Source organism: Hyphomicrobiales bacterium (assembly GCA_016710435.1).
GTDB lineage: Bacteria > Pseudomonadota > Alphaproteobacteria > Rhizobiales > Aestuariivirgaceae > Aestuariivirga.
The window spans coordinates 2,031,944-2,259,620 of record JADJVV010000001.1 but is presented as its reverse complement, the minus strand read 5'-3'; the positions used below and the strand labels follow the sequence as shown (position 1 = coordinate 2,259,620).

The window sequence follows — 227,677 nt, the reverse complement described above, 5'->3', positions numbered from 1 at the left end:
GTGCATCGTCTGCTCGCGTTGCGTGCGCGCCTGCGAGGAAGTGCAAGGCACCTTCGCGCTGACGATCGATGGCCGGGGTTTTGCCTCCCATGTTTCGGCCGGCATGGATGAAGGCTTCCTCGCATCCGAATGCGTTTCCTGCGGTGCCTGCGTACAGGCCTGCCCGACCGCAACCCTTACCGAGAAGTCCGTGATTGCAGCGGGACAGCCGGAACACTCTGTCGTCACCACCTGCGCCTATTGCGGTGTTGGCTGTTCCTTCAAGGCCGAGATGAAGGGCGATGAGGTCATCCGCATGGTTCCCTACAAGGACGGCGGCGCCAATGAGGGCCACTCCTGCGTCAAGGGCCGCTTTGCCTGGGGCTATGCCACGCACAAGGACCGCATCACCAAGCCGATGATCCGTGAACGGATCACCGATCCATGGAAGGAAGTGAGCTGGGAAGACGCGATCCAGTACACGGCGCGCCGCTTCAAGGACATCCAGGCCAAATACGGCGTGGGCTCGATCGGTGGCATCACATCGTCGCGCTGCACCAACGAAGAAGTCTACGCGGTGCAGAAGATGATCCGTGCCGCCTTCCGCAACAACAACACCGATACCTGCGCCCGCGTGTGCCACTCGCCCACGGGCTACGGTCTGTCCAAAACCTTCGGCACGTCGGCGGGCACGCAGGATTTCCGCAGCGTCGATGAGGCCGATGTGATCATGGTGATCGGCGCCAATCCGACGGACGGACACCCGGTCTTCGGCAGCCGCATGAAGAAGCGCATCCGCGCCGGCGCCAGGCTGATCGTCGTCGACCCGCGCCGCACCGATTCGGCCAAGAGCCCGCATGTGAAGGCCGCGTACCACTTGCCGCTGATGCCCGGCACCAATGTCGCCATCATCAATGCGATGGCGCATGTGATCGTGACTGAGGGCCTGGAAAACAAGGCCTTCATCGCCGAACGTTGCGACAGCGCCGACTTCCAGCGCTGGACCGATTTCATCCGGGACAAGAGGAATTCCCCCGAAGTCCTCGGCCCCATCGCCAATGTCGATCCGGAAGCGATCCGTGGCGCGGCTCGCCTCTATGCGACCGGCGGCAATGGCGCGATCTACTACGGCCTCGGTGTCACCGAGCACAGTCAGGGTTCGACGATGGTCATGGGCATGGCGAACCTCGCGATGCTCACCGGCAACATCGGCCGCCGTGGTGTGGGCGTGAACCCGCTGCGTGGCCAGAACAACGTGCAGGGTTCCTGCGACATGGGTTCGTTCCCGCACGAATTGCCGGGTTATCGCCACGTGAGCGACGACTCGGTGCGCAATCAGTTCGAAGCCGCTTGGAACATCACGCTTGATCCGGAACCGGGCCTGCGCATTCCCAACATGCTTGATGCCGCCATCGAAGGAACCTTCAAGGGCATCTTCGTGCAGGGCGAGGACCCGGCGCAGTCCGATCCCAATACGCAGCACGTCACGCACGCACTCGCCAGCATGGATTGCGTGGTGGTGCAGGATCTCTTCCTCAACGAAACCGCCGCTTATGCCCACGTCTTCCTGCCGGGCACCTCGTTCCTGGAAAAGGATGGCACTTTCACCAATGCCGAACGCCGCATCAACCGCGTGCGGCAGGTGAAGAAGCCCATGCAGGGCAAGCATGAATGGCAAGTGGTGTGCGACCTCGCGCAGGCCATGGGCTATGACATGCGCTACAACAATGCCTCCGAGATCATGGACGAAATCGCGCGGCTCACCCCCGGATTCAAGGGCGTGTCCTTCGACAAGCTGGAGGTGATGGGTTCGGTGCAGTGGCCGTGCAATGACGCGGCGCCGGAGGGCACGCCGATCATGCATGTCGGCAAGTTTGTCCGCGGCCTCGGCAAGTTCATGATCACGGAATATCTGCCCACGGACGAACGGACCAACCGCGAGTTCCCGCTCATCCTCACAACGGGCCGCATCCTCTCGCAGTACAACGTGGGCGCGCAGACGCGCCGCACGGAGAACGTGGCCTGGCATCCCGAAGACGTGCTGGAAATCCATCCGCACGACGCCGAGGTGCGCGGCATCCGCCACGGGCAGATGATCTCGATCACCTCGCGCATGGGAGCCACCACGCTCCGCGCCGATGTGACCGACCGCATGCCGCAAGGCGTGGTGTACACCACCTTCCACCATCCGGTTTCGGGTGCCAACGTCATCACCACGGAATTCTCCGACTGGGCGACCAACTGCCCGGAATACAAGGTGACGGCCGTGCAGGTGACGCTCTCCAACCGCCAGTCCGACTGGCAGGAGGAATGGGAAGTGCGCGAGCGCGAGAACAAGCGCGTGGCGGCGGAGTGAAACGCCGCTCTCCCATCATCGCGGGCCAGGGGCTTTCCCATCCCAATGTGAGGGAGGGTCACGGGCGTGGCCGTTTTCCCGTGGAGAAGGCCGTGCACGCACGCGAAGCCAAAGGTGACACCACGCTCCACGCTTCGGTGATGGCAACGGGCCAATTGAATGGCGAACCCACCATCTGGCTGTTGCCGGAGGAAGTGCCGGTGGCGCTGCACATCAACAGTGTACCCTACGCCGTGATGATGGCGACGCCGGCCGACCTTGAAGATTTCGCCATCGGCTTCGTGCTGTCGGAAGGCCTTGTGGCCCATGCCGCCGACATTGCCAATGTCCTCGCCTTTCGATCAGGCGGAGGCTTCACGGCGGATGTGGCGGTGCCGGAAGGCAAGTTGATCCGTGAACGGATGGTTGCACGGTCCCTCGAAGGCCGCGTGGGTTGTGGCCTGTGCGGCATCGCCGAGATGGAAGACGCCATCCGCATGCCCGAGGGCAAGCTGAAGAGCCGGCCCCTGATGCCGACAGCTGTTGCCCGCGCTTTCGAAGCCCTGCCCAGCTTCCAGCCGATGAACGCCGTCAACCGCACGGTCCATGCGGCGGCGTGGTGCGGCAGTGATGGCAGCATCCTGCTGGCGCGCGAGGACGTGGGCCGTCACAATGCGCTGGACAAGCTGATCGGCGCCATGGCCCGCGCCCATGTTCCGCCCACGGATGGTTTTGCGCTCATGTCGTCGCGCTGTTCATTCGAGTTGGTGCAAAAGTGCGCGCTTGCCGGCATCAGTGCACTCGCCACGATTTCCGCGCCAACGGCGCTGGCCCACCGGCTTGCCCGCGAGGCAGGCCTTTCCCTTGCTGCCCTGTCCAAGGACGGGGTGATGATTTTTGACGGAGACGGACATGGAAGTGCGTGACACAGTGCGCATGGCGAACCAGATTGGTGATTTCTTCAAGAGCTACCCTGAAAAGGAAGCGCTGGAAGGTGTTGCGGAACACATCAACAAGTTCTGGGAACCGCGCATGCGCAAATTCTTCTTTGCACACATGGATGCGGGCGGGCAGGATTTCAGCGACATCGTGAAGAAGGCCGTGCCCCTCATCAAGCGCCCGAAAGCAGCCTGATCACTCCGGCTGGAGGATGATGAAGGGTTCGTTGATGCAGCGGCGCAGCAGCTTCTCGTAAGGTGCATAATCCGCCTCTTCCGGCTTGATCAGGCCGAAGCGGGGCACTTCGGCGAAGCGGCGCACGGGGATCAGCACGATCGGCACGGCAATCGGCATCAGGGTGGCGCCCTTGCCGGATTGCAGCGTGGCGAGGAGCCCGAACATCTCTCCCCCGATCATGGGTCGTGACAGGGTCGCCATGCGGTGCTGGCCGTGCTTGTTGGTGACGAGATAGATATAGCCGGACTGGTGCGGCACCGACACATAGCCATCCTGTTTGTAGGCGGTGTCGAGGCGTTCGCTTTCCTGGAACACGAGTTGCGAGAGGGCGGTGTCCCAGCCGATTTCGGTGCGGTAGGCGTAGATGCCCTTGGTCACGCTGAAGGATGGGCGCAGTGTCAGGTAGCTGCCTTCCAGCCATTTCACCGCCGGGCGCGAATAGGAGCCGAGGGATTCGGGCGCCAGCGCCATTTCCGCCGCGGCGTGGCCATTGCCCGTGCGCCGCAGTTTCATGCCGAGCGCCGATTCCAGACGCACCACGGTGGCGAGCGTGAAGGGCCGCTGTCCGGCCATGGCTTTCTCCAGGGTGGAGAGCGACAGCTTCGCATCATCCGCCAGGGCCGCACGCGTAAGCCTTCGCTTGGCCAATTCCTCGCGGATCAGGCCTGTGATGGCCCGGTTCTCCTCCGCCGAGAGATCTTCGTCCGACATGTCCCGTTCCCGTGCGTGGCCCCCCACACAAAACCGTACATAACCGCACAGTGGCACCATACGCAAGAAACAGCGGGCGGATTCCGGCAGAAGAAAGACGGAGTTCACGTTGGCGGCGCAACGGAATTGTCCGTAACTGAAACATCCGAGGGTGCTCAACTCGGAGGAACGAAAAGTGCAGAGCAGGACGCTTCCCGGCGGTGCAGAAAGCCGGATCAAATCCCATATCGACAGTATCGTCGCCTGGTTATTGCTGGCGGTGTTGGCCTTCGCGGCCTTCATCGGCAGCGCCGGGGCGGCCACGCCCTTCGTCACGCCCAACGACATGACGAGCGGCAGCCTTCTCCTCAAATCGCGGGAGGGGAAGTATCTGGAGGCCCCGAGGCTCGGGGCTGACTACACCGTCACCATTTCCGGCCCCACGGGCCGCACCATCATCACCCAGCGTTTCACCAACCCGGCCAACGGCTGGGTGGAGGGCGTGTATGTCTTCCCGCTGCCGGAAAGCGCGGCGGTGGATACGCTCAAGATCGTGGCGGGTAACCGCGTCATCGTGGGCGAGGTGAAGGAAAAGCAGGAAGCCAAGGTCATCTATGAACAGGCCAAGGCGGCCGGGCAAACCGCCTCGCTGCTGGAGCAGGAACGCCCCAACATCTTCACCAACTCGGTGGCCAACATCGGGCCGCATGAAACGGTGGTGGTGCAGATCGAGTACCAGGAGACCATTCACCAGTCGAACGGCACCTATTCGCTCCGCGTGCCGCTGGTGGTGGCGCCGCGCTACAATCCCGCGCCGCTGGTGCAGACGGTGGACTTCGGCTCCAACGGTTACGGCAGCACGGTCAATGATCCCGTGCCTGACCGCGACCGCATCTCGCCGCCAGTGCTGGACCCGCGCAAGAACGAACCGGTCAACCCCGTGACGATCAGCGTCGACCTCTCGGCTGGTTTTGCGCTGGCGGATGTCACATCACACCATCACACGGTGAAGATCGACACGATCGACGACAGCCATCGCAAGCTGGCGCTGGATGGTGCCGAGATACCGGCCGACCGGGATTTTGAACTGACCTGGACCGCCAAGGGCACGGCCCCGCAGGTGGGCCTGTTCCGCGAAACCGTGCAGGGCAAGGATTACCTGCTCGCCACCGTCACGCCGCCCTCGGTTGCCGCCGTTGGCCCGGTGAAGCCGCGCGAGACGGTCTTCGTCATCGACAATTCCGGCTCGATGGACGGCCCCTCCATGCAGCAGGCCAAGGATGCCCTGTTGCAGGGCCTCGACACGCTGAAGCCGCAGGACCGTTTCAACGTCGTGCGCTTCGATGATACCTTTGACGTGCTGTTCCGTGATGCGGTGCCTGCCAACGCGGAGTATCTCAACCAGGCGCGCGCCTTCGTCTCGGCGTTGCAGGCCAACGGTGGCACCGAAATGGTGCCGGCGCTGAAAGCGGCGCTCATCGACGGCAATGCCAACGATGCGGGCACGCTCCGCCAGGTGGTGTTCATCACCGACGGCGCCATCGGCAACGAGCAGGAACTGTTCGCGACGATCGGCCAGGGCCGTGGCCGCAGCCGCATCTTCATGGTGGGCATCGGTTCGGCGCCGAACACCTACCTGATGACGCGCGCTGCCGAAATGGGACGCGGCACCTTCACGCTCATCAGTGAGGTGGATCAGGTGAAGTCGCGCATGGAAGAGCTGTTCACCAAGATCGGCCAGCCGGTTGTGACGGGCCTTGCCGCCACGATCGATGGATCGGCCACGGCGCTGACGCCTTCGCAGCTGCCGGACCTCTATCGCGGCGAACCGGTGTTGATGATGGCGGAAGCACCGTCGCTCAAGGGCACGCTGAAGGTCGATGGCATGATTGGTGATACGCCGTGGTCTGTTTCGCTGCCCGTCTCCGCAGCAGCACAGGGCAAGGGCATCTCCAAGCTCTGGGCACATCGCAAGGTGGCCGAGATCGAGACCGCTGCCACGCTGAACCAGATCACCATGGAAGATGCGAACCGGCAGGTGCTGGCAGTCGCCCTCACGCACCAGATCGTCTCATCGCAGACGAGCCTGATTGCGGTGGACAAGTCGCCGAAGCGTCCGGCCAACCAGCCGCTGACGCGCGCCGAGGTGCCGCTGAACCTGCCCGCCGGCTGGAACTTCGAGAAGGTGTTCGGCAAGGACATCCCCCTGCCCGCGCCGCAGAGCCCGAAGGAACGCGATGCCATGGCTGACGCCTATGTGCAGCTTGCCGTCGCGGAAGCACCGGTCAGCGCCAGCGCTCCGCAGCAGGTCGCCCTGCCGCAGACGGCCACACCTGCCGGGCTGTTGGCGATCCTCGGTGGATTGATGGCGCTCCTGGCGCTCGCCTTCCACCTCCTCGCCCGCGCCATGACGCCCAAGGCCGCCTGACGTGACAACGATCACACCCGCTACGCGCATGCCTGAAAAGGGATTTGCACTGCCCGCCGGGCATGCGCGGAAAGATGGACCGGCGACCCCCCGCCGCCGGTCCATCCTCAATCTCCTCACCGTCATCTGCATTGCCGGAGCCGTGCTCATGCTGGGCAAGTCGAGTTGGATCATGCTGAAGGCCGAGGTCAGCCAGGTACTGCTGGCGCGGGCCTTCTCGCAATCGGTGGCGACGGGCGAAGCGGTGAAGCCGTGGAGCTGGGCCGACACCTGGCCGGTGGCGGAGATCAGCATTCCCCGCATCGGCGCATCGGCCATCGTGCTCAATGGCGCCACGCCGGAATCGCTCGCTTTCGGGCCAGCACATGTGGCGGAAACGCCACGGCCCGGCGAGCGCGGCACCAGCGTCATCGCTGCGCACCGCGACACGCATTTCGCCTTCCTCAAGGATGTGGTGGTGGGCGACCTCATCAGCATCACGCGGAGCGACGGCCTCACCTTCCGTTATGCCGTCACCGGCATGCGGGTGGCGGACTGGAACAAGAGTGGCATTGATGCTCACGCACCGGGTCACAAGCTGGTGCTCTCCACCTGCTACCCCTTCGGCAGCGTGGTGCACGGGCCTGAACGCTACATCGTCGAAGCGGCGATGGTGAAGTGACCTGTCAGCCGGTCTTCTTGCGCTTGGCCTTGGGCAGTTTCCACAAGTGGTTGATGAGGTCGTCGACGCGGATGCCTTCTTCGGAATAGGCCATGCCGGCGATGGAGATGCCTGCGTCGGTGACGGTCTTTTGCGTTCCCGACACCAGGGGGTGCCACCAGGGCAGCGGGTTGCCTTCATCGAGCAGGCGGTAGGCGCAGGTTTCGGGAAGCCAGCCGAGGCCGTCGATCACTTCCGGTGTCAGTGTCACGCAATCGGGCACGCGCTTGGCGCGGTTGGGATAGTCGGTGCAGCGGCAGGTCTTGAGATCAAGCAGCTTGCAGGCGGCGCGCGTGTAGAGGAAGTGGCCCGTGTCTTCGTCCTCAAGCTTGTTGAGACAGCAGCGCCCGCAGCCATCACACAGGCTCTCCCACTCTTCGCGGGACATGTCCTCGAGGGATTTGGTTTTCCAGAACGGCTCGGTCATCGGCCCTTGCTAAAGCTAGCGGGTGGCGATTGCAACGGCGGCGCCGGTCATGGCCGTGGCACTGGCGCGGTTGGCCATGCGGATGGCGCGCGGACTGCGGAGCCAGCCGCGCGCCCATGAAGCGGCAAAGGCCCAGGCGAGGTCAACCGTCATCATCACCAGAATGGCGGTGGCAACGAGTTCGGCAAGGCCCAGTGTGCCGACGGCGTTGAGGTCGATCAGTGATGGCAACAGGGCGAGGTAAAACACCATGATCTTGGGATTGCCGATGGTGAGGGCCATGCCCGTCATGAACAGGCGCAAGGCGGAGTCGTCACGCGGCAGCTCTCCGGCCTGCACCGCGGCAGGGGCCGTCCACATCTTCCAGGCGAGGAAGAGGAGATAGGCAACGCCTGCGTACTTGACGATGGAGAAGAGCAGATAGAACTTCTGGGCGACGAAGCCCAACCCCAACACGGCCGCCACCAGCCACATGGCCTCGCCGATCCACATGGCAGCAAGGAAGGGCAGCACGCTGCCCAATCCGCGGCTGATGACGCGGGCCACAAGGGCGGCGATGGACGGACCCGGAGAACCGGCATTCACGAACAGGGCGGCGGCGAAAAGAAGAAGGGCGGACAGTTGCATGGCCACGAGTCTATGCGCTCGACCTCAACCGCGCCAATCCAATTCTCTCCGGATCAAGGAACCACTTCGCCGTGCAGGCCGATGTCGAGCCCTTCGATTTCGGTTTCTTTGTTGACGCGGAGGCCCTGCAGTTTTTCGATCACCGAGAGGATGGCGAAGCTGAGGATGCCGCCGTAAACCGTGACGATGGCGCAGGCCGCAAGCTGGATTGCCAATTGTCTCCAGTTGCCCTCGATGAGACCCGCGGTGCCGCCCCATGCGGCGGAGGCAAAGAGGCCCACGCCGATGGTGCCGACATAGCCGCCAACGCCGTGCACGCCGAACACGTCCAGCGAGTCGTCATAGCCGAGCGCGCGTTTCAGACTGGTCGAGGCATAGAAGCAGGCGATGCCTGCAAGAAGGCCGATCACGAGTGCCCCCATGGGGGAGACGAAGCCGCAGGAGGGCGTGATTGCCACCATGCCCGCCACAGCGCCGGAGATGATGCCGAGGACCGAAGGCTTTCCGTGCTTCTGCCATTCCACCGCCATCCAGGCCAATGCTCCTGCCGCACCTGCGACTTGCGTGTTCATCAGCGCAAAGGCTGCAGTCGCATTGGCGGCGAGAGCCGAGCCGCCGTTGAAGGCGAGCCAGCCGACCCAGAGCAGCGAGGCACCCGTGACCGAGAGCACGAGGTTGTGCGGGATCATCGCTTCCTGCGGGTAGCCCTTGCGCTTGCCCAGCATGATGGCCGCGACAAGGCCCGCCACGCCGGAATTGATCTCGACAACGGTGCCGCCGGCAAAATCCTTCAGGCCCATCTGCGCCAGGAATCCGCCGCCCCAGACCCAATGCGCCACGGGCACATAGACGAGAAGGAACCAGAGGGAGAGAAACCACAGAAGTGCCGAGAATTTCATGCGGTCCGCGAAGGCTCCGCAGATGAGTGCCGGCGTGATGATGGCGAAGGTCATCTGGAAGACCATGAACAGGCTCTCCGGAATGGTGCCCACGAGGCCGTCAACCGTCAGTCCACGGAGGAACAGGCGGGAGGTATCGCCGATGAGGGCACCTTGCCCGGAGAAGGCAAGGGAGTAGCCCACGAAGATCCACAGGAGCGAGATGAGGCAGGTGGCGGCGAAGCTCTGCATCATGGTGGAGAGCACGTTCTTCTTGCGCACCAGTCCCGCATAGAAGAGTGCAAGCCCCGGCACGGTCATCATCAGCACCAGGCAGGAGGCGACGAGCAGCCAGGCCGTATCCGCTCCGTTCAAGGCAGCGGACTGGGCATAGGCGGGCGTGATCAACAGGCATGAAAGCGCGGGGGCCAGAGCCAGCCGCATGGCGAGACGGTGCATGGATTTTCCCATTCTGCCGGTTTCTTGTTTGAGTTGTCCGGCGCAGCGGCTTTGGTCATGGCAAGGGACGTGCCACGCCACCAGCTTGTTTAACCATTGATTCTCCACGATATAATGCGTGGCTGGGAGCGTGCCGCCGACGTGGTTGCCTAAATTTTTCGCAACTTGGGCGATCTCCGCCTGAAAAAAGGGCAAGCTGCTGGCAAGGCGGCAGGGCTATGTCACAAATCGGCCACCCGATTCCCGCAAGTGGGCCAAAACCGTGCCGGATCAGCCATCCCTTGCGAGGCGGGGACCGACGCATTAAGCCACTGCCATTGCAGGTGTAACCCATTGGCCAAACTGCCGACCCGTTTCATGCTCATCCGCACGGTGTGGAAAGGCGATGCCGCCTTTTCCAGCGCCATGTTCGAGATCTGGGATGCCCTGAAACGGGCAGGCTCGGCCTATTCGTCGTTCCTCTACCGCTATTTCAAGCTGCCGCGCCTGCTGCGGCCATTCATTGACATTCTCGACGACATGGCAACCTTCGGCACGGCACTGGCCTTCCTGTTGCTGGCCTATGCGCTGCCGCCCTTCTCCGGCACCGGGGACTGGTGGAACCGCGGCCGAGAATATGCCGTGACCTTCACCGACGTGAACGGCGAAGTGGTGGGACAGCGCGGCATCCGCCAGGACGACGCCATACCGCTTGATGAAATTCCGCCGCAACTCATCAAGGCCGTGCTGGCCACCGAGGATGCGCGCTTCTTCGATCACTTCGGCGTGGACGTGTTCGGCACGTTGCGCGCCATCGTGCGCAATGCCCGCGCCGATGGCGTGAAGCAGGGTGGTTCATCGATCACGCAGCAGGTGGCGAAGAATCTGTTCCTGTCGCCCGAGCGCACGATCCGCCGCAAGGTGCACGAGGCTTTCCTGTCGCTGTGGCTGGAAGCGCGGCTGAGCAAGGAAGAGATCCTGAAGCTCTATCTCGACCGCTCCTATCTGGGCGGCGGCTCCTATGGCGTGGAAGCGGCCTCGCAGTTCTATTTCGGCAAGTCGGTGCGCGACATCAACCTGGTGGAAGCAGCGACCATTGCCGGGTTGTTCAAGGCGCCGACAAGTTATGCACCGCATGCCAATCCGGAAGCGTCGCGGGCGCGCACCAACGTTGTGCTCTACCGCATGCTGGATGCAGGCTTCATCACCCAGGGCGAACTGCTGCAGGCGCGGCGCGAATCTCCCACCATCATTGCCAAGCGCGGCGGAGCGGCACCCGACTGGTTCCTCGACTGGGCCTATGAAGACACCATGGCGGTGCTGCAGGAACACCGCCTGACCAGCGAATACGTGATCGAGGTGAAGACCACCATCGACCGCAAGCTTCAGGACGAGAGCCAGAAGATCATCAACGAGTACATCGCCATGGACGGCACGCTGTCGAAGTTCTCGCAGGGTGCATCCGTGACCATGGCCCCCGACGGCGCGGTGCGCGCTATCATCGGCGGCAAGGACTACGACGAGAGCCAGTTCAACCGCGCCACCTCCGCCAAGCGGCAGACGGGTTCGGCCTTCAAGCCGTTCGTCTATCTCACGGCGTTGATGGATGGTTACAAGCCCGATGATTCCATCGTCGACGGACCGGTGTCGATCGGCGGCTGGGCACCACGCAACTACAAGGGCGGCTGGGTGGGCCGGACCACCCTCATCGCCGCCCTGGCGCACTCGTACAATTCCGTACCGGTGAAGCTCTCCATCGTCACGGGGCGCCCCGCCATCATCAAGACGGCCCATGATGCCGGGATTGTCGGCGAACTGGAGACATGGCCGCCGATGGTGCTGGGCACGAGCGCGTTGACGCTGCTCGATCTTACCACGGGCTACGCCACCTTCGCCGCCGGCGGAAAGAAGGCGAAGCCCTACTCCGTCCTCGAGATCCGCCGGCCCACGGGCGAGGTCATCTACAGCCGCGCCCGCAGTGGCACGGATGCGGTGCAGACCCTGCCCTACGACAAGGTGGCGGAACTCAATTCCATGATGGCGCAGGTGGTGAAGGCGGGAACGGCGCGCAAGGCCGACCTCCTCACCGAACCGCAGGGCGGCAAGACGGGCACCAACCAGAGCTATCGCGACGCCTGGTACGTGGGCTTCACCGCCCATAACGTGACCGGCGTTTGGGTGGGCAACGATGATTTCACACCCATGAACAATGTGACGGGCGGTGTGATCCCCGCACCGATCTGGAAGCGAATCATGCTTGTGGCGGATGCGGGAAAACGTCCCACCGGCCTCCCCGGCATTCCGCTCGATGCCTCATTCGTGCAGGTGGCGCCTGAAGAACCTGCACCCGATGCCACTCCCGTGGTGGACGAAACACCTGACGTTTCGCCCGAATCACAGCCCGAGCAGCCGGACGAGGTCCGCGATGTGCTGAACGGCATGTTCTCGCTGTTCGAGAAACAGAAGTCCGCCCCCCTGGAGACCACCAAGGCCGTGAAGAAATCCGCAGGCACGTTGGAGCCTCAGGTCGCTCCCAAAACGCCGCCGAAACCTTCAAAACCCATCGTCAACGCCTCGGAACCCGAGGGTGAACACCGCTCGCTCTTTGACAAGTTGTTCCGGGGCAAGAACCGGGCCGACAAACCGAAGAAAAAGAAAACCCTTTTCAACTTCTGACGGCGGTTGGACGCATGCCCGCGAACAGTGTATCTGACTGAAGAATGCGCGGATTTCTCCACATGCTGTTTGCCATCGTCGCGGGAGTCGCGGCAGGCTGGATCAGTGCCGTGAGCATGATCGAGAACTACGGCTTCGAAGCCGCTGCCGGACAGCCACAGTGGAAAGAGCGCCGCAACGCCACCGATCATCCCGCAGCGCCTTACGCCTTTGGATACTTCATCAACCAGGGCCAGGTGCCACCGCCCCTCACCTCCCGGCACTTCGTGCGCAGCACGGATGACGAGGGCCACCAGTTGCGCAACGAATGCCTCTACGAACTTTCCGGCATGATGCCCGCGGCGCGGCGCTGGTCCATGGGTGTTGCAGGGGCCGATGGTTCCGCCGCGACGCTCGGCGCGGGCGAAGCCATTTATGAAGCGGATGGCAGCGTGAACATTTTTCTTTCGGAGATGCCCGTGCCCGGCAACCGGCTGATGTTCCCGCCGCAGGGCACACCTGTCGTATCCCTCACCATCCATGACCCGCAGGAAGGCGACAAGCCGCTCGCCCTTCCCGGCATCAAGCGGGTGAGGTGCTGAGGTGGGGCGCTTCTACTGGATGCTGCTGTTCATCGCTTCGGCCATCGCGACGCATGCGGCCTATGTGCTCTACTATCCCGGCTATAATTTCGACAGCAAGGTGGAGGCCGCGCTCGGTCCCGACAGCCGCAACACCATGATGCTGCTCACGCCAGCGCAGGTGGCACGACTCTTTCCGGCCTATGCGGTGTCAGACATCGTGGCCATGTGCCGCTACGACCTCTCGCAAGGCCCGATGCAGATCACCGCCAAGCTGCCGCGCGGCTACTGGACCTTCTCGATCTTCACGGTGAAGGGCCGCCAGGTCTATTCGCTCACCGATGCGCAGGCGGGCGAAAACAGCTTTGCGGTGGACCTGTTGCAGGCGCCCGATCTCATTGCGCAACTGAAGGGCGCGCTCGATGAAGGCGGCGAGGCCGAGGCGATCGACAACGTAGGCTGGAAGGTGGAGACACCGGAAGCGCGCGGCATTGCGGTGATCTGGGTGCCGGTTGCCGATCCGATCTTCCGCAGCTCCACGCTGGCGGCGGTGCGCAACAGCAGTTGCGCGCGGCAGAAATCGTAACCCCTGCGGCTTCTATGATTTGGCGGCGCGGCGGCGGTTCAGGCCGTGTCCGGCGCGGGGCGTGTGCGGTTCGGGCTCGAAGAGGTCATCATCTTCGTTGACCAGACGCTCAAAGCGTACACCTGGAAAAATGATGATTTCAGCGCTGTGTCCATCTTGCGATGGCGGATTGCCAGCCCTCGGACGCAGTGCGAATTCCAGTACCGATGACATGACGCGAGCCTCATTCCCCTGGGTTGCTTCGTTCACCCCGTGACGCGATTAAGGCCAGTCATGGTTAACAAATGACTAAGCCGCTACTCTTCCACAGCAAGACCCGCGAGGCCATTGCGGTCTTCCACTTCGATGAGCCAGAGGTCGGGGTCGGCCTTTTTCCGGCGCGCCATGCGTTCGCTGATGTGGCCCCACGCCACAGGCACGGGAACGTCGCGGATGAACCGGCGCTCGCCCGCGTCATCGTAGGCAGCACCGGGAGCGGGAGCGAGCAGGTCGTGGGTTCCGTCGAGATGGTTGATGACGACGTAGAGTGCGCCCGCCTCTTCCGCGCCCTTATGGACGATGGCGCCGAATTGTCCCCTCACCGCGCAGGTGCGCAGGAAGGCCTGCACCCAGATGGCGGTGGTGAGGCGTGGTGTCACCGCTGGGCGGCGGCGGCTTCCGCAACCTTCAGGGCAGCGACGAGTTCCTTGCTGATGGAGCCGTCCATCGACAGGCCGAAATCCATCTCGAACTTGAGGATGGCGGCGCGGGTGGCATCATCAGGTTCACCGGTGACGGCGCCGATGTCATAACCCAGCTTGCGCAGTTTCTGCTGCACATCGCGGACACGGGCCAGGCCCTGCGGCTTGGGCGCAGGAGCGGCGGCAGCGGCAGGCGCGGGCTGTACCTGCTGATTCGCCACGGCACGCTTGAGCGGCTGCGGTTCGGCAAGTTTTTCCGGCGCAACGGAGCCCGTGAATTCCGAGGCTGCGGCCACCTTGCGGGTGTAGCGGATGTGCTCCAGCAGGTTCTTCGTCACTTGGCCGGTGATGGGCAACTGGTTGTCACGCTGGTAGGACTTGATGGCAATGACGGTCTGCTTGCCGGTCACGCCATCGACAAGGCCACGATAGTGGCCGGTGGCGAGAAGCTCGCGCTGGACGTCTTCCACCTGCGGATCATATGTAATTGTAATGCTGGTCGTGGGCTTTGCCGGTGCAGCCACTTCCACATAGGTGGTGGCGCCCTTGGGAATGCGCGTCACGAACTTGCTGGTGGCAGCCTGGTCATGGGCGCCGAAGAAAGCGTTCCACACGATCATGCCGCCCAGCCCCATGGCGAAAACGGCAAGTGCCGCAGCACCGGGCGAAACGCCACCCTCGCGCTCGTCCAGCACATCTCGAACCCTGGCTTTGGAAGATCGGCCCATACGCAACTCACCTGACTTCCCCACACTCTGCCCAAGTCTGGTTAATGCCACCTTTCTCCCGGTGGCTTGCGCACAGGCAAAGAGGGTGAACGAGACGTTACCAAACCCCGCGGCATTTGAATCGAAACTGTGTGCCCGTCTTCAACGGGCGGCAAGCGGGCTTTGCTATCACGGTAACCGAACGGATTACCGGATCAACACGGTGAACGCGAACGGGGTTGCAGATACGGGGTTACACATGGGGATCTTGAGAAACGCGATTATCCTGGGGGCCGTGGCAGTTGCCATGCCCAATCCACCTGCATCAGAGCAGCAGCCGGGGGTGGTTCCACCGACGGCAAGCAGCTTTGCCTATCTGGCCGCGGCGGCAGATGCCTTTGCCGATGTGCGTGCCTTCTGCGAACGCCGCCCCGCCGTATGCCAGACTGCCGGACATCTGGCGGTCAACATGGAGGCGAAGGCAAAGTACAGCGCCAAGCTCCTCTATGAATGGGCCAATGACGCAGGCGATGCGACGCCGCATCAGGCGGGCCTGCCGCCGGACCTCGCCAATGCCGATCCCATCGCCACCGGTTCCACCGCCGAAAAGCTGGCACTCGCGCCACAGTCGACGCTGAAGCTCGAAGACCTGATCCCCGCGTGGAAAGCGCCCAAGCCCCGGAAGGGTTGATCACCGGCCCAAAACGGCTATGTGACGGGGGCGATGACAGACAGCCTGCAAGCGCTCCGTGACGACTTCTCCGTGCTCGACGACTGGGAAGACCGCTATCGCTATGTCATCGACCTGGGCAAGGCGCTTCCGGACATGGACCCTGCCCTCAAGACCGCCGCCACAAAGGTGAGCGGATGTGCCAGCCAGGTGTGGATTCATTCGCGGCCGGTGGTCCGCAATGGCGCGACCTATCTCGATCTTGTAGGCGACAGCGACGCCCTCATCGTGAAGGGACTCATCGCCATCGCCTTCCTGATTTTCGCGCCGCGGCCCGTGACTGAAATCCCAGACGTCGATGCCGCCGCAATCTTTGCCGATCTGGGCCTGCGCGAGCATCTCACGCCGCAACGCTCCAACGGTCTTGCCTCCATGGTTGCGCGGATCAAGGCTGATGCGATGCGGGCACGTCCGCCGGCGGAATAGCCGGCCTGTAATCCGCCACCGCCCAATGGCCGATCCGCTGCGGGCCGCCATGACGCAGTTGCGGTTTCAATCCATAGTGCCGGGCAAGGCGCGTGAGTGCGAGCAGGAGAATGGCGCGTGCCGAGCGGCGCGGCAATGCAAGGCGGCGCTCTGCCTCCTCCAATCCCGAGATGAGGCAGCAGACCTGCAGCAGCAGGCCCGAGAGTTCCGGGCCCACAGCATCGAGCGCCAGATGAAGCCGTTGCCGCGCGGCGATGGCGCCATCGCTGAGGCGGGCAATGCCGTTGTCGCTCATCTGCCAGTGGCGGCCACCCGCGGTTTGTGCGGGATCGTAGTTCATGGTGAGGCGGGCCGTGAGGTGGGCGCGCTCGTAATCCAGGCGAAGCCGGTCCGCAGCCTTCATGTGTTCGGCATCAAAGCGCGTCTCGCCTGCCTGGGCTTGCGAGCCCAACAAGCGCTGCAAGGGATTTTCCGCCATGTCGCGCACTGCCCGCACTGCCGCGGCAGCAGGGCGGAACAGGCCATCATCAGCGGCCACCAGGGCCCCGGCGGCGACCAGTCTTGCGATCACCGGGGATGATTTCAGTGGCAGGGCGCGCTGACCGCTGCCATCGGCCGTCATCACGTGCCAGCGGCCATTGCGCTCCAGCAATGCGCCACCGCCGCTGCGCAAGCGCTTGAGCAGGGTCTTTTCAGGCGGGAGAGCGGCGGGGAGAACAGTTGAACGTGCAGGCATCACTCACTCCTTCAATGGAAGTGAATGTTGCACATCCTATAATAGGAATCAATACACAGTTAGGCGATAGCGGCCACGTCCTCGTCCAGCCTGTCGGTGGCGGACATGAAATAGTCGAAGCACAGGACCATGCCGACGCCGGTGCCGGCGAGGCGCAGCGGCAGGCGCAGCCAGTATTGCACCATGTGTTCCTTGTGCAGGCGCGGTCCCTTCACCACGCCCTGCGTGGGCAAGCCATCGGCAATGGTGCGTTCGAAGGCGGCGAGCCAATAGTCGCGCTTGTCGCCCCAGTCGAGATCATCCAGCGTGAGGCCAGTGATTTCACGGTCGTAGATTTCGCGAAGTCTGGTGCCCGCAAGGCGCACGCGGGCCTTGCCGATCGCATCGCGCACTTCCACCAGGCTGATGCCGGAGAGCATGCGCGGAATTTCGCCCGGCACGATGTCGGCCCGGCACGGCATGCTCGCCGTGCCAGCCTTTGCCAGCCAATAATCAAAGAGTTGGCGTTGTTCAGGCACAACAAGCTGCGCCCTGAACGCCTTAACGTCCTGACCCCAATCCACTGCCGCCCCTTACAATTCGAATCGGTCGTCCCACCGATTCCCCAGTGTATGAATCGGCGATTCGTGATCCGCAAGAGTCAGGGCCGTGCGGGCGCAGATAAATTTAGCGGCGCTTCTTGCCCTTGCGTCCAAGTCCCATGGACTTCGCGAGTTTGGACCGCGTTTCCGCATAGCGCGGCGCAACCATCGGATAGTCAGCGGGAAGGCCCCACTTGGCGCGATACTGTTCCGGCGTGAGGCTATACTTCACACGCAGGTGACGCTTGAGCGACTTGAAGCGCTTTCCGTCTTCGAGGCAGACGAGGTAATCCGGGAAAATCGATTTCTTGATGGATGATTTCTGCGGCTTCAGATCGGGCGACGACGCCATGGCGGCGCCCGTGCCAACAGCCTGCAAAGCGCCATGCACATCTGCCACCAGACGGGCAACATCACCACGCGGCACCTCATTGCGAGAAACATAGGCTGCAACAATCTGTGCCGTGAGAGAAAGAAGTGGTGAGTCAGTCATCATGTAGTTCCCCGATTGAAATGAAATATTTCCATAGCCGCAGTGGGCAACGGCGGCAACATTCAAAGTATCAATGGAAGGAAATTCTGCTCATCTCAGAGTATAAACGGGATGCAGGGGCGCAACCCCAGATTTCCTCAATGTACCGGAGCATAAGGGCCTGCCTTGCGCACGGCCCAGTTCCAATACGTCAGAAGAATGCGCGCCTTGTTCAGCGACAGCGTATCGAACATCGACTGAAGTTCCGACACTTCGCGCTCGTCATCGATCAGCGGCACTTCCCCGCGTTTCAGGGCGGGGAGCAGGTCCGGGACGCTGGAGCGCGGAAAACCAGCGGCCTTCAACAACACCACCAATGCATCGCCGCGGCGATCGATCAGCACGCGATGAACCGTGGAGGCATCGACGTTCAGCGCCTCGCCAAGTTTGTGGGCCGCCGTTTCGATGCGGCCGCGGCAGGCGATCTCGAGGTATTCCATCACGTCGCCGGCACTTGGCAGGCCGATGTCGTCCTTGCCTTCGTCACCGGCCTGCGCCGAGAGCGTGATCTTGAGAATCTTGGTGAGGGTTTCTGAATCCGTGAGGAAGCGGTGCAGCAGGTAGCGGCGGAGCTGCGGTGGTGCGGGCCAGAACAACTCGAAGGCATGGGGCGCACCAAGATCGGCGCGCGTGGAAAGCGGCGCCATCAGTTCATCATGCTTCGCGGCGGCCTCGATCAGTGCGCCAAAGCCGTCATGGGAGATTTCCGCATTGGCATTGCGCACCAGCGTCAACAACACGGAGGTATCGCCCGTGGCGATCAGCTTGTCGCTGATGGCACGGGAGAGTTTGCGGCGGCGGGCGACCATGCGGCGCTTGCCGGCATTTTCTTCCGCCACCACCATCGCAAGGTCCTGATCGGTGATGTGCATGCAGTCTTCGAGCAAGGGACCGGACACTTCCACGCGATCATCGCGGATGAGCTTGGCCACCAGCAACTGCGGCGGGTTATCCATCATGGCCAGACGATGTGACAGCATGGCGAGCGGCTTTGCGGCGAGCTTCGGCAGCAGGCGGAGCAAGGTATCCGAAGCGAGCGCACGTTCATGCGGCAGGCCGGAGTTGCTGCCAGAGGCCATCATGTCGAGCAGCGAACGGGCGAGTTCTGCCGTCTCCAGCTGCTCGTCTTCATTGTATTCGTTGAAGACGGGCGGCGGTGCGGGCTGGGGCTCGGTGGGAAGGGCCATCTCCGCGATGCGCGAAAGGTCGTGCTCGGGCGGCACCTCGGCGATCTCGATCCCCTGTTCGGCTGCCATAAGCTCGGCTGCTTCGCGCAGGAAGTCGGCGCGCTCTTCGAGCGTCGGCGTGGCCAGCACCTGCCGCCAGATGTTTTCGATGTCGAGCTGTTGCAGGCGGTTCGTGGCCCCTTCACGCAGACGCTCCTGCACCACTTCCATGGTTGGCGCCTCGACCGTGACCTGTTCGCCATTTTCCTCGATCACGCGCGGCGGCGGCGGTGGCGGTGGCGGCGGCAGGATTTCCGGCAAGGCCGCTGGTGGTGCAACCTTGTGTTCAGCGGCCAGCACACGCTCGAGCGGAGAGGCATAGACCGGTGGCGGCGGCGCTTCTTCCACTTCGGGCGACACGGGAGGCAGTTCAAATGGCTGCGCCTCTTCGGCGGCGATGTCCAAGGCAGGCGCCGATGCCTCAACGACGGCAGGCTCTGCGGGCCAGACGACGGCGGGTTCAGGCGGCGGCGGATCGGCAAGCGCCACCAGCACGGGATCGGGCTCTGCCGCGATGGGTTCCTCAAGCGCCAGCTCTTCATGCCGGACGATGGGAGGCTCTGCCTCGACGGTCGGAAGCTCGACTGAAAACGTATCTGCCGGAGCAGCGTCAACAACAGGCGCGGCAAGAGGAGCGTGGTGCAGGTCCGGCAGGGTGATATGGCCCATGGCGGGCGGCACAGGCGGCACCGCGATGGGTTCAACGTGCGCTACGGAAATCGCGAGGGACGGGACGGCAACAGCCGGCCTCTTCAAACGCTCGGCCAGGGCACGAAAGCGGTCGGCGCCGATGCGGGGACGCACCGCACCCGCGCCCAAAGCGCCTGACGCCGAAGTTGCGTCGTTCCCCATGCCAAGTTGTTCCGTCATAGCGTCCAAAGGCTTATTCCCCATTCAATCCATGCCGGACACAGCTTCAAACTTACTTAATTGCGAGGGATGGCGCCCTTGGGCGGCGTTAAGGTTTGAGGTTATGGTGAATGCTTGGTAAATTCCCCGTCATCCTGGCGGTGCTGCTCTGGCGCGCCGCGTGAATGCGCCTACATGAAGGTCCGGAGGTTTTTCACACCATGAGCAAGATCCAGAAGAGTGACGCCGATTGGAAGGCGAAACTTTCACCTGAAGCCTATCGCGTGGCGCGCGAGCACGGAACGGAGCGCGCCTTTACCAGCCCTCTCAACAACGAAAAGCGCGCCGGCATGTTCACCTGCGTGTGCTGCGGGAAACCCGTGTTTTCATCAGAGACAAAATTCGATTCCGGCACAGGCTGGCCCAGCTTTTATCAGCCCGCGGATGATACCGCCGTCGGCACCAGCGAGGACAGGGCCTGGTTCATGCGGCGCACGGAAGTGCATTGCGCCGATTGCGACGCCCATCTCGGCCATGTGTTCCCGGATGGACCCAAGCCCACGGGACTGCGCTATTGCATCAATGGCGTCGCCCTCGATTTCAAACCAGAAGGCAAAGAATGACTGCTCCTGTACTTGCTCCGCCGGTTGCGGAGAAACGCCCCGTCGCTGAAACCTGGCATGGCCATACCAAGCATGATGACTACAAATGGCTGAAGGCTGAGAACTGGCAGGAGGTGATGCAGGATCCCTCCCTCCTGCCCGCGGACATTCGCGCCTACCTCGAAGCCGAGAATGCCTTTACCAAGACCGAGATGGCCGGGACCGAGGCGCTGCAGGCGCAGCTTTTCGCAGAACTGAAGGGCCGCATCAAGGAAGACGACCAATCGGTGCCTGCGCCGGATGGGCCTTACGTCTACTCATCGTCGTTCGTGATTGGTGGGCAATATCCGCTTCTCAAACGCCGGCCAAAGGCCGGTGGCGCGGAAGAACTGCTGTTCGACTGCAACGCGCTGGCCAAGGACAAGCCATACTTCAGCCTTGGCGGCGTGGCGCGCTCGCCGGACCACCGGCTTGCGGCGTGGTCACAGGACGACAAGGGCTCGGAATTCTACGAAATGCGCATCCGCGATTTCGCTTCGGGCACCGACCGGGAGGACCTGCTCACCAACACCAGCGGCGGCGCAACCTGGTCGGCTGACGGACAATACATCTTCTATACGTTGCAGGACGAGCATCACCGGCCGCTGAAGAGTTTCCGTCACCGGTTGGGTACGCCCCAGGCGGATGACGAGGTGGTCTTCGATGAGAAGGACACCGGCATGTTCACCGGTATCGGCTCAACGGCGTCCGAACGCTTCATCATCATCTCGGTGCATGACCACGACACGTCCGAGTGCTGGCTCATCGATGCGCAGGCGCCGCTGGAAGCACCGCGCCTTGTGGCGGGGCGCGTTCCCGGCATCGAATATGACATGGAGCATCACGGCGACCGCTTCATCATCAAGACCAACATCGATGGCGCGGAAGACTACAAGCTGGTGACAGCGCCTGTTTCCAATCCGCATCCGCGCAACTGGGTTGACCTTGTTCCGCACCGGCCCGGCATTTTCCTCGTGGGCTTTGCCGTGTTCAAGGATTGGCTGGTGCGCCTTGAGCGTGAGAACGCCCTGCCCCGCATCATCGTCCGCAACATGTCGAGCGGCGAGGAGCACGCCATCGCCTTTGATGAAGAGGCCTATTCACTGGGCTTTGGCGACATGCGCGAGTTCGAGACCGATACGCTGCGCTTCAGCTATTCATCGCCCACCACGCCGTCGCAGGTTTTCGACTACGACATGCGGACACGCGCGCGTGTCTTGCGCAAGACGCAGGAAGTGCCATCGGGTCATGATCCATCGCAGTATGTGGCGCGCCGGCTATTGGCACCCGCACATGACGGCGAAACCATTCCGGTGACGCTGCTCTACCGCAAGGACACGCCCCTGGACGGGTCGGCGCCGCTGTGGCTCTATGGCTATGGCTCGTACGGCATCTCCATGCCATCCGGCTTCAACACCAATATCCTGTCGCTGGTGAACCGCGGTTTCATCTACGCTACGGCGCATATTCGCGGCGGACAGGAAAAAGGCCGCCGCTGGTACAAGACCGGCAAGATGGACCAGAAGATGAACACCTTCCGCGATTTCATTGCGGCGGGCGAGCATCTGGTGGCGCAAGGCCTCACGCGGCGCGGCGCCGTCGTCGCGCAGGGCGGCAGCGCCGGCGGTTTGCTGATGGGTGCCGTCGCCAACATGGCGCCCGACCTGTTCAAGGCCATCGTGGCCGAGGTGCCGTTCGTGGACGCCTTGACGACGATGCTGGACGACACGCTTCCCCTGACTCCGCCGGAATGGCCGGAATGGGGCAACCCCATCGCCAGCAAGGCGGCGTATGAAACCATCTCGGCCTATGCACCCTACGAGAACGTGACGGCGCAGGCCTATCCGCACCTCTTTGCACTTGGCGGCCTGACAGACCCGCGCGTCACCTATTGGGAACCGGCGAAGTGGATGGCGAAGCTCCGTACACTGAATACATCGAAGAACCTGCTGCTGCTCAAGATCAACATGGGCGCGGGCCACGGCGGCGCTTCGGGGCGCTTTGACCGGCTGAAGGAAGTGGCGGAAGTCTATGCTTTCGGCCTCAAGGTGACGGGGAAGATGAATGCTGCTTGATGCTTCCAAGGCTTCTCTGCTGGTGATCGACATTCAGGAGCGGCTTTTGCCGGCCATGGCGGATGCAGAGCGGGTGGTGGCGAAGACCTCCATCCTGATGGCGGCGGCACGGGACCTGGGTTTGCCGATCACGGTTTCGGAGCAATATCCCAAGGGGCTGGGCCGCACGGTGCCGCAGCTTGCCGCCAATGATGCCACTGTGTTCGAGAAGACCTCCTTCTCCTGCTGGCGCGATGCCGCGATGAAGCAGCATTTCATCGGGCAGCATGACGGCGGGCGGCCTCTTGTGGTGGTCGCCGGAATCGAGGCGCATGTGTGCGTACTGCAAACCTGCTTCGACCTGGCAAATGCCGGTTTTGGGGTTTTTGCCGTGGCGGACGCCATGTCATCGCGCGCGTCCGCCTCCGCAGAACTCGCATTTGACCGCCTGCGCCATGCCGGCGTGGAGGTGGTGAACACCGAAATGGCGCTGTTCGAGTTGCTGGAAAAGGCCGGAACACCGCAGTTCAAGTCGCTGAGCGCACTGATCCGGTAGCCACTTCACGCGACAATCTTGTCCCTTCCGCCGATTTGACATTGCGCGGGCGGGCGGGTTCAATGGTGCATCGCATCAACATTGGGACCATCATGGCCAAACCTGCCGATTTCAACTGGGAAGACCCACTCGACCTCGAAAGCCTGCTCACGGAAGACGAACGCATGATCCGCGATTCAGCCCGTGCATTCGCGCAGGACAAGCTGATGCCGCGCGTGAAGAGCGCCTTCCGCGACGAGCGCTTCGACCGCGAGATCATGACGGAACTGGGCGACATGGGTTTCCTGGGCGTGATGACATCGGAAGCCTTTGGCGGCTCGGGCCTGGGCTACGTGGCGTATGGGCTTGTGGCGCGTGAAGTTGAGCGCGTTGACAGCGGCTATCGCTCGGCGATGAGCGTGCAGAATTCGCTGGTCATGCATCCGATCGAGGAATTCGGCAGCGAGGAGCAGAAGGCGAAATATCTGCCGCGTCTTGCCACAGGCAAGATCGTCGGCTGCTTCGGCCTCACCGAGCCGGATGCGGGCTCTGATCCCGGCGGCATGAAGACGCGCGCCGCGAAGACAGCAAACGGTTTCGTGCTGAATGGCTCGAAGATGTGGATCACCAATTCGCCGATCTCCGACATCGCGGTCGTGTGGGCGAAGGATGAGGCGGGCGACATTCGCGGCTTCATCGTGGAACGCGGCATGAAGGGATTTTCGACACCCGAGATCAAGGGCAAGGTGTCGTTGCGCGCCTCCATCACCGGAGAGATCGTGCTCAACAATGTGGAAGTGCCTGCCGATGCCATGCTGCCCAAGGCGAAGGGACTGGGTGGTCCGTTCTCATGCCTGAACAAGGCACGCTTTGGCATTGCCTGGGGTGTGATGGGTGCGGCGGAAGACTGCTGGCACCGGGCGCGGCAATACACACTGGACCGCAAACAGTTCGGCAAGCCGCTCGCTGCCAACCAGTTGGTGCAGAAGAAACTTGCCGACATGCAGACGGAGATCGCGCTTGGCCTGCACGGATGCCTTTCGCTGGGACGCGGACTTGAACGCGGCACCATTGCGCCGCCTGCCATTTCCCTGATGAAGCGCAACAACTGCGGCAAGTCTCTTGATGTGGCGCGGGCGGCCCGCGACATGCACGGCGGCAACGGCATCTCGGACGAGTATCACGTCATCCGCCACATGGTGAACCTGGAGACAGTGAACACCTATGAAGGCACGCATGATGTGCACGCCCTGATCCTCGGCCGCGCGCAGACGGGCATTCAGGCGTTCATGTGATGTGGCACCGGCGGACATGATCCGCCGGTGATTGCTCAGAAATAGGCCCAGATCGGATTGTCGGCGCTGAACAGGAGCTTTGCCGCCATGGCGAGGCAGACAGTGACGAGCAAGGGCCGGATGATCCTGGCGCCGTTCCTGATCGCCACGTGGGCGCCCACATAGGCTCCGATCACCTGGGCGATGCCCATCACAAGTCCGATCACGATGACGATCTTTGCGGTGAAAGCGAAGATCAGCAGCGATGCGACGTTCGATGTGAAGTTGAGAAGTTTGGTGCGGGCGGTGGCTTCGATGATGCCCAGTCCGAAGACGCTCACCAGCGCCAGCATGAGGAACGATCCCGTGCCAGGGCCGAAAAAGCCATCATAGAAGCCGAGCGCGGGGGCAAGCATGAAGGAGAAGGCCGCCATGGGAAACACCGGCTGGGCGGCCTCATCCGTGAGGCGTGGCGAGAGCGCAAAGTAGAGCGCTACCGCGAGCAGCAGCACGGGCATGATGATCGAGAGCAGCGCCCGGGGTGCTGCGGACACCATCACCACGCCCAGCGCCGCTCCCACGAAGACGAAGGCCACGGTGCGCCAATGGGCGCGCGGGTCCAGCAGGCCCTTTTTCCAGAACGTGTAGGTGGCGGAGGCCGTGCCGAAGGTGCCTTGCATCTTGTTGGTGGCCAATGCCGTGAGCGGATCGAGGCCCGCCAGCAGCAGCGAGGGCAGCGCAAGCATTCCCCCGCCACCGGCAATTGAATCGATGAAGCCCGCCACGAGTCCAACAAGTGCGAGCAGCAGCAGCGTGATGATATCGACGTCCATCCCCGCTATGTATCGGATTGCAGGCCGGCAATCACCATCCGTGTGAGGGCCTCGACGGCCTGGTCCGGGTCGATCTGCGGCGGGGCGGCCTGGTCGATGAGCAGCATGGCGAAGCCATGGCAGGACGACCAGACGTGCAGCGATCCCATGGTGGCCTTCTGGGGTCCGGCGAGCGCCATCACCTCGCGCTCCAGCTGCGACCATGCGGCGAAGGCGGCTGACGTGGCATGGGGCGTGCGGTCCACGCCCGGGCGCTTTCCAAACATCAGGCCGTAGGTGGCACGGTTGGCCTGCGCAAAGCGCAGGTAGGCGCGGGCCATGGCCTGCAGGCGGGCGGAGGGGGATTGATCGGGTGAGCGGCGGGCGGCGGTGTCCAACGATTCCACGAAACGCTCAAAGCCCCGGGCCACCAGTTCTCCGTAGAGTTCCCCGACGGAGGCGAAGTGGTGCTTCGGAGCGGCGTGAGAGACGCCCGCCCGCCGGGCGATTTCCCGCAGGGAGAGCTTTTCCAGCGGCAATTCGGACAGGGCCTGTTCGGCCGCGTTCAGGAGTGATTCCCGCAAGTCGCCGTGGTGATAGGGTTTTCGCTCGTCCGGACTCATGCCTGCCCAGGATAAGTCTCGTTCGACATCTTTACAACGTAAAATATCTTGACAATGTAAATATATCGGCGACATATGTTTCCGCTGTCAACATAGGAACGTGTCATGTCATCCGACTTCCTTTTCTTCGCCGCCAACACCGCGGCAGTGCTCGGCTGGCTGGTGCTGGGTTATGCGGTGCTCCGCCGCAACGACTGGCTCCGGGACCAGTTGGCCGGCCGATGGCTGCCGCTGGCCTTCGCGGGCTTCTACAGCGTGTTGATCTTTTTTTTCTACGGCCGGGGGCCCGGCGGGTTTGGCTCGGTCGGAGACGTACAGGCGCTCTTCACCTCACCCTGGATGGCGCTCGCAGGGTGGGTGCACTACCTCGCCTTCGACCTGTTCATCGGGGTGCTGATTGCGCGGCGCGTGATGGCGGCGGGTCTGCCGCGCTTCGTTCTGCTGGTGCTGCTGCCGGCCACCTTCCTGTTCGGGCCCGTCGGCCTCCTGCTTTCCGAAATCACGCTGCTGGCGTTGCGGCCCCGCGCGCTGGCGGCCCCAGAGGAATGGCTTCAATGACACACAGCATCACGGCCCTGCCCTCATTCTCCTGGCGTGACAGCCGCGCGGTGTTGTTGTTGCGCGACAGCATCTTCGGGTCGCGGCTGCTCAGCGTCCATGCCGTGCTGATGCTGTCAGGCCTCGCCGTGACGCTGTTGCTGATGCAGTGGGACACGCGGATGATCGCGGGTGCTGGTGTGTGGCACAAGCCGGCGAAGTTCTTCTTCTCTCTCGCGGTGCAATTTGCAACGGTGGCGTGGGCCTTGTCGCTGCTGCCTCAGGCATCGCGCAGCCTGCGCAGCGTGCGCATTGCCTCCGTGGCCATGATCGCGGCGGGGTGGGGCGAGATGGCCTACATCGTGTTCCGTGCGACCCGCGGCGAAGCTTCGCATTTCAACCAGTCCGACCTGTTCGCACAGATTGCCTATGCGTTGATGGGCATTGGCGCGTTGACGCTCACGGTCACGGCGGGATGGATCGGCATTGTGCTGTGGCGGCAGCGCGGCGCATCACTGTGGCGCATGGCGGCGGGGCTTGGCTTGATGCTGGGTGCGGTGCTCACCACGCTGGTTGCCTTCCATCTTTCCAATCATGCCGGCGGACACTGGGTTGGGGGTGCCGCCACAGATGCAGGCGGGCTCCGCCTCTTCCTCTGGTCGACGACGGGCGGTGATCTCCGCGTGGCGCATTTCGTGGCGCTGCATGCCATGCAGGTCGTGCCCTTCGCCGCACTTTCCGGGCGGCGCAGCGTTGTGCTGGCAACGGCACTTGCTGTCGTGCTTGCGACAGTGGCCCTGTTCCTGCAGGCCGTGTGGGGCATTCCACTGTTCACAGCCTGATTGCGGGGGTGAATTGTCTCTTCCTTGCAGGGCGGCGTCGCAACGACTAAATGTTGTGACCAATCAACAAGGAGAGAACCAATGGCCCTTGAACTTCCAGCCCTGCCCTATGCGTATGACGCGCTTGGGCCCTACATGTCGAAGGAAACGCTTGAGTTCCATCACGACAAGCATCACCAGGCCTATGTCACCAACGGCAACAACCTGTTGAAGGATTCACCGCTCGCGTCCGCCTCCATCGAGGAAATCTGCAAGAAGGCCTATGCGGAGAAGAATGCCGGTCTCGTCAACAACGTGGGCCAGCACTACAACCACATCCACTTCTGGAACTGGATGAAGCCGAATGGCGGCGGCAAGAAGATCCCGGCGGCCCTGCAGAAGGCCATCGACAGCGATCTCGGCGGCTACGACAAGTTCCGCACCGATTTCGTGCAGGCGGGCGTGACGCAGTTCGGCTCGGGCTGGGCCTGGCTTGCGGTGAAGGATGGCAAGCTCGCGATCACCAAGACAGCCAACGGCGAGAACCCGCTGATGCATGGCGCACAGCCGATCCTTGGTGTCGATGTGTGGGAACACAGCTACTACATCGACTATCGCAACGCGCGCCCGAAGTATCTGGAAGCGTTTGTCGACAACCTCATCAACTGGGATTACGTCGCCGAGATGTATTCCAAGGCGTAAGGCCCCTTTCGGCTTTTCAATCCTTCCGTCACCCCGGCTTTGGCCGGGGTGACGGCTTTGTTTTTCAATCAGTATTCATTCATGCTCCCTATCATCGACGGCCATAACGACGTCCTGTTGCGTCTCCACGAGAAGAAAACCGTTTCGCCCGCGCGCGATTTCATTGATGGCGACGGGCTGGGGCAGATGGACCTGCCGCGCATCCGTGCTGGCGGCATGGGCGGTGGCTTCTTCGCGATTTTCTCTCCGGGCTCGCATGAAACGGTGCCTGATGATGACGAGGATCTGAACCCGCCCTATGCGGGCGCCCTGTCGCAGCGCGCCGCCGACCGCTCGGCCAAGGCGATGCTCGACATTCGCGATGCGATCTTCGCAGGCGCCAAGGGTGCCGTAACACCTTGCACCACGGCGGCGGAGATGCGTGCCGCCATGGATGCGAGAACGCTGGGCTTCATCACGCATATCGAAGGGGCGGAGGCAATCAAGCCCGACCTTTCCAACCTCCAGGATTATTACGACCGCGGGCTTCGTTCCCTCGGGCCGGTGTGGTCGAGGCCCAATGTCTTTGCCACCGGCGTTCCCTTCCGCTTTCCGGGATCACCGGACCAGGGCAGCGGGTTGACGGTCGAAGGTGTTGCACTGGTGAAGACGTGCAACGCCATGGGCATCATGGTGGATTGCTCGCACATCACCGAGCGCGGCTTCTGGGACATCGCAAAGACGAGCACCGCGCCCATTGTCGCCACCCATTCCAATGCCCACGCCATTGCGTCGTCATCGCGCAATCTCACGGATGAACAGTTGCGCGCCATCGGTGCGTCGCGCGGCATGGTGGGCCTCAACTTTGCCACAGGCTTCCTGAGGCCCGATGGTCGCTGGAATACAGATACGGGCCTCGACGTGATGCTGCGCCATCTCGATCACATGATTACGCTGGCAGGCGAAGATTGCGTGGGATTTGGCAGCGACTTCGACGGCGCCCGCATCCCCGCCGCCATCGGAGATGCCGCAGGCTTGCCGAACCTTGTGGTCGCGATGGAAGCCGCCGGTTATGGCGCGGCCCTGATCGGCAAGATCACCAGCGGAAACTGGCTTCGCGTGCTGCACGAGACGTGGGGCGCTTGATTATCTCATTCCGTGCGGCCACCAGACCCCCAGCCCGGCCCTCCCCAGAGCGTTGAGGGAGGGGTAAGGTGGGGGCGACCTTTCACATGGAATCACAGACATGCGCGCCGTTTATTTTGACGCTTTCCAGACACTCCCTGCTGTCGAGACGCTGACGGATCCTTCGCCGTCCCCGGCCGGCATCGTGGTGAAAGTGGAGGCGACGGGGCTTTGCCGGTCGGATTGGCATGGCTGGATGGGACATGACCCGGACATCAAGCTGCCGCATGTGCCGGGGCACGAGTTGGCGGGCACGGTTGCGGCCGTGGGGCGCGACGTGAGGACGTGGCGCGTCGGCGACCGGGTGACGGTGCCGTTTGTCTCAGGCTGCGGGCACTGCCCGGAATGCGCTTCCGGGCACCAGCACATCTGCGACAATCAGGTTCAACCCGGCTTCACCATGTGGGGCTCGTTCGCGGAGTACGTGGCGCTGGAATACGCTGACCTGAACGTGGTGCGCTTGCCCGACTCCATGGCCTTTGACACGGCGGCGGCGCTGGGATGCCGCTTCGTCACTTCGTTCAGCGCCGTGATCGACAAGGGCCGCTGTGCCCCCGGAGAATGGGTGGCGGTGCATGGCTGCGGCGGCGTCGGGCTGTCGGCCATCATGATCGCCGCCGCCATGGGCGCGCAGGTGGTGGCGGTGGACCTGACGGAGGAAAAGCTGGCGCTCGCCAAGGCGCTGGGCGCTGCCGTCACGATCAATGCCTCCGGTGGAACGAAAGTACCGCAAGCCATCCGCGACGTAACGGGGGGGCGGTGCACATCTCTCGATCGATGCCCTCGGGCATGCAGTAACGGCGATGAATTCCGTACGCTCGCTTCGCAAACGCGGACGCCACGTGCAAGTGGGATTGATGCTCGCCGAACACGCCCGTGCCGCCATGCCCATGGACCGGGTGATCGCCTACGAACTGGAGATCAAGGGCAGCCACGGCATGCAGGCGCACCGTTATCCCGAGATGTTGCGCATGATCGGGGCGGGCATGCTGAAGCCGGAGAAGCTGGTGGCCAAGACCATCGGCCTTGACGCGGCGCCTGCAGCCCTTGCGGCCATGGACAAGTTCGAGGGCAGCGGCATCACCATCATCCGGCCGTGAGCCCCGCATTGGCAAAGCCGCATCCGCTGATGTAATCATCTGCCCATGGCCATGCCGCCCCGTCCCACATATTTCCTCCTGCCTCAGGCGGGTTGGAAGGAGCATGTGCGGTTTCCGAAGCTCAAGCTCGGGCCCATCGTCGCCAAGCTCGATACGGGCGCGCGCTCGGCGGCCCTGCATGCCGACGAGATCCACGTGAGCGGGCGGCGCGTCACATTCGTGATCGTTAGGGATGGCCGCAGGCACAGTTACAAGGCCCCGCTTGTGGGCTTGAAGCGCGTCAAAAGTTCAAACGGAATCAGCGAGATGCGGGCAGTCATTCGCGCGACGCTGGAAGTGGGCAAGGCACTCTTCAAGGCCGAGATCACGCTCACAGACCGTGCCGACATGGATGTGCCCATGTTGCTGGGCAGGAATATCCTGAAGGGCCGCTTTCTCGTGAACCCGGCCCGCACATTTCTTCTGGAGCGCAAGACCAAGTCATCATGAAGATCGCCCTGCTCACCCGCAATCCGAAACTCTATTCGCACCAGCGCATCATCAGCGCCGCGCAGGAGCGCGGCCACGAGATCGTGCCCATCGACTACCTGCGCTGTACCATGAACATCTCATCGCGCAGGCCGGAGCTGCGCTTCATGGGCGAGAAGCTGGAGGGCTTCGACGCGGTGATCCCGCGCATCGCGGCCTCGCACACGTTCTATGGCCTCGCCGTGTTGCGCCAGCTCGAGATGATGGGCGTCTATCCGCTGAACGAGTCCGTTGCCATCGGCCGCAGCCGCGACAAGCTGCGCGCGCTGCAACTCCTGGCGCGCGATGGCGTGGGCCTTCCGGTGACGGCCTTCGCCAACTCGACGGGCAGCACCGATGACATCCTGCAGATGGTGGGTGGCGCTCCCGTGGTGATCAAGCTCCTGGAAGGCACTCAAGGGATCGGCGTGGTGCTGGCCGAAACGCACAAGTCGGCCAAATCGGTGATCGAGGCCTTCCATGGCGCCCAGATCAACATTCTCGTGCAGGAGTTCATCAAGGAGGCTGAAGGTCACGACATCCGCGCCTTCGTGGTGGGGCGCAAGATCGTGGCCACCATGGAACGGGCCGGGCCGGAAGGTGATTTCCGCTCCAACCTGCATCGCGGCGGGTCCGCCACCAAGGCCGAGCTTTCGGCAGCGGAGAAGACAGCGGCCCTCAAGGCCTGCAAATCCATGGGACTCAACGTGGCGGGCGTGGACATGCTGCGCTCGAAGCGGGGACCGGTGGTGATGGAGGTCAACTCCTCGCCGGGGCTGGAAGGCATCGAGCAGGCGACGGGACGCGACGTGGCCCGCGACATCATCTCCTTCCTCGAAAAGAACGCAAAACCGAACAAGACAAAGACACGCGGGAAAGGCTAGGCTTGCAGGGGCAAGCGGGGCGAAGGGGCATGGGCGGATTCGAAATCGGCGAGCGGACTGTCGCGGCGGGAACGCGCGAGACGGTGAACCTTGCCGTTTCGACGCTGGCCAATGCCAGCCCCATGAACCTGCCCGTCCATGTGGTGCATGGCGGGCCGGGGCCGGTGCTGTTTCTCTCAGGTGCAGTGCACGGCGATGAAATCCAGGGCATCGAAATCGTGCGGCGGGTGCTGGCTCACGAGTTGCTGAAATCGATGAGCGGCACGCTGCTCGCCATTCCCATCGTCAATGCCTTCGGCTTCCTCAATCATTCGCGCTACATGCCGGACCGGCGCGACCTCAACCGCTCGTTTCCGGGATCGGACCAGGGATCGCTCACGAGTCTGCTGGCAGACCTGTTCTTCCGCGAGGTGGTGAAGCGCTCGCACTATGGCATCGACCTGCATTCGGCGGCGCTTCACCGCACCAACCTGCCGCAAATCCGAATCGCGCCCAAGGATGACGACCTGATGAGACTGGCGGAGGCCTTTGCGCCGCCCGTCATCATGACGTCAAAGCTGCGCGAGGGTTCGCTGCGACAGAGCGCCAAGGATGCCGGTGTGAAGGTTGTACTGTACGAGGGCGGCGAGGCGCTGCGCTTCGAGGAGGCGGCAATCGAGGCCGGCGTGAAGGGCACGCTGCGGGTGATGAAGTCGATCGGCATGATCGGCACGGCACCTTCAGTTCCCGGCCATGCGGTGACGGTGCATTCGACGTCCAGCACGTGGACGCGCGCGCCCGAGGGCGGCATCCTGCATTCGGTCCGTCACGTGGGTGACAAGGTGGGACGGCGCGAGCCCATCGGCATCATCACCGATCCGCTGGGGCAGAGCCGCGTGCCGGTGTTTGCGGAAGACGACGGCATCATCATCGGCAAGACCAACCTCCCCATCGTGAACCGCGGCGATGCCCTGTTTCACGTGGCCCGCATCAAGACCTCGGCGAAGGTGGATGCGATGCCCGACGAAGACGAGATCATTTAGGCACTTCCATTTCGATTGAACCCACGTTGCGCCGGGTTGACGCATGAAGAAGCTGGTTCATTGGAAGTGGATGGCTGAAGTTCTGGATGCCTCCTGCCGTCGGCATGACGGCAGAATCATTGTCTCAGATCATCACACCCCGATGCCGTGGGCTTTCATGGCTGCGGCGATTTCCTCGAGGATCTCGGGATCATCGATGGTGGCGGGGGCCTTGAAGGGTTCCTTGTCGGCGATCTTGCGCATGGTGGCGCGGAGGATCTTGCCCGAGCGTGTCTTGGGCAGGCGCTTGATGGTGATGACCGTCTTCAACGCGGCAACGGCGCCAATCGTGTCGCGCACCAGCTTCACGCATTCCTTCTCGATCTGCGCGGCTGCCTTGTTCACGCCGGCCTTCAGCACAATGAGGCCCAGTGGCAGTTGCCCTTTCACCTCGTCGGCAATGCCCAGCACGGCGCATTCCGCGACATTGGGATGCGAGGCCAGCACTTCCTCCATGCCGCCGGTGGAAAGGCGATGGCCCGCGACGTTGATGATGTCGTCGGTGCGGGCCATGATGTAGAGGTAGCCGTCGGCGTCGATGAAGCCAGCATCCGAGGTTTCGTAATAGCCGGGGAAATGCTGGAGATAGCTGGAGCGAAAGCGCTCGTCGGCATTCCATAGCGTCGGCAGGCATGAGGGCGGCAGCGGCAGCTTCACGCAGATGGCGCCCAGTTGCCCCGGCGGCACTTCGTGGCCGCCTTCATCCAGCACATGGATTTCATAGCCGGGCATCGCCACCGTGGGTGAGCCGTGCTTCACCGGCAGCTTGCCGAGACCCACCGGGTTTGCGGCGATGGCCCAGCCGGTTTCCGTCTGCCACCAGTGATCGATCACGGGAACTTTGAGATGGTTCTCCGCCCATTTCACCGTATCGGGATCGGCGCGCTCGCCCGCGAGGAAAAGCGTGCGGAAACAGGAGAGATCGTAGTTGCCGATGAGCTTTCCTTCCGGGTCTTCCTTCTTGATGGCGCGGAAGGCGGTGGGGGCGGTGAACAGGGCCGCCACCTTGTATTCGCTGATGACGCGCCAGAAGCTGCCGGCGTCCGGCGTGCCCACGGGCTTTCCTTCGAACATGAGCGTGGTCGCCCCGCGCAGCAGCGGCGCGTAGCAGATGTAGGAATGGCCCACGACCCAGCCCACATCGGAGGCCGACCAGAACACTTCTCCGGGCTTGATGTCGTATATGTTCTCCATGGACCAGCGCAGCGCCACCATGTGCCCGCCGTTGTCGCGCACCACGCCCTTGGGCTGGCCCGTCGTGCCGGAGGTGTAGAGGATGTAGAGCGGGTCGGTTGCCTTCACCGTCACGCAATCGGCGCGGCGCTTTTGGGCCGAAACAAGGGCGGACCAGTCGTGATCCGTGCTGCCCAATTCAGCCGAGACTTCCGGACGCTGGAAGACAACCACGTGCTGCGGCTTGTGCTCGGCCTGGGCGATGGCGTCGTCCACCAGCGGCTTGTAGGCGATGATGCGGCCCGGTTCGATGCCGCAGGAGGCGGTGAGGATGACCTTTGGCTTGGCATCGTTGATGCGGGTGGAGAGTTCGTGGGGCGCGAAGCCGCCGAAGACCACGGAATGAATGGCGCCGATGCGCGCACAGGCCAGCATGCCAAACAAGGCCTGGGGAATCATCGGCATGTAGAGGATGACGCGGTCGCCCTTTTCCACGCCGAGATCCTGCAGCGAGGCGGCGAGGCGGGCCACCTCATCCAGCACCTCGTCATAGGTGTAGCGGGCCTTGGTGCCGGTCATGGCGCTGTCGTAGAGGATGGCGTCGCGGCTGCCATGGCCAGCCTTCACGTGGCGGTCCAGCGCGTTCCAGCAGGTGTTGCATTCCGCGCCAACGAACCAGCGGTCGAGGTTGTCGACGCGGTCGTAGGCCTTGTCCCACGGTTTCAGCCAGTCCACGTCCTTCGCCGCCTCGGCCCAGAAGCCGTCGCGGTCGTTCTTCCAGCGGTCGTAGGTTTCGGCGTAGCGGCTCATGGCGTGTTCCCCGGGGAAGGCTTCTGGCGGTTGTCGGACCCATTTTCGCGCGTTACCGCCCCCGCGCGCGAGGCCAACTTTGGTCTGAGGATATTAACGGGATTTAAGAGCTTTTCCGGGCATTTTGCGCCGTTCCAACGGGAGTTTCGGGATGAGCAACGCGACGGACATGGCGGGACGGCTGGCGCGCCCGGAGCGGACATTCCTGCCGCTGCTGCGCCAAGGCCTTTCTGCCCATGCGCTTCCCATCACCCTGGCGCTGACCTATGTGCTGGCCCTCAAAGTGAGCGGCACATTCAATGCAACAGTGGGCGGATTGTCCAGCGCGGAAGCGCTGCTGGGCATGGTCTCCTTCTCCGTTCCCGTCGCCCTGCTTTCACTGTTGCTGTTCCTCTTCGGCCACATGGCACTCACCGACCGGCCCGACAAGCCGGCGCGCGTGCTTTGGACGCGCTTCAAGGGCGTGCTGACCTCACCACGGCAAATGGCGACGGGTCTGCCCATGTTCGCTGCGCTGATCCTGTTCATCTATGGCTTCACCGTCTTCAAGGCCACCATCCCGTCCTTCATTCCCTTCTCCTGGGACCAGACCATGGACCGGTGGGACGTGGCACTTCATTTCGGCTACCGCCCGTGGGAATTGCTGCAACCGGTGCTCGGCCACCCCCTCATCACCATGGCCCTGAACGTGAACTACAATCTGTGGTTCTTCGTGATGAACATGTTCTGGGTCTACTACGCCTTCCTCAGCAAGCCATCGGCGGAACGCACGCGCTTCTTCGTTGCCTTCATGCTGATCTGGTCGCTGGGCGGAACGCTGGCGGCAATCTTCTCCTCCTCCGCGGGCCCGTGCTTCTATGGCCGCATCGGGCTTTCGCCTGATCCTTACGCGCCGCTCATGGCCTATCTCAATCATGTCCACGACATCTATCCGCTGTGGGCGCTTGATACGCAGAACATGCTGTGGGACTACCGCAGTGCGGGCTCGGTGTTCGGCGGCATTTCCGCCATGCCCAGCATGCACAATGCAACGACGCTGCTGTTCGTGCTGACCGCCTGGAACAAGGGGATTTGGCTGCGCAACGTACTCATTGCCCACATGGTGCTGGTGTTCATCGCTTCCGTGCATCTCGGCTGGCATTATGCGGTCGATGGCTATGGAGCATGGCTGATCGCGCTGCCGCTGTGGTGGATCGCGGGCCGCATCGCCGCCTGGTGGGAAGCGAAGCCCCATGTGGAATCGTTCCGCGCGCGTGTCGCCCATGTCTGAGGCAACGCTCAGCGGCACGTCGCAACGCCTGACGCGGACATCGCTTCTGCTGCTCAGCCTGCGGCGGCAGTGGATCTTCTTTGTCGTACCCCTGTGCTACGCGGCAACCACGACATGGCTGCTGCGCGACGTGCCGGAAGCACGCGTTGCTTCCGTGCGGGCGCTGGTCATGGGCATGATCACGCTCACCATACCGGCAGGCCTCGTGGCGATCTTCCTGTTCCGTCTCGGCCAGTATGCGCTGGTGCTGAAGCCGGAGAGCCCCACCCGGCAGATGATCACCGATGTGGCCGGACTCTTCCGCAAGCCAGCGGCCTTCCTCCTCGGCCTGCCGCTGCTGGCCGCCATGGTGATCTTCAACAAGGGCATGCTGGAACTGAAGCCGATGATCCCGGCGGTGAAACCCTTCTCGTGGGACACGGACTTCATGGCGCTGGACCGCGCATTGCATGGCGGCTTCGATCCATGGGTGCTGCTGCAGCCGCTGCTCGGCCATGACAACATCACCTTCGCCATCAACATTCTCTATAACTTCTGGTTCCTCGCGCTCTTCGGCTGTTTCATGTGGTTCGGCTTCGCCACGCGCGAAAGCGTGAACCGCACGCGCTTCTTCCTTGCCTACATGCTGACGTGGTGGATCGGTGGCGGTCTGCTTGCCGTGGCGTTCTCCTCGGCAGGGCCCGTGTACTACAGCAACCTCGGCCTTTCGCCCGATCCCTTTGCGCCGCTAATGGCCTACCTCCGTGACGTGGACTTGCGGCTGCCCATCTGGTCGCTCGATACCCAGCAGTTGCTGTGGGACGGCTACATGGGCAAGACCGCGCCCATCGGCATCTCGGCTTTCCCCTCCATGCACAACGCCTCCACACTGCTGTTCGCGCTGGCGGCGTGGCCGCGGTCGCGGGGCCTGGGGGTTGCCTTTGCCATCTATACCGCCATCATTCTCGTCGGGTCTGTGCACCTGGGCTGGCACTATGCCGTCGATGGTTATGGCGGGCTGGCGCTGGCCGCCTGCTGCTGGTGGCTCGCCGGATTTGCGGCGCGCTGGCACCACCGCCGGCCGGGCCATGACAGGCTCAACGAAGGTCTGGCCTCGCTTTAGGCGCCGGACTTGGTACAAAGGGCTCCCAGCAGAGGGTTGCCCCACCTATGTCCGCCTACGACCACGACCTCGACAAGAATGCCGCCAATTTCCAGCCGCTGACGCCGCTGTCGTTCCTCGAACGCTCGGCGGCGGTCTATCCGGACCGCATCGCCATCATTCACGGCCAGTCGCGCACCAGCTACCGCGACTTTTACGCCCGCTGCCGCCGCCTGGGTGCTGCACTTGCAAAACGCGGCATCGGCAAGGGCGACTCGGTTTCGGTGCTGCTCGCCAACACGCCCGCCATGCTGGAATGCCACTACGGCGTGCCCATGACGAAGGGTGTGCTCAACACGCTGAACACGCGCCTTGATGCGCCCACCATCGCCTTCTCGCTCGACCATGCGGAAACCAAGATCCTCATCGTCGACAGGGAATTTTCGAAACTTGCTGCGGAGGCGCTGGCACAGTGCAAGGTGAAGCCGCTGGTGATCGACTATGTCGATCCGGAATGCGAGCTTGAAGGAACGCGGATCGGCACGGAGGACTATGAGGCCGTCGTGCAATCGGGTGATCCCGCCTATCCGTGGCATTGGCCGGATGACGAGTGGGATGCGATCTCGCTCAACTATACGTCCGGCACCACCGGCAATCCCAAGGGCGTTGTCTATCACCATCGGGGTGCAGCGCTGCTGGCGCAGGGCAACGTGCTCACCGCCACCATGCCGAAACATGCCGTCTACCTGTGGACGCTGCCCATGTTCCACTGCAACGGCTGGTGCTTCCCGTGGTCGCTCTCCGTGATCGGCGGCACCCATGTGACCTTGCGCTGGGTGCGCTCGAAGGCGATCTGGGCGGCGCTGGAGGAACACAAGGTCACGCATCTTTGCGGGGCGCCCATCGTGATGTCGACGATCCTCAATGCGCCTGCCGAGGAAAAGCGCCCGCTGACGCAGACCGTCGAATTCTTCACCGCCGCGGCGCCGCCGCCCGAGGCCGTGTTGAAGGCCATGGCAGAGTCGGGCTTCAACGTCACCCATCTCTACGGCCTCACGGAGACCTATGGGCCCGCCGTGGTGAACGACTGGAAATCCGAATGGGACGAACTTGAAAGCGGTGCACGCGCCGCCAAGAAAGCGCGCCAGGGTGTGCGCTATCATGCCTTGGAAGACCTGACAGTGATGGACCCCGAGACCATGGAACGCGTGCCCGCCGACGGCGAAACCATGGGCGAGGTGATGTTCCGCGGCAACGTGGTGATGAAGGGCTACCTCAAGAATCCGAAGGCCTCGGCGGAGGCCTTCAAGGGCGGATGGTTCCACTCGGGCGATCTCGGCGTGCTGCATGCCGACGGCTACATCCAGCTCAAGGACCGTTCCAAGGACATCATCATCTCGGGCGGCGAGAACATTTCATCGATCGAGGTGGAGGATGCCCTCTACAAGCATCCCGCCGTGCAGGCGGCGGGTGTGGTGGCGAAACCCGATGCGAAATGGGGCGAAACGCCGTGCGCCTTCGTGGAACTGAAGCCCGGAAAGACCGCCACGGCGGAGGAAATCATCCAGTGGTGCCGCGGCCACCTCGCCCATTACAAGGTGCCGCACTACGTGGTCTTTACGGAAATCCCCAAGACGAGCACCGGCAAGATCCAGAAGTTCAAGCTGCGGGAACTGGCGCGGGCCTAGTGCCATTTGCCGCCCGGACTTGCGGCATTTGCCGGGATGCCCTATATAGGGAACATGACCATGCATGCCGCCATTCCCGCCGGACTGGGATACGCCGAGATTGCCAAGGGCATTTCGGCAAGGCTGGTCGTGCGCCGGGTGAAAGATGGTGAGCTTTCCTGGGCAGACGTCTATCGCGTGGTGCCGGAGCGGACCTTCAAGCGCCGGCTGGCGGAGGGGGAGGCACTGAAGACGGCGGAGGCCGACGCCATTGCCCGCCTGTTGCGCGTGAGCGAACTGGCGCAGTGGGCATTTCGGGACAAGGCGAAGGCGCGGCTGTTTCTTGATACGCCCAACCCCGCGCTTGGCCGGCACATCCCCTGGGACATGGCGCAGACGGATGCCGGTGCGCGCGACGTGGAAGCGCTGCTCGTGCGTTTCGTGCATGGCGTTCCGGGCTGACGTTTCCGCATGATCGTCTGGCGGCTGGCCGATCCGCGTTATGCCCGTGATCTTTCCGGCGAGGGAAGCCGCCTGATGGGCGGGCGCTGGAATGCGCCGGGCCATGCGGTGCTTTACGTTTCCAGTCACCTGTCGCTGGCGGTGCTTGAAACATTGGCGCATCTGCCTGCCGTGCTGCGGGATGTGCTGCCGCCCCGCGTGGCGGTGGAAATCGAACTGCCGGATGACGTGTCCATGGCCAGTGTCGATGTGCTGCCGCGCAAGATGAGCGGCGAGCGCCTGTTGAAATGGTGCCGGACGGCCGGAGAGAAATGGCTGACGCAGGGATCCAGCCCCGTGTTGCGCGTGCCTTCGATCCTTGTGCCGCAGGAGCACAACTATGTGGTGAACGTCACGGCGCGCGACATGGGCCGTGTGCGCATCCTGAGTGCCAAACCGTTTGCCATCGATGGCCGGTTGCTGCGCTAGGCAGGCTATCTTCCCCGCACCTCGGCGATGCCCTGCCGGGCCAGTTCGTCGGCGCGTTCGTTGTCGGGGTTGCCGTCGTGGCCCTTTACCCAGTGCCAGGAGATTTCGTGACGCTTGATCGCTTCATCGAGGGCCTGCCAGAGTTCCACGTTTTTCACCGGCTTCTTGTCCGCCGTCTTCCAGCCGTTCTTTTTCCAGCCGAAGATCCACTTGGTGATGCCGTCCTTCACGTAGTTGGAATCAACGTGCATCTCCACCGCACAAGCGCGCTTCAACGCATTGAGGGCTTCGATCGCCGCCTTCAGTTCCATCCGGTTGTTGGTGGTATCGGGTTCGCCGCCGAAGAGTTCCTTGCGTGTGCCGTTGTAGTCAAGGATGGCACCCCAGCCGCCGGGGCCCGGATTGCCTGAACAGGCTCCATCCGTGTGGATGACGACCTTGCCCTTGCTCATGCGGCGGGTTGGCTTTCGCGCAGTTCGCGCGGCAGCTTGAAGGAGACATTCTCCTCGCGCAGCGTGACCTTCTCCACCGTCACATCATAGTGGACGCGGAAGGCATCGACGATCTCGTTGACCAGCACTTCCGGGGCCGAGGCGCCCGCCGTGAGGCCGATGGTCTTCAGGCCCTGGAGCTCGTCCCATTTCAGCTCGCTGGCGCGCTGCACCAGAAGAGCACGCGGACAGCCGTTCTTCACGCCCACTTCAACGAGGCGTTTGGAATTGGAGGAGTTGGGGGCGCCCACCACCAGCAGCATGTCGATCTGTTCGGCGATGGACTTTACCGCCTCCTGGCGGTTGGTGGTGGCGTAGCAGATGTCTTCCTTCACGGGCCCGCGCATCTCCGGGAAGCGGCGGCGCAGCACGGCAATCACGTCGGCCGTATCGTCGACGGAGAGCGTGGTCTGGGTAATGTAGGCGAGCTTGTGGGGATCACGGACGCCAAGAGCTTCAGCATCCTCCACCGTCTCGATCAGCGTCACCGCGCCCTCCGGCAACTGGCCCATGGTGCCGATCACTTCGGGATGCCCGGCATGACCGATGAGGATGATCTGGCAGCCGTCCTGCTGGTGGCGTTGCGCCTCCAGATGCACCTTGGTCACCAGCGGACAGGTGGCATCGAGCTGGAACATGTTGCGGCGCTGCGCTTCCGCCGGAATGGCCTTGGGCACGCCGTGGGCGGAGAAGATGACAGGGTGATCGCCTGCGGGAATCTCATCCAGTTCCTTCACGAACACCGCGCCCTTGGCCTTCAGTCCATCCACCACGAACTTGTTGTGCACGATCTCATGGCGCACGTAGACCGGCGCGCCGTAAACTTCGAGGGCCCGCTCGACAATATCGATAGCGCGCACCACGCCAGCGCAAAAGCCGCGCGGCGCTGCCAGCAGGATCTTGAGGGCGGGTTTGTTCATGGCTGCTGATGTGGCTGGCATGTGACAGGATGTCAAGTTAGGCTGCGCCCATGAAAATTACCAAACTCGAAACTTTCTGCAATGAATTCGTGGGCTTCGTACGGGCGACGGCGGAAACCGGCGCGCAGGGCTGGGGCCAGGTTTCCACCTACAACGCCGACATCACCTGCGAGGTTTTTCACCGCCAGGTTGCCCGCCATGCCCTTGGCACCGAGGCGCTGGATTTCGCCGATACGCTGAACCTGATCGGCGAGCGAGAACACAAATACCCCGGTTCCTATCTGCGCCGGGCCATGACCGGGCTCGACACGGCGCTCCTCGATCTGCGCGGCAAGGTGGAGGGTAAGCCGGTGACGGCGCTGCTCGGTGGAACACCCGGCAGACTCCGGGCCTACGCTTCCTCCATGAAGCGCGACATCACGCCGGAGGATGAAGCCAAACGCTTCCTCAGGCTGCGCGATGCCCATGGCTTCGATGCCTTCAAGTGGCGGGTCGGCGCCGAATGCGGGCGCGACAAGGATGAATGGCCGGGCCGCACGGAGGCTGTCATCCCGGTGGTGTCCAGGGCGCTGGGCGATGGCGTGGACAAGCTGGTGGATGGCAACTCCTGCTACTCGCCCGGCCGCGCCATCGAAGTGGGCCGCATGCTGGAGCAGCATGGCATCGGGCATTTCGAAGAGCCCTGCCCCTATTGGGAATTCGAACAGACGAAGCAGGTGACGGATGCCTTGTCGATCGATGTCACGGGCGGGGAACAGGATTGCGAATTCACGGCATGGAAGTCCATGATCGACATGCGGGCGGTGGACGTGATCCAGCCCGATGTCATGTACATGGGCGGCATGTTGCGCACGATGGAGGTGGCGCGCATGGGCGCGGAGGCGGGCCTGCCCTGCACGCCGCATGCGGCGAACCTCTCGCTGGTGACACTTTGCACCATGCATCTGCTGCGGGCCATTCCCAATGCGGGCAAGTATCTCGAATTTTCCATCGAGGAGGCGGATTATTATCCGTGGCAGTATGGCTTGTTCCGCAATGATCCGTACACGGTGGAAAACGGCCAGGTGACGGTGACGGATGCGCCCGGCTGGGGCGTGGAAGTCAGCCCGGCGTGGCTGGACAAGGCGGCATACCGGGCAAGCGCGGTCTAGGCCGCAGGCGCCTCACCCGCCCAGCACATCGAGCCGCGCGTGGCGGTTCACGTCCTTGTAGAGGAGGTAGCGGAAGCGGCCGGGGCCTCCGGCGTAGCAGGCTTGCGGGCAGAAGGCGCGGAGCCACATGAAGTCGCCCGCCTCCACTTCCACCCAGTCTCCATTCAGCTTGTAGACGGCCTTGCCCTCCAGCACGTAGAGGCCATGTTCCATCACATGGGTTTCAAGAAACGGAATGATGCCGCCGGGCTCGAAGTTGACGATGGTGACGTGCATGTCGTGGCGGAGGTCGGCGGGGTCGACAAAGCGCGTTGTCGACCACACGCCATTGCAGTCCGGCATGACACTCGGCGCCACGTCCTGCTCGTTGACGACAAAGGCCTCGGGTGCGGCCAGGCCGGGTGCGGGTTCGTAGCGCTTGCGAATCCAGTGAAAGCGCGCGGCCTCGACGCCCTCATTACGCACGGCCCATGTGGCACCGGGCGGGATGTAGGCGTAGGAGCCGGGCTTCATCACGTGCACCTTGCCGTTCAGCATGAGGCCGAATGAGCCTTCGACGGTGAACAGCACGCCTTCGGCGCGGGGGTCCGGTTCCGGCGCGCTGCTGCCGCCACCGTGCGAGACTTCCATGATGTATTGCGAGAAGGTCTCGGCGAATCCGCTCATAGGCCGGGCGATGATCCAGACCCGCGTCTTGTCCCAGCCGGGCAGATGGCTGGTCACGATGTCGCGCATCACGCCCTTGGGGATCACGGCGTAGGCCGTGGTGAAGATGGCGCGTCCGGTGAGGAGATCGGTCTGCGGGGGAAGGCCGCCGTGCGGGGCGTAGTAGGTCGGGTGCTTGGTCATGATGTCAGGCTAGAGAGGTCAGGTGCGATTTGCAAACGCGTGCACGGTCCACTTCTCGGGCAGCCAGACCTCGTCGAGGTTATCGCCGGGGCCGATGCGGTCGATGACGAGAAAATGGCTGTGCGGATCAGCGACCAGAAGCGGATGATGCCAGGCGCTGCGAGAATAGTTGACACCCTGCCGCCCCGTGGCGGCAAAGAGGCGGTAGCTGTTGATCTCCAGCGGGTCAGTGCAGACGAGCACCAGCCACGGCCTGTCCTGCATCGGGATGAAGGCCTGCGAGCCGAGTGGATGCCGTTCCATCATCTTGATGGCAATGGGTGTGGGCCGCGGATTGGCGGTGAAGATCGACACATTCACGGCCCCTTCGCCCGCCACCACATCCACCTTGCAGAGATCGTTGAAGCGGTTGGCGAAGCCCTGGTTGATGGTGCGGGGCTTCACGAGTCCGGTGTCCAGCACATCGCCAAAGGGGCGGAAGGCCTCCGCCGTGAGCGGCTGGGCCGAGAGGCGGAACTCAGTCATCCCAGCGGCCCTCCATCCATGAGCCATTGATCGTGCGCCCGCCGGACGTTCCGAGTGCTGCGAGTGCGGCCATGTCGTCCGCGGTCAAAGCGAAATCGAAGATACGCAGGTTGGATTGCGCATGGGCGCGCTTGTCGGTCTTGGGGATGGCGATTACGCCCTGCTGCACGATCCAGCGCAGGATGATTTCGTTGGGCGGGCGGCCGTAACGTTCCGCCAGGGCTTTCACAACGGGATGGCCGAAGGGCTTGCCGCGCGCCACGGGGCTGTAGGCCACCAGCGGAAGGCCCAGCTCGTCAGCGGTGGCCTTGAGCTTTTTCTGGTCGATGAGAGGATGGAATTCCACCTGGTTGCAGGCCACATCGCCCAACCGTTTCACCGCCTGGCGGAGCATGCGGGGGGTGAAGTTGGAAACGCCGATGCGCCGGGTATGGCCCGCGGCCTGTGCTTCCTTCAACCGGTCGAGCGCGCCATCGATTTCCGCATCGGGCGGCGGCCAGTGGATGAGCAGCAGATCGGGCGGCCCGCCAAGGGCCTCCACGCTCCGCCGGACGGAATCCGCGAAGCGGGCCTTGCCGAGGTTGGACGGTTCCACCTTGGTGGTGATGAAGAGCTGGTCCCGTGCCACACCGCAGCGGGCAATGCCCTGACCCACCTCGCGCTCATTGCCATACATCTGGGCCGTGTCGATATGCCGGTAACCCAGCCCGATGGTCATGATGATGGTTTCGGTGCACTGGTCGCCGGTGAGCGGATAGGTGCCCAGGCCGAGGGCCGGAATGCCGTTGATCAGGGGAACAAGTGGAACTGGCACGGCGACATATCTCCAGGTTGCACCTGCACTATCGCACCGCAGTGGTGGGGGATCAACGCGGAAGCAAGCATGTTTTGTCCGCAGGGTTGAAGCGAATCCACAAATCGCCAATAACTTGCCCATGTCATCACAGCCCAAGCTCAATGGGGCGGAAAGCCTCGTCCACACGCTGATCTCCAACGAGATCGGGGTGTGCTTCGCCAACCCCGGCACCAGCGAAATGCATTTCGTCGCCGCCCTCGACCGCATTCCGGGGCTGCGCTGCATCCCCGGCATGCAGGAGAATGTCGTGACCGGCATGGCCGACGGCTACGGCCGAATTGCGCAGGTGCCCGCCGCCACCCTGCTGCATTGCGGACCGGGACTGAGCAACGGACTCGCGAACCTGCACAACGCCCGCAAGGCGCGGTCCCCGGTGGTCAACATCGTGGGTGACCAGGCGACCTATCACACGCAGTATCAGCCGCCCCTCGCGATGGACACGCAAAAGGTGGCGGAGACAGCCTCGGACTGGGTGCGCGTGTCGTCGCGGACCGACAGCCTGGGCCGCGACGCCGCAGAGGCGGTGCGGGCGGCGCGCAGTTCGCCCGGCCAGATCGCCACGCTGGTGGTGCCGTCGGACATTTCGTGGAGCGATGGTGGCGTGGCGGCGGGGCGGCTTCCGCCTGCACCGGCGCGGCCCTTCGACATGGCGAAGCTCAGGGCTGCTTCCATCATCCTCAAGGAAAAGAAGAACGTGCTGCTGCTGCTCGGCGACCGGGCGCTGGCGCACCTGCCGCAACAGCATGCCGCGCGCATCCAGGCCAAGACCGGGTGCCGCGTGATGGCGGAATCGATCAACGGGCTCCAGGCGCGCGGCCACGGCCGCCTGCCTCTCGAGCGCGTGCCCTACCCTGCCGCCATGGCCATTGAAACTCTGAAGGACGTGGAGCACATCATCTGCGTGGGCTCGCGCGCGCCGGTCGGGTTCTTTGCCTATCCGGGCGTGCCCAGCCATCATGCGCCAGCCGGCGCAACCGTCACCGTTCTTGCCCAGCCAGGGCAGGACATGGTGGAGGCGCTGGATGCGCTGGCGCAGGACATCGGCGCGCCGCGCACGGCCGTGTTCGACTCCGGGCGCAGGCCCGAGGTGCCGAAGGGCATCCCGTCGTCGGAAGGCTTCGGCCAGTTGCTGGGTGCCGTGCTGCCGGAGCAGTCGATCGTCGTTGACGAGGCCATCACCTTCGGCACGCACATGTTTCCGGGTTCGACCGCGGCCCATCCCCATGACTGGATGATGGTGACGGGCGGGGCCATCGGCTATGGCATGCCGGCGGCAACGGGTGCTGCCGTCGCGGGCAATGAGCGCCGCGTCCTCAACATCCAGGCCGACGGCTCGGCCATGTACACGATCCAGTCCCTGTGGACGCAGGCGCGCGAAAAGCTGCCCGTCACCACCGTCATCATCAACAACCGCAAATACCAGATCCTGATCGGCGAATATGCCGGCGTGGGCGCCAATCCAGGCCCCACCGCCATGAACATGCTCGACCTCGGCAACCCGGACACGGATTTCGTCAGGATCGCCAACGGCCTCGGTGTCGAGGCGGCGCGGGCGACGACGCTGGAAGATTGCGCGCGGCTGATGCAGCAGTCGTTCCTCACGCCTGGGCCTTTCCTCATCGACCTCATTGTGTGATCTTCGCGGCCATGAAAATCGCAGACGCCATCCGCCTCACTGAAGATGCAACCCGCCATGGCACCTTTGCCGGGCGCGCCTGGCGAGACGGCGTGGGACCCTGTGTCGTCACGCTGCGCAAGGGGCGCGTGATCGACATCACGTCACGGGCACTGCCCACGATGCGCGATTTGTGCGAGGCGGATGAACCCGCTGCCGCGGCATCTGCGGCGGAGGGCACCGATCTCGGCGGGCTGGCAGACATTCTCGCGGCCACGGCTTCGCCAGCGCCTTCGCCGGTGCGCCTGCTCGCGCCCATCGACCTGCAGGCGATCAAGGCGGCGGGTGTCACTTTCGCGGTCTCGATGCTGGAGCGGGTGATCGAGGAGAAGGCGCGCGGCAACCCTGCGCTGGCCGACGGCATCCGCCACGACATCACGCGCCTGATCGGCGATGACCTCTCCAAGCTGGTGCCGGGTTCTGACGAAGCCATGGCATTGAAGCACGCGCTGATCGCCAAGGGGGCGTGGTCGCAATATCTCGAAGTGGGCATCGGCCCCGATGCCGAGATCTTCACCAAGTCACAGGTGATGAGTGCCGTGGGTTTTGGCGCCGACGTTGGCATTCACCCTGTTTCGCACTGGAACAACCCGGAGCCGGAATGCGTGCTGGTGGTGAGCAGCAAGGGCGCCATCATTGGAGCGACCCTGGGCAATGACGTGAATCTGCGCGACGTGGAAGGACGCTCCGCGCTTCTCCTCGGCAAGGCGAAGGACAACAACGCCTCCTGCGCGCTGGGACCGTTCATCCGGCTGTTCGATGCAAGCTACGGCCTCGATGATGTGAACAGCATGGACGTGGCGCTGGAGGTTCAGGGGCCGGACGGCTTCCACCTCACGGGCGGCAGCAGCATGAGCCGCATCAGCCGCCCTCCGCTGAAGCTGGTGGCGGGCACGATCGGGGCGCATCACCAGTATCCGGATGGTTTCGTGCTGTTCTGCGGCACGGTGTTTGCGCCGACGCAGGACCGGGACGCGCCAGGATCAGGCTTCACCCACAAGCATGGCGATGTGGTGAGCGTCTCCAACCCGCATGTGGGCGCACTGGTCAACACGGTGCGGTCCACGGATGCCTGTCCGCCCTGGCAGTTCGGCGTGTCGCACCTCATGCGCAACCTTGCGGGGCGCGGGCTTCTCTAGGCTTCAGCTGTGGTTACCGCGCCCGTCGGTGAAGGCCTGCGAGCCCCAGACCTGCTTCACGCGCTCATCGCGGCCGCAACCTTCGCGGTAACGCTGGTACGCCAGTGATTGCCGGATCAGGCCGAAGCGCGTGAGCACGAGGCCTTCGCCCATGTAGTAGTCCTGGTGATAGGCCTCCGCTTCGGCAAAGCGCGTGTGCGGACGCACGGGCACGGCGAGGGTTTCGCCGAGCGCCTTGGCGGCATCGGCGACGGCGCGTTCGGCAACCGCCTTCTGCTCGGGCGTCTGGTAGAAGATCGCGGGCACGTAGCTGTCGCCACGGTCGCAGAACTGGCCATCGCCGTCGGTCACATCGATGGTGCGGAGGAAACGGCGCACCAGTTCGTCATAGCTCACCACGGCGGGATCGAATTCCACCTCGACGGACTCGGTGTAACCTTCGTGGCTCTCATAGCTTGGGTTGTCCGCCGTGCCGCCGGCATAGCCGGACGTTGTACGGGTGACGCCCTTGATGTGATCCATGTCCTTCTCCACGCACCAGAAACAGCCGCCGGCGAAGATGGCGGTGTCGGCATGGGCCGGAACGATAAGGAAAGCGCCAAGGGCGAGGGCCAGCAGCGGGCGTGCGAGGGCGGTGAGCGTCATGGGTTGGTCTCCCTTTCCGTCCCTCATACGCCTGAAATGACCGGAGCGTTCTTCACGTTCCTGCACAATTGCGTGGCGGCGATGTGAAGGCCGTTGGGGGCCAGCTTCAGTTTGGGCCTGTCGTCACCGCCTGGAGCACCGCGAGTTTCGCATTCATCTTGCGGATGCGGCGGGCCAGAAGGCGCATGATCAGCAGGTTGAAATGCGGGACCTTGGCCATCAGTGCCATGAAGCGCTTTTCATCCAGCGGCACGGCGATCACATCGGTCCTGGCGACAATGTTGGCACTGCGGGTGGTACGCTCCAGCAAGGCCATTTCGCCAAAAATTCCGCCCTCGCTGATCTCCTCGACGGGGATGCCGTTGACCTGCACTTCGACCGTGCCCTGGCGGATCATGTACATCAGCGTTCCATCGTCACCTTCGGTGACAATGGTGTTGCCCGCCGGAATCGACACTTCCGGAATGTTGAGGTCCTTGAAGATGCGAAAGTCGATGGGCCGTTCCTTGTGTGGATCGAGCATGTGTTGCCTCCTTCTGCTCCTGGTTGTGAGACAGTAGCGATACCACCGTGAACGGCCCTTGAAGGGGCCGTTCATGTGGCGTTGGGCGGAGGCCCGGCCCTCAGCCCTTGACTGCGCCCATGGTGAGGCCGCGGGAAAGATTGTTCTGGATGAGGATGACGAGCAGCAAGATCGGGAAGAAGGCCATGAAGGCAATCAGCGCGATGGCATTGTAGATGATGCCGTCTGAGCCGCCTTTGAAGTTGGCCAGGGCAATCGACATTGTGTAGGCCTCTTTGCGGCCGATGATCAGGGTGAGCAGATACTCGTTCATGGCAAAGACGGAAGCGATGACAGCGGCCGTGATAATGCCGGGCAGGCACATGGGAATGATGATTTCCCAGAGGATGCGCAAATCGGACGCGCCATCCGTGCGGGCGGCGTCTTCGATTTCATGGGGAATGTCGATCATGTAGGAGCGGATGATCCATACGACGATGGAAAGATTGATCGCGGCATAGACGAGCATGAGAGCCCAGATCGTGTCGAGCATCCGGACCTGGGCAAAGAGAACGTAGAGCGGGATGGCAACGACAACCGGGGCCATCATCTTTGTGGAGAGGATGTAGTTGCCGATGTCTTCGCGGCCCTTGTAGCGATAGCGCGCCAGCGAATAGGCAGCGGGAATGCCAAGCAACAGGCAGATGAAGACGCTTCCGGCGACGGATGCGATTGAATTGAAGAAATACTTCATCATGGGCCATTCGTCCCAGATCTTGGCCCAGGTCTCCATGGTGAAGGTGGGCCAATAGATGGGATCGGGCGCGATGATTTCGACGCGCGGGCGCAATGCAATTGTCGCAAAGTACCAGATGGGCCAGACCGAGACGACAGCCCAGGACAACAGGATGATGGTGCCGATGATGGAACGCTTCGACTTCATGATTCAGTTCCAGACTTGAAGTAGCGGCGCACCAGGACCTGCGCCAGAACAACCGTGATGATCAACACCACGACAGAAATTGCCGAGGCGTAGCCGAAGTCGGGTCCGTCCCAGGCCACGCGGTTGATGTAGTAGCTCACGGTTTCCGTGGCACCTCCTGGGGCACCGTGGGTGATGAGCTGAATGGGGGTGAACATGTTGAGAATGTCGATGCCGCGCAAGATGAGGGCCACGGCGATGATGGGCCGCATCATCGGCAGGGAGACATTGAAGAATGTCGACCACCAGGAGGCGCCGTCGAGTCTTGCGGCTTCCTCCACTTCCTTGTCCTGCCCCTGAAGGCCGGCGACGAAGATGATGAAGAGGAAGGGCGTCCATTGCCAGACGTCGGTGAAGATGACGACAAGCCGTGCTAGCGCCGGCGTGAACATCCAGTCGATATTGAAATCAATGAGGCCGATGCGCTTCAGAAGATCGCTGATGATGCGGCCGTCGTTGAACATGAGCTTCCAGATGAAGGTGACGGCAGACGGCATGAGCAACATCGGCAACAGGAAAATGATGCGGAAGCCCTTGACCCAGGGGTCGCGGTAGACAAGCGCGGCCAGCAACATGGCAAGGAAGAATTCGACCAAAAGGGTGATCGCGCCAAGGAAGGCGGTGTTCCACAAGGCGTTGAAGAACTCGTAGTCGGTGAAGAGCTGGCTGTAGTTGGCCAAGCCTGCCCATTCGAGCTTGAACTTGCCGCCGTAGAACGAGCGGTAGACTGCATAGATGCCGGGATAGAGCGTGATCGAGAGCAGGTAGATGACAGCGGGCGCCACCAGCAAATAGGGGAACATCTTGCGCGCCAAGGGGCTGCGGCGGCGGACGGTGGCTGGCAGTGTCGCGGCGGTCATGAGGGGAGCCTGGGCCTTGAGCGATGGATTGCAAGGCAAATTCAACAAAGGGGGAAAAGCGATGGCCGGGGTTTCCCCCGGCCATCCAGCGTAAACGGTTTAGATGGGCGCCTTCTTGCCCGCGCCCAAGTTGAGGCCCGGAGCCATGGAGGCGTAGGACACCGGGTCCTTGCCTGCATAGAAGCCGGACTTGGTCATGATGTCCTTGACCTTGGCAGCGGCGTTGTCGAGCGCTTCCTTGGCACCGACCTTGCCGACGATGGCATCGTTGATCTGGAAGCCGATTTCCTGCTCCATGTCGAAGGCCGACGGGAGGCGCGGCGAGCACCAGGCGTAGTCCAGCGACTCGGACCAGATCTTGGCCGGCTGCGAGACCTTGCGGAGGTTCTCGTTGGTGAGCACCGAGCGGTAGCCAGGTGCAACGCCGTTGGCGTTGGCTTCGTTCATGGCCATGATCGACGACGTCGTGAGGAACGAGAGCAGCAGGAAGGCTGCTTCCGGTTCCGGCGAAGTCGCGGCAACCGACGAGGTCGAGCCAGCGATGTTCGGCGGGCAATAGGTGCCACCGGCAACGCGCGGTTCATAGATCGTCAGGATGTCGTCACCGAGTTTGGACTGATCCGGGCGCGTGGCCTGGGTGCCCGAGTCCTGCCACGAGATGTTGCAGGCGATCTGGCCGCCAAGGAAGGCGCCACGGTTGGTCGGCCAGTCGGCTGCAGCAACGCCTTCGATGGCATGCTTGGACAGGGCGAGGATGGTTTCCAGGCCCTTCATGCCGGCGTCGCCGTTGAAGATCGGCTCCCACTTGTCGTCGAACAGCATCATGCCGTGCTGGGCGGCAACATGCTCCCACAGGTAGGTGGCCCAGAAGCCGCGGCCAGCCATCATGCCGATGCCCGCAACGCCCTTCTGTGCCTTGTTCAATTCAGGGGCCAGACGCACCATTTCCTCGTAGGTCGGGATGGTGGTGGTGGTGTCCGGATCCTTGCCGAGAACCTGCTTGAAGATCGACTTGCGGATGTGAACCTGCTGGATGTCGCAGTCGAACGGAATGCCGAACATGCCCTTGTCGCCAAAGTTGGCGTAGTTCAGGCGGTAGGTGTCATAGAAATCGTCGAGCGGCAGCTTCCACTTGGCGGCATAGTCGTCGAGCTTGGCAAGCAGGCCCTGGGCGGCGAAGTCGCCGAGCCACGGAGAGAAGAACTGCATGCAGTCGAACGACGGGTTACCCGACATGGCTTCCGAGACAATCTTGTTCTTCATGTCGCCGTCAGGGATGGCCACGAGATCAATGTTGATGCCCGAGAGATCCTTGAAGGGCTGCGTGCCCTGAAGTGCCGATTCACGGTCATCCGACGAGATCAGGAAGCGGACGGTCTTGCCGCCATGTTCCTTGCGGATGGCTTCCCAGTCAGCAGTGCGGATCCAGTCCTTGTTCGGATCCCACATCAGCTCGTCGCCATTCAGGCCATACTGCTTCTGGTAATCCTTGTTCACGTAATTGGCCACATTGATCTTGGCCAGCACGTCCGCAGGGTTTTGCATGTCGGCAAAGGCCCGGTTCACATTGAACAGGTTCACGCCGCCGACGCTGAGTGCTGCACCCGTGGCCGCGGTGCTCTTCAGCAGTGAGCGGCGGGTGACCAGACCCGACTTCTTGAACTTCATCACATTCCTCCGTTGGTGTGGCCTGGTTCTGCAAACCCATGGACTACGGCAGGCCAGCCGTGGCGCGGGGTCTTCAATGCCGTCCCCCAGGGAGAGGAGCCGCACGAAATCGATTCTGGATCAGGGGAAGAAGACAGCACGGGCCGAGCCGCATTGGCCGCCATGAACAGCGGCCTCCGGCAAGTGGCGACACGTCTGGAGACACCTGTGACAGGCATCACGTCAGTCCTCCCAAGCGGGCCTTCGAGCCCTTGTTGTTCTTTGGTTCAATTAGACTACTTAATGTCTTTCGAGAATGCAAATGTTTCGTTTTAGGTGTGAACCTCTCATTTCTGAGGCTGAAAACGGGCCAATCTTGGGCCGCGCACCTTCCCTGCAAGGGGCGGGCGAACACAATCCCTGTCTGCATTCCGAAACAATTGTGCTATGAAAGGGCAGATGTATCCATCGCGCGGGCGGTGGATTGATGAGCGAGGATGATTGCCTTGGGCAAAGACACGATGCCGTTTTCCGGCGATCCACTGCCCGAACGCACGGCGGGTCGCGTGGCGCGCAATCGCATGCGCATTGCGTGGATGTACTATGTCGAAGGGCTGACGCAAAACGAAATCGCCGACCGCCTGGGCATTGGCCGCGTGACGGTGGTGCGCAACATCAACGAAGCGCTGAAGCAGCGCGAAGTGAAGATCTGGATCACCGGGGGCGTGGCCGAGTGCCTCGACCTGGAAGCACAATTGAAGGCACGTTTCGGCCTTACCGATGCCGTTGTGGTGCCGGAGCCGGCAGAACCCGGCCACGTGAACAAGGCCATCGGCTTTGCCGCGGGCATGTATGTGACGGACCAGCTCACCGACAATTTCTGCCTGGGCGTGGGCTGGGGTGCAACGCTCTATGAATCGCTGCAAACACTGTCGCCCCGGGAACTGAACAATGTCGAGGTGGTGTCGCTGCTCGGCGGCATCGTGCAGGCGCGGCGGTTCAACCCGGCGGAATTCGCCTGGCAGTTCGCCAACACGGTGGGGGCCGACTGCTATTTGCTCACGGCTCCGGCGGTGGTGGATTCCCCCGAGACGAGACGCGCCCTCATCGAGCGCTGCGGCCTCGATGGCGTGCTCAACCGGGCCGACAACATGAACATGGCGCTGGTCAGCGTCGGCACCATGTCGGCACTCTCGACCTCGTTCCGCTTCGGCTTCATGAGCGAGGCGGACCGGCAATCACTGGTGGCCGCCAATGCGGTGGGCGACCTGCTCTATCATTTCTTCGATGCCGAGGGCCGCATCGTTGATCATCCCATCAACGCGCGCGTGATGTCGATGCCGATCGAGCGCCTGCGCAAGGTGCCGCGCCGGGTGCTGATCTCGGGCGGCAACGACAAGGTTCCTGCCCTGCTTGCAGGCATGAAACTTTCCGCCGCGAACGTGCTCATCACCAATGAGGACACGGCGCGCGCCCTGCTTGAGGCGCGGGGCTGACATCGGCGGAGGCGCTGGCACAGGGGGCAGCAGGAATGCTAACGGCGGCGCTCGCCGTAAGTCCCTCGCTCCCTACCAGGATTCGCCATGCCGCCGCCTCACGCTTCCACTGCCCGCTTTGCGCTTCTGGCGATGTTCGTTTTGCACGGCATGCTGTTCGGCGTATGGGCCACGCAAATTCCCCTCGCCAAGGTCCGCCTTGATGTGAGCCTCACCACGTTCGGGCTTTCGCTGCTGTGTGTGGCAGTGGGAGCCGTGGTGGCGATGCCGGTGGCCGGCGCACTGGTCAACCTCTACGGCAGTGCGCGGCTCACCATGATCACGGGAATGATGTTTGCGGCGTCCGTGGCGGCACCATCGCTGGCGCCGGACCTTCCGCCGTTCATTGCGGGCGGTGTGTTGCTGGGGGCTTCCATCGGGTCCATGGACGTGGCCATGAATGCCCATGGCTTGCTGATCGAGCGGGCTCTCAGGAGGCCGGTGATGTCCGGCTTCCATGGCGGCTTCAGCATTGGCGCTGCAATCGGCACGATCGGCGGGGCATGGCTGCTCGGTGCTGCCGGACCTGCCGTGCAACTCGCCGCCGTGTGCGGACCTGTGTTCATCGCCATGCTCGTATGCAGCCAATATCTCTTGCCCAGCCATCTGGACCGGGGATTGTCGGGATCGCACTTCGCCTGGCCCACGGGCGCTTCCATCGGGCTAGGCCTTCTCTGTTTTCTGGCGCTGATGATTGAAGGCTCCGTGGCAGACTGGGGCGCCCTGATGTTGCGCGAACGCTTCGTCGTGGATGCTGCCTTCGCTGCCATGGCCTTCGGCTTCTATCAGACGGGCATGAGTGTGGCGCGCTTCACGGGCGACAGGCTGCGCCTTCATTTCGGCGCGGTGCGGCTTGTGGCTGTGAGTGCCGGTCTCACTGCGGCAGGAACAGCAGCCGCCCTGCTCGCACCCCACGCAGTCCTCTCACTTGCAGCTTTTGCTTTTGCGGGTGTCGGCATCGGCAATGTTGCGCCCATCCTGTTCGCGGGCGGCGGGCGGCTTGAACCGGAAGCGCCGGGGCGCGGCATCGCTGCCGTCACCTCGCTCGGCTATTCCGGGTTTCTTGCCGGACCGCCGCTGATCGGCGTCGTTGCGGACTTCACATCCCTCCAGCAGGCGATGTTCATCACCGTCGCCGCTGCCTTGATCATCGCCTTCTGCGCGCGCATGGTGAAAGCTGCGGACACATATTGATCCGCACAACGGAGACGAGATGGATCAGATCAAGGGGAAACGCGTCTTCATCACGGGTGCCGCGCGAGGCCTCGGAGCCGCCTTTGCCGTGGTCCTCGCCGACATGGGCGCGAAGCTCTTCCTCACGGCGCGCAACATCGAACCACTTTCGGCGCTGGCGGAATCGATCCGCCTGCGCACTGGCACGGCACCCGAATATCATGCGCTCGATCTCGCCGATGTCTCGCAGGTCACGCTTTTCGCCAAGGCCTGGCGCGACCAGAACCAGCCACTCGACATTCTCGTCAACAACGGCGCGATGTGGCTGTCGGGGTCCATGGATTCGCATGATGCATTTGCGATCCAGCAGACGATCACCGCCAACGTCACGGGCACACTTCTGCTGACGCGCGGATTGCTGCCGCTGCTCAAGGCGTCTCCCGCTGCCGACATCGTCAATGTCGTGTCGGTGAGCGGCATGAGCAACGTGCCGCTGCAAGGCGCATCCATCGCCTACATCGCGTCGAAGCATGGACAGGCGGGATTGACGGACGGCCTGCGGCAAGAACTCCGCGGCACGGGCGTGCGGGTGACGGCGCTCTATCCGCCGAACATCGAGGACCTGTCGCCACTCAACCCGAAGGAATGGGATGCAGCACGCGATACGGCAAGCTGGCTTACCACCAAGGATGTGGTAGGAACCGCGCTCGGCGCCCTCTCGCGGGCCCGGCATGTGCATTTCATGTCGGTGCTGATGGAGACGGCGACGGCCAATTTTCATGGACATTAGGAGCTGAAATTGAAGCTGAAGGACCGCATTGCCGTCATCACCGGATCTGCCAAGGGAATCGGCCTTTCCATCGCCGAACGCTTCGTCGCCGAAGGGGCCCGGGTGGTGATGTGCGACGTGCTGGATGAAATGGGCGTGAGGGAAGCAAGCCGCATCCGCGCCAACTATCATCACTGCGACGTGTCCAAGCCGAAGGATGTGAATGCGCTGGTCGCCGCCGTGGTGCGCGACCATGGCAGCCTCGACATTCTCGTCAACAATGCGGGAGTCTCGCTGGCAAAGGATTTCCTGGATCTCACCGAGGAGGACTACGACCACGTCCTCGACATCAACCTCAAGGGCTCGTTCCTGATGTTGCAGGCGGCGGCGCGCGAAATGGTGAAGCAGGTGCGGGCGGGCCGCAAGGCGGGCGCCATCGTCAACATGTCATCGGTCAACGACACGCTCGCCATTCCGGCCATTGCACCCTACGTCATGTCGAAGGGTGGCGTGAAGCAGCTGACCGCCGTTGCAGCGCTGGCGCTGGCGCCCCACGGCATCCGCGTCAACGGCATCGGCCCGGGATCGATCCGCACCGACATGCTCACCGCGACGCTGCAGGACAAGGCGGCCTATACGCGCGCCATGTCGCGCACACCGCTGGGGCGTCCGGGCGAGCCTTCGGAAGTGGCGAGCGTTGCGACGTTCCTCGCTTCCGACGATGCAAGCTATGTGTCGGGTCAGATCATCTACGTCGATGGCGCGCGCATGCCGCTGAACTATACGGTGCCGGTGCCGGAGTGATGCGCGGGGGGCAGGCGGCGGGCGGTTAGTCGACCGTCACCACCTGGCCGTTGATGGCGCCTTCCACGCATTTGGTGAAGGCGATGCCGACGCGGGCCGACGTGACGGGAACATGGCCGGGGAAGAAGCCGTCGTACTTCACAGCCGATTCTTCCAGTAGGCCCGGGCTCACGCAGTTGATGCGAATGCCGCGCGGCATTTCAATCGCAGCGGCGCGCACGAAGTCGTCCAGCGCACCGTTCATGGACGCGGCGTTGGCGCCCTTGCGAATGAAATCGCGGTTGGTGACGCCGCTGGTGATGGTGATCGAACCACCATCCTTCACGTGGCGGATGGCGATCAGGGCCACATTGATCTGGCCCATGAGCTTGTCTTCCACGCCCTTGCGGAACTGCTGCGGGGTCATGTCGGCAACGGGTCCGAAGTGGCCGTGGCCGGTGGTCGTGACCACCGCGTCGACAGGGCCCAAGGCCTTGAACATGGCCTCGATGGAGGCCTCGTCCATGACATCGACCTTCACATCACCGGTGGTGCGACCCGCGGTGACGATGTCATGGCGCTTGCGCAGGTCGCTGAGGGCGGCCTTGCCGACGGTTCCGGTTCCACCCACAGCGAGAATGCGCATGATTACTCCTGATCTTCCTGCTTCATGCCCTTGAGCTTGGCGAAGACCGAGTCCGCATCGAGGTCAACCTCGCGGCCGTTTCCTGCGGCAGCCGCAGCGGCTTCGCGTTCTTCCATGGCCATGCGGTGGGCTGTCGTGCCTTCCACTTCGGCGGCAGGAATGAGCGTGCGCGGGGGTTCCGCATCGCCGCTGATCTTCTTTCGGTTGGCGGCCTTCTGCACGGCGAAATCGAGATCGATCTGCGAGCACAGTCCGAGCGACACGGGATCGACCGGCTTGATGGACGAGATGTTCCAGTGGCTGCGCTCACGCACGGCGTTGATCGTGTGCTTTGTCGTGCCGACGAGCTTCATGATCGCGGCATCGGGCAGTTCGGGGTGATAGCGCAGCAGCCAGGCGATGGCGTCCGGGCGGTCGCCACGGCGCGAGACCGGCGTGTAGCGGGGGCCGGCCGTCGACTTCTTCACCTGCACATCGACCTTCGATTCCAGGATGGCGAGCGGGCGGCTGGTGTCGGCTTCGGCCTCGGCGATTTCCTCGCGCGTGAGCTGACCGCCGGTGACGGGATCGAGGCCCTTCACACCAGTGGCGACGTCGCCATCGGCGATGCCCTTCACTTCGAGTTCATGCAGGTGACAGAAGTCCGCGATCTGCTTGAAGGTGAGCGTCGTGTTCTCGACCAGCCAAACGGCGGTGGCTTTCGGCATCAGGGGTGGGCGTGACATAATATTTCGCTCCTTCGGAACCGTTCCACGGGCTCCAATTGTTTGGACACAACTTGTCGGGGATGGCGGTCCCTATAGGGGATTGCAGCCCCGAAGGCAATCAGCTTCCCACGGTGAGGACGATCTTGCCGACGTGGGTTGAACTTTCCATCAGGGCGTGCGCTTCGGCGGCCTTTTCCAGCGGAAATGCCGCATGAATTGTGGGCCGGCAGCGCCCCGCGGCGAGCAGCGGCCAGACCTTTTCTTCCAGCGCACGGGCAATAGCAGCCTTTTCCGCGACGCTGCGCGGCCGCAAGGTGGAGCCCGTGTAGGTGAGGCGTTTCACCATGATGGGCAGCAGGTCGGCCTGCACGCGCGAGCCTTCCTGGAACGCGATCTGCACGATGCGGCCGTGCATGGCGGCGGCCCTGAGATTGCGCTCCACATAATCCCCGCCCACCATGTCGAGAATGACGTCGGCGGCGATGCCCTGCTCCTTCATCACGGCGACAAAATCCTGCGTGCGGTAGTTGATGGCGAGGCTGGCTCCGAATTCGCGGCATGCGGCGCACTTCACATCCGAGCCGGCCGTGGCCACAACGCGCGCGCCAAATGCCGTTGCCAGCATGATCGCGGTGGAGCCGATGCCGCTGGTGCCGCCATGCACCAGAAATGTCTCGCCGCCGCGCAAGCCGCCGCGCTCGAAGACATTGGTCCACACGGTGAAATAGGTTTCGGGCAGGGCTGCGGCTTCGGTGAGGGTCATTCCTTTCGGCACGGGCAGGCAGTTGTCGGCGGAGGCGATGCAATATTCCGCGTAACCGCCGCCCGGCACCAATGCGCACACTTCATCGCCCGTCTTCCAGCGCGTCACGCCTTCGCCCAGCGCCACCACATGGCCTGCAATCTCCAGCCCCGGCGTGGCCGGTGCGCCGGGTGGCGGAGGATAGGCGCCCTTGCGCTGCATCACATCGGGACGGTTGACGCCCGCTGCCGCCACCTTGACCAGCACCTGCCCCTCTGCAGGTGCGGGCCGGTCCAATTCGGCCGGCACCAGCACGTCGGGGCCGCCGGGGGCGCGAATGGCAATCACCTTCATCTTCATCATGTTTCTCCTGCAGCTTGCCCAAGGTTAATCTGTGGGCCAGAATTCCCGCAAGCAATGGAGGATGCCATGGAGCCCGACGATTTACCAAAACCGAAAGCAATGCTCATCGCCGGTGAACCGCTCGACACCGTATCGCTCGCCGAACTGGAGCTGCGCATCGTTGCTTTTGAAGGAGAAATCTCCCGGCTGAAGGCCGAGATCGCGAAGAAGAAGGCTTCCAAGGCGGCGGCGGATGCATTCTTCAAATCGTAAACACAGCGGCCGAAAAAGGTGCATGGCAGGCTGCAATCACTGGTTTTGTTAACCATTCAGCAAGTTTTATCATTTACCTTAACAGTCAATCCGGAGCGATCCGGATTCTCTGAGTGGTTCTGTCCACTCTGTTTGACGCCTCCCTGTTAGAACTCAAGCCGCGGTTTCCGCGGCTTTTTTTTATTTGGACGTCATGGCCCCGGACTTGCTCCCCTGTTCTTCGACACAGGCAGGCCGCCCCAGAATGGTTCATCCCGGACGGATGGACAATGCGAAGCGGAATGCTAAAACACGAAACAAGTGAGTAAGAGGTTGTTCACCATGGGGAATGTGGCGGGTTCAGGAATTGGCAGGGGTGCCGTTGATTTTCTCACGAAATTCACAGGCTCGGACCAGTTCGACAAAGTCTTCAAGGAAGGCATGGGGTTGGTCGAAGAAACGGCCAACTATCTCGACGGCCCAGGCCGCGCCGACAGCAAACTGCTCGACCGTTCCGGCGCCATTGCCTACGCCACCGAGAGCATGCGCCTCACCACGCGGCTGATGCAACTCGCTTCCTGGCTGCTGCTGCAACGCGCCATCGCCGCCGGCGAACTGGGCAGCGATGAAGCCCGCAAGGAAAAGAACCGCATCAGCCTCACAGACATCGGGCGCGGTGCCGATATTCCGGGTGCGGAGCAATTGCCGGAAGGTTTGGGCGAACTCGTGGACCGTTCGCTGCGGCTTCTCGACCGCATCAAGACGCTCGACCTGATGATCTCGCGCCAGACGATGCCAGGCGCCGGCAAGGCAAACCCCGTCGCCTCGCAACTGGACCAGTTGGCCCGCGCCTTCGGTACGCGCTGATACCATCATGACAGGCGGCCATGGCTGACGGACTGAAGTTCCCTGCCGCGCAAAGCCGCGCCCCCCTGCCGCTTGCGCCTCGTACCGCTGCCAAGCCGCATGCCACACCACGGCATTCGGTCGGACATCATCTCGATGAGGTGCGCAAGATCATCCTCAACATCGCCTTCCTCGGTCTCGTGGGATTGCTGGTGTTTGCCGCTGCAAGAGTGCTGCGCTCCGATGACCTTATGATCGACGCCATCGGCATGCCCAAGAACATCAAGGAACTGGGCTATACCGAGGACGGCGCGGCGCTGATCCTCTCGGACAACATCCGGCGCATTGCGGAGGCCGCAAAATCCGATGGCGGATTGCTGACCATCAAGACAAACTTCGACGAACAGGACATCTCGGTTCCCGTGGAAGGCCTGTCGTTCGGATCGATCCTGCGGCTGTTGCGGCAGGCACTGGGACTGCCGCAGAACAGGCTTATCGGCGATTTCGTCTGCCCCACCGAGCCCTGCATTACCAGCAATCTCGAAATGCGGCTGCGCAAGCTGGAAGGCACGGGCGCGCCCCGGCCGCTGGCCACCGTCAAGGGCCCGACGCCTGATGCCATCCTGCAGACGGCAGCAGAGCGCTACATGGACGAAAAGGCGCCGATGGCGCTGTCTCTCTACCTGTACCACAGCGGGCCTGAACGGAAGCAGGAGGCGCTGGACATTGCGGCGCGGCTTGTGCGCGCTGATGATCCGGAGAAACTCGCGGCGTTGAACCTGATCGGTGTTGAACTCTTCGAACGCCCGGGGAAAAAGCCCGAAGACCTGAAACAGGCCATCAACTATTTCCAGCAGATGGCGGAAGAAGATCCCGGCATCGCCATGGCCTATACCAACTGGGGCGCGGCGCTGAGTGCGCTTGGCGACAAGGCCGGTGCGGTGGAGAAATATCGCAAGGCGATCGAACTCAATCCCGGTGAGGCGATGCAGCATCACAATCTCGGGGCCGTGCTTTCGGACGAAGGCAAGGATGCGGAGGCCGTTTCGGCCTTTGAGCGGGCCATTGCGCTCAATCCGGATGACCCCGACAGCTACGTCGGATTGGCGTCATCGCAGTTGAAACTCGGCAAGGCGGCGGAGTCGCTGGCGAGTTACGAGAACGCCGCGCGCCTCAGCCCTGGCAACGCGGGCATCCAGTACAGCATCGGCGTTGCGGCCGACCAGGCGGGCCAGCGTGCGACGGCCCGGCAGGCCTTCGAGTCCTATCTGGCGCTCTCGCCGGATGCGACCGACAAGGCGACGGTGCAGGGCTACATCGAACAACTCAGCAAGCCCTGACACGAGAAAAAACCCGGCCCTTGCGGGACCGGGTTTGTTCGCCAGCGCGAGCCGGAAAATTACTTCTTGAGGAAGCCGAACTTCTGATTGAAGCGCGACACACGGCCGCCACGGTCCACGAGGCCCTGCTGACCGCCGGTCCATGCGGGGTGCGACTTCGGATCGATGTCGAGGCTGAGCGTATCGCCCGCCTTGCCGTAAGTGGAACGGGTCACGAACTTGGTGCCGTCCGTCATCACAACGGTGATCGGGTGGTAATCGGGATGGATGCCGGACTTCATGGTGCAATCTCTTCAAAGCAATGCGGCGTTTCGCCAAGACTGGACAAACACCGCCGGGTGACAAGGAATGTGGCGGTCCTATATAGGAGGGCGCGGGCGCCTGCAAGGCCCTCCAGATTCCAGGGTCTCAGATGAGCAACGTATACGAACAGGAAGCCAAAAGACGCGGCAAATCCAAGGATTTGCGGCCCCTGCGGCGACTCCTTCCCTTCCTTTCCAGCTACAAGCCGCAGGTGGTGATGGCGTTCATTGCCCTGCTGGTGGCGTCGGTTGCGACCCTGGTGATCCCGGTCGCGGTGCGGCGGGTTTTCGACCACGGCTTCACCGGCGAGAATGCCGGACTGGTGGACCAGTATTTTGGCGTGATGCTGGCGGTGGTGGCGCTCCTCGCCGTGGGTTCGGCGGTGCGATTCTATTTCGTGACGTGGATCGGTGAACGGGTGGTTGCCGATGTGCGCGATGCGTTGTTCCGGCACCTCACGCTGCTCACGCCCTCCTATTACGAAAGCCAGAAGACAGGCGAAGTGATCTCACGGCTCACGGCGGATACGACGCAGATCAAGAGTGCCTTCTCATCAACGGCATCGATTGCACTGCGCAACGTGGTGATGCTGATCGGTGCGCTGGTGATGATGGTCTACACCAGCCCCAAGCTCTCCGGCCTTGCCGCACTTGCCATTCCACTGATCGTGCTGCCGCTGGTGCTCTATGGCCGGCGCGTGCGTTCGCTCTCTCGGCTGGCGCAGGATACCCTTGCCGACAGTGCCGCCTTCGCGCAGGAGCGGCTCTCGGCCATCAGCACCGTGCAATCCAATACGCAGGAAGCGGCCACCATGTCTGCCTTTGCCGGTGCCACGCGCACGGCCTTCGATGCCGCAGCCCAACGCACGCTCGCGCGCGGTGTGCTCACCTTTCTCATCATTCTTGTTTCCCTCGGCGCCATTGTTGGTCTGTTGTGGTTCGGCGCGCGCGACGTCATGGCCGGGAAGCTCTCCGGCGGAACGCTGAGCCAATTTGTTCTCTATGCCGTGTTTGCCGCGAGTTCGCTCGGGCAGTTGTCGGAAGTGTATGGCGAAGTGCAGCTGGCGGCGGGTGCTGCAGAACGCATTTCGGAATTGCTGGATGAAAAGCCGGCCATCGTTTCCCCCGCCAGTGCCACGCCCATCCCCTCGCCGGCACAGGGGCTCATCACCTTCAAGGGTGTGTCGTTCCAATATCCCACACGGCCTGGCATCGACGTGTTGAAGAAGCTCAGTTTTGTGGCGCGGCCTGGCGAAGTGGTGGCGATTGTCGGACCTTCGGGCGCGGGCAAGACCACGATCTTCTCGCTGCTGCAGCGCTTCTACGATCCGCAAGCGGGCGTTGTTTCCATTGATGACGTTCCCCTCACAGGCGCCGACCTCACCTCGCTCCGCAGCGTCATCGCCACCGTGCCGCAGGACCCCGTGATTTTCTCCGGCTCCGTGAACGAGAACATCCGCTTCGGCCGCCCCGGCGCCACCATGGCGGACGTGGAATCGGCGGCAAAAGCAGCGCGCGCCGACGGGTTCATCAAGGCGCTGCCTCAGGGCTATGAGACGCCGCTGGGTGAACGTGGCGTCACATTGTCGGGCGGGCAGCGGCAGCGCATCGCCATCGCCCGGGCCATCCTCCGCAACGCGCCAATTCTGCTGCTGGATGAAGCAACAAGCGCGCTCGATGCTGAAAGCGAACAGATGATCCAGCAGGCGCTTGAGACGGTCACGCAGAACCGCACGACGCTCGTCATCGCCCACCGGCTCGCCACCGTGCGGAACGCCGACCGCATCCTCGTGCTCGACAAGGGCAAGCTGGTGGCGCAGGGCACGCATGCCGAACTCGTCAAGAAGAACGAGCTCTACGCCCGCCTCGCCAAGCTGCAGTTCAGCGGTCCGTCAGCTTGAGTTCGATGCGGCGGTTTTCCGATTTTGCGTCTTCGCTGTCGCCTTCGACAATCGGCTGATATTCGCCGAAGCCCGCGGCCACGAGGTGACGCGGCTGCACGCCCTGGGCAATGAGGAACTTGACCACCGTGATGGCGCGGGCAGACGACAGTTCCCAGTTGGAATTGAACAGCGGCGACTGGATGGGATCGATGTCGGTGTGACCATCGACGCGCAGGACCCAGGCAATGTCTTCCGGGATTTCGCGCTCAAGCTGGCGGAGGGCGTCGGCGAGCTTCAGCATCTCCACCTTGCCCGCCTCGTTCAGGTCGGCGCTGCCCTTGGGGAAGAGCACTTCGGCCTGGAAAACGAAGCGGTCGCCCACCACGAGAATGTCGGAGCGCTGGGAGAGGATCTGGCGCAGGCGGCCAAAGAACTCCGAACGGTATTTGGAAAGTTCCTGCACCTTTTGGGCCAGTGCCGTGTTGAGGCGCTTGCCGAGGTCCGCCACCTGCGCCTCCGAGGCCTTGTTGCGTTCTTCGGCGGCATCCAAAAGCGCATTGATCTGCGAAAGCTGACGGCGCATGGCGGCGATCTGCTGGTTGAGCAGTTCGACCTTTGCCAGTGCATCCGATGAAATCTTCTTTTCGCTATCGAGGGAGGTCTGCAAGGTCGAGACGATGGACCCCGCGGATTGGCCCTTCTCGTTCTCCGCCTGCAGATCCGCCAGCAGGCCTGCGGTCTTGGATTTTTCCTTGTTCAGGTCATCGGTGAGCGTGAGAAGCTGCGCCTCCACTTCGGCCTTGGCGCCTTTTTCGAGATTGAGCAGTTCCGTCAGTTCCGCGATCTGCGAGCGCAACTGCCCCAAGGCCGAGTCCTGCCCGGTGATTTCCCGCGCCAGCAGGAACTGCGCAATCATGAACACCGACAGGAGGAAAGTGATGACCAGCAGAAGCTGGGCCATGGCATCGACGAAGCCCGGCCAATAGGGCGCATCTTCCTGGCGTCTGCGGCGGGAAAGGGCCGGCATGGACGGCTATTCCCTGCTGCGTCCGCCACTCTGGCGGATGAGGAGACGCTGGATTTCGCTTTGCTGCACCTGCTGGGTCTGAATCCAGTTGCGCACCATCTTCTGCTCGTCGCGCATCTGGGCCACGAGGCTTGCGACCGCATCGGCCAGTTGTTCGATGGTTTCCGTACTGCCATTGCCGCCTATGGCAGGCGTTGCGCCACCTCCTTCGCCGACATTCTGGGCGAGGCGTTCGATCGACCGTTGCAGGCCCTGCATGTCGATCCGCATGAAGGCGGGAACGGCACCCGAGGAGTTTCCATCACCCTGCCCGGCCTGCAGGTCGGTGATGGTGGAGAGCCAGTCTTCAAGATCTTGGTAGAAGCGATTCTGCGCCTGCGAAGCCTTGAGGTCCATGAAGCCAAGGATCAGCGAGCCGGACAGGCCGAAGAGGGATGACGAGAACGAAAGGCCCATGCCGGCAAGCGGGCGTTGCAGGCCGTTCTTCAACTCCTCGAACACCGAGCTTGATTGCGCCGTGGAGACATCCAGCCCGCGAATGGCATCACCCACCGAGGATACGGTTTCGAGAAGTCCCCAGAATGTGCCGAGAAGGCCGAGGAAGATCAGCAGGCCCACGAGATAGCGCATGAGGTCACGCGCTTCATCGAGGCGCGAGGCCAGCGAGTCGAGCAGCGAACGCATGCTCGATGGCGAGAGAATGGTGCGGCGGTCGGCATCGCCCAGCATGGTGGCCATGGGGCCGAGCAGCACGGGAAGCGGCTGATCGGACGATTCGCCCAAACGGAAATTGTTGACCCAATTCACTTCGGGCATGAGGCGCCAGACCATGCGGTAGGCGTAGACCATGCCGAGCATCAGCGTGGCGACGATCAAGCCGTTGAGAAAGGGGTTTGCCATGAAGGCCCCCTTGATTCCGGAGTAGAGAACCGCCGCGAGCACCGCCACCACGAGGGTGAAAACAGCCATGTGCACAAGATGCACCATCGGCTGTTCCAGTTGCGGAGAGTCCTGTGCCATCGCATCCACCCCTTCGTATGTCCCGGCGTTTACAGCCGGGTTATGGAGCAAGTTAGACGAGAAAGCGGCGGCGGGGAAAGAGAATCAGTCTTCCGCCCACATGCGCGTGAGAACATTGCGGACCTTGAAGATCCGGTCCGTGGTGGCGCGGTCGGCGGCGGTGCCAGCGAGGCCCGCAATCACCTGGTCGAGATCGAGAAGGACGTCGCGCTGTTCCTGGCTGCGGATGAAGCTGCGCACCCAGCCCACGATGGCCAGACGCTCGCCCCGCGTCACCTCGTTCACGCGGTGCAGGCTGGTGGTGGGATAAAGCACCAGCGCGCCGGCAGGGAGCTTGAGGGCGTTGTCGCCGTCATTGCCTTCCACCACCAGTTCGCCGCCGTCATAGGAAGCCGGATCAGCGAGGAAGAGCGTGAATGACATATCCGTGCGCTTGCCGCCCATGAGCGCGTCATCCACATGGGTGCCATAGGCCATGCCTGGCTGATAGCGCGACGCCAACATTTTCACGAAGTCCTTGGGCCTCGCGATGGAGCGGAAGGCGGTGTTGGCCAGCAGGGCCTGCTTCACATCGGCGATCACCTGCAGTGCCGCGGGGCCGTTGGCCTGATCGTTGTGCTTCAGGTCCTTCACATACCAGCCCGCGGTGGCCTTGCCCGAGGCAAACCCCGCCATCTCACTTCCGAGCTTGGCGCGCGCTTCGGCAACCTCGTCCGGTGTCAGAACGTCTGCAATCTGGAAGATCATCGTCACCTCGTCTGCACGCGCACGCCGATTCTGTTTGACCGGTTTTGCGGGATGATGTTATCCCGACCATATTAGTCGGATTGACGGGAAGTACAATGGCGAAAACATTGAAGACGTGGACGGCGGTGGGCATCGCCCTCGTGGGGACGACGCAAATCCTGGAGGCCGCGCCGTCTGCACGGGTGATATTGCCACACAACCCGGCCTTCATCCTGTCGGATGGAGAAGGCGGCGAAGGAGCCAGCGAGGGCGGCGAAGGCGGGGGCCAGGCCGTCAGCAGCTACAAGCTCGACTCGACAGACCCCACTGCCTTTGCTTTCGATGCCAAGCCGCAGATCGAGGCCTACGCCACGCTGGTGCACCAGAGCTATGCAGACGCGGCCACTGGGGCGGACAAGATGGCCGCTGCCATCGACGCCCTGCTCGACAAGCCGTTGCCGGAGACGCTGGCGGCGGCGCGGGCCGCCTGGGTTGCGGCAAGGCCCGCTTATCTGGAAACGGAGGCGTATCGTTTCTACGACGGCCCCATCGAGGCGATCGAGGGCGACATCAACTCCTGGCCCATGAACGAGGCCTATATCGACTATGTTGAAGGCAACCCGAAGGCGGGAATCATCAATAACGGAACAGAGACGATCACCGGTGCAGGCCTCGCCGCGATCAACCAGAAATCCGATGAAGCGGATGTGACGACGGGCTGGCATGCAATCGAGTTCCTGCTGTGGGGACAGGACCTCTCTACCACGGGTCCGGGCAACCGTCCGTCCACGGATTATATCGCCGGTGAGGGCAACAACGACCGCCGCCGCGCCTATCTCAAGGCGGTGACGGAAAAGCTGGTGGGAGACCTTCAGTCGCTGGAGCAGCAATGGGCACCTTCCGTTGCGGGCAACTATCGCGAGGTGTTCGAAAAGCTGGACCAGCGCGAGGCGCTGGGCCGCATGGTGAATGGCATGGCGATCCTCGCCGGTTTCGAATTCATGTCGGAGCGGCTGGGCGTGGCACTCGATTCCGGCGACCAGGAGGATGAACACTCCTGTTTCTCCGACACCACCAAGCAGGATTTCGTGCATGACCTCGCCGGCATCAAGCGGGTGTGGGAGGAGGCGAAACTCGCCGGCCTGGTGAAGTCCCGCAACGCCGCCGTGGCCTCCGAAGTGGACGGCCTGCTGGTGGATGCCGAAGCCAAGATCGGGGCGCTGGGCGATCCGTGGGACGCTGTGCTCCGCGCCGATGCGGCATCATCAGAACGCAAGGCTGCGGAAGAGGCTATGGCCAGTTTGCAGGCTTTGGCCGACGGCCTGAAGAAGGTGGGCAGCACGCTGGGCGTTCTCGTCCTCATCCCGACGGAGTAAACCTGCCGTGCGATTGACTGCTTCCATCGTGTTTGCCACGGCACTCACGGCCGTGAGCATCGTGGCCAGTGCGGGCGGGTCTTCCGTTCGCGAGCAGCTGCTGTCGATGCCCGTAACGGCCGCCCTGGGCGGGGCAACGACGCGGCCCATCGCGGCGCAGAACGCATTTTCTTTCGCCGCGCCCAATGCGCCGCGGGAACACCAGCGCATCTTTTCCTTCGGCAACCGCCTGTTCAACACCAACTGGGTGATGGCGCCCGCATCCGTGAAGGCCTTCGATGGGCTCGGACCCTTGTTCAACCGTGTGTCCTGCTCCGGTTGCCACACCAAGGATGGCCGGGGCCAACCGCCTGCCGATGGCCACGGGCCCATGGAGTCCATGCTGTTGCGGATCAGCGTTCCGGGTGAAGGACCGCATGGCGGTCCTCGTCCCGTGCCGGGCTACGGCGACCAGTTGAGCGAGCGCAGCAATCACGATGTGGCGACGGAAGGTGTGGCGCGGATCACCTACACCGAGATTGCTGGCTACTACGGTGATGGTGAGGCCTTCTCCCTGCGCAAGCCAGACTATGCCATTGAACAGCCGGGTTACGGCCCCTTGCCCGCTGATCTGCTGATTTCGCCACGCGTTGCACCGCAGATGATCGGCCTTGGCCTGCTGGAGGCGGTGCCGGATGCCACGTTGACGGCGCTGGCCGATCCTGGCGACGCGGATGGTGACGGCATTTCGGGCCGCACCAACAGGGTGTGGAATGCGGAGACGCAAGCCCCAGCCATCGGCCGCTTTGGATGGAAGGCGGGACAGCCGACGCTCCGCAACCAGAATGCCGGAGCGGCACTCGGCGACATCGGGCTCACCTCCTCGCTTCGTTCTGCCGAAAATTGCGATGCGGCGCAGGCGGCCTGTGCCGCGCAGTTCAACGGCGGCGCGCCGGAATTGACGGATGTGTTTCTCGACAAGCTGACACTCTATTCGGCGACGCTCTCCGTTCCGGCCCAACGCGGTGCTGATTCCCCCGCCGTTATGGAGGGTGCTGCGCTGTTCCGCGGACTGGGGTGCAGTTCCTGCCACATGCCCACACTGCAAAGCGGCGGCCACCCGCTGCCGGAAGTGTCGCATCAGACATTCCATCCGTATACGGACCTTCTCCTGCACGATATGGGCGAAGGCCTTGCCGACAACCGGCCGGATTTTGCGGCTTCGGGGCTGGAATGGCGCACGCCACCGCTGTGGGGTCTCGGACTTGTCCCCCAGGTGAACGGCCATGGCTTCCTGCTGCATGACGGCCGCGCCCGGGGGTTCGCCGAGGCCATTCTCTGGCACGGCGGAGAGGCAGAGACGGCCCGCGAGGCTTTCCGCAATACCAGCAAGGACCAACGCGACGCGCTCATCGCTTTCCTGAAATCACTGTAGGTGAACATGAGCGCACGGTCCCACGGCAACGAACTGTTCGACCACCGGCCGGAGCGGGTGGTGATCAATGGCTGCCGCTGCGCCATGGCGGGGTACGACCATGGCGATCCTTCCTGCTGGGACCAGTTCTGGAGTGACCTCGTGGGGGAATGCGGCGTGGAGGCGGCCTGCGAGATTTCCGGCACCCTGCAGAACTTCGTGCGCCAGTTGCGGTCGCATTGCCAGCGGCCCCTCAACTTCTTTCCCCGTGCCTGCCGTTGGGCCTGCGTGGACGAGTGCCTGGCGCTGTCATTGCTCTCTGCCTGCCAGAACACGGATGCGGCGGTGCGCGCCTATTGTCTCGATGCCTTGCAGATCGAGGCCGGTGCGGGGCGGTTCGACGTCACGCAGGCTGCGGAATTGTTGGCGCAACGCCTGAGTCTCACGCAGCTGCCTCTGATGCCTGTGCCGCTTGCCGTCATTGTCTCGGCGATGGAGCGGACCTGCCGGGTGTGTCCGGTCGCGGCAAAATGCCGGCACTAGCAGGGAAACCTCAGTCCAGCTGCCCCTCCCTCGCGTGGTTGCTGGCTTCGCGCCGATCGGACACAGGGGGAGGCAATCCTGCGATTTCAAGGATCAGCTTGCGCTTCACGGCCAGGGCGAAATTGGCGGGCTGGTCGGCGGAGACGACGAAGCTGCCCGTGCCGCCGATGATCGTGTCTTCAAAGGCCTGCTCCAGATCATAGGAGACGGGCCGCCCGCTGGCACAGGTGCGGCAGAGCACGGCGAGGCCATTGATGGTGATGCCCTGGGCCAGAACCTGCGCGCGCGCCTCCTCCACACTGGCACCGCCCCAGCTGTTCACACTGTCGGCGGAGAGGTCAATCACCTTGCGCGTGCCGTCATGGACATTCCCCGTGATGGCCTTCCCGGCTGCGATAAGCGCATTGCCGATCGAATTCCGCCCGCGCGCCGTGCGGGGTGCCGCCAGCAAGGCGCGATTGAAGGCGGCGGCATCTTCGGGAGAGGCGATAATGGTCCACGGCACAACGGCGATTTGTGAATCCCATTGCCCCCATTCGATGTAGGTGACGGCGATCTTCTGGAAGCGCCCGGTGGAGGCAATGGCTGCCAGCGTATCAGGATCCGCCAGCGCATCGGCGTAACCCCGGCGCTGGTAGCGGATCTCATCATTGCCGATAGACCCGGACGCATCGGCAAGGAGCACAAGTTCAAGATCGACAGGCGCCGCACGGGCCAAAGGTGCGGCGAGGATCAGGCACAGGAGACTGGCAAGCCGCGCAAGACTCCTCATGCAAGTTGCTCCATCGTTCGGCGGAACGGCGGATCATGCGGGGAAAAGTGGCGGAATGATGCAGGGCGTCTTGCCCCGCGCCTTGCTACCCCAGCGACTTGTTGATGGCTTCCGTCATCTTCTTGGCGTCGCCGAAGAGCATCAGCGTGTTGTCGCGCCAGAAAAGCGTGTTGTCGATGCCGGCGTAGCCGGAGGACATACCGCGCTTGATGAACATCACGGTCTTGGCCTTCCACACCTCCAGCACAGGCATGCCGTAGATGGGCGAGGCCGGGTCTTCCTTGGCGGCGGGGTTGGTGACGTCATTGGCGCCGATCACGAAGGCAATGTCGGCCTGGGCGAACTCGCTGTTGATGTCTTCCAGTTCGAAGACTTCATCATAGGGCACGTTGGCTTCTGCCAGCAGCACGTTCATGTGGCCGGGCATGCGGCCCGCCACCGGATGAATGGCATATTTCACCGTGACGCCGGACTTCTTGAGATGATCGGCCATTTCACGGAGCGCGTGCTGCGCCTGAGCCACGGCCATGCCGTAACCCGGCACGATGATCACGGTTTCGGCGTTCTTCATCATGAAGGCCGCGTCTTCCGCCGAGCCTTGCTTCACCGGCTTGGCATCGCCCTTCGCGGCGGGGCCTGCGCTTTCGCCGCCGAAGCCGCCGAGGATCACCGAGATGAAGCTGCGATTCATGCCCTTGCACATGATGTAGGAGAGAATGGCACCCGACGAGCCCACCAGCGCACCGGTGATGATGAGCGCGGTATTGGCGAGCGTGAAGCCGATACCGGCGGCAGCCCAGCCGGAATAGGAGTTCAGCATCGAGACGACGACAGGCATGTCGGCGCCGCCGATGGGGATGATGAGCAGGAAGCCAAGCACGAAGCTGACCAGCACGATGATCCAGAACAGCGTGGCGGTGGGTGCGGCGTAGAACATCACCACAGCCGCGACGAGCGCCACGGCGAGCGCGATGTTGATGACATGGCGCGCCGGCAGCAGGATGGGTGCGCCCGACATGCGGCCATCCAGCTTCAGGAAGGCGATGATGGAACCGGTGAAGGTCACGGCGCCAATCGCTGCCCCGAGCGACATTTCGATGAGGCTCTGCTTGTGGATCACGCCATCGGTGGCAATGCCGAAGGCATCAGGAGCGTAGAAGGCTGCGGCCGCGACGAAGACGGCGGCGAGACCGACGAGGGAGTGGAAGGCGGCCACAAGCTGCGGCATGGCCGTCATCGGAATGCGCTTGGCGGTGATGCCGCCGATGACCGCACCGATGCCAAGGCCGCCCACGATCAGCAGCCAGGGTAGGACGCCCACGGGCTTGGCCAGTGCCAGCGTTGTCAGCACAGCGATGGTCATGCCGACCATGCCGAACATGTTGCCCTGGCGCGACGAGGCGGGCGACGAGAGGCCGCGCAACGCCATGATGAAGAGCGCGCCGGCGACGAGATAAAGAAGGGCTGCGAGGTTGGCGCTCATCTTATTTCTCTTTCTTCTTGTACATGGCGAGCATGCGCGAGGTGACCATGAAGCCACCGAAAATGTTGATCGAAGCCAGCACCAGCGCGATGAAGCCGAAGATCATGGCGAGGGTCGACCCTGACGCAATGGCCCCTGCTCCGACGGCGAGCAGTGCGCCCACCACGATGACCGAGGAAATGGCGTTGGTGACGCTCATCAGCGGCGTGTGCAGCGCGGGCGTCACGTTCCATACCACGTAGTAACCCACGAACACGGCCAGCACGAAGATGCCGAGCAGCGAAATGAAGGGGTCGATTGAATGTGCGATCTGTTCCATTACTTCGCCTCGTAAATCTTGTGCACCAGCTTGCCGCCCTTGGCGATCATGGTGCCGGAGATGCATTCGTCCGCTTCGTCGATCTTCAGTGTGCCGTCCTTCTGGATCATCAGGTCCAGGAAGTTGGCGATGTTCTTGGCGAAGAGCGGCGTGGCGTTGCCCGCCAGCTTGCCGGCCAAATTCACGGTGCCGACGATCTTGACGCCCTTGTGCTCGACGATCTGATCCGGCTTGGAGAGCGGGCAGTTGCCGCCGCGTTCCACCGCAAGGTCGATGATGATGGAGCCGGGCTTCATGCTTTCCACCATGTCCCTGGTGATGAGCGTCGGCGCGGGGCGGCCGGGGATGAGGGCCGTGGTGATGACGATGTCCTGGCCCTTCACGTGGCCCGCCACAAGCTCCGCCTGCTTGGCTTTTTCCTCCGCCGTGAGTTCGCGGGCGTAACCGGCAGCGGTTGCGGCTTCGGCGAGGTCGACATAGACGAACTTGGCGCCGAGCGACTTCACCTGCTCCTCCGTTGCCTTGCGCACGTCGGTGGCGGAGACGATGGCGCCGAGGCGGCGCGCCGTGGCGATGGCCTGCAGGCCTGCCACGCCCACGCCCATGATGAAGACCTTGGCGGCGGGCACGGTGCCGGCGGCCGTCATCATCATCGGGAAGGCGCGGCCGAAGTGGGCGGCGGCATCAATCACCGCCTTGTAGCCGGCGAGGTTCGCTTGCGAAGAGAGGATGTCCATGGCCTGGGCGCGGGTGATGCGCGGCATCAGTTCCATGGCAAAACCGGTGACACCGGACCTGGCGAAGGCCTCCAGGGCCTTGCGGTCGCCAAAAGGTTCAAGGCCGCCAGCGACGATGGCGTCCTTCTTCATGGCCTTGAGCAATTTCTCGCCCGGGCGGCGGATGGTGAGCACCAGATCGGCGTCCTTCACCACGGCCTCGCCCTTGACGATGTCCGCGCCCGCAGCCTTGAAGTCCGCATCGGAAATGTTGGAGCCAAGGCCGGCGCCCGCTTGCACGGCCACCTTGGCGCCCTTCTTGATATAGGCCTTCACCGCATCGGGCGAGACCGCGACACGCGACTCCCCCGGTTGGATTTCGGAGGGAATCGCTATTTTCATGATGCTCTCAGATCAGAGGTTGATGGCCACGAACAGTCCGAACAACACCAGGAGACCGCCGGAGAGGAACCACTTGCCGCCAGCGCGGACGTCGATGATCGTCGCCAGTGTGCCGATGATGAGCCCGGCGAAACCGGTGAGCACGTTCAGGTAGTCCATGAAGCGGAAGGCGACGAGCGCCACGAGCGTGAAGCCGCACAGGATGCCGAGCGCAACGGAGCCCTTGAGGAAGCCTTCGTAGGTCTCCTTGTGGTCTTCAAAGCCGCGCGGCGTGTGGGTCGGTGAATGGTCGGCCATACTGGTTCCCTCAAATCGAATGGCGGAATCTGCGATATCTAGGCTTTAGCGAAGCCCCGACAGCCGTGCAAGGCGGGTATTCCGGCGCGTTTTGGCGCAGGGCGCGACACTTCTTTCTTGCCAATCCCGCCCGGCCCTCGGACAAAGGGCCATGACCGATCCGGCCCTGATCCAGCGATACCATGTCGCCCGCAGCTTTTATGAAAGCCTGATGAAGTCGCAGTGGCTGCCGCAGGAGCGCATCATCGCCTGGCAGGAGCGGCAGTTGCAGCAGATGCTGGCCCATGCCCATGCGCAGGTGCCGTTCTATGCCGAGCCGCTGGGGCGCATCCGCAAGCCGGATGGCGGCTTCGATCTCTCCCGCTGGGAGGAACTGCCGATCATCTCGCGCGAGGTTGTGGAGGCGGATTGGGATGCGTTCCAGGCGAGGACATTGCCGCCGGGGCATGAGGGACTCATTTCGCAGAGCACCTCGGCCTCCGAAAGCCAAGGATTTCGCGTGCGCAAAACCCGTTTCGATCACACCGGCGTGGCCTGTGCCTCTTTCCGCTACGCGGACTGGTTCGGACACGACTATGCCACGCCGCTGGTGATGATCAGGGCCGGGTTCATCCGCCCCGAACGGGCCGACGATCCGGAAGACAAATTGTGGGGACCGCCGTGGCTGCCGCCTGAAACGCGTGGCAGCAGGCACCGCCTTCACATCAGCACGCCACTGGACGAACAACTCGACTGGCTCATGGGGCTTGGCCAGGTCATTCTGAACACGCTGCCCTCCAATGCCATGGCGCTGGCCCAGCGCAGCGAGGAGCGTGGGCTGCGCCCCGGCATTAAGAGCATCATGTCCGTCGGCGAGAAACTGTCACGCGACATGCGCGAGGAAGTGCGGCGCATTTGGGGCTGTGAATTCAGCGACGTGTATGCGACCGCGGAAACCGGGCTCATTGCCATCGAGTGTCCCCAAACCGGACTCTATCACCTGCAACCCGAACTGAGCCGGACGGAGATCGTGGATGACGACGGCCACCCCTGCCCTCCGGGCAAGGCGGGATTGCTCGTGGCCACAAGCCTCTACAATTTCGCCATGCCGCTGATCCGGTACAGGTTCCAGGATCTGGTCGAGGAAGGTCCGCCCTGCACCTGTAGCCGCGGCCTGCCGGTGCTTTCGCGTATTATCGGGCGCAAGAGCAATCTCTTCGAGAGGCCAGATGGCAGCCTTTACCAGCCTGACGTCTCCACGGCACGCATCCGGGACATCACCGGCGCGCGCGCGTGGCAGTTGACGCAACATGGCGCTGGCAGCTTCACACTCGCGCTAGCCAGTCCGACGGCATTTTCCACAACAGAGATGCCGCAGCTGCAATCATACCTGCGAACGCTTCTCGGCGATCACGCGGAAATCAATGTCATTCCGGTAAATGACTTTCCCCGCAGCAAGGGCGGCAAGTTCTACCCGTTGACGCGATCCAAGTCCTGAAAAAACCGTTCAGAAGTGCTCCAAGCCTAACGATTGCGGCAGCTTCAGCCGCAGTTGACGCCGTCGCAGACCACGCCATCTCCCGTGCCGTCATCCAAAACGCCCTCTGCGACCGGGCCGCCGCCACCCGGAACGGAAGCCGCAGCTGCCGCGCCGCCGATGAAGTCGAACAGGCCGTCATCAGGGTCGTCCTGGCGGTGACGGTCGATCAGCGACTTCTGGGTGCCGCCGAAATAGAACTTGGCGCCAATGGCGACGGAGCGGAAGTCATCTTCGCCGAGCTGGCCTTCGGCGGTGAAGGACAAGGGCGTATCCGGCACCTGCCATTCCGCACCGATCACACCCGAGGTGAAATCATTGGCATGGCGAATGCCTGCCGACAGGCGAAGGTCGTCCGTGGCATAGATGGCGGCGGTGAACTTGCCGAAGAAATCGGTGCTGGTGCGGTTGGTGTCTTCCACACCGGCCCAGGCTTCGAGGCTGATGTTGCCGAGATAGAGTTCGCCTTCGGCACCCACCTTCCATGAGGTGACGTCAAGAGCCGGTGCATCGAAGCTCCAGTCTTCATAGGTGGCGTGAACGCCGAGGAGATAGCTGGTGGGGTCGCGATAGAACAGGTGGCCGCCCGCGCCCAAGGCGCTGGCGTCTCCGAATTCACCGGCGCCGGCATCCACCTGCAGGCCGAACATGCAGCCGAGCGGCAGGCTGAGCGAACCGATGCCCTGGAACAGTTCGTCGTTGCTGTAGTTGTCGGCATCCCAGACGCCGCCCTGCGCGGCGATCTTGCCGTTGATGCCCGATACGGCACACAGGTCCGGCGCGGCAATATCGGCCGACCATGCCGGGACGGAAAGCGTCAGAGCGAGGGCAAGGGTCGAAACGAGTGTGAGATTGCGCATGGACACCACCTGTATGGGATTCGTCTTATTTGTTGTCGCCAATGTGCAACGGTCACCGGGCGCTGACAATGCTACAACCGCCCAAATTCGAAGCTGTTGTTTCCATGCCACAGAAACGCGCGAAAATACACCCCTTAGTTGTGTTATTCCATCGATTCCAACTCGTCGATCATCCCGGAAATCACGGACAGGCCCTTTTGCCAGAAGGCGGGATTGGTGGCGTCAAGGCCGAAGGGCTTGAGCAATTCGGAATGGTGCTTGGTTCCGCCCGCGCGGAGGAGCGCAAAATACTTGTCCTGGAAGCCTACGCTGCTTTCCTGGTAGCGGGCATAGAGCGAGTTCACCAGGCAATCGCCGAAGGCATAGGCGTAGACATAGAAGGGCGAGTGGATGAAGTGCGGGATATAGGTCCAGAACACTTCATAGCCCGGGCCGAATTGAATGGCGTCGCCCAGGCTTTCGGCCTGCACGCTCATCCAGATGTCGTTCAGCTGGTCGGGCGTCATCTCGCCTTCCTTGCGGGCGGCATGGACCTTGCGCTCGAAGGTATAGAAGGCGATCTGGCGCACGACCGTGTTGATCATGTCCTCCACCTTCGAAGCGAGAAGGGCCTTGCGCTTTTTGGGATCGGTGGTGGCCTTGAGCAGGCGCTGGAAGGTGAGCATCTCGCCGAACACGGAGGCCGTCTCCGCCAGCGTCAGCGGGGTCGAAGCCATCAGCGCGCCTTGCGGTGCAGCCAGCACCTGATGCACGCCGTGGCCCAGTTCGTGAGCCAGCGTCATCACATCGCGGGGTTTGCCGAGATAGTTGAGCAGCACATAGGGGTGCGCCGACGGCACGGTGGGATGGGCAAAGGCACCCGGCGATTTTCCCGGCCGTGCGGGGGCATCGATCCAGCGCTTGTCGAAGAAGTCTCCCGCGATCTTCGCCATGGCCGGATCAAATTCTCCGTAGGCTGACAAAACCATGTCCTTGGCTTCGCTCCAGGGAATTTCGCGGGTATCCTCCTGCGGCAGGGGCGCGTTGCGGTCCCAGTGCATGAGCTTGTCCTTTCCCAGCCACTTCGCCTTCATGCGGTAATAGCGGTGCGACAGGCGCGGATATGCGGCGCGCACGGCTTCGACCAAGGCCGCTACCACTTCAGGTTCGACACGGTTGGAAAGATGCCGCGCGTCGGCGATGTCCTTGAAGCCACGCCAGCGGTCGGAGATGTCCTTGTCCTTGGCAAGCGTGTTGGTGATCAGTGTGAACAGGCGCACGTTCGCTTTGAAGGTCTTGGCGAGTGCCTCCGCGCCGGTCTTGCGGCGCGCTTCATCGGGCGACTGCATCAGGTTCAGCGTCGGCTCCAGCGTCAGCATCTCGCCGTCGATGTCGAAACGCAGGTCGGCCATGGTTTCATCGAAGAGGCGGTTGAAGGCGCCTGCGGCCGTCTGGGATTTTTCGAGGAAGAGCTGCTCCAGCTTGTCATCCAGCTGGTACGGCTTCTCCATGCGCAGGTTGTCGAGCCAGGGCTTGTAGTGGGCGAGCGCAGCGTCCGCCATGCCGGCCGCCAGCGCAGCATCGTCGATCTTGTTGAGTTCAAGCTCGAAGAACAGGAGCTGGCTCGAGAGTTCGGTCAGGGTGTTGGAGGCATCGCCGTAAAACTTGGCCCGGGCCGCGTCCGTCGTGTCTCCCACATAATAGAGTTGGGCGTAGGAGCCCATGCGCCCCACAAGGTCGGAGATCTGCTCGTATTCCCGGATGGCGCGGGCGAGGTCGGCTGGCGCGAGGCCCGCCAGTTTTCCGGCCCAGCTTGCGGCAAAGGCGGTGCAGCGCTCCTTTGCCGTGGCCACATCGGCGGCAAAGGCGGGCGAATCGGGTGCGGGATAGAGATCTGCGAGGTTCCATTCCGGCAGGTTGGCAAGTGCGGGGGCGGCAGAGGTCATCGCGGGGTCCTTGGAGCAATAAGAGTGCAGTTTCCGCTGCATATGGCGGAGGAAATGCGCCAAGACAACGGCGGCAATCCATGTGGGAAAACGTCAGCTTTGTCCCCAATTGGGCAAGGCTGTTAAGACGGAATTTACCCTTCCCTGCCACAAATCGGGGCACGTCCCCAAGCGGACAAGAGAAACCGCATCCGATAAACTTTGTCAGTGAGATGTAATCTGGAATGGCCGCCCGCGTCCTGATTGTCGAAGACGAACCCGCACAACGCCGCATTCTCGAAGAAATGGTGAAGCGCTTCGGATTCGATGTGACCACCGCCGACAGCGGGCTGCGCGCCCTTGAGGCGCTGCGTGGCCCCCAGGGTGGCACTTATGAGCTTGTCATTCTCGACCTCGTGATGCCCGAGATGGACGGCATCGAATTCCTCGAAAAATTGCAGGGCGTGCGCGGTGACCTTCCCGTCATCGTGCAGACGTCGCAGGGCTCCATCGAAACCGTGATCAAGGCCATGCGCGCCGGTGCGGATGATTTCGTGGTAAAACCCGTGTCGCCGGAACGCCTCAAGGTTTCCATCCAGAATCTTCTCAAGGTCAATGCCCTCACCGAAGAGGTGAAGCGGCTGAACAAGAAGGTCACGGGCGCCCTGTCCTTTGCCGACCTCATCGCCTCGTCGCCCGCCATGGCCAATGTCATGCGGCTCGGCAAGCGGGGCGCTGCCTCCACCATTCCGATCCTCATCGAGGGTGAATCCGGTGTGGGCAAGGAAATGATCGCCCGCGCCATCCAGGGCGAGAGCGACCGCGCGGGCCGCGCCTTTGTCGCGGTCAATTGCGGAGCCATTCCGGAGAACCTCGTCGAATCCACGCTGTTCGGCCACGAAAAGGGTTCCTTCACCGGCGCCACCGCCAAGCACATGGGCAAATTCCAGGAAGCCGATGGCGGCACGCTGTTTCTCGACGAGGTGGCAGACCTCCCCCTCGACATGCAGGTGAAGCTCCTGCGCGCCATCCAGGAAGGCGAAGTTGATCCGGTGGGGTCGCGCCGTCCTGTGAAAGTCAACGTGCGCATTGTTTCCGCCACCAACCGCAACATGATCGAGATGGTGAAGGCCGGGCAGTTCCGCGAGGATTTGTATTACCGTCTGAACGTGTTCCCCATCATGGTGCCACCACTCCGCGACCGGAAGGACGACATTCCAGCGCTGGTCAATCACTTCATCACCAAACTTGCAGCCGAGGAAGGCCGCAAGGTGCGCGGCATCAAGCCGGAAGCGCTTGTCATGCTGATGGCCTATGCCTGGCCTGGCAACGTGCGCCAGCTTGAGAACACCGTGTTCCGCGCCATCGTGTTGTGCGAGGGCGATCATCTCGGAATCGAGGATTTCCCCCAGATTGCATCGCTGGTGGATGGCTATGAAATCATGGTTCCCGCAGCACCGGTGATGCCCGTGCCGGTTCCCCCCGCGCAGCAGCCGGTGCGCCGGGGCGGCACCGAAGTGAGCGATGGAACTGCGCTCGGCATTCCGGTTGTGACCGACGGCGGACATATCCGCAAACTGGAAGATGTCGAAGCCGACATGATCAAGCTGGCATTGCACCGCTACCGTGGGCAGATGTCTGAAGTTGCCCGCAAACTGGGCATTGGGCGCTCCACCCTTTATCGAAAGATGCGCGATCTCGGTCTGGAAGAAGCCGCAGGCTAACCCCACATCTACTCCCACGCAAATTTGTAGTCCGGCATTGCGGTGCGGTCATTGCAAAGCCGCAAGTCGGAGTCTATGAAACTTCGCCCCGGGGAGTCGCCATGGATACGCGTATCATCAAAGCCGCAGCTGTTCTCGCAGCCCTTGCGATTGTCACGCCGCCTGCGCAGGCCGGGGGTTTCTTCGATGCGCTCTTCGGCACCAAGGCCGAGCGCAAGGCCCGCGCTGAACGGCGCAGGTTTGAAGCTGAACAGCGCCGCCAGTGGTGGCTTGACGACGAAGGCGTCCTGGTGAAGCGCAAACCTTCCAAGGAAGCGCGCATCAAGAAAAAAGCGATCATTCCTGATTACAGCGATCCGGAACCCATTCCCGGTTTCGGCATGGGCAATGTTGCCTATGTCTTGCCGCGGCTGCAGCCGGTGGCGGACAAGGGACTGATCCCGATGCCGGCCGAAGGTGTTGCGGGCGAAGCGATCCGCATCGTTCTGGCCGACAGCAAGACCCCCATCCGCGCCGACCAGAAGGTCCGCGACGGCGTGATCGCCCTTTACCGGGACAGCAAGTTTCGTCCGCTGTGGCTGAGCAACGGTGCTGTTTCCGACCGCGCCAAGTCTGTTCTCGCCTTGCTCAAGTCGTCCTCCGAAGATGGCCTGGAACCCGCCCGCTACATCCCGGCGGGCTTTACGGGCTTTGACGACATCGATGGCCAGATTGCCGGCAGCAACATCGCGGCCGCCCAGTTCGACGTGGCGTTGACCACGGCAGTTGCCACCTACGCCACGCATCTGAGCGGCGGCGTGTTTGATCCAGGCAAGCTCTCCCTCTATCACGACATCAAACCGGTGGGCGTGGAGCCCGGCACGGCGCTCAAGGTGCTGGCCTATTCTCCCTTCCCGGTGGAATACCTCAAGACGCTCGCGCCGCAGCATCCGGCATATGCCCAGCTCAAGGCGGAACTCGCCAAGGTGAGTGTCGCCGGAGAGAGCAAGCCCCTGCCCTTCCCCACGGGCAAGCGGGTGAAGGTGGGCCAGTCCGACGATCGCATTCCTGAACTGCGCACCCGCATGGTGGATCTTGGCCACCTCACGGCAGAAGAGGCCGCCGTCGACATTGAGAAAGACAACGTTCTGGACAAGGCGCTGAGCAAGAGCCTGAAGCTTTACCAGGCCAGCGCCGGCATCGCCCAGACCGGGTCGCTTGATACGGCGACGGTGAAGTCGTTCAACGCCGACAATACCGGCAATGAACGGGAAAAGATCATCTCCAGCCTTGAGCGTCTGCGCTGGCTGCCGAAGAACCTTGGCAGCCGCTATGTGTTCGTGAACCAGGCGGCGCAGATGGTCCGGGTGATGGACAATGGCCAGGAAATCTGGACCAGCCGCGTTGTGGTGGGGCGGCCCACCACGCAGACATCCGTCTTCAACGACGAGATGGAAACGGTGGTGTTCAACCCCACCTGGGGCATGCCGCAGTCCATCCTCATCAATGAATATCTCGGCAAGCTCCGCCGCGATCCGGGCTATTTCGACCGGATCGGCTATCAGGTGGTGAATGCCAAAGGGAAGAAGGTTTCGTCGCGCTCCGTCAGCTGGGGCAGCGTGGGGGCCAACTCCGGAATCGGCGTCGTTCAGCCGGCTGGTGACAGCAATGCCCTGGGTGAACTGAAATTCCTCTTCCCCAACAGCCATTCCATCTACATGCACGACACGCCCAACCGGGAACTTTTCGCGGAGAACCGCCGGGCTTTCAGCCACGGCTGCGTACGTGTCCAGAATCCCCGCGAATTTGCCAAGGTTTTGCTGGGTCTGACGGATGAGGAGATCGAATCCCGTCTGGCCACGGGAGAGACCCAGAACGTCAAGGTGAAGCCAGGCACCTTTGTCTATCTCTCCTACTTCACCGCTTGGCCCGATTCTGACGGAAAAATCCGTTATTATCCAGATATTTACGAGCGGGACAGGACACTGGAAGGGGCGCGGGGCATCGTCGCCCGTGCTTTTGGTGCCGGCAACGACGTGAAAATCGTCGAAGCTGCGTCAAAAACGACCGGCCTGGCCGCCGATTAACGTCTTGGATTCGCCTCCATTAATCCCCAATTAATCATAATCGGGCAATGTTTCTCCCTAAGCGAGGCCGCCTCACAGCAGCCTTAATCTTGTTCGATGTCGGAAACGGGACTAGAGTTAGCCTGTTGCTTAACTCCAGTCCTGGCCGGAAAGTGTGTGGGAGCCGGGCCGGTGCCTGGGGTGAGTTGCGTGGAAAATAATCAGGTAACGGACGTCGGACATCGCATTTCCTTGAGCAAAAAGTTTGCCAAAGCATTGGCCTCGCTGGCCATCGCCGGAACGCTGGCTGTTGGAGCCTGGTCGTTCGTTGACGCATCGCCCTCCGTGGCTGGCGGCGAGACGCGTACGATCTCGCTCTATCACGTGCACACCAAGGAAAGCCTCACCATCACCTACATGAAGGACGGCCGCTACATTCCGTCTGCCATGAAGAACATCAATCACCTGATGCGCGACTGGCGCCGCAACGAACCGATCAACATTGATCCGCGCACCCTCGACCTGCTGTGGGAACTGCACGCCGATCTCGGTTCGACCAAGCCCATTCACATCGTTTGCGGCTACCGCAGCCCGCGCACCAATGCCTTCCTGAAGAAGATCGGCCGCAAGGTTGCGACCAAGAGCCAGCACATGCGCGGCAAGGCCATCGACTTCTTCTTCCCCGACGTGTCCACGGCCAAGATCCGCAACAGCGCTCTTGCCCGCAAGGTGGGTGGCGTTGGCTTCTATCGCTCCGCCGGTGGCCCGACGGGCTTCCTGCACATCGATTCCGGCAACGTCCGCCACTGGGGTCCCGGCATGGCGCCTTCGCAGATGGCGAGCCTTGTCCGCGATGGTCAGAAGTATGTCGGCAAGCGCCTGAAGAACCGCACTGTTGCGCCTGACTCGATCGAAGTGGCCTCGGAAGAGGATGACAGCGAAGGTTCAGGCGGCCTGTGGGGCCTCGTGACCGGCAAGAAGGGCAAGAAGAAGTCGGCTGAGCCTGCCTCGCCGCTGGGCTCCTATGCCGATGGCCAGCTTGCCCAGTGGAGCGAAGACGCTGCCGCTGTCGGCAATGACACGGTGAGCGCTGCCGCGCCGCTGGACGAAGCCATCGTTGACCAGCCCTCCGCAAAGGACAAGCGTCCGAAACTCGTTGATCCCGATACCGCTGGCCTTGCCTCCATGGCCCAGACGGCTGCCGTTGAATCCCTCGCTGATGGCTCTGCCTCCGCTGATGAAGATGGCGCTTCCGCCCCGCTGGTGAGCGCTGCTGCCGACGCCGTGGTAAAGCCGCGCCTCAAGCCGCGCGAAGTCATGCAGATGGCCGCCGCCGGAAACCTTGATGGCGTCACCATCCAGCCCGCCAGTGCGCCGCCTGAATCGCAGGTGTTCCGCAAGAAGCCGACGCCTGTCGCTTCTGCTCCCGTCGCGACGCTCACGGAAGATCCGAATGCCGACATGATGGCGGAAGACGACTCGATCGACGTCATCTCCAACATGGAGACGAAGACGAGCTTCGCCGCCGAACTGCGCGACCAGACGACAGAGGCCGCACCGGCCATCGAACCCGCCATTGCCTCCATTGACGGTGGCAGCGTGAGCTGGTGGAACAGCCTGTTTGCCAGTGCAAAGCAAATCCAGCAGGACGACCAGGTTGCCGCCAAGGTCGATGCGAATCTTGAAGATGTGATGCCGCGTGCGGCGATCCTCGGCCAGGATGGTGACGGCATCGTGGGCTACAAGGCTCCCAAGGCCGCCACGGGCAAGGGCGACATGCTGTTGGTCAACCGCGAAGGCAAGGGCAACCTTCCGCCCCTCAAGCTGCGCCTCTCGCAGGCCGGCGCGCCGGACGTGACCGACGCCTCGATTGAATAACGATCAGACAATCACATGAAAAAAGCCCCGGTTTCCCGGGGCTTTTTTGTTTGGGCCTGTCGCGGCTCGCTATTCTGCGGCCTCGCGCGTCTCGGGCATGCCAAGGGCGGCGAGATAGACATCGAGCAACGCTTCTTCTTCCTGGCGTTCGTCGGCGTCCTTCTTGCGCAGGGAAATCACCTTGCGCAAAATCTTGATGTCGAAGCCGTTGGACTTGGCCTCGGCGTAGACTTCCTTGATGTCGCCGGCGATCGACTTCTTTTCTTCCTCCAGACGCTCGATGCGTTCCACGAGGGCGCGCAGTTGCCCCTGCGCGAAGGTGGTCTTGGTTTTCTCGGCCATGAAGGTGCGTGTCCTGACTGTTCAGTGTTTCGGCTTGTTGATTTCGAAGGCTGCCTTCTGGGCGGCCGTGGCTTCCGTCTGGTATTTCGCCTTGAAGTCCTCGTAGGGCATTCCGTAGACGTGCTGGCGGGCTTCGTCGCGCGTCAGGGCCACGCCTTGCGCCTTGGCTGCATCTTCGAGCCAGTTCGACAAGCAGTTGCGGCAGAAGCCCGCAAGGTTCATCATGTCGATGTTCTGCACATCGGTGCGGGCGCGGAGATGCTCGAGAAGGCGGCGGAAGGCAGCGGCTTCCAGTTCGGTCTGGCGGGATTTGTCCATGGCCCTCTACATAGGAAGGCGCTGGCATCCGCACAAACCCCATGGGGGGCGTCATCCACAGGCTGTGCACAGGCTTTTCGGGGGCTGCGAAAGGTGACGTTTGCGGTGGAGAAGTCTCGGATTTTTCCGAGTTTTTAAGTTGACGGGCGTACCTCCAAAATGAAATGTAGGGCTGATTCGGATGAGATTTCCCGGGAGACGAGGCATGGTGCGACATATGGCGGGTATCCTGGGGGCGATGATGCTCCTCGGGCTTGCTGCCGTGCCGGCCAAGGCTGACTTGAAGCTGTGCAACAACACCTCAAGCCGCGTCGGCGTGGCCATCGGCTACAAGGACCGCGAAGGCTGGGCGACGGAAGGCTGGTGGACGTTCGATCCCGGCAAGTGCCTGCCCCTGCTGAAGGGCGACCTCATCGCCAAGTATTACTACGTCTACGCCGTCGACTACGACAAGGGCGGTTCGTGGGGTGGCAAGGCGATGATGTGCATCCGGGACAAGATCTTCACGATCCGCGGGTTTGACAACTGCAAGGAACGCGAATTCACCCAGGTCGGATTCTTCGAGGTTGATACCGGCGAGGAAACGGACTGGACCATCTCGCTGTCCGGCGACAAATCCACGCAAGGCCAGTAACCGCCCGTAACGGCCAAGAAGGAACAATCCCGCCCGTGCGCCGCAATCGCAAAGTCAAAATCCTGGCGACGCTGGGACCGGCCTCCTCGAGTCCGGAGATGATCGAGAAACTGTTCGTGGCGGGCGTTGATGTGTTCCGCATCAACATGAGCCACACGAACCACGAGTTGCTCAAGTCGCTCTACACCCACATCCGCGCCGTGGAAGCAAAGCTTGGCCGCCCCATCGGCGTGCTGGCCGACTTGCAGGGCCCCAAAATCCGCATCGACACTTTTGCCGACAAGGAAGTGCGGATTGCCGCCGGCGACACGTTCATCTTTGACACGGACCCGACGCCGGGCGATGCACGGCGGGTGTATCTTCCGCATCCGGAAATCTTTGCGGCCGCCAAGGTGGGCGACAGCCTGTTGCTGAACGACGGGCGCCTGCGCGTGGAAATCATCGAAGCGGGATCGACGCAGCTGACCACGCGGGTGATCTTTGGCGGCGTGCTGTCCAACCGCAAGGGCGTGAACCTGCCGGATACTGTCATTCCGATCCCTGCCCTCACCGCCAAGGACCGTGCCGACCTGGAAGCTGCTGCGTCCATCGGTGCCGACTGGATTGCGCTCTCCTTCGTGCAGCGCGCCGAAGACGTGGCGGAAGCCAAGAAGCTGGTGGCGGGCCGTGCGGCCGTCATGGCCAAGATCGAGAAGCCCTCGGCGCTCACCTGCCTTGACGACATCCTGCGCATTGCCGACGGCATCATGGTGGCGCGTGGCGACCTCGGCGTGGAACTGCCGATTGAATCCGTGCCTGCGCGGCAGAAGCAGATCACGCGCGCGGCGCGGCGCTATGGCCGCCCCGTTGTCGTTGCCACGCAGATGCTGGAATCGATGATCGAGGAACCGGTGCCGACGCGCGCCGAAGTCTCCGACGTTGCCACCGCCGTCTACGAAGGTGCCGATGCCGTCATGCTGTCTGCCGAAAGCGCCAGCGGCAAGTGGCCCGAGAAAGCCGTGCAGACCATGGACCGCGTGGCCCAGACGGTCGAGAACGACTCGCACTACGCAGGCATCATCCATGCCCAGCGCACCGATCCCGAACCCACGGTCGCGGACGCCATATCGGCGGCGGCCCGCACCATTGCCGAAACGCTGCAGGTGCCCGCCATCGTCTGCTATACAGGCTCCGGCTCCACGGGCCTGCGCATTGCCCGCGAGCGGCCCAACCTGCCCGTGCTGGCGCTCACGCCTGTGCCGGGCACGGCGCGGCGCCTGTCGCTGTGCTGGGGCATCCACACCGTTCTCACGGAAGATGCCGAGAGCATCGACGAAATGTTCGTGAAGGCGGGCGAGATCGCCACGCGCGAAGGCTTCACCAAGCCGGGCGACCGCATTCTGATCTCCGCCGGCGTTCCCATCGGAACACCCGGCACCACCAACATGCTGCGCGTCGCCACCATCGGCCGCGATGGCAAAGGGGTCTGAGTTCAGCGGTCCGGCGGTGTGCTGTCGCCTTCGCCCAAGGCGCGTTGCATGTAAACCGTATCCAGCCAACGCCCAAATTTCCAGCCAACCGAGGACATGCGTCCGGCGTGATGAAAACCGTGTTTGAGGTGGACAGCCACTGACGCCGCTTCGCCGCCGCCGACGACAGCAACCATTTGCCGAAAGCCCCGACGCTCGGCACGCTCCACCAAAGCGCCGAGAAGCATGGCGCCGATGCCTTCTCCGCGAAGTGAGGCCTTCACATAGAGCGAGTTTTCGCAGGCGTGTTCATAGGCGGGCCGGTCTCGGAACTGGGTGACATACGCGTAGCCCAACACCTCGCCAGCACGCTCGGCCACAAGGAATGGCCAATGGCGCGACAGGCACTCGTTCAGCTTGGCCAATGTTGCGGCGTGCGAGCGAGGCACAGTATCAAAGCTCGCCGTCCCGTTCAGGACATGCTCCGCATAAATGGCCGTGATTGCCGCAACATCTTCTGCCGATGCAGGGCGAATGGTGGGTGGTGTGACGGCCATGGGTTCAAATATCGGGGCGGAGTTTTTCCAGGAGCTTCACCTTGTCGGTGACGCCGGCCATGTAGGGATTCATGGTGAGGGCCTCGCGGTAGGCGGCGAGGGCTTCGTCGGGCTTGTCCATGGCTTCGTAGATCATGCCGCGGCCAGCCAGCGCGCCGAAATGGCGGGGCTCAAGTTCCAGGACCTTGTCGATATCGGCCAGCGCCTTGGCATAGCGCTTGGCGAGGTAATGCAATGTGGCGCGGCGGTTCCAGGCTTCGGCATATTCCGGCCGCGCGGTGATGAGGCGGTCGAGGATTTCTTCCGCCGTCTCGAATTCCTCGGCGTTCATCGCCTTGGTGGCTTGGCCGAGCAGCACTTCCGCCGTGACGGACTCGTTACGGCCCCAGTTGGCCCAGATGCGTTGCTCGATCGAGGCCGCGCGGGATTCCGAATCCTTGCCGTGCAACTGGCCGAACAACAGGTCCAGTTCCTCGGCGCGCAAGGTGGCCGGGGATTTCTTCGGCGCGGCCACGGCGACGGTGGCGGAGGCCTTCGCCGTCACGCTGGCATCCTGGGCGGATGCGGCGGAGGAGACAGCAGCCAGCAGCAGAATCGGGATGAAGCGGAGAGCGTGCATTGCTGGACTATGGCACACAAAAGACGCCACAAAAACGGCAACCGCGCCGGACGGGGTCCAGCGCGGCGTCAACTCACCGTGAATGAGGCGAATTAGCCCTGGCGCGCCTTGAAGCGCGGATTGGTCTTGTTGATGATGTAGACGCGGCCCTTGCGACGGATCAGCTTGTTGTCGCGATGGCGCTTCATCAGGCCCTTGAGCGAATTGCGGACTTTCATGGAAATCACCTATAGGAGCGGAAGTCCGCCCGTTGAAACTCGGGTTCTCCTTAATCAGGCCCCCCGGACCTGTCAACCACCCCGCACCGCCTTCAAGCCGATTGTCACCGTCATGCCAAACCTCCCCGCAACCCCCGAATTTATCGTGACTTTTGCCGTGTTCGCCATGTGCGCCAGTGGCGTCGGCGGGCTTGCCTGGCTGGAGAAACGCCCCCGCGACAGCCTGCAACCCCGCCTGCTGCCAACTACACCGCTGATGCTGGGCGTGGGATTCGTAGGCCTGCTGGCGCTGGTGCACCTGCTGAACCTGGCCGGGGTGCATACGGGGCGGTGAAACGCAGACAGGGTTCCGCTCTGGCGTCTTGTCTTACAGGAGCTCCGTCCCCACTGCTCCCGCAGCCCCCCCCCCCCCCCCCCCCCGGCCGCGGTTTACCCCTGCTTTTTTTTTCCCATCCCCCCCCCAACGTCTCGGCCCTTCTGCACTTTGCCCATGCCATTGCGGGGCAGTTCCTTGATGATGATGATCCGCTTCGGGCATTTGAAGGGGGCGAGGTGTTGGCGGAGGGTTGCGAGCATGTGCGCCTCGTCGAGCGCTGCATCTGGCTTTGCTACCACGGCGGCGGTGACGGCTTCGCCGAAATCAGGATGGGGCACGCCGAAAACCGCCGACTCGGCCACACCCGGCAGAGCGTCGATCAGCAGTTCCACTTCCTTGGGGTAGACGTTGAAGCCGCCCGTGATCACCAGGTCCTTGGCGCGGCCGGAGATGGTGACGTAGCCATCGCCCGACATGCGGCCCATGTCGCCGGTGATGAACCAGCCGTCGGCAGTGAATTCCTCGGCCGTCTTCTGGGGATTGCGCCAGTAGCCCCTGAACACGTTGGGGCCCTTCACCTCGATCATGCCATCGGTTTCGGCAGACAGGGCCGCGTGGCTTTGCGGATCGGCGATGCGCACCGCAACGTGCGGCAAGGGCATTCCGACCGTTCCCGCACGGCGCTCGCCGGCATAAGGGTTGGACGTGTTCATGCTGGTTTCGGTCATGCCGTAGCGTTCGAGAATGGCGTGGCCGGTACGGCTGGAAAAGGCGCGGTGGGTTTCGGCGAGCAGCGGCGCGGAGCCGGAAATGAAGAGCCGCATTTGCGCCGTGACCTCGCGGGTGAGCCCGGTGTGTTGCAGGAGGCGCGTGTAGAATGTCGGCACGCCCATGAGGCACGTGGCCTGTGGCAGGAGTTGCATCACGTCCGCCGCGTCGAACGTGCGGCGAAAGAGGATAAGGCCGCCGCAGAGCAGCAGGGTGTTGGTTGCAACGAAGAGGCCGTGGGTGTGGTAGACGGGGAGTGCATGTATGAGCACATCCTCCGGGGTGAAGACCCAGGCCTCCACCAATGCCAATGCGTTCGATGCGAGGTTGGCGTGGGTGAGCATCGCGCCCTTGGAACGGCCCGTGGTGCCGGAGGTATAGAGGATGGCGGCGAGATCGTCCCATGTCGCGGAATGATCGCTGATCTCCCCGGTCGCTGCGTCCACGAGCGTGCCGTTGCCCAGATCGTCCAGCGTGAGCACGCGGGCCTTCGCCTGGGCGGCCACTGGTGCGAGGGCGTTGGCCGCCCCGGGCGGCACGACAAGAACCGCCGGCTCGGCATCGCCAACGAAATAGGCGACTTCGCTTGGCGTGTAGGCCGTGTTGAGCGGGAGAAAGACGAAGCCGCCGCGCAGGCAGGCCCAGAACAGGGCGATGGCTTCGGGACTCTTCTCCACCTGCACGGCAATGCGATCGCCAGGTGTGGCACCGGCGCTCTTCAAGGCAAAGGCGAGGCGGCCCGCGAGTGACCAGAATTGCGCGAAGGTGAAGCGGCGGCCATCGTCGCACGCGAGGAAGGCGCGTTCCGCATCGCCGCCCCGCGTGGTGGCGAGTTCAGCGAAGTTGCGCGCCGCCAGTCCCGCGTTCCACGCCGTCATCAGAGTTGTTCGAGGATCGTCTCGGCGCCGGAGACATTCACGCCCGACTTTTCTTCCACGTTCAGGGTTTTCACCACGCCGTCATCGACAATCATCGAATAGCGGGAGGAGCGTACGCCCATGCCGGCGACCGCCAGATCCTTGTCGAGGCCGACGGCCTTGGCGAAGGCGGCGTTGCCATCGGCCAGCATCAGGATCTTGCTGTCCGCCCCAGAGGCCTTTGCCCAGGCATTCATCACGTGCACGTCGTTCACCGAGGTGCAGGCAATGGTGTCCACGCCCTTGGCCTTGATCGCATCGGCGGCCGCCACGAAGCCGGGCATATGGTTCATGGAGCAGGTGGGCGTGAAGGCGCCGGGCACGGCAAACAGCACGACCTTGCGGCCCTTGAAGATCACATCGGTTGAAAGTTTCTGCTGGCCGTCGGCCGTCATGGTGTTGAATTCAGCCTGCGGCAGGCGGTCACCGGTCTTGATGGTCATGGTAGCTCCAGCTTGGTTGGGGAATGGACTTAGACGACAGTCAGGGTCTGCTCAAGGCCCGCGCCTCCGACGTCGAGGGTGATACGCAAGGGGCTGCCCTTCAGTTCATCGGCATTGCGCGCACCGTGCACGGGGAGCCGCGCCCTCAGCCCCTCGTCGCGCCACACAGGGGTTGCAAAGAAATGCATGGCCTTTCCTTCCACGAAAATGTCCGTTACGGCGGCGGCGAGCGTCACGTCGAGATAGACCTGCCCTGCGTCTTCGCCTGCCGCCAGGGCCGTGACCAGCGGCGTGGGCGCAGGTTGCGGCACCCTTGCCTCCCATGCAGCGAGCAGGCCCGCATCACGGGTCGCCTGTCCCACGGGTTGCAGGATGAGGTTCTCCTTCACCGGCACGGGGATGCATACGGTCTCGCACACCCCCACAAAGGCGGAGAGTGCCGCTTCCACAGGCGATGCCCCGTCGCGCGGAACCATCGCCCAGGGGAAGACCACCTCTTCCTTGTAGCCGATGGTTTCACCGCTGCCGCCGACCATGCGGTGCGGCAGCGGGCAATCAAAACTGAAGTGCGCGATGTTGCTGCCGGCGGCCTCCACCATCGGGGGAATGCCGCCTTCGCCGGGCACACGCCAATAGGTTTTCCAGCCGGGGTCCATGGTGAGGTGAAGTCCGCCACGATAGGCCGTTCCATCAAATCCCGCCGAGAAGAGGCGGGCCGTGAACGGCTTGGGTGTGGTCCACGCGGGAGTGGCGACTGCCGACAGGGATGCGGCGAAAAAGAGGCGGCGGGTGAGGAGCGGAACCTTCATGCAGTCAAGTTAGCCCGCGGTTTGCGGCGGGGCCAGTCATCAACGCGTTACAACTGCGTCATCACATCCCGCCGCTCCACCCCCGCCTTTTCTTTGCGGAATGGAGGGGGCCGCACTATCTTTGCGTCATGAGCCATTTCACAAGCCTGGCCGGAAAGCTGCTGATCGCCATGCCGAGCATCAGCGACGAGAATTTCGAGCGCTCGGTTGTCTTCCTGTGCGCCCACAGCGAACAGGGTGCCATGGGCTTCGTCGTCAACAAACCGGCGCCGCTCACAGTGTTCTCGGACCTGCTGGAGAAAACTGATCTTGCCGGGCGGCTTGAAGACGTGCCGGAGGATGTGATGCGCATTCCCATCCGGCTCGGCGGACCCGTGGAAACATTCCGAGGCTTCGTGTTGCACACGCCCGACTATCCGGCGGATGACTCGAGCCTCTTGGTGGGAAAGGACTACGTCGTCTCCGCCACGCTCAACGTGCTGACCGACATTGCGAACGGCAAGGGTCCGGAGCGGCGCCTGATCGCCCTCGGTTACGCGGGCTGGGCGCCGGGGCAGCTTGAAAATGAAATCCTGCACAATGGCTGGCTGCACTGCGAACCGGATGCGGACCTTGTGTTCGAAGCCAATCTGGATGTGACCCATGAGCGGGCGCTGGCCAAGCTCGGTATTGATCCCCGCATGCTCTCCAGCGAGGCCGGCCACGGCTGACGTGTCCCTTCCCCCCTCACTTGCGGCGCTTGCGGGCCTTCGTCTTCACCTTGACCTTGATCTTCTTGCGCGGCTGCGGCTTCACCTTGAGCTTGGGCTTCGGAGCGGCGGTGGCAATGCCACGCACAGATGGTGGTGCCGGCGGCATGTCGAAAATCGACGGCAACTCTTCCGGCTCCGGGTCCGGCTCGTAGTCCGCCGTCTCCTCGAACATGCCTTCATCCATCACGGGAGGTTCAAACATCTCCTCCTCGGTGCGGCGCGGGCGCGGCGCGATGGGGGCGTGGCCCGGTGGCGGTGACAGGAGTTGATCTTCCACCGCTTCCGCCTCGTCCTGCCCAGGATCATATCCTTGCGGCAGGGGCGCATGAACGCGTGGCAGAACGGTGAGCAGCGCCTCGACGTCGCGGGCGCGCAATGGCTCGCTGAAGTGATAGCCCTGCCCCAGGTCGCAGCCCAGCGCGAGAAGCCGCGAGGCCTGCGCCTCCGTCTCAATCCCTTCCGCCACCACCAGCATGCCGAGACCGTGGGCCAGAGCCACCACCGTATCGAGGATGACGCCACCCCGCCCTTCCATGGCCTCGGCGACAAGGAAGGAGCGGTCGATCTTCAGCGTGTCGAATGGCAGATCGCGCAGGCTGGCGAGGCTGGAGAAGCCCGTGCCGAAATCATCGCAGGCGACGCCCACGCCCAGGGCCTGCAGGCGCTGGAGGAATTGCCGGGCGCGATCCGGGTAGCGCATGGCGACGGACTCGGTGATCTCGATCTTCACGGTGTTGGGCCGCACACCCTCGCGCGCCACCAGTGCGCGCAGGTGATCCACGAAGGAGAGGTCGTTCAGTTCGTCGGCGGAGAGATTGATGGCGACGTAGATGGGGCGCTCGCGGGTGAGAACGCGCTGCCAAATGCCCATCTGGCGCATGGCCTCGCCCATCACAACGCGGGTGATGTCGGGCAGCAAACCCGCCTGCTCGGCTAGCCCCAGGAACTTTGCCGGCGAAAGCAGGCCCTGCGTGGGATGGTTCCATCGCGTCAGCGCTTCCAGCCCGGCCACGTCGCGTGTTTCGAGATTGACGATGGGTTGGTAGCGCACTTCGATTTCGCCGCTGTCGATGGCGTGACGAAGTTCATGCTCCAAATCGAGCCGCGCGCTGCGCTCGTCTTCAAAGCCTTCTTCGAATTCGCGGATGCCCGCCTTGCCGTGCTTCTGGATCTCGTGCAGCGCCGCTGCCGCCTGGGCCTGCAACGTGTCGGCGGAGTAGCCTTCGGAGCTGGCGCGGGAGATGCCGATGACGGCGGAGAGGAAGACGTTGCGCTCGCTCAATGAGACGGGCGCTGCGATGGTGCGGCGAATTTCCTCCGCCATCACCATGGCATCGCGGCCATCAATGGTTTCCACATGCATGACCGCGAACTGGCTGCCGGTGAGCCGAGAGGCGGACTCATCGTCCTGCAGGCAGGCGGCGATCCGTTGCCCGGCGATCATCAGCAGCTGATCGCCGAGGTCGTGGCCGAGGCCATCATTCAAGGTCTTGAAGCGCTCCAGCGAGACCAGCAGCACACGCACGGGCCTTCCCAGCGGCTTTTCGATTTCGCGCGACAGCCGGTCGGCGAAGATGGCGCGGCTCGGAAGGCCCGTCACCGGATCATGCACCGCGTCGGTGATCAGCCTGTCTTCCACCACCTTGGTGCGGGTGATGTCGGTCAGCGTGCCAATGACGCGGTCGGCAAGCCGGTTTGCGCCCTGCAAGGCGCGCACGCGCAAGGCAAACCAGCGTTCGGCCCCAGAGGCTTCGCGCAGGCGCAGTTCGACCTCATGCACATGACCCGGCTGCAGCCGGCGGTTGGAGAGGAGCGCCTGATAGACGGGTTCGTCTTCCGGATTGAGGATGGCGCGAAACGCGGCGGCAGGCGATTTCTGCCAGGTGGCTGGATCATAGCCCAGCGCCACGGCGAGGTCGGGGCCCACGTCGAGGCGGTCTTCATTGGGCCGCCAATCCCAAACGAAATGTTCTGCTCCTGCAAGCGCCAGGCTGCGGCGGCTGGAGTCGGTGAGGAGAGGCTTGGCGAGGAAGCCTTGCGAGAAGGCAAAGCTCACCAGCGTGAAGGTCATCAGGGCCAGCACCAGTGCCAGCGAACTTACCAGCATCAGGTGCTGCGCCGATCGCGCATCCTCGCCCAGCGCGAAGACGGCGGCGACGACGGTCCAACTTGTGAGGGCGGCCCAGAAGATGAGGCCCTGGCGCACCACGCCAACCGGGTTCTTGCGTACAATGAATGCGGTGACGAGCCCCGCCACGGCGAGGACGGCGAATGCGAGGCGCGAGGAGAGCGTTGCCTTCAGCGGGTCAAACAGGCCGTACCCCACGTTCGCCAGCGCCAGCAGGAGAATGCTGACGACGCCGAGTGCCGCGAGGATGCCGCGCTGCCGCAACGCATTGAAGGAGACAACGCAGAGCGCCACGGTGAACATCATGAAGCCCTCGACCAGGGCGCGCAGCATGTCGAACGGCATGCCCCTGATCGGCAGGCGTGGCAGCAGGCGGACGAGGTAGCCGCTTTCCAGCGCCATGAAGCCCGCCGCCGCCACGGCAAACAGCGCGGCTGCAATGAAGGCCCCATGCATGCGAATGCCGTAGAGCGCCAGCATGCCAAAGGCGAGGAACAGAGCCATGGCAATGACACCGCCGTTGACGACGGACAGCGTCGTCTCGTGGGTGCTGAAGGCATCGAGCGTCATGATCTGCACGGATTGGCCAGGTGCTCCGCCTTCGAGCGCCAGGGTGACATTGGCCATGGGCTTGATGCGGAAGCTGGCGGCGACGCCGGATTGGGCGATTGCGCGTTCCAGCGTATCCTGTCCGCTGGAGAGGACGACGCCGTCCGGCCTTTCACCGAAGGCCTTGAGATGGAATAGCCCCGAGCCTGCAAAGCGTTGTTCGTCCACCAGCAGGATGATCTTGCGCTCGGTCGGTGAGGCGTTGCGGATGTTGAAGATGGTCCAGGTATAATCCGGCCCCGGTCCGCGCGCGCGCAATTCCAGCACGGCGCGTGCACCCTCGCTGTCGCCGGGCACCTCGATGGCCAGATTGGGCCGTTGTGCCGCGATGGGCGTGCCACGTCCGGTGAGGTCGATGGCGGTGAAGGTGGCGGGAATATCCGTCACTTCCTGGGCGCGCGCCACCACGGAGAAGAGCACGCAAAAGCACAGGCACAGGGCCGCCAAGCCCCGTCCCACCCCTCGTGCCAGCACCCCGCGAATCATGGCGCCAATGTAGCGCCAACGCGGGATGGTTGCGCAGGCGAAATCCTTCGGGGATGACCAGAACACTCAGCCGGCCGGGCCGCCATCAGGGGCCGATTTTTGCGTAGAGCAAATGGTCTTCCCACCGCCCCGCGATTTGCAGATACGAACGTGCGTAGCCTTCGCGCTCGAAGCCCACCTTCTCCAGCAAACGGATGGAGGCTGTATTGCGCGGCAGGCAGGCGGCTTCCACCCGGTGCAGCGCCAGGGTGGAGAAGCAATGGGGCAGGAGCAGCGAGAGGGCGCGGCTCATGTAGCCAGAGCGGGCATAGGGCTGGCCGATCCAGTATCCCAGCGTCGCCGTGTGGGCGACGCCGCGGCGCACGTTGGAGAGCGTTGCCGCCCCGACGAAATTGCCGCCGGAGAAGATGAAATAGGGATAGCAGAGGTCTTCGTTGCGCAATTGCCGGTAGCGGCGGATGCGGATGCGGAAGGCTGCGGGGGACAGTTCATCCGACGGCCACACAGGCTCCCACGGCTCCAGGAAATCGCGGCTGCGGGCGCGAAGACCGGACCACGCTTCGAAATCATCCGGAACCGGAAAGCGCAGGCTGACGCCCTGCCCGGACAGCGTCGCAATATCTGACGTGCGGCGGAAACTGTCGAGCAAACCCATGGGGAACTTGCCCTCAGCCCTTCTTGAAGCGGGCGGCGATCTTGTTGTGGCTTTCCAGCGCGGACAATTGCCCCACCGCACTCAGTGAGGGCGGCTTGCCGGAGAAAATGCTGTGGGCGAGCGCCTTCACATCTTCAGGCGTGACGGCGCTGATCCGTTCCACCAGCGTCGACATTTCCGGCACGCTTCCGAAGGCGAGATACTGGCGGGCGACCTGATCGGCGCGCGACGAGGCGCTTTCGAGATTCATGACAAGGCTCGCCTTGAGCTGGGCCTTGGCACGGTCCACTTCCTTCACCGTCACTTCTTCCCCCATGGACATCATGACCTTGGAAGTGACTTCAATGAGGTCAGAGGTGTGTTCCGGCGAGGTTGCTGCATAGACGCCAAGCTGGCCCACGTCTTCGTAGGACGTGCCATAGGAGAAAACGCTGTAGCAGAGGCCGCGCTTCTCGCGCACCTCCTGGAACAGGCGTGATGACATGCCCCCGCCGAGGATCGCCGACAGGACCTGCATCTGGTAGATGCGCGGGTCGCGATAGTTGGGAGCGCTGAAGTTGAGGACGATGTGCGTCTGGTCCAGCGGCTTCTGTTCGGTTGCGGCACCGGCAGAGAACACGGGCGAGTGGCGCTGCGGCCCGTGGCCTTGCCCGAGGTGGCCAAAGTGCTTCGCGGTTTCGCGGGCGAAAGCCTTGTGATCAATGTTGCCCGCAGCGCAGACAACGATGCGCGAGGCCCAGTAGTTGCGGTCGCGCCAGGCTGTCATCTGGTCGCGCGTCATGGTCTCGATGAGGCTCGCCGGGCCGAGGATGGAGCGGCCCAGGGGATGGTCGCCGTAGCAGGCGGATTGGGCGAGATCGAAGACGAGGTCGTCGGGCTGGTCCTTGGCGGCGGCGATCTCCTGCAGGATGACGTCGCGCTCGCGTTCCAGCTCGTTTTCATCGAGCGTTGAATTGAGGAAGATGTCGGAGAGGATGTCGAGGGCGAGCTGCCAGTCGTTCTTCAGCACGCGGGCGTAATAGGTGGTGGTTTCCATGCCGGTGGCGGCGTTGATTTCACCTCCGGCACTCTCGATTTCTTCGGCGATGCCCTGCGCCGTGCGCCGCTTCGTGCCCTTGAAGGCCATGTGCTCGAGGAAATGGGCGATGCCGTTTTCCTCCGGCAACTCGTCGCGGGCGCCCGCCTTCACCCAGATGCCAAGCGCCACCGTTTCCAGGTGTGGCATGGTGTGAGTCACCACGTGCAGGCCGTTCTCCAGCCGCGACACTTCAACAGACATAGACCCTCCCCTCACAGCGGGGCGCGGGCCTTGATGTGGTCCTTCACCGCTTCCACGCTGTTGGGAAGCACTGTGAAACTTTCTTGCGCCGTCATCAAGTGTTCAAATCGTTGGGGTAAACCGGGCCTTAGCCCGACGGCCGCCTGCACCGCGTCAGGGAACTTGGCGGGGTGGGCGGTGGCCAGCGAAACCATGGGGGCCGCCCCCTGGTTCTGGCGCGCCACGGCGACGGCAACGGCCGTGTGCGGGTCCAGCACCTCGCCCGTCTCTTCCAGAATGGTGCGCATCATGGCAGCGGTTTCCGCCTCGCCGCTTGCGCCGGAATCGAATTCGTCGCGGATCGATTGCAGCGCATCCGAGGCCAGGCTGAAGGCGCCGGACTGCTTGAGGCCGTCCATGGCGCGGAGCACCGCCTGCGCGTCCCGGTTGTTGGCGAGATAGACGAGGCGCTCGAAATTGCTGGAGACCTGAATGTCCATGGAGGGACTCATGGTCGCGTGCACGCCCTTCACCTCGTAGCGGCCGGATTTCACGGTGCGGTCGAGGATGTCGTTGGCGTTGGTGGCGATCACCAGGCGGTCGATCGGCAGTCCCATGCGCTTTGCCATCAGCCCGGCGAAGACATTGCCGAAATTGCCCGTGGGCACGGTGAAGGAGATGGCGCGATCGGGGGCGCCAAGGGCGAGGCCTGCATAGATGTAGTAGGAAATCTGGGCCATGACGCGGACCCAGTTGATGGAGTTGACGCCGGCGAGGCGGATGCCGTCGCGGAAGCCATGGTCGTTGAAGAGCGCCTTCACGATGGACTGGCAGTCGTCGAAGGTGCCTTCGAGCGCGATGTTGTGGACATGCGGCGCATGGACGGTCGTCATCTGGCGGCGCTGCACGTCGGAGACGCGACCGTGCGGATGCAGGATGTAGATCGATGCGTTGCGGCTGTGGCGGAAGGCTTCGATGGCCGCACCACCGGTATCGCCCGATGTTGCGCCGACAATGGTGGCGCGGGTGCCGGAGCGTTCCAGCGACCAATCCATCAGGCGGGCCAGCAACTGCATGGCCACGTCCTTGAAGGCAATGGTGGGGCCGTGAAACAGTTCCAGCAGGAAGTGGTTGGAGTCGAGTTGCTTCAGCGGTGTCACCGCCTTGTGGGCGAAGGTGGCATAAGCCTCGTCCACCATGCGGCGGAGTTCGCGCTCGGGGATGGCGCCATCGGCAAAGCGGCTCGCCACGGCGAAGGCCACATCGGCGAAGGGCTTGCCGCGCAGCTCCTTCAGTTCAACGACGGAAAGGACCGGCACCTGATCCGGCACATAAAGGCCCCCATCCCGGGCCAACCCGGAAATCATGGCATCCTCGAAAGAGAGGACAGGAGCGGAACCACGGGTCGAGACGTATTTCATCACGGCACTTTCAAATGCGGAGCCACCCCCTCCGGCCTTGGGCCACCTCCCCCGCAAGCTGGGTGGGGGCAGACCGTTTACGCTCCCCCAACGTGTTGGAGGAGCTGCCCGGAGGGCTGAGGGGGTTCCCGGATGGCAGGGCATTAATGGGGTGCCCGCGCGACTTCAAGGTTTGTTACGTCCCCTCAGGAACACGCCCGCCACCACAACCAGCGCAGCTGCAAGGCCGAACCAGGTGATGGCGTAACCGAGGTGGTTGTTGCGGAGGTCGGATTTCGGGGGATCGACGCGCAGGCCTTCCGTGGCCGGGGTGGCCGGCAGGAGATGGAGGACGAGCGGCGTTGCGGGCGGGCGACCAAGGGCCGCGGCCTGCATGGCCGGGACATCCCACCAGTACCATTGGTTCGCGGCGGGATTGTTGTCGGCATCGAAGGCGGCACGCGCGCCGTGCCGGCGCAGGATGCCCGAAAGCTGCACTGGTCCAGCAGCGGCGGGCACCTCCTGGGCATCTCCCGCCACGCCGCGCGCCACCAGCAGACTTTGACCCTCGGTGGAGGTGAAGCCCTGCACGATCATCCAGCCCGCGCCACCGGGGGCGGCGGTCAGCAGGCGCAAGGATTTTTCTCCGAACGTGCCTGCAACTGCAACCTTGGTGAAATCGGGATCGGACCGCGCCAGTGCCTCTGCAAGACTGACGGGTTCAGCCGCCAGCGCCTGGTCGATGGCCGCGATCAGCCCCTCTTTCCACGCCAGACGCTGCACCTGCCAGATGCCGAGCGACAGCAGGATGGCGAGGCCGACGCCTGCCGCCAGCAGAACGGGCCAGGCGCGCGGACGGGCCGTGGTCATCGGTCGATCTGTCCTTCGTGGGCGTTGGTCTTCCATTGCTGGGCCAGCAGCATGCCCTTCACGGGCCGCAACATCAGCACGGGCAGGATGATCAGCACCGGAATGGCGATCAGCACATGTACCCACCAGGCGGGATGGTAGGCCACCTCGATGCCGAGGATCGAGCCCACGCCCACGACGCAGGCAAAGAGCATCACGAACCAGGCGGCGCCGTCGCCGGCGTCGGCAAAGGAAAAGTCCAGCCCGCAGGAGGTGCAGGACTTGGCGACCTTGAGATAGCCGGTGAAGAACCTGCCACGGCCGCAGCGCGGGCAGGTGCCGGCGAGGCCTGATTTCACGGGGGAGATGTCGGGGTAATAATTTTCGGTCATGCGCGCTTTCCAAACGAAAAATGGCCGGGAGACCCGGCCATTTCAAGGTATTTGCCCTGCGGCTTATTCGGCGGGGATGACCGCGCCGATCGAGCCCCAGATGTAGATGCAGGCGAAGAGGAACAGCCAGACCACGTCCACGAAGTGCCAGTACCAGGCGGCGGCTTCGAAGCCGAAGTGCTGCTGGGGCGTGAAGTGGCCCTTGAGCGCGCGGAACAGGCAGACGATGAGGAAGATCGTTCCGACGATCACGTGGAAGCCATGGAAGCCCGTGGCCATGAAGAAGGTCGAGCCATAGATGTTGCCACCGTGGGCGCGGCTGAAGGCGAAGGCGGCGTGGCCGTATTCATAGGCCTGCACGCAGGTGAAGAGCAGACCCAGCACGATCGTGAGGATGAGGCCGTTGATCAGACCCTTGCGGTCGTTTTGCAGGAGGGCGTGGTGGGCCCACGTCACCGTCGTGCCCGAGGTGAGCAGGATCAGCGTGTTGATCAGCGGCAGGTGCCACGGATCGAAGATCCTGGTGGCTTCGCCGCCGACGGGTGCGGGCGGCCAGACGCCGCCGGTTGCCGCCACGCGGGCCGCCTGCTGGGCTTCACCCGCGAACAGGCTGGCATCGAAGTAGGCCCAGAACCAGGCCACGAAGAACATCACTTCCGAGGCGATGAACAGCAGCATGCCGTAGCGCAGATGCAGCGACACGACGGGCGTGTGGTCGCCCTTGTGGGCTTCGATGATGATGTCACGCCACCACATGAACATGGTGTAGAGCACCAGCGCCAGGCCGATGAGGGCGACGATGGGGGTGCTGCCGTGCATCCAGACAATGGCGCCGATGGCGAGGATCAGCGCCGACATGGACCCCACGAAGGGCCACGGCGACGGATCGACGAGATGATAGTCATGGTTCTTGGCATGGGCGTCGGCCATGGGTCGCTCCTTAATTGGTCGAAAGGGCCGCCTGGTCATTGGCGGTCTTCTTGGTTGGATAGAAGGTGTAGGACAGGGTGATCTCGCGGATGTTGCGGGCGTCGGCGTCCTTCAGCATCGCGGGATCGACGAAAAACTGAACGGGCATTTCGGCGCGGGCGCCAGCCTTCAGCGTTTGCTCGGTGAAGCAGAAGCATTCGATCTTGTTGAAGTAGGCGCCGGCTTCAGGCGGCGTCACGTTGAAGATGGCGGTTCCCGTGATTTCCGCCGCGGTGGTGTTGACGGCCACATATTTCGCAAGCACCGGTTCGCCGAGGCGGACGTTGAGGGTGCCTTGTGCGGGATGGAAGGTCCAGCCCATGTCCTTTTCCACATTGGCGTCGAAGCGCACGGAAACGGTGGCATCGGCCGCTTGCGGAGCGGCGCTGGCGCGTTGCGTCGTTCCGTTGAAGCCCGTTGCTTCGCAGAACAGGCGGTAGAGGGGGACGGAGGCGAAGGCGAGGCCGAGCATGGCTGCGGCCACGCCGGCCGCAATGCCGGCGACGCGTCTGTTGCGGCGGTTCATGTCAGGCGCGGTGCTCATGACGCACCTCCCGGCATGTTGCCGCCCAGGCGGACCAGCGTGCTGATGAAGAAAATGGCGATCAGCGCCAGCAGCGCCAGCGCCATCACGATGGAGCGGCGGCGGCGGCGGGCCATGTCTTCGGGCGAGAAGGGCTTCAAGGGCTCAGCCATCACAGCAGCCCCCCGATCACGGGCAGGCTGAGCAGTCTTTCCGCGAGAATGAGGGCGAAGAGCACGAAGAGCCAGAGGATGGAGAAGCCGAACAGCTTCTTGCAGGCCTTGTCCTCGGCCTCGCGGGTGGCGGCACGATAGACGGTGACGGCGTCGAAGAGGAACTTCGCCGTGAGCAGCACAGCGCCTGCGGCGTAGAGATAGCCGGCCGTGCCCGTGAGCACGGGAGCGGCCGCGGTCGGCACCAGCAGCAGCGAATAGAACAGGATCTGCTTCTTGGTCTCGTGGCGGCCCGCCACGTTGGGCAGCATGGGCACGCCGGCCTTTTCGTAGTCGCCCTCGCGGAACAGGGCCAATGCCCAGAAGTGCGGCGGCGTCCACATGAAGATGAGCAGGAAGAGTGCGATGGCGCCCGGATCAATCGTCCCCGTGACGGCCGTCCAGGCGATCATCGGCGGGAAGGCACCCGCAGCGCCGCCGATCACGATGTTCTGCGCGGTGCGGCGCTTGAGGCCCATGGTGTAGACGACGACATAGAAGAAGATCGTGAAGGCCAGCAGCAGTGCCGAGGCCACATTCACGAACAGGCCGAGCATGAGAACCGCAGCGGCGGAGAGGGCAAGGCCGTAGCCCAGCGCTTCACCCGGCGCGATGGCCCCAGACGGGATGGGTCGCTTGGCCGTGCGCTTCATCACCGCGTCGATGTCGGCATCATACCACATGTTGAGGGCGCCCGAGGCGCCGCCGCCAAGGGCGATGCAGAGAATGGTGACAAAGCCGAGCCAGGGATGGAGTTCCCCCGGGGCCGCGAACAGGCCCACGACCGCCGTGAAGACGACAAGCGACATCACCCGCGGCTTCAAGAGCGCGATGTAGTCGCCAGCCGTCCCCTGACCGCCATTGGCGGCCAGGGTGGAAGCGGTATGGGCCGTACCCGATGCCATATCCGGAACCGCCCAGCCTTACTTGATGACCGGCAGGGTGGAGAACTGGTGGAACGGCGGCGGGGACGAGAGTGTCCATTCCAGCGTCGTTGCGCCTTCACCCCAGGGATTGTCGGCGGCCTTCTGCTTGCGCATGAAGGCGTTGATGACACCATAGAGGAAGATCAGGATGCCGAAGGCCGAGATGTAGGAACCGATCGACGACACAAAGTTCCAGCCGGCGAAAACTTCCGGATAGTCGATGTAGCGGCGCGGCATGCCGGCGAGGCCGAGGAAGTGCTGCGGGAAGAACACCAGGTTCACGCCGACGAAGGTGACCCAGAAGTGCAGCTTGGCGATGAAGTCGGAGTACATGTAACCGAAAATCTTCGGGAACCAGTAGTACCAACCCGCGAAGATGGCGAAGGTGGCGCCGAGCGACATGGTGTAGTGGAAGTGGGCCACCACGTAGTAGGTATCGTGCAGCGAACGGTCAGCACCGGCGTTGGCCAGCACCACGCCCGTCACACCGCCCACGGTGAACAGGAAGATGAAGCCGATGGCCCAGACCATGGGCGCCTTGAACTCGATGGAGCCGCCCCACATGGTGGCGATCCACGAGAAGATCTTCACGCCGGTGGGCACGGCGATGATCATCGTCGCGGCCACGAAGTAGGCCTGCGTGTCGGCGTCCAGACCCACGGTATACATGTGGTGGGCCCAGACGATGAAGCCGACGACGCCGATTGCCACCATGGCGTAGGCCATGCCGAGATAGCCGAACACCGGCTTCTTGGAGAAGGTGGAGACGATGTGGCTGACGATGCCGAAGCCGGGCAGAATCAGGATGTACACTTCCGGATGTCCGAAGAACCAGAAGAGGTGCTGGTAGAGCACGGGGTCACCGCCCTGCGAGGCTTCGAAGAACGAGGTTCCGAAGTTGCGGTCGGTGAGCAGCATGGTGATGGCGCCCGCGAGAACCGGCAGCGAAAGGAGCAGCAGGAACACGGTGACAAGCACGGCCCAGACGAAGAGCGGCATCTTGTGCAGTGTCATGCCGGGGGCGCGCATGTTGAAGATGGTGGTGATGAAGTTGATGGCGCCGAGGATCGAGGAGGCGCCCGCGATGTGGAGCGACAGGATGGCGAAGTCCACGGCAGGTCCCGGATGGGCAGACGTGGAGAGCGGCGCATAGACCGTCCAGCCCGTGCCCGCGCCGTGCATGCCGGCGGGACCTTCGACGAAGAGCGAGATCAGCAGCAGCGTGAAGGAGGGAACAAGGAGCCAGAAGGAGATGTTGTTCATGCGCGGGAAGGCCATGTCGGGAGCACCGATCATGAGGGGCACAAACCAGTTGCCGAAACCGCCGATCATGGCGGGCATGATCATGAAGAACACCATGATCAGGCCGTGGGCCGTCACGAAGGCGTTGAACATGTGCTTGCCGTTGTCCACGGCCGAGGCCGCGTCAACGCCATAGACCATCTGGGCGAGGCCGTGGAAAATCTGGATTCCCGGCTCCTGCAGTTCCATGCGCATGAAGACGGACAGGATGCCGCCGATACAGCCAGCCATGATGGAGAACCACAGGTACATCGTGCCGATGTCCTTGTGGTTGGTGGAATAGACGTAACGGCGCCAGCCCGAAGGGTCGGCGTGGTGATCGTCATGAGCGGCGTGCGCGGTTGCCATTTGTTTTCTAGCCTCTCGGAAAAATGAATATCAGTTGGTGGCCAGCTGGCCCTTGGCCTGCAGCATGGCGAACAGGAAGTCGCGGGCCTCTTCCACGCTCGCCGTCTGCACCTTTTCGGTCCAGGCCTTGTAGTCGGCCTCGGAGACGACGTGCAGTTCGATCGGCATGAAGGCGTGGTCCTTGCCGCAAAGCTCGGAGCACTGGCCGTAGTAGGTGCCTTCCTTCTCGGCGCGGAACCAGTCTTCGTTCAGGCGGCCGGGAATGGCGTCGATCTTCATGCCGAAGGACGGGATGGTCCAGGCATGGATGATGCCGGCGGGATCGGCGGTGATGATCATCTTCACCGTCTTGTTGACGGGAACGACCACGGGAACGTCCGTTGCCAGCAGGTAAGGCTTGTTGGCGGCCTTGGCGTCGGCTTCCGGCAGCAGCGAGGCGGTGAAGCTCACCTTGGGTTCGCCGCCCTCGTCCACGCCGAGGTCGGGATACTGGTAGGTCCAGTTCCAGCCGGGGTTGCCGATGGCCTTGATGGTGATGTCGGCCTGGGGAATGTCACGCTGGAAATAGAGGAGGCGGAAGGAGGGAATGGCAATCGCCACGAGAATGAGGACCGGGATCACCGTCCACGCCACTTCGAGAACCGCATTGTGGGTCGTCTTCGACGGCACCGGGTTGGCCTTGGCGTTGAACTTCACCATCACGATGATGAGCAGCGCCAGGACGAACAGGGCGATGATGACCGTGATCGGCACCAGCAGGTAGTTGTGGAAGAAATGGATGCTTTCCGCCACGGGCGTGACTGCGTCCTGGAAACCGATCTGCCAGGGTTCGGCATGGCCGGCGGCGGCCTGCGCCAAGGTTGGCGCTGCGGCAAGCGCAAGCAGCGTCAGTGCGAATTTCGCAGTCTTCATCATTTCAAATGTGCCCTCACATGGATCCCGGGTTTGGAGCGTCTCGATCAAGCGAAAACAATCCGTCCCGAAAGCGGTTTGATCTAGATCAACCACATTCCCTTGGCTGCGGCAACAGGACCGGGCGCGGCAAAACGTCATTCACGGCGGGGACTTGATCGCAGGCCGGATTTCTGCCGCATTTGCACCGGAAAGCCGCCGTTTCCGGCAGCCTCAAGGCAGCTTGCCAGCCCCAACCGCCGGGGCTAAGAGCGCCCCCTGTATCTGATAAAGGACCGTTTTACGTGAGAATCACCCGAGTATTCGCGCTGGCCGCACTGGCCTCCTCCCTGATGATCCTCCCCCACGCGAATCAGGCCGTGGCGCAGGACGATCCTGCCGCCCAGCCGGATGCGGGAAAGAGCGACGGGCAGCCACTGCCGCCGGCGGGCCTCGGTCCCCGCAAGAACGCTCCTCCGGCACAGGCCGGCAAGCGCCCGATGCCCAAGGTTGAGAACATCGGCACCTTCGGCGCCTGGGGGGTGCAATGCGCCGAGGCTCCGGCCGATCCTGCCGATGCCGGCGGTGCTGCTCCCGGCAAGGCCTGCGGCATGACCCAGCAGGCCAAGAGCGACAAGAATGCCAAGGTCGGCCTCTCGGTGATCGTCAACAAGGTAAAGCGCGGCGACAAGTCGGCGCTCTTCATGCGCATCATGACGCCTGTGGGCGTCTACCTTCCTACCGGCATTCCGGTGGAGATCGATGGCACGGCGCTGCCGTCGCGCCTCGTGTTCACCCGCTGCCTGCCGCCCATCTGCGAAGCCATGGGTGAAATGTCGGCCGATACGCTGGGCAAGTTCAAGAAGGGCGGCAAGTCCACCTTCTATCTCTACGACCGCCCCGGCAACGGCTTCCCCATCAACATCTCGCTTGAAGGTTTCGGCGCGGCGCTCGCCGAACTCGACAAGCACTAATTCATCTGCTCCGCTCATTTCCGAACAGGCCCGGACTGGAAGGTCCGGGCCTTTCTCATTATGTAACGGGTTCAAACTGCAGCCTCGTCAGGAACTTTGCCCCATGCCCACTCTCGACGCCATTGGCGACCTTTCCCTCGCAGAGGCCCAGCGCACCACGCAGGAGGTGCTGGCCAAGGCGGATGATGGCGAGTTGTTCATCGAGAAGCGCCAGAGCGAAAGCCTGGTCTTTGATGACGGCAAGCTGAAGTCCGCCGCCAGCGACGACGGCCAGGGCTTCGGCCTCAGGGCCGTGAGCGGAGAAACAGCGGCCTACGCCCATTCCTCCGACCTTTCGCCTGCGGCGCTGCGCCGGGCCGGCGAGACGGTGGAAACAATCCTGCGCCATGGCCGCAGCCGCAATGTGAGTGCGGCTCCCCAGCGCAGCAACCGCAAGCTCTATGGCGATTTCAATCCGGCGGATGTGCTGGATTTCGCCGACAAGGTTGCGCTGCTGCAGAAGGTCGATGCCTTCACGCGGGGGCTCGATACGCGGGTGCGGCAGGTCTCGGTTTCCATCGGCACGGATTTCCAGGACGTCACCATCGTCAGGCCCGATGGCGAGTTGTTCCGCGACATCCGCCCCCTGCTCCGCTTCAATGTGTCCGTCACCACCGACAACGGCGTGAAGCAGGGCCAGGGCAGCGACGGCTTCGGCGGGCGGGCGCTTCCAGCCTCCTATCTCACGGAAGAGCGCTGGCAGGCATCGGCGCGGGAGGCCTACCGGCAGGCCATGGTGGCGCTGGAGGCAGGCGATGCACCTGCGGGCGAGATGGACGTGCTGCTCGGTCCCGGCTGGCCCGGCATCCTGCTCCATGAGGCGATCGGCCATGGACTTGAAGGCGACTTCAACCGCAAGGGCACTTCCGCCTTCGCCGGCCTGATGGGCCAGAAGATTGCCGCCGATGACGTGACCGTCGTCGATGACGGGACGCTGCCAGACCGGCGCGGTTCCATCACCATCGACGACGAGGGAACGCCGTCGCATTGCACGACACTGATCGAGAATGGCGTGCTCGTCGGCTACATGCAGGACCGCATGAATGCGCGGCTGATGGGTGTAGCGCCCACCGGCAACGGTCGCCGCCAGTCCTATGCCCATGCGCCGATGCCGCGCATGACCAACACATACATGCTGAACGGCAAACGCACGCCGGAGGAAATCCTGGCCTCGATGAAGACAGGCCTGTTTGCCAAGTCCTTTGGCGGCGGACAGGTGGATATCACCTCTGGCAAGTTTGTCTTCACCGTGACGGAAGCCTACATGATCGAGGATGGCAAGCTGACGCGTCCGGTGCGCGGCGCCATCCTGATCGGTGCGGGGGCCGAAGCGCTGAAGAAGATCTCCATGGTGGGCAACGACCTCGCACTCGACAAGGGCATCGGCACCTGCGGCAAGAACGGCCAGGGTGTTCCCGTGGGCGTGGGACAGCCGACACTGCGCATCAACGGCCTCACCGTCGGCGGCACAAAGGCGGCATAGGCACGTGACTGCAGCACGCCCTTCCTTCGTCATCTTCGACATGGATGACGTGCTCTGCCACTACGACCTTGGGCGGCGGCTGCGGTTTCTTGCGGCGCTGGCCAACACCACGGCGCGCGACGTGCGCGCCGCCCTGTGGGATTCAGGCTTCGAGGAAGCCGCGGATGCGGGCGACTATCCGGATCCGGCGGGGTACCTGCAGGAGTTCGGGGCGCGGCTCGGTTATCCGATCAGCGAAACGGAATGGGTGGATGCCCGCCGCCACGCCATGACCGCCAACAGCGAAGTGCTGGTTGTCGCAGCGCTGCTCAAGGCGCAAGCCGACGTGGCGATCTACACCAACAACGGGCCCATCGTGAAAAACAACCTGCACCGCCTGCTGCCGGAAGCGGCCCTGATCTTTCCCAACCGCTTCTGCTCCTATGAATTCGGCACCAAGAAACCGGACCCCAAGAGCTTCGTGAAGCTGGTGGAGTCGCTGGGCCGCCAGGCGGCGGAGTGCTGGTTCATCGACGACAAGAAATCCAATGTGGAGGGCGCGCGCATCGCGGGCCTCACCGCGCATCACTATCGCAACCCCGCCCTGCTGGTGGACGAGGGGCGCCGCTTGGGGTTTGAGCTGTGAGTGACACGACCGCAAAGCCTTCGGGCCGGGGCGCCATCTTCCTCACGGGATCCGTCATGCGCCATGTCGTGATCATGACGATGACTGGTGCCGTCGGTCTCATGACCATGTTCGGCGCCGACCTTGCCGACCTCTACTACCTCAGCCTTCTCAACGACACGAACGTGACGGCAGCCATCGGCTTTGCGGGCATCCTCTCCTTTGCCAATCTCTCCATGAGCCTTGGTATCGGCATTGCAGCAGCAGCGCTCGTGGCGCGCAATATTGGTGCGGGCGATCCCGTACGGGCCAAAGAGTTCGCCACCAGTTCCGTCACCTTCACGCTGGTTGTCTCGGGCGCCTACACGCTGCTGGCAGCGATCTTCGCCGATCCGCTGATGCGGTTCCTCGGCGCGGAGGGCGAGGCGCTGCGGCTGGCAACGTCCTATATCCGCATCCTCACGCCCGGCTTCATCATGCTGGCGACGGCGGTGTGCTGCTCCTTCGCCCTGCGCGGCATCGGCAGTCCGACACGGGCGATGTTCGTGACGCTGGGTTCCGCAGCGGCGACCCTCGTCATCGATCCGATCATGATCTTCCATTTCGGCTGGGGCATCCAGGGTGCGGCGGTGGCGCACGTCTGCGCCAACACCTGCGCGCTGGCCTTCGGCATTCACGGCCTCGCGGTGCATCACCGCTTCCTCAATCACATCTCGCTCAAGGGCCTGCGGCGGGATTTCAGGACAATCTGGTCGATTGCGCTTCCGGCGATGCTCACGCAACTGGCGACCCCCTTCACGGTGGCCTACACGACCTATGCGGTGGCGCCCTTCGGCACCGAGGCCGTTTCTGCCTCCGCCATCATCGGACGCATCGTGCCGGTGGCGTTCGGCATCATCTTCTCGCTCTCGGGTGCGGTTGGTCCCATCATCGGGCAGAATTTCGGCGCGCGTGATTTTGGCCGCGTGCGCCAGACACTGTGGGACGGATTGAAGTTCGCGGCTGTCTACACGCTCATCACATCGGCGCTCCTGTTTGCCTTCCGCGAACATGTGGCCGCGGCCTTCCACCTCAATGGTGAAGCGCGCACCATCGTGATCTTCTTCTGCTCGTGGATCGGCATCACCTGGGCTTTCGCGGGCGCGCAGTTTGTTGCCAACGCGGCGTTCAACAACCTCGGGCGCCCTGCTCTTTCAACCTGGTTCAACTGGGGCAAGGCGACGCTCGGCACCATTCCCTTCGCCATCGTCGGCAGCAGGCTTGCGGCGGTGGAAGGCATGATGGCGGCAATTGGCGTGGGTTCCATCGTTTTTGGCATTGCGTCCGTATGGGTGGCCGCTAGGATTGTGAACAGACTGGAATCCGGAACCTCCCACGCCCATGGCCATCACTGATATTCTCGCCGCCGCGCAGGGCGGCCGCTACTACGCCAATGCCGCACAGGCCTGCGGCCTCTCCGAAGTCGAAGCACACCGCGCCATCGCCTCCTTCGCGCCCGAGATTGCGTCGAAGCTGAAGGCGAAGGCCGCCGCCGATGCCGAGGCCTTCGAGGCGCTGCTCGATCTGCTGGAGGAAGGTGGCGACAGCTCCGACCTCAACGATGCGGATGCCATGACGGGCAGCGAGGCGCAGGCCGATGGCACGGCGATCCTGGATGAAATCTACGGGTCGAAAAGCGCTGCCATGTCGGCACTGGGCGCGGAAGGTGCTGGCCAGCAGAAAGCGGCGGCCCTTTCGGCCACTGCCGTGATGGCGACGCTGGCCGCGAGCAATGCGGTGCAGTTGTCAGGCACGCCGCAACAGGCAGCCGATTCCGTCGGCGGTGGCGGGCTCATCTCTGTCATCATCGCGGCACTGCTCAAGGGTCTCATGCAGGGCGCGCAACGTCAGCTTGCGCCGAAGCGGCGGCGGCGGCGCTACACCTATTCGACGCGGCGGCGCACCACCACGCGGCGGCGCAAGCGCACGCCGGGACTCGACGACATTTTCAAGGACATTCTGACCGGGAGAAAATGACCATGGATATTTCCGCCATCGGCCGCCAGTTCGGCCTCAATGATGAACAGACGCGGGCGGCGCTTGATGCGCTCGTGCCCGTCGTCGCTGCAGGGGTGCGCAAGCAGGCGCAATCGCCGGAAGGCTTGCAGGACATGCTGCGCTCGGTGCTGACCGGCGGCTTCGGTGCGGCCCTTGACGATCCGGGTTCCGTCTCGTTCGATGCAGCCAAGGGCCGCGGCGATGATGTGCTGGGCCAGATCTTCGGCAACAAGGACACGAGCCGCGAGGTGGCACAGCAACTGTCGCTCAACTCCGGCATCGGTGCTGCGGTGCTGAAAAAGTTGTTGCCCATCGTTGCCACCATCGTCATGGGCCAGATGGCCAAGAAGATCGGCGGGGGCAGTGGCGGCGGCCTGGGTGACATTCTCGGCGGCATCCTGGGGGGCGGATCGGCATCCGGGCCTGCGCCTTCGAGCAAGTCCGGCGGCGGCATCGGCGACATCCTGAAGGATGTGCTGGGCGGTGGCGCCTCGGCGGAGCCTGCGCCCGCCCCTGCCCCGCAGCCGCGCGGGGCCGCTCCTTCGGGCGGATCGCTGGAGGACATTCTCAATGACATTCTCGCGGGCGGGCAGAATGGCCGCGTGATCGTGAAGCAAATGCCCCCCGGCCAGATGGGCGACATCCTCAAGGACATCCTGGGTGGTGGCGCAGGCGGAGGCGGGGCAGCCCCCGCCCCCAGCGTTGAACGGGGCCGCAAGACGCTGGACGACATGCTCGGCAAGGGCACCAAATCCGGTGACGCCGGTGACGACCTGCTCAACTCCGTGGAAGACGCGATCCGCCGCCGGCGGTAGGGCTCACTCGTGCCGCAACGCCTCGATGGGATCGAGGCGGGCGGCGCTGCGGGCGGGGAAGAAGCCGAACACCACGCCGATGACTGCCGAGAAGACCACGGCCACGGCGGCCATGGTGACATTGAAGCCCATGGGAATGCCAAGCAGGAGCGCCCCCAGCGCCGCCAGCCCATAACCCAGCGCTAGCCCGATCAATCCGCCGATGAGGCAGAGCACGATCGCCTCCACAAGGAATTGCAGCAGCACCTGGTTGGCGCGCGCGCCGATGGCGAGGCGAATGCCGATTTCGCGGGTGCGTTCCGCCACCGACACCAGCATGATGTTCATGATGCCGATGCCGCCGACGAGCAGGCTGACAGCGGCCACAGCGCCCAGCAAGCCCGTCATCACGGAGGTGGTGGACGACATGGCGGCGGCGATCTGGGTCATGTCGCGCACGGTGAAATCGTCTTCCTCGCCCGGATCAATGCGGCGTGTTTCACGCAGGATTTCCGCCATGGCGGATTGCAGCGCGGGCAAGACCTCCTGATTGATGCCGGAGACGGCGATGGTCGCGATCCGGGTCGAACCTGCGATGCGGCGCTGATAGGTGCGGAGCGGCATGACCACCGTATTGTCCTGGTCGGTGCCGAAAGCGGACTGACCCTTGGCGGCGAGCGTGCCCGTCACCTCGCAGGGCATGGCGCCAACGCGAATGATACCGCCCAGCGGGTTTTCGCCCTGGAAGAGTTCGCGCACCAGCGTGGCGCCGATCACGCACACGGCGGTGCCGCTGCGCGCATCCGACTCGCTGAACGTGCCACCGGAGGTGAAGGCCCAGTCCTGCGTATCGAAGAAACTCGGCTCGGTGCCGGTGACTTGCGTGTCCTGGCTTGCCGTGCCGTAGATCACCTTGACCTGCTTGCTGGAGGACGCCGCCATGGCGCGGACACCGGTGAGGCCGTTGCGGAGCGCTTCCACATCGCGCTCGGAAAAACTACGGGATTCGCCGCCCGTGGGCGGACCTGGCGTGGGGGCGCCGGGGCGGGCGATCAGCATGTTGCTGCCAAGCTTTGACAATTCCGATGTCATCTTGCTCTGGGCGCCCTCGCCGATGGTGACGAGTGCGATCACCGCCGCCACGCCGATCACGATGCCGAGCAGCGTGAGGATGGAGCGCAGCACGTTGCGCCGGATGGTGCGGAGCGCGAGCTTGACGGATTCCCAGATCATGCCGCCACCTTCACATCGCTCTTGATCCGGCCATCGGCGAACACGACCTTGCGCCCGGCATAGGCGGCAATGTCGTTTTCATGCGTGACCATGATCACCGTGATGCCGCGCGCCGTGTTGAGGTCGGTCACGAGCTTCATCAATTCGTGGCTGCGGGCGGAGTCGAGGTTGCCCGTGGGTTCGTCCGCCAGCAACACCAGCGGATCGGTCACGATGGCGCGGGCAATGGCTACGCGCTGTTGCTGGCCACCGGAGAGTTCGCCCGGCGTGTGGCTTTCGCGGCCTTCGAGGCCAACGGCCTTGAGGGCATCGGCGGCGCGGCGCTCGCGTTCGGCGCGCTTCATGCCGCGATAGACCAGTGGCAGTTCCACGTTCTCCAGTGCTGTCGTTCGCGGCAAGAGATTGAAGCCCTGGAAGACGAAGCCGAGATAGTTGCGGCGAAGCAGAGCGCGGCCGTCGTTGTCGAGGCGCGTCACGTCCACGCCGCTGAACTCGTAGCTCCCTGCTGTCGGGCGGTCGAGGCAGCCGATGATGTTCATGCAGGTGGACTTGCCGGAGCCGGACGCCCCCATGATGGCGATGAATTCACCCGGCGCGATGTCAAGATCAACGCCATCCAGCGCATGCACGCGGGCCGCGCCCTGACCATAGAAGCGGCGCAGGCCCCGGAGCGAGATGAGCGGCGGCCTCTCGCGCGGGTCAAAGCTGTTCATCGCGACGATGCCCCGGCGGCACTGTGCTGCCCGGTAATGACGGCATCGCCTTCCTTCAGATTGCCCGAGAGCACCACGGTGTTCCGGCCATCACTGGCACCCACCTTGACGGAGACCTGCTCGGCCTTGCCGGCGCGGAGGACATAAAGTTCACGCTCGCCATCGGGCGCCGTGCCCCGCTTGCCACGATCGCGCGGGAAGCGCGGCATGAAGATGCTGGTGATGGAAAAGCCGCGGGATTCCTCGGCCACCGGCGGCTGATAGCGCAGCGCCTCGTTGGGCACGGTGAGGGCCTGCTTGTATTCCTCGGTGACGATGCGGGCCGTCGCGGTCATGCCCGGACGCAAGGCCAGATCTTCGTTGGGTGCGGAGAGGATCGCCTTGTAGGTGACGACGCCATCCACCGTTTCGGGGGCATAGGAGAGGCGTTCAATGGCGGCGGGAAAGGCGCGGCCCCGATAGGCATCGACGCTGAAGGTGGCCTTCTGGCCCGTCTTCACCGCGCCCATGTCGGCCTCGTCGACGGCGGCTTCAAGCTGCACGCGCGACAAGTCCTGCGCGATGGTGAACAATATGGGGGCCTGTAGCGATGAGGCGACGGTCTGGCCGGGCTCGACGGCGCGCTTCAGCACGATGCCGTCGATGGGCGACAGGATGGACGCGCGCTTGAGATCGGATTCGATGATGGCGCGGTCGGCGCGGGCCGAAGCCACATCAGCTTCCGCCGAGGCGATTGCCGCCTGTCCGCGGGTGACGGCGGAAAGTGCCGTGTCGTAGTCCTGCTGGGTGGAAAGCCCGCGCTTGCGCAACGAGGCCTGGCGCTCCGCCAAAGTCTGGCGTTCGGCAAGGGTTGCCTTCGCTTCGTCGCGGCGGCCTTCCGCTGCCGCCACTTGCGCATCGACCTTCGCCTTTTGCGCCTGCAGGCGGTCGGTATCGAGGGTGGCCAGCACGTCGCCCGCCTTCACGGCGCTATTGTCATCGACGGCGACGGTGCGGACCACGCCGGAGAGTTCGCTGCTGACATCCACCTGGGTGATGGGCTGGATTGTGCCCGTGGCAGACACCGTCACCGTGAGGTCTGCGGTTCTTGCCTCCACCGTATCGTAGACCACGGCAGCGTTGGAGGCCGTCATGGTGCGATAGCCATACACCGCTCCAACCATGATCGCCGCGACGGCGAACAGCCAGACAACACGGCGCAGCCACTTGCGCCCCTTGCGGGCCGCAGTGAGATCAAGCGCTTCCTCGATGTCGGCGCGACTGGGTTGTGTCATCACGTTCATGGGTCAACCGTATATAGGTACGGAAGACGGTCGGCGGGGGGTTATTCCGTCGCATCAGGTGAAAATATAGTAAGCTGGCACGGCCCCGTACAGGAGCATGGACAGCAGCAGCGCCGCCCGCACCCGGCCATTTCCGAAGCGCCGGAAAACCAGCAGCGCCAGTGCCAGACCCAGGGCTGCCTCGAACAGAGCAAAGGCATGTCCGTGATGGGCGCCATCCCAATAGGATACGGGCGACATGAACTTCCAGCGGCTCACCGGCCAGAAGCTCATGTGGGCATCTTCACGGTGGGTGAGGAAATCGATCAGCGTGTGGATGAATCCCGAGAGGGCGAAGACGAAGATGGCCGACCAGCGGTCGATGGCCTCCGCCGTCTCGGCGAGGCGTTCGCGCCGCCAGACGGCGAGCAGCAGAAGGCCGCCCCAGAGCCAGACATTGTGAGCGATGGCATTGGCCCGCTGCCACCATTCCTGCCAGTAGAGGATGCCATAAATGATCGGGTCCGGGATGGCGGCGAGCTTCAGCACCAGCAGGGTGAGCAGCATGGGCACATCGGGGAGAATTCCTCCCAGCGCGCCAGCCAATGCGTTCCGCGGTTTGCGGCCGCCCAAGGCCGCGCCCATGATCACGTGAGTCTGCGTATACATGCGGAAAGGTTATGAGCAATCCGCGGCGGCTGCAATTGCAGGCGGCGGCGGCCCGCGATAGGCTTTGCCCCAAAGGGGAACCTGCATGTCCGACGTTGTCTACAAGTCCGCGCTTGAGCTTGGCCGCATGCTCAAGAAGAAAAAGCTGTCGGCGGTGGAATTGCTGGGCGAATGCCTGACGCAATACGCCCGCCACAACGAGAAGGTCAACGCGGTGATCCTCACCGATCTGGCGCGGGCGCGGAGCGCCGCACGGGCGGCCGACAAGCGGATTGCGGCAGGCGAAACTGTCTCACCCTTCGATGGCGTTCCCATGACGGCGAAGGAGAGCTTCGACTGGGAGGGGCATCCCTCGACGTGGGGTGATCCGGAACTCGTCAACAACGTGCCGAAAACCAATGCGGTGGCCCTGCAGCGGATGCTGGATGCGGGGGCTGTCATGTATGGCAAGACCAACGTGCCGCTGGGGCTGGCGGACTGGCAGAGTTTCAATGCGGTCTACGGCACCACCAACAATCCATGGGACGTGACGCGCACGCCCGGCGGTTCGTCGGGCGGGTCTGCGGCGGCGCTTGCCACCGGCATGACGGCGCTGGAAATCGGTTCCGACATCGGTGCCTCCATCCGCAATCCCGCGCATTACTGCGGCGTCTACGGCCACAAGCCGACCTATGGCGTGGTGCCCTATCGCGGCCATCTGATGCCGGGCAGCGTATCGATCAGCGACATCACGGTGGCCGGCCCCTTGGCACGCTCGGCGAAAGATCTCACCGCCATGATGGCATTGCTGGCGGGCACGGAGGGGCTGGAGGCGCGTGGCTTGCAAGTGAAATTGCCCAAACCGCGGTTCACGGCGTTGAAGGAGTTGCGCGTGGCGGTGAAGCTCAGCAGCCGCGCAAGCGATGTGGACCAGTCCTACCAGAACCGCCTGATCGCGCTGGGTGAGTTCCTGAAGAAGAAAGTGAAGAAGCTCTCATACGAAGCTGCCCCTGCCTTCAGCGACCAGGAGGCTTACGAGAACTACATCACCCTGCTGCGCGCCACGGCGACCAAGCGCATGAGTGATGCGGAAATCACTGCGGCGGTGGAGAAGGCGCGTGGCTTCGATGCGGCCGATACCTCCTATGTTCCGCTGATGACGCGGGCCTTCGCGCTGTCACACGGCGGTTGGCTGCGCGCCAACGAACGGCGTCACCAGATGGCGTTGCTGTGGGATGCCTTCTTCGATGACTGGGATGTGCTGCTGTGTCCCGCCGCGGCCTCTGCCGCATGGCCGCATGACCATGTGGGCGAGCGTCATGAGCGGGTCATTCCCGTCAACGGCAAGATGGTCTCGACCATTGATCAGCGTTTCTGGGCCGGATATTCCTGCAACTTCTTCCTCCCCTCGACCATCGCACCCATCGGCCTTATTCCTGCGGGCCTTCCCGTGGGCGTGCAGATCATCACGCGCGCCTACAATGATCTGTCGTCCCTCAAGGTGGCGGAGTGGATCGAAGAGGAGTTCGGCGGTTTTACCCCGCCTCCGGGATATTGACGAAGCAGCACGTTATGTCACACCCGGCCCGGTAATTTCGCGGATGAGTTTTCTTTGCATGGCGGCGCCGAAGTCGTCGTAGCTGTCGGCCTTGATGACGAAGTTGGAAGGGCCGCCCGCCACCTGGCGTTCGAGATAAACATCCAGCGTCGGCCATTCATTGGCGATGGCGAGGCCGTTGATGGTGATGCCGCGGGCGACGACTTCGTCGCGGGCACGGTAAGCGGGGCGGCCCATGTTGTTGCGGCCGTCCGTGGACAGATCAATCACCCGGCGCGTGGCCGGAGGGGCCAGCACCATCAGCGCCCCGCCATAGAGCAAGGCGGCGGAAATGGCCGTGCCCCCTTGCTCGGCCGAACGCGGCGCGGATGCGAGGTGGATGCCGAGGCGCTGTGCATCCGCAGCCGTTGCGATGACGGTCCAGGGCTGGATCACCACCTGGGTCTCAAGGTCCGACCAGAGAAAAACGCTGAGGGCGATCCGTTGCAGCGGACCCTTCTGGATTGCTTCCCAGATCTCCGCACTGGCAACCGCGTCACCCATGCCTTGCATCTGCAGGCGGAATTCGCGAGCGTCCACGCTGTAGGAACAATCAATGGCCAGCACCAAGGCAAGGTCAACGGCCGCTGCATCCGCCCATGCAGAGGGTGCAGCCAGCGCCGCCAGCAATCCCGCCCCGAACACACGCCGTGTGGGCCGGGCCGCGAACACGGCTAATGGGAGGCGAACTCGGCGTAATCGAGGGCGCGGCAATCGGCGGCTTTCCATCCCACATGAACGGTCTTGCCTTCGTCCACACCACCCGTATTGGCCTTGTTCGGCACCTTGACGATGAAGTCATCATGACCCGCCACTTCCAGACGGGCGCGAATGTGGTCTCCGAGATAGATCAGTTCGGCAATGCGGCCCTTGAGCAGGCCATCGACCGCCGACGATCCCGGATTGATCTCGACCCGCTCGGGGCGGACGGACAGGAGCGTGCGGTCGCCCTTCTTCACGTTGACGGCGAGCGCCTTCACCACTTCGCCGTTGTCGAGTTTCACATGTGAGGTTCCATCGGCGCCGATCTCGGCAACGGTGCCCTTCAACTTGTTGTTCTCGCCGATGAACTGCGCCACGAAGGAATTCTGCGGCCGCTCATAAAGCTCGGCGGGCGTGGAGAGCTGCTGCACGATGCCATCGTTGAAAACCGCGATGCGGTTCGACATGGTGAGCGCTTCCGACTGGTCGTGGGTGACGTAAACGACGGTGACACCCAGGCGATCATGGATGTGCTTGATCTCGTATTGCATCTGCTCGCGCAATTGCTTGTCGAGGGCGCCGAGTGGCTCGTCCATCAGCACGAGATCGGGTTCGAACACCAGCGCGCGGGCGACGGCGATGCGCTGCTGCTGGCCGCCGGACAACTGGCCGGGACGGCGGTTCGCCATCTGCGGCAGCTGCACCATGTCCAGCACCTTCTTCACCCGCGCCTCGCGCTCGGGCTTGGGGATATTGCGCACTTCAAGGGGGAAAGCGAGGTTCTCCGCCACCGTCATGTGCGGGAAAAGCGCGTAGTTCTGGAACACCATGCCGATGCCGCGCTTGTGCGGCGGCACGTTGTTGATGGGCTTGTCCTTCAGGTAGATCTCGCCATGGGTGGCGGGCTCGAAGCCCGCCAGCATCATGAGCGTCGTCGTCTTGCCGGACCCCGAGGGCCCGAGCATCGTCAGGAATTCGCCGTGGGCGATGTCGAGGTTGAGGTTTTTGACCACCAGCGTTTCGCCATCGTAGCTTTTCTGCACGTTGACGAAACGAACCATGGCTTCAGAATGTGACACGACGAACGACCCCTGCGTTTCCTGTTTGGAAAGAGCATAGCAAGCACGGCGCAGAAGGAAAGCCCCCGCGCCTGCCGGTTACTTGCGCTTGCCTGCCTTCTTCTTGGCCACCTTCTTCTTGGCCACCTTCTTTTTGGCTGCCTTCTTGGCGCCAATGATGAGGTGTTCGGGGCCGTAGGGGAAGCCGGTGATGTTGCGGTTGCCTTTTTCGGTGATCACGAGAATGTCGTGCTCGCGGTAGCCTCCGGCCCCCTTCTGGCCTTCGGGGATCATGATCATGGGCTCCATGGAGACCACCATGCCTGGCTGGAGAACGGTATCGCAATCCTCGCGCAGTTCCAGACCGCCTTCGCGGCCATAGTAATGGCAGAGCACGCCGAAGGAATGGCCGTAGCCGAAGGTGCGATACTTGAGGAGGTCATGCTCGGCATAGATCGCATTCAGTTCCTTGGCGATGTCGGAGCACTTCTTGCCGGGCACCAGCAGCTTCTTGCCCTCGTCGTGGACGTGGCAGTTCACTTCCCACAGATGAATGTGCTCCTTTGAGGTGGTCTCGGCGAAGAGCGTGCGTTCCAGCGCCACGTAGTAGCCCGCGACCATGGGGAAGCAGTTGAGCGAGAGGATGTCGCCGCGCTTGATCTTGCGCGAGGTCACGGGGTTGTGGGCGCCATCGGTGTTGACGCCGGACTGGAACCAGGTCCAGGTGTCCATGAGTTCGGCATGGGGCCAGACGCGGGCAATTTCACGCACCATGGTGGCGGTGGAGTGCAGCGCCACTTCGTGTTCGGGGGCACCCACTTCGATTGCTTCCACGCAGGCCGCACCGCCCATGTCGGCGATGCGCGTCATCTTGGCGATGTGCTTGATCTCCTCGTCCGACTTGATCCAGCGCAGGCGCTGCGAGGGGGCGGCGCAATCCACCAGTTCAACTCCCGGGAACGCATCTTCCAGCATCTTGCGGAAGTCGATGCTGATGTGGTCGAACTCGATGCCGATGCGCTTGGCGCCCTTCATCAGGTTCTGGACGGCGATGAAGTAATTGTCCTTGGACCAGTCGGTGTAGGTGACGTTGTCGCCGAAGGTGCGGCGGGCGGGCTGGCCACCATCAATCGCGGCGGTGACACTCGTTGCCTTGGTTTGCGTCAGCACCAGGCCGTACTTGCGGCCGAAGTAGCAGTAGAGGAAGTCCGAGAGATAGCAGATGTTGTGATACGAGCTGAACAGGCAGGCATCCACGCTGGCGCGGGCCATCCAGCCGCGCACCGCATCCTGGCGACGCTGCATCTCGGCTGCGGAAAATGTGGGTTTCGGGCTCTTGCCATTGTGGCGATAATCGACGACGGCGGGGCGATCCAGTGCGGCCATGATGGTGACGTTTCCTTTATGAATTTCCTTTGTGTTTCCGGCAACAAAAGGCTTGTGTCAAAGGAGCTTCCCTCACTAAGATGATGAATGAAACTCATGTCTCAGAAGGGTTTCCATGGCCAAACTTCCGCCCCTCAATGCGTTGCGCTGCTTTGAATCAGCAGCCCGCCACCGCAGTTTTTCCCGCGCCGCAACAGATCTTCACGTCACCCAATCCGCCGTCAGCCATCAGGTGCGGCAGCTGGAAGACTGGTTCGGCGTTCTGCTGTTCGAACGCCAGGGCCGCCAGACCGTGCCCACCGCAAAGGGCGAAATGCTGGCCAATGGTTTGGCCGAGGCTTTTGCCATCATGCAGGAGTCCTGCCGGCAGGTGAAAGCCTCGCAGGCCGGAGCAACGCTCACCATCGCCGTGCTGCCGTCCATCGCGACGATCTGGCTGATCCCCAAGCTCAATGTGTTCTTCCGGGATCACCCGGAGGTTCCGGTGAAGGTGGTCTACCTGCTGGCGGGGCAGCCGCTGAATTTCAACGATATCGACATTGCCATCACCTGGGGCAAGGAGGGCGGCGCCGGCGAAGGGCGGGCCTCGCGATTCCTGGCCGGCGACTCGGTGGCGGTGGCCAACCCGGCGTTGATCGCGCGGGAAGGGCCCTTCGACAAATCGCACCAGCTGCTGCATGCGCCGCTCCTCCACGACACCGACCGCCAGGGCTGGCAGCGCTTCATGCGAAAACTTGGCTTCCGCCATGCCAATCCCGAAAGCGGGCCGGTGTTCGAGGACTTCAACCTGCTGCGGGCCGCGGCCTTGGCGGGCCAGGGTCTTGCCCTGTGCCCGCGCTCGCTCATCCACGACGACGTCCTGTCGGGCCGTCTTGTCGTCCTGTTCGAGGGCACGGCCATCAACGAGGATTGGGGCTACTGGCTGGTGGAGCCGCTCAACACCGAGGGCCGCGCCGATGCCATCGCTGCATTCAAGTCATGGCTGATGAAGGAAGCCGCGGCTTGACCCTCCCCATGCGAAGGCCCAAATGACCGCCATGACCGCCTCTGCCCCACTCATCGATCCCTTTGGCCGCCATGTCACCTACCTGCGCGTGTCGGTCACGGACCGCTGCGATTTCCGCTGCACCTACTGCATGGCGGAGGACATGACGTTCCTGCCCAAGCGCGACCTGCTGACGCTGGAGGAACTCGACCGTCTGTGCTCCGAGTTCATCGGATTCGGTGTGCGCAAGATCCGCCTCACCGGCGGCGAACCGTTGGTGCGCAAGGGCATCATGACGCTGGTGAAGAGCCTCTCCCGCCATCTCGGTTCGGGTGCGCTGGAAGAGTTGACGATCACTACCAATGGCAGCCAGTTGGCCAGGCATGCGGCTGAACTGGCGGCATCGGGTGTGAAGCGCATCAATGTCTCCGTCGATACGCTCAACCCCGACAAGTTCCGGGCGATCACGCGCTGGGGCGACTTCGCCAAGGTGATGGAAGGCATTCGCGCCGCGCAGGCGCAGGGCATCGCCGTCAAGATCAACGCCGTGGCGCTCAAGGGTTTCAACGAGCAGGAATTCCCCGAGATGATCCGCTGGGCCCATGGCGAGGGGATGGACCTGACGCTGATCGAGACGATGCCCATGGGTGACATCGACGGCGACCGCACCGACCAGTACCTGCCCATTTCCGTTGTCCGGGCGAAGCTGATGGAGCAGTTCACCCTCGACGACATTCCCTACAAGACGGGTGGCCCTGCCCGCTATGTGTCGGTGCGCGAGACGGGCGGGCGTCTGGGCTTCATCACACCGCTCACCCATAATTTCTGCGAGAGCTGCAACCGCGTGCGCCTCACCTGCACGGGCACGCTCTACATGTGCCTCGGCCAGGACGATGCGGCGGACCTGCGCGCGCCGTTGCGGGCCTCGGAGAGCAATGAGCTTCTGCGCGCCGCCATCGTCGAGGCCATTGCGCGCAAGCCGCTGGGCCACGACTTCGTCATCGACCGCCGCCACAACAAGCCCGCCGTCGCCCGGCACATGAGCCTTACCGGCGGGTGAGCAATCCTCGCTTGCCCGAATCCTGCGGGAATGCTGCACTCGGTCTCCCTTTCTGGGACGGGGGCCATCATGACCAATTTCAAGCTCTATTGCTTTGGCGAGAGCGGTAACGCCTATAAAGCCGCGCTCATGCTGCAAGCCTGCGGCGTGGCGTGGGAGCCGGTGTTCGTCGATTTCTTCAACGGTGAAACGCGCAGCGATGCCTTTCGCCGCGATGTGAACATCATGGGTGAAGTGCCCGTGCTGAAGCATGAGAACCGCACCTACAGCCAGTCCGGTGTCATCCTCGACTACCTCGCCGAGGTCACGCGCAAGTTCGGCGCCAAGAGCGAGGACGAGCGCCGCGAAATCCTGCGCTGGATGCTGTTCGACAATCACAAGCTCACAGCGTCGATTGCCTCGCTCCGCTACCTGCTCACGCTGACGAAGAAGCCGGAAGGTGAAGTCACGGAGTATCTGCGCAAGAGGGCACTGGGGGCGCTCGCCGTGGTCAACGCCCATCTCGCGGACAGGAACTTCATCATGGGCAAGCGCGCGACAATCGCGGATTTTTCGCTGTGCGGATATTTGTACTATGGCGATGAACTGCCGTTCGACCTGGAGCAGCACACCCACGTGATGAACTGGCTCGACCGCATCCGCGCCCTCCCCGGCTGGAAACACCCTTACGACCTGATGCCGCGCAAGGCGTGACGGGCGGGATGGTGTTTGCCGGGTGCGACACGCTTTCTCGCAAAAAAATGGCCGGGACAGTCCCGGCCATTTCAATTCATCATTCGGTGTTGGCGTTATGCCTGCTCCACCGCGTCCAGATATTCGTCGAGATGTTCGAGGTTCTCGAAGCGCATCCAGCCTTCGTCCGTTTCGGCTTCCACCGTGCCATCGGACAGGATGCGGGACTGGCGGCCGCGGATGACCTTGTCTTCGACCACGTAGAGTTCGCCGTCGGCAGGCTCGGCCGCGGGAGTTTCGCCTGAGGCCATGTCTTCAACGGAGTCGGAGCCCGTGAGAGCGTTTTCCAGATCAGTCTTGGCCTGCTCCAGCGCGTCGATCGTATCCTTGACGGCGGGCGTGACAACGTCTTCTGCGGCGCGCGCCGGGGCTGCGGCGGCTTCGGTAACGGTGGTGGCGACAACAGTTGCCGTGGCAACGGCGGGAGCCTCGGCGCCTGCTTCCTGCAATTTGCGGCCAAAACTCGGGAAGCGCATGGGGCGCGCAGGCTGTGCCGTCTCTACCGGCTTTTCTGCTGGTGCTGCCGCTTCCACCACGGCCGGTGCTTCCGGCTCGGCGGCAGGGGCTGCTTCCTCGCTGGCGTATTCGTCAGCGTGGTGGGGGGCATGACCCACGGCGGAAATGACGCCACCCAGGCCAATCGCCAGGATGCCGCCGATAATCAGATTGATGGCCGAGGCCATTTCGATGCCGCGCACCTGCAATTGAGCCTGGTTGACCAGCCCCAGGATGGCAAGCGCAATGCCCGCCGCCAAAAGGATGATCCCCAAAACCTGCATCAACTTCGACATTAAACCCTCCCGACAAACGAGACCGGCAGCGCCGCATCCCATCGTCCCTGACCCGCCGGATACCCTACCAGCAAGGCCAAGGCTTTGAACAGATGTAATGTTCTAGCCGGAAAATGGTTAACAGAGATTCATTCGAAGCTGATCCGGGGGGCCGGCTTCTGCAGGTTTCCGCCTTCAAGCTGCGCCCAGACCTGCCGCGCGATGTCGCGGTAGATGGCGGCGTGCTGGCTTTCGGGGGCCGTGGCCACCACCGGGCGGCCCTCGTCGGAGCGGAGACGCACGTCCATGTCGAGCGGCACCTCACCCAGGAAAGGCACGCCGATGCGCGTGGCTTCCGCCTTCGCGCCACCGTGGCCGAAAATGTCGTGGCGCTCGCCGCACTTGTTGCAGGTGAAGTAGCTCATGTTCTCGACGATGCCGAGAAGCGGCACGTTCACGCGCTTGAACATGCCGATGCCCTTGCGCGCATCAATCAGCGCGAGGTCCTGCGGGGTCGAGACGATAACCGCGCCGGCAAGCGGAGTCTGCTGGGCCAGTGTCAATTGCGCATCGCCCGTGCCCGGCGGCATGTCGATCACCATCACGTCGGCTTCTGACCATTCCACCTCGCGCAGCAATTGCGTGAGGGCGGACATGACCATGGGGCCGCGCCAGATCATCGGCGTGTCCTCATCGACGAGGAAGCCGATGGAGGAGACTTCGACGCCGTAGCGCGACATGGGCTTCATGCGCTTGCCTTCGGCGCTGCTGGCCTCGGGCTTGCCAGTAAGGCCGAAGAGCTTGGGCATGGAGGGACCATAGACGTCTGCATCCAGCACGGCGACCCGCAGCCCCAGGGACTTGAGGCCAAGCGCCAGGTTGATGGCGGTCGTTGACTTGCCAACCCCGCCCTTGCCGGAGGCAACGGCGATGAGGTGCTTGATGCCCGGAACACCAGCCGCCCGGTTTTGCTGCGGGCCACCAGCGGGGGCCGCAGGCTTGCCCGGCTGGCGCTCGGCGGTGAGCACCACGCGTGCTTTCGCCACACCGGGGATGCGGCCCACCGCCTGCTCAACCACCGTTTGCAGTTGCTCCATGGTCTTGAGGCGGGCGGGATCAACCGAGAGCGCGAAGGTGACGACGCCACCTTCAATGACAATGTCGGAGATCAACCCGGCGGAGACAATGTTGCCACGGCCATCCGGGGCGGCGATGCGTTTCAATTCGTCGAGAATGCGGTCTTTGCTGAGGCTTGTCATGATCAGTCCAATGATGATGCGGGGCTCCATGCCACGGGGGGCATGATCCGGCAATTGCCCGTTACGCATGCCTTAACTCAATTTTTACAATCCCGGCAAAGCGGAAATTAGGCTTTGGAGTCTATGCGGTGGATTTGAATCAACCCGTAGCAACAGACATGACCGTCGCCACCAGTTTCACATCAGCACCCACAGGACCGGCCAAGGCCCCCATCGACGATATGGCGTGGCATGGCGAATTCCTCGAGATCTTCCTGCGCAACCAGATGAAGCTGGCGCCGGTGATGCCGCTTCTCGTGCTGTTCATGGCGGCGACCGTGACCCTCTGGGTGCCGTGGACGACGGCTGTTACCTGGGCGCTGGGCGCCATCGGCTGTTCGGCCGTGCAGGTCTATCTGTGCAAGTCCTACTTCTCCCGGCCCCGCAACGTGCCGGAACAGCGCGACTGGATCGGCATGATCGCCGCCTCGGAACTGTTCCAGGGCATGTTCTGGGTTATGCCGCTGTTCTTCTTCTGGCCGAATTCGGACAGCTTGCAGAACACCTTCCTCGTTGCGGCCATCATCGCGGTGAGCGTGGTGCGGCTGCTCATCGTTTCCAACTTCATGCCGGTGCTCATCGCGGGCACGGGCGTCATGACCATTGGCGTTGCCGTGCGCTGCGTTGCCGAAGGCAATGCCATCTACCTCTCGCTGGCGGGTCTCATCATCACGCTCGAAGTGTTCTACCTCTTCGTGGCGCGGCAGTTGCAGGATACGCTGCGCGACATGATTATCTTCCGCCAGCAGAAGGACGGGTTGATCCAGGAACTCAAGGCCGAACGTGACCGCGCCGATGTGGAACGCCAGAAGGCCGAGAACGCCAACCGCGCCAAGTCCTCCTTCCTCGCCAACATGAGCCACGAGTTGCGCACGCCCCTGAACGCCATTCTCGGTTTCTCGGAAGTGCTGGAGCGCGAGATGTTCGGTCCGTTGGCAAACCGCGCCTACCGCGACTACGCCGGCGACATCAACACCTCGGGCCGCTACCTGCTCGGCCTCATCAACGACATTCTCGACCTGTCGCGCATCGAAGCGGGGCGCGTGGAGTTGCGTGAAGAGCCAATGGCGCTCGTCACCGCGCTGCAGAACGCCCAGCATCTGCTCGGCATGAAAGCGGCTGAAAAAGACACCTTCGTCGAAATCCAGGTTGAACCCAATGTGCCCAAGGTCATGTGCGACCAGCGTGCCGTGAACCAGGTGGCGATCAACCTTCTCACCAATGCCATCAAGTTCTCGCCGCCCAAGGGCCGTGTGGTCATGTCGGTGAAGCGCACGACTGCAGGTGCAGTGGCCCTCTCCGTCAAGGACAACGGCCCCGGCATTCCGGCGCAGGAAATCGAACACGCCCTGTCCGCCTTCTCGCGCGGCTCCGTTGCCGCCAAGAAGGCGATCGACGGCGCGGGCCTTGGCCTTCCCATCGTCAAGGGATTGATGGAAATGCACGGCGGCAGAATCGAGATCGTCTCGGACGTGGGCCAGGGTACGGAAGTGATCTGCTCCTTCCCGGCAACACGCGTGCTCTCTGGTCCAAGGCAGGACCTCGTGTCCTCGCCCACCATCGCGAGCGAAACGCAGCGCAAGCTGATCAGCCTGACGGGCTGACGCACCGCGCGGTCAGCTGGATTCAGCTGAGCGTCAGCGTTGTGCGCAAATCCCAATTTGTGACGCAACTTTTCACACTCAACCGCTTCGCACTTGAGTGTCCGTTGCGCTAGGCCTTTCCGCTCACCCCGGCACTGGCGAAGGTTGCCATGCTGGCGTGGGTGTTGACGGCGGCCTTCACGATCCCCGCCGCAAGTGCTGCACCCGAGGCTTCGCCGAGGCGCATTTCCAAATCGAGCAGCGGCTTCAGGCCCACCTTGGCCAGAAGGGCGCGATGGGCAGGTTCGGCCGAGACGTGGCCTGCCATGCAATGATCGAGCGCCGACGGATTGGCCTTGTGCAACACGGCGGCGGCGGCCGTTGCCACATAGCCATCGATGAGGACGGGCACGCGCTGCATGCGTGCGCCCAGAATGGCGCCCGCCATGGCGGCGAGTTCGCGCCCGCCAAGCCGGCGCAGCACTTCCAGGGGGTCGCCCAGGTGCGGCTTGTGCAGGAGGGCGGCGCGGCGCACGGCATCAGCCTTGCGCTTCAGGCCTTCGGCATCGACGCCCGTGCCCGGCCCCACCCATTCCTCCGCCGTTCCGCCATGAAGGCCGTGGGCGATGGCGGCGGCGATAGTGGTGTTGCCTATTCCCATTTCGCCCACGCAGAGCAGGTCGCAACCACCGGCAATCGCCTCCATGCCATAGGCCATGGTGGCGGCGCAGTCGGCCTCGTCCAGCGCGGCATCGGCTGTGATGTCGCGGGTGGGATGATCCAGCGCCAGTTCAAACACCTTGAGGCCGAGATCGAAGGTCTTGCAGATCTGGTTCACGGCGGCACCGCCGGCCTGGAAATTGGCGACCATCTGCTTCGTCACCGATTGCGGATAGGCGGCGACGCCTTGCGCCACCACCCCGTGGTTGCCAGCAAACACCGCCACCACCGGGCGTTCGATGCGGGGCACCTCGCGGCCCTGCCAGGCTGCCATCCAGGATGCAATCTCCTCCAGCCGCCCGAGCGAGCCCGGCGGCTTGGTGAGTTCTGCATCGCGCGATTTGACGGCGGCGACCGCACGACTGTCGGCCTGCGGCATTGAGTTGAGCAGATTTCTGATGTCGTCGAAGGGGAGGGCCGTAGTCATTTGGGTGATTTCGTGCTTTTGAGGGTGAGGGACGGATGACGGTTCTTGGCCGTGCCGCACCCGCACGTCAACGGATTCGCCGACACGCCAGACGACATGACCGACGCCCCACCCGAACCGACACCGCCCCGCGGTCGCATCCGGCCCTTTGCGGAGTTGCTCCACAGCCTGAGGTTTCTGACCCGGCTGCCGGTTCCCTTTGCGAACACTATCGATCCGCCGCCGCTCTCCCAGAGCATGCGGCTGTTTCCGTTGGCGGGGGCGCTGATCGGGGCGGCAGGTGGCGCGGCGCTGGCCGGATTGTCCTATGCCGGCCTGCCCTCGCTCGTTTCGGCAACGCTGGCGATGGGCCTTGGCCTCCTTGTGACGGGGGCGTTGCACGAGGATGGCCTCGCCGACACGGCCGACGGCTTCGGCGGTGGCAAGTCGCGCGAACGCCGCCTCGAAATCATGCGCGACAGCCATATCGGCAGTTACGGCGTGCTGGCGCTCATTGCTTCCATGATGTTGCGGGTCGCCTGTTATGAAGACCTGACCGACCTCGGCCCGTTGGCCGTCGTCGCGGTGCTGGCCGCTTGCGCCGCCTTTTCGCGCGCATTGATGGTGGACCTGCTGTGGGCGACACGGCCGGCGCGGAGTGATGGCCTCTCGGTCCACGCCGGCACGCCGGGGCGCAATGGTGCTGCCTTCGCCATCATCACCGCCGCGGCGCTGACCCTTGCGGCGGGCCTGCTGGTGGCGCCGCCCAGCGGATTGCTGGCGCTGGCGGCGGGACTCGCCGTCACAGCCTACATGCGCCGCCTCACCGTGAAGATGATCGGCGGGCAGACCGGCGATGTCTGCGGCGCCGTTCAGGTGTTGAGCGAACTCGCCATGCTGCTGGTGTTCGTGGCAACGAGTGGTTAACCCTGACTCAAAGTCGCAACACTTCATAAACCGTTGACCAAGTGCGCGCGCGATACTGTCGCTCCCGGAAGTGTGGTTCGGGAGTATGTGCGTCATGCGGTGGTCGTTGTCACAGGCGGGTGGTCAGACAGGCGGTGTGCCGAGCATCGTGCCGAGTGCGTTCCTCGCGCTGGCCCTCATGGCTTCCGCAGGCCTGCCCGGCCTCGCGCCGCGCGCCAAGGAACCGCCGCCGCTCCGACTCATGGCCATGACGGAGGTGCAGCAAAGCAACGGCGGCCATTTCATCACCAAGGCCGACATCAACGGACAGGATATCGATGTGCTGGTCGACACTGGCGCCTCGGCCGTGGCGCTTTCCTACCAGGATGCGGAAAAGGCGGGGCTGAAGCCGCACTCGCTCGACTATACCGTCAAGGTCCTGACCGCCAACGGCGAGGGAACCGCCGCGCGCGTCAAACTGCGCCACGTGATGATCGACAACGTGAAGGTGCGTGACGTCGATGCCCTCGTCCTCAAGGAAGGGGCGATGAATGGCACCCTGCTGGGCATGTCGTTCCTCTCCCGGCTGAAGAGCTTCACGGTGACCGACGGCGTTCTGCTGCTCAAGAACTGAGCACGAAGCCGCCGCAACGTGACGCTTCGCAACCTCATCATGCCGCATTGAGGCTTTGCGGGCGGGCGAACCGTCTTACATTTGACAGATGGACGACACTGCATTCCCAGGCGTGGAGAGCCCCTGCGTCAAGGTCTGTGTCCTTGACCCCGAAACCGGCTTTTGCATCGGTTGCGGCCGCACACGCGGCGAAATCGGCAGCTGGCTGGGCTATTCCCCCGAGGAGCGCCGGACCGTGATGACGGACCTGCCCACACGCGTCGCCACCCTCACCCAACGCAAGTCCCGCCGTGGAGGCCGCCGCGGGCGTCTGGGCGAAACGGCCTGATCGCGGTTTTCGACCGGCCTGCCGCTACGCCGCCTCGGCCACGCGGGCGGCTTGTTCATCGACGGCGGCGAGGGCCTTGCGAACAACATCAACCCCTGCGCCGTGACGCCCGCCCTCCGTGGAGAGAATCTGCCGCCAGATGCGTCCTCCCGGCTGGGCGTGATAGAGGCCGAGCATGTGCCGGGTGATGCGGTGCAAGGGCTGCGCTTCGCCCATCTGCTGTTCCATGTAGGGCAGCATCGCCTCCACGGCATCGCGGCGGGCCAGAGCCGGTGCAGATTGATCCGTGTACAGATGATCGACGGATGCGAGTTGCCACGGGTCCTGGTAGGCAGCACGGCCCAGCATCACGCCGTCGACATGCTCAAGATGCGCAAGTGACTCCGCCACGGAACTGATGCCGCCATTGATGTGGATGGCGAGGTCGGGCCGCGACTGTTTCAGCCGATAGACGCGGGCGTAGTTGAGCGGTGGAATTTCGCGGTTTTCCTTGGGTGACAAACCCTGCAGCCATGCCTTGCGGGCATGGACGATGAAGGTGCTGCAGCCCGCTGCTGCGACAGTCTCAACGAAGCGCTGGAGGTCTTCGTCTTCATCCTGCTGATCAATGCCGATGCGGCACTTGACCGTGACGGGAATGGAGACGGCGGCGCGCATGGCCGCCACACCCTCGGCCACAAGATGCGGCTCCGCCATCAGGCAGGCGCCGAAGTTTCCGCCCTGCACGCGGTCCGACGGGCAGCCGCAGTTCAGGTTGATCTCGCGGTAGCCCCAGTCTTCGCCCACCTTCGCCGCCTCGGCCAAGATCGCTGGTTCGCTGCCGCCCAATTGCAGGACGAGCGGCTGTTCGCGCGCATCGAAGCCGAGGAGCTTCGCGCGGTCGCCATGCTTCACCGCCCGCGCCGTCACCATCTCGGTGTAGAGAACGGCACTGCGCGTGAGGACGCGATGGAACACCCGGCAATGCCGGTCCGTCCAGTCCATCATGGGGGCGACGGAGAAGGTCTTGCCGCGTGTGCCGGATGCTGTCGGGTGTTGGTTCATGGCGAGCACTTAGCGCGGACGGGGATGCGGCTCAATGTGGAAAGACCTGGAGCGAACACGGGGCAGGTCAAACCGGAATCAGCCGCTCGCGTCGAGCGAGATGACTGGGGTGCTCTGGCGGCTGACGAGCTTGTAACCGAGGTTCATCACCTTGCGTTCCTTGACCGATGTACCGTTGAGAAGGCGCAAGGTCTGTTCGGCGGCGAGCTTTCCCGTTTCGTAGCGATGCGTGGCGATGGACGAAAGTGAAGGCGAGGCAAACGCCGCGAACTCGAGGTCGTGAAAGCCGAGAATGGCAATGTCGTCGGGTATCCGCAGGCCAAAGCGGCGGCATTCCTGCATGGCACCCAGCGCCAGGTTGTCGTCGATGCAGAACACGGCTTCCGGAAACGGGCCATCGGCAAATTGGCCCATGATGCGGGCTCCAAGTGCCACGGAGCTCGGCTGCGTGAGGAATTTCACCAGACCTGCCGTCGTATGGCCTGCGTCCGCCATGGCATGCTCGTAACCCGTATGCCGTTCTGCCGCGCGCTCGTCCCGGATGCCGAAGATGAACCCGACGCGGCGAAAGCCGGCCTTGAGCAAGGCCCGCGTTGCGTCATGGCCGGCCCGCACCTGATCAAGGCCGATATTGATGCCGATGGGATCCTCTGCAATCTGGAAGGTCTCGATGACGGGGATGCGCGACCGAACCAACATCTGGCGTGTCGTCTCCGTGTGATTCACGCCCACAATGATCATTGCCTCAACGCGTTGACCAAGAAGAGTGCGCACCGCCCGTTCCTCTTCCTCCTGGGAGTAGCGGCTGTTGACCACGACGATCTGGAATCCCATGGGCAGGAAGACCTCGTGCAGGGCCTGGAGGTATTCCGAGAAGATCACATTGTAGAGTGTGGGCACGATGACGCCGATGGCGTGGCTGCGGGCGGAGGCGAGTCGGCTGGCCGCCACATCAGGCACGTAGCCCAGTTTCCTGACAGCGCGGTCAATCCTCAGCCGCAATTCCTCGGACACCATCTGCGGATTGCGGATGGCGCGGGAGACAGTGATGGGACTGACGCGTGCCAGCCGCGCAACGTCGTCCAAGGTGGATTTCCTGCGGATAATTGCCGTTCTCCCCGTCCCGCCATTCAATCCGCTATCACGGAAATGTGCGGCTTTCCGAGTATGGCACGTCTGTGAGAGCAGTTCAATTGACAGCGCTGTCATCTCTGCTAACGTGACTGAACCGCACAGACCACCCCGTGCACTTTCGAGGTGCGGCATTGAAACAAAATGGTTCTTGGAAAAGGACAGGGAGGAACTCGCATGAAAACGTCAACTTATCTCCGCCCGCTGCTGGCGGCGGCCGCCACGGCGGCGCTATGGGCCGCAGCGATGCCAGCCGCGCAGGCTGCCGAGGTCGTGAGCGGACCGGCAACGGATCCCACCTGCATGGTGCCATGGTCGGCCGACACGAAGTTCTACCAGTTCCCGAAGAAGGAAGGCCCGTACCGGGTCGCACTTGCCAATGGCTACATCGCCAACACCTGGCGCATCCAGATGATCCAAACCGCGAAGGCGTATGCGGCGCAGCCTGAAGTTGCGGCGAAGCTGAAGGAGTTCAAGGTGGTTTCCACCGGCGAAGATGTGCCGGCGCAAATCTCCGCCATCAACAACTTCATCGATGCCGGCTATGACGCCATTGTCGTGAATGCGCAGAACCCGACGGCCTTCGGACCCGTCATCAAGCGCGCCAAGGAAGCGGGCGTGGTGCTCGTCGCCTTCGACAACATCCTCGACACGCAGGACGCCATCAACGTGAACGTGGACCAGAAAGGCCTCGGCGTGCTGTGGGCGAATTGGCTCATCGGCCACTTGCCCAATGGCGGCAAGGTCCTGGAAGTGCGCGGCGTTGCCGGCACCTCGGTTGATACCGACCGCCACAACGGCATCCACGAGACGCTGGATGCTTCCGGCAAGACGTGGAACGTGACAGAAGTGGTGGGCAAGTGGGATGACGGCGTGGCACAGAAAGTGAGCGCCGACGCAATCGCCACCAACGGCCCCTTTGATGGCATTACGGCGCAAGGCGGTGACACCGGCGTTGTGCAGGCGATGATGGACGCGAAGCACGCCTTCGTGCCCTTCGGCGGTGAAACCGAAAACGGATTTCGCAAGTTCTGCGCCAAATATGCGGGCGAGGGCCTGAAGTGTTCGTCTGCCGGCACCGGGCCCGCACAGGTCGCGGTGGCAATCAAGGTGGCGATTGCTGCCCTTGAAGGACAGGTGGTTCCGCAATCCGTGAAGCTCCCCACGGCAATTGTGGAAGACCCGAACTTCAAGGAAGGCGAAGACTACTATCCCGACCAGTCCGACAACTTCTTCGTCGGCAATGCCTTCCCCACCTGCGGCATCAACTTCACGGCGCAGGAAATCATGGGGCAGACGAAAGAAAACCAGTAGGCCCTCTTGCCACCTCGGCTGCCGCGGGCAAACCTGCCCGCGGTATCTTTGTCTGTGACCCAATAGGCACCGCATGAGCCAGCAACAACCCCTGCTCACCATGAAAGGCATCACCAAGCGCTATGGTGGCGTGCTGGCCTTGAGCAACGCGGACCTCGAGATCATGCCGGGGCGCATTCATGCCGTGCTCGGCGAAAATGGTGCCGGAAAATCGACTCTCATCAAGGTGATGGCGGGCGTCGTGAGGCCGGATGAAGGCCACATGGCGCTGGCCGGACATGACGTCTCCTTTGCAACACCGGCTGCGGCCAACGCCGCCGGTATCGTGTGCGTGTTCCAGGAACTGTCGCTCATCCCGGATTTGTCCGTGGCGGACAACATCGTCATCAGCCAACCGCCGACACGCGCGGGCGTCATCAACCGGACGGAGCAGCGGCGGATCGCCGAGCAGGCGCTTGCCGATGCGGGCGCCAGCGACATTCATCCTTCGGCGCTGGTGCGGGACCTGCCCCTGTCCCGGCGGCAGATCGTCGAAATTGCCAAGGCCCTGGCGCGCAAGCCGAAGGTGCTGATCCTCGACGAAGCCACGTCGGCCCTGACAGCTGCGGATGTGCAAAAAGTGTTCGCCGTTATCAAGCGCTTGCGCAACGAGGGCAAGGCCATCGTCTACATTTCGCACCGTATGCACGAGATCGCCGAATTGGCAGACGACTGCACCGTGTTTCGCAACGGGCGGAAAATCTCCACCTTCACGGCGGGCAGCAAGACGGATTCCGAGGTCGTCGAGTTGATGATCGGCCGCGAATACAAGAACGTGTTTCCGCCAAAGGGCGAGATTGCGCTGACGGGCGCGCCGGCGATTGCCTGCCGGCACCTCTCGTGGGCGGGGCGTCTCAACGACATCAGCCTGTCGGTCCATCCCGGTGAAGTGGTGGGGCTGGGCGGCCTCGACGGACAGGGCCAGCGCGAATTGCTGCTGGCGCTGTTCGGCGTGCTGCGCGGTGTTTCAGGCAAGGTGGAGCGCGATGGATTGCCAGCGTCGATCCGCGATCCTTCGCGTGCCCGACTGTCACAATCGGGCATGGCGCTCATTCCGGAGGATCGCAAGACGGAAGGGCTCATGCTGCCGATGAGCATCGGCGACAACCTGTGCCTCTCGGCGCTGGACCGTGTCTCCTCTCGGTGCGTGCTGGACCGCGGCGCGGTGGCGCGAAAGATCAAGGAGATGATCGACCTGTTGCAGATCAAGGTGGCAAGTCCTGATCTTCCGGTGTCTTCGCTCTCCGGCGGAAACCAGCAGAAGGTCGTCATCGCCAAATGGCTGATGAACGAACCGCGCGTCGTCCTGCTCAACGATCCCACACGCGGCATCGACGTGGGCACGAAGCAGGAAATCTACGCCCTGCTCCGCCGCCTTGCGGACAGCGGCGTAGCCATTCTTTTCTATTCGACTGATTATGACGAGCTGATCGGCTGCTGTGACCGCGTCATGGTGATGTATGGCGGGGCCATCGTGCGGGAACTGGCAGGCGAGGCAATCACGGAACATGCGCTCGTCGCCAGTGCGCTCAACATCAACGAAGGTGCGGTGCATGGTTGAGTGGCGATACTGGTTTGCCGAAAACAGGAACACGCTGCTTGCGGTGCTGATGTTCGTGGTGATGTTCGCGATCTATGCCGGCAATCATCCCGCGGGCTTCACCGCCAACGTGGTACAGACGGCGGCCAACAAGGCCACGCTGCTGGCTTTCGTTGCCATGGCACAAGCCCTCGTCATCATCACTTCGGGCATTGACCTGTCGGTGGGCATGGTGCTGACGCTGGCCAACTGCGTTGCCTCGTGGATCGTGGTTGGCACAGGCCTTGAAACGACGTTCGGCATTCTCGGCGTGCTGGCCACCGGTGCGCTGTGCGGTGCGGTGAACGGCCTCATCGTCATCTTCGGGCGGTTGCAGCCCATTGTCACCACCATCGCCACCGGCGCCATGTTCTACGGCATCGCGCTGTTCCTCCGGCCCTTCCCCGGCGGATCGGTGAACGAGACGCTGGCCGATTTCATGACGGGCAAGGCCTTCAGCTTCTTTCCCATGAGCTTCGTGGCGCTGGGCGCGGTGGTGCTGGTGATCTGGGTACCATACAGCCGCTCCGTCATCGGGCGCGCGGCCTATGCGGCGGGTTCATCTGAATCCGCAGCCTACATGTCGGGCATGCCGGTGAAGCTTGCCAAGTTCACGGCTTATGTACTGTCGGGTTTGCTGGCGGCGGTCGGCGGGCTGTACCTCACCTTCTTTTCGTATACGGGCGAGGCCGCCTATGCGAGCGGCAACACCTACACGCTCTTCTCCATCGCGGCCGTTGTGCTGGGTGGCGTCTCGCTGATGGGCGGGCGCGGCAGTGCCATCGGCGCAATCTTCGGCGCGCTGGCATTTCGCACCATTGGCGACCTGTTGTTTGTCTTTGACTTCGACCCGCTGTGGCAGCCCCTGTTCCAGGGCATGGTGCTGCTGTTCGCCGTGAGCATCAGCGCCTTCGGTCTCTTCCGCGTGCGCAACAAGCTGGATTGGTTCCCATGACCGACGCTGCCCCCGTTCTTGAACGCATGATGCCGCAGGCGTTGCGCCGCTTCGATCCGGCCGTGGTCATCGCTTTCGGCTGCATTCTCGTGTTGCTGCTGGTGGGAGCACTCTATTCGCCGAGTTTCCTGTCGCCCGCCTATCTGCTGCAACAGTTGAAGGTCGCGTCCTTCCTCGGTGTCATCGCCACGGGCATGATGATCGTCATCCTGCTCGGGCAGATCGACCTGTCGGTGCCGTGGGTCGTGACAGTGGGGGCCATGATGGCCTGCGCGGCCGCGAGTTATGGCGAGGTGGGCAGCGCGCTGGCCATTCCCTTCGGCATCCTGTGTGGCGCATTGGTGGGGCTGGCGAACGGCTTTGCCACGGCCTACCTGCGCATCCCGTCGATGATCATCACGCTTGCCACGAATGCGGTCGCCCAGGGCCTCATGGTTGTCTACACGGGCGGATTTTCTCCGCAGGATTCAGCCACACCCGCCATGCGTTTCGTCGCCACGGGCGAGATCATTCCGTTTGTGCCGAACAGCGTGCTGGCGTGGCTGGCGGTTGGCGCGGCAGCGGTGTTCCTGCTGACGCGCACCACGTTCGGTCTTTCGGTTTATGGCATCGGCAACCGCGAAAAGGCGGCGTTCCTCTCAGGCATCAACACGCGGCGCGTTGTCATGCTGGCCTTCGTGATCTCCGGAGCGCTGAGTGCTTTCGGTGGCGTGCTGCTGGCGGGCTATGCCTCCAAGGCGGCGCAATCCATGGGCGATGCCTACCTGCTTCCCGCCATTGCCGCCGTGGTGCTGGGCGGAACCCACGTGCTGGGTGGGCGGGGCTCCTATTTCGGCACGGTCGCGGGCGTGATCCTCATCACGCTGCTGCAATCCATCCTTTCCGTGATGCAGATGGAAGAGGCGGGACGGCAACTCATCTTCGGCGCTGTTATCGTCGCCATGCTGCTGCTGTACGGGCGGCAGAAGGCCGTGTGATTTTTCAGGTAAGGCCGTCGCGCAGGCGCACGAAATAATCATCGCGGCCCACCTGCCCGCCTTTCAGGGCAATTTCCAGGCGGGCGAATTGCGGATTGGCGGAATGCGTGCGGCACAGTGGCGAACCCGGCGATTCCGGCAGGGGCAGGCGTGTCGACAAGGCAAAGATGTCGAGTTGTCCCAGTGCATGACTGGAAGAGTCCCCGCCTGCCACGATGGCGCGGCGGAGGCCGTTGCGCTGCAGGATATCGCGGAGAATCACTCCCAGCCCCACGCCGATGTTTTCGCGTCCGCCGGGAATGGCATCCAGGGCGCCGCGCAAGTCGGTGGAGGGTCCGGCCGCCGTATGTACCAAGGGGCTCCGTCCTGCGCCGAGAGAGCGCAAGGCAGCATGAACAGCGGAGGCGATCACCGACGGCTCGCGGCGGGCCAGCGCGAGTGTATCAATGGCGAGAAGATCGAAACCGTGCGCGCCCGCGTATTTGATCTGGCGTTCAGTGGTGGGTGAGACGCTACCGGAGACGACGGCCACTTGAGACAGCGGTTCGAGCGGTGCGAACGATGCGCTGCCCGGAACGTCGGCCGACCCCTCCAGCGCTTTCATCAGCGCATATTCCACGCCCGAAGATCCCGCCACGAAGGGAAGTGCGCCTTCGGGCAGAGACAACAGCCAATCGCCTGCGGCGCGCTGCGTGGCCGCGTCATGGACATCAAACAGCACGATACCCGCAGTTGGCTCATGATTGGCGAGTGTCACAGTTTGCGCGGTCTGGCGGCCCAGGTGAATGCGCAGGTCTGCTTCCGTCATGGGTGTCACGGGATGGCGGCTCATGACCGGGTGGCGGTCGATGCGAAAGGTCTCGCCCTGGTAGCCGGCAAAGAGGTTGCCAGCGAAGGTGTAGCGCCGAAGCTGCGGCGCGCCGACGATCAGGGGGATGGTCGCCTGCGAGAAGCAGGATGCGCCGACGTCGATGGCGCGGCCGATGCTGCCCACCTGCGGACTCGAGTCAAACGTCGAGCACACCTTGTAGTGACAGAAGCGTGCCTGCAGCGATTTGAGCCAGGCGTAGATGCCGGGAAGATGTGTATCCATCCACTCCGGCGATTGGCTGCGGCTGATGCCTGCGAGCCCGATGGCCTGATAGGAATCGGCCTCAAGCGCTTCCGCCGCCGAGGGGAGGCGCGTGTAGAGCAGGGTCTTCACGCCGTGTATCGCCAGTGCCTCCATCACATCGGTGGAGCCGGTGAAATCATCGCCGTAGTAGGTCAACAGTTTTGCAGGTGCGGGCATCAGGCCCCCTTGCCACTGGCGAAGGTGGCGATGGATTGCGCCAGTTCGACGTGGTCGCGGGCATAGATGTCAAGCGGAATGCCTGCGACCGCGGCTTCCCAGGCTTGCCGCACGGCCTTCACCCCCGCCCCTGCACCACCGGGATGGGAGACAATGCCACCGCCGCAAAGATACATGAGGTCTTGCGTGCGGCCTGTGCGTTCATAGGTGTCCGGGGCCTGCCCGCCCCATTGGCCGGACCCCGCTACAGGGAGCGGGCAATCGGCAGGCGAGAACAGCGGCGTGGTGACAGCCTTGAAACTTGCAACGAAGCTGTCGTCCGGTTCCCAGTATTTCACGCGGATGCCATTGATCTGGAACTGGTCCACGCCGAGGAGCCGCCAGAACTGCTGCCAGACCTGGAAATCCATGCCGAGCCCGGGATGGCGCGTCAGCACGTCCCAGCCGTTGCGGTGGGCGTGCAGCACAAGGCCGGAGCGCCTGCGCAGGAAGGCCATGGCGCCGAAGCCGATGGAGTTGATGTTGATGACGGCGCAGTTGCCGCCGTGTTTCAGCACGAGGTCGTGGTTGCGCATCATCTCGTCGGGGTCCGTGGCCGAGATGCCCCAGGCGTACATGACCTTCTTGCCAGTCTTCTGTTCGCGCTCCAGGATGAGTGGCATGATGGCTTTGACGCGATCTTCCAGTGGCGAATAGGAAGGCGACATCAGCTTCTCGTCGTCCTTGACGAAATCCACATCCGCCGCGATCACATCCTTCACAAGTTCTGCCGTCTCATCCGGGCGCAGACCCAGCGCCGGCTTGATGATGGTGCCGATGATGGGGCGGCCCTGCACGCCCGTGAGCCTGCGCGAACCCGCCACGCCGAACTGCGGGCCGGGCCAGGCTTTGCCGAAGGCATCGGGGAGTTTCATGCCGACAATGCGAATGCCGGTGAAGCCCTTGATGGAATAGACGCCGCCGATGGCGATGGTCATGAGCGCCGCAAGATCGGTGCCGATGGCGTCAAAGGGAAAGGCGATGTCCGCCTCGGCGCGGTTGAAAGGCCCCTGTTCGACGGTGGGATAGGACGGCTGGGATGCGGGCGGCAGCGGACGCAAGGCCACCACGCGCGCCGCTACGCGGTTCTTCAGTTCCTCGGTTTCGCCGGGCACGGGCACGAAGGTGCCGGTGGATTGGTCGGACGCAATTTTCGCCGCCAGCTTTTCCGGACTGCCTGCTGTCTCGATCAGGTAGGTGAGGGTGATGAAAGACTGGTTTCTCGTCATGACGGAATGATGGTATCACGTGTTGTCAATGAAATGCACAGAGGCTTGGTCCCGTGGACACGACTGAACATATCGCCAAGCGAAAGCTGTCCGACGAGGTCTTTGAGCGCCTGAAGCGGATGCTGGTGGAAGGCGAGAAGACGCCGGGCAGCCTGATGCCTTCCGAGCGTGAGCTGATGGCCCGCTTCGGTGTCGGCCGTCCGGCCATCCGCGAGGCGATGCAGCATCTCGAATCCATGGGGCTTGTGGAAATCAATCACGGTGAGCGGGCGCGGGTTCTGGAACTCACGCCGCAATCGCTGATGCGTCAGGTGGACCAATCCGCCCGCATCATGCTGTCCATGTCGGCGGATTCGCTGGAACACCTCAAGGCCGCGCGCATCTTCTTCGAACGGGGCATGGCGCGCGAGGCCGCACAACGCGCCACCGATGAAGACTTGAAAGTGTTGCGCGCCACGCTGGATGAGCAGCGCCGCTTCCTGGGCGATGCGGACCAGTTCATTGCCGCCGACATGCGCTTCCATACGCAGATCGCGGCCATCTCGCGCAATCCCATCTTCACGGCGGTGAGCGAGGCGATGCTGGGCTGGCTCAAGACCTATCACGGCGAAATGCTGATCTGGACGGGCAAGGAAAAATATACCCTGGCCGAGCACGAGGAAATCATCTCGCACCTTGCCGCCAATGATCCGGATGCGGCGGAGGCGGCCATGGTGAAACACCTTGAGCGGTCCCGGGCGCTTTACGTGGCACTCCCGCACGGCGCGATCAGCCCAGCAGCGCGCTGAGCGGAACGGTGCGTTTTTCCGCCGCTGACTGATAAACCGCCTCGACCAAGGCAAAGGTCTTGAGATTGTCACGGCCGGAGGTCTGCGGTTCGCTGCCCGCCCGCAGGCAATCGACCCAGTGCTGCTCGATCAGCGAGACGCTTTCCTGGATGTTGTGCCACGGCCGTGAAGCCCAGGGCAGCAGCGGTGGCGAGACATCCTCGTGGCGTGTACCGGCGGGCGAGGTGACTGCCAGTCTGTAGCCCTGCCCCAGACGCAGGCTTCCCCGGCTGCCGTCGATCTCGATCAGCGTTTCCGGGAAGGCTTCCCTTTCAAGGCGCGTGGCATACGAACAATCGACGATGGAGGCGACACCATTGCCATGGTCCAACAGGATGGTGGCCACGTCTTCGCCCTTGATGCCGGGATTGATCCTTGTGATGCGGGCGCTGACATTCTGGGCATCGCCGAGCAGAAAGCGCGCCACATCGAGTGCGTGAATGCCGAGGTCTTCCACAATGAAGCGTTCGCCTTCCGCCAGATAAGGCTGGCCCGAAAACACGTCATAGGCCGAACGGAACGACACGCGGCCCCAGAAGACATCGCCGATCTCGCCTGACGCGATCACCCGCTTCACCTGCTGGATGGCGGACTGCCAGCGGAAGTTCTCGTGCACCATCAATGGCACGCCCGCCTTGTCGCAGGCGGCGACGATGGCTTTTGCATCGGCGAGAGTGGGCGCGAATGGTTTCTGGCAGATGACGGCCTTGCCGTGGGATGCAGCCAGTTCCGCCAGCATGCGGTGGGAGGGCGCGGTGGTGGCGATGTCGACGAAATCAATATCCTCCCGCGCCAGCATCTGGGCGGCGTCGCGATAGCGGGCGACAATGCCGAACTGGTCGCCCACCGTGTTCAGGCGCTCCTCCGAGCGGTCACAGATGGCGACGATCTCGGCGCCCGCCGCATCCCGCCACCCGTGCAGATGATTGACGGCGAAGAAGCCGCAACCGATGAGCGCGCCTCGCAAATTCTTCATGGTTCAACCCGCCTTTGCCATCTGCATCAATGCCACCCGCTGCTGCAGGCGGCGCTGCGCCTGATCAATCACGACGGCGAAGATGATGACAAGGCCCTTGATGACCATCTGCCAGAACGTGCTGACGCCCATCATCACGAGGCCATCGGAAAGAATGCCGATCACGAACGCGCCAATGATGGTGCCGCCCACCGTTCCCCGGCCACCCGACATGGAGGTGCCCCCCAGAACAGCGGCGGCGATGGCATTCAGTTCGAAACTTTCGCCCGTGGCCGGATGGGCCGCCATCAGTTCGGACGAGATGATGATGCCGACGATTGCCGCGCAGAAGCCGGAAAACATGTAGACCGCCATCTTCACGCGGTTGACGCGCACGCCCGACATGCGGGCCGCCCTCTCGTTGCCACCAACGGCGAAGACGTGGCGGCCGAGGGGCGTGAAGCGCGCCACGTAAGCCGCCGCCAGTGCCAGAATGATGAGGGCCCACACCGACATGGGCAGCCCCAGTGCGCGCGTGGTGCCAATCCAGCCGAAGCCCTGCGTGCCAAGTTCCGCATTGCCCACAAGGTTCGGAAATGTGGCGCCGCCCGAGAGAAGAAGCCCTGCCCCGCGCGCAACGTAGAGGGTGCCCAGCGTTGCAATGAAGGGGGCCACATTGAGCCTTGTGATGAGAAGTCCGTTGATGATGCCGATGCCGACGCCCACCGCCAGCGTGATCAGTACCACTTCGACAACGTTGAAATAGACCGTCCAGCCACCCGGCAGATCAATGCCATTGAGGATGAGCCCCCCCGCCACCATGCCGCAGAGGCCGACGATTGATCCCACCGACAGGTCGATGCCGCCGGTGATGATGACGAAGGTCATGCCCATGGCGAGGAATGCGTTGAGCGCCACGTGCTTTGACATGAGCACGAAGTTGGCGGAACTCAGGAAGTTCGGCGCGAAGATGGAGAAGAAGATCAGCACCACGAAAAGCGCAATGAAGGTGCGGAGCTTCATGATGGCCAGCAGCAGCGAGCCTTTTTCCGTTTGCCGCGTGGCCATGGTCATGCTGCCCTTGCTTTCTTGTGGCCGACCATGGAGGCCGTCACGATATCTGTTTCGGTGATGGATGCGCGGTCATGGATTGCCACCATACGGCCATTGCTCATGACGCCGATGCGGTCGGAGAGCGCCATCACCTCGTCGAGGTCGGAGGTGACGAAGACGATGCCGATGCCGTCTGCAGCGAGTTTCCGCATGGTGCGGAACACATCGGCCTTGGCCCCCACATCGATGCCGCGGCTCGGTTCATCCATCAGGAGAACCTTGGGCCGCGTCATCAGGGCCTTGCCAATCACGACCTTCTGCTGGTTGCCGCCGGACAGGGAGGATACATCGAAGTCCGTGCGCGGGGCCTTGATGGAGAGCTTCTGCACCGCATCCGCAACTTCTGCGGCTTCGTCCGCCGGGCGCAGATGAAAAATTCTCGCGAGGCGGCGCAGCGATGACAGCGTGAGGTTGGAGGCGATGGAGAGGATGGTGACGAGGCCGTCGCGCTGCCGGTCTTCCGGAATGAGACTCAGTCCGGCGGCGATGCGTGCGGCCGTATCGGCTCGGTCGACATTGGCACCCGCGACCTCGACATGCCCCTGCGCCTGCGGATGGCGGCCCACGATGCATTCCAGCAATTCGCTGCGGCCTGCGCCCATCAAGCCGTAGATGCCGAAGATTTCGCCCGCCCTCACGTCGAAACTCACATGGTCAACCGCCAAACCGCCGGTCGTCCGCGGGAGCATGATGTCCGTGCAGGTGAGCACGGGCGCTCCGAATGCGTGGGCCGCCGGCTTGGAAAAATCCTTGGCGTCGGAGCCGATCATCTGGCGCACGATCCAGCGCGTATCGACGTTGGCCATGCGCTCGCTTCCCGTGACGGCTCCATCGCGCAGGACCGTGATATAATCCCCGATGCGAATGAGTTCTTCCAGCCGGTGCGAGATGTAGACGATGGCGACGCCCTGTTTCTTCAGGTCTGCAATCACGCGGAACAGCACGTCCACCTCAGCCGCGCTCAGTGCCGAGGTCGGCTCGTCGAAGATGATGATGCGGGAATTGAGAGAGACCGCCTTGGCAATCTCCACCAGCTGCTGCTGGCCGATCATCAGATCCTCCACCAGCATATCGGGGCGGATGCCAGCCTCCAGACGGTCGAGGATCTGGAGCGCGCGGCTCTCCTGCCGGGCATGGTCGATGTGAATTGCGGCGCGGGTGATTTCCCGCGACATGAAAATGTTCTCGGCGACGGTGAGGTTGCCCAGCAGGTTCAGTTCCTGGAACACCATGCTGATGCCCTTGGCCTCGGCATCAGCGGGACGGTTGAAATGGACGTCCTGTCCATCAAGCAGGATCCGGCCCAGCGTTGGCTGTTCCACGCCCGCGATGATCTTCATCATGGTGGACTTGCCTGCGCCGTTCTCGCCCACGAGGACGGTGACAGCGCCCTTGCGAATGTCGATGGAGGCGTGCTTCAGCGCCACGGTGCCGGAATAGACCTTGGTCACGTCCTCAAGGCGGAGAATGACATCACCCTCGCCTGCGCTCATGGCGTGACCTCGATTGTGAGTGGCGTGACCAGCGGCAAGGCCGCTCCGGCGGGCAAGGGAAATGCGCCCAGCACCTGAGCCTGCTTTCCCACCAGGTTCTCGCGCGGCACTGTGTTCAGCACCTTGCCATTCAGGTGCGTGTTGAAGGCCTTGCCGAACTGGGCAAAATCAATCTGATTGGTAAAGTCGTTGAAGTTCACGAAGTCGAGGGAGTCGCGGATCGCCGTACCGCGGATGACCGGGCCGATCTGCACCTGCGCGTCGGCTGAACCGTCACCATTGGTGTCCACGTCAATCAGGGCGGCGCGCGATTGCGTGTTGGCCGCAACGATCTTGCCGCTGATGGTGCTGAGGAGAGTCCAGGGGGCGCTGCCGCCTTTCTCCCTGAATCCGTACTTTGCCCCGGCGGCATCGGCGTTGGCCGTGATCGCGGCGGTCACATCGGCGAAGTTTCCGGCTTTCGCCTTGGCATAGGGCAGGACTTTCGTCTCCCACATCCCTGCCACCTTGCTGTCAAAGCCCTTGTCGGATGCTTCAGCGGAATTGTTGGATGCCTGCTTGTGCTTTTCGGCCGTCGGCACGAACTTGCATCCGGCGAGGACAAGGCAGGCCAGAAGCACGGCAAGGGGTCTCGTCATCGTCACCATCATCATCACATGCAGCCTTGCAGGAAAAAGTGGCGGAGCCAGGAGACCTGGCCCCGCCCATCTGGATGCTGTGGCGATCAGGGCTTCAGCGCGAAGGTCTCGAGCTTGGCCGCATTGTCGCCGTTGATGAGGACGCAGTCCAGCAACTGCTTTTCCTGCTCCGGCATCTTCTTGTTCTTGATGGCGTCATCAGCCTGCTGCACGGCCAGCTGGGCCGAGAAGAAGGCGGGCTGCAGCACGGTGGCCTTGATGCCGCCGGCAATGATCGAGTCACGCACGTCGTTGGAGCCGTCGAAGCCCACGACGATCACGTCTTTCTTGCCTGCTGCCTGCAGCGCTGCAATGGCACCCATGGCCATCGTGTCGTTGCCTGAGATCACGCCCTTGATGTCGGGGTTGGCCTGGAGGATGGTTTCCATCTTGTCGAAGGCTTCCTTCTGGCTCCAGTTGGCGGACTGCTGCGCCACCATCTTGAGATCAGGATAGGCGTCGATCACGTCATGATAGCCCTTGGAGCGGATGCCGGCATTGGTGTCGGATTCCTTGCCCACGAGTTCGACGAAGGTGCCCTTTTCGCCCATCAGCTTCACGAACTCCTGAGCGCCAAGTTGCGCGCCCTGATAGTTGTTGGACACGATCTGCGCCGCGGCAACGCCAGTGGCGTTGATTTCACGGTCGATCAGGAAGGACGGGATGCCGGCGTCCTTGGCCTTCTGCACGGCAGCAACCGTGGCGTCGGCGCCGGCGTTGTCGAGGATGATCGCCTTGGCACCCCGGGCAATCGCGGTATCGATCAGTTCGGACTGCTTGTTGGCATCATCGTCATGCGAGGCCATGAGCGTCTCGTAGCCCAGCTCCTTGGCCTTGGAGTCAGCACCATCGGCTTCCGCCTTGAAGAACGGATTATCCGGCGAGGGCGTGATGATGGCGATCAGGTCGGCGGCCTGCGCGGTTGCGATGGGTGCCAGAGCCATGACGCCAAACATGGCGGCAACGGCAACGCGGCGGGTGAGCTTCATCATGGTTTTTCCTCCCTTTGTGATGAAATCAGGTGATGCGCTTGATGGATGCGGCGATTTCTTCGGGCTCGAAGACGCGCTTCCAGTCGTCGCGCATCAGAACGGGTTTGCCGAACTGAATGGCCTTGTTGCAGGCATCTGAGAAGACGCCGGGCTGTTCCTTGAAAATGACGGCGCCGAGGATGTTGAGATGGCCGAGGAGGAAATCGCGGGCCGCATCGGCGGGAACGCCGCGGCGCACCACTTCATCCATCGCTTCGCGCATGACGTCGAGCAATGACGCGGCAACGGTTTCGGCGAGGCCGGGCTCGAGCAAGGCAAGCTGCTCCACGGTCAGGCGGTGCGAGCGCATGACGGGGGACCAGATGGTCTTCGCCACCTCTTCGCCCACGGCATAGTCGCTGTCCGGACCCTGCATCAGGCAGCAGACGATGGCCTGCTTAGCGGCGATTCCGCCGAAGCGGTCCAGCTTCGCCTTCATGTCGGTTTCATCGTTGAAGATGGGTGGATGGCAGGGATGGGTGACGAAGTAGGTGATGTCCTTGCGGTCGGGCAGATGGCCCGCGTAGGGGGCGGCCGCGTCCAGCACGATCACCATTGTACCGGGCTTCAGCTTGTCGACGATGGAATGAGCGACCTTGCCAATGGCCGTGTCCGGCACCGCGAGGACCACGATTTCCGCGCCATCGAGTGCATGCTCGGTGCTGTCGGCCTGCCAGCCCAGTTCATCGCGGAGGCGGGCCTTCCCGGCGTCACTCACCTCCACGGGGGACACAGTGTAGCGTGAATTCTTGAGGTTGGCGCCAAGGCGCATCCCCATTTTGCCACCAGCTCCGAACAGCGCGATCTTGGTCATGACACCTCCGTAGAGCGCATGTCTTTCACATCTGGTATGATGAGTCAATCACGCTACAACTGTATTCTTGCCCGGTGGGGCAATCGGTGATTATCCTGCGGCCCATGAAAAGCCCCGCAGCCCAGCGCAAAACCCCCAAATCCACCTTCACCTCGCTGCGCGTGGGAAAGCTGCGGGTCCAGTTCATGTCCGGCAATCTCGGGTCGATCTTCCTGGACGGAGTCGAGGTTCTGCGCGGCATTTCCTATCTCGTGCGGGATGCCAACTGGGGTACCTGCCCTGCCAAAATCACGGGCCTGAAGACCCTGCGCAGAAAGGGTGGCACGGAGGTACGCTATACTTCCGTCACGGAAACGGGCGGGGCGCGGCTCACGATGCAGGCGGTGATCCACATCTCGCCCCAAGCGGTTTCATTCCATGCGCGGGCGACACCGGATGGCGACATCCGGACCAACCGCACAGGCTTCGTGGTGTTGCATGCCATCAATGGCGTTGCGGGACGGCCCGTCACGGTCACGCATACGGATGGATCGGTTGAACGCGCGCGATTCCCCAAGGTCATCAGCCCGGCGCAACCCTTCTTCGACATTCGCGCACTCGAACATTCACCAGCACCCGGCCTCAAGGCGCATGTACGGATGGAGGGGCAGATGTTCGAAATGGAGGACCAGCGCAACTGGACCGATGCGTCCTACAAAACCTATGTCCGCTCGCTGTTCGATCCCTGGCCCTATGTACTGAAGGCGGGCGAGACATTTGAACAATCGGTCACGCTGACCTTGAAGGGCAGCAGCAAGCGCAGCGGAGTGAAGGCCGCAAAGCAGGCCGCTGCGATGGTGAAGGTGCCCGAGATCGGCATCGCCATCGGGCCGGACGAGGTGGAGGCGAGCCTGCGGCAGGTCAAACTCCTCAAGCGCCTTGCGCCCCGGCATCTCACCTTCACCATCGGCGGCCTCAATGGCAGCGGTGGCGAATTGAATTCCACCTGCATCGCCTACGGGCGATTGGCCGAAGCCAGCGGCGTGCCCGTCACGCTGGAGATCGTGTTGCCGGCCCGTGCTGCCGCAAGTGAGGAAATGGCCGGGATGGCCGCTGCCGTTGAGCGCGCCGGGCTTGAGCCGAAGCGCGTGGTGGTCACTCACGCACATGACCTGAAATCTTTCCAGCCCACAGACAAGCGGCCATGGGGACCGACCTATGAGGAGATGGCGGCGGCGGCGCGGCAACATTTTCCGCAGGCCGAAGTCGGCGGTGGCATGATCTCATTCTTCACCGAGTTGAACCGCAAGCGGCCACCGGCGGGTGCGTTCGATTTCATCACCCATGCCATCTGCCCCATCGTGCATGACGCCAGCGACGAGGCCGTGATGCAGACGCTGGAAGCGCTGCCGCATGTCTTTGCGTCGGGGCGATCATTCATCGGCAAGACGCCCTATCACCTGGGGCCGAGCAGCATCGGGGCGCGTCTCAATCCCTATGGTGCAAGCCTTGCATCCAATCCGCTCACCAGGCGCATGTGCCTCGCGCCCAACGACCCACGCCAGTTCGCGGCCTTTGCTGTGACGTGGAACAAGGCCGTCATCCTTTCGGCGGCGCAGGCGGGACTTTCCTCCCTCACGCTGTCAGCACTCACCGGCCCCCGCGGTCTTGTGACCGCCAGTGGACGCGCCTCACCGCTGTTCGACTATCTCTCGGCCGTCATGCCGTTCAGCGGCAAGCGGATCAGCGAGGCGGCTATCGCGCGGCTGGGGAAGGCCTGACGCTTTCACTCTCCGTTCACGGGCTGCGCAGCGGGGCCACGGCCTTCAACAGGGCCACCACCAGAGCATCGCGCTGCCGCGACAGGGCCTCCTGGGTCTGACCCTTGGCTTCCTCCTGCACGCCAGCCACCAGCATCTTGATGATGCCGGGGTCGAAATGAATCTGTCCGAGATCATCCCACCAGCGGTTGAAGCTGGGGCCGTAGCGTTCGCAGTAGGCGCCAAGCCCACCTTCACCGGCGGCGAGATGGAACAGGAGGTTGGGACCCATGGCGGCCCAACGCAATCCCGGCCCGGCCCAGATGGATGTATCGACATCTTCCACCGTCGCAACACCGGTCTGTACGAGATGGATCGCCTCCCGCCACAGGGCGGCCTGCAGGCGGTTGGCGACATGGCCGGGAATCTCGCGGCGGACGCGGATCGTCACCTTGCCGATCGCGGCATAGAATGCTTCGGCGCGTTCGACGACGCCCGGTGCGGTACGATCGTTGCCCATGACTTCCACCAGCGGCACCAGATGGGGCGGATTGAACGGATGACCCAGCACGAAGCGCGCCGGATTCTTCCAGCCCCCCTGCATCTCGGTCATCGTGAGACCGGAGGCGGAGGAGGACACCACGGCATCGGGTGACAGGGCGTCCTCGATGTCGCGGTAGAGTGCGTGCTTCAACTCGATCTTTTCCGGCACGCTTTCCTGCACGAAGACAGCGCCGCGCACCGCCTCCGCAGGCGAGGCATGAAAGGTCAACGGGGGCACTTCAGGCACTTTGACAAGACCGAGTTCCTGCAACACCGGCCAGGCCGTTGCGACGTAGCCGCGAACGAAGGCCTCCGCATTCGGCGCCGGATCATAGACAGCGACGCTGCGGCCGGATGCCAGGAAGAGCGATGCCCAACTGGCGCCGATCACGCCTGCGCCCAGTACCGCCACCTTTTCATTTTCACTCATTGACGCCTCTCATTGATTGGGTGCCGATGCCGGTCAGCCTGCCGCGCGGGCATAGGCGTCGAGCACGAGGCCGTGGAAGTGGTGCACGGCATGCTCGGACTTTCCAGAGCCTGCCGGATCGTTGACGATGCGGCCCTGGGTGAAGGCCGGCGTATTCATTCCCCGCTGTACGCTTTCGACAATTGAAATGTCTTCGGCCTGCAGCACCTCGTCAAGATACTTGATGGACTGCAGTTCCGCTTCGTCGGGCTCGGGGGTTTCGAGGTAGAAATCATAGGTCTCCAAGGTGCGGTCGGGACCTGCGGGAATGATGTTGAGCACGATCATCGAGGAGCGTCCGGGATAACGCATCAGGCATGTGTTGGGCCACAGCCACCACACGGCGTGGGTGCGCACCTTGGCGTTCGACGTGTCATAGGCTGAATTGGCCGTCTTTCCTGCCTCGGCCATGTGGCTGGAATAGATGCCATGGGTCGTCACCTTGTACGTGTCCATGTCCACAAGCGTGCAGAAATCCTTGTGGGCCGTCGGGCAATGGTAACACTCCAGGAAATTGTCGACGACGTTCTTCCAGTTCGACTTGATGTCGTAAGTCAGCCGGTGGCCGAAGGTGAGTTGGTCGATGTCGGGAGCCCAATGCCTGATCTCCGTTTCGAGATCGCCCGTCTGCGACTTGAGCGATGGCGCGGCGGAATCGAGGTTCACGTAAACAAAGCCGCAGAACTCTTCGACCTGCACCTGATCGAGGCAGATCTCCTTCACGTCAAAGCCTTCCAGAGGCTCGGTGTGTGGGGCGCGCACCAATTGCCCGTCGAGCCGATAGGTCCATGCGTGATAGGGGCACATGATCCTTGAGGCCTTGCCCTCTCCCGAGAGTACGTGGTGGGCCCGGTGCTTGCAGACATTGTAGAAGGCCCTCAGCGTTCCGTCCTTGTCGCGCACCACCGCGACCGGCCGGCCGCCGATGTCGGCTGTGACATATGAACCGGCATCACGGAGTTTCTCCACGTGACAGACCCACTGCCACGTGCGGGCCATGATGTGATCAACGTCAACCTTGTGCCACCGGGGATCAACGTAGCTCTCCGCCTTGAGCGACAGCGAACGGGACGGATTGGAAGAATAGCCTGACCAGATGGCCGCAAATTCCTCGGGAGACGGGTAATTCGTCATGATGCACCTTCTGCGGACATGGTGCCCATGGCGCCGCCGCTGGCGCAGTCTCGCGGCATTCCAGATCCTTTCCTGCGCGCAATTCGCCACTGACTTGATGTTTTTGGACATGTTGGCTCACGGCCGTACGCCCCGGTACATGGGCCAGGCGCGGTATTCGAAGGGTATGCGGCCCTCTATCCGGTCCTTGCGCGGCGGTACGCCAAAACGGTCGCGGTAGGCCCGGCTGAAATGGACGGGGCTTGCAAAGCCGGAGGCAAGGGCGACCTCCGCCAACCGCATGTCAGTCTGCGTCACCAACCCCCGCGCCCTGTCCAGCCGGATATCGCGGTAGTAGATCACCGGTGAGCGGCCGACGTAGCGCTGGAACAACCGGTCGAGCTGGCGTTGCGACATTTTCATCTGGGCGCAGATCTCCGCCACGGAGACTGCTTCTTCCAGATTTGCTTCCATGATCCTGATGGCGCGCTTCACGCTATCGGGCACGTTCCGTCCCATCGGGTCCGACCCGGTTGGATTCTGCGAGGTGTTGCCAGGGCGAAGCGAAGGCTGGAAGACATAGCGGGCCGCAGCGCTCGCCACCGCTTCTCCGAGATGTGCGGCAATGAGGTGCAGGGCCACGTCAGCGCTCGCCATTCCGCCGCAACAGCTGAAACCCTTCTCGTCCTGCACGAAGATGTCTTCCGTGACATCAATCCCGGGATGCAGTTCCTTCAGCGCATCGATGTGTTCGTAGTGCACGGTCGCGGCGCGCCCCTTGAGCAACCCCGCGTCTGCCAGGATGAACGCGCCCGTATCGAGCGCTCCCATGACGCTGCCCTGACGCGCCCACTTGCGGAGTGCCGTCAACAACGGCGGCGTGGCGGCGTTTTCGGGAGTCCAGCTGGACGACACAACGACAATGTCAAATGTGTCGCCGGTGCATGCCTCCAGTTCTGCTGTGTCGACGCTCACACCATTGCTGGCGAGGCATGTCTTGCCTGTGGCGGCCAGGATCCAGCGAAAGCGCTGTGCGCCCTCGAGGTAGTTGACGGCCCGGAAGGGATCAATGAAGGCCATGGTGGCCGAGAGATTGAAGCCCGGCGTCACGATGACGAGAAGCCTCACCACCGGCTACAGCCTGAACAGGGGTTCGGGCAGGCCGGAACAGGTGCTGTCGAGCGCGAAGAGGCTGCCACTCAACGGCATGGCCTGCAATTGCCCGGGCGTTGCGCCATCGGTTGCGGTGGTGATGCGGATGTCGCGGAGACTTTCGCCGCCAAAACACAACGTCGTCACATGCACGGATGGAACGGCAATGCGTTGCAGCAGGCGTCCCTCGCGATTGAATTTCAGAATGGCGCTGCCGGCCCATTGGGCGGTCCACACATCATCGTTGGCATCCACCACCACGCCATCCGGCAAGCCGTCGCCTTCGCCGTGATGCACCAGAACGCGCCTGTTGCGGGCTGCGAGGTGTCCGGGTGCGATGTCATAGGCGAATGTCGTGCGGCCGAGGCTGTCGTTGAAATAGAGTGTGCCGCCGTCGCGGGAGAAGGCGGGGCCGTTGGCGATGGCGAAGCCTGCGTCGGCGAGCGCGAAGCGCGTTGCGGATTCCACGCACCACAGGGCGCCGCGCGGTTCCAGTTCGCGGGCGTGCGACGTGCCGACCCACACCCTGCCCCAGCGGTCCACCTTGATGTCGTTGTAGATGATGGCGTCGCGTCCGCCCTCCGGATCGCAATAGGGCGTCAGTGACATGTCGCGCAAGTCAAGCAGGGACAGCCCCCCGCGATGGGCCAGCATCACCACGTCGTCATTTGTCGTGGCGGCAATCGAACCGATGGGCGGCGGCAGGGGAATGGCGTGCTGCCGCGTCGTCCCCGTCACGGGGTCGTGCGTGAACAAGGCGGGGTCGAGAAGGTCGACCCAGAGATAGCAGCGCCGCGCCGCATGCCAGATGATGCTTTCACCCAGCCTGTGGGGTGCGCGGGACCAGAGGTGTGCGGTGTCGGACATGCGCACCACAAAATCACATCGGTGCAGGATTGCAAGCCACGCGTTTTGTGAATAGCGTCCCGCCCCATGACAGAGACGCCCAACCGCTGGAAGCGCTTTGACACCTGGGACGAGCGCCCCCTCCGCCTCGACAAGTTTGCCGCCGAAGACTGGCGGCACGGCTTTTCAGCTTTCTCCAGCCCGGCTGATCCCAAGCCCGGGATCGGGACGGAAGGCGGCCGCGTGATCAGCATGGATGGTGTGCTGGAAAGCGACTTCGACATGATCGACCGCTTCATCGCGACCTACCATCTCGATCCTGCCGTTGCAGCGGAAGCGATGGCCATGGATTCCGCCCAGATCGCCAGCATGCTGGTGGACATGCATGTGCCGCGTGAAAAGCTGGTGCGCATCGCCCACGGTCTGACGCCTGCAAAACTCGCCGACGTGGTGTCGCGCCTCAACGCACTGGAAATCGCCTTCGCCTATTCCAAGATGCGCGCCCGCAAGACGCCGGGCAACCAGGGCCACGTGACGAATGCAAAGGATGATCCGCTGCAATTGGCGGCCGATGCGGCGACCGCCGTGGCACTGGGCTTCGATGAGGTCGAGACGACCATGCGGGTGGCGCGCAATGCGTGGTCCAACGCCGTGGCCTGTGCCGTCGGCGCTGCCGTCGGGCGCTGGGGCACGCTATTCCAATGTTCCAGCGAGGAAGCGGAAGAATTGCAGATCGGCATGGCGGGTTTCACCTCCTATGCCGAGACGGTGTCCGTCTATGGCACCGAGAAGACCTTCGTGGATGGCGACGACACGCCCTGGTCGAAAGCCTTCCTCGCCGCGGCCTATGCCTCGCGCGGCATCAAGATGCGTTGCACCAGTGGTGCCGGCTCTGAACTGCTGATGGGCTTCCACGAGTCCAAGTCGCTTCTTTATCTGGAAGCGCGCTGCCTCTGCCTGCAACGCGGCATGGGCGTGCAGGGAACGCAGAACGGCGGCATCGATGGTGCTCCCGTGACGGCCACAGTGCCAGGCGGCATGCGCGAACTGATGGCGGAAAACCTCCTGGCGGTGTGGCTCGATCTCGAATGCGCCTCGGGCAATGACGCCCGCGCCACGGAATCCGAAATCCGTGTGGGTGCCAAGATCATGCCCTATCTCATCGCGGGGTCCGACCTCATCTGCTCCGGTTTCGGCTCCATCCTGAAATATGACAATTCCTTCAACCCCTCGCTGATGAATGGCGAGGAGTTGGAAGATTATCTTGTGTTGCAGCGTGATTTTGAAGCGGATGGCGGATTGACACCGGTGCCGGAGGGCAAGGCGCTGGACGTGCGCCGGCGCGGCATCGAGGCGCTGTCCGCCGTCTATGAGGAACTGGGGCTCGCCACGGCCACGCAGGCCATGAAGGACAGCGTGCTTGTGGCCTCCGGCTCGGACGACACGCGCAGTTTCATGCCGCGCGACGTGGCCGTCATCAGCGAGGCGATCAAGGCGCGAGGCATCACGGTAATCGACGTGATCACGGCGCTGGCCAGGCGCGGCTTCCGCGAGGAGGCGGAGAACCTGCTGAATGTGGTGAAGCTGCGGGTGTCCGGCGACTACCTGCAAACCTCCGCCATGGTGCGCGAGGGGCGCGTCGTCTCAGCCATCAATGATCCCAATGACTATCAGGGGCCGGGCTCCGGCTACCGTCTCAGCGCCGAGCGGCGGAGCGAGATCATCGGCATCCGCGACGTGCTGGACCAGAAGGAGGTGTTGCGACGCGAATCCCAACACCAGAAAGACGAGGCGCGGCACATTGATTATCGCGACGGCGGCGAAGCGCATCCGGGCACTGATCCCACGGAAGTGGTGATCGGCATTTCGCCTGCCTTCGGGGTGAAGCTGTTCCAGACCACGGCCAATCACCGGCTTTCCGATGTGCTCGCCGCGATGATGGAAGCCATTGCGGCACGCGGACTGACACCGCGCATCGTGCGCTTCCGGCACACGGCGGATACATCTTTCCTCGGCCTTTCGGCGGCGCGGCTGGCGGGATCGGGCGTGGGCATCGGCATCCAGGCGAAGGGCACCACGGTCATTCACCAGCGGGACCGCCTGCCCCATCACAATCTCGAACTCTTCTCCAATGCGCCGATCACGCGGCTGGAGCATTATCGCGGGCTTGGTGCAAACGCGGCCGCTTATGCGCTCGGCGAAATGCCGGAACCCGTTGTGGTGCCCACGCGCGGCGAGGCCATGGGCTCGCGCTATCACGCGCGTGTCGCCATGATCTACGCCATCGAAACGGAAATGACCTCCGAAGGTGCAACACCCGTCGACGTGGCCATCACCTTCAAGGGAGGAGCGACATGACGTTCCGCGTGCGAGACTATCCCATTGCCGAAACACATCCGGAAAAGGTCCGGGGCGCGCGCGGCAAACCTCTTTCAGACATCACGCTTGATGCCGTTCTGGACGGCAGCATTACCATCGAAGACCTGCGCATCACGCCCACGGCACTGGAGGCGCAGGCCGACATTGCCCGCGCGGCGGGCCGTCCGCGCCTGGCGGACAATTTCCTGCGCGCGGCCGACCTTGTCTCCGTGCCGCAAGACGTGGTCATGCGGGCTTACGAACTGCTGCGGCCGGGACGCGCCAAATCGAAAGCAGATCTCACCGACATGGCGCACCTCATGCGCGAGACCTACAAGGCGGAACGCATCGCCGCCTTCATCGACGAAGCCGCCGATGTTTACGAACAGCGTGGCCTCTTCACCAAGCGGTACTGACGCATGACCTGGAAGACCGATTTCCGCTCCCTTTACTATCTCGGCGCGCCGGAACCTGATGATCCGGTGATCAAGCCTGCCGAAACTGCCTTGCTCGTGATCGATGTGCAGAACACCTACGTCGAGCGTCCGGCACGCGACAGCCTGAGCGCCGAGGAACAGAAGCGATTCGATCTGTGGACACCGTTTCACGCGCGCATGCATAAGTCGGTCATTCCACGCACGGAAGAAATGTTGAAGTTGTGCCGCGCCGCCGGAATCGAATGCCTGTTCGCGCGCATTGCCTGCCACACAGGTGATGGCCGGGACCGTTCGCTGTCGCAGAAGATGCCGGGATGGAACAACCTGCTGCTGCCAAAGAACGAACACGCTTCCCAGATCGTGCCGCAACTTCAAGCAGTTGGTGATGAAATTGTCGTCACCAAGACAACCGACTCGGCGCTGACGGGCACGAACCTCCGCCTGATCCTGCACAATCTCGGCATCAAGACGGTGATCTGCGTGGGCATTTTTACCGACCAGTGTGTCTCCTCCACTGTGCGCAGCCTGGCAGACGAAAGCTATCAGGTAATCGTGCTGGAAGACTGTTGCGCTGCGGCAACCGACGACCTGCACCGCAAGGAACTGGAGATCATCAACATGATCTATTGTCATGTGATGTCTTCTCATGAATTCCGCGCCTTCGTCCCCTTGGCAAGCCGCTGAAATTCGCCTTTAGTATTGCACGACCGGCCGGTTGGACCTTCCCGCGAGAGGAAGGCCATGGACGGCGGGGAATGCAACAGAGGGAACGCCACAATGGCCCAATCGAAACTGGCGCCGAACACTATCGACATTTCCGGTAGTGCGAACGTCAAGAAACTCCAATCCAAAGCCGTCGGTCTCATCGGCGTGCTGTTTCTCACCGTCACCGGTGCAGCGCCTGAATCCGCCATGCTGGGCAACGTGCCCTTCGCCGCGGGCTTTGGTGTCGGCACTTACACGCCTGCCGCCTTCCTGCTGGCGACAATCGTGCTGACCATTTTCTCGATCGGCTATGCCGCCATGGCCAGCCGCGTTTCGTCCGTGGGCGGATTTTATTCGTTCATCGCGCAGGGCCTTGGCCGCGAACTCGGCATGTCAGCCGGTTTCGCGTCGCTCGTCTGCTATTCGGTGTTCGAGGCCTCACTCACCGGCCTCTTCGCCTTCTTCGCCAATTCCTGGCTCAACACCCATTTCGGCATCGATGTCGGCTGGGCTTATCTGGCGATGTTCTGTCTCATCCTCACGGGCATCCTCAGCTACTTCGAAGTGAAGATCTCCGTCGCCGTGCTCGGCGTCGCCCTCATTCTTGAAGTGCTGATCCTGCTGATCTTCGCGATCGGCGTGATCTCGGCGGATTCGGGCACGAACTTCTCGCTCGAGTCGCTGAACGTGTTCAAGGTCTACACGCCCGTCGCCGAACAGAAGGTGGGTGAGGTTGCCATCGGCGCCGGTGCGGCGGCGATCGGCATCTTCATGGCCTTCTGGAGCTGGGTCGGCTTCGAAATGGCCCCCAACTACGCAGAAGAAAGCCGTGATCCCAAGCGCAACATCCCGCGCTCGCTCATCATCTCGGTGATCGGCCTCGGCATCTTCTATACCTTCGTGAGCTGGTGCGCCGTTTCGGCCTATCCGACCGAAGGCGACATGCTGGCAAAGGCCGTGGCCGATTCCGGCAACTTCTATCTCACGCCGCTCGAGACCTTCGTGGGCACCTGGGCCAAGGAACTGATGTTCGTCCTCATCCTGACGAGTTCCTTTGCCTGTTCCATGGCCTTCCACAACACGGCGGCGCGCTACATGTATTCGCTTGGCCGTGAAGGCATCCTGCCTGCGGCGGTTGCGGAAACCCATGACCATCACAAGAGCCCGCACAAGGCTTCGGTGGTGCAGTCGATTCTCGCCGCGGTCTGGGTGCTGCTGTTCGGCCTGTTCAACGGCTGGGGCGACGCCAATGCGCAAGCCTATCTCGGCGTCTACACGCTCTACGCCGTGCTCGGCACCGGATTGCTGCTGGTGATCCAGGCTGTCGTCTCGCTGGCCATCTGGAACTGGTTCCGCAAGAACGGAGGCGGCAATGTGTTCACCACAACGATCGCGCCGCTGTTCTCCTTCCTCGTGCAGCTGGTCCTCGTCTACACGCTGATCAGCAACCTTGCCGGTCTCGGTGGCCAGTCGTGGCTGCTGTGGGTCGGTGCGGCGGTGATCATCATCGGCCTGCTGTGGGGCTTCTACCTCAAGGCGGCGAAGCCCGAGGCCTATCGCAACATCGGACACATGATCAACGAAGGTTGATGGCCTTGTGACCGTCTGAACAATCCTGAGGGCAGCGGATTTTCGCTGCCCTCTTTCATTTGGAGAGAGGTATGACTCAATCATTGAAGGGGCGGTCCGTTGCGGTGACGGGCGGATCGAAAGGCATCGGCAAGGGCATTGCGCGCGTGTTCGCGCAGGCGGGTGCGAAGGTGGGCATCATTGCGCGCCATGCCGAGGCAGCCGAGTCTGCGGCACGCGAGATCGGACACGGCGCATTCGGCATCGCAGGCGATGTCACCAGCAAGGCATCGATTGCAAAGGCCCTGGCGGACGTTGCCAAACGCAATGGCGGCCTTGACGTGTTGTGCGCCAATGCCGGCATCTTTCCTCCCGCGCGGCTGGAAGAAATGACCGAAGCCCAATGGGACGAGGTGCAGAACACCAATCTCAAGGGAACCTTCCTTTCGGTGCAGGCCGCTGTTCCATTCCTGAAGACATCCGATCAGGGGCGCATCGTGCTCACCTCATCGATCACGGGCCCTGTCACCGGTTTTCCGGGGTGGACACACTACGGGTCCACCAAGGCAGGGCAATTGGGCTTCATGCGCACGGCCTGCATCGAACTGGCGAAATACGGAATCACCGTGAACGCCGTCATGCCGGGCAACATCCTGACGGAAGGCCTGATCGAGATGGGCGAGGCCTATCAGCAGTCCATGGCAAACTCGATTCCGCTGAAGAAGCTCGGCACGGTGGACGACATCGGCCACGCCGCACTTTATTTCGCATCGAAGGAAGCAGGCTACGTCACGGGGCAGACGATCATCGTCGATGGCGGACAGATCCTGCCGGAAAGCCTCGACGCACTGGCGCAGGCCTGACACGCGACGAAAAACGGCCCGGAGTTCAATCCGGGCCGCAAATCCGTTGGCCCGACGGGGGGCATCAAGGCCAACGTCGTTTCACCGTGGCCGCTTAGCTGCGGCTGCGGTTGTTGTTGCCCTTGTCGTTGTTCTCGTGGAGCATCCGCAGCTGCACATAGCGGTCATGGCAGACCTCCATGGCGCCGGGCGTCAGCTGGATTTCGGATGCCGACTGGAAGCGGGCGCAATCATAACCCGAGGCGCGGGCGCTTTCACCGTAGGACGTTGATGCGGCGGCGAGATTGGCCGACAGCGTGAGGGCCGCAAGAGAAATAAGAACATACTTCATTTCAGTCTCCAGATAGGGCCCGCGTGATCAGCGTCAGAACTGCAGGGTATGCTGACAGTGCGGGCCGGGGCGTGCAGTTCATGGCGCGTCGTCTAGGTGCTTCGCGGGGCCGAGACTTTGAGGCTGTCTTGATTTTGCCTTGAGATTGCGGCCAGATTCGCTCCATAAGGCGGCTGCGGGGCTCCATCACAGAGGCAACTTGTGTCGTTCCGCTTCTCCACATTTGAACTTGATATGGAACGCCGCGAGTTGCGGCGGGACGGGTCTGCCGTGCCAGTGGAACCGCAAGTCCTTGATCTCATCGCCTTTCTTGTGAACAACCAGGACCGCGTGGTGAGCCAGGAGCAGATCTTCGATGCCGTGTGGCAGGGACGTGTCGTGTCACTCTCGACGCTGACCAGCCGAATCAATGCAGCCCGCGCGGCGCTTGGTGACTCCGGCCAGAGCCAGACGATGATCAAGACCGTTCCGCGCCGGGGCTACCGTTTTGTCGGCGACGCCGCGCCTGCGAATGGTGAAAACTTGTCACCTTCGGAAGGGAGCGCACCAGCGGTCATCCGTCCTGCGAGCACACAAGAGATACGGTTTTGTGAAACTCCGGACAATGTCCGCATCGCCTATTCCACCGTTGGCGATGGCGAACCGCTGGTGAAAGCCGGCAATTGGCTGAACCATCTTGAACATGATTGGGATGGCCCGGTGTGGAGTCATCTCCTGAAGTGGATGGCGAGCAAGTGGCAGCTCACGCGCTACGACGCGCGCGGCAACGGGCTGTCGGATTGGGACGTGGACGAGATTTCATTCGATGCCTTCGTACGCGATCTCGAGTCCGTCGTGGATGCTGCGGGGCTGGAGACCTTCTCGCTGTTCGGTGCCTCGCAAGGATGCGCCGTCAGCATCGCCTATGCGGTCAAGCATCCCGAACGGGTAAAGAAGCTTGTGCTCTATGGTGGCTTTGCGCTGGGCCGCAGGCTACGCGGTTCGCCTCAGGACAATGAACTCATCGATGCCATGCTGACGCTGATGCGCGCGGGATGGGGACAGGAGAACCCGGCATTCCGCCAGGTCTTCACGTCCAACTTCGTTCCGGGCGGAAGTGCCGAGCAGGTGGACTGGTTCAACAATCTGCAACGGATCACCACGTCGCCTGCCAATGCCGTGCGCATCCGCAGCGTGTCGGACATGCTGGATGTCACGCACCTGCTGGAGCAGGTGAAGGCGCCCACGCTTGTGCTGCATTGCCGGGAGGATGCCATGCAGCCGTTCGAGGAGGGCCGCCGGATTGCGGCCCGTATTCCCAACTCGTCATTCGTCGGTCTTGAAGGCAAGAACCATCTCATCCTGGAGAAGGACGAGGCATGGCCGCGATTCCGCGAGGCGGTGTGTGCCTTCCTTGAGAGCTAGACGGCGATACCGAACAGCTTGCCGACACCTGCCGTGACGGCCATGGCGAAGACGCCCCACAACACCACCCGCATCACGGCGGGAGCCATGGGTGCCGCACCGGCCTTCGCACCCAACGCACCGAGGATCGCAAGGGTGATGACGGACACGACCAGCACAACGGGGATGATCGTTGCGGCAGGCGCGAAGATCGCGGCCAGCACGGGAATGGCGGCGGCAATGCTGAAGGTGACGCCGGAGGCCAGCGCTGCCTGCAAGGGATTTGCGACATGCACTTCCGAAAGGCCCAGTTCGTCCCGCACATGGGCCGCGAGCGCATCCTTCTCGTGAAGTTCGCGGGCGACGAGGAGTGCGGTTTTATCGCTGAGACCGCGTTCGCGGTAGATGGCCGCCAGTTCTTCCAGCTCCTCTTCCGGTGAATCCTCCAGGGCCTGCATCTCGCGGGCAATATCAGCCTTCTCGATATCGGATTGCGAGGAGACAGAGACATATTCGCCCGCAGCCATGGACATGGCACCGGCCGCCAATCCGGCAACGCCTGCAATGAGCACCGCCGTGGGATTGGGATCAGCGGCGGCAACGCCCACGACCAGCGACGATGTGGAGACGATGCCATCGTTGGCGCCCAGCACGGCGGCGCGGAGCCAGCCGCTGCGCATGAGATAGTGGGGGTCGTCGGGATGGGCGGATGGCTGGGTCATGGTTTCACCTGTTGTGGCCAAAAGGTAAAACCATTCGCCGGCGGTGTCGCGTCCAAGATTGCCGCAGGCACGCTCAGGAGACGGTGCGGAGATAGTTTTCGCATAGGCCCAGTGTGCCCTCCGTATAGGGCAGGCCCATGGATTTCGCGAGGTCGGTTTCGTGGTGCGAACCGATCCAGGCCACCAGCAGCAGGCGCCGCAGCATCACGAAGGTGGGAATTTCCGCTTCATCTTCCTTCGACAGGTTGATGACGCGGCGGTAGCCTGTCTTCCAGCTCTCGATCAGGCCCGGCACCTGTGGCTCGTGCTCGTAGAACGAGACGGGCGTTGCGGCATCGTACATGTACCAGCCGAAACCGCAGTCATCAAAGTCGATGACCTTCACGGCATCACCATCGATGAGGAGATTGGCAAGGCGCAGGTCGCAGTGAATGAGGCCGAAGCGCTCCTGTCCTTTGCCGTAGGCCGCGAGGCGCTTTCCGATGAGATCGACCGTTCGGCCAAACAGCTTGGCGCGTTCCGTATCCACGCCCATGCCATCGCGCCAACGGCCCCAATGGGGCTTGTTCTCGCCGAGGCTCGTCTCGAAATCCCAGGTGAAGCGCGTGAACCACGGCGGGCGCGTCCACTTCTGGGTATGGAGATGCATGCGGGCCGTGACTTCGCCGAGCACTTCGAAGGGCTTCGACAGATCCTCGCCGATCCCCGGCTCCGCACCCGTCTCCCACTGCGAAAGAACGATGTTGCGGGGGCGCGGCATGGTCTTGTGGCCGAGCAGCTGGATGAGTTCGCCGTCCCTGCCCTTCACCGGCACGGGTGTCGTCACGACGCCGGTGTTGCGCAGGTCGATGAGCCAGGCGAGTTCGGAAGCAATCGCCGTCTTCGAGTGATAGCCGTCGCGGTGGATGCGGAGCGCCCAGCGGCGGCCGTCACCGGCCTCCACCTTGTAGGTGGCATTCTCGGAGATGTTCAGGAGCTTGACCGTGAGCGGCGATGGCAGGTCGTAGAGCCTGGTCGCCGCTTCCGCCAGTTCGAGCAGAATGGGCAATTGTTGCTCATGGGTCAGCGCGTCAAAGTCAGCCACGTCCGTCTCTCCCCTCAGCTTTTCCGTCCTTCAATACCTGCCAGAACGGCTTCGATCCCGGCAAGGCCCTTCTCGACGTCCGCCGTGGTGCCAGACATGTAGAGACGGCCCGCCGCGCCGATCATCTGCACGTCCACCAGCGTCAGCTTCGGGGCGGCCTTCTCCGCGGCGTTGGCGGCGATGGCGGCATAGAGCGCCGGCACCATCTCCACCACCAGCAGGGTTTCGCCGGGCATCACCATGGAAGCCTGGCGGTTGCGGTTGATGATCACCGCATGCTGGTCGGCGATGTTCTCGATCAGGTCCGTGTAGAGCAGCTTCGGCGCCAACTGGTCGCCTTCGGTGAGGCCCATGCCCTTCAGCACGGCACGGCCTGCGGCAAGAAGTTTTTCCTTGTCCTTGCCATGGATTTCCAGAATGCCGAACTGACGCTCGACAAACAGGATTCCCGGCTCAAGGTCCGGATCGGCCTTGAGAGCGAGGTCCATCACGCGCTCGATCATCAGGCCAGGTGCGACCTCGATGATGAGGGCGTGCTGGCCGGCATAGGGCGGATAGCCCCGCGCGCGGGTGGGCGTTCCCATATAGGCGGCGAACTGCGGCTGCAGCGTATCCACGGTGAGGAATACGCGCAACTCGCCTTTGGCCGCCGGACGTGCGGCGGTCATGGGCAGCGCTTACTTGGCGGCAGAGGTGAAGTGCTTGGAAACGTCGGCGTGCGGACGCGGGATGACATGCACGGAGACGAGCGTGCCGACCTGGCCCGCCACTTCGGAACCGGCTTCGGTTGCGGCCTTCACGGCACCGACGTCGCCGTTGATGATGACTGCGACAAGGCCATCACCCACCTGCTCGCGGCCGATGATGGTCACGTTGGCGGCCTTCACCATGGCATCTGCGGCGGCCATGGCGGCGACGTAGCCCTTGGTCTCGATCATTCCGATTGCGTTGCTGGACATGTTATCCTCCTTCAGGATTGGGTTTTACTTCTTCGCGGCGCTGTCATCGATGGAACCGATGATCAGCGCGTCGATGGGGGGTGATTTTCCGGGAAACCATGAGGCCGCCACGGAGCCCGTGGCAACGATCACCTTCTCGCCTTCGCCGCAACCCAGCGGATCAAAGGCTAAAAGCTTCGAGCTTGATTCATCCACGACGACCTCGAGGATGGAGCCCGCGGGCATTTCCGAAACCTTCTTGGTGGACCAGATGCGGCCCGTCACTGTTGCCTTGAGCATCTAGCGTCTCCTTTCAATCCTCAGATTGAGTTTGCGGGCGCGGTCGCGCGCCAGCGGGGTGATGACAGCGCCGGGGGCAAGCACGAGCACGCCGGCGGCGGCATGTTTGTCCACAACATGTTCGGTGACAACGCCCTGCAGGGCCTGGCTTGCGGGCTGTGGTGTGGCAAGCGCCGGCGTGGTGGCGAGCGTGAAGCGAAGCTGGCCTGCGGTCACGGCGGCCTGGGCTGCAATCACCCGCCGGGCGAAGGCCATGAGGTCAGCATCATTGCCGATGCGAACGCTTTCCACACCTGCGGAAGCCGCGCCTTTCGGCGGCACGACTTCGCGCAGGATATCGCGGACCATCTGACGGAGATCGGTGTTGGTCATGTCACATCTCCAGCGCCTGCTCGGCCGCCGTGGCGGCGGCGCGCACTTCCGATTCCGTGCCGGACAGATAAAGCCGCCCGGTCGCACCGATCATCCGGTAGTCCACGATCTTGATATTCGCCGCCTTCTCCGCGGCGTTGGCGGCGAGGATGGCATAGGCGGCGGGTTCGGTTTCCAGCACGAAGAGGGTTTCGCCCTGCAGGATCATCGAGCCGCCCTTGTTGCGGTTGATGAGGAAGGCATGGCCGGGATCAATCTTGGTGATGATCCTAGAGGCGAGAATCTTGGGCTTCATCGCCTTGTCCGGCGACATGCCCATGGCGTCCAGCACGGCTTCGGCCGCGGCCTTCACGGCGGCAACATCGCGCGCGTGAAATTCGAGATAGCCGAACTGGCGCTCCACCACGAGGATGCCGCCCTGCACGTCCGCTGACTTCAGGGCCACGTCGGTGAGGGCCTCAATGTCGAGACCTGGTGCGACCTCAATGATCTGCGCGGCCATGTTGGTGCGTGGCAGAGAACCTTTGATCCAGGCGCCGAGATAACACATGGTCTGCGGCTGCAGCTGGTCAATGAAGATATGGGAGCGGAGCGTTGCCATTATGCCGCCATCACAGCCTTCAGTTCTTCGAGGATGATCTTGCGGAGTTCGGCGCGCAACGCCTGGTCACCATTGTCGACGGCGAGCGAGACCGGGGCCACTGTTCGCTTCGGCAGATGCAGCGGATCAAGTCCGGCATAGTTGCCGAACACTTCGCCCGCTTCCTTGTTGTAGGCGATGCGGGTGAATTGCACGAACTGGTGCGGCGTCAGGTTTTCCGCCAGCGATGAACCGCCGGCGAACCCCGTGCCGATGGTCATGGACGGTCCGAGATTGGTGTCAAAGCCTGAGGCGCCCAGTGAACATCCTGCATTCACCGCCACGCGCAGTGCTGGAATGGCGGCGGCGAAGGCCATGACATTGGCTTCGCTCTTGGAGTGAATGGCGGCGGAGTGGCCCTGACCCGCCTTGCGCATCATGGAGCGGGCCGCGGCAAGCGCCTGGTCGATGCCCTGCACGCGTGCGAAGGCGAGAACGGGTGCCAGCTTCTCACGCACCAGCTTTTCTTCCGGCTGCACCATCGTCACGGGGGTGACGAGGATGCGCGCACCGGAGGCATTGAAGCCGGCGGCGCACGCGATCACTTCGGCGTCCTTGCCGATCATGCCGACGTTGAAGCCGGTTTCGGTGAAGAGCAGTGCCCGCAGCTTGTCGCATTCTTCGGGCGAACAGATGTGGGCGCGCTCGGCCTTCATGGCGTCCAGAAGGCGATCCGCAATCGAGGTGAAGGCAAGGACCACCGATTCATTGGTACAGAGGATGGAGTTGTCGAAACTCTTGGAGGCAACGATGCGCTTGGCCGCCAACTTGATGTCGGCCGTGTCGTCAACCACGACGGGAGCGTTGCCGGGGCCGACGCCAATCGCCGGATTTCCGGACCGGTACGCCGCCTTCACCACGGCGGGGCCGCCGGTGGCGACAATAAGGTCCACACGGTCATCGCCCATCAGTTGCTCGATCAGCGGAATGGTGGGCGCTTCGATCACCTGGATCACGCCGTCCGGTGCGCCTGCGGCCTTTGCCGCTTCTGCCAGCGTACGCGCTGCATCGGCACACACGCCCTTGGCTTGCGGATGGGGCGAGAGCACGATGGCATTGCGCGTCATCAGCGCCAGCAGTGTCTTGAAATAAACGGTCGCCACCGGATTGGTGACGGGGACGAGCGCAAAGATCACGCCTGCGGGCCGCGGCAGTTCCACGATCTTGCGGTCGGCATGAATGCGCGGCGCCACGAAATCTTCGTGACGATAGAGATCGACAAGCCCGGTGGAGCAGGCTTCGTTCTTGATCTTCTTGTGAGCGACGACGCCCATGCCTGTCTCGCGCACGGCCTGCTCGGCATAGGCCTGCGCCTTTGCATGGCCTGCCTTGGCCACCGCATCGGCAATCCGCAGCACGGTGGCGCGGTCGAGTTTCTGCATGCGGGCGGCGGCCCAGCGCGCCTTGTCCAGCATCATGCGGGATTGTTCGAGGGTCGCGTCCGGCATCTTGAGGCGGGGTGCGGAGGTGTCGCTCATCTCAATTCACCTTCTTCGCGGCGTGGACCAATTCGCGGGCGCGCGGCATGGCGGCATCGAAGCGATCCATGATTTCCTGGCACAGGTCGGCCGTGAGCACCAAGCCGGGCTTCCATTGCAGCACCCTCTTGTCGAGCGAGGAGAAGATCGCCCAGATGCCGTGTTCGTAGAGCGCGCGCGAGACGGCCACGGCATTTTCGCCGCTGTGGCCGAATTCGAGTCCGAGTATGACGCCCTTCTGTCGCACGCCGGTGAAGATGTCACCGTGGCGCTGGATCATCTCGGCCATTCCATCGCGCATGAATTCCGTGACGGTGGCCACGTTGGATTTCACTTCGGGGCGCAGCAGCATCTCGATCACCTTGTGGGCGACAACGCAGCCGAGTTCGGCCCCGCCCGAGGTGGAAATGTGGGCCGCGCCATCTTCATGCAGCCAGCCCCCGGCCTTCTCGTTCAGCAGTGCTGCACTGATGGGATAGATGCCGCCGGACAAGCCCTTGGCCGTGACCATGATGTCGGGCTGGATGCCATAGGCCTGCCAGCCCCACATTTCGCCCGTGCGCATCAATCCCGTCTGCACTTCATCGGCGATATACATGGCGCCGTATTTTGTGCAGAGGTCGCGGCAGGCCTTGAGGTAGCCATCCTTGGGCAGCGGGAAGCCGTAGGTGGCCGGAATGGTTTCCATGATGAGGGCGGCAATGTCGTTGCCCTTCAGCGCCTGTTCCATGGCCCCGATGTCGTTGAACGGCACCTGGATGAATTCATCCGGGCGGTCGGCAAGGAAGATCTTGGTGAAGCGTTCATCGCCCGTCGCAACTGAAAGGCCGGCGTGACCGTGATAGCCCTTGATGATGGAAACGATCTTGCGGCGCTTGGTGGCATAGCGCGCCGACTTGAGCGCGATGTCGACGGCTTCCGCACCGCCGGGTGCAAAGACGGCATAGGCCATGCCGGGCGAGACCTTGACCAGTGACTCGGAAAGTGCGGCGCGGGCCACGGAGGGGAACCAGTGGTTGCCGATGTCGAAATAGTCCAGCGCGCCCTTCAGCGTTTCAATCAGCTCAGGATGGCGGTGTCCGAAATTATAGGTGCCGCCGTTGAGGTGCAGGTCGATGAGGCGGCGGCCCGACATGTCGTAGAGGAAATAGCCTTCGCGGCGGTCGATCACGAGGTCGACGCCCACCGACTGCCAGAACCTGGTCTTGTCGGGATTCCAGAACTTGATGGCCTTGTCGAACAGGTCCTGCTTCGAGTCGAAGCGGAAATGGCCATAGTCAAACATGTTGCACTTCCAACATTTAAACGCCCGGATTGGTCACCAAATGATGCAATCACAACATATAATCGTTGTCAAGTGGGCAAATTATGACTATTTTGCAACGTAGATGATGCAAGCTGGTCACAGCGGCTGCAAAGTCAGGCAGTGTGGCGGCAGGAGCGCGACGATGCGGCAATCGAAGTCAGAACGGCAGGCACGGATCGTGGCGGAACTCAGGGCCGCGCCTTCCCTGCGCGTCAATGAGCTGGCGGAACGGCTGGTCGTCTCCACCGAAACGGTGCGGCGCGATTTCACCGAACTTGAAGAGCGCGGCCTCATCAACCGCACCTATGGCGGTGCCATGCGCCCCATGAGCCTTGAACCTGCACTGGCGGAGCGCGAGCAACTGATGGTGGAGGAACGCGAGCGCATTGCATCGCGTGCCGTTCAACTGGTGGAAGACAACGACATCCTGATGATCGGCGGTGGTGCCACCACGCTGCACTTCGCACGCAGGCTGGCAGCGGAGCGCAACCACCTCACCATCATCACCCATGCCTTCTCGATTGCGGCGGCCCTTGCCTCCAATCCGCTGCACAAGGTGCTGATGCTGCCGGGGCAGTATGACGGCCGCGAAGGGCTGATCAGCGGGCCGGACACCATCGATGCATTGCAGAAATTTCGCGCCAGCAAGGCGATCCTCGGTGCGAGTGGCGTAACCGCCGAAGGTCCGAGCGATGCGGGAATTGGCCCCGGCCTCATCTACGGTGCGATGATGCGGCGCTCGGCGGAAACGATCGTGGTTGCCGACCGCAGCAAGATCGGCCGGATCTCACTTGCCGTCTATGGAGCGTGGTCAGAGAACGTGACGCTCATCACCGACCAGGCGCTGCCCGAGGCGCTGCAGGCGCATCTCGCCGCTGCCGAAGCCAAGGTCGTCGTGGCGTGAAAGCGCGTTGGCGCGCCCGCAAACTTGCCATGGGCGCCCGCGGGCCATAAGCATTCATTTTCCTTTTGCCCTCCTTTCGGATGCCCATGCCCACCGTCATTCCCACCACGCTCAGACCAGCCCTCCGCATCGACCAGGCGGAACTGCGGGTGATACGCTTGCCGCTTCTCACGCCGTTCACCATCGCCACGGGCACCATGCACGAAAAGCTGTTCCCGCTGCTGATCCTGCGATCCGACGGGATTGAGGGATACGGCGAGGGCGTGATGGACCCTTTGCCCGATTATCTCGACGAGACCCTTGCGGGTGGCATGGCGCTGCTCCGCGATGTGCTGCTGCCCGCAATCGTCGGTCAACGTTTCGAAAACCCGGCGGCACTGGAAGCCTTGCTGAGCCCGTCGCGGGGTCACTTCATGACCAAGGCCATGGTGGAGATGGCGTTCTGGGACTTGTGGGCGAAATCGCTGGGGCTGCCGCTCAAGACGCTGCTTGGTGGCACGAAGAGCGAAATTGAAGTTGGCGTATCACTCGGCATCAACCCTCTCGACGTGACGCTGGACCGAGTGGCATCGCACCTGGCGCAGGGCTACAAGCGGATCAAGCTGAAGATCATGCCGGGGCATGACGTGGCGTTGGTGAAGGCCGTCCGCGGCGCTTTTCCGGCGGCCCATCTCACCGTCGATGCGAACAGCGCCTATACGCTGGCGGATGCCGGCATCATGGAGGCGCTCGACGATTTCGGTCTCGACTACATCGAACAGCCGCTGGCATGGGACGACATCCACGACCACGCCGAACTGCAAGCACGGCTCCGCACGGCGGTCTGCCTTGATGAGTGCATCCGCACGGCTGCTGATGCGCGCAAGGCATTGCAGAGTGGCGCGACGCGCGTCATCAACATCAAGGTCGGGCGGGTGGGCGGCTATCAGGAGGCGCGGCGCATCCACGACCTGTGCGCGGCCTGGACCTTTCCCGTGTGGTGCGGCGGCATGCTCGAGTCGGGCATCGGGCGGGCGCACAACATCCACCTTTCCACGCTGCCGAACTTCCGCAAGCCCGGCGATACCTCCAGTTCCAGCCGCTACTTCGCCAAGGACATCGTCAATGAACCGCTGGAAGCGCGGGATGGCTTGATGCCCGTGCCAGCCGGAGCGGGGATCGGCGTCACCCTTGACCATGACTTCCTCGGCAAGGTGACGGTGAGCGCAGAAAGTTTTGGTCCGTGAGTGACGTGTCATTGCGCGTGCTCTCCGGCCTCGGCGAATTTCTTGCCGCCGAGGCGCTGCAACGCACCGTCTGGGGAGAAGGCGACAAGGAAGATCCGGCCGATCTCATGATGGTGATCCAGAGTGAAGGCGGCCTTGTTGCCGGGGCCTTCTCGGGAGACGAACTTGTCGGCTACGTGTTCGGTTTTCCCGCGCGGGAGACACATGTGCAGCACTCGCACCGGCTTGCGGTACATCCGAAGGCACGCGGCGCGGGACTCGCGGTGCGGCTCAAGTTCTTCCAGCGCAGTTGGTGCCTTTCCCACGGGATCACGCTCGTGCGCTGGACCTTCGACCCGCTTCGCCATGCAAATGCACATCTCAACATGGCGCGGCTCGGGGCGCGGGCTTCGACTTACTACACTGACTATTATGGCGCGATGCAGGGCATCAACGCAGGCCTCCCCTCCGACCGCCTGCTGGCGGAATGGCATTTGCAGGATGCGCATGTTGATGGCTTGGCGCGGGGGGACACGCCGTCCGCAACGGGGCTGGAGCGTCTGACCATTCCGCGAGACCTGGACCAGTTGCTGAAGGACGATCCGAGCCTTGCCCTGTCGGAACGATTGCGCGTCCGGAACGCCTTGCAAGCGCAGTTCGCGGCGGGTCGGGAAATCCGGGGCTATGACCCCGTGGCCTGTTGCTATCTGCTTGGAGAAAAATCCGTCAGGTGAGAACGGCCTTAGACGGCCTTGCCGGCGTCGGATCGCCGAGGAGCCGGGCTGCGGACCAGATGAAGGCAATCACCGCGACATAGGCAATGACCTGAATGGCCGTGGGCTGATCGGCATAACCGATGAGCGTGTGCAGCACGCGCCCCACCACACTGCTTTCCGAAAGAATGGCAGATGTATCCCATACCGTCTCGTCCAGAACCGTAATGATGCCGGCCTGTTGCAGGTAGCCCACAAGCTGCGATGCCATACCAGCCGCGAGAAGCGTCACCAGCCAGTTCGTGACTGTGAAGAAGTGGCGCATGGGAATCGTCAGCAGGCCCTTGAAGGTGAGCACCGACACCAGCAGCCCTGCCCCAAGTCCGAGGAGGCCGCCCACGAAGAGGCTTGCCCCCGTGGCGCCGTTGGAGATGATGATGCCGTAGAGGAACAGCACGACTTCCGAGCCTTCGCGCATCACCGCCATGCACACGATGAAGGCCAGAGCGAAGAGCGAGCGCTTGCCCGAGACGGCTTCCTGCCCCGCCTCGCGCAGTTCCATGGCGAGGCGGCGGCCGTGACGGGCCATCCAGATGTTGTGCCATGCCAGCATGATCACTGCGGTGCCGAGAATGCAGGCGTTGAAAATTTCCTGGCCGTAGCCATCGAAAGCGGAGGCGATAGCGCCCGTGAAGACGGCAACCAGCGCGCTGCCCGCGAGGCCGGCAGCGGCGCCCGAGAGAATCCATGCCCGGGCCGCAGCGAGGTTGCTCGCAACAGCCCACACGATTCCCACGATCAATCCCGCTTCGATGACTTCGCGGAAAACAATGATCAGAGCACCCAGCATGCCAACATCAATCCACTTCTACTTCGCAATCACAAAACCCTTGGCCACATCTTCCTGATATTCGTCGACGAACAGGTAGCGGCCCGCCTTCATGCCACGCACCCGGACAACAATCTCCGACTTTCCGGCAACGACCTTCTCGATCTTCAGTTCCTTGCCTTCGAGTTCGACAGGCGCATCGTTCTCGTTCTTCAGCTTGAGGATGAAAGGCTTGCCTGCCGTAACATGAATCTCGCCGGGCACAAACGCCTGTCCCTTGATCGAAAGTTCGAATGTCTGCGGCTCTTCGGCTCCAGCGCTGGTGGGGCCGGCGAGGATGAGGGCGCCGAACGCCAGGGCCGCCATCGTGTTTGCGCGTGTCATGTGGACTCCATATCCGATTAAACTACTCAATATTTCATACGCCGGTGCGATGGCAACATCAACTGCGGCAAATCTTCTCAGTATTTCAATGTATTAGATTTATTCTAAAGTGCCCGTTGCTCCTGTTGCAGTGCACAAATACGCTTGCAATTCGAATGGTTTAAGAGGCGGCGTTGCGTCGCTGGACATGTTTTCCGGGTCCGCGATACGCTCTCGCGAAATAGCTTTGCGGAGGAGAATCGCGGGGATGACGACTGAACAAACGGACGTGCTCGTGGTGGGCGGCGGTCAGGCGGGGCTGGCGATGAGCGAGCACCTGGGCAAGGCTGGCATTGCGCACATCGTCCTGGAACGCCACCGGATTGCCGAACGCTGGCGTACCGAACGCTGGGACTCGCTCGTTGCCAACGGACCTGCCTGGCACGACCGCTTTCCCGGCATGGAATTTTCCTGCGGGCCCGACGCATTTCCCGGCAAGGAAGACGTGGCAGCGTATTTCGAGGCCTTTGCCAAGAAGATCAACGCGCCCATCCGCTGTGGCGTCAACGTCTTATCGGTGAGCAAGAACGAGGGCGGTCCCGGCTTCATCGCCGAGACGTCCGCGGGCAGCATTGCGGCGCGCTATGTTGTGGCGGCCACCGGGCCGTTCCAGGTTCCGGTTATTCCAACGATGGTGCCGCAGAATTCGGGTGTGTCGCAGATGCACTCCACTGCCTACCGCAATCCCGCGCAATTGCCGCCGGGAGCCGTACTGGTGGTGGGTGGCGGTTCCTCGGGCGCGCAGATCGCGGACGAACTGTTGCGGGCGGGACGCCGCGTCTATCTCTCCGTCGGACCCCATGACCGGCCGCCGCGGCGCTATCGCGGACGTGACTTCGTGTGGTGGCTCGGTGTGCTGGGCCTGTGGGACGCCTCCGCCCCGCCGCAGGGGAAGGAGCATGTCACCATTGCGGTGAGTGGCGCCTATGGCGGTGCGACCGTGGATTTCCGTGACCTCGCGGTGCGGGGCATGACCCTCGTCGGCCGCACCGAAGGCTTCTCCAACGGCCTCCTGCATTTCGCAGGTGATCTTGCGGTCAACGTCGCCAACGGCGATGCCAACTACCTGTCCGTTCTCGATGCGGCGGACGCCTTCGTCGCGCGCAATGGCCTCGACCTGCCGGAAGAGCCGGAAGCGCGCGTCTTCGGCGCGACGCCCGACTGCATCAGCCATCCGCTGCGCGACCTTGATCTCGCCAAGGCCGGCGTCTCCACCATCATCTGGGCGACAGGGTTCGGCGTCGATTATGGCTGGCTTGTGCCGGGCGCGCTGGACGAGAAGGGAAAGCCCAAGCATCAGCGGGGCGTTTCGGCAGAACCTGGCGTTTATTTCCTGGGATTGCCGTGGCTTTCACGCCGCGGCTCCACTTTCATCTGGGGTGTGTGGCACGACGCCAAGTACATTGCCGATCACATTGCCACGCAAAAGGGCTATCTCGTCTACAACGATTACGCCCGCGGCAGGACTGCGCCGCAGTGAGGCGGCAACCCTCGCGCTGTTGCGAGGGTTGCCAGTTCTTGCGTCAGGTGCGCAGATCGAAACGGTCTGCGTTCATCACCTTGGTCCAGGCGGCGACGAAGTCCTTGGCGAACTTCTCGGCGTTGTCGTCCTGGGCGTAAAGCTCGGCATAGGAGCGCAGGATCGAGTTCGAACCGAATACGAGATCGATGCGTGTTGCCGTCCACTTCACCTTGCCGGTCTTGCGGTCGCGCACCTCATAGTGCGGTCCCGACAACACCCATGTGTTGGCCATGTCGGTGAGGTTGACGAAGAAGTCATTGCTGAGCGTGCCCTCCCGCGCGGTGAAGACGCCATGCTTTGTGCCACCATGGTTGGTGCCCAGCACGCGCAGACCACCGAGAAGAACGGTCATCTCCGCCGCTGTCAGCCCCATGAGCTGGGCGCGGTCGAGAAGCAGTTCCTCGGCGCTCACCACATAGTCCTTCTTCATCCAGTTGCGGAAGCCATCGGCCAGTGGTTCAAGCACGCTGAAGGAAGGCGCATCGGTCATGCCATCGGTGGCATCACCCCGGCCTGGCGCGAAGGGAACGGCGACGTTGAAGCCACCCGCCTTGACCGCCTTTTCCACGCCGACATTGCCGGCGAGCACGATCACGTCGGCGATGCTGGCGCCCGTTTCGCGCGCGATGGGTTCGAGCTTGGCGAGAACCCGCTGGAGACGCGCGGGTTCATTGCCCTCCCAATCCTTCTGGGGCGCAAGACGGATGCGGGCACCGTTGGCGCCACCGCGCTTGTCCGAGCCACGGAAGGTGCGGGCACTGTCCCAGGCAGTCGCGATGAGCTCATGGGCGGGAAGGCCCGTGGCAGCGATCTTCGCCTTCATAGCGTTGACATCATAATCCGTGCGGCCGGCCGGGACCGGGTCCTGCCAGATCAGGTCTTCCTTCGGCACCTCGGGTCCGATGTAACGCGACTTCGGCCCCATGTCGCGATGGGTGAGCTTGAACCAGGCGCGCGCGAAGACTTCGGAGAAGTAGTCGTGGTCCTTCTGGAAGCGCTGCGCGATCTTGCGGTAGACGGGATCAAACTTCAGCGCCATGTCGGCGTCGGTCATCATGGGCATGACGCGGATTGAAGGATCTTCCACGTCCACCGGCATGTCTTCCGGTTTGATGTCGATGGGATGCCAGATGTTGGCGCCTGCCGGGGATTTCGTCAGCCACCAGTCATAGGTGAAGAGCAGGCGGAGGTAGCCATTATCCCACTTGGTGGGATTGGTCGTCCACGCGCCCTCGATGCCGCTCGACATGGTGTCTCGCCCGATGCCGCGGTTCTTGCTGTTGGCCCAGCCGAGGCCCTGGCCAATGATGTCGGCTCCTTCCGGATCGGCGCCGATCATCTTGGCGTCGCCATTGCCGTGGGCCTTGCCGACGGTGTGACCACCCGCCGTGAGGGCAACCGTTTCTTCGTCGTCCATCGCCATGCGGGCGAAGGTGACGCGCATGTCCTGCCCCGTGCGCACCGGATCAGGCTTGCCGCCCACGCCTTCGGGGTTCACGTAGATGAGGCCCATCTGCACGGCGGCCAGCGGGTTCTCGAGCGAGGCGCGGTCGTCGCCATCATAGCGGCCCGCAGCCAGCCATTCCTTTTCCGACCCCCAATACGTGTCCTTCTCGGGATGCCACACGTCTTCGCGACCGAAGGAGAAACCGAAGGTCTTGAGGCCCATGGACTCATAAGCCACGTTGCCGGCGAGGATCATCAGGTCCGCCCAGCTCAGGCGGTTGCCGTACTTCTTCTTGACGGGCCACAGCAGGCGGCGGGCCTTGTCGAGGCTGACGTTGTCCGGCCAGGAATTGAGCGGGGCGAAACGCTGGCTGCCGGAGCCGCCACCGCCGCGGCCATCGGCCAGGCGATAGGTGCCGGCAGAATGCCAGGCCATGCGGATCATCAGGCCGCCGTAGTGGCCCCAATCCGCCGGCCACCAGGGCTGGCTGTCGGTCATCAGTGCCTTGAGGTCCTTCTTCAGGGCCTCCACGTCGAGCTTCTTCACTTCCTCGCGGTAGTTGAAGTCCTTGCCCATCGGGTTGGTCTTGCTGTCGTGCTGGTGCAGGATGTCGAAGTTCAGACCCTTCGGCCACCAATCCATGTTGGACCGTCCGACGGCGGTGTGGCCGCCGTGCATGACCGGGCATTTTCCTGATGATTTCACGTCATCCATGTGCATCTCCTTGTTCTGTGCTGTACTTGCGGGCCGGCGGAGCCAGCGCGGCAATTTCCCGGCCAGCCTAGCACAGGGCCACGACAGGCCGCATTCGCATTTTTATCACCACGGCGGCGTGGGATTGGCGCATCAATCGAGCCAAGGGCCGTGATGGGCGCCCGGTTCGTCGCTGCGCTCAAAGCCGTGGGCACCGAAGAAATCACGTTGCGCCTGGATCAGGTTGGCGCTGCCGCGTGACTGACGATAGCCATCGAAATACCCGAGGGCGGCCGCGAGTGCGGGAACGGGAATGCCGGCCTCGGCAGCTTGCGCCACGGTCTTCCGCAACGCGCCGTGGCTTGCCTTCATCTCCGTCACGAAATCCGGCGCCAGCAACAGATTTCCTTCATTTCCGCGCGCCGCAAAGGACGATGCGATGAGACCGAGAAATTGCGAACGGATGATGCAGCCGGCACGCCAGATGCTGGCGATGGTGGCGAGCGGCATGTCCCACGTCTTCTCCTGCGATGCCTTTTCCAGAACGGCGAAGCCCTGGGCATAGGCCGATATCTTTCCCGCAAGCAGGGCCGCTTCCAGTTGCCGGATGAGTGCCGCGGCGCTCGCGGGCTTCATGTGGTGGCGGGGGATGGCGTAAGTCTTCTCGGCCACGCTCCGCTCATCCTTCATGGATGAAAGAATGCGCGCCGCGACGGCGGCTTCCAGCGTCGTCGCAGGAACGCCGAGTTTCTGCGACTCGATCACCGACCACTTGCCGGTGCCCTTCTGCCCGGCACGGTCCACGATCACATCCACCAACGGACCCTTTGTCTTCATATCCGTGACGTCCAGTACGCGGGCCGTGATTTCGATGAGGTAGGAATCGAGCGGCCCTGCATTCCACTTGCCGAAGACCCTTGCGATCTCCGGCGCGGCCATGCCCAGTCCGTCGCGGAGGATGGCGTAGATTTCGGCGATCATCTGCATGTCGGCATATTCGATGCCGTTGTGGATGGTCTTGACGAAATGCCCTGCCCCGCCCGGACCAAGCCAGGCACAACACGGATCATTTTGATACTTCGCCGCGATGGACAGCAATATCTTTTCGACCGCCTGATAGGATTCGCGCTTGCCACCCACCATGATGGAGGGGCCGTTGCGGGCACCTTCCGCGCCACCCGAAACGCCCATGCCCAGGAAGGACAGGCCACGCGATGCCAGCGCCTGCTGGCGGCGTTCCGTGTCGGTGTAGTCCGAATTGCCGCCGTCGATGATGATCCCCTTGAACGACGGTACGGCGCTGAGCTGATTGCAGATGTCGTCCACGGCAGCACCCGCCGGCACCAGCAGGATGACCGCTTGCGGCGGACGGAGTGCGGAGACGAGGTTCTCCAGCGTTTCGCAAGGGATCAGGCGCGGGGCGAGCGGACCTGCCTCGCTCACGAACTTCTGCGTGAGGTCCCAGCCCAGCGTGTAAACGGCGACAGTGAAGCCCTTCTCGGCGATGTTGAGCGCGAGGTGACCGCCCATGACGCCCAGTCCGATCAATCCGATGTCTGCCTGCATGGGGCCGTCCTTCCCTTGGGTGCTCGTGATGGCAGAAGATAGGGGCAGGATTGCGGATGAGCGAGGGGGACGTGGCGCAGGTCCGCTGCGCCCTGCGTTCATGCGTTCATGCGTTCATGTGTTCAGGCGTTCATGCGTGGGAGGAACTGCCGGACCGCCTGTTGCGCAACTGGGTGATGGCATGCAGCCAATCCGCGTAACTGCTGTCATAGGCGGCGTGCAGGGACTGACGCGGTGTAATCGCCCGGTTGATCTTTGGCCGGGTCAGGACCGCCGCCGGCGCGGCACGCGTCTCGGCAATGAGGGCGAGACGCGCCGCGCCGAAGGCCGCACCCAGTTCACTCGATTCCGGCACGCGCAATTCGACGCCCAATAGCGTTGCGATCATGGACAGCCAGAGATCGGAGCGTGAGCCTCCGCCGATGGCGAGGAGGTTGTCGATGGAGGTTCCGGTGGCGCGGAAGGCATCGGCGCATTCGCGCAGCGCGAAGGCCACGCCCTGCAGCACCGCAAGCGCCATCTCGCGCTCATCGGAGGTATGTTGCAGGCCGATCAGCGCGCCACGGATCTGCGTGTCGCTGTGCGGCGACCACGAGCCATCGAGAAATGGCACGAACAGCAACGGCGATGGCGCACCTAGTTCGGCGCCCAGCGAAGCCACGAGATCGGCGGCGTTGCGTTTCACCAGACCGGCAACCCAGTTGAGGCAGGATGTGGCCGAGAGGATCACCGACATCTGATGCCAGGTGCCGGGCACGGAATGACACAGGGTCTCGATGGCATATTCGTAACTGGGGCGGGGTTCTCGCATGGCGACGAAGAGCACGCCGGATGTTCCAAGCGAGACCGTGCCTTCTCCTTCGCCGATCACGCCCGTGCCGCAGGCGCCGCAGGCATTGTCTCCGCCGCCGGCCGCGATCACCACATGGGGCGACATTCCCCAGCGGGCCGCGAGCGTGGCGCGGATCTTTCCGGTGACCTCCGTGCCTTCATGAAGCCGTGGCATCTGCGCGCGCTGCATGCCCGTGGCATCGAGCAGAGCGTCGGACCAGTCGCGCGTGGCGATATCCATCCACATGGTGCCGCTGGAATCCGCCATGTCGGAGGCCTTGTCGCCGGAGAGCATGAGGCGGACGTAGTCTTTCGGCAGCAGCACGTGTTTCGTCCTGGCAAAGACCTCGGGCTCGTGCTCGCGCAGCCACAGCAGCTTCACGGCGGTGACACCGGGCGTGGGTTTGCGGCCCGCGATGCGGCGCACGTCCGGCGCGAGAGCTTCCAGTTCGGTGCATTGCCTTTCCGTGCGCGTGTCGTTCCAGAGGATTGCAGGGCGGAGCGGCTTGTCATCTGCGCCCAACACCGTTGCACCGTACATCTGGCCGGAGAGGCCGATTGCCTTCACCGCCGCGAGTTCCTTCGGATGGCTGGCCTTCAGGCCATCCAGCGTCTGGCACACGCCATCCCACCAGATGGCCGGGTCCTGTTCCGACCAGCTGAAATGCGGGCGAGACACGTCCAGTGCCCGCGAAGAATGCTGTGCGACGAATGTCTGGCTGGCATCCACCAGCACGGACTTCACGCCAGACGTGCCGAGATCAATCCCGAGATACATGGATAACGCCCCCATTGTCTTTTCTTGGCGGGCCGCAATTTCCCGCGTCAGTTGCCGCTGCGGAGACTTGCAGCGCGGGGGAGAATGTCAAGTGTGCAAATGCGCCGGGGATGCGTCAGGCGTTGACCAGCATCACGGCGGAGGCATCATCCGCCGGCTTGAAGCGAAGATAGGTTTCGCAAGCGGGGTCGTCCGCTTCCACGGCGCGGATCTGACGGAGGATCGCGCTGACGCCTTCCGCTTCCCGCGCGCGGGCCACAAGTGCTGCGTCGCTGGCGAAGCCGTAGGTATCCACCGCACGATAGAAACCGTCGGTGCAGAGCAGCAGCGACGCCGGCCACCCCAGGGCGATATATTCCGGGCAATTCAGCGCCGACTTGTCTGCCACGAGAATGCTGTGGTTGGCGGCGGTGTTGCGCGAGCGGCGGCTGGCCATGAGGCGTGGATGAAATTCGCGGAGCAAGGCCTTGAAGTCGGACTGCCCCTGGGCGCGGCGGCGGCGGGCTTCATCTCGCAGGAAAGCCTCCAGACCGCCGAGGTCGCTCTGCGGTGGGGGAATGACGCGCACGCCTGTGTCTTGGGTCAGGAGGATAGAGTCACCGAGTCGCAGAACGTGCCAACCATCGGCATATCTTTTTGCCAGCAGCAGGCAGGCGGCGGGCGGGTCGTATGCGGATGGCACGGTGACCCTCGCTGTCGCTTCGGCCCAGTCCTTCTCCAGTCGCGCCACCAATTCCGCCAGCAGGTCCGGCAGGGGCTGATGGGTTGCGGCGAGTTCATGCAGATGCGTATCAGCCCTTTCCACCAGCCAGCGCGCATCCGTTGCGGCGGGAAGGATGTGATCGTTGTTGATACCGGTCACGCCATCGAACACCCAAGCCGCAACAACGGCGCCGTCTTCCACGACGACGCCTGCCGCATCCTCGTTGCAGGTGCCGCTCCCCGCGCTGACCGCTCCTGCCAGTCTCACAGATGAACGACCTTGCCGGTGCGCACGCTTTCATCTGCCGCCAGCACGATGCGCAATGAACTGATCGCTTCCGCCACGTGCCTGGTCATGTCACGGTCATTGCGGATGGCATCGAGGAACACGGCCTGCTCGCGGTTGCACAGGTCCTGGTGGCCCGGTTCATCATCCATGCGGATCATGTCGTCCTTGCGGGCGAGGTTGCCTTCCGGCGTCAGTTCTGCGTGATGCAGGCGCAGCGCCGAAGTTCTGGTGTGGCTGTCCACATCGGCGGATTCCGTCTTCGCTTCGTCCATGGCAATGGAAACAGAGCCTTTGGGTCCGATCATGTCCTTCACGAAGAAGGCGGTCTCGCTCATCATCGGGCCCCATCCCGCTTCGTACCAGCCGACGGAGCCGTCATCGAATGTCACCTGCAATTGACCGTAGTTGTACATGCCCGCGTCGATTTCGTCGCTGAGGCGCACGCCGATGGCGTGGACGGTGCGCGGCTCTGCGCCCGTGACCTGGCACATGACATCGACATAGTGAACGCCGCAATCCACGATGGGCGAGATCGATTTCATCAACTGCTTGTGCACCTGCCACTGCGCGCCGGAAGACTGCTGGTTCAGATTCATGCGCATGACGAGCGGCTTGCCGAGCGTGCGGCCCAGTTCGACGAACTTCACCCAGGAGGGATGGACGCGCAGGATATAGCCGATCACGATCTTGCGGTTCCTGGCGCGGGCCAGAGCGGCGATGTCCTCTGCCTCGGCCACGGACGACGCAAGCGGCTTCTCGATGAAGAGGTGGCAGTTGGCGTGCAATGCCATCTTCGCATATTCGCCGTGAGTATCAGGCCAGGTGTTGATGGAGACCGCGTCGGGCGCCGTCTGGCGGAGTGCATCGGCGTAATCGTTGAAAAGCGGTACGCCCGCAAATTCATCCTTCACGTCGCCGCGCTGGTCGATGCCGCGGCTGCACAGCCCCGCGATTTCAAAACCGTCATTGGCGGCATAAGCGCGGGCGTGCGACAGCCCCATGTTGCCAACGCCAACCACCAAGACCCTGACCTTTGTCATCGCCCCTCCACCCATGTCCGCTTCACGTTGAGATTGTCATCGAGGTGCACGAGGCTTGCAAGCGCTCCCGGCGCGATGATGCCAAGATCGCCGCGGCCGAGAAAACCCGCAGGATTGCGTGACGCCATTTGCAACGCATCGGCCAGGGGAACCCCGAGTTTGTTCACGCCATGGCGAACGGCCTCATCCATGGTCAGGTTGGAGCCCGCCAGCGTGCCGTCATCGAGTTGCAGCCGGCCCTCGACGCGCGCCACCGTGCGGCCCTGAAGGGTGAAGCTGTCCGGCCCACCGGCCGCTGGCGGCATGGCATCGGTCACCAGCATGAAGCGGTCAAGCGGAGCGGCCGCAAGGGCCACCCGCAATGTGTCGTCGTGAACGTGATGGCCATCGGCAATGATGCCGATGAAACTCGCCGCATCCGTCAGCGCCGCACCGACCATGCCGGGTTCCCGCCCGGTCATCTGGCTCATGGCATTGAAGAGATGGGTGAACGCCTGGGCGCCGGCCCGCAGTGCTGCCTTCGCCTCCGCTGCGGAGGCGTCGGAATGGCCGAGGCTCACCTTCACACCCGCCCGTGCGAGGCGGGAGATCAATTCCGGCGCGACCTTGTTGGGTGCCAACGTCACCATCACCGCACCACAGGCCGCCTCGGTGATGAGCGTGACATCGGCTTCCGTCATGGCGCGGATGAAGTGCAGGTCATGGGCGCCTTTTCGCGCAGGATCGAGAAACGGACCCTCGATGTGGATGCCAAGCACCGATGCTGCACCACGGGCACGAGCCTCGCGGACGGCAGCAATCGCAGCCACGGTCACGGCGGGTGCGTCGGTGATGACGGTGGGAAGCATGCCCGTGGTGCCAAAGCGGCGGTGCGAGTCCGCGATGGTGCAAACGACTTCAGCGGTGGGTCCATCGTTCAGCAGGGCGCCGCCGCCGCCATTCACCTGCACATCGATGAAGCCCGGTGCGAGGATGCCGCCGTCGAGCCGGATCAAGGCCGCGTCTCGTGGCACGGTCCCTGCCTCGGCGATGCCGGCGATGTGGCGTCCCTCGATCAACACGGCGGCGTTGTCGCAAAATCTCTCGCCATCGAAGACACGCGCACCATGCAGCACAAAGCCCATCACAGTGTCTCCGTCACCTTGCGCAACTGGCGTGGCGCATCCGGGTTGCGGCCCAGTGCCTGGGCCACACGCTCGATTTCAAGATAGGCCGTCTGGATCATGGGAATGGGCGAGAGCAGCGGATGGCTTGCCGCAATCACGGGCCAGTTGCCGCCCGCCACCCCCACATCGGCACCCATTGCTTCCAACTTTTTCACGGCGGCGCGTGTGCCAGGCAGAGCCGCATCATCTTGGGCATAGACCAGCAGCGGAAAGCCCGGCTCCACAAGTTCAAGCGGGCCATGCATGACTTCGGCGGCGGAATAGGCTTCCGCGTGGATGGCACAGGTTTCCTTCAACTTCAGCGCCGTCTCCGCGGCGATGGGATAGGACGGCCCGCGGCCCAGGACATAAAGCGACTCCGCCCTCACGGCGCAGTCCACAAAACCTGGCCACTGCAAGGCGCAGGCGCGTGCGAGTTGATCCGGCAATGCGGAGAGCGCTGACTTCAAGGCATCATCCGTGCGCCATTCCGCGATGATTGCCGCGGCGGCGACCAGCGACACGATGAAGGATTTTGTCGCGGCCACGCTCTTTTCCGCGCCTGCGTGGAGTGGCAGGCAGATGTCGGCGCTGCGGGCGGCAGGCGAGTCATCGACATTGACGATGGCGACAGTGAGAGCGCCTGAGCGCCGCGCCGCATCCTGAAGGGCCACGATGTCGGGGCTTTTTCCGGATTGCGAGATCGTGACCGAGAGACCGTTCTGCACGCGCAGGGGCGCTGCATAGATTGATGCCACGGAGGCCCCCACCGAGGCGCAGGGAATGCCAAGTGCGATTTCGGTGAGGTACTTGAGGTATCCTGCTGCGTTGTCGGAACTGCCGCGTGCCGATGTCAGGACCACAGGTGGATCCAGCTTGCGCAGGCGGCGGCCGAGTTCGGCAAGGGCGGTGGCGTTGCGGGTGAGAAAACGCGCCACAGCCTCGGGGGCTTCGGACGCTTCCTGGCGCATCAGGCTCATGGGCGGCCATCCTGCGCGAGTGTGAGTTCCGCGACGAAGTCGTAGCTGTCGCCCCGGTAGTGCGACTGTGTGTATTCGACGGTGCGGCCATCCGGCAGATAGGAGATGCGTTCGATGAACAGGGCGGGGCTTCCGGTGGCCAATTCCAGCAAGCGCGCCTCGGGCTCTTTCAGCGCCGTGGCGTGCAGGCGCTGCAAGGCGCGCACCGGCTTGTGGCCGCGCTTGTCCAGTGCGGCATACAGCGATGCGCCAACGGATTGCGGATCATCGAGGAAGCGCTGCGGAATGACGGCATGTTCGATTGCAAGGGGAACACCGTCGGCGCGGCGCAGGCGGTGGAAGCGGCAGATCCTTTCGCTGGGCGACATCGAGAGCTTCAGCGCCTCCTCGGGCGTGGGGAGGCCGAGCGACCGGTCGATCCACGTCGCATCTGTATCAAGGCCGCGCAACTGCATGTCTTCGCTGAAACTGGTGAGGCGCGACAGCGGCTGTTCGAGCCGGCGCGCCTGCCCCTGCACAAAGGTGCCGGAACCGCGGCGCTGCACCAGCACGCCATCGTGCACCAGTTCCGTGAAGGCCTTGCGCACCGTGACGCGGCTGACGCCGAGGAGTTCCGCCGCATCGCGTTCACTGGGAATCGCATCGCCACCGCGCAGTTCCTCCGCCGATATGGCGTCGTTCACCAGTTTCTTGACGCGCAGGTAGAGCGGCAAGGATGGCACCGCCGAGAAGCGCCGCGATGTGAACACGCGGTTGAGCGCCGTCACGTCCAGCGCTCCGGCAAGCCGCAGGCGCGCCGCGCCATCATGATCGCGCCATCCATGGCATCGGCCTGGGGCGGCACCAGTGCGGCGCGCACGTCGGCATCAAGGTAAGGTGGATAGACACCGGCCAATCCGCCCAGCAGGCAGATGCGTTTTGCACCGCGCGCCAGAAGTGCGTGGCCGAGCTTGGAAATTGCGGCGGCACCTTCGATGACAATGGTCATGCCCTGCACATCGGCACGCGCGGCTGTCTCGAAGACGATGGGAGCGAAGGCCGCGTAGTCGCGCGGTGTTGCGGTTTCCGACCACAGTGAGACGGTCTGCCGCGTACGCCCGACACGCACGAGGATTTCCTCGATGAGGTGCGTGGGCTGCAAAAGACCATCCATGGCGAGTGCTGCACGGCGGACGGCGTGATGGCCGAGCCATGCCCCGGACCCGTGGTCGCCCAACTGGAAGCCCCACCCGCCCACCATGTGGCGGTCTCCTTCCACAAGCGCCAATCCGATCGAGCCCGTACCTGCAATGACGATGCCGCCGTTGTTGCCGCTGAAGGCACCCACGCAGGCCGCATAGGCATCGTTGTCGGCGGTCACTGACGCGAAGGGCAAGCCTGCGCCGTTGATCTTTTCGGCGCCGACAGAGGTAACGATCCCGGCAAGGCCCAGACCTGCATGGAGATCCTGCGCGGAGACGCCCGCCAGTTTCCCCGCCTGCCCGGCGACGCTGACGATGTTTGCCAGCGCACCGTCAAAATCCTGATAGATGTTGGAGGAACCGCCCACGGCTTCGCCGAGCAACGTGCCGTCACGGTGGCGGATACGGGCGCGGCACTTGGAACCGCCTCCGTCAATGCCCAGGAAATAGCTGGCCGCGCTGTTCATGCCATGACAATACCAAATTAATACCACGCTTCAAGTCTGAAATTAACCTGTTCGAGGCCGGACAAGTTAAAAGACATATTGTACTTATATAAACATGGTTAATCGAGGGGCTGGACAAGTGGTCCTATTTTGGTATTGTCGCCGCTATGCAGAGTAGCAATGTCAGGACTGAACAGCGGCTGCCCGATCTTCGCGGCTTTGATACGTGGGATGATGCCGCGATCCTTTCCGCCCTGCTGGCCGGCCAGCGCCGCGCCCTTGATGCTGTCGAGCAGGCACTCCCTGCCATCGCGCGAGCCACAGACCTGATGGTGCCGCGCATCGCGGCAGGCGGCAAGCTGATTTATGCAGGCGCGGGCACCTCGATCCGCGTCGCCGTGCAGGATGGTTCCGAGCTTCCCGCCACCTTCGGCATGAAGGACGACCAACTGGCCTATCTCATTGCCGGCGGACGCGATGCCATGTTCGATACGCTGGCCGACGCGGAAGACGACATTGAAGCGGGACGGCGCGCGGCGGAGACGTGTTCCGCCGGAGATGTGCTGATTGCCATCGCCGCTTCGGGGCGCACGCCCTACACCATCGCCGCCGCCCAGGCTGCGCGGACACACGGCTGTCTCGTGATTGCCGTGGTCAACAACACATCATCGCCTCTCGCAGAGGCGGCGGATCACGTGATCCTGCTCGACTCCGGACCTGAGGTGATTTCCGGGTCCACACGGCTCGGGGCCGGCACGGCACAGAAGGCCGCGCTCAACCTTCTGTCCACACTCGTCCACACGCGGCTCGGCGCCATCCATGATGGGCTGATGGTGAACGTTCAGGCAGGCAATGCCAAGCTGGTGCGGCGCGCGGCGGGCATCGTGCAACAGATCACGGGATGCGACCAGCAACGGGCCGCCGAGGCCCTTGCCCGCACGCAAGGCAATGTGAAGCTCGCCGTGCTGCTCTGCGCCGGTGCGAGAGACCTTGCCATGGCGCAAGACATTCTGTCTCAGTCAGACGGAAAGCTGAGGCTGGCCTTGTCGAAAGTTTCGGCATCGGTGTAGCCTCAAACCATCAACGGGAGGAAAAGGAGAAACCCCATGATCAAGACCACACTCAAGACCCTGCTTCTGGCTGCCGCCGCCAGCATGGCAATGGCAGGCGCCGCATCGGCAGGCAAGATCACGATCGAAAGCTGGCGCAACGACGATGCCTCGATCTGGAAGGACAAGATCATCCCGGCCTTCAATGCGAAGTATCCGGACATCCAGGTGGAATTCACGCCGACGGCGCCGAAGGAATACAACGCCGCGCTCAATGCCCGCCTCGAAGGCGGCACGGCCGGCGACCTCATCACCTGCCGCCCGTTCGATGCCTCGCTCGAACTGTTCAACAAGGGCCAGCTTGCCGCCCTCAACGACCTGCCCTCCATGGCGAACTTCTCTGACGTGGCCAAGAGCGCGTGGACCACGGACGACGGCAAGACCACCTTCTGCGTGCCCATGGCGTCGGTGATCCACGGTTTCATCTACAACAAGGACATCTTCAAGGAAGTGGGCGTGGAGCCGCCGAAGACGGAAGAGGAACTCCTCGCCGTGCTGGAAAAGATCAAGGCCAATGGCAACTACGTGCCAATGGTCATGGGCACCAACGACCAGTGGGAAGCCGCCACCATGGGCTTCCAGAACATCGGCCCGAACTACTGGAAGGGTGAGGAAGGCCGAAAGGCACTGATCGACGGCTCGCAGAAGCTGACCGACAAGCCCTATGTGGACGCCTTCGCCGCACTCGCCAAGTGGGCGCCCTACATGGGCGACGGCTACAAGGCGCAGACCTATCCCGACAGCCAGAACCTGTTCGGTCTCGGCAAGGGTGCCATCTATGCCGCCGGTTCGTGGGACATCTCCACCTTCCGTGCGCAGAACGTGAACATGGGCGCCTTCAAGGCTCCGCCGCCGGCCGGTGCATCCGACTGCTACATCTCCGATCACACGGATATCGGCATCGGCCTCAACGCCAAGTCGCCGAATTCGGAAGAGGCCAAGAAGTTCCTGGACTGGGTGGGATCGGAAGAATTTGCCAATCTCTACGCCAACGCACTCCCCGGCTTCTTCCCGCTCTCCAACGCCAAGGTCACCCTGTCCGATGACGTGGCGCAGGAGTTCGTGAACTGGCGCGGCACGTGCAAGTCGACGATCCGCAACAGCTACCAGATCCTGTCGCGCGGAACGCCGAACCTTGAAAACGAAATGTGGAACGTCTCCGCGCAAGTGCTGAACGGCACCATGCAGCCCGATGCGGCCGCCGCCCAACTCGAGGACGGCCTCAAGAAGTGGTACGCGCCGCACCAGAAGTAATCTTCTTCACACCATCAGTCCTTCCCGCGACTCCCGCGGGAAGGACGTTCGTGACAACTCACCCGCCAGATGGTGAGGCACATACCAGGGACACATGGAAACGGCCCCACCCCGCCCCGCGCAAACCACCGGCATCGTCGGCATGTCCAGCGCCGCCTATGCGCGCGTGCTTGTCTTCTTCCTTGCCCCCGCCGTTCTGGTCTACACGCTGTTCTCGGTCTATCCGCTTGTCGATACGATCGTCAGTTCCTTCTATGACAAGCAGAACGACGGCTCATATGTCTATGCCGGCTTGCGGAACTTCTCCACGCTGCTGAGCGACCCCACGTGGTCGAAGCCGTTCTGGAACGCGTTCTGGAACAATGTGAAGTTCTTTCTCATCCACATGCTGGTGCAGAACCCGATCGGCCTCCTCCTCGCCGCGCTGCTCAGTTTGCCCGTGCTGCGTTTCCGCACCGTCTACCGCACATTGATCTTCATGCCGACGATGCTGTCGGTGGTCATCATCGGCTTCACCTGGCAGCTCATCCTGTCGCCGCTCTGGGGCATCGCCAAGATGCTCCTGCAGACTTTCGGACTGGGCTTCCTGTTCGGGCCCTGGCTCGGCGAAGAATCGACGGCGCTGATCACCATCTCGCTCATTTCGGTGTGGCAGTTCGTCGGCATTCCGATGATCCTCATCTACACCGCGCTTCTGGCGATTCCCGATGAACTGATCGACGCTGCGACGGTGGACGGGCTCAACCAGTTCCAAGCCTTCGTGCACGTGAAGCTGCCGCTGATATGGCCCACGATCGGGCTCGTCTCGGTCCTCACCTTCGTCAACAACTTCAACGCCTTTGACCTCATCTACGCGATGAAGGGTGCACTGGCCGGTCCCAACTTCTCCGCCGACATCATGGGTACGCTGTTCTATCGCGTCTTCTTCGGCAACCAGTTGCAGCTCGGTGATGTTTCCATGGGCGCCACAATTGCCACCATGATGTTCCTCATCATCCTGTGCGGCGTGATGGTCTATCTCTTCGTCGTGCAGCGGCGCATCCAGAGGTATTCGTTCTGATGCGCAAGCCCGTCTCAGCCTTCGCCGTGCACGGCATCCTGGCGCTCTACACGGCGCTGGCACTGTTCCCGATCGTTCTCGTTATCATGAACAGTTTCAAGGCGAAGCGAGCGATCTTTAACACGCCACTGCAACCGCCGATGCCGTGGAATTTCGACCCTGTCGGATACGTGAAGGTGTTTGGCGACAGCGCCATCGGCACCTACTACATGAATTCCATCACCGTGACCGTGGGCACGATCTTCTTCACGCTGCTCTTCGGCGCCATGGCTGCGTGGGCGCTCACCGAATACAAATTCCGCTGGAACACAGCGCTGGCGATTTTCCTCTCCATCGGCATCATGGTGCCGATCCGGCTCGGGTCCGTGTCGATCATCCAGCTTGTCTCGGAACTCAACCTGATCAACACGCTGACGGCGCTGATCCTCGTCTATGTGGCACAGAACCTGCCGCTGGCGGTGTTCATCCTCTCCGAGTTCATCCAGCAGATCCCCAAGGACCTGCGGGAGGCCGGACGCTGCGACGGGCTGTCGGAATACAACATCTTCTTCTTCATCATCCTGCCGCTGTTGCGGCCCGCCATGGCGACGGTTGCCGTGTTCACCATGATCCCGGTGTGGAACGACCTGTGGTTTCCGCTGCTGCTGGCGCCGACCGGCGGCAAGCAGACGATCACGCTGGGGGTGCAGCAGTTTCTCGGCCAATACATCACGGACTGGAATGCGGTGCTGGCAGCCCTCTCCACCGCCATTGTTCCGGTACTCGTGCTCTATGTGATTTTCTCCCGCCAGCTGATCCGGGGTCTTACCTCCGGCGCTGTGAAATGAGTTGAACATGGCTGAAGTGACCATCGAGAAACTGCACAAGTCCTATGGCACCGTCGAGGTGCTGCGGGACATCAACCTCACGGTGAGCGACGGCAGTTTTGTTGTGCTTGTGGGACCATCGGGTTGCGGAAAGTCCACGCTCCTGCGGTCGGTCGCGGGCCTTGAGCCCATCACGTCCGGGCACATCACGATCGGTGGGCGGGACGTCAGCGCTCTTGCTCCGGCACAGCGCGAGATCGCCATGGTATTCCAGTCCTACGCGCTCTACCCGCACATGAATGTCGAGAACAACATGGCGTTCGGCCTGAAGTTTGCCGGCACACCCAAAGACGAGATTGCCCGGCGCGTCGGCGAGGCTACGCGCATCCTGCAACTTGAACCGCTGCTGAAGCGGCGGCCCAAGGAATTGTCAGGCGGGCAGCGCCAGCGCGTTGCCATCGGCCGCGCCATCGTGCGCCAACCCAAGGTGTTCCTGTTCGACGAGCCGCTCTCCAATCTGGATGCGGCGCTGCGCATCAACACGCGCGTCGAGATCGCCAAGCTGCACAAGTTGTTGAAGGCCACGATCATCTACGTGACGCACGACCAGGTGGAGGCCATGACATTGGCCGACAAGATCGTTGTGATGAACCAGGGCCGCGTGGAACAGGTGGGGAAGCCGCTGGAGCTTTATTACCGCCCCGCCAATCTCTTCGTCGCGCGCTTCATCGGTTCACCGGCAATGAACACGCTGGCGGCGGAATTGTCGCGTGATGGGCGAAGCGTTTCCGTGGGCGGCGTCAGCCTGCCGGTGACGGTGGGGGCTGCGGCGGCGCCCGGGGCCGTCACACTCGGTTTCCGGCCTGAGCATTGCAGCATCGGCAAAACCGGCGTTCCCGCCAAGGTGGATATTGTTGAGAGACTGGGCGAGACGGGCTTCGTGCACTGCCGCACGGCGGATGGCACGATGATCCTCGTCGAGGTGAAGGGCGATCCGGAACTGGACCAAGGCGCCGACGTCAGGATTGCGCCCGCGGCCGGGCATCTCCATCTCTTCGATGGCTCGGGTGCGCGCATTTCCGAGGCGTGAAAAAACTGCGCCGCCCGGAGGCGGCGCAGCAGCGTCAGGTCGAACCAGATCAGAAGTCGAACTGGCCGATGTTGTCCTTGTTGAAGACGTAGGGCGCGCCGAGGAGAATTTCCGAGCCATTGATGACCTGGAGTTCACCCAGCTTGCCGGCCTTCACAGACGTGGCGCCGGGCTGCAGTGTGCCATCGGCCACCGCGCGAAGAACCTGCATGGCGGCGTAGCCAAGGTCCACGGGGTTCCACAGCACCACCGACTTCACGCAGCCCTTTTCCACATAGGGCTTCATGGCGTTCGGCGTGGCGAGGCCGACGACAGCGATGCTGCCGCACTTGTTGGCCTGCGTCACGGCTTCGGCCGAGGCGGGCGTGGCCACCGAAGTCATGCCGAAGATGCCCTTCAGTTCATCACCATACTTGTTGATGAGCGTGGTGGCCTGGTTGAAGGACAGGTTGTTGTCCTCCTGCGCTTCCACGGTTTCCAGCCACTTCATCTTGGGATGGCACTTCTCGGCATAGGCCGACATTTCGGCAATCCAGCGCGCCTGGTTCGGCGTGGTGAAGGTCGACGTCACGATGGCGAAGCTGCCTTCTTCACCGATCTCGGCGGCGAGCGAGTCCACAAGTGACTTGGCAATGCCGTTGAACTGCGCCTGGTTCACGAACCACTGGCGGGCGTCCGGCGTGGAGTTGGCGTCATAGCCCACCACGTTGATGCCCTTCTCCAGCGCCTTCTTCAGCACCGGGGCAATGGCCACGGGGTCGTTGGCGGCGAAGAGAATGCCGTCCACGCCCGAGGTGATGTAGTTGTCGAGGAAGGTGATCTGCTCATCGATGTTGGCCTTGGTCGGGCCGTCGGTCTTGGCTTCCACGTTGCCCAGTTCGGTGGCTGCATCAGCAATGCCCTTGGACGTGGCGTTGAAGTAGCCGATGCCGATGAGCTTCGGCACATCGACGACGGTGATCTTCTTGCCCTTGCGGTCGGGCGGATTGGTGGGGGCGCCACCATCGTATGCCATGGCTGTGCCAGCAGAGGGCGTGCCATCGCAGGCGAGCGGATTGGTGGGCTGGTCGTCACCGCCGGTCCAGCCCGCAGCGAGCGCTTGCCCGCTCACAAGGCCGAGGCCCAGCAGTGCCGCGAATGTCAGTTTCTTCATCATGTCTCAACTCCCGTTTGTGTTTCCGGTCCCACGGGCGGGTGGGCAGAAACAAGTCCTCCCGAAATCAGCCGCCCCTGTTCTTGTCGAACAGCGCACCCGCAAGGATTGCGCCGATCAATACCAGTCCGATGACGACGATGGTGCCGTCGCCCTTCACGCCGGACAGCGCCAGGCCATTCTTGAGGGCCTGGATGAGAATGAGTCCGAGTACCGTGCCGATGACGGTGCCGCGGCCACCGAAGATGGAGGTGCCACCCAGAACCACGCCGGTGATCACGTCCAGTTCCAGCCCCGTGCCCATGTCGGAGCGCGTGGTGGTGACGCGAGATACGAAAATGACGGCTGCCAGTGCCGACAGGAAACCTGCGGCGGCATAAATCCAGAGCTTCGTGGCGTTGACGCGGATGCCCGAGAAGCGCGCAGCGGTTTCATTGGCGCCGATGGCATAGGTCGCCCTGCCGAAGGGCGTGAGACCGAGGATCACGGCGGCGATCACCGTGGCAATGCCGAGAATCCAGAGCTGGAATGGAACGCCCAGCACTTCGCCCTGTCCGAAAAAGAAGAACCACTCGGGATAACCACGCACCGACCGGGCCTCGCTGATGCCTTCCGCCAGGCCGCGATACAGCGCCAATGTGGCCAAAGTGGCGATGAGTGGCGGCACGCGGAAGCGCGTGATGATGAAGCCGTTCACCCAGCCCGCAAAGGTTCCGCAGGCCACCGCCAGCACGATGGCGGCAGGCAGCGGCAGGCCGACGTTCTTCCAGAAGACGCCCAGCAGGATGGCGGTGAGGCCGAGAATGGAGCCGACGGACAGATCAATTCCGCCGGTTACGATGACGAAGGTCATGGCCAGCGCCACAAGGCCCACCTCAGACATGAGCCGGCCCTGGTTCAGGAGGTTTTCGGTGGTGAAGAACTTGTCCGAGAGGATCGCCAGAACGATGAGGGCGATAATGGTCAGAACCGCCAGGATGGTTTCGTGGCGGAGCCAGCGGGAGAGAGTCATTTCGCCCTCCTGCGCCGGGCCATGTCGGCCAGCACGGTTGCAAGGATCATCAGGCCCAGCACGGCGCGCAGCCAGTAGGCAGAGACGTTGAGGAAGATCAGCGCCGAGCCGATGCAGGCGAAAAGAATGGCCGCGAGCGTGGAGCCGATCACCGTTCCGCTGCCGCCGAGAATGGAGACACCGCCGATCACCGACGCCGTGATGACGGTGAGTTCGAGGTTGGGCGGCACGGTGGACTGGATCACCTGCAACTGCGTCGCAAAGAGAATGCCCGCGATTCCGGCGAAGAAACCGTGCAGCGCGAAGACGCCCACGACCACGCGCTCGGGGTTGATGCCTGCGGCCCGCGCGGCCTCCATGTTGCCGCCCACCGCATAGATGGACCGGCCGAAATCCGTGTAGCGCACGAAGAGCGTGGCGAGGATGGTGAGGACCGCCATGAAATAGACGGCGGACGGAATGCCGAAGGGGCGCATCTGGGCGATCATGAATTCCGGCGGCAGGTTGGAAATCCAGGCGCCTGCCGTGGCGCTGATGAGGCCGCCCTTGAGGATGGACAGCATGCCGAGCGTCACCACGATCGAGGGAATGCGCGTGTAGGCGACAAGCGCGCCGACGCCGGCATTGACGGCCATGGAAAAGAGTATGGGCACGGTCCAGGCGATCCAGACGGGGTAGCCCTTCACGGCCAGAGTGCCGGCAATCGTTGCGATGACGCCAATGAGCGCACCGACGGAGACATCGATGTGGCCCGCGATGATGATCATCGACATGCCGATTGCCGCCACGGCGATGTAGGCATTGCCGGCGAAGATCGAGTTGATGTTGGTGTCCGACAGGAAGCGCGGATTGATGGCGCCGACCACCACGAACAGGAAGATGATCGACAGGAAGACCACGATCTCCTGGCCATAGCCGCCGAGGAAGCGCTGCAGCGGCGAACGGCCGATGGCCGGTGGCGCAACATCCGCGCTCATGCGGCGATCTCCTTGATCGTGCTGCTGGTCATGGCGGCGCCGACCGCTTCGGCCGTGGCATCTTCACTGGCAAATTCCGCGAGGATGCGGCCTCCCCCCATGACGAGCACGCGGTCACTCATGCCGAGCACTTCCGGCAACTCGCTGGAAATCATCAGGATGGCCATGCCGTCGCCTGCGAGCTTGCGCATGAGTTGGTGAATCTCGGCCTTGGCCCCCACATCAATGCCGCGCGTCGGTTCGTCCATGATGAGGATGCGAGGATTGGTGGCGAGCCACTTTCCCAGCACGACCTTCTGCTGGTTGCCGCCCGAGAGTTGGCGCACCAGTTGCTCCGGGCCTCGGGCGCGGATGCCGAAGCGCGTGATGGCGTTGCGCGCCTCTGCCGTCACTTGCGCCACATCCACGAACCAGCCACGGATGAGCCGCTTCAAGTTGGCGAGGGCGATATTGTCTTCAATGGATTGCGCCTTGATGAGGCCCTGCTGCCCGCGGTCCTCAGGGATATAGGCAATGCCGAGGTCGCGGGCCATTTCCGGGCTGTTGATGGCCTCTGCCTTCCCATCCACGCGAATTTCGCCCGCGGTGGCAGGGGTGATGCCAAAGATCGTCAGTGCCGTTTCGGTGCGGCCCGACCCCACAAGGCCTGCGAGGCCAAGAATTTCGCCCCGGCGCAACGACAGCGAAATGTCGCGCACCACCGAGCCATGGGAAACGTTGCGCAGTTCGAGCGCCACATCGCCGTTCTTGCCCTGCTTTGCCGGGTATAGGCGGTCGATGGAGCGGCCCACCATCATCGCCACGAGCTTGGCTTCGTCCACTTCCGAAACAGGTTTCGTCGCCACGTGCTGGCCGTCGCGCAGAACGGTCACGCGGTCTGCCAGTGCGAAGATTTCCGGCATGCGGTGGCTGACGTAAACGATGGCGACGCCGCGGGCGCGCAGGTTCCGCACGATGGCCATGAGGCGCTGCACATCGGCTTCGGCCAGTGCCGCAGTGGGTTCATCCATCACCAGCACGCGGGCGTCCTGGGCGAGTGCCCGGGCAATTTCGATGCGCTGGCGGTTGCCAACCGAGAGGTTGCCGACCTTCTGGTCGATGTCGAGATCGGGACTGTCGAGCGAATTCAGCAACTGCCGCGCCCGCACCCGCATCGCTGTCCAGTCGATGGTTCCCAGCGATGTCTTGGGTGTCTGGCCGAGGAAGATGTTTTCAGCGACCGTCAGCTCCGGGAAAAGCAGCAGTTCCTGGTGCACGGTGGCAATGCCGGCATGATGGGCGTCGCGCGGGGAGGCAAAGCGCACGGCCTTGCCGTTGACGAGAATTTCTCCCTCGTCAGCCTGGTGCAGGCCCGCCATGATCTTGATGACTGTCGATTTGCCCGCGCCGTTCTCGCCCATGAGGGCGTGCACTTCGCCGGGCTTGATGTCGAAGTTCACATTGCTGACGACCTTGATGCCGGCAAAGGACTTGGAGATGCCGCGAAGTTCGATGGGATAAGCAGGAGCCGCTTCGGCAGTTGCCGCATGGCCCTCCTGGCTTGGTGCCGATTGTGTTCCGCTTCCCATGTTGACCCTTTGCCCGGCGGTTTGGATTTCTCCGTCCGCGAGTCGTGTTCTCTCCCTCGCCCGTGCGAAGCGAGTGCGGCGATAATGGACTGAGAGCCAATCGAGTCAAGCGGGAATGTCCCCGCGAAACCGGCAATCCTGCAATGATTTCAAATGATCACAATCGCTCAGTGGCATGACCTCATGAGGCGAGGCGGCTATCCAGCAATTGTCCGCTCTCCTTGAGGATCGGATAGGCCACCTTGGCCATGAGCGAATTGATTTCCTTGATCGCACGGACGATCTCGAGGTGCATGTCGCTGGTCTCGATGCTCTCCACATGGCCCGACTTCAGCCGTTCCAGGTGCTTGTCCTGGCTCTCCCGTTCCAGCTTGCGCAGCACCGCCTTCTCGCCCGCGAGTTGACGGGCGCTGTCGAGGTCGCCGGAGATGTGCACGTTCATCGCCATCTGCACGTTGGCCATTACGCGGTCATGCAGCGCAATCATTTCGCGCCAGCCCTCCTGCGAGAATTTCAGTTTGCGCTGGGCTTTCTCCTCGGCGAGCACCAGCAGGTTCTTGGCGATGATGTCGCCGATGGCTTCGAAGTCGGTGGCAAGGCTGGCGAGTTCCAGGCCCTTGCGCGCCTCGGCATCGGTGAGCTGACCGCGGTTCACCTCCGCGATGAAGAGCTTGATGCCGGTGTGACGGCGGTTCAGTTCTTCGTCCAGCGCACGCAGTCGGGCGATGTGCTTGTGGTCGCCCGTTTCGAACACATCCATGACGGGACGCAACATGATTTCGATGGTCTCCCCCATGCGCAACAGTTCGCGCTGGGCGCTGGCCAGCGCCAGTGCGGGCTTGGTGATGACACTGCGATCAAGCGCGGTGCGAAACGTTTCGCCCGCCAGCGGGTCCTGCGGATCGGGCAGAAGCTGTTCGGTGAGACGCGCCATGGGATTGACGAAGGGCAAGGCGAAGATGAGCAGCATCACGTTGAACAGCACATGGAAGTTCACCAGTTGCACCGCTGGCCTGGAGCCCAATGCCGACGCATCGAAGGGAACGACCTGCAGCAACCCGAGTACGGCCAGCGCGGCCACGGCGCGGAACACGAGGTTTCCAACGGGAATGCGACGCGCGGCCAGGGGAGCGGAGCGCGTGAGCCAGGCTGCGATCACGCCACCGCCAAGGTTCGCGCCCAGCACCATCGGCAGCCCGGCTTCGATGGGCAGCAGGCCACCTGCAGTGAAGCTCGCCAGCAGCAGAAGTGTTGCCACGGAAGAATGCAGGAACCACGCCACCAGTGCAGCAGCGAGGAATGCAGTCAAGGGATCGCCTGCGAGATATGCCACCACCTGCGGCGCCACCACGCTTTCGCGCAAGGGCGCCGTCGCCTCGCCGATCATGCGCAGCGACAACAGGATGAAACCCAGGCCGAGGACGATCCTCCCGTAATGGCGGACGGTGCGGTTCTCGAATTTCAGGAACATCGTGGCACCTGCGAGGATGAACAGTGGCACGAGTTCCGACAGGTTGAACGACAGGATCTTGACGACAAGCGCCGAGCCGAGGTCGGCACCCAGCAAGGCCGCAATGCCGGTGGAGACGGACAACACGCCGGAGGCCGCAAATCCGGAAGCGAGGACCGCCACGGCAGTCGCGCTCTGCAACACGATGGCCAATGCCGCCCCTGCCAGCGCCATGAAGGCCGAGCCGCGGCGGGCACGGCGCATGGCGTCGCGCAGCCCGGCGCCATAGGCCCGTTCCACACCGGTCCGCACCATGCGCACCGCCCAAAGCAGCAGCATGACGGCGGCACCGAGGTGTACGAGCAGCAAGAGCAATGGCATTGGGGTCTCCGAGACTCACAAACCTGTCACAAAGCGCCAATCCGGCGGCAAGATCAATGGTTTTGCAGGTGTGTCACTTCAACCTTGCGATGCAGGCTGGTTGAGGCGCGAGACGAGTTCGAAGCGGTCGACGTCGATCAATCCACGGTCGGAAATCTTGAGGTGGGGAATGACCGGCAACGGCAGGAAGGCCACTTGCAGGAAGGGCTCCGGCAACACGGTCCCCAGGGATTTCGCCGCGGCACGCAGGGGGATCAGTGCATCGTGCACGTCCTCAAAACGCTTGTCGCTCATCAGGCCCGCCACCGGCAGTGCAAGTTCGGCCAGCACCTCGCCGTCGCGCACGACCACGAAGCCACCCTGCATCGTGATGAGCCGGTTGACGGCAGCGGCCATGTCGTCATCGCTCGCACCGACGACACAGATGTTGTGGCTGTCGTGGCCTACGGTGGAGCCGATTGCGCCTGCGTTGAGGCCGAAGCCGTGGACGAAGCCCTTTCCGATGTTGCCGTTCTTGCCGTGCCGCTCCACCACCGCAACCTTGATCGCATCCTGCCCCAGATCGCAACTCACGCCATCGGCGGTGACAGGAAGGGTCATGCTGAGACGTTGGGTGATGATCTTGCCTGGCTCCACACCAATCACTGGCGTTGCAGTGCCATCACCGTCGATCCTGAAGGCCGATGCCTGAACCGGCTTCGCCTTCACGCTGCCGTAGCCCACGGCGGGCAGCGGGCGGCGGGCAGCGAAGAGCGCATCATCGACCAGACGGCCCGCGGCGAAGACGGCGCTGACACTGCACGTTTCTACATCATCCAGCACCACAAGGTCGGCGCGCCAGCCCGGCGCCACAAGGCCGCGGTCGTGGAGGCGGAAAGCCTTGGCCGCCGAAATGCTGGCCGCCCGGTAAACGGCGAGCGGCTCCACGCCATGCGCGATGGCGGTGCGGATCATGAAATCGAGGTGCCCCTCCTCGGCGATGTCGAGAGGGTTGCGGTCGTCGGTGCAGAGCGAGAGGAAGGGCGAGTTGCGTTCGGTCAGGATGGGCAAGAGGGCGTGCAGGTCCTTGGAGACGGAACCCTCCCGGATGAGGATGTGCATGCCCTTGGACAGTTTCTCGCGTGCCTCGTCCGCTGTCGTGGTCTCGTGATCGGTGCGAATGCCGGCGGCGAGATAGCCATTGAGATCAGTGCCCCGCAGCAATGGCGCGTGGCCATCAATATGACGGCCTTCGAAGAGGACGAGTTTGTCCAGACATTCGGGATCAAGCGCCAGCAAGCCCGGAAAGTTCATGAACTCGGCCAGGCCGATGCCCTTGGGGTGGTTCATGAATGGCCGCAGGTCTTCCGCGGTGATGTGTGCTCCGGAGGTTTCCAGATGGGTGGCGGGTACGCAGCTTGACAGTTGCACGCGGAGGTCCATCGCCGTTTCCATGGCGCAGTCCAGGAAATAGCGGATGCCGTCCACGCCCAGCACGTTGGCAATCTCGTGGGGATCGCAAATGGCCGTGGTGACGCCGTGGCGGAGCACGCAGCGGTCGAACTCCTGTGGCGTGACGAGAGATGACTCCACGTGAAGATGCGTGTCGATGAAGCCCGGCACTACCGTCTTGCCGGTGATGTCTATTTCGCGCGCACCGCTGTAGGTGCCACAGGTGCCGATGATGGTGTCGCCGCAGAGCGCGATGTCGGACGCAATGATGTTCCCCGTGACAAGGTCGAAGAAATGCCCGCCCTTCAGCACGCAATCGGCCTTGGTCACGCCCCGGCCCTGGTCGATTGCGCGTATCAGTGTGGCGCGGCGGTCATTCACCATAGGGAATCCAGATGTTCTTCACCTGGCTGGCGCGACGAAGGTATTCGTGCCCCTGCGATTGCTGCGGATCGAACCAGTCGATGGCACCATCGGCGATGGTCCAGGTGGGCTTGAGATTTCCGGCGGAGGCTTTCTCCACCATGGTCACGCCCGCCTTGGATCCGTGGTACCAAAGGGCCGCCACTTCATCGTGATCCGCGAGGGTCTTTGCCAGTTCATCACGGGCACCTGTCACGATGTTGACCGTGCCTGCGGGAACGTCCGAGGTATCGAGGACCTGGTAGAAATCCGTCGCCACCAACGGCATCGTCTCCGCCGGAATGATGACGGCACGATTGCCCATGGCCAGTGCGGGCATGAGAAGCGAGACGAAGGCGAGCAACGCATTCTTCGCGGGGCACACGAGGCCCATCACGCCGAAGGGTTCGTTGAAGGCGAGCGTCGTCTGGCGCTTGGCATTGGTGGAGTGGATGCGGCCGTCGAATTTGTCGGCATGGGCGGCGTAGAAGAAGATCCGCTCCAGCGCGGCCTGCACCTCGCGGCGTGCGTCACGGGAGGAGGCTCCCGCTTCGCCGAGGCGCGCGGCAAATTCGCCTTCGCGGGCGGCGAGGTTTTCGGCGATGTAATACAGAACCTGCGCCCGGTTGTGGGCGGAAGCCGACGACCATGCGGAGGCCTTTGCCGCAGCTTCCACGGCGTTGCGAATGTCCTTGCGACTGCCCAGTGCGGCGTCGCCGATCACCCGGCCCTTCCGGTCGGTCACGGCAAAGGAATAGCCGCCGTCGGCCCGCGCCTGCTTGCCGCCGATATAGAGCTTGGCGGTGCGGTCGATCCGTCCCTCTTCCAGCGGCGGTCGCACGGTGGTGGCACCGGACAAATGTACCGCTGCTGCATCGGCAGGCTTGGGCAATGCCTTCAGCCAACCGGGGACAAGATATTCATGCAGGCCTTCACGTCCGCCTTCGCGGCCGAAACCCGATTCCTTGTATCCGCCAAAACCCGCGGCCGCATCGAAGAGGTTGGTCGCGTTGATCCAGACCACGCCCGCCTTCACGCGCGACGCGGCGTCAAGCGCCACGTTGATGTTCTCGGACCAGATGGACGCCGCCAATCCATAGCGCGTGTGATTTGCAATTGTCACAGCTTCGTCGGGCGTGCGGAAGGTCATGGCCGCAACGACGGGACCAAAGATCTCTTCCTGCATGACAGTGGAGGCGGGTTCGGCATCGATGAACAGCGACGGCGGATAGTAGTTGCCCTTGGACGGCAGCGGACAGGCGGACTGCACAAGCGTGCCACCTTCTTCCTCGCCCTTCTTCACCAGACTGGTGACGCGCTGAAGCTGCACCGGGGCCACCAGCGGACCCATGTCCATGGACTTGTCCAGCGGATCACCGATCCGCATCGTGTCCATGCGCTTTCGCAGCTTGGCGAGAAAACGGGGCGCCACGGCTTCCTGCACCAGCAGTCGCGTGCCCGCGCAACAAACCTGCCCCTGGTTGAACCACACCGCGTCGACAACGCCTTCGACCGCCGCATCAAGATCGGCATCTTCGTAGACGATGAAGGGCGACTTGCCGCCGAGTTCGAGCGAGAGCTTCTTGCCTGACCCCGCCGTGGCCTGGCGGATGAGGCGGCCCACTTCGGTGGAGCCGGTGAAGGCGATCTTGTCCACGTCCGGATGGGCCACGAGGGCAGCACCCGTATCGCCATCGCCTGTCACGATGTTGACCACACCCTTCGGCAACCCCGCTTCCACGCAGGCCTCGGCCAGGGCCAGTGCCGTGAGCGGGGTGAACTCCGCAGGTTTCAGGACAACCGTATTGCCTGCCGCCAGGGCCGGCGCAATTTTCCATGCCAGCATGAGCAGCGGAAAATTCCACGGGATGATCTGGCCGCACACGCCAAGAGCCACATGGCCCGGAAACTCACTGTCGATCAGCTGGGCCCAGCCGGCATGATGATAGAAATGGCGCGCCACCAGCGGCACATCGATGTCGCGGCTCTCGCGGATCGTCTTGCCGTTGTCCATGGTTTCAAGAACGGCGAAGAAACGCTCGCGCTTCTGGATGTGGCGGGCCAGCGCGTAGAGATGACGGGCGCGCGCGTGCCCCGGCAGGCGCGACCAGGCCGGGAAGGCCTTGCGAGCAGCCTTGACCGCTGCATCGACATCAGCCGCCGTTCCCTGTGGCACGCGCGCGAGGCGCTCGCCTGTGGCGGGGTTGTCCACGTCGATCAGGGTCTTCGAATTGGCTGGGGTGAAAGCACCAGCAATGAAGTGGCCGAAACCATCGCCATGGCGCGAGAGCCATTCACGCACCTCCCCGGTCTGTTCCGGCGAAGGGCCGTAATCCATGCTGTCGAGAATGTCTGGAATGCTGGGCATGGGAGGTCCTCAGGCTAGGGCGTGATGTGACAGCGCGGCATACCGCCCCGTCACGTGATGTTCGAGCTGGCGTTCAATGTCGGCCAGCAGTGATGATGCGCCGATGCGGAACAGGTCAGGTTCCAGCCAGCGGCGGCCTAGTTCTTCCTTCATGAGGATCAGCCAGTTCATCGCGTCCTTCGCGGTGCGCAGTCCACCCGCCGGCTTGAAGCCGATCTTGTGACCCGTCTCTTCCCCGTAGTCGCGCAGTGCCCTCACCATGGTGAGGCTGACGGGCAGCGTGGCATTCACGTCTTCCTTGCCCGTCGATGTCTTGATGAAGTCGGCACCGGCCTGCATGGCGACCATCGAGGCCTTGTAGACATTGCGCAGGGTCTTGAGATCGCCGGTCGCCAGGATGGTCTTGAGATGGGCCTCGCCGCAGGCTTCACGCATGGCGGCGATTTCGTCGTAGAGCGCCTGCCACTCCTGCTTCAGCACCTGCTCGCGGAAGATCACGATGTCGATTTCGCGTGCGCCATGATCGACGGCCCAGCGGATTTCGGCGAGGCGCACCGGCAGAGGCGTCAAGCCCGCCGGAAATCCGGTTGCGACGGAGGCCACGGGAATGGTGGAGCGCGCCAGAGCCTTCACCGCGTGAGGCACCATGGCAGGATAAACGCAAACGGCACCCACTTGCGGCGGCGCTGCCGCAAGGCCGAGCTTCTCCACGATGTCGTCCCGCAAAGGGCGCATGGCCTTGGCGCAAAGGCGGTGCACGCGCGCCGCCGTATCGTCGCCCGCAAGTGTGGTGAGGTCGATGCACTGGATCGCCCGCACCAGCCAGGCGGCCTGATAGTCCTTCTTGACGCTGCGGCGGGCGGGAAGTGTTGCGGCACGGCGTTCGGCGGCACTGGTGTTCACCTGCGCGGTTTCAAACCATTCCGGCATCAGTGGCGTTCCGGGGTTGCGCTGGAGGCTGTTCTGGCCGTGGGCGGCGGAAACAGTCATGGGGTCTTCCCTGCAAAGCGTGTCATGCCCTGTTATGGCGCGGCTCTGGCAGACTTGCAAATGCCCGCCTGCCTCGACGGGACTGCGTCAGTAGCGCGTCACCAGTTCATGACCTTTGTGGAAATAGAGGCGGACGTGGGTGAGCGCATGTCCATCCAGCCAGGTGGTGCGCCAGGTGGTGAGCAACGGCGTTCCATCGGCCACGTGCAGTGCCTTCGCCACGGTCCGCAGCGCCGCCGCAGCGCGGATGCGGATTTCCACCTCCGTGTAGGGAACCGTCTGGACGAGCCATTCATTGGGGCCGAGCGTTGCGAAGTCGGCGCCGCGGGCGTCGGGCAAGGCGGCGAGGCTGATCCAGCGCTCCTCCACCTGATAGGGTTTTCCGTCAGCGGTATGAAGACAGAGGAGCCGCAACAGTTGCGTTCGAGGTGGCACGGCGAGAATGCTGCGCACGTCGGCCGGGCCTTCCTCCTCGCGCCGGAGAAGAAGCTGGTAGCCATAGTGTGCGCCCCTCGCCTCAATCGCCGCGCGCACAAGCTGGATTTCAAAACGCGCGGCGCGCAGTGGGGCTGGCCGCACGCGCGTGCCGCCTTTGCGGCGGCGCTCCAAAAAACCCTCTTCCGTCAATTCGCGGAGCGCGCGGTTCACCGTGCCGCGGGCAACACCGAATTCCTCCGCCAGTTCGATCTCGCCCGGCAGCAGGCTGCCCGGTGGCCAGTCGTGGGTGCGGATGCGGCCGAGCAGCGCTTCCTTCACGCCGCGGTATCCATCCGCACCTGCGGACCTGGCCGATGCCACCACCATCACAGGCGACTCACCAGATCGCGCAGGGCAGCGCGATAGCGCAGGGTGACGGGCTGCCGCATGATGTGATGGCCGTGCTTCACCTGATGGCGGCCCGCTGACCAGACATCGGTCACAATGCCATCAGGCGCCGCAAAGCAGATGCCGTCGAGAAGATGCCGCTCATCAAGCGCGCAGAGCGTGGGGTGGTCCGTGTCCACGGCCACAAGGTCGGCCGTCTTGCCGATTTCGATTGTACCACTGTCGCGGCCCAGGGCCTGTGCCCCGCCGCGCGCTGCTTCACGGTAAAGGAAGGCGCCAACGGAACCCTGTTCCGGCACCATGACGTTGCGGGCCAGATCGCGCAGGCGCTGGGAATATTCCAGGGTGCGCAATTCCTCCGTGAGCGAAATGCGCACGTTGGAATCGGAGCCGAGGCCGAAGCGGCCCTGTGCTGCAATCCAGCCCGGTCCGTTGAACGGTCCATCACCGAGATTGGCTTCGGTAATGGGACACAACCCTGCGACCGCGCCGCTGCGAGCGAGTGCGGCTGTCTCTCCCGGTGTCATGTGGGTGGCGTGGATGGCACAGCAGTTTTTCGCGACGGGCACATGGTCCAGAAGCCATTGCACAGGGCGGGCGCCGAGCCAGGCGCTGATCTCGTCCACCTCGCGCGGCTGTTCGGCCACGTGGATGTGAATGGGGTTCGCGCCCGCCAGCGGCCAGGCGCGGGTCAGGTCTTCGGGCGAAGTTGCGCGGAGCGAATGGGGGGCGATGCCCACCACCGTGTCCGAAGGAAGCGCCCGTGCAAGATCCCTGCACCGTTCGTGCAGTTTCGCAAAATCATCGACGCTGTTGCCGAAGCGCAGTTGCCCGCCGGCAAGCGGTGCCTTTCCGGCTCCGCCATAGCTGTAGAGGACCGGGAGATGGGTCAATCCTATACCCGTCTCGTTGGCGGCCGCCATGATCCGGGAGGAGAGTTCCGCGATGTTGCTGTATCGCCCACCGCCGCTCTGGTGATGCACGTAGTGGAATTCTCCCACCGCGGCGTAGCCCGCCTCCAGCATCTCCATGAAGACCTGTGCGGCGATGGCTTCCACGTGGTCCGGCGTGAGGTGATCGAGGAAGCGGTACATGAGATCGCGCCAGGTCCAGAAGCTCTCGCGGCCTGCCGCACGATATTCCGTCATGCCTGCCATGGCGCGCTGGAAGCTGTGGGAATGCAGATTGCCGAGTGCCGGAAGCAGGGCCGAGACCCGCTCATCGCCCGCAGCGGGCGATGTGTCCTTGCTGATCCCGGTGATGCGCCCGCCGGTCACGACGACCCGCACATCGCTCGCCCAGCCATCCGCCAGCAGTGCCTTCCCGGCGGAGATCGCGTGTGTCGGCGTCATGGCGCCTCCTCATATTATGTCTAGACATAATAATCGCAGAAGCCTAGAACCCTGTAAAGCCCGAAACGGATGAAACTCATGACTTCCGACTCCCAGCTTCTGGTCAACTGCTCGGCTGCCACCATGGCGGCACCCGCTTATGGCCTCGTGCCCGGGGCCGCCATCGCGGTCGAGAAGGGGCGCATTTCATGGATCGGGCCACGCGCGAATTGTCCGGCTGCCTTGGAAAAATTCCGCATCGTAGATCTTGGCGGACGGCTGGTGACCCCGGCCCTCATCGACTGCCACACGCATCTGGTTCACGGGGGCAACCGCGCCAATGAATTCGAAATGCGGCTCAAGGGTGCGACCTATGAGGAGGTTGCGCGCGCCGGCGGCGGCATCATCTCTACCGTCACGGCGACGCGGGCGGCGAGCGTCGACGAACTCGTTGCAGCGGCGTTGCCGCGCGTGGATGCGGCCATCGCGGAAGGCGTATCAGTGCTCGAGATCAAATCAGGCTATGGTCTCAATCACGACACCGAATTGAACATGCTGCGCGCCGCCCGGCGCATCGGCAAGAAACGCAACGTGAAGATCATCACCACGTTCCTGGGCGCGCACGCCATACCGCCGGAGTTCAAGGACCGTGCTGACTCCTACATCGACACCGTCTGTATTCCGGCCCTGCGGGACGCCCATGCCGAAGGTCTTGTGGATGCGGTGGATGGATTCTGCGAAGGCATTGCCTTCACGCCAGCCCAGATTGCCCGGGTGTTCGATGTGGCGCAGAGTCTGGGCCTGCCCATCAAATTGCACGCGGAACAGCTTTCCAACCTGCACGGTGCAGCCCTCGCGGCGCGTTATGGCGCACGCTCGGCGGAACATCTCGAATATGTTGACGAGGCCGGTGTGAAGGCCATGGCGGATGCGGGCACCGTTGCCGTGATCCTGCCGGGCGCCTTCTACACATTGCGCGAAAAGCAGGCACCGCCCATCGACCTGTTCCGCAAGCACGGCGTGGCCATGGCGGTCTCGACCGACATGAATCCCGGATCTTCGCCGATGTCCTCGCTGCTTCTTGCCATGAACATGGCATGCACCTTGTTTCGCATGACACCGGAAGAAGCGCTGGCGGGTGCGACTGTTCATGCCGCCCGTGCACTCGGCCTTGCCGGCCATGGTTCCCTCGTCGCTGGCGCTGCCGCGAATTTTGCGGTGTGGAATGCCGCCCATCCTGCCGAGCTTTCCTACCGCATCGGCTTCAATCCCCTTCACAGCCGCATCATCGGGAGTCTCGCATGAGCGTTCTCACACTTACGCCCGGGCAAGTGACGCTCGCGGACCTTCGCCGCATCTACCGCGAGGAATTGCCGGTGCAGTTGCACCGCAGCAGGCGGGCGGCAATTGAGGCCTCCTCAGCCGTGATCGCCGCAGCCGCAGCGGGGGACGTGCCCGTCTATGGCGTCAACACCGGTTTCGGCAAACTCGCCTCCATGCGCATCGCACCCGCTGATACGGCGACACTGCAGCGCAATCTCATCCTCAGTCATTGTGCCGGCGTGGGCGAAGCAATGCCGCGGGCGATCACGCGGCTGATGATGGCGCTGAAACTGCTCAGCCTCGGGCGCGGCGCATCCGGCGTGCGCTGGCCGCTCATCACCTTGCTGGAGGACATGCTGGCGAAAGGCGTCACGCCCGTGGTTCCGGCACAGGGGTCAGTCGGCGCCAGTGGCGACCTGGCTCCGCTCGCCCACATGACAGCCGTGATCATCGGCGAAGGTGAGGCCGATGTCGGAGGTGTTCGCATGGCGGGTGCGGCGGCGCTGAAATCTGCCGGACTCTCGCCCATTCCGCTGGGTGCGAAGGAAGGCCTTGCCTTCATCAACGGCACGCAATTCTCCACCGCCTGCGCACTTGCGGGGCTCTTCGACGCCTGGGACTGCGCTGTTGCCTCGCTGGTGACGGCGGCCATGTCCACGGATGCCATCATGGGCTCGACGGCGCCGCTGCATCCGGAAATCCACAGCCTGCGCGGCCATGCCGGGCAGATCGAGGCGGCGGCTGCCATGCGCACCCTGCTGGACGGATCGGTGATCCGCGAGAGCCATCGCGAAGGCGATACGCGGGTGCAAGACCCCTATTGCATCCGTTGCCAGCCGCAGGTGACGGGTGCCGCCATGGATGTGTTGCGCCAGGCCGGGCGCACGCTGGAGATCGAGGCCAATGCTGCAACCGACAATCCGCTGGTGCTGACAGCCTCGGGCCAGATTGTATCAGGCGGCAACTTCCATGCGGAACCCGTGGGCTTTGCTGCCGACATGACGGCACTGGCCATTTCGGAAATCGGCGCCATTGCGCAGCGGCGCGTGGCGCTGATGGTCGACCCTACTCTGTCCTTCGACCTGCCGCCCTTCCTCACGCCCAATCCCGGACTGAACTCCGGCTACATGATCGCGGAGGTGACGAGTGCGGCGCTGATGAGCGAAAACAAGCATCTCGCAACGCCGTGCGTCACCGATTCCACGCCCACCTCGGCCAACCAGGAAGACCATGTGTCCATGGCGGCGCATGGGGCACGGCGGCTGCTGCGCATGAATGCCAACCTGCAACGCATCCTCGGCATCGAATTGCTGTGCGCGGCGCAGGGCATCGATTTCCGCGCACCTCTTGCCACATCAGCACCATTGCAGCGCGCCGTGGCGCGTCTGCGGCAGGATGTGCGGACCCTGGGCGAAGACCGCTTCATCGCTCCTGACCTCGAAGCCGCGGCTGCCGTGATTGCATGCGGCGCCCTTGCAGCGGCCAGCGAAGTGAACCTTCCGGATTTTGCGTCATGAGTGCCGCGACCGTCACGCGCGGCGATGGTCCCGTCATCCTGGGGCAACCGCATGGCGGCACCTTCGTGCCGACCGACATTGCCGCGCGGCTCAACAGCAATGGAAAAATTCTGGCCGACACGGACTGGCACATCAACGATCTCTATGCCGACCTCGTGCCGGACCTCACGGTCGTCAGCGCCACGTTCCATCGCTATGTGATCGACGCCAACCGCGACCCCACGGGAGATTCACTCTACCCCGGCCAGAACACCACCGGCCTGTGCCCGCTCACCGATTTCGACGGCGCCGCGATCTGGAAGAAGGGCCGGGAACCATCGGCGGAGGACGTGGCACAGCGCATCGCCACATATCATGCGCCCTACCACGCCGCACTTTCGGCAGAAATCGAACGCGTGAAGGCCAGGCACGGCTTTGCCATTCTCTATGATTGCCATTCCATCCGCTCGCGCATTCCCTTCCTGTTTGACGGGACGTTGCCGGACCTGAACATCGGTACTGACAATGGCAAGAGCTGCGATGTGATGCTGGCAACGGCGGTGCAGGGCGTAGCCGAATCCTCGCGTTTCTCCACCGTCACCAACGGGCGGTTTCGCGGCGGCTGGACGACACGGCACTATGGGCAGCCGCTTTCCGGCGTGCACGCGATCCAGATGGAAATCGCGCAATCGGCCTACCTCGAAAGCGAAAGCCCGCCGTGGAGCTTCAGCAGCGCCAAGGCGCTTTCTCTGCAACAGGTTCTGGCCGGCATGCTGGAAGCGCTGGTGGCACGCGCCAAGGAGTTGCCGCGCCATGGCTGAGGCACCGCTGGCGGGCATTCGCATCTTCGACATGACGCGCGTCCTCGCCGGGCCTTATTGCACGGCGCTGCTCGCTGACCTTGGTGCTGACGTGATCAAGCTCGAACCGCCGGGTGGCGATGAATACCGCCACATCGGGCCATTCGTGGACGGCGAGAGCGCGCTCTTCCAACTCGTCAACCGCGGCAAGCGTTCAATCGTGCTCGATCTCAAGGACGAAGACGCGGTGAAGCTGGCGCGGCGGATCGCACTGTCGTGCGATTGCGTTGTTGAGAATTTCCGGCCCGGCATTGCGGCGAAGTTCGGCCTGGATGCGGTGTCCTTGCGGGCGGAGAAGCCATCGCTGGTGCACGCCTCCATCTCCGGCTTCGGCCAGACTGGACCGTGGACGGGTCTTCCCGCCTATGACCTTGTGATCCAGGCCCTGAGCGGGGCCATGGCTGTGAATGGCGAGGAGAGAGGCGCGCCTCTCAAATTCGGCGAGAGCATCGCTGATCTTGCAGGCGGCGTGTTCGCGAGCTGGGCCATCCTTGCCGCACTTGTGAAGCGGAGCCGCAGCGGCGCGGGCGCAACACTTGACATCGCCATGCACGATGCCCTGTTCGCCCTGTTGCCTACCGCCCAGGCGCAATTGTTCTATGGTGGACGGGAGCCGGCGCGCGTGGGGAATCGCCATCCGCTGTCCACGCCCTTCGGCTGCTTCCGCGCGGCTGACGGCAGCTTTGCGCTGTGCGTGCTGAATGAAAAGCATTTCGCGAAACTCGCAAGCCTCATGGGCCATGCCGGGCTGGAGAGCGACCCGCGCTTCTGCTCGGACAGCGCACGGACGCAGAATGAGCCGGCGCTCAAAGCCATCATCGAGACGTGGAGCCGCAGCATCAGCGCAGAACAGGCCGTTTCACTCCTCACCGGGGTGGGGCTCACGGCGGCGCCCATCCGCAGCTTCAGCGAGGCGGCATCGAGTGCGCAGGCCATGGCGCGGCAGACCGTGGTTGCACTTCCCCATGGTTCGCTCGGCAGCGTGAAGGTGGTGCCGCAGCCTGTCTGGTTTGATGGCGCAAAGCCCATGGCGCACGCTTCCGCGCCAGCACTGGGGGCGGCGGGAGATGATATTCTGAGGGACTTGGGATTGCTCGACGCGGAGGCGCTCTCATGATGCCGCGCTGGCCCGGATTGCCGGACGAGGAAATGCCCGTGGTCGACACTGTCTCGCGCTTTGCGGAACAGGTTCTGGTGCCCCTCGCCGCGAAGACGGATGAAGAGAAGAGTTTCGTCCACACGCAACTGCGCGGCCTTGCCGGGCTTGGCGTGATGGGGGCGAACCTGCCGGAGAGTGTTGGCGGGCCCGGACTCTCCGTGAAGGTCCTCTTCGCCATCGTGGAAATCATCGCGGGTGCCTGCGGGTCCACCGCCTCGGCACTCACGGCGCACTACCTTGCGACGGATGCGATCCTGATCGGCGGTAGCGCGGCGCAGCGCGCCGCGTGGCTGCCGCGCGCGGCGGCGGGTGAGGTGCTAGGCGGCTTTGCGCTGACAGAACCCGCCGCGGGTTCTGATCCCGCCGACATGAAGACGCGGGCCCTGCGCACCGCGAATGGCTGGCATCTTGCCGGCAGCAAATGTTTCATCTCCAACGGCGGCACGGCAGATTTTCTCGTCGTCTTTGCCGTTACCGATCCCGCCGCGAAGCATCGCGGAATTTCCGCCTTCATCGTTCCACGCGGCACGCCCGGGCTTTCGATTGGCGTGCCGGAGCGCACGATGGGCCTGCAAGGCGGGCACGTCTTCACCCTCGCGTTCGATTGCCATCTGCCGGCTGATGCCCTGCTGGGCGAGACGGAGGGCAAGGGGTTTCGCACGGCCATGGCGGTGCTGGACAATGGCCGCGTCGAGGTGGCGGCCATGTCGCTTGGCATTGCCCAGGCCGCGCTTGATGCCGCTCTCGCCTATGCCAAGACGCGCGTGATCGGCGGCGAGGCGCTGGCCAACCGGCAGGGCATTCGCTGGCAACTGGCCGACATGGCACTGGATATTGCACGGGCACGCGCACTTGCCCTGCAGGCGGTGGAGGCGCGGACGCAATCGCTCCAGACCGGCGAGCGGTTCTCGCTGGAGGCAAGCCTCGCCAAGCTCGCCTGCTCCGAAATGGTGGGCCGCGTCACCGACGGTGCCCTGCAGATCCATGGCGGCTACGGTTTCACGCGGGACTTCCCCATCGAACGCTATGCGCGCGACGCCCGCATCTTCCGCATCTACGAAGGGTCTTCGGAGGTGCAACGCAACATCATCGCCGCCCATCTCCTATCCTGAACGAGGACATGACCATGCTCGACCGCAAGAACAGCCGCGACATCTATCCGCCCACGGGCACCACGCTCAACGCCAAGAGCTGGCAGACGGAAGCGCCGCTCCGCATGTTGATGAACAACCTGCATCCGGACGTGGCGGAGAACCCGCACGAACTGGTGGTGTATGGTGGCATTGGCCGCGCCGCGCGCAGCTGGGGCGACTTTGATCGCATCGTGGCGTCACTGAAGTCGCTGGAAGCCGATGAAACGCTGGTGGTGCAGTCCGGCCGTCCCGTGGCCGTGATCCGTACCCATGCCGATGCGCCGCGCGTCCTGATCGCCAACTCCAACCTCGTGCCGCGCTGGGCGACGTGGGAACATTTCAACGCCCTCGATCAGAAGGGCCTGATGATGTACGGCCAGATGACGGCGGGCTCGTGGATCTACATCGGCACGCAAGGGATCGTGCAGGGCACCTATGAAACCTTTGCCGAGGCGGGCCGCCAGCATTACGGCGGCAGCCTGAAGGGCAGGTGGATCCTGACCGGCGGATTGGGCGGCATGGGCGGTGCGCAACCGCTGGCGGCCGTGTTTGCGGGCGCCAGCTGCCTCGCCGTGGAATGCGACGAGACCCGCATCGATTTCAGGCTGCGCACCAAATATGTTGATGCCAAGGCGAAGACGCTTGATGATGCGCTGGCACTCATCGACCAGTGGACAAAGGCCGGTGAAGCCAAATCGGTTGGCCTCCTTGGCAACGCTGCCGATGTCTTTCCGGAACTGGTCAAGCGCATGAAAGCGGGTGGCATGAGGCCGGACATCGTCACCGACCAGACCTCGGCGCATGATCCGCTGCACGGCTACCTGCCCTCCGGCTGGACTGTCGCCGAATGGCGGGCCAAGCAGGAGAGCAATCCGCAGGCAGTCGAAAAGGCAGCGCGTGCCTCCATGAAATTACATGTGCAGGCCATGGTGGATTTCTGGAACGCGGGCGTGCCCACACTCGATTACGGCAACAACATCAGGCAGGTGGCGAAGGAAGAAGGCTTTGAAAACGCCTTTGCCTTCCCGGGATTCGTGCCTGCCTACATCCGGCCCCTCTTCTGCCGCGGCATCGGCCCGTTCCGCTGGTGCGCGCTGTCCGGTGATCCGGAGGACATCTACAAGACCGACGCGGCAATGAAGAAGCTGTTCCCCGAGAACGAGCATCTCCACCGCTGGCTTGACATGGCGCGCGAGCGCATCGCCTTCCAGGGCCTGCCCGCCCGCATCTGCTGGATCGGACTTGGCGACCGCCATCGCGCGGGCCTCATGTTCAACGAGATGGTGAAGTCAGGTGAACTGAAGGCGCCGGTGGTGATCGGCCGCGATCACCTGGACTCCGGTTCCGTCGCCTCGCCCAACCGCGAGACCGAAGCGATGAAGGATGGCTCCGATGCCGTTTCGGATTGGCCGCTACTCAACGCACTCATCAACACCGCGAGTGGCGCCACTTGGGTGTCGCTGCATCATGGCGGCGGCGTGGGCATGGGCTTCTCGCAACATTCCGGCGTGGTGATTGTTGCCGATGGAACGGATGCTGCAGCCAAGCGCCTGGAGCGCGTGCTGTGGAACGATCCAGCTACCGGCGTGTGGCGCCACGCCGATGCAGGCTATGAGGAGGCCATAGCCTGCGCGCGGGAAAAGGGCCTGCGCCTTCCGACGATCCTCGGCAACTGAGGCCGGGCTCAGGCCACGTCCGGTTCCACGTTGAGCGCATCGCTGCCCACATCCTTCATGTGGCGCGCGATGTGGTCGGCGAGCGTGCGGCGCGCGAGTTTCGCCACCTGCGCCGGGAAATTTCCGAGTTCGCGTTCGCGCGACACGACGGTGATGGTGCGGGTGAGACGCGCCGCCGGCAGGGGCATCACGCGAAGCGGCATGCGTTCGACGAAGCCGTCAATCAGCAGCGTCGGCGTGAGCAGCGTGAACCCCATGTTGTTGCACACGCAGGCTGTGACCATGCTGGAGCGGTCCGCCTGGATCACCTGTTGCGGGTTGATGCGCAGGCGGCGGAGATGCTGCGTCACCTGGCGGCCAACACTGGTCGAGTCTGCGAAACGGATCAGCGGAAGGCGGCGCTGGACGGCCTCAAGGCTGTCCGCCGGTCCGCGATAGGCCGACGGCAGGACAAGCAGGAATGATTCCTGCAGCACCGCGTGACGCTCCAACCCTTCCATGTCGTAGAAGGGATTGGAGGTGATGGCCAGGTCGGCGCGCTTGGTGCGCAGCAGCGTTTCGTGGTCGCCGCTCTGGCCCGCGTGCAGCGTCACGTCGCGCACGCCGAAGCCCTTTTTCGCCAGCGCCACGAGTCCGGGCGTGAGGGTGGTGGCGATGGAGGCGAGAATGCCGAGGCGCAACACGCTGATCGGGGTCGGGCCTTGCTGGCGCATATCCATTTCAAGATCGCCGACAACGTTGAGGATGCGCGCGGCATGGCGGTGCAGCAGCGTGCCCGCCTGCGTGAGGCGCGAGGGGCGGACGCTGCGGTCGATCAACGTCACGCCATAGGCCTTCTCAAGTGCTGCGATGTGCTGGGAGGCCGCAGATTGGGTGAGGCCCAGCATTCGGGCTGCGGCCGTCATCTGGCCGGACTCGGCCACGGCTTCGAAGACTTCCATGGCCTTCAGGAGGTTTGAACCGGAATGTATCGTACTCTTGATCTTGGTTTTCTTCATGGCAACACCATTAGAAATGCTAATGGTAGGTTCCGTCAATTGAGTTTTTGCACTTGCCGTGGAATTCATCCCGGCGAAAGGCGCGATCAAATTCATGGTGATGGAGTCAGCCCCGCGGCGCAGGCGCGCAATATCCGGACAGGCGCAGGCCACGGCGCCGCGTGCGCCCTATATTGATCGCAAGCTCGGCACTTTCAACGTGCTGGGTGAAGAAGGTCTGGCACTCATCGAAGGCAATGCCGATCTCATTCTCAAGGACACGGGCATGGATTTCACCGGCGACCCGGAAATCCTCGACGTGTTCCGTGATGCGGGCTGCGACGTGCAGGGCGAGCGCGTGCGCTTCGAGCCGGGCTTCTGCCGCCGCACCATTCAGGCCACGGCGCCCAAGGAATTCGTGCAGCAGGCCCGCAATCCAGCCAATTCGGTGAAGCTCGGCGGCAATGGTACGGTGCTGTGCCCCTCTTGGGGACCGCCCTTCGTGCACGACCTCGACCGTGGGCGGCGATATGCCAGCCATGATGATTTCAAGAAGCTGGTGAAGCTGCATCACACGCTACCCTGGTTGCATCACTCCGGTGGCGTGGTGTGCGAGCCGGTGGACCTTCCCGCCAACAAGCGTCATCTCGATATGCTCTACGCCCACATCCGCTGGTCGGACCGGGCCTTCATGGGAGCCTTCATCGGCGCGGAGCGGGCAGGACATGCCATCGACATGGCCCGCATCCTGTTCGGCGAAGAACATGTGGCCCGGAACCCTGTGCTCTATTGCGTCTCGAACACCAATGCGCCGCTGGTGCTCGACTCGCACATGTCCGGAGCACTGAAGACTTACGCGCGCGCCAACCAGCCCGTGGCCTGCACACCGTGGGTTCTCACGGGTGCCATGAGCCCGACAACCGTCGCCGGGACATTGGCGCAGGTGCTGGCGGAGGCCACGGCCTGCCTCGCGCTCGTGCAACTGATCAATCCTGGTGCGCCGTGCCTCATGGGCAGCTTTGCATCCACCATGTCGATGCAGTCGGGAGCGCCCACCTTCGGCACGCCGGAAGCAGGATTGATGGTTCTGGCGGCGGGCCAACTGGCGCGCCGGCTGGGCGTGCCGCTGCATACGGTTGGAACTTTGTCAGCATCGAAGTTGCCCGATGCGCAAAGCCAGCAGGAGGCGACGTGGGGCTTGCTCATGTCGATGTTTGCGGGCGCCAATCTCATCAACCATGCCACGGGCTGGCTGGAGGGTGGGCTGGTCACGTCCTTCGAAAAGACGATGATCGATGCGGATCTGTGCGGCAAGGTTGCGCGTTTCTTCGATGGCATCGACTTGTCGGAGAATGCGCAAGCCATGGCGGCAATTGCAGCGACAGGGCCGGGCCAGCACTTTCTCGGCAGCGATCATACGCGCGCCAACTTCATGTCGGCGCTGTTCCGCCCGCTCACGCCCGACAACAATTCCTTCGAACAGTGGAGCGCTGAAGGGTCGCGGGACGCGGCGTCGCGCGCCAATACGCTGTGGAAGAAACAGCTTGAGTCGTACGAGGATCCGGGGCTGGATCCCGCCATCGACGCGGCGCTGCAGGACTACATCGCGCGCCGCAAGGCCGAGAAACCGGACATGAATTACTTCTGATGGGCAGGATCATCATCATCGGTGGCGGTGCCGTGGGTCTCAGCGTGGCATACCATCTCGCCTGCCGCGGCGAACGGGACGTGGTTCTGCTCGAACGCAACCAGCTGACGTCCGGCACAAGCTGGCATGCGGCAGGGATCGTGGGCCCACTGCGCGCCACGGCAGCGATGACGCAGATCGCGTCGCATGCGCTCACACTCTTTCCGCAGTTGGAAGCCGAGACCGGGATGAGCACCGGCTACCGGCGCACTGGTGGCTACTGGCTGGCGCGGAAGCCCGAGCGCATGGATGAATTGCAACGCATCTGCGCCGTGGGCCGCCACATGGGACTGACACCGGATATCATCACGCCGGACCAAGTCGCCATTCCGCAACTGGCGCTTGGCAACCATGTGGGCGCACTGATGGTGCCGGAAGATGCCAACGTCAATCCGGTGGACCTATGCATGGCCTATGCGCGGGCCGCGAAGACTCGTGGCGTCACGCTCCGCGAGGGCGTTGGGGTGACACGCATCCTGCGCAATGGGGCGCAGGTGACGGGCGTGGCGCTCGCCGATGGCAGCACCATTGATGCGGAGAAGATCGTGCTCTGTGCGGGCGCATGGTCGAAGTCTCTCGCCGATGACATCGGCCTTGCGCTGCCGCTTCAGCCGGTGGAGCACATGTACATTGTGACGGAGCCCGTTCCCGGCCTGCCCCACCCGTTCCCCGTGGTGCGGGATCTTGATACCGGCATCTATGTGAAGGGCGATGCCGGCCGCCTGGTGATCGGCGGCTTCGAGCCCCATGCAAAATGCTGGAACCCCAATGGCCCGGAAAGCAATCGCGCCTTTCTGGAACTGCCGGAGGACTGGGAACAATTCACGCCCTTCATGGAAGCGGCCCTGGCTCTTGTCCCGGTGCTGGCGGAGACGGGCATTCAGCGCTTCATGAACGGGCCCGAAAGTTTCACCGCCGACACGCGGCCGCTGTTGGGTGCGGCCCCTCATCTTGATGGGTTATTCGTGGCGGCGGGGATGAACTCCGTCGGCATCATGAGTTCCGCCGGCATCGGCAAGGTTCTGGCGGACTGGGTGATCGCTGGCGAAGCGCCCAGCGACCTATGGGGCATCGATATCGCGCGCGTTGATCCCCTCACGGCTTCGCCAGCGCACATGGCGGCGCGCATGGAGGAGGCGGTGGCGGATCTCTTCGCGCTGCACTGGCCTTTCAAGCAGCCCAAGGCGGGGCGTGACCTGCGCAGCTCGGCGCTGCATGAGCACTGGGCTGCACAAGGCGCCGTGTTCGGCCTCACCGCCGGATGGGAGCGCGGCATCTGGTATGCGCGCAGCGATGACGAGCACTCCCTGCCCTACGCTGTGGGTGCGCAACCGTGGTACCCAATAGCCGTGCGCGAGGCGGCGGAGATGAAAGAGGGTGCTGCCCTCATTGACCTCTCGCCGTTCACCAAGATCGACGTCACGGGTGCGGATGCCTTGCTCCTCCTGCAGGCGACAGCCACCGCCAACATTGACGTTGCGGTGGGCCGCGCTGTCTACACGTTCTTCCTCAACGACCGCGGCGGCATCGAAGCCGACGTCACGGTGACACGGCTCGGTGACGATCATTTCCGTGTCGTCTCCGGCGCGGCCACGCGGCAGAAGGACCTGGCCTTCCTGCGCCGCGCCGCGATGGGGCGGAACGTACTGCTTCACGACATCACCGAGGACCATTGCGTCATCGGCGTGATGGGAGCTGCATCGCGCTCCATTCTTGCAACGCTTTCCAACGACAACTGGAGCAGTTTCGCGTTTTCGACGGCACGGCCGGTGACTGTCGCGGGCATCCGTTGCCTGGCCACGCGATTGAGCTTCGTGGGTGAGTTGGGCTGGGAGCTGATGATCCCTGCTGCAGAAGCAGGCGCGGTGTTCGATGCCCTCATCATCGCAGGCGCGCGGCCCCTCGGGCACTACGCGCTGGATGCCTGCCGGATCGAGAAGGGCTATCGCCATTGGGGACACGACCTCGGGCCGGACATTACGCCGCTCGAGGCAGGACTTTCCTTCACCATTGACTGGTCCAAGGACTTCCGGGGGCGGAACGCGCTGCTGCATCTCCGCTCCATGGGCGTCGGGCGGCGCATGGTGCTGTTCAATGTGGAGGGTCATCCGCTGATGCTGCATGACGAACCCATCTTCGAGAACCGCCGGGGTGTGGGGATGACGACATCGGGCGCGCGCGGTGCCCGCACCGGACTGACGCTGGCCCTGGGCGTTGTGGACATCGCGGAAGGCGAGACGCTGGCGCAAACCTGCGCGCGGTCCTTCAGCATCCGCGTGGCAGGACAAGATCATGCGGCGAAAGTGCTGGCGAAGCCGCCCTTCGACCCCGCAGGCGAAAGGATGAATGCGTGAGCGAACTGCAAGTTGTCATCATCGGCGGCGGGGCGATGGGCGTATCGCTCCTCTACCATCTCGCAAAGAACGGCTGGAAAGATATTGTTCTTGTTGAAAAAAATGACCTGACGCACGGCTCCACCTGGCATGCGGCGGGGCTGTGCACACACTTCGCGCACAACGCCACCATCCAGGAACTGCGGGCCACTTCGGTGCGCCTCTATCGCGACATTCTTCCGCAGGAGACGGGGCAGTCGTGCGGTTTTCACCGCTCAGGCGCCATGCGCGTCACCCGCAATCCCGATCGCATGGATGAGTTCGCGCACGTCGTGGGCCTTTCGGAATTCACCGGCTACCACTTGCAACTGGTGACGCCGGAACGGATTGCCGAACTGCACCCGCTGGCGCAACTCGACGGTCTCATCGGCGGCATCTACGAACCGGATGATGGTCATGTGGACCCGACGCTTGCGACCAATGCCATGGCGCAGGTGGCGCAGAGTCATGGCGCGGCGATCCAGCGCTACAATCCGGTGCAGTCCATCCGCCGTGAGAACGGCACATGGATTGTCGAGACCGCGAAGGGCACGCTGCGCGCGAAGCACATCGTCAATGCCGCCGGCACATGGGGCTTTGAAGTGGGCCGCATGATGGGCGTCAATGTGCCGTCGGTCCCGGTGCTGCATCAATATCTGGTGACAGACGGCATTCCCGCCATCCAGCAGCGCATCGCAGACGGCAAGGGCGAACTCCCGATCATTCGCGATCCGGAAGAAAGCTGGTATTGTCGGCAGGAGCGTGACGGCTTCATTCTCGGTCCTTACGAGAAGGAAGCCCAGGTATGGTCTGTCGATGGCGTGCCGCCAGCTTTCGGCGCGGAACTCATGCCGCCAGACCTTGATCGCGTCGAACACATCATCGAGGCTGCAATGGCGCGCGTGCCAGCACTTGCCACAGGCGGGGTGAAGACGGTGATCAATGGGCCCATCACCTTCACGCCTGACGCCAATCCGCTCATCGGGCCAGCGCATGGTGTGGAGAATGCGTGGTTGCTCACCGGCTCTTCCATGGGCGTGATGGAAGGCGGCGGGGCGGGCAGGTTCCTTGCACACTGGATGACCCATGGTGCGCCGCCGATGGATGCGCTGGCAGTCGATCCGCGCCGCTTCGGTGCCTGGGCCGGCCGAGACTACCGCGTGGCAAAGGCGGTGGAATGCTTCGGCCTGCAGTTTGGCGTGCACTATCCCTTCGAGGAGCGACGCGTGGGACGCGACTTGCATCACTCGCCCCTGCATGATCACATGCTGGCGCGGGGCGCCGTGATGGGATTTGCCCATGGCACGGAGCGGCCCAACTGGTTCTCGGACAAGCCCGGCGATGTGGCGCACGAGAGTTTCCGGCGCACCAACTGGTTTGATGCCGTGGCGCGCGAGGTGGATGCGGCGGCCAACCGGGTGGCGCTGGCAGACCTCTCGGTCTTCTCCAAGTTCGACGTGACAGGCACGGATACCTTTCCCTTTCTCAACGCCCTCGGTGCCAACCGTCCGCCAAGGCCGGGGCGCATCGGCCTCACCCATGTGTTGACGCCGGCGGGCGGCGTGGCCTCGGAGTTCACCGTCACCGTGCTTTCGGCGCAGCACGCCTATCTCACCTCCGCTGCGGCATCGGAGGAGATGGACCTGGATTTGCTCAATTCGCGCGCGGCTCCTTTCGACGTCACGGTGCGCAACATCACGCGGGAGCGCACCATCATCGGGGTGATGGGACCGCATGCACGGATGCTGCTAGCCAAGCTCACATCAGCCGATCTCGGCGCGGGTTTCCCGTGGCTGACGGCACAGGAAATCGACGTGGCGGAACGCCACGTGATTGCACTGCGGGTGTCCTACGTCGGTGAACTGGGCTGGGAACTGCACATGGCGCGCAACGATGCGGTCGCCATTTTCGATGCACTTGAGGCGGCCGGAAGGCCGCTCGGCCTCGGCTTCTATGGTGCCTACGCCGCGCAATCGATGCGCCTTGAAAAAGGATACCGCGCCTGGGGTGCGGACCTCACCACGGAACGCACGCCGCTGGAGACAGGTCTCGACAGCTTCGTGAAAACAGAAGGGCGCCTCTTCACCGGCCGTGATGCCATGCTGGCGAAGGCGCAGCCGTGGGCCATGGTATTGCTGGACATCGACACCTCGGATGTGGACCCCTTCTATGCACACGCTGTGTTTGCAGACGGCAGGCCCGTCGGCATCGTGACGTCGGGTGCCTTTGGGCACCGGACCAGGAAAACGCTCGCACTGGCCTTTTTGCGTGAACCGGGATTGCGCGAAGGGTTGCAGGTGAAAATCCTGGGCAAGATGCGGGCCGCCCGGATTCTCGACGTGCCACCTTATGATCCCACGAACGAGCGCCTGAAGGCATAGGAGCCAGACATGACCGGACATCCCCTGCACACCGACTGGTCACTCGCCGGAACCGCGGAGCGCCGCACGCGCTACTATGCGGCCTCGCAGCAGAAGTTCGTGCCATTCAAGGACCCGCTCGTCTTCACCAAGGGTTCCATGCAGTACCTGTGGGATTCCGAAGGCAAGAAATACACCGATCTTCTCGGCATGAATGTCTGCGTATCGGTCGGACACGCCCATCCCACCGTGGTGAAGGCGGCGATGGAGCAGGCGCAGGCTCTCACGCACTGCACGACAATGTTCTACCATCCCGTCCCTGCGCACTTCGCTGAAGAACTGGCGGCGACCATGCCCAAGGGCCAGGACTGGGTGGTGCACTTCACCAATTCGGGATCGGAAGCGATTGACCTCGCCATGGTCATGGCGCGCACCTACACGGGCCATCTCGACCTGCTGGCGTTGCGCACCGCCTATCACGGCCCCACCTCGGCGGCGCAATCGATCACCGGCATTGCGGCCTTCCGCCACCCCGGCATGCCGGGGAACGTGGCGTTTGTCGCCGAACCCAATCAGTATCGCGGCGAATTCGGCCCCGGTGCCGCGCCCTACCTCGACGATATCGAGCGGGCCATTGCCACGGCCACCACAGGCAAGGTCGCAGGCATCTTCGTGGAGAGCGTGCAGGGTTACGGCGGCATCGTCGAAATGCCCAAGGGCTACATGTCGGGTGCCGCCGAACGCGTGCGCGCGGCGGGCGGGCTTTACATCGCCGATGAAGTGCAATCCGGCTTCGGCCGCACGGGCGACCACATGTGGGGCTTCGAGGTGGATGGCGTCATCCCCGATATCGTGGTGATGGCGAAAGGCATTGGCAATGGCTTTCCGCTCGGCGCCGTTGTGGCGCGCAAGGAGATCGGTGACGCCATGGCCGGCAAGTTCATGTTCCACACGTACGGTGCAAATCCCACAAGCTGTGCCGCCGGCCGCGCTGTGCTGCAGGTGATCCGCGAAGAGCGCACACAGGAAAATGCCCGCAAGGTGGGCGACGCCCTGCTGGCGCGCCTCAAGGACCTGCAGCAGAAGCACAAGGCGATCGGCGACGTGCGCGGGCGAGGATTGATGCTCGCCATCGAAATGGTGAAGGACCGCAAGACCAAGGAACCGGATGCGGACGTGACGGCGGCCGTCTTCGAGAAATGCCGCGAACAGGGTCTGATCCTGTCGAAGTCCGGGCCCAACCGGTCGGTGCTGCGCATGGTGCCTCCCATGTGCCTTGCCATGTCCGACGTGGACGCCGTGGCGGACGGCATCGACAATGCCTTCTCGAGTCTCGCATGACCCGCCATCCCATTGTCGCGCTGTGGTCGCACCCGCGCTCCGTCTCGACGGCCTTCGAGCGCATCATGCGTTCACGCGGCGATCTCGCCTGTCTGCATGAGCCATTCATGTATGACTACTATGTGCACCGTTCCACCAAGGTGATGCCGCACTTCGAGGCGCAGCCGGAACATCCCGTGTCCTATGCCGAGATCCGGACGCTCATCCTGAAGAAAGCCGAGACGGGGCCGGTCTTCTTCAAGGACATGAGCTACTATGTGATGCCGCACATCATGGAGGATGCGGCGTTTGTCGACCGGATCACCCACAGTTTCCTGATCCGCGATCCCATGGCCTCCATCGTGTCCTATGCGAAGCTCGATCCCGACGTCAGCCGCGATGAGATCGGCCTGGAAGCGCAATGGCACCATGCGGCGGCACTGCAGGCACGCGGCCTTCCCGTCACCGTGGTGCAGAGCGAAAAGGTACAGAACGATCCGGTGGGGCAGATGTGCGCCTACTGGAAGGCCGTGGGTTTGCCAGACAAGCCACAGGCCCTGCAGTTTGGAGATGACGTGCCTGCCGATTGGCAGCAGGTTTCCGGCTGGCACGCCGACGTGATGGCAAGCAAATCGATCCTGCCCTGGACAGATGCCGATGTGGCGCGGACGCAAACCCAGTTCAGCGCGTTGGTGTCACGTGCCCCGCGCTTTGCGGAATTCCACGCCCACCACACGCCCTTCCACGCCAGGCTCGCGGCCCTTGCACTCTAGAAAAAAAGGCCCGCCGGAGCGGGCCTTTCTGTTCACGCGGCGTCGCGCATGGCGCCGGGACCCGGCATGGCCCCGGGCGGGCACTTGCCGGCGATGATCATGCCGAGCACATCGTCGTGGTTCACGTCGCTGGTGCGCGCCGTTCCCACCACCTTGCCGTTCTTCATCACCGTCACGCGGTCGGCAAGATCGAAGACGTCATGCAGGTCGTGGCTGATGAGGAAGATGCCGATGCCCTCGGCCTTCAACTGCTTGATGAGTTCGCCCACCTGCGCCGTTTCGGCCGGGCCCAGCGCCGCCGTCGGCTCGTCCATGATGAGGATGCGGGCATTGAAGTGAATGGCGCGGGCGATGGCCACAGACTGCCGCTGGCCGCCCGAGAGCTTGGAAACGGGCTCCTTGAAGCGGCGGAAGTTCGGGTTGAGGCGTTGCATCACCTTGCGGCACTCCGCCTCCATGGCGACGTCATCGAGCGTGCCGAAGTTCGTCTTCAGTTCGCGGCCGAGATAGAGATTGGCGGCGGCGTCCACGTTGTCGGCGAGGGCCAGCGTCTGGTAGATCGTTTCGATCCCCAGCGCCTTGGCGTCGCGCGGGTTGTCGATGTTCACTTCCTGGCCTTCGATGAAGATCTGGCCCGCGTCGCGCTTGTAGGCGCCCGAGAGCACCTTGATCAGCGTCGACTTGCCGGCACCGTTGTGGCCGAGCAGGCCCACCACTTCGCCGGGATAGAGATCGACGGTGGCATGATCGACGGCCTTGATGCCGCCGAAGGCAATCGAGATGTCGCGCATCTCGATCAGCGGCGTGCCGCGGTCGCGGAGGTTCTTGTGCGGCTCCGCGCCGCGCACGGCAGCAGGAGTATCGTGCACCTCGATGACCTTCGCGGGTGCCTTCGCGGCACTGCGAGCCGCAGGCCTGGCGGCCTTCTTCGCCGGAGACTTGCGCGCAGGAGCGGATTTCTTTGCAGACTTGGCCATGATGCCCTCTCCTTACTTCACGCGGCGGGAATAGAGTTGGTCGAGATAGACGGCGAGGACGAGAACCGCACCCACCACCACGTTCTGAAAAGCTGCCGGCAGGTTGAGGAGCGACATGCCGGAGATGATCGACTGCATCATCAGCGCGCCGATCATGGCGCCGTAGATGGTGCCGACGCCGCCCGCGAGCGAGGTACCACCGATCACGGTGGCCGCGATCACGTAGAGTTCGTTGGTGAGGCCAAGGGCGTTGGTTGCCGCGTTGAGGCGGGCGGAGGAAATGATGGCCGACACGCCCACAAGCGCGCCCATGAGGGCGAAGACCTTCACGATCATCATCTTGGTGTTGATGCCCGCCAGTTCCGCGGCTTCCGGATTTCCGCCGATGGCGTAGACGTAGCGGCCGAACATGGTGCGGGTGGCGAGGAAGGTCATGACGATGCCGACGACCAGCGCCACGATCACGGGCAATGAATAGCCGGTGTAATAGACAAGACCGCTGGTGCAGCGCACCACCTGTTCGCCTGCCATGCAGACGGCCGTGCCATCCCGGTCTTCAACACCGGCAGGAATGGTCACGCCATTGGCCTTGGCGTAGTTCTCGATCAGCTTGAAGGGCCAGGGATAGGAGTTCATCACATGGGTGATGCCCAGCACCACGGCACTTCCTAGCACGGCGAGGAAAACCTCGGCCCAAACCGGGCGCAACGGAAACTTGAAACGCAATCTCTGCCGCCGGCCATTGATGATGGCGAAGATGATGGAGGCGCAGACCAGCAGGGCCAGCATCCAGCTCCAGAACGGTCCGAGCCAGCTCAGAGGAATGCCGCCGCCGAAGACTTCAAACGTCTTGTCCATGGGGGCCACGGTTTCGCCCTTGGCCATGTAGAAAGCGATACCGCTGTAGGCGAGCAATCCGCCGAGGGTGACGATGAAGGCGGGGATCTTGGCATAGGCCGTGAGCCAGCCGTTGAATGCGCCCACCGCCGCGCCGAGCGCGATGCAGGCGAGCACGCCGATCATCCAGATTGACCAGTGGCCCACGCCGAGCACCGGCGCGAGCTTGAAGACCTGCAGAACGGCGCCGGCGACGGCCACCATCGAGAGCATGGAGCCCACCGAAAGATCGAGTTGGCGCATCACGATCAGCAGCACCATGCCGGTGGACATGACCGCGATCGAGGAGGTCTGGACGAGAAGTGTCCACAAATTTCGTGGCGTGAGGAAGGAGCCGCCGAGGAGTCCGCCAAAATTGCCGCGCATGATGCCGCTGGCAATATCGAACAGGCACCAGATCAGGACCAGTGCAGCGATCATGCCCAGCATGCGTGCATCAATTTCCGTGGCGCGGAAAAAGCGCTTGACGGCGCCTTCCGTCTGCAAGGCGGGGTTCTGGCTTGAGTTGGCTGTGTCTGACATCGGCCGCTCCGGAAAAATCCTGCTTCTCATTAAAGAAAAGCCGCGCCCATTTTGCAACAGGCGCGGCCCCTGGTTTCGTCAGCCGCCTGACTTAGCAGCCCGGCACGGCACCGGCAGCAACGCCAGCGCAGGCCTGTTCCTTGGTGATGTGACCAGCGTCGATGGCGACGTTGATGTTGTCCTTGGTGATCGGCGTCGGAGCAAGCAGGATGGAGTTCATTTCCACGCCCTTCTTGCCGCCCGAGAACTTGGCAACGCCCGGGATCTTGGTCACGTCTGTGCCTTCGGCAAGCGCGTTGGCGGCTTCACCGGCCACCTTGCCGAGGTCCACGGAGTTCTTCCACACCGAGACGGTCTGCGTGCCGAGGGCGACGCGGTTGATGGCCGCGAGGTCACCGTCCTGGCCGCCGACCGGAATGCCGGCCATGCCCTGCGCGGTGAGGGCCGCCACAACGCCCGAGGCCATGCCGTCGTTTTCAGAGGCGACTGCGTCCACCTTGTTGCCGGTCGAGGTCAGGCACTGCTCCATGTTCTTCTGGGCATTGTCCGGCTTCCAGCCATCGGTGAAGGTTTCACAGACGTTCTTGATCTTGCCCGAGTCGAGACCTTCCTTGAGCACTTCCATCATGCCCTGGAACAGGAAGGTGGCGTTCGGATCGCCCTTGTCGCCCTTGATGAAGGCGTAGTTGCCTTCCGGCTTCACCTTCTGGATTTCCTGGGCGATGATGCGGCCCACGCCCACGTTGTCGAAGGTGATGTAGAGCGCGTTCGGATCTTCGAACTGGACGTCATAGGCGATCGACTTGATGCCGGCATCGCTGAGCGCCTTGATGGAGGGCAGGATGGCATCCGAGTCAAAGGCCACGACCAGAACCACGTCCGGCTTCTGCGAGATCAGGCCTTCGATGTCGGCAGCCTGCTTCTGGGCAGAACCCTGCGCATCGGTGGAGATGTACTTGTTGCCGGCAGCTTCGACGGCAGCCTTGATCGCCGCTTCGTCGGTCTTCCAGCGTTCTTCCTGGAATGTCTTCCACGACACTGCGATCGTCTTGCCGGCTGCGTTGGCCGACAGGGATGACGCGCCGAGCATCAAGGCTCCGGCGACCGCCGCATAAATTGCACGCTTCATTCTCAAATCCTCCTGGTGCCTTCTCGATCCGCGATGGACGCCAAAGACCGCCCTTCGCGGGGGCGGAGTGTCAGTCGGATTTTGAAAGCTGGACGTTCGTTTCGTTGTTTTATTTTGGCGCCCGAAAAAAGGTTGCACGAAGATGAGCGGGGAGTCAAGCGGCCCTCCGGAGCAAAGGAAAACCGCCGCCCACGGGCACTTGACAGCATACCAACTGGTCGGTATTGCACTCGCATGCTCCAGACCACAGCCAAGACCAAGCTGCTCAATGCCGCCCTCTCCATGGTGCGCACCACGGGTTATGAAGCCACGTCAGTGGATGATCTCTGCCGCGCAGCGGGTGTGACCAAGGGAGCCTTCTTCCATCACTTCCGCAGCAAGGAAGACCTGGCGGTGATGGCGGCGGGTCATTGGTCCACGGTAACGGGCGCGATGTTCGCAGCGGCTCCCTATCATTCCTATGATGACCCGCTGGACCAGCTGATCGCCTACATCGATTTCCGCGCCGAGCTTCTGGAGGGACGCAGCATTCCGGAAGCGACCTGCCTGCTCGGCACGATGGTTCAGGAGACCTACGCCTCCAATCCCGCCATCCGCGATGCCTGCGAGGCAGGGATCAGCAAACATGCGGAGACCATTGCCGCCATCATCACTGCTGCCAAGAACCGGCACGCGCCGCGGGCATCATGGTCGGCGGAAAGCCTGGCGTTGCATACACAGGCTGTCCTTCAAGGTGCCTTCATTCTGGCCAAAGCACGGAATGATATCGCCATCGCACGGGAGTCCATCCTGCATTTGCGCCGCTACGTCGAACTGCTTTTTCATCACGGCAAGGAGGACTGACGACCCGCTTCACGAACTTCACCACTTCATCTGCGTTCAGCACGGACAAGGAAGGGAACCACACCATGCCGACAAAGATTTTCGTCAATCTGCCTGTGACAGACCTCGGGCGTTCGATTGCGTTCTACAAGGCGCTCGGCTTTGCACAGAACCTGCAGTTCAGCGACGACACCGCCGCCTGCATGGTGATCAGCGAAGAGAACTACGTGATGCTGCTGACGCACGCGAAGTTCAAGGGTTTCTCCGACGCGCCGATTCCCGATGCCAAGACGTCCACGGGCCTGATGGTCGCGCTCGAAATGGGCAGCCGCGCGGCTGTCGATGAGTCAATGGCCTCTGCCCTCGCGGCGGGCGGCAGCGAACCGCGGCCGGCGGTGGACCTGGGCTTCATGTACAATCGCACCGTCGCCGACCCGGATGGGCACCGCTGGGAGCCCTTCTTCATGGACATGAGCCAGGTCCCGCAACAATAATCATCAGTGTACGGAGTTTATGATGTCGAAATTCATCTGGTACGACCTGATGACACCGGACCTTGCCGCGTCACGGGATTTCTATGCCCATGTCATCGGCTGGACAATCCGGGACAGCGGCATGCCGGGTGCCACCTACTGGCTTCTCTCGGCCAATGGCATTGACGTGGGCGGCATGATGTCACCGTTTGACCCCGGCATGCCGCCCGTGTGGACAGGCTACATCCATTCGAACGACGTCGACCGGGATGCGGCGCGCGCGGTGGAACTCGGCGGCATGATCCACCGCCCGCCGCAGGACATTCCGGGGGTTGCACGTTTCGCCGTCCTTGCCGATCCGTCAGGTGCGGGCTTCATCATCTTCAAGCCCATTTCCACGGAGCAGCCAAAGACAGTTCCGGACGGCACGGCCGGCCACACCGGCTGGCGCGAACTCATGTCTGGCAACTGGCAAACCGCCTTCGCCTTCTATGAAGCGCTGTTCGGCTGGAAGAAGACCGAGGCGATGGACATGGGGCCCATGGGAACCTACCAGCTTTTCGAAACAGGTCCCGGCCAGACCGGCGGCATGATGACGAAGGTCCCGCAAGACCCGTCGCCGCCCCATTGGAACTACTATTTCAATGTGGACTCACTCTCCGCCGCAATCAATCGCGCCAAGGACAAGGGTGCCCGGGTGGTGATGGAACCGATGGAAGTGCCCGGCGGTGGCTTCGCCTGCGGATGCATCGATCCGCTCGGTGCGGCGTTCTCCATGTTCAGCAACATGAAATGAAGGAGTGCGTGACATGTCCTACACGATCAACCTGCACCGTGTCTTCAAGGCCCCACCATCGCGCGTCTACAAGGCCTTTCTGGACCCTGCCGCCCAATGCAAATGGCTTCCGCCGGCTGGCTATACCTGCACGGTGCATCACAGCGAGCCGAAGGTTGGGGGAACCTTCCGCATGTCATTCACGGAATTCGAATCCGGCAATGCCAATGCATTCGGCGGCACGTTCCTCGAACTCGTTCCGAACGAGAAGCTGCGCTACACCGACACTTTCGAGGATCCAAATCTGCCCGGCGAGATCACCGTGACCGTGACCATGAAACCCGTCATGTGCGGCACGGACGTGACGATCGTGCAGGAAGGCGTGCCGGACATCATTCCGGAGGAAATGTGCTATCTCGGCTGGCAGGACTCGCTCAAACAGCTTGCGCAGTTCGTCGAAATCTTGGCCACCGCCTGACAAAATTCAGCAAGGGAGAGTTCCAAATGGCCACTCAACACTATCACGGAAGTTGCCAGTGCGGCGCGGTTGCCTTTGAAGCCGATGTCGATCTCGACAATACCATCACCTGCAATTGTTCACGTTGCCAGCGACTCGGTTCGGTGCTGGCGTTCGCGCCGCAGGATGGCTTCACCCTGCTGCGGGGCGAGGACCAGATGACGGAATATCTCTTCAACAAGCATGTCGTGCACCATCTCTTCTGCAAGACCTGCGGTATCGAAGGATTTGCGCGTGGCAAGGGACCGGATGGCAAGGAGATGGTGGCCGTCAACGTGAACTGCCTTGAGGGCGTCGATCCGCGCGCGCTTCAGTCCAAACACTACAACGGGCGCGACAAGTAGGGCACGCGCGTGAGCGGCGCGTCCTGCCGCTCATTCCACTTCCGACAGCGTTTCCTTCATCACCCGCGGCAGCACCAGCGGCACCATGATGTCCATGGTGAAATGCCAGCGGTTCTTCGACAGGAAGCCGCCCTCGGCCACGCCCAGTTCATAGTCGTAGTCACCGCTCACGGTGCACCAGAGGTCATCTTCTTCGCAGTTCACCTTGAGGGAGTCTTCGTCGATGGTGCGGTTGCGGACACCCCAATCCTTCACCATGCGGCGCTTCTCGGCCACGATGCTGTCGCCGCTCACCAGGCGGCCATTGTACTCCACGTTTGCGGCATAGGAATTCGCGAGGCTTTCCTCCATGCCCGCGAGGTCCTGCGTTTCCGCCATCACCAGTCGCCGTGCCATCGCCAGTGAAATGTTGGAAGAGAGACGGTGTGGCCTGATCTTGAGGCTCTCGAAAATCGACGTGTCGGATGGAGCCGCCGCCATCTCCGTCTCGGTCACGCCGGGGATCACCACGCTGCCGTTGGATTGTCCGCCGTCTTCATCTGTCGGCACATTGTCGACGTGGTATTTCACCAGTTGGTCGCGGGTCAGGAAGGTCACATTGGCGGGGGGCGTGCGCGAGGCCAGCAGCACCACATGGGTATCGACGCCCATGGTTTCCGTATAGTCGGCCAATTCGCCCACCATCATCTGGTGAGACTCGATGTCCTTCGCGGTGAAGAACGGCTTCTCCGGATCGGCCGAAGCATCGCCGAAGGAAAACTGGTGCACGCCGTATTGCGCTTCACGCGTGACGACGCGATTGACGCCGCCCATGAGCATGTAAGTGCAGGCCGAGGCGCAGAGATCGAAGGCAACAACCGACATTCCGCGCTCGCGCAAAATGTGGCCCATGCTGATCGCGGCTCCCAGCGCGCCCCCCGGTGAGCGGATGTAGAGCGCCTTGTTCCATGGCCCGCTATCAGGGGCATTCTGGCTGATGAAGGCCTGGAAGGTATCGGCGGTGTCGGGCGCGAAGGCTCCCTCCGCGAGGATGTGATCGCCGTCGAGAGAGAAGGTCATCACCTGCTCCATCCAGGTATCGTCCGCCAGCGCGGGGGTACAAAGCCCCAAAATCACCGCTGCCACCGCCGCCCGCCGTTTCATGCGCTGCCACTCCCCGCCTGTGCGAATCCCGTTCCACATCCGTAACATGCCGGGAAATCCAGACAACCTGCGATGCACTGTTCCCTCCGCTGCGCGGAGTGCAGCTTGACAGTGTACAGGCGGCGGCGTATTCAGATTTAATGACTGACCAGTCAGTAACTAAAAGAACGCGCCGGCGGCGCCCCGATGCTCGCCCCAGTGAAATCCTGGCGGCGGCCTTGGCGTTGTTCAGCGAGAAGGGTTTTGCCGCCGCCCGCATGGAGGACGTCGCGGCACGGGCGGGCGTCAGCAAGGGTGCGATCTATCTCTACTTCCCGGACAAGTCGGCTCTGCTGAAATCAATCGTGCAGCAGGCCATCGGTGAGCAGATCGCTCTGGCGGCGCGCATGGCTGACCACATCGAAGGTCCCGTGGCGCCGGTGATGGCGCAGCTCGCCGGCATGCTGGCGCATCGGATCGAGACCACCGACCTCCCTTCGATCATCAAGCTCGTCATTGGCGAGAGCCGGGCGCATCCGGACATCGGCCAGTACTATCTCGACAACGTTGTGAAATCGGCGCTGCCCCTGCTGGAGCGGCTGCTCTCGCACGGGATCGCCACGGGAGAGTTTCGCGCGGTTGATCCAAACCTCACCGTCAAGTGCATGATCGGTCCGCTGATGCTGAGTGCGCTCTGGCATGCCGTGTTCGTGCCGCTGGGGGCTGCGCCTTACAGCGTGGCGGCACTCGCCGACCAACACATGGATATTTTTCTCAGGGGCCTGCGGCCATGAAACGCCTCATTCCGATCCTCATCGTCATCCTTGCAGGGAGCCTCTTCTGGTTCCGTGAGCGCTGGCTTCCTGCGGCTGCCGATCATGCGGCCTATCTCGGATACGTGGAGGGTGAGAGCCTGCTGATCGGCCCTCCCGTTGCGGGCCGCATTGTCACGATATCCGTGGCCAAGGGTGACCGCATCGCTGCGGGCGACCTGCTGTTCCAACTGGATGACAGCGCGGCGCGCATGGATTCAGCGCGGCTTTCCGCCGCCGTGGCCACCGCCAGGGCACTGGCCGCAAACCTCGCCAGCGGAAAGCGGGCCGAGGAAATGGACGTGATCGTTCGCCAGGAGGCGGAAGCGCAGGCCAACGTTACGCTGGCGCAAGTCGAGTTCACACGGGTGAACAAGCTGTCACGCCAGGGCATCGCCGCTGAAACCCAACTCGACAAGGCAAAGGCTGCGCTGGCCGTGGCGGAAGAACGCCTGAAACAGATCCAGGCCAATGCCGTAATCGCGCGGCTTCCTGCGCGTGCCGCCGAGATTGATGCTGCGCATTCACGTATCACGGAGGCGGAAGCGGCCTTGGCGACCGCCAATGCCAAACTTGCAGACTTCAGGTCCGCGGCGCCGGTGGAGGCTCTTGTGGATGATGTGTTCTTCGATCCGGGCGAAGTGGTGGGCGCGGGTCAACCGGTCCTCGCCCTTCTGCAGCCGGAGAAGGCCACGCTGCTTTTCTATATCCCGGAGGCGGAGCGTGCGAAGGCGCAGGCCGGCGTCACCATCCGCTATCGCTGCGACGGTTGTGGCGACGGCGGCACGGCCACCATCACGCATGTGGCCGCAACGCCGGAATACACGCCCCCGGTCATCTATTCCGCTTCGGCGCGGGCGAAGCTCGTCTTCCAGGTGGAAGCGCGCCCGGTGACGCCCGACGCGCACCTGCAGCCGGGCCTTCCCGTTGAATTCGAGCCCCTGCCATGAGCGGCCTCGCCATCGACGTTCGCGGACTGGTGAAGCGCTACGGGCAGCGCACGGTCGTGGACCGCGTCGACCTGCAGATCGCACCAGGCCGTATCTGCGGCTTCCTCGGACCCAACGGCTCGGGCAAGACGACGACGCTCCGCATGATCTGCGGTCTGCTGACACCAGACGCAGGCGAGGGCACGGTTCTGGGCGAGGACATCATCACCGGGCGCGATGCCATCAAG

At 63.2% G+C, this 227,677-nt stretch carries 220 protein-coding genes and 1 pseudogene (2 of these 221 cut by a window edge); 103 read left to right on the top strand and 118 right to left on the bottom strand.

What is annotated here, in order from left to right; translation table 11 throughout:
• From fdhF to IPM06_10915, 3 genes are all read left to right on the top strand, one after another.
• Positions 1-2,335, top strand: the 3' portion of a protein-coding gene (gene fdhF, locus IPM06_10925; GenBank protein ID MBK8770931.1) for a formate dehydrogenase subunit alpha. The gene continues 530 nt to the left of window position 1, outside the view; the window shows 2,335 of its 2,865 coding nt (coding positions 531-2,865); the start codon falls outside the window, past its left edge; it ends in the stop codon at positions 2,333-2,335.
• Positions 2,336-2,475: 140 nt separating this feature from the next.
• Positions 2,476-3,240 carry a formate dehydrogenase accessory sulfurtransferase FdhD gene (fdhD, locus tag IPM06_10920; protein ID MBK8770930.1) on the top strand — a complete coding sequence of 255 codons (765 nt, stop codon included), beginning with the start codon at positions 2,476-2,478 and terminating at the stop codon, positions 3,238-3,240.
• A complete protein-coding gene (locus IPM06_10915) occupies positions 3,227-3,448 on the top strand; it encodes a formate dehydrogenase subunit delta (GenBank protein ID MBK8770929.1) in 222 nt (73 codons plus the stop codon). The genes fdhD and IPM06_10915 overlap by 14 nt, the downstream gene beginning before the upstream one ends.
• Here IPM06_10915 and IPM06_10910 read toward each other — a convergent pair whose 3' ends face one another.
• Complete coding sequence (locus IPM06_10910; GenBank protein MBK8770928.1) at positions 3,449-4,201, bottom strand: helix-turn-helix transcriptional regulator; 753 nt, start codon at positions 4,199-4,201, stop codon at positions 3,449-3,451.
• A 175-nt stretch (positions 4,202-4,376) separates the two neighbouring features.
• Between IPM06_10910 and IPM06_10905 the strand changes: the two genes are divergently transcribed.
• Positions 4,377-6,608 (top strand): marine proteobacterial sortase target protein, encoded by a 2,232-nt coding sequence (locus IPM06_10905; protein ID MBK8770927.1) that lies wholly within the window; start codon positions 4,377-4,379, stop codon positions 6,606-6,608.
• Positions 6,609-6,636: 28 nt separating this feature from the next.
• On the top strand, positions 6,637-7,269 hold the full coding sequence (locus tag IPM06_10900) for a class GN sortase (GenBank protein ID MBK8770926.1): 633 nt from the start codon (positions 6,637-6,639) through the stop codon (positions 7,267-7,269).
• Between the two features lie 4 nt (positions 7,270-7,273).
• Here the strand turns inward: IPM06_10900 and IPM06_10895 are convergent, their stop codons facing one another.
• Genes IPM06_10895 through IPM06_10885 form a run of 3 tightly spaced genes read right to left on the bottom strand, consistent with a single transcriptional unit; the run spans position 7,274 to position 9,711 of the window.
• Entirely contained in the window at positions 7,274-7,735 is a 462-nt protein-coding gene (locus IPM06_10895) for a YcgN family cysteine cluster protein (protein ID MBK8770925.1), read from the bottom strand.
• A 15-nt stretch (positions 7,736-7,750) separates the two neighbouring features.
• A complete protein-coding gene (locus tag IPM06_10890; protein ID MBK8770924.1) occupies positions 7,751-8,362 on the bottom strand; it encodes a LysE family translocator in 612 nt (203 codons plus the stop codon).
• Between the two features lie 53 nt (positions 8,363-8,415).
• Positions 8,416-9,711 carry an ammonium transporter gene (locus IPM06_10885; protein MBK8770923.1) on the bottom strand — a complete coding sequence of 432 codons (1,296 nt, stop codon included), beginning with the start codon at positions 9,709-9,711 and terminating at the stop codon, positions 8,416-8,418.
• Between the two features lie 321 nt (positions 9,712-10,032).
• Here IPM06_10885 and IPM06_10880 point away from each other — a divergent pair, with 321 nt between their 5' ends.
• From IPM06_10880 to IPM06_10870, 3 genes are read left to right on the top strand one after another with little or no spacing between them, the layout of a single operon-like run.
• Positions 10,033-12,354 (top strand): PBP1A family penicillin-binding protein, encoded by a 2,322-nt coding sequence (locus tag IPM06_10880; protein ID MBK8770922.1) that lies wholly within the window; start codon positions 10,033-10,035, stop codon positions 12,352-12,354.
• Between the two features lie 44 nt (positions 12,355-12,398).
• Complete coding sequence (locus IPM06_10875) at positions 12,399-12,935, top strand: DUF1214 domain-containing protein (protein MBK8770921.1); 537 nt, start codon at positions 12,399-12,401, stop codon at positions 12,933-12,935.
• Position 12,936: 1 nt separating this feature from the next.
• Positions 12,937-13,500, top strand: coding sequence for a hypothetical protein (locus tag IPM06_10870; protein MBK8770920.1), 564 nt, complete (start codon positions 12,937-12,939; stop codon positions 13,498-13,500).
• A 12-nt stretch (positions 13,501-13,512) separates the two neighbouring features.
• Here IPM06_10870 and IPM06_10865 read toward each other — a convergent pair whose 3' ends face one another.
• The 3 genes from IPM06_10865 to IPM06_10855 form a co-directional block, all read right to left on the bottom strand.
• Entirely contained in the window at positions 13,513-13,713 is a 201-nt protein-coding gene (locus tag IPM06_10865) for a hypothetical protein (protein ID MBK8770919.1), read from the bottom strand.
• Positions 13,714-13,796: 83 nt separating this feature from the next.
• Positions 13,797-14,138, bottom strand: a complete 342-nt coding sequence (locus tag IPM06_10860) for a DUF1491 family protein (protein ID MBK8770918.1) — start codon at positions 14,136-14,138, stop codon at positions 13,797-13,799.
• Positions 14,135-14,908 (bottom strand): peptidoglycan-binding protein, encoded by a 774-nt coding sequence (locus tag IPM06_10855; GenBank protein MBK8770917.1) that lies wholly within the window; start codon positions 14,906-14,908, stop codon positions 14,135-14,137. Before IPM06_10855 ends, IPM06_10860 begins: the two co-directional genes overlap by 4 nt.
• Positions 14,909-15,146: 238 nt before the next feature.
• On the opposite strand from IPM06_10855, the gene IPM06_10850 reads away from it, so the two are divergent.
• On the top strand, positions 15,147-15,578 hold the full coding sequence (locus tag IPM06_10850; GenBank protein MBK8770916.1) for a DUF5330 domain-containing protein: 432 nt from the start codon (positions 15,147-15,149) through the stop codon (positions 15,576-15,578).
• A 33-nt stretch (positions 15,579-15,611) separates the two neighbouring features.
• Positions 15,612-16,043, top strand: a complete 432-nt coding sequence (locus IPM06_10845) for a SufE family protein (protein ID MBK8770915.1) — start codon at positions 15,612-15,614, stop codon at positions 16,041-16,043.
• Here the strand turns inward: IPM06_10845 and IPM06_10840 are convergent.
• The 4 genes from IPM06_10840 to IPM06_10825 form a co-directional block, all read right to left on the bottom strand.
• Positions 16,003-16,779 (bottom strand): hypothetical protein, encoded by a 777-nt coding sequence (locus tag IPM06_10840; protein MBK8770914.1) that lies wholly within the window; start codon positions 16,777-16,779, stop codon positions 16,003-16,005. The two genes, IPM06_10845 and IPM06_10840, sit on opposite strands and share 41 nt — an antisense overlap.
• A gap of 59 nt (positions 16,780-16,838) precedes the next feature.
• Positions 16,839-17,297 (bottom strand): PAS domain-containing protein, encoded by a 459-nt coding sequence (locus IPM06_10835; protein MBK8770913.1) that lies wholly within the window; start codon positions 17,295-17,297, stop codon positions 16,839-16,841.
• 148 nt (positions 17,298-17,445) lie between these two features.
• The gene (locus tag IPM06_10830; protein MBK8770912.1) at positions 17,446-17,853 is read right to left on the bottom strand and encodes a MucR family transcriptional regulator; all 408 of its coding nucleotides are present in this window, start codon (positions 17,851-17,853) and stop codon (positions 17,446-17,448) included.
• A 137-nt stretch (positions 17,854-17,990) separates the two neighbouring features.
• On the bottom strand, positions 17,991-19,970 hold the full coding sequence (locus tag IPM06_10825; protein MBK8770911.1) for a DUF2336 domain-containing protein: 1,980 nt from the start codon (positions 19,968-19,970) through the stop codon (positions 17,991-17,993).
• 218 nt (positions 19,971-20,188) lie between these two features.
• Between IPM06_10825 and msrB the strand changes: the two genes are divergently transcribed.
• The 4 genes from msrB to IPM06_10805 all read left to right on the top strand — a co-directional run bounded on the left by msrB (position 20,189) and on the right by IPM06_10805 (position 24,492).
• Positions 20,189-20,590 (top strand): peptide-methionine (R)-S-oxide reductase MsrB, encoded by a 402-nt coding sequence (msrB, locus tag IPM06_10820; GenBank protein MBK8770910.1) that lies wholly within the window; start codon positions 20,189-20,191, stop codon positions 20,588-20,590.
• Positions 20,587-22,683: a S9 family peptidase gene (locus IPM06_10815; protein MBK8770909.1), complete on the top strand. Its 2,097-nt coding sequence runs from the start codon at positions 20,587-20,589 to the stop codon at positions 22,681-22,683. The genes msrB and IPM06_10815 overlap by 4 nt, the downstream gene beginning before the upstream one ends.
• Positions 22,673-23,218: an isochorismatase family protein gene (locus tag IPM06_10810; protein MBK8770908.1), complete on the top strand. Its 546-nt coding sequence runs from the start codon at positions 22,673-22,675 to the stop codon at positions 23,216-23,218. The genes IPM06_10815 and IPM06_10810 overlap by 11 nt, the downstream gene beginning before the upstream one ends.
• 92 nt (positions 23,219-23,310) lie before the next feature.
• Positions 23,311-24,492 (top strand): acyl-CoA dehydrogenase, encoded by a 1,182-nt coding sequence (locus IPM06_10805; GenBank protein ID MBK8770907.1) that lies wholly within the window; start codon positions 23,311-23,313, stop codon positions 24,490-24,492.
• Between the two features lie 35 nt (positions 24,493-24,527).
• Here IPM06_10805 and IPM06_10800 read toward each other — a convergent pair whose 3' ends face one another.
• On the bottom strand, positions 24,528-25,304 hold the full coding sequence (locus tag IPM06_10800) for a TSUP family transporter (protein ID MBK8770906.1): 777 nt from the start codon (positions 25,302-25,304) through the stop codon (positions 24,528-24,530).
• Between the two features lie 5 nt (positions 25,305-25,309).
• Positions 25,310-25,906 (bottom strand): WHG domain-containing protein, encoded by a 597-nt coding sequence (locus IPM06_10795; GenBank protein ID MBK8770905.1) that lies wholly within the window; start codon positions 25,904-25,906, stop codon positions 25,310-25,312.
• A gap of 105 nt (positions 25,907-26,011) precedes the next feature.
• Between IPM06_10795 and IPM06_10790 the strand changes: the two genes are divergently transcribed.
• The 8 genes and pseudogenes from IPM06_10790 (at position 26,012) to IPM06_10755 (ending at position 32,643) form a co-directional block, all read left to right on the top strand.
• Positions 26,012-26,464: a DUF4281 domain-containing protein gene (locus tag IPM06_10790; protein MBK8770904.1), complete on the top strand. Its 453-nt coding sequence runs from the start codon at positions 26,012-26,014 to the stop codon at positions 26,462-26,464.
• On the top strand, positions 26,461-27,285 hold the full coding sequence (locus tag IPM06_10785; protein MBK8770903.1) for a hypothetical protein: 825 nt from the start codon (positions 26,461-26,463) through the stop codon (positions 27,283-27,285). Before IPM06_10790 ends, IPM06_10785 begins: the two co-directional genes overlap by 4 nt.
• Positions 27,286-27,366: 81 nt before the next feature.
• The gene (locus tag IPM06_10780) at positions 27,367-27,966 is read left to right on the top strand and encodes a superoxide dismutase (protein ID MBK8770902.1); all 600 of its coding nucleotides are present in this window, start codon (positions 27,367-27,369) and stop codon (positions 27,964-27,966) included.
• Positions 27,967-28,047: 81 nt separating this feature from the next.
• Positions 28,048-29,091, top strand: coding sequence for a dipeptidase (locus IPM06_10775; GenBank protein ID MBK8770901.1), 1,044 nt, complete (start codon positions 28,048-28,050; stop codon positions 29,089-29,091).
• A 100-nt stretch (positions 29,092-29,191) separates the two neighbouring features.
• A pseudogene (locus IPM06_10770) lies at positions 29,192-30,230 on the top strand (zinc-dependent alcohol dehydrogenase family protein).
• 45 nt (positions 30,231-30,275) lie between these two features.
• Positions 30,276-30,719: an ATP-dependent zinc protease gene (locus IPM06_10765; GenBank protein MBK8770900.1), complete on the top strand. Its 444-nt coding sequence runs from the start codon at positions 30,276-30,278 to the stop codon at positions 30,717-30,719.
• Positions 30,716-31,621: a 30S ribosomal protein S6--L-glutamate ligase gene (rimK, locus tag IPM06_10760; GenBank protein ID MBK8770899.1), complete on the top strand. Its 906-nt coding sequence runs from the start codon at positions 30,716-30,718 to the stop codon at positions 31,619-31,621. Before IPM06_10765 ends, rimK begins: the two co-directional genes overlap by 4 nt.
• 29 nt (positions 31,622-31,650) lie before the next feature.
• A complete protein-coding gene (locus IPM06_10755) occupies positions 31,651-32,643 on the top strand; it encodes a succinylglutamate desuccinylase/aspartoacylase family protein (protein MBK8770898.1) in 993 nt (330 codons plus the stop codon).
• A gap of 132 nt (positions 32,644-32,775) precedes the next feature.
• Here the strand turns inward: IPM06_10755 and IPM06_10750 are convergent, their stop codons facing one another.
• On the bottom strand, positions 32,776-34,665 hold the full coding sequence (locus tag IPM06_10750) for a propionyl-CoA synthetase (protein MBK8770897.1): 1,890 nt from the start codon (positions 34,663-34,665) through the stop codon (positions 32,776-32,778).
• Positions 34,666-34,816: 151 nt separating this feature from the next.
• On the opposite strand from IPM06_10750, the gene IPM06_10745 reads away from it, so the two are divergent.
• The 5 genes from IPM06_10745 to IPM06_10725 are packed head-to-tail and all read left to right on the top strand — an operon-like array spanning position 34,817 to position 39,613.
• Positions 34,817-35,935 carry a phosphatase PAP2 family protein gene (locus tag IPM06_10745; protein ID MBK8770896.1) on the top strand — a complete coding sequence of 373 codons (1,119 nt, stop codon included), beginning with the start codon at positions 34,817-34,819 and terminating at the stop codon, positions 35,933-35,935.
• Positions 35,898-37,037 (top strand): phosphatase PAP2 family protein, encoded by a 1,140-nt coding sequence (locus tag IPM06_10740; GenBank protein ID MBK8770895.1) that lies wholly within the window; start codon positions 35,898-35,900, stop codon positions 37,035-37,037. The genes IPM06_10745 and IPM06_10740 overlap by 38 nt, the downstream gene beginning before the upstream one ends.
• Positions 37,038-37,084: 47 nt before the next feature.
• Positions 37,085-38,704, top strand: coding sequence for an acyl-CoA synthetase (locus tag IPM06_10735; GenBank protein MBK8770894.1), 1,620 nt, complete (start codon positions 37,085-37,087; stop codon positions 38,702-38,704).
• A 54-nt stretch (positions 38,705-38,758) separates the two neighbouring features.
• Positions 38,759-39,145, top strand: coding sequence for a DUF2384 domain-containing protein (locus IPM06_10730; GenBank protein MBK8770893.1), 387 nt, complete (start codon positions 38,759-38,761; stop codon positions 39,143-39,145).
• Between the two features lie 9 nt (positions 39,146-39,154).
• A complete protein-coding gene (locus tag IPM06_10725) occupies positions 39,155-39,613 on the top strand; it encodes an RES family NAD+ phosphorylase (protein ID MBK8770892.1) in 459 nt (152 codons plus the stop codon).
• A 5-nt stretch (positions 39,614-39,618) separates the two neighbouring features.
• On the opposite strand, the gene rnhA is transcribed toward IPM06_10725, so the two are convergent.
• Entirely contained in the window at positions 39,619-40,065 is a 447-nt protein-coding gene (gene rnhA, locus IPM06_10720; GenBank protein MBK8770891.1) for a ribonuclease HI, read from the bottom strand.
• Positions 40,062-41,024, bottom strand: a complete 963-nt coding sequence (gene ispH, locus IPM06_10715) for a 4-hydroxy-3-methylbut-2-enyl diphosphate reductase (protein MBK8770890.1) — start codon at positions 41,022-41,024, stop codon at positions 40,062-40,064. The genes rnhA and ispH overlap by 4 nt, the downstream gene beginning before the upstream one ends.
• Positions 41,025-41,074: 50 nt before the next feature.
• On the opposite strand from ispH, the gene IPM06_10710 reads away from it, so the two are divergent.
• Positions 41,075-42,175, top strand: a complete 1,101-nt coding sequence (locus tag IPM06_10710; protein MBK8770889.1) for a mandelate racemase/muconate lactonizing enzyme family protein — start codon at positions 41,075-41,077, stop codon at positions 42,173-42,175.
• A gap of 12 nt (positions 42,176-42,187) precedes the next feature.
• Here the strand turns inward: IPM06_10710 and IPM06_10705 are convergent, their stop codons facing one another.
• The 3 genes from IPM06_10705 to IPM06_10695 are packed head-to-tail and all read right to left on the bottom strand — an operon-like array spanning position 42,188 to position 44,363.
• Positions 42,188-43,024 (bottom strand): (S)-ureidoglycine aminohydrolase, encoded by an 837-nt coding sequence (locus IPM06_10705; protein MBK8770888.1) that lies wholly within the window; start codon positions 43,022-43,024, stop codon positions 42,188-42,190.
• Between the two features lie 18 nt (positions 43,025-43,042).
• On the bottom strand, positions 43,043-43,549 hold the full coding sequence (locus IPM06_10700) for an ureidoglycolate lyase (protein MBK8770887.1): 507 nt from the start codon (positions 43,547-43,549) through the stop codon (positions 43,043-43,045).
• Positions 43,542-44,363 carry an aldo/keto reductase gene (locus IPM06_10695; protein MBK8770886.1) on the bottom strand — a complete coding sequence of 274 codons (822 nt, stop codon included), beginning with the start codon at positions 44,361-44,363 and terminating at the stop codon, positions 43,542-43,544. The genes IPM06_10700 and IPM06_10695 overlap by 8 nt, the downstream gene beginning before the upstream one ends.
• A gap of 121 nt (positions 44,364-44,484) precedes the next feature.
• Here IPM06_10695 and IPM06_10690 point away from each other — a divergent pair, with 121 nt between their 5' ends.
• Together IPM06_10690 and IPM06_10685 are read left to right on the top strand one after the other, a co-directional pair.
• Complete coding sequence (locus IPM06_10690; protein MBK8770885.1) at positions 44,485-46,041, top strand: acetolactate synthase large subunit; 1,557 nt, start codon at positions 44,485-44,487, stop codon at positions 46,039-46,041.
• 11 nt (positions 46,042-46,052) lie between these two features.
• Positions 46,053-47,219 (top strand): fumarylacetoacetate hydrolase family protein, encoded by a 1,167-nt coding sequence (locus tag IPM06_10685; GenBank protein MBK8770884.1) that lies wholly within the window; start codon positions 46,053-46,055, stop codon positions 47,217-47,219.
• A gap of 3 nt (positions 47,220-47,222) precedes the next feature.
• On the opposite strand, the gene msrA is transcribed toward IPM06_10685, so the two are convergent.
• The 5 genes from msrA to IPM06_10660 all read right to left on the bottom strand — a co-directional run bounded on the left by msrA (position 47,223) and on the right by IPM06_10660 (position 51,876).
• The gene (gene msrA / locus IPM06_10680; protein ID MBK8770883.1) at positions 47,223-47,864 is read right to left on the bottom strand and encodes a peptide-methionine (S)-S-oxide reductase MsrA; all 642 of its coding nucleotides are present in this window, start codon (positions 47,862-47,864) and stop codon (positions 47,223-47,225) included.
• Positions 47,865-47,970: 106 nt separating this feature from the next.
• The gene (locus IPM06_10675; GenBank protein MBK8770882.1) at positions 47,971-48,387 is read right to left on the bottom strand and encodes a cyclic nucleotide-binding domain-containing protein; all 417 of its coding nucleotides are present in this window, start codon (positions 48,385-48,387) and stop codon (positions 47,971-47,973) included.
• A 100-nt stretch (positions 48,388-48,487) separates the two neighbouring features.
• On the bottom strand, positions 48,488-49,309 hold the full coding sequence (locus IPM06_10670) for a carbohydrate ABC transporter permease (protein MBK8770881.1): 822 nt from the start codon (positions 49,307-49,309) through the stop codon (positions 48,488-48,490).
• On the bottom strand, positions 49,306-50,208 hold the full coding sequence (locus IPM06_10665; GenBank protein MBK8770880.1) for a sugar ABC transporter permease: 903 nt from the start codon (positions 50,206-50,208) through the stop codon (positions 49,306-49,308). The genes IPM06_10670 and IPM06_10665 overlap by 4 nt, the downstream gene beginning before the upstream one ends.
• A 99-nt stretch (positions 50,209-50,307) precedes the next feature.
• Positions 50,308-51,876, bottom strand: coding sequence for an extracellular solute-binding protein (locus IPM06_10660; protein ID MBK8770879.1), 1,569 nt, complete (start codon positions 51,874-51,876; stop codon positions 50,308-50,310).
• Between the two features lie 500 nt (positions 51,877-52,376).
• Between IPM06_10660 and IPM06_10655 the strand changes: the two genes are divergently transcribed.
• From IPM06_10655 to IPM06_10640, 4 genes are all read left to right on the top strand, one after another.
• Positions 52,377-53,351 (top strand): sugar-binding transcriptional regulator, encoded by a 975-nt coding sequence (locus IPM06_10655; protein ID MBK8770878.1) that lies wholly within the window; start codon positions 52,377-52,379, stop codon positions 53,349-53,351.
• Between the two features lie 87 nt (positions 53,352-53,438).
• Positions 53,439-54,584, top strand: coding sequence for an MFS transporter (locus IPM06_10650; GenBank protein MBK8770877.1), 1,146 nt, complete (start codon positions 53,439-53,441; stop codon positions 54,582-54,584).
• Between the two features lie 19 nt (positions 54,585-54,603).
• Positions 54,604-55,353 (top strand): SDR family NAD(P)-dependent oxidoreductase, encoded by a 750-nt coding sequence (locus tag IPM06_10645; protein ID MBK8770876.1) that lies wholly within the window; start codon positions 54,604-54,606, stop codon positions 55,351-55,353.
• Positions 55,354-55,362: 9 nt separating this feature from the next.
• Positions 55,363-56,136 (top strand): SDR family oxidoreductase, encoded by a 774-nt coding sequence (locus IPM06_10640; GenBank protein ID MBK8770875.1) that lies wholly within the window; start codon positions 55,363-55,365, stop codon positions 56,134-56,136.
• A 25-nt stretch (positions 56,137-56,161) separates the two neighbouring features.
• Here the strand turns inward: IPM06_10640 and IPM06_10635 are convergent, their stop codons facing one another.
• The 3 genes from IPM06_10635 to IPM06_10625 form a co-directional block, all read right to left on the bottom strand.
• Positions 56,162-56,761, bottom strand: a complete 600-nt coding sequence (locus IPM06_10635) for a short chain dehydrogenase (GenBank protein ID MBK8770874.1) — start codon at positions 56,759-56,761, stop codon at positions 56,162-56,164.
• A 2-nt stretch (positions 56,762-56,763) separates the two neighbouring features.
• The gene (locus IPM06_10630) at positions 56,764-57,486 is read right to left on the bottom strand and encodes a DUF1013 domain-containing protein (GenBank protein MBK8770873.1); all 723 of its coding nucleotides are present in this window, start codon (positions 57,484-57,486) and stop codon (positions 56,764-56,766) included.
• 100 nt (positions 57,487-57,586) lie between these two features.
• Positions 57,587-58,564: an NAD(P)H-quinone oxidoreductase gene (locus IPM06_10625; GenBank protein ID MBK8770872.1), complete on the bottom strand. Its 978-nt coding sequence runs from the start codon at positions 58,562-58,564 to the stop codon at positions 57,587-57,589.
• 75 nt (positions 58,565-58,639) lie between these two features.
• Between IPM06_10625 and IPM06_10620 the strand changes: the two genes are divergently transcribed.
• The 3 genes from IPM06_10620 to IPM06_10610 all read left to right on the top strand — a co-directional run bounded on the left by IPM06_10620 (position 58,640) and on the right by IPM06_10610 (position 60,990).
• Positions 58,640-58,825, top strand: coding sequence for a DUF1192 family protein (locus IPM06_10620; GenBank protein MBK8770871.1), 186 nt, complete (start codon positions 58,640-58,642; stop codon positions 58,823-58,825).
• 321 nt (positions 58,826-59,146) lie between these two features.
• Positions 59,147-59,671, top strand: coding sequence for a DUF1465 family protein (locus IPM06_10615; protein ID MBK8770870.1), 525 nt, complete (start codon positions 59,147-59,149; stop codon positions 59,669-59,671).
• A gap of 20 nt (positions 59,672-59,691) precedes the next feature.
• Entirely contained in the window at positions 59,692-60,990 is a 1,299-nt protein-coding gene (locus IPM06_10610) for a tetratricopeptide repeat protein (GenBank protein ID MBK8770869.1), read from the top strand.
• A 59-nt stretch (positions 60,991-61,049) separates the two neighbouring features.
• Here IPM06_10610 and rpmE read toward each other — a convergent pair whose 3' ends face one another.
• Positions 61,050-61,271 (bottom strand): 50S ribosomal protein L31, encoded by a 222-nt coding sequence (rpmE, locus tag IPM06_10605; protein MBK8770868.1) that lies wholly within the window; start codon positions 61,269-61,271, stop codon positions 61,050-61,052.
• 131 nt (positions 61,272-61,402) lie between these two features.
• On the opposite strand from rpmE, the gene IPM06_10600 reads away from it, so the two are divergent.
• Positions 61,403-63,193 (top strand): ATP-binding cassette domain-containing protein, encoded by a 1,791-nt coding sequence (locus tag IPM06_10600; protein ID MBK8770867.1) that lies wholly within the window; start codon positions 61,403-61,405, stop codon positions 63,191-63,193.
• Here the strand turns inward: IPM06_10600 and IPM06_10595 are convergent.
• From IPM06_10595 to IPM06_10585, 3 genes are all read right to left on the bottom strand, one after another.
• The gene (locus IPM06_10595) at positions 63,174-64,202 is read right to left on the bottom strand and encodes a peptidoglycan -binding protein (GenBank protein MBK8770866.1); all 1,029 of its coding nucleotides are present in this window, start codon (positions 64,200-64,202) and stop codon (positions 63,174-63,176) included. The genes IPM06_10600 and IPM06_10595 overlap by 20 nt on opposite strands.
• A 6-nt stretch (positions 64,203-64,208) precedes the next feature.
• Positions 64,209-65,222 (bottom strand): flagellar motor protein MotA, encoded by a 1,014-nt coding sequence (locus tag IPM06_10590; GenBank protein ID MBK8770865.1) that lies wholly within the window; start codon positions 65,220-65,222, stop codon positions 64,209-64,211.
• 84 nt (positions 65,223-65,306) lie between these two features.
• The gene (locus IPM06_10585) at positions 65,307-65,975 is read right to left on the bottom strand and encodes a Fe2+-dependent dioxygenase (GenBank protein MBK8770864.1); all 669 of its coding nucleotides are present in this window, start codon (positions 65,973-65,975) and stop codon (positions 65,307-65,309) included.
• A gap of 89 nt (positions 65,976-66,064) precedes the next feature.
• Between IPM06_10585 and IPM06_10580 the strand changes: the two genes are divergently transcribed.
• The 3 genes from IPM06_10580 to IPM06_10570 all read left to right on the top strand — a co-directional run bounded on the left by IPM06_10580 (position 66,065) and on the right by IPM06_10570 (position 69,260).
• Positions 66,065-67,324, top strand: coding sequence for an iron-regulated protein (locus IPM06_10580; GenBank protein ID MBK8770863.1), 1,260 nt, complete (start codon positions 66,065-66,067; stop codon positions 67,322-67,324).
• Between the two features lie 106 nt (positions 67,325-67,430).
• Positions 67,431-68,738: a thiol oxidoreductase gene (locus IPM06_10575; protein ID MBK8770862.1), complete on the top strand. Its 1,308-nt coding sequence runs from the start codon at positions 67,431-67,433 to the stop codon at positions 68,736-68,738.
• Positions 68,739-68,744: 6 nt separating this feature from the next.
• Positions 68,745-69,260 (top strand): hypothetical protein, encoded by a 516-nt coding sequence (locus tag IPM06_10570; GenBank protein ID MBK8770861.1) that lies wholly within the window; start codon positions 68,745-68,747, stop codon positions 69,258-69,260.
• A 10-nt stretch (positions 69,261-69,270) separates the two neighbouring features.
• Here the strand turns inward: IPM06_10570 and IPM06_10565 are convergent, their stop codons facing one another.
• From IPM06_10565 to IPM06_10545, 5 genes are all read right to left on the bottom strand, one after another.
• Positions 69,271-70,032, bottom strand: a complete 762-nt coding sequence (locus tag IPM06_10565) for a DUF1194 domain-containing protein (GenBank protein MBK8770860.1) — start codon at positions 70,030-70,032, stop codon at positions 69,271-69,273.
• A gap of 85 nt (positions 70,033-70,117) precedes the next feature.
• Entirely contained in the window at positions 70,118-71,515 is a 1,398-nt protein-coding gene (locus IPM06_10560; GenBank protein MBK8770859.1) for an NAD(P)(+) transhydrogenase (Re/Si-specific) subunit beta, read from the bottom strand.
• Between the two features lies 1 nt (position 71,516).
• Positions 71,517-71,834 carry an NAD(P) transhydrogenase subunit alpha gene (locus IPM06_10555; GenBank protein MBK8770858.1) on the bottom strand — a complete coding sequence of 106 codons (318 nt, stop codon included), beginning with the start codon at positions 71,832-71,834 and terminating at the stop codon, positions 71,517-71,519.
• The gene (locus IPM06_10550; GenBank protein MBK8770857.1) at positions 71,834-72,952 is read right to left on the bottom strand and encodes a Re/Si-specific NAD(P)(+) transhydrogenase subunit alpha; all 1,119 of its coding nucleotides are present in this window, start codon (positions 72,950-72,952) and stop codon (positions 71,834-71,836) included. Before IPM06_10550 ends, IPM06_10555 begins: the two co-directional genes overlap by 1 nt.
• A gap of 12 nt (positions 72,953-72,964) precedes the next feature.
• Positions 72,965-73,249, bottom strand: coding sequence for a hypothetical protein (locus IPM06_10545; GenBank protein MBK8770856.1), 285 nt, complete (start codon positions 73,247-73,249; stop codon positions 72,965-72,967).
• Between the two features lie 151 nt (positions 73,250-73,400).
• Between IPM06_10545 and IPM06_10540 the strand changes: the two genes are divergently transcribed.
• Positions 73,401-74,726: a phenylacetate--CoA ligase family protein gene (locus IPM06_10540; protein ID MBK8770855.1), complete on the top strand. Its 1,326-nt coding sequence runs from the start codon at positions 73,401-73,403 to the stop codon at positions 74,724-74,726.
• Positions 74,727-74,770: 44 nt separating this feature from the next.
• Here the strand turns inward: IPM06_10540 and IPM06_10535 are convergent, their stop codons facing one another.
• Both IPM06_10535 and IPM06_10530 read right to left on the bottom strand, forming a co-directional pair.
• Positions 74,771-75,625: a hypothetical protein gene (locus tag IPM06_10535; protein MBK8770854.1), complete on the bottom strand. Its 855-nt coding sequence runs from the start codon at positions 75,623-75,625 to the stop codon at positions 74,771-74,773.
• Positions 75,626-75,768: 143 nt separating this feature from the next.
• Complete coding sequence (locus IPM06_10530; protein MBK8770853.1) at positions 75,769-77,592, bottom strand: M3 family oligoendopeptidase; 1,824 nt, start codon at positions 77,590-77,592, stop codon at positions 75,769-75,771.
• A 182-nt stretch (positions 77,593-77,774) separates the two neighbouring features.
• Here IPM06_10530 and IPM06_10525 point away from each other — a divergent pair, with 182 nt between their 5' ends.
• The 3 genes from IPM06_10525 to IPM06_10515 all read left to right on the top strand — a co-directional run bounded on the left by IPM06_10525 (position 77,775) and on the right by IPM06_10515 (position 83,176).
• On the top strand, positions 77,775-79,253 hold the full coding sequence (locus tag IPM06_10525) for a sigma-54-dependent Fis family transcriptional regulator (GenBank protein ID MBK8770852.1): 1,479 nt from the start codon (positions 77,775-77,777) through the stop codon (positions 79,251-79,253).
• A 101-nt stretch (positions 79,254-79,354) separates the two neighbouring features.
• A complete protein-coding gene (locus IPM06_10520; protein ID MBK8770851.1) occupies positions 79,355-81,319 on the top strand; it encodes a L,D-transpeptidase family protein in 1,965 nt (654 codons plus the stop codon).
• Between the two features lie 231 nt (positions 81,320-81,550).
• Positions 81,551-83,176: a DUF882 domain-containing protein gene (locus IPM06_10515; GenBank protein ID MBK8770850.1), complete on the top strand. Its 1,626-nt coding sequence runs from the start codon at positions 81,551-81,553 to the stop codon at positions 83,174-83,176.
• Between the two features lie 69 nt (positions 83,177-83,245).
• On the opposite strand, the gene IPM06_10510 is transcribed toward IPM06_10515, so the two are convergent.
• Positions 83,246-83,518 carry a DUF2312 domain-containing protein gene (locus IPM06_10510; protein ID MBK8770849.1) on the bottom strand — a complete coding sequence of 91 codons (273 nt, stop codon included), beginning with the start codon at positions 83,516-83,518 and terminating at the stop codon, positions 83,246-83,248.
• A gap of 21 nt (positions 83,519-83,539) precedes the next feature.
• Positions 83,540-83,836: a DUF1244 domain-containing protein gene (locus IPM06_10505; GenBank protein ID MBK8770848.1), complete on the bottom strand. Its 297-nt coding sequence runs from the start codon at positions 83,834-83,836 to the stop codon at positions 83,540-83,542.
• A 181-nt stretch (positions 83,837-84,017) separates the two neighbouring features.
• Here IPM06_10505 and IPM06_10500 point away from each other — a divergent pair, with 181 nt between their 5' ends.
• Together IPM06_10500 and pyk are read left to right on the top strand one after the other, a co-directional pair.
• Positions 84,018-84,470, top strand: coding sequence for a DUF1036 domain-containing protein (locus tag IPM06_10500; protein ID MBK8770847.1), 453 nt, complete (start codon positions 84,018-84,020; stop codon positions 84,468-84,470).
• A 35-nt stretch (positions 84,471-84,505) separates the two neighbouring features.
• Positions 84,506-85,939, top strand: coding sequence for a pyruvate kinase (gene pyk / locus IPM06_10495; protein ID MBK8770846.1), 1,434 nt, complete (start codon positions 84,506-84,508; stop codon positions 85,937-85,939).
• A gap of 2 nt (positions 85,940-85,941) precedes the next feature.
• Here the strand turns inward: pyk and IPM06_10490 are convergent, their stop codons facing one another.
• The 3 genes from IPM06_10490 to rpmJ form a co-directional block, all read right to left on the bottom strand.
• On the bottom strand, positions 85,942-86,475 hold the full coding sequence (locus tag IPM06_10490; GenBank protein ID MBK8770845.1) for an N-acetyltransferase: 534 nt from the start codon (positions 86,473-86,475) through the stop codon (positions 85,942-85,944).
• Positions 86,476-86,479: 4 nt separating this feature from the next.
• Positions 86,480-87,094 (bottom strand): tetratricopeptide repeat protein, encoded by a 615-nt coding sequence (locus IPM06_10485; GenBank protein MBK8770844.1) that lies wholly within the window; start codon positions 87,092-87,094, stop codon positions 86,480-86,482.
• A 92-nt stretch (positions 87,095-87,186) separates the two neighbouring features.
• Positions 87,187-87,312, bottom strand: a complete 126-nt coding sequence (rpmJ, locus tag IPM06_10480) for a 50S ribosomal protein L36 (GenBank protein MBK8770843.1) — start codon at positions 87,310-87,312, stop codon at positions 87,187-87,189.
• Between the two features lie 145 nt (positions 87,313-87,457).
• On the opposite strand from rpmJ, the gene IPM06_10475 reads away from it, so the two are divergent.
• Positions 87,458-87,646, top strand: coding sequence for a hypothetical protein (locus IPM06_10475; GenBank protein MBK8770842.1), 189 nt, complete (start codon positions 87,458-87,460; stop codon positions 87,644-87,646).
• Between the two features lie 95 nt (positions 87,647-87,741).
• On the opposite strand, the gene IPM06_10470 is transcribed toward IPM06_10475, so the two are convergent.
• From IPM06_10470 to IPM06_10460, 3 genes are read right to left on the bottom strand one after another with little or no spacing between them, the layout of a single operon-like run.
• On the bottom strand, positions 87,742-89,274 hold the full coding sequence (locus IPM06_10470; GenBank protein ID MBK8770841.1) for an AMP-binding protein: 1,533 nt from the start codon (positions 89,272-89,274) through the stop codon (positions 87,742-87,744).
• On the bottom strand, positions 89,274-89,756 hold the full coding sequence (locus tag IPM06_10465; protein ID MBK8770840.1) for a peroxiredoxin: 483 nt from the start codon (positions 89,754-89,756) through the stop codon (positions 89,274-89,276). Before IPM06_10465 ends, IPM06_10470 begins: the two co-directional genes overlap by 1 nt.
• Positions 89,757-89,785: 29 nt before the next feature.
• Positions 89,786-90,565, bottom strand: a complete 780-nt coding sequence (locus IPM06_10460; protein ID MBK8770839.1) for a hypothetical protein — start codon at positions 90,563-90,565, stop codon at positions 89,786-89,788.
• 128 nt (positions 90,566-90,693) lie between these two features.
• Here IPM06_10460 and IPM06_10455 point away from each other — a divergent pair, with 128 nt between their 5' ends.
• Positions 90,694-91,275, top strand: coding sequence for a YqgE/AlgH family protein (locus IPM06_10455; protein MBK8770838.1), 582 nt, complete (start codon positions 90,694-90,696; stop codon positions 91,273-91,275).
• A gap of 16 nt (positions 91,276-91,291) precedes the next feature.
• Here IPM06_10455 and IPM06_10450 read toward each other — a convergent pair whose 3' ends face one another.
• The 12 genes from IPM06_10450 to coxB form a co-directional block, all read right to left on the bottom strand.
• Positions 91,292-94,606 carry an EAL domain-containing protein gene (locus IPM06_10450; GenBank protein MBK8770837.1) on the bottom strand — a complete coding sequence of 1,105 codons (3,315 nt, stop codon included), beginning with the start codon at positions 94,604-94,606 and terminating at the stop codon, positions 91,292-91,294.
• A gap of 19 nt (positions 94,607-94,625) precedes the next feature.
• Positions 94,626-95,195, bottom strand: a complete 570-nt coding sequence (locus tag IPM06_10445; protein MBK8770836.1) for a GNAT family N-acetyltransferase — start codon at positions 95,193-95,195, stop codon at positions 94,626-94,628.
• A 13-nt stretch (positions 95,196-95,208) separates the two neighbouring features.
• Complete coding sequence (locus tag IPM06_10440) at positions 95,209-96,474, bottom strand: insulinase family protein (protein ID MBK8770835.1); 1,266 nt, start codon at positions 96,472-96,474, stop codon at positions 95,209-95,211.
• Positions 96,475-96,485: 11 nt separating this feature from the next.
• Positions 96,486-97,874: a threonine synthase gene (locus IPM06_10435; GenBank protein ID MBK8770834.1), complete on the bottom strand. Its 1,389-nt coding sequence runs from the start codon at positions 97,872-97,874 to the stop codon at positions 96,486-96,488.
• Between the two features lie 165 nt (positions 97,875-98,039).
• A complete protein-coding gene (locus IPM06_10430) occupies positions 98,040-98,723 on the bottom strand; it encodes an SURF1 family protein (protein MBK8770833.1) in 684 nt (227 codons plus the stop codon).
• Entirely contained in the window at positions 98,720-99,094 is a 375-nt protein-coding gene (locus tag IPM06_10425) for a DUF983 domain-containing protein (protein MBK8770832.1), read from the bottom strand. The genes IPM06_10430 and IPM06_10425 overlap by 4 nt, the downstream gene beginning before the upstream one ends.
• A 63-nt stretch (positions 99,095-99,157) precedes the next feature.
• Positions 99,158-100,024 carry a cytochrome c oxidase subunit 3 gene (locus IPM06_10420; protein MBK8770831.1) on the bottom strand — a complete coding sequence of 289 codons (867 nt, stop codon included), beginning with the start codon at positions 100,022-100,024 and terminating at the stop codon, positions 99,158-99,160.
• A 10-nt stretch (positions 100,025-100,034) separates the two neighbouring features.
• Entirely contained in the window at positions 100,035-100,607 is a 573-nt protein-coding gene (locus IPM06_10415) for a cytochrome c oxidase assembly protein (GenBank protein MBK8770830.1), read from the bottom strand.
• Positions 100,604-100,759, bottom strand: a complete 156-nt coding sequence (locus tag IPM06_10410; protein MBK8770829.1) for a hypothetical protein — start codon at positions 100,757-100,759, stop codon at positions 100,604-100,606. The genes IPM06_10415 and IPM06_10410 overlap by 4 nt, the downstream gene beginning before the upstream one ends.
• Entirely contained in the window at positions 100,759-101,703 is a 945-nt protein-coding gene (locus IPM06_10405) for a protoheme IX farnesyltransferase (protein ID MBK8770828.1), read from the bottom strand. Before IPM06_10405 ends, IPM06_10410 begins: the two co-directional genes overlap by 1 nt.
• Positions 101,704-101,721: 18 nt before the next feature.
• Positions 101,722-103,374, bottom strand: a complete 1,653-nt coding sequence (gene ctaD, locus IPM06_10400; protein MBK8770827.1) for a cytochrome c oxidase subunit I — start codon at positions 103,372-103,374, stop codon at positions 101,722-101,724.
• Positions 103,375-103,404: 30 nt separating this feature from the next.
• Complete coding sequence (gene coxB / locus IPM06_10395) at positions 103,405-104,286, bottom strand: cytochrome c oxidase subunit II (GenBank protein ID MBK8770826.1); 882 nt, start codon at positions 104,284-104,286, stop codon at positions 103,405-103,407.
• Positions 104,287-104,570: 284 nt separating this feature from the next.
• Here coxB and IPM06_10390 point away from each other — a divergent pair, with 284 nt between their 5' ends.
• The 6 genes from IPM06_10390 to IPM06_10365 all read left to right on the top strand — a co-directional run bounded on the left by IPM06_10390 (position 104,571) and on the right by IPM06_10365 (position 110,217).
• Complete coding sequence (locus IPM06_10390) at positions 104,571-105,239, top strand: invasion associated locus B family protein (GenBank protein MBK8770825.1); 669 nt, start codon at positions 104,571-104,573, stop codon at positions 105,237-105,239.
• Between the two features lie 103 nt (positions 105,240-105,342).
• Positions 105,343-106,761 carry a metalloprotease TldD gene (tldD, locus tag IPM06_10385; protein ID MBK8770824.1) on the top strand — a complete coding sequence of 473 codons (1,419 nt, stop codon included), beginning with the start codon at positions 105,343-105,345 and terminating at the stop codon, positions 106,759-106,761.
• Between the two features lie 4 nt (positions 106,762-106,765).
• Positions 106,766-107,386, top strand: a complete 621-nt coding sequence (locus IPM06_10380; protein MBK8770823.1) for an HAD-IA family hydrolase — start codon at positions 106,766-106,768, stop codon at positions 107,384-107,386.
• Positions 107,383-108,759 carry an MATE family efflux transporter gene (locus tag IPM06_10375; protein MBK8770822.1) on the top strand — a complete coding sequence of 459 codons (1,377 nt, stop codon included), beginning with the start codon at positions 107,383-107,385 and terminating at the stop codon, positions 108,757-108,759. The genes IPM06_10380 and IPM06_10375 overlap by 4 nt, the downstream gene beginning before the upstream one ends.
• A complete protein-coding gene (locus tag IPM06_10370) occupies positions 108,746-109,381 on the top strand; it encodes a hypothetical protein (protein ID MBK8770821.1) in 636 nt (211 codons plus the stop codon). Before IPM06_10375 ends, IPM06_10370 begins: the two co-directional genes overlap by 14 nt.
• Positions 109,378-110,217 (top strand): DUF937 domain-containing protein, encoded by an 840-nt coding sequence (locus tag IPM06_10365; GenBank protein ID MBK8770820.1) that lies wholly within the window; start codon positions 109,378-109,380, stop codon positions 110,215-110,217. The genes IPM06_10370 and IPM06_10365 overlap by 4 nt, the downstream gene beginning before the upstream one ends.
• Before the next feature lie 3 nt (positions 110,218-110,220).
• On the opposite strand, the gene IPM06_10360 is transcribed toward IPM06_10365, so the two are convergent.
• The 4 genes from IPM06_10360 to IPM06_10345 are packed head-to-tail and all read right to left on the bottom strand — an operon-like array spanning position 110,221 to position 114,073.
• Positions 110,221-111,429, bottom strand: a complete 1,209-nt coding sequence (locus tag IPM06_10360) for an ABC transporter permease (GenBank protein MBK8770819.1) — start codon at positions 111,427-111,429, stop codon at positions 110,221-110,223.
• The gene (locus tag IPM06_10355; protein MBK8770818.1) at positions 111,426-112,142 is read right to left on the bottom strand and encodes an ABC transporter ATP-binding protein; all 717 of its coding nucleotides are present in this window, start codon (positions 112,140-112,142) and stop codon (positions 111,426-111,428) included. Before IPM06_10355 ends, IPM06_10360 begins: the two co-directional genes overlap by 4 nt.
• Positions 112,139-113,425, bottom strand: coding sequence for an efflux RND transporter periplasmic adaptor subunit (locus tag IPM06_10350; protein ID MBK8770817.1), 1,287 nt, complete (start codon positions 113,423-113,425; stop codon positions 112,139-112,141). The genes IPM06_10355 and IPM06_10350 overlap by 4 nt, the downstream gene beginning before the upstream one ends.
• Before the next feature lie 54 nt (positions 113,426-113,479).
• Positions 113,480-114,073 (bottom strand): hypothetical protein, encoded by a 594-nt coding sequence (locus IPM06_10345; protein ID MBK8770816.1) that lies wholly within the window; start codon positions 114,071-114,073, stop codon positions 113,480-113,482.
• 85 nt (positions 114,074-114,158) lie between these two features.
• Here IPM06_10345 and IPM06_10340 point away from each other — a divergent pair, with 85 nt between their 5' ends.
• Positions 114,159-115,610, top strand: coding sequence for an amidase (locus IPM06_10340; protein ID MBK8770815.1), 1,452 nt, complete (start codon positions 114,159-114,161; stop codon positions 115,608-115,610).
• A 12-nt stretch (positions 115,611-115,622) separates the two neighbouring features.
• Here the strand turns inward: IPM06_10340 and IPM06_10335 are convergent, their stop codons facing one another.
• The 3 genes from IPM06_10335 to IPM06_10325 all read right to left on the bottom strand — a co-directional run bounded on the left by IPM06_10335 (position 115,623) and on the right by IPM06_10325 (position 118,795).
• The gene (locus IPM06_10335; protein ID MBK8770814.1) at positions 115,623-116,321 is read right to left on the bottom strand and encodes a DUF1194 domain-containing protein; all 699 of its coding nucleotides are present in this window, start codon (positions 116,319-116,321) and stop codon (positions 115,623-115,625) included.
• Positions 116,322-116,323: 2 nt separating this feature from the next.
• On the bottom strand, positions 116,324-117,412 hold the full coding sequence (locus IPM06_10330; GenBank protein ID MBK8770813.1) for an ABC transporter ATP-binding protein: 1,089 nt from the start codon (positions 117,410-117,412) through the stop codon (positions 116,324-116,326).
• Between the two features lie 96 nt (positions 117,413-117,508).
• The gene (locus IPM06_10325) at positions 117,509-118,795 is read right to left on the bottom strand and encodes an aminopeptidase P family protein (GenBank protein ID MBK8770812.1); all 1,287 of its coding nucleotides are present in this window, start codon (positions 118,793-118,795) and stop codon (positions 117,509-117,511) included.
• A gap of 115 nt (positions 118,796-118,910) precedes the next feature.
• Between IPM06_10325 and IPM06_10320 the strand changes: the two genes are divergently transcribed.
• From IPM06_10320 to IPM06_10310, 3 genes are all read left to right on the top strand, one after another.
• Positions 118,911-119,801, top strand: a complete 891-nt coding sequence (locus IPM06_10320) for a LysR family transcriptional regulator (GenBank protein ID MBK8770811.1) — start codon at positions 118,911-118,913, stop codon at positions 119,799-119,801.
• A 22-nt stretch (positions 119,802-119,823) separates the two neighbouring features.
• Positions 119,824-120,840 carry a GTP 3',8-cyclase MoaA gene (gene moaA / locus IPM06_10315; protein MBK8770810.1) on the top strand — a complete coding sequence of 339 codons (1,017 nt, stop codon included), beginning with the start codon at positions 119,824-119,826 and terminating at the stop codon, positions 120,838-120,840.
• A gap of 69 nt (positions 120,841-120,909) precedes the next feature.
• Positions 120,910-121,533, top strand: coding sequence for a glutathione S-transferase family protein (locus tag IPM06_10310; GenBank protein MBK8770809.1), 624 nt, complete (start codon positions 120,910-120,912; stop codon positions 121,531-121,533).
• Positions 121,534-121,628: 95 nt separating this feature from the next.
• Here IPM06_10310 and IPM06_10305 read toward each other — a convergent pair whose 3' ends face one another.
• Together IPM06_10305 and IPM06_10300 are read right to left on the bottom strand one after the other, a co-directional pair.
• Positions 121,629-122,363 carry a hypothetical protein gene (locus IPM06_10305; GenBank protein MBK8770808.1) on the bottom strand — a complete coding sequence of 245 codons (735 nt, stop codon included), beginning with the start codon at positions 122,361-122,363 and terminating at the stop codon, positions 121,629-121,631.
• Between the two features lie 128 nt (positions 122,364-122,491).
• Positions 122,492-123,601, bottom strand: a complete 1,110-nt coding sequence (locus IPM06_10300) for an Mrp/NBP35 family ATP-binding protein (protein ID MBK8770807.1) — start codon at positions 123,599-123,601, stop codon at positions 122,492-122,494.
• A 158-nt stretch (positions 123,602-123,759) separates the two neighbouring features.
• Here IPM06_10300 and IPM06_10295 point away from each other — a divergent pair, with 158 nt between their 5' ends.
• The gene (locus IPM06_10295; protein ID MBK8770806.1) at positions 123,760-125,244 is read left to right on the top strand and encodes a HAMP domain-containing histidine kinase; all 1,485 of its coding nucleotides are present in this window, start codon (positions 123,760-123,762) and stop codon (positions 125,242-125,244) included.
• A 109-nt stretch (positions 125,245-125,353) separates the two neighbouring features.
• Here IPM06_10295 and cobT read toward each other — a convergent pair whose 3' ends face one another.
• Positions 125,354-126,370 carry a nicotinate-nucleotide--dimethylbenzimidazole phosphoribosyltransferase gene (gene cobT, locus IPM06_10290; protein MBK8770805.1) on the bottom strand — a complete coding sequence of 339 codons (1,017 nt, stop codon included), beginning with the start codon at positions 126,368-126,370 and terminating at the stop codon, positions 125,354-125,356.
• Positions 126,371-126,415: 45 nt separating this feature from the next.
• Here cobT and cobS point away from each other — a divergent pair, with 45 nt between their 5' ends.
• The 3 genes from cobS (at position 126,416) to IPM06_10275 (ending at position 128,217) form a co-directional block, all read left to right on the top strand.
• The gene (gene cobS / locus IPM06_10285; protein ID MBK8770804.1) at positions 126,416-127,276 is read left to right on the top strand and encodes an adenosylcobinamide-GDP ribazoletransferase; all 861 of its coding nucleotides are present in this window, start codon (positions 126,416-126,418) and stop codon (positions 127,274-127,276) included.
• Between the two features lie 94 nt (positions 127,277-127,370).
• Positions 127,371-127,889, top strand: a complete 519-nt coding sequence (locus tag IPM06_10280; protein MBK8770803.1) for a TIGR02281 family clan AA aspartic protease — start codon at positions 127,371-127,373, stop codon at positions 127,887-127,889.
• Between the two features lie 88 nt (positions 127,890-127,977).
• Positions 127,978-128,217 (top strand): DUF1289 domain-containing protein, encoded by a 240-nt coding sequence (locus IPM06_10275; protein MBK8770802.1) that lies wholly within the window; start codon positions 127,978-127,980, stop codon positions 128,215-128,217.
• Positions 128,218-128,241: 24 nt separating this feature from the next.
• Here the strand turns inward: IPM06_10275 and dusA are convergent, their stop codons facing one another.
• Both dusA and IPM06_10265 read right to left on the bottom strand, forming a co-directional pair.
• Positions 128,242-129,261 carry a tRNA dihydrouridine(20/20a) synthase DusA gene (gene dusA / locus IPM06_10270; protein MBK8770801.1) on the bottom strand — a complete coding sequence of 340 codons (1,020 nt, stop codon included), beginning with the start codon at positions 129,259-129,261 and terminating at the stop codon, positions 128,242-128,244.
• Between the two features lie 78 nt (positions 129,262-129,339).
• Positions 129,340-130,470: a LacI family DNA-binding transcriptional regulator gene (locus IPM06_10265; GenBank protein MBK8770800.1), complete on the bottom strand. Its 1,131-nt coding sequence runs from the start codon at positions 130,468-130,470 to the stop codon at positions 129,340-129,342.
• Between the two features lie 99 nt (positions 130,471-130,569).
• Here IPM06_10265 and IPM06_10260 point away from each other — a divergent pair, with 99 nt between their 5' ends.
• From IPM06_10260 to IPM06_10245, 4 genes are all read left to right on the top strand, one after another.
• Positions 130,570-131,706, top strand: coding sequence for an ABC transporter substrate-binding protein (locus tag IPM06_10260; protein MBK8770799.1), 1,137 nt, complete (start codon positions 130,570-130,572; stop codon positions 131,704-131,706).
• 73 nt (positions 131,707-131,779) lie between these two features.
• Entirely contained in the window at positions 131,780-133,306 is a 1,527-nt protein-coding gene (locus IPM06_10255) for a sugar ABC transporter ATP-binding protein (GenBank protein MBK8770798.1), read from the top strand.
• Complete coding sequence (locus tag IPM06_10250) at positions 133,299-134,279, top strand: ABC transporter permease (GenBank protein MBK8770797.1); 981 nt, start codon at positions 133,299-133,301, stop codon at positions 134,277-134,279. Before IPM06_10255 ends, IPM06_10250 begins: the two co-directional genes overlap by 8 nt.
• Entirely contained in the window at positions 134,276-135,256 is a 981-nt protein-coding gene (locus IPM06_10245) for an ABC transporter permease (GenBank protein ID MBK8770796.1), read from the top strand. Before IPM06_10250 ends, IPM06_10245 begins: the two co-directional genes overlap by 4 nt.
• A 4-nt stretch (positions 135,257-135,260) precedes the next feature.
• Here IPM06_10245 and IPM06_10240 read toward each other — a convergent pair whose 3' ends face one another.
• Together IPM06_10240 and IPM06_10235 are read right to left on the bottom strand one after the other, a co-directional pair.
• Positions 135,261-136,547, bottom strand: coding sequence for a four-carbon acid sugar kinase family protein (locus tag IPM06_10240; protein MBK8770795.1), 1,287 nt, complete (start codon positions 136,545-136,547; stop codon positions 135,261-135,263).
• Complete coding sequence (locus IPM06_10235; protein MBK8770794.1) at positions 136,547-137,815, bottom strand: ribulose-bisphosphate carboxylase large subunit family protein; 1,269 nt, start codon at positions 137,813-137,815, stop codon at positions 136,547-136,549. The genes IPM06_10240 and IPM06_10235 overlap by 1 nt, the downstream gene beginning before the upstream one ends.
• A gap of 53 nt (positions 137,816-137,868) precedes the next feature.
• Here IPM06_10235 and IPM06_10230 point away from each other — a divergent pair, with 53 nt between their 5' ends.
• The gene (locus tag IPM06_10230; protein ID MBK8770793.1) at positions 137,869-138,603 is read left to right on the top strand and encodes a transcriptional regulator NanR; all 735 of its coding nucleotides are present in this window, start codon (positions 137,869-137,871) and stop codon (positions 138,601-138,603) included.
• Here the strand turns inward: IPM06_10230 and IPM06_10225 are convergent.
• From IPM06_10225 to IPM06_10200, 6 genes are all read right to left on the bottom strand, one after another.
• Positions 138,584-139,618 (bottom strand): Gfo/Idh/MocA family oxidoreductase, encoded by a 1,035-nt coding sequence (locus IPM06_10225; GenBank protein ID MBK8770792.1) that lies wholly within the window; start codon positions 139,616-139,618, stop codon positions 138,584-138,586. The genes IPM06_10230 and IPM06_10225 overlap by 20 nt on opposite strands.
• Before the next feature lie 3 nt (positions 139,619-139,621).
• Complete coding sequence (locus tag IPM06_10220) at positions 139,622-140,671, bottom strand: ABC transporter permease (GenBank protein ID MBK8770791.1); 1,050 nt, start codon at positions 140,669-140,671, stop codon at positions 139,622-139,624.
• Positions 140,668-142,203, bottom strand: coding sequence for a sugar ABC transporter ATP-binding protein (locus IPM06_10215; protein MBK8770790.1), 1,536 nt, complete (start codon positions 142,201-142,203; stop codon positions 140,668-140,670). The genes IPM06_10220 and IPM06_10215 overlap by 4 nt, the downstream gene beginning before the upstream one ends.
• Positions 142,200-142,853 carry a DUF2291 family protein gene (locus IPM06_10210; protein ID MBK8770789.1) on the bottom strand — a complete coding sequence of 218 codons (654 nt, stop codon included), beginning with the start codon at positions 142,851-142,853 and terminating at the stop codon, positions 142,200-142,202. The genes IPM06_10215 and IPM06_10210 overlap by 4 nt, the downstream gene beginning before the upstream one ends.
• A gap of 74 nt (positions 142,854-142,927) precedes the next feature.
• Positions 142,928-143,869 carry a D-ribose ABC transporter substrate-binding protein gene (locus IPM06_10205; GenBank protein MBK8770788.1) on the bottom strand — a complete coding sequence of 314 codons (942 nt, stop codon included), beginning with the start codon at positions 143,867-143,869 and terminating at the stop codon, positions 142,928-142,930.
• Between the two features lie 28 nt (positions 143,870-143,897).
• Positions 143,898-144,725, bottom strand: a complete 828-nt coding sequence (locus IPM06_10200) for an NAD(P)-binding domain-containing protein (GenBank protein ID MBK8770787.1) — start codon at positions 144,723-144,725, stop codon at positions 143,898-143,900.
• 104 nt (positions 144,726-144,829) lie between these two features.
• Between IPM06_10200 and IPM06_10195 the strand changes: the two genes are divergently transcribed.
• Positions 144,830-146,485 (top strand): hypothetical protein, encoded by a 1,656-nt coding sequence (locus IPM06_10195; protein ID MBK8770786.1) that lies wholly within the window; start codon positions 144,830-144,832, stop codon positions 146,483-146,485.
• 16 nt (positions 146,486-146,501) lie between these two features.
• Here IPM06_10195 and IPM06_10190 read toward each other — a convergent pair whose 3' ends face one another.
• From IPM06_10190 to IPM06_10175, 4 genes are all read right to left on the bottom strand, one after another.
• Positions 146,502-147,437, bottom strand: a complete 936-nt coding sequence (locus IPM06_10190; protein ID MBK8770785.1) for a 3-hydroxyacyl-CoA dehydrogenase — start codon at positions 147,435-147,437, stop codon at positions 146,502-146,504.
• A 33-nt stretch (positions 147,438-147,470) separates the two neighbouring features.
• Entirely contained in the window at positions 147,471-148,610 is a 1,140-nt protein-coding gene (locus IPM06_10185; protein ID MBK8770784.1) for a ring-hydroxylating oxygenase subunit alpha, read from the bottom strand.
• A 117-nt stretch (positions 148,611-148,727) separates the two neighbouring features.
• The gene (locus IPM06_10180; protein ID MBK8770783.1) at positions 148,728-149,669 is read right to left on the bottom strand and encodes a GlxA family transcriptional regulator; all 942 of its coding nucleotides are present in this window, start codon (positions 149,667-149,669) and stop codon (positions 148,728-148,730) included.
• A gap of 54 nt (positions 149,670-149,723) precedes the next feature.
• Entirely contained in the window at positions 149,724-150,608 is an 885-nt protein-coding gene (locus IPM06_10175; GenBank protein MBK8770782.1) for an SMP-30/gluconolactonase/LRE family protein, read from the bottom strand.
• Between the two features lie 66 nt (positions 150,609-150,674).
• On the opposite strand from IPM06_10175, the gene IPM06_10170 reads away from it, so the two are divergent.
• The 5 genes from IPM06_10170 to fabG all read left to right on the top strand — a co-directional run bounded on the left by IPM06_10170 (position 150,675) and on the right by fabG (position 156,519).
• A complete protein-coding gene (locus tag IPM06_10170; protein ID MBK8770781.1) occupies positions 150,675-152,945 on the top strand; it encodes a propanediol/glycerol family dehydratase large subunit in 2,271 nt (756 codons plus the stop codon).
• Positions 152,942-153,361, top strand: coding sequence for a glycerol dehydratase (locus IPM06_10165; protein ID MBK8770780.1), 420 nt, complete (start codon positions 152,942-152,944; stop codon positions 153,359-153,361). The genes IPM06_10170 and IPM06_10165 overlap by 4 nt, the downstream gene beginning before the upstream one ends.
• Positions 153,362-153,364: 3 nt before the next feature.
• Positions 153,365-154,066 carry a cysteine hydrolase family protein gene (locus IPM06_10160; GenBank protein ID MBK8770779.1) on the top strand — a complete coding sequence of 234 codons (702 nt, stop codon included), beginning with the start codon at positions 153,365-153,367 and terminating at the stop codon, positions 154,064-154,066.
• A gap of 93 nt (positions 154,067-154,159) precedes the next feature.
• On the top strand, positions 154,160-155,677 hold the full coding sequence (locus tag IPM06_10155) for an APC family permease (GenBank protein ID MBK8770778.1): 1,518 nt from the start codon (positions 154,160-154,162) through the stop codon (positions 155,675-155,677).
• 71 nt (positions 155,678-155,748) lie between these two features.
• On the top strand, positions 155,749-156,519 hold the full coding sequence (fabG, locus tag IPM06_10150) for a 3-oxoacyl-ACP reductase FabG (protein MBK8770777.1): 771 nt from the start codon (positions 155,749-155,751) through the stop codon (positions 156,517-156,519).
• 94 nt (positions 156,520-156,613) lie between these two features.
• Here the strand turns inward: fabG and IPM06_10145 are convergent, their stop codons facing one another.
• The gene (locus IPM06_10145) at positions 156,614-156,850 is read right to left on the bottom strand and encodes a hypothetical protein (GenBank protein ID MBK8770776.1); all 237 of its coding nucleotides are present in this window, start codon (positions 156,848-156,850) and stop codon (positions 156,614-156,616) included.
• A 234-nt stretch (positions 156,851-157,084) separates the two neighbouring features.
• Here IPM06_10145 and IPM06_10140 point away from each other — a divergent pair, with 234 nt between their 5' ends.
• On the top strand, positions 157,085-158,254 hold the full coding sequence (locus IPM06_10140) for an alpha/beta fold hydrolase (GenBank protein ID MBK8770775.1): 1,170 nt from the start codon (positions 157,085-157,087) through the stop codon (positions 158,252-158,254).
• Here the strand turns inward: IPM06_10140 and IPM06_10135 are convergent.
• The 9 genes from IPM06_10135 to IPM06_10095 form a co-directional block, all read right to left on the bottom strand.
• Positions 158,251-158,955, bottom strand: a complete 705-nt coding sequence (locus IPM06_10135; GenBank protein ID MBK8770774.1) for a VIT family protein — start codon at positions 158,953-158,955, stop codon at positions 158,251-158,253. The two genes, IPM06_10140 and IPM06_10135, sit on opposite strands and share 4 nt — an antisense overlap.
• A gap of 73 nt (positions 158,956-159,028) precedes the next feature.
• Complete coding sequence (locus IPM06_10130; GenBank protein ID MBK8770773.1) at positions 159,029-160,039, bottom strand: phosphotransferase enzyme family protein; 1,011 nt, start codon at positions 160,037-160,039, stop codon at positions 159,029-159,031.
• Positions 160,040-160,053: 14 nt separating this feature from the next.
• Entirely contained in the window at positions 160,054-160,707 is a 654-nt protein-coding gene (locus tag IPM06_10125) for a microcompartment protein (GenBank protein MBK8770772.1), read from the bottom strand.
• Positions 160,708-160,716: 9 nt separating this feature from the next.
• Positions 160,717-160,998, bottom strand: coding sequence for a BMC domain-containing protein (locus IPM06_10120; protein MBK8770771.1), 282 nt, complete (start codon positions 160,996-160,998; stop codon positions 160,717-160,719).
• A 24-nt stretch (positions 160,999-161,022) separates the two neighbouring features.
• On the bottom strand, positions 161,023-161,277 hold the full coding sequence (locus IPM06_10115; GenBank protein ID MBK8770770.1) for a EutN/CcmL family microcompartment protein: 255 nt from the start codon (positions 161,275-161,277) through the stop codon (positions 161,023-161,025).
• Positions 161,278-161,649 carry a hypothetical protein gene (locus IPM06_10110; protein ID MBK8770769.1) on the bottom strand — a complete coding sequence of 124 codons (372 nt, stop codon included), beginning with the start codon at positions 161,647-161,649 and terminating at the stop codon, positions 161,278-161,280.
• Between the two features lies 1 nt (position 161,650).
• A complete protein-coding gene (locus IPM06_10105) occupies positions 161,651-162,250 on the bottom strand; it encodes a BMC domain-containing protein (protein ID MBK8770768.1) in 600 nt (199 codons plus the stop codon).
• Positions 162,250-163,767, bottom strand: coding sequence for an aldehyde dehydrogenase family protein (locus IPM06_10100; protein MBK8770767.1), 1,518 nt, complete (start codon positions 163,765-163,767; stop codon positions 162,250-162,252). The genes IPM06_10105 and IPM06_10100 overlap by 1 nt, the downstream gene beginning before the upstream one ends.
• 1 nt (position 163,768) lies before the next feature.
• Positions 163,769-165,052: an aspartate aminotransferase family protein gene (locus IPM06_10095; GenBank protein MBK8770766.1), complete on the bottom strand. Its 1,284-nt coding sequence runs from the start codon at positions 165,050-165,052 to the stop codon at positions 163,769-163,771.
• Positions 165,053-165,215: 163 nt separating this feature from the next.
• On the opposite strand from IPM06_10095, the gene IPM06_10090 reads away from it, so the two are divergent.
• The 3 genes from IPM06_10090 to IPM06_10080 all read left to right on the top strand — a co-directional run bounded on the left by IPM06_10090 (position 165,216) and on the right by IPM06_10080 (position 167,916).
• Positions 165,216-165,977, top strand: coding sequence for a DeoR/GlpR transcriptional regulator (locus IPM06_10090; protein MBK8770765.1), 762 nt, complete (start codon positions 165,216-165,218; stop codon positions 165,975-165,977).
• Between the two features lie 86 nt (positions 165,978-166,063).
• Complete coding sequence (gene menC / locus IPM06_10085; GenBank protein MBK8770764.1) at positions 166,064-167,203, top strand: o-succinylbenzoate synthase; 1,140 nt, start codon at positions 166,064-166,066, stop codon at positions 167,201-167,203.
• Entirely contained in the window at positions 167,200-167,916 is a 717-nt protein-coding gene (locus IPM06_10080; GenBank protein MBK8770763.1) for a GNAT family N-acetyltransferase, read from the top strand. Before menC ends, IPM06_10080 begins: the two co-directional genes overlap by 4 nt.
• On the opposite strand, the gene IPM06_10075 is transcribed toward IPM06_10080, so the two are convergent.
• Positions 167,909-168,745: an FTR1 family protein gene (locus IPM06_10075; protein ID MBK8770762.1), complete on the bottom strand. Its 837-nt coding sequence runs from the start codon at positions 168,743-168,745 to the stop codon at positions 167,909-167,911. The genes IPM06_10080 and IPM06_10075 overlap by 8 nt on opposite strands.
• A gap of 18 nt (positions 168,746-168,763) precedes the next feature.
• Entirely contained in the window at positions 168,764-169,108 is a 345-nt protein-coding gene (locus tag IPM06_10070; GenBank protein ID MBK8770761.1) for a cupredoxin domain-containing protein, read from the bottom strand.
• Between the two features lie 247 nt (positions 169,109-169,355).
• Between IPM06_10070 and IPM06_10065 the strand changes: the two genes are divergently transcribed.
• On the top strand, positions 169,356-170,627 hold the full coding sequence (locus IPM06_10065) for an NAD(P)-binding domain-containing protein (protein ID MBK8770760.1): 1,272 nt from the start codon (positions 169,356-169,358) through the stop codon (positions 170,625-170,627).
• A 43-nt stretch (positions 170,628-170,670) separates the two neighbouring features.
• Here the strand turns inward: IPM06_10065 and katG are convergent, their stop codons facing one another.
• The 9 genes from katG to IPM06_10020 all read right to left on the bottom strand — a co-directional run bounded on the left by katG (position 170,671) and on the right by IPM06_10020 (position 181,788).
• On the bottom strand, positions 170,671-172,830 hold the full coding sequence (gene katG, locus IPM06_10060; GenBank protein ID MBK8770759.1) for a catalase/peroxidase HPI: 2,160 nt from the start codon (positions 172,828-172,830) through the stop codon (positions 170,671-170,673).
• Between the two features lie 132 nt (positions 172,831-172,962).
• Complete coding sequence (gene gndA / locus IPM06_10055; GenBank protein MBK8770758.1) at positions 172,963-174,375, bottom strand: NADP-dependent phosphogluconate dehydrogenase; 1,413 nt, start codon at positions 174,373-174,375, stop codon at positions 172,963-172,965.
• 130 nt (positions 174,376-174,505) lie between these two features.
• Positions 174,506-175,984 (bottom strand): xylulokinase, encoded by a 1,479-nt coding sequence (gene xylB / locus IPM06_10050; GenBank protein MBK8770757.1) that lies wholly within the window; start codon positions 175,982-175,984, stop codon positions 174,506-174,508.
• A 115-nt stretch (positions 175,985-176,099) separates the two neighbouring features.
• The gene (locus IPM06_10045; GenBank protein ID MBK8770756.1) at positions 176,100-176,954 is read right to left on the bottom strand and encodes a protein phosphatase 2C domain-containing protein; all 855 of its coding nucleotides are present in this window, start codon (positions 176,952-176,954) and stop codon (positions 176,100-176,102) included.
• Positions 176,951-178,015 (bottom strand): Gfo/Idh/MocA family oxidoreductase, encoded by a 1,065-nt coding sequence (locus tag IPM06_10040; protein ID MBK8770755.1) that lies wholly within the window; start codon positions 178,013-178,015, stop codon positions 176,951-176,953. Before IPM06_10040 ends, IPM06_10045 begins: the two co-directional genes overlap by 4 nt.
• Entirely contained in the window at positions 178,012-179,139 is a 1,128-nt protein-coding gene (nagA, locus tag IPM06_10035; GenBank protein MBK8770754.1) for an N-acetylglucosamine-6-phosphate deacetylase, read from the bottom strand. The genes IPM06_10040 and nagA overlap by 4 nt, the downstream gene beginning before the upstream one ends.
• Positions 179,139-180,140 (bottom strand): SIS domain-containing protein, encoded by a 1,002-nt coding sequence (locus IPM06_10030; GenBank protein MBK8770753.1) that lies wholly within the window; start codon positions 180,138-180,140, stop codon positions 179,139-179,141. The genes nagA and IPM06_10030 overlap by 1 nt, the downstream gene beginning before the upstream one ends.
• On the bottom strand, positions 180,137-180,907 hold the full coding sequence (locus tag IPM06_10025; GenBank protein MBK8770752.1) for a GntR family transcriptional regulator: 771 nt from the start codon (positions 180,905-180,907) through the stop codon (positions 180,137-180,139). The genes IPM06_10030 and IPM06_10025 overlap by 4 nt, the downstream gene beginning before the upstream one ends.
• Positions 180,904-181,788 (bottom strand): N-acetylglucosamine kinase, encoded by an 885-nt coding sequence (locus tag IPM06_10020; GenBank protein ID MBK8770751.1) that lies wholly within the window; start codon positions 181,786-181,788, stop codon positions 180,904-180,906. The genes IPM06_10025 and IPM06_10020 overlap by 4 nt, the downstream gene beginning before the upstream one ends.
• Positions 181,789-181,934: 146 nt before the next feature.
• On the opposite strand from IPM06_10020, the gene IPM06_10015 reads away from it, so the two are divergent.
• The 5 genes from IPM06_10015 to ugpC all read left to right on the top strand — a co-directional run bounded on the left by IPM06_10015 (position 181,935) and on the right by ugpC (position 187,086).
• A complete protein-coding gene (locus tag IPM06_10015) occupies positions 181,935-182,837 on the top strand; it encodes an N-acetylmuramic acid 6-phosphate etherase (GenBank protein ID MBK8770750.1) in 903 nt (300 codons plus the stop codon).
• A 36-nt stretch (positions 182,838-182,873) separates the two neighbouring features.
• On the top strand, positions 182,874-184,130 hold the full coding sequence (locus tag IPM06_10010; protein ID MBK8770749.1) for a carbohydrate ABC transporter substrate-binding protein: 1,257 nt from the start codon (positions 182,874-182,876) through the stop codon (positions 184,128-184,130).
• Positions 184,131-184,272: 142 nt separating this feature from the next.
• On the top strand, positions 184,273-185,190 hold the full coding sequence (locus IPM06_10005; GenBank protein MBK8770748.1) for a sugar ABC transporter permease: 918 nt from the start codon (positions 184,273-184,275) through the stop codon (positions 185,188-185,190).
• The gene (locus tag IPM06_10000; protein ID MBK8770747.1) at positions 185,190-186,017 is read left to right on the top strand and encodes a carbohydrate ABC transporter permease; all 828 of its coding nucleotides are present in this window, start codon (positions 185,190-185,192) and stop codon (positions 186,015-186,017) included. The genes IPM06_10005 and IPM06_10000 overlap by 1 nt, the downstream gene beginning before the upstream one ends.
• Before the next feature lie 7 nt (positions 186,018-186,024).
• On the top strand, positions 186,025-187,086 hold the full coding sequence (gene ugpC, locus IPM06_09995; protein ID MBK8770746.1) for a sn-glycerol-3-phosphate ABC transporter ATP-binding protein UgpC: 1,062 nt from the start codon (positions 186,025-186,027) through the stop codon (positions 187,084-187,086).
• A gap of 49 nt (positions 187,087-187,135) precedes the next feature.
• On the opposite strand, the gene IPM06_09990 is transcribed toward ugpC, so the two are convergent.
• The 10 genes from IPM06_09990 to IPM06_09945 all read right to left on the bottom strand — a co-directional run bounded on the left by IPM06_09990 (position 187,136) and on the right by IPM06_09945 (position 200,995).
• A complete protein-coding gene (locus tag IPM06_09990) occupies positions 187,136-188,239 on the bottom strand; it encodes a substrate-binding domain-containing protein (protein ID MBK8770745.1) in 1,104 nt (367 codons plus the stop codon).
• A 67-nt stretch (positions 188,240-188,306) separates the two neighbouring features.
• Positions 188,307-189,251, bottom strand: coding sequence for an ABC transporter permease (locus IPM06_09985; protein MBK8770744.1), 945 nt, complete (start codon positions 189,249-189,251; stop codon positions 188,307-188,309).
• Entirely contained in the window at positions 189,248-190,228 is a 981-nt protein-coding gene (locus tag IPM06_09980) for an ABC transporter permease (protein MBK8770743.1), read from the bottom strand. The genes IPM06_09985 and IPM06_09980 overlap by 4 nt, the downstream gene beginning before the upstream one ends.
• A complete protein-coding gene (locus IPM06_09975; protein MBK8770742.1) occupies positions 190,225-191,796 on the bottom strand; it encodes a sugar ABC transporter ATP-binding protein in 1,572 nt (523 codons plus the stop codon). The genes IPM06_09980 and IPM06_09975 overlap by 4 nt, the downstream gene beginning before the upstream one ends.
• A 181-nt stretch (positions 191,797-191,977) precedes the next feature.
• Positions 191,978-193,627: a Na/Pi cotransporter family protein gene (locus IPM06_09970; GenBank protein ID MBK8770741.1), complete on the bottom strand. Its 1,650-nt coding sequence runs from the start codon at positions 193,625-193,627 to the stop codon at positions 191,978-191,980.
• A 78-nt stretch (positions 193,628-193,705) separates the two neighbouring features.
• Positions 193,706-195,442 (bottom strand): adenine deaminase, encoded by a 1,737-nt coding sequence (gene ade / locus IPM06_09965; GenBank protein ID MBK8770740.1) that lies wholly within the window; start codon positions 195,440-195,442, stop codon positions 193,706-193,708.
• Positions 195,432-197,828: an aldehyde dehydrogenase family protein gene (locus IPM06_09960; GenBank protein MBK8770739.1), complete on the bottom strand. Its 2,397-nt coding sequence runs from the start codon at positions 197,826-197,828 to the stop codon at positions 195,432-195,434. Before IPM06_09960 ends, ade begins: the two co-directional genes overlap by 11 nt.
• Before the next feature lie 9 nt (positions 197,829-197,837).
• Complete coding sequence (gene deoC, locus IPM06_09955) at positions 197,838-198,818, bottom strand: deoxyribose-phosphate aldolase (protein ID MBK8770738.1); 981 nt, start codon at positions 198,816-198,818, stop codon at positions 197,838-197,840.
• 87 nt (positions 198,819-198,905) lie between these two features.
• Positions 198,906-199,622 carry a UTRA domain-containing protein gene (locus tag IPM06_09950; GenBank protein MBK8770737.1) on the bottom strand — a complete coding sequence of 239 codons (717 nt, stop codon included), beginning with the start codon at positions 199,620-199,622 and terminating at the stop codon, positions 198,906-198,908.
• Positions 199,622-200,995 carry a formimidoylglutamate deiminase gene (locus IPM06_09945; protein MBK8770736.1) on the bottom strand — a complete coding sequence of 458 codons (1,374 nt, stop codon included), beginning with the start codon at positions 200,993-200,995 and terminating at the stop codon, positions 199,622-199,624. The genes IPM06_09950 and IPM06_09945 overlap by 1 nt, the downstream gene beginning before the upstream one ends.
• 78 nt (positions 200,996-201,073) lie before the next feature.
• Here IPM06_09945 and IPM06_09940 point away from each other — a divergent pair, with 78 nt between their 5' ends.
• The 6 genes from IPM06_09940 to IPM06_09915 are packed head-to-tail and all read left to right on the top strand — an operon-like array spanning position 201,074 to position 208,621.
• Positions 201,074-202,279, top strand: a complete 1,206-nt coding sequence (locus IPM06_09940) for an imidazolonepropionase (protein MBK8770735.1) — start codon at positions 201,074-201,076, stop codon at positions 202,277-202,279.
• Positions 202,276-203,814, top strand: a complete 1,539-nt coding sequence (gene hutH, locus IPM06_09935; protein ID MBK8770734.1) for a histidine ammonia-lyase — start codon at positions 202,276-202,278, stop codon at positions 203,812-203,814. The genes IPM06_09940 and hutH overlap by 4 nt, the downstream gene beginning before the upstream one ends.
• The gene (hutG, locus tag IPM06_09930; protein ID MBK8770733.1) at positions 203,811-204,614 is read left to right on the top strand and encodes an N-formylglutamate deformylase; all 804 of its coding nucleotides are present in this window, start codon (positions 203,811-203,813) and stop codon (positions 204,612-204,614) included. Before hutH ends, hutG begins: the two co-directional genes overlap by 4 nt.
• Positions 204,607-205,770: a CoA transferase gene (locus IPM06_09925; GenBank protein ID MBK8770732.1), complete on the top strand. Its 1,164-nt coding sequence runs from the start codon at positions 204,607-204,609 to the stop codon at positions 205,768-205,770. The genes hutG and IPM06_09925 overlap by 8 nt, the downstream gene beginning before the upstream one ends.
• Complete coding sequence (locus IPM06_09920) at positions 205,767-206,924, top strand: acyl-CoA dehydrogenase family protein (protein MBK8770731.1); 1,158 nt, start codon at positions 205,767-205,769, stop codon at positions 206,922-206,924. Before IPM06_09925 ends, IPM06_09920 begins: the two co-directional genes overlap by 4 nt.
• Before the next feature lie 14 nt (positions 206,925-206,938).
• Complete coding sequence (locus IPM06_09915) at positions 206,939-208,621, top strand: urocanate hydratase (GenBank protein MBK8770730.1); 1,683 nt, start codon at positions 206,939-206,941, stop codon at positions 208,619-208,621.
• Between the two features lie 8 nt (positions 208,622-208,629).
• Here the strand turns inward: IPM06_09915 and IPM06_09910 are convergent, their stop codons facing one another.
• Positions 208,630-209,619: a LysR family transcriptional regulator gene (locus IPM06_09910; protein MBK8770729.1), complete on the bottom strand. Its 990-nt coding sequence runs from the start codon at positions 209,617-209,619 to the stop codon at positions 208,630-208,632.
• 100 nt (positions 209,620-209,719) lie between these two features.
• Between IPM06_09910 and IPM06_09905 the strand changes: the two genes are divergently transcribed.
• The 5 genes from IPM06_09905 to IPM06_09885 are packed head-to-tail and all read left to right on the top strand — an operon-like array spanning position 209,720 to position 218,110.
• Complete coding sequence (locus IPM06_09905) at positions 209,720-211,246, top strand: trimethylamine methyltransferase family protein (GenBank protein ID MBK8770728.1); 1,527 nt, start codon at positions 209,720-209,722, stop codon at positions 211,244-211,246.
• Positions 211,246-213,639 (top strand): FAD-dependent oxidoreductase, encoded by a 2,394-nt coding sequence (locus IPM06_09900; protein ID MBK8770727.1) that lies wholly within the window; start codon positions 211,246-211,248, stop codon positions 213,637-213,639. Before IPM06_09905 ends, IPM06_09900 begins: the two co-directional genes overlap by 1 nt.
• Complete coding sequence (locus tag IPM06_09895; protein MBK8770726.1) at positions 213,636-216,038, top strand: GcvT family protein; 2,403 nt, start codon at positions 213,636-213,638, stop codon at positions 216,036-216,038. Before IPM06_09900 ends, IPM06_09895 begins: the two co-directional genes overlap by 4 nt.
• Before the next feature lie 9 nt (positions 216,039-216,047).
• On the top strand, positions 216,048-217,358 hold the full coding sequence (locus IPM06_09890; protein MBK8770725.1) for an aspartate aminotransferase family protein: 1,311 nt from the start codon (positions 216,048-216,050) through the stop codon (positions 217,356-217,358).
• Positions 217,355-218,110 (top strand): hypothetical protein, encoded by a 756-nt coding sequence (locus IPM06_09885; GenBank protein MBK8770724.1) that lies wholly within the window; start codon positions 217,355-217,357, stop codon positions 218,108-218,110. The genes IPM06_09890 and IPM06_09885 overlap by 4 nt, the downstream gene beginning before the upstream one ends.
• A 32-nt stretch (positions 218,111-218,142) precedes the next feature.
• Here the strand turns inward: IPM06_09885 and IPM06_09880 are convergent, their stop codons facing one another.
• The 3 genes from IPM06_09880 to IPM06_09870 all read right to left on the bottom strand — a co-directional run bounded on the left by IPM06_09880 (position 218,143) and on the right by IPM06_09870 (position 221,635).
• A complete protein-coding gene (locus IPM06_09880; protein ID MBK8770723.1) occupies positions 218,143-218,901 on the bottom strand; it encodes a sugar ABC transporter ATP-binding protein in 759 nt (252 codons plus the stop codon).
• 198 nt (positions 218,902-219,099) lie between these two features.
• Positions 219,100-220,506, bottom strand: a complete 1,407-nt coding sequence (locus IPM06_09875) for a sugar ABC transporter permease (GenBank protein ID MBK8770722.1) — start codon at positions 220,504-220,506, stop codon at positions 219,100-219,102.
• 91 nt (positions 220,507-220,597) lie between these two features.
• On the bottom strand, positions 220,598-221,635 hold the full coding sequence (locus IPM06_09870; GenBank protein ID MBK8770721.1) for a substrate-binding domain-containing protein: 1,038 nt from the start codon (positions 221,633-221,635) through the stop codon (positions 220,598-220,600).
• A gap of 234 nt (positions 221,636-221,869) precedes the next feature.
• Between IPM06_09870 and IPM06_09865 the strand changes: the two genes are divergently transcribed.
• The 5 genes from IPM06_09865 to IPM06_09845 all read left to right on the top strand — a co-directional run bounded on the left by IPM06_09865 (position 221,870) and on the right by IPM06_09845 (position 224,566).
• Entirely contained in the window at positions 221,870-222,478 is a 609-nt protein-coding gene (locus IPM06_09865; GenBank protein ID MBK8770720.1) for a TetR/AcrR family transcriptional regulator, read from the top strand.
• A 65-nt stretch (positions 222,479-222,543) separates the two neighbouring features.
• Positions 222,544-222,951, top strand: coding sequence for a lactoylglutathione lyase (locus tag IPM06_09860; protein MBK8770719.1), 408 nt, complete (start codon positions 222,544-222,546; stop codon positions 222,949-222,951).
• 22 nt (positions 222,952-222,973) lie between these two features.
• Positions 222,974-223,726 (top strand): VOC family protein, encoded by a 753-nt coding sequence (locus tag IPM06_09855; protein MBK8770718.1) that lies wholly within the window; start codon positions 222,974-222,976, stop codon positions 223,724-223,726.
• Positions 223,727-223,739: 13 nt separating this feature from the next.
• Positions 223,740-224,183 carry an SRPBCC family protein gene (locus tag IPM06_09850; protein MBK8770717.1) on the top strand — a complete coding sequence of 148 codons (444 nt, stop codon included), beginning with the start codon at positions 223,740-223,742 and terminating at the stop codon, positions 224,181-224,183.
• A gap of 26 nt (positions 224,184-224,209) precedes the next feature.
• Positions 224,210-224,566 (top strand): GFA family protein, encoded by a 357-nt coding sequence (locus IPM06_09845; GenBank protein MBK8770716.1) that lies wholly within the window; start codon positions 224,210-224,212, stop codon positions 224,564-224,566.
• 30 nt (positions 224,567-224,596) lie between these two features.
• Here IPM06_09845 and IPM06_09840 read toward each other — a convergent pair whose 3' ends face one another.
• Positions 224,597-225,709 (bottom strand): hypothetical protein, encoded by a 1,113-nt coding sequence (locus IPM06_09840; GenBank protein ID MBK8770715.1) that lies wholly within the window; start codon positions 225,707-225,709, stop codon positions 224,597-224,599.
• Positions 225,710-225,927: 218 nt separating this feature from the next.
• Here IPM06_09840 and IPM06_09835 point away from each other — a divergent pair, with 218 nt between their 5' ends.
• The 3 genes in view from IPM06_09835 to IPM06_09825 are tightly spaced (each overlapping or abutting the next) and all read left to right on the top strand, a layout consistent with a single transcriptional unit that may run on beyond the window.
• The gene (locus IPM06_09835; protein MBK8770714.1) at positions 225,928-226,482 is read left to right on the top strand and encodes a helix-turn-helix transcriptional regulator; all 555 of its coding nucleotides are present in this window, start codon (positions 225,928-225,930) and stop codon (positions 226,480-226,482) included.
• Positions 226,479-227,450: an HlyD family efflux transporter periplasmic adaptor subunit gene (locus IPM06_09830; GenBank protein ID MBK8770713.1), complete on the top strand. Its 972-nt coding sequence runs from the start codon at positions 226,479-226,481 to the stop codon at positions 227,448-227,450. The genes IPM06_09835 and IPM06_09830 overlap by 4 nt, the downstream gene beginning before the upstream one ends.
• Positions 227,447-227,677, top strand: the 5' end (the start) of a protein-coding gene (locus IPM06_09825) for an ABC transporter ATP-binding protein (GenBank protein ID MBK8770712.1). It continues 702 nt past the right edge of the window; only the first 231 of its 933 coding nucleotides appear in the window; its start codon is at positions 227,447-227,449; its stop codon lies off the right edge, out of view. The genes IPM06_09830 and IPM06_09825 overlap by 4 nt, the downstream gene beginning before the upstream one ends.

Bases quoted from the DNA above. Each gene is read 5' to 3' on its own strand.
- ugpC (MBK8770746.1), top strand. From the start codon at position 186,025: ATGGCTGAAGTGACCATCGAGAAACTGCACAAGTCCTATGGCACCGTC.
- IPM06_09880 (MBK8770723.1), bottom strand. From the start codon at position 218,901: ATGCGCGACATCTCGATTGCCTTCGGCGGCATCAAGGCCGTCGATCAT.
- IPM06_09905 (MBK8770728.1), top strand. From the start codon at position 209,720: ATGGAGTCAGCCCCGCGGCGCAGGCGCGCAATATCCGGACAGGCGCAG.
- IPM06_10790 (MBK8770904.1), top strand. From the start codon at position 26,012: ATGTCATCCGACTTCCTTTTCTTCGCCGCCAACACCGCGGCAGTGCTC.
- IPM06_10350 (MBK8770817.1), bottom strand. From the start codon at position 113,425: ATGAACGTGATGACACAACCCAGTCGCGCCGACATCGAGGAAGCGCTT.
- gndA (MBK8770758.1), bottom strand. From the start codon at position 174,375: ATGCAGGCAGACATCGGATTGATCGGACTGGGCGTCATGGGCGGTCAC.
- IPM06_10800 (MBK8770906.1), bottom strand. From the start codon at position 25,304: ATGGACGTCGATATCATCACGCTGCTGCTGCTCGCACTTGTTGGACTC.
- fdhD (MBK8770930.1), top strand. From the start codon at position 2,476: ATGGCAACGGGCCAATTGAATGGCGAACCCACCATCTGGCTGTTGCCG.
- IPM06_10570 (MBK8770861.1), top strand. From the start codon at position 68,745: ATGAGCGCACGGTCCCACGGCAACGAACTGTTCGACCACCGGCCGGAG.
- IPM06_10890 (MBK8770924.1), bottom strand. From the start codon at position 8,362: ATGCAACTGTCCGCCCTTCTTCTTTTCGCCGCCGCCCTGTTCGTGAAT.
- IPM06_10600 (MBK8770867.1), top strand. From the start codon at position 61,403: ATGAGCAACGTATACGAACAGGAAGCCAAAAGACGCGGCAAATCCAAG.
- IPM06_10030 (MBK8770753.1), bottom strand. From the start codon at position 180,140: ATGAGCCTGATGCGCCAGGAAGCGTCCGAAGCCCCCGAGGCTGTGGCG.
- IPM06_10245 (MBK8770796.1), top strand. From the start codon at position 134,276: ATGACCGACGCTGCCCCCGTTCTTGAACGCATGATGCCGCAGGCGTTG.
- IPM06_10755 (MBK8770898.1), top strand. From the start codon at position 31,651: ATGGGCGGATTCGAAATCGGCGAGCGGACTGTCGCGGCGGGAACGCGC.
- IPM06_09975 (MBK8770742.1), bottom strand. From the start codon at position 191,796: ATGGGAAGCGGAACACAATCGGCACCAAGCCAGGAGGGCCATGCGGCA.
- IPM06_10580 (MBK8770863.1), top strand. From the start codon at position 66,065: ATGGCGAAAACATTGAAGACGTGGACGGCGGTGGGCATCGCCCTCGTG.
- IPM06_10500 (MBK8770847.1), top strand. From the start codon at position 84,018: ATGAGATTTCCCGGGAGACGAGGCATGGTGCGACATATGGCGGGTATC.
- IPM06_10090 (MBK8770765.1), top strand. From the start codon at position 165,216: ATGCGGCAATCGAAGTCAGAACGGCAGGCACGGATCGTGGCGGAACTC.
- IPM06_10655 (MBK8770878.1), top strand. From the start codon at position 52,377: ATGCCGTTTTCCGGCGATCCACTGCCCGAACGCACGGCGGGTCGCGTG.
- IPM06_10415 (MBK8770830.1), bottom strand. From the start codon at position 100,607: ATGAGCACCGCGCCTGACATGAACCGCCGCAACAGACGCGTCGCCGGC.
- IPM06_10590 (MBK8770865.1), bottom strand. From the start codon at position 65,222: ATGGCACAGGACTCTCCGCAACTGGAACAGCCGATGGTGCATCTTGTG.
- IPM06_10420 (MBK8770831.1), bottom strand. From the start codon at position 100,024: ATGGCCGACGCCCATGCCAAGAACCATGACTATCATCTCGTCGATCCG.
- IPM06_10900 (MBK8770926.1), top strand. From the start codon at position 6,637: ATGCCTGAAAAGGGATTTGCACTGCCCGCCGGGCATGCGCGGAAAGAT.
- coxB (MBK8770826.1), bottom strand. From the start codon at position 104,286: ATGAAGACTGCGAAATTCGCACTGACGCTGCTTGCGCTTGCCGCAGCG.
- IPM06_09920 (MBK8770731.1), top strand. From the start codon at position 205,767: ATGATGCCGCGCTGGCCCGGATTGCCGGACGAGGAAATGCCCGTGGTC.
- menC (MBK8770764.1), top strand. From the start codon at position 166,064: ATGCCCACCGTCATTCCCACCACGCTCAGACCAGCCCTCCGCATCGAC.
- IPM06_09925 (MBK8770732.1), top strand. From the start codon at position 204,607: ATGGCTGAGGCACCGCTGGCGGGCATTCGCATCTTCGACATGACGCGC.
- IPM06_10255 (MBK8770798.1), top strand. From the start codon at position 131,780: ATGAGCCAGCAACAACCCCTGCTCACCATGAAAGGCATCACCAAGCGC.
- IPM06_10120 (MBK8770771.1), bottom strand. From the start codon at position 160,998: ATGTCCAGCAACGCAATCGGAATGATCGAGACCAAGGGCTACGTCGCC.
- IPM06_09945 (MBK8770736.1), bottom strand. From the start codon at position 200,995: ATGACGCCGACACACGCGATCTCCGCCGGGAAGGCACTGCTGGCGGAT.
- IPM06_10345 (MBK8770816.1), bottom strand. From the start codon at position 114,073: ATGTATACGCAGACTCACGTGATCATGGGCGCGGCCTTGGGCGGCCGC.
- IPM06_10645 (MBK8770876.1), top strand. From the start codon at position 54,604: ATGGATCAGATCAAGGGGAAACGCGTCTTCATCACGGGTGCCGCGCGA.
- IPM06_10575 (MBK8770862.1), top strand. From the start codon at position 67,431: ATGCCCGTAACGGCCGCCCTGGGCGGGGCAACGACGCGGCCCATCGCG.
- IPM06_10110 (MBK8770769.1), bottom strand. From the start codon at position 161,649: ATGACCAACACCGATCTCCGTCAGATGGTCCGCGATATCCTGCGCGAA.
- rimK (MBK8770899.1), top strand. From the start codon at position 30,716: ATGAAGATCGCCCTGCTCACCCGCAATCCGAAACTCTATTCGCACCAG.
- IPM06_10195 (MBK8770786.1), top strand. From the start codon at position 144,830: ATGAAAAGCCCCGCAGCCCAGCGCAAAACCCCCAAATCCACCTTCACC.
- fabG (MBK8770777.1), top strand. From the start codon at position 155,749: ATGACTCAATCATTGAAGGGGCGGTCCGTTGCGGTGACGGGCGGATCG.
- IPM06_10455 (MBK8770838.1), top strand. From the start codon at position 90,694: ATGAGCCATTTCACAAGCCTGGCCGGAAAGCTGCTGATCGCCATGCCG.
- IPM06_10625 (MBK8770872.1), bottom strand. From the start codon at position 58,564: ATGAAGGTGATTGCCATTCGCGCCCCCGGCGGCCCCGACGTGCTGGTG.
- IPM06_10460 (MBK8770839.1), bottom strand. From the start codon at position 90,565: ATGAAGGTTCCGCTCCTCACCCGCCGCCTCTTTTTCGCCGCATCCCTG.
- ctaD (MBK8770827.1), bottom strand. From the start codon at position 103,374: ATGGCAACCGCGCACGCCGCTCATGACGATCACCACGCCGACCCTTCG.
- IPM06_10325 (MBK8770812.1), bottom strand. From the start codon at position 118,795: ATGGCCGCACTGGATCGCCCCGCCGTCGTCGATTATCGCCACAATGGC.
- IPM06_10200 (MBK8770787.1), bottom strand. From the start codon at position 144,725: ATGACCAAGATCGCGCTGTTCGGAGCTGGTGGCAAAATGGGGATGCGC.
- IPM06_10095 (MBK8770766.1), bottom strand. From the start codon at position 165,052: ATGTTTGACTATGGCCATTTCCGCTTCGACTCGAAGCAGGACCTGTTC.
- dusA (MBK8770801.1), bottom strand. From the start codon at position 129,261: ATGAACCAACACCCGACAGCATCCGGCACACGCGGCAAGACCTTCTCC.
- IPM06_10430 (MBK8770833.1), bottom strand. From the start codon at position 98,723: ATGACCACGGCCCGTCCGCGCGCCTGGCCCGTTCTGCTGGCGGCAGGC.
- IPM06_10465 (MBK8770840.1), bottom strand. From the start codon at position 89,756: ATGACCATCAAGACCGGTGACCGCCTGCCGCAGGCTGAATTCAACACC.
- IPM06_10485 (MBK8770844.1), bottom strand. From the start codon at position 87,094: ATGCACGCTCTCCGCTTCATCCCGATTCTGCTGCTGGCTGCTGTCTCC.
- IPM06_10490 (MBK8770845.1), bottom strand. From the start codon at position 86,475: ATGGCCGTCACACCACCCACCATTCGCCCTGCATCGGCAGAAGATGTT.
- xylB (MBK8770757.1), bottom strand. From the start codon at position 175,984: ATGTATCTCGGGATTGATCTCGGCACGTCTGGCGTGAAGTCCGTGCTG.
- IPM06_10340 (MBK8770815.1), top strand. From the start codon at position 114,159: ATGTCCGACGTTGTCTACAAGTCCGCGCTTGAGCTTGGCCGCATGCTC.
- IPM06_10610 (MBK8770869.1), top strand. From the start codon at position 59,692: ATGGCTGACGGACTGAAGTTCCCTGCCGCGCAAAGCCGCGCCCCCCTG.
- rpmE (MBK8770868.1), bottom strand. From the start codon at position 61,271: ATGAAGTCCGGCATCCATCCCGATTACCACCCGATCACCGTTGTGATG.
- IPM06_09915 (MBK8770730.1), top strand. From the start codon at position 206,939: ATGCTCGACCGCAAGAACAGCCGCGACATCTATCCGCCCACGGGCACC.
- IPM06_10005 (MBK8770748.1), top strand. From the start codon at position 184,273: ATGTCCAGCGCCGCCTATGCGCGCGTGCTTGTCTTCTTCCTTGCCCCC.
- msrA (MBK8770883.1), bottom strand. From the start codon at position 47,864: ATGACGCTCACCGCCCTCGCACGCCCGCTGCTGGCCCTCGCCCTTGGC.
- IPM06_10650 (MBK8770877.1), top strand. From the start codon at position 53,439: ATGCCGCCGCCTCACGCTTCCACTGCCCGCTTTGCGCTTCTGGCGATG.
- IPM06_10665 (MBK8770880.1), bottom strand. From the start codon at position 50,208: ATGACCGCCGCGACACTGCCAGCCACCGTCCGCCGCCGCAGCCCCTTG.
- nagA (MBK8770754.1), bottom strand. From the start codon at position 179,139: ATGGGCTTTGTGCTGCATGGTGCGCGTGTCTTCGATGGCGAGAGATTT.
- IPM06_10440 (MBK8770835.1), bottom strand. From the start codon at position 96,474: ATGTCTGTTGAAGTGTCGCGGCTGGAGAACGGCCTGCACGTGGTGACT.
- IPM06_10220 (MBK8770791.1), bottom strand. From the start codon at position 140,671: ATGACCATGGCCACGCGGCAAACGGAAAAAGGCTCGCTGCTGCTGGCC.
- IPM06_09855 (MBK8770718.1), top strand. From the start codon at position 222,974: ATGTCGAAATTCATCTGGTACGACCTGATGACACCGGACCTTGCCGCG.
- IPM06_10765 (MBK8770900.1), top strand. From the start codon at position 30,276: ATGGCCATGCCGCCCCGTCCCACATATTTCCTCCTGCCTCAGGCGGGT.
- IPM06_10100 (MBK8770767.1), bottom strand. From the start codon at position 163,767: ATGAGCGACACCTCCGCACCCCGCCTCAAGATGCCGGACGCGACCCTC.
- IPM06_10780 (MBK8770902.1), top strand. From the start codon at position 27,367: ATGGCCCTTGAACTTCCAGCCCTGCCCTATGCGTATGACGCGCTTGGG.
- moaA (MBK8770810.1), top strand. From the start codon at position 119,824: ATGACCGCCATGACCGCCTCTGCCCCACTCATCGATCCCTTTGGCCGC.
- IPM06_10635 (MBK8770874.1), bottom strand. From the start codon at position 56,761: ATGCGCATTCTCGCTGTGGGTGGAACCGGAACCGTCGGCAAGGCCGCC.
- IPM06_10355 (MBK8770818.1), bottom strand. From the start codon at position 112,142: ATGAACAGCTTTGACCCGCGCGAGAGGCCGCCGCTCATCTCGCTCCGG.
- IPM06_10115 (MBK8770770.1), bottom strand. From the start codon at position 161,277: ATGCTCAAGGCAACAGTGACGGGCCGCATCTGGTCCACCAAGAAGGTT.
- IPM06_09990 (MBK8770745.1), bottom strand. From the start codon at position 188,239: ATGAAGAAACTGACATTCGCGGCACTGCTGGGCCTCGGCCTTGTGAGC.
- IPM06_10310 (MBK8770809.1), top strand. From the start codon at position 120,910: ATGACCAATTTCAAGCTCTATTGCTTTGGCGAGAGCGGTAACGCCTAT.
- IPM06_10170 (MBK8770781.1), top strand. From the start codon at position 150,675: ATGACAGAGACGCCCAACCGCTGGAAGCGCTTTGACACCTGGGACGAG.
- IPM06_10185 (MBK8770784.1), bottom strand. From the start codon at position 148,610: ATGACGAATTACCCGTCTCCCGAGGAATTTGCGGCCATCTGGTCAGGC.
- IPM06_10535 (MBK8770854.1), bottom strand. From the start codon at position 75,625: ATGCGCAATCTCACACTCGTTTCGACCCTTGCCCTCGCTCTGACGCTT.
- IPM06_10410 (MBK8770829.1), bottom strand. From the start codon at position 100,759: ATGGCTGAGCCCTTGAAGCCCTTCTCGCCCGAAGACATGGCCCGCCGC.
- IPM06_10205 (MBK8770788.1), bottom strand. From the start codon at position 143,869: ATGAAGCTCACCCGCCGCGTTGCCGTTGCCGCCATGTTTGGCGTCATG.
- IPM06_10660 (MBK8770879.1), bottom strand. From the start codon at position 51,876: ATGAAGTTCAAGAAGTCGGGTCTGGTCACCCGCCGCTCACTGCTGAAG.
- IPM06_10145 (MBK8770776.1), bottom strand. From the start codon at position 156,850: ATGAAGTATGTTCTTATTTCTCTTGCGGCCCTCACGCTGTCGGCCAAT.
- IPM06_09910 (MBK8770729.1), bottom strand. From the start codon at position 209,619: ATGAAGAAAACCAAGATCAAGAGTACGATACATTCCGGTTCAAACCTC.
- IPM06_09960 (MBK8770739.1), bottom strand. From the start codon at position 197,828: ATGCCCAGCATTCCAGACATTCTCGACAGCATGGATTACGGCCCTTCG.
- IPM06_10805 (MBK8770907.1), top strand. From the start codon at position 23,311: ATGGCCAAACCTGCCGATTTCAACTGGGAAGACCCACTCGACCTCGAA.
- IPM06_09870 (MBK8770721.1), bottom strand. From the start codon at position 221,635: ATGAAGCGTGCAATTTATGCGGCGGTCGCCGGAGCCTTGATGCTCGGC.
- hutG (MBK8770733.1), top strand. From the start codon at position 203,811: ATGAGTGCCGCGACCGTCACGCGCGGCGATGGTCCCGTCATCCTGGGG.
- IPM06_10070 (MBK8770761.1), bottom strand. From the start codon at position 169,108: ATGACACGCGCAAACACGATGGCGGCCCTGGCGTTCGGCGCCCTCATC.
- IPM06_10275 (MBK8770802.1), top strand. From the start codon at position 127,978: ATGGACGACACTGCATTCCCAGGCGTGGAGAGCCCCTGCGTCAAGGTC.
- IPM06_10210 (MBK8770789.1), bottom strand. From the start codon at position 142,853: ATGATGGTGACGATGACGAGACCCCTTGCCGTGCTTCTGGCCTGCCTT.
- IPM06_10710 (MBK8770889.1), top strand. From the start codon at position 41,075: ATGAAAATTACCAAACTCGAAACTTTCTGCAATGAATTCGTGGGCTTC.
- IPM06_10330 (MBK8770813.1), bottom strand. From the start codon at position 117,412: ATGGTTCGTTTCGTCAACGTGCAGAAAAGCTACGATGGCGAAACGCTG.
- IPM06_09865 (MBK8770720.1), top strand. From the start codon at position 221,870: ATGCTCCAGACCACAGCCAAGACCAAGCTGCTCAATGCCGCCCTCTCC.
- IPM06_10425 (MBK8770832.1), bottom strand. From the start codon at position 99,094: ATGACCGAAAATTATTACCCCGACATCTCCCCCGTGAAATCAGGCCTC.
- IPM06_10265 (MBK8770800.1), bottom strand. From the start codon at position 130,470: ATGACAGCGCTGTCAATTGAACTGCTCTCACAGACGTGCCATACTCGG.
- IPM06_10815 (MBK8770909.1), top strand. From the start codon at position 20,587: ATGACTGCTCCTGTACTTGCTCCGCCGGTTGCGGAGAAACGCCCCGTC.
- IPM06_10825 (MBK8770911.1), bottom strand. From the start codon at position 19,970: ATGGGGAACGACGCAACTTCGGCGTCAGGCGCTTTGGGCGCGGGTGCG.
- IPM06_09885 (MBK8770724.1), top strand. From the start codon at position 217,355: ATGACCCGCCATCCCATTGTCGCGCTGTGGTCGCACCCGCGCTCCGTC.
- IPM06_10215 (MBK8770790.1), bottom strand. From the start codon at position 142,203: ATGAGCGCAGGCGAGGGTGATGTCATTCTCCGCCTTGAGGACGTGACC.
- IPM06_10830 (MBK8770912.1), bottom strand. From the start codon at position 17,853: ATGACTGACTCACCACTTCTTTCTCTCACGGCACAGATTGTTGCAGCC.
- IPM06_10910 (MBK8770928.1), bottom strand. From the start codon at position 4,201: ATGTCGGACGAAGATCTCTCGGCGGAGGAGAACCGGGCCATCACAGGC.
- IPM06_10405 (MBK8770828.1), bottom strand. From the start codon at position 101,703: ATGGCATCGGGTACGGCCCATACCGCTTCCACCCTGGCCGCCAATGGC.
- IPM06_10550 (MBK8770857.1), bottom strand. From the start codon at position 72,952: ATGAAAATAGCGATTCCCTCCGAAATCCAACCGGGGGAGTCGCGTGTC.
- IPM06_10855 (MBK8770917.1), bottom strand. From the start codon at position 14,908: ATGGGCCGATCTTCCAAAGCCAGGGTTCGAGATGTGCTGGACGAGCGC.
- msrB (MBK8770910.1), top strand. From the start codon at position 20,189: ATGAGCAAGATCCAGAAGAGTGACGCCGATTGGAAGGCGAAACTTTCA.
- IPM06_10445 (MBK8770836.1), bottom strand. From the start codon at position 95,195: ATGGGTTTGCTCGACAGTTTCCGCCGCACGTCAGATATTGCGACGCTG.
- IPM06_10105 (MBK8770768.1), bottom strand. From the start codon at position 162,250: ATGGCAACGCTCCGCTCCCATATCTTCATTGACCAGCTGCAGCCGCAG.
- IPM06_09980 (MBK8770743.1), bottom strand. From the start codon at position 190,228: ATGAGCGCGGATGTTGCGCCACCGGCCATCGGCCGTTCGCCGCTGCAG.
- ispH (MBK8770890.1), bottom strand. From the start codon at position 41,024: ATGAACAAACCCGCCCTCAAGATCCTGCTGGCAGCGCCGCGCGGCTTT.
- IPM06_10370 (MBK8770821.1), top strand. From the start codon at position 108,746: ATGGCCATCACTGATATTCTCGCCGCCGCGCAGGGCGGCCGCTACTAC.
- IPM06_09890 (MBK8770725.1), top strand. From the start codon at position 216,048: ATGACCGGACATCCCCTGCACACCGACTGGTCACTCGCCGGAACCGCG.
- IPM06_10705 (MBK8770888.1), bottom strand. From the start codon at position 43,024: ATGACCAAGCACCCGACCTACTACGCCCCGCACGGCGGCCTTCCCCCG.
- IPM06_10560 (MBK8770859.1), bottom strand. From the start codon at position 71,515: ATGAGCGCCAACCTCGCAGCCCTTCTTTATCTCGTCGCCGGCGCGCTC.
- IPM06_10180 (MBK8770783.1), bottom strand. From the start codon at position 149,669: ATGGCCTTCATTGATCCCTTCCGGGCCGTCAACTACCTCGAGGGCGCA.
- IPM06_10745 (MBK8770896.1), top strand. From the start codon at position 34,817: ATGAGCAACGCGACGGACATGGCGGGACGGCTGGCGCGCCCGGAGCGG.
- IPM06_10845 (MBK8770915.1), top strand. From the start codon at position 15,612: ATGACAGACAGCCTGCAAGCGCTCCGTGACGACTTCTCCGTGCTCGAC.
- IPM06_10135 (MBK8770774.1), bottom strand. From the start codon at position 158,955: ATGACCCAGCCATCCGCCCATCCCGACGACCCCCACTATCTCATGCGC.
- IPM06_10125 (MBK8770772.1), bottom strand. From the start codon at position 160,707: ATGACCGCCGCACGTCCGGCGGCCAAAGGCGAGTTGCGCGTATTCCTC.
- deoC (MBK8770738.1), bottom strand. From the start codon at position 198,818: ATGACTGTTTCCGCCGCCCACGGCCAGAACAGCCTCCAGCGCAACCCC.
- IPM06_10000 (MBK8770747.1), top strand. From the start codon at position 185,190: ATGCGCAAGCCCGTCTCAGCCTTCGCCGTGCACGGCATCCTGGCGCTC.
- IPM06_10690 (MBK8770885.1), top strand. From the start codon at position 44,485: ATGTCATCACAGCCCAAGCTCAATGGGGCGGAAAGCCTCGTCCACACG.
- rnhA (MBK8770891.1), bottom strand. From the start codon at position 40,065: ATGAGCAAGGGCAAGGTCGTCATCCACACGGATGGAGCCTGTTCAGGC.
- IPM06_10725 (MBK8770892.1), top strand. From the start codon at position 39,155: ATGATCGTCTGGCGGCTGGCCGATCCGCGTTATGCCCGTGATCTTTCC.
- IPM06_10160 (MBK8770779.1), top strand. From the start codon at position 153,365: ATGACCTGGAAGACCGATTTCCGCTCCCTTTACTATCTCGGCGCGCCG.
- IPM06_10260 (MBK8770799.1), top strand. From the start codon at position 130,570: ATGAAAACGTCAACTTATCTCCGCCCGCTGCTGGCGGCGGCCGCCACG.
- cobT (MBK8770805.1), bottom strand. From the start codon at position 126,370: ATGACTACGGCCCTCCCCTTCGACGACATCAGAAATCTGCTCAACTCA.
- ade (MBK8770740.1), bottom strand. From the start codon at position 195,442: ATGGTGAATGACCGCCGCGCCACACTGATACGCGCAATCGACCAGGGC.
- IPM06_10685 (MBK8770884.1), top strand. From the start codon at position 46,053: ATGAAAATCGCAGACGCCATCCGCCTCACTGAAGATGCAACCCGCCAT.
- IPM06_10280 (MBK8770803.1), top strand. From the start codon at position 127,371: ATGCGGTGGTCGTTGTCACAGGCGGGTGGTCAGACAGGCGGTGTGCCG.
- IPM06_10555 (MBK8770858.1), bottom strand. From the start codon at position 71,834: ATGGAACAGATCGCACATTCAATCGACCCCTTCATTTCGCTGCTCGGC.
- IPM06_10065 (MBK8770760.1), top strand. From the start codon at position 169,356: ATGACGACTGAACAAACGGACGTGCTCGTGGTGGGCGGCGGTCAGGCG.
- IPM06_09950 (MBK8770737.1), bottom strand. From the start codon at position 199,622: ATGGTGGTGGCATCGGCCAGGTCCGCAGGTGCGGATGGATACCGCGGC.
- IPM06_10885 (MBK8770923.1), bottom strand. From the start codon at position 9,711: ATGGGAAAATCCATGCACCGTCTCGCCATGCGGCTGGCTCTGGCCCCC.
- IPM06_10540 (MBK8770855.1), top strand. From the start codon at position 73,401: ATGACCGATCCGGCCCTGATCCAGCGATACCATGTCGCCCGCAGCTTT.
- IPM06_09875 (MBK8770722.1), bottom strand. From the start codon at position 220,506: ATGTCAGACACAGCCAACTCAAGCCAGAACCCCGCCTTGCAGACGGAA.
- IPM06_10795 (MBK8770905.1), bottom strand. From the start codon at position 25,906: ATGAGTCCGGACGAGCGAAAACCCTATCACCACGGCGACTTGCGGGAA.
- IPM06_10360 (MBK8770819.1), bottom strand. From the start codon at position 111,429: ATGATCTGGGAATCCGTCAAGCTCGCGCTCCGCACCATCCGGCGCAAC.
- IPM06_10140 (MBK8770775.1), top strand. From the start codon at position 157,085: ATGGAACGCCGCGAGTTGCGGCGGGACGGGTCTGCCGTGCCAGTGGAA.
- IPM06_10020 (MBK8770751.1), bottom strand. From the start codon at position 181,788: ATGAACAGCGCGGCCAGCTATTTCCTGGGCATTGACGGAGGCGGTTCC.
- IPM06_10165 (MBK8770780.1), top strand. From the start codon at position 152,942: ATGACGTTCCGCGTGCGAGACTATCCCATTGCCGAAACACATCCGGAA.
- IPM06_10225 (MBK8770792.1), bottom strand. From the start codon at position 139,618: ATGAAGAATTTGCGAGGCGCGCTCATCGGTTGCGGCTTCTTCGCCGTC.
- IPM06_10700 (MBK8770887.1), bottom strand. From the start codon at position 43,549: ATGACTGAGTTCCGCCTCTCGGCCCAGCCGCTCACGGCGGAGGCCTTC.
- IPM06_10320 (MBK8770811.1), top strand. From the start codon at position 118,911: ATGGCCAAACTTCCGCCCCTCAATGCGTTGCGCTGCTTTGAATCAGCA.
- IPM06_09850 (MBK8770717.1), top strand. From the start codon at position 223,740: ATGTCCTACACGATCAACCTGCACCGTGTCTTCAAGGCCCCACCATCG.
- IPM06_09845 (MBK8770716.1), top strand. From the start codon at position 224,210: ATGGCCACTCAACACTATCACGGAAGTTGCCAGTGCGGCGCGGTTGCC.
- IPM06_10865 (MBK8770919.1), bottom strand. From the start codon at position 13,713: ATGTCATCGGTACTGGAATTCGCACTGCGTCCGAGGGCTGGCAATCCG.
- IPM06_10075 (MBK8770762.1), bottom strand. From the start codon at position 168,745: ATGCTGGGTGCTCTGATCATTGTTTTCCGCGAAGTCATCGAAGCGGGA.
- IPM06_10675 (MBK8770882.1), bottom strand. From the start codon at position 48,387: ATGCTCGATCCACACAAGGAACGGCCCATCGACTTTCGCATCTTCAAG.
- IPM06_10305 (MBK8770808.1), bottom strand. From the start codon at position 122,363: ATGTCGAAGTTGATGCAGGTTTTGGGGATCATCCTTTTGGCGGCGGGC.
- IPM06_09940 (MBK8770735.1), top strand. From the start codon at position 201,074: ATGACTTCCGACTCCCAGCTTCTGGTCAACTGCTCGGCTGCCACCATG.
- katG (MBK8770759.1), bottom strand. From the start codon at position 172,830: ATGGATGACGTGAAATCATCAGGAAAATGCCCGGTCATGCACGGCGGC.
- IPM06_10595 (MBK8770866.1), bottom strand. From the start codon at position 64,202: ATGCCGGCCCTTTCCCGCCGCAGACGCCAGGAAGATGCGCCCTATTGG.
- hutH (MBK8770734.1), top strand. From the start codon at position 202,276: ATGAGCGTTCTCACACTTACGCCCGGGCAAGTGACGCTCGCGGACCTT.
- IPM06_10810 (MBK8770908.1), top strand. From the start codon at position 22,673: ATGCTGCTTGATGCTTCCAAGGCTTCTCTGCTGGTGATCGACATTCAG.
- IPM06_10840 (MBK8770914.1), bottom strand. From the start codon at position 16,779: ATGCCTGCACGTTCAACTGTTCTCCCCGCCGCTCTCCCGCCTGAAAAG.
- IPM06_10435 (MBK8770834.1), bottom strand. From the start codon at position 97,874: ATGAAATACGTCTCGACCCGTGGTTCCGCTCCTGTCCTCTCTTTCGAG.
- IPM06_10155 (MBK8770778.1), top strand. From the start codon at position 154,160: ATGGCCCAATCGAAACTGGCGCCGAACACTATCGACATTTCCGGTAGT.
- IPM06_10730 (MBK8770893.1), top strand. From the start codon at position 38,759: ATGACCATGCATGCCGCCATTCCCGCCGGACTGGGATACGCCGAGATT.
- IPM06_10670 (MBK8770881.1), bottom strand. From the start codon at position 49,309: ATGAAGTCGAAGCGTTCCATCATCGGCACCATCATCCTGTTGTCCTGG.
- IPM06_10615 (MBK8770870.1), top strand. From the start codon at position 59,147: ATGGGGAATGTGGCGGGTTCAGGAATTGGCAGGGGTGCCGTTGATTTT.
- IPM06_10735 (MBK8770894.1), top strand. From the start codon at position 37,085: ATGTCCGCCTACGACCACGACCTCGACAAGAATGCCGCCAATTTCCAG.
- tldD (MBK8770824.1), top strand. From the start codon at position 105,343: ATGCCCACTCTCGACGCCATTGGCGACCTTTCCCTCGCAGAGGCCCAG.
- IPM06_10565 (MBK8770860.1), bottom strand. From the start codon at position 70,032: ATGAGGAGTCTTGCGCGGCTTGCCAGTCTCCTGTGCCTGATCCTCGCC.
- IPM06_10365 (MBK8770820.1), top strand. From the start codon at position 109,378: ATGACCATGGATATTTCCGCCATCGGCCGCCAGTTCGGCCTCAATGAT.
- IPM06_10250 (MBK8770797.1), top strand. From the start codon at position 133,299: ATGGTTGAGTGGCGATACTGGTTTGCCGAAAACAGGAACACGCTGCTT.
- IPM06_10470 (MBK8770841.1), bottom strand. From the start codon at position 89,274: ATGACGGCGTGGAACGCGGGACTGGCGGCGCGCAACTTCGCTGAACTC.
- IPM06_10505 (MBK8770848.1), bottom strand. From the start codon at position 83,836: ATGGACAAATCCCGCCAGACCGAACTGGAAGCCGCTGCCTTCCGCCGC.
- IPM06_10630 (MBK8770873.1), bottom strand. From the start codon at position 57,486: ATGTCACGCCCACCCCTGATGCCGAAAGCCACCGCCGTTTGGCTGGTC.
- IPM06_10875 (MBK8770921.1), top strand. From the start codon at position 12,399: ATGCGCGGATTTCTCCACATGCTGTTTGCCATCGTCGCGGGAGTCGCG.
- IPM06_10300 (MBK8770807.1), bottom strand. From the start codon at position 123,601: ATGACAAGCCTCAGCAAAGACCGCATTCTCGACGAATTGAAACGCATC.
- IPM06_10750 (MBK8770897.1), bottom strand. From the start codon at position 34,665: ATGAGCCGCTACGCCGAAACCTACGACCGCTGGAAGAACGACCGCGAC.
- IPM06_10015 (MBK8770750.1), top strand. From the start codon at position 181,935: ATGCAGAGTAGCAATGTCAGGACTGAACAGCGGCTGCCCGATCTTCGC.
- IPM06_10740 (MBK8770895.1), top strand. From the start codon at position 35,898: ATGTGGAATCGTTCCGCGCGCGTGTCGCCCATGTCTGAGGCAACGCTC.
- IPM06_10785 (MBK8770903.1), top strand. From the start codon at position 26,461: ATGACACACAGCATCACGGCCCTGCCCTCATTCTCCTGGCGTGACAGC.
- IPM06_10235 (MBK8770794.1), bottom strand. From the start codon at position 137,815: ATGACGAGAAACCAGTCTTTCATCACCCTCACCTACCTGATCGAGACA.
- IPM06_09830 (MBK8770713.1), top strand. From the start codon at position 226,479: ATGAAACGCCTCATTCCGATCCTCATCGTCATCCTTGCAGGGAGCCTC.
- IPM06_10010 (MBK8770749.1), top strand. From the start codon at position 182,874: ATGATCAAGACCACACTCAAGACCCTGCTTCTGGCTGCCGCCGCCAGC.
- IPM06_09985 (MBK8770744.1), bottom strand. From the start codon at position 189,251: ATGACTCTCTCCCGCTGGCTCCGCCACGAAACCATCCTGGCGGTTCTG.
- IPM06_10520 (MBK8770851.1), top strand. From the start codon at position 79,355: ATGGATACGCGTATCATCAAAGCCGCAGCTGTTCTCGCAGCCCTTGCG.
- IPM06_10040 (MBK8770755.1), bottom strand. From the start codon at position 178,015: ATGACAAAGGTCAGGGTCTTGGTGGTTGGCGTTGGCAACATGGGGCTG.
- IPM06_10850 (MBK8770916.1), top strand. From the start codon at position 15,147: ATGGGGATCTTGAGAAACGCGATTATCCTGGGGGCCGTGGCAGTTGCC.
- IPM06_10545 (MBK8770856.1), bottom strand. From the start codon at position 73,249: ATGGCCGACCATTCACCGACCCACACGCCGCGCGGCTTTGAAGACCAC.
- IPM06_09970 (MBK8770741.1), bottom strand. From the start codon at position 193,627: ATGCCATTGCTCTTGCTGCTCGTACACCTCGGTGCCGCCGTCATGCTG.
- IPM06_09840 (MBK8770715.1), bottom strand. From the start codon at position 225,709: ATGAAACGGCGGGCGGCGGTGGCAGCGGTGATTTTGGGGCTTTGTACC.
- IPM06_10525 (MBK8770852.1), top strand. From the start codon at position 77,775: ATGGCCGCCCGCGTCCTGATTGTCGAAGACGAACCCGCACAACGCCGC.
- IPM06_10190 (MBK8770785.1), bottom strand. From the start codon at position 147,437: ATGAGTGAAAATGAAAAGGTGGCGGTACTGGGCGCAGGCGTGATCGGC.
- rpmJ (MBK8770843.1), bottom strand. From the start codon at position 87,312: ATGAAAGTCCGCAATTCGCTCAAGGGCCTGATGAAGCGCCATCGCGAC.
- IPM06_10510 (MBK8770849.1), bottom strand. From the start codon at position 83,518: ATGGCCGAGAAAACCAAGACCACCTTCGCGCAGGGGCAACTGCGCGCC.
- IPM06_10240 (MBK8770795.1), bottom strand. From the start codon at position 136,547: ATGCCCGCACCTGCAAAACTGTTGACCTACTACGGCGATGATTTCACC.
- IPM06_10530 (MBK8770853.1), bottom strand. From the start codon at position 77,592: ATGCAGCGGAAACTGCACTCTTATTGCTCCAAGGACCCCGCGATGACC.
- IPM06_10175 (MBK8770782.1), bottom strand. From the start codon at position 150,608: ATGTCCGACACCGCACACCTCTGGTCCCGCGCACCCCACAGGCTGGGT.
- IPM06_09900 (MBK8770727.1), top strand. From the start codon at position 211,246: ATGGGCAGGATCATCATCATCGGTGGCGGTGCCGTGGGTCTCAGCGTG.
- IPM06_10620 (MBK8770871.1), top strand. From the start codon at position 58,640: ATGGAGCCCGACGATTTACCAAAACCGAAAGCAATGCTCATCGCCGGT.
- IPM06_10295 (MBK8770806.1), top strand. From the start codon at position 123,760: ATGACCGTCGCCACCAGTTTCACATCAGCACCCACAGGACCGGCCAAG.
- IPM06_09860 (MBK8770719.1), top strand. From the start codon at position 222,544: ATGCCGACAAAGATTTTCGTCAATCTGCCTGTGACAGACCTCGGGCGT.
- IPM06_10895 (MBK8770925.1), bottom strand. From the start codon at position 7,735: ATGACCGAGCCGTTCTGGAAAACCAAATCCCTCGAGGACATGTCCCGC.
- IPM06_10915 (MBK8770929.1), top strand. From the start codon at position 3,227: ATGGAAGTGCGTGACACAGTGCGCATGGCGAACCAGATTGGTGATTTC.
- IPM06_10775 (MBK8770901.1), top strand. From the start codon at position 28,048: ATGCTCCCTATCATCGACGGCCATAACGACGTCCTGTTGCGTCTCCAC.